At 49.7% G+C, this 230686-nt stretch carries 204 protein-coding genes (1 of these 204 cut by a window edge); 127 read left to right on the forward strand and 77 right to left on the reverse strand.

From position 1 onward, the window contains the following. The 9 genes from DZK30_RS13640 to DZK30_RS13680 all read left to right on the forward strand — a co-directional run. Nucleotides 1-3933, forward strand: a 3933-nt coding sequence (locus DZK30_RS13640) for a non-ribosomal peptide synthetase (RefSeq protein WP_118974714.1), incomplete at its 5' end; no start/stop codon positions are given. A 23-nt stretch (nt 3934-3956) separates the two neighbouring features. Then, a complete protein-coding gene (locus DZK30_RS13645; RefSeq protein WP_118974715.1) occupies nt 3957-4802 on the forward strand; it encodes a 3-hydroxyacyl-CoA dehydrogenase family protein in 846 nt (281 codons plus the stop codon). Nucleotides 4803-5001: 199 nt separating this feature from the next. Continuing rightward, on the forward strand, nt 5002-5259 hold the full coding sequence (locus DZK30_RS13650) for an acyl carrier protein (protein ID WP_118974716.1): 258 nt from the start codon (nt 5002-5004) through the stop codon (nt 5257-5259). Nucleotides 5260-5262: 3 nt separating this feature from the next. Beyond that, entirely contained in the window at nt 5263-6411 is a 1149-nt protein-coding gene (locus tag DZK30_RS13655) for an acyl-CoA dehydrogenase family protein (RefSeq protein WP_118974717.1), read from the forward strand. 6 nt (nt 6412-6417) lie between these two features. Then, on the forward strand, nt 6418-7386 hold the full coding sequence (locus tag DZK30_RS13660) for a 3-oxoacyl-[acyl-carrier-protein] synthase III C-terminal domain-containing protein (protein ID WP_118974718.1): 969 nt from the start codon (nt 6418-6420) through the stop codon (nt 7384-7386). Nucleotides 7387-7490: 104 nt separating this feature from the next. Further along, the gene (locus tag DZK30_RS13665; protein ID WP_262706908.1) at nt 7491-8621 is read left to right on the forward strand and encodes an HAD-IIIC family phosphatase; all 1131 of its coding nucleotides are present in this window, start codon (nt 7491-7493) and stop codon (nt 8619-8621) included. A gap of 27 nt (nt 8622-8648) precedes the next feature. Continuing rightward, nucleotides 8649-12491, forward strand: a complete 3843-nt coding sequence (locus DZK30_RS13670; protein WP_118974720.1) for a condensation domain-containing protein — start codon at nt 8649-8651, stop codon at nt 12489-12491. A gap of 48 nt (nt 12492-12539) precedes the next feature. Next, nucleotides 12540-22058 (forward strand): non-ribosomal peptide synthetase, encoded by a 9519-nt coding sequence (locus tag DZK30_RS13675; RefSeq protein WP_118974721.1) that lies wholly within the window; start codon nt 12540-12542, stop codon nt 22056-22058. Nucleotides 22059-22629: 571 nt separating this feature from the next. Then, nucleotides 22630-24567 (forward strand): ATP-binding protein, encoded by a 1938-nt coding sequence (locus DZK30_RS13680; protein ID WP_162903081.1) that lies wholly within the window; start codon nt 22630-22632, stop codon nt 24565-24567. 725 nt (nt 24568-25292) lie between these two features. Here DZK30_RS13680 and DZK30_RS13685 read toward each other — a convergent pair. Beyond that, nucleotides 25293-27239 (reverse strand): sensor histidine kinase, encoded by a 1947-nt coding sequence (locus DZK30_RS13685; RefSeq protein WP_118974723.1) that lies wholly within the window; start codon nt 27237-27239, stop codon nt 25293-25295. Between the two features lie 446 nt (nt 27240-27685). Between DZK30_RS13685 and DZK30_RS13695 the strand changes: the two genes are divergently transcribed. Then, nucleotides 27686-28210, forward strand: a complete 525-nt coding sequence (locus DZK30_RS13695) for a GNAT family N-acetyltransferase (RefSeq protein WP_118974725.1) — start codon at nt 27686-27688, stop codon at nt 28208-28210. Beyond that, nucleotides 28203-29570, forward strand: coding sequence for a chromate efflux transporter (chrA, locus tag DZK30_RS13700; RefSeq protein ID WP_205529445.1), 1368 nt, complete (start codon nt 28203-28205; stop codon nt 29568-29570). Before DZK30_RS13695 ends, chrA begins: the two co-directional genes overlap by 8 nt. 10 nt (nt 29571-29580) lie before the next feature. On the opposite strand, the gene DZK30_RS13705 is transcribed toward chrA, so the two are convergent. Further along, on the reverse strand, nt 29581-32526 hold the full coding sequence (locus DZK30_RS13705; RefSeq protein WP_118974726.1) for a sensor histidine kinase: 2946 nt from the start codon (nt 32524-32526) through the stop codon (nt 29581-29583). 361 nt (nt 32527-32887) lie between these two features. Between DZK30_RS13705 and DZK30_RS13715 the strand changes: the two genes are divergently transcribed. From DZK30_RS13715 to DZK30_RS13725, 3 genes are all read left to right on the forward strand, one after another. Beyond that, nucleotides 32888-33403, forward strand: coding sequence for a VOC family protein (locus DZK30_RS13715; protein ID WP_118974728.1), 516 nt, complete (start codon nt 32888-32890; stop codon nt 33401-33403). A gap of 888 nt (nt 33404-34291) precedes the next feature. Next, a complete protein-coding gene (locus DZK30_RS13720; protein ID WP_162903082.1) occupies nt 34292-35257 on the forward strand; it encodes an aldo/keto reductase in 966 nt (321 codons plus the stop codon). 27 nt (nt 35258-35284) lie between these two features. Continuing rightward, on the forward strand, nt 35285-36100 hold the full coding sequence (locus DZK30_RS13725; RefSeq protein WP_240432927.1) for a helix-turn-helix domain-containing protein: 816 nt from the start codon (nt 35285-35287) through the stop codon (nt 36098-36100). Between the two features lie 61 nt (nt 36101-36161). Here the strand turns inward: DZK30_RS13725 and DZK30_RS13730 are convergent, their stop codons facing one another. Both DZK30_RS13730 and DZK30_RS13735 read right to left on the reverse strand, forming a co-directional pair. Further along, nucleotides 36162-36623: a hypothetical protein gene (locus DZK30_RS13730; RefSeq protein ID WP_162903083.1), complete on the reverse strand. Its 462-nt coding sequence runs from the start codon at nt 36621-36623 to the stop codon at nt 36162-36164. Between the two features lie 105 nt (nt 36624-36728). Next, the gene (locus tag DZK30_RS13735) at nt 36729-37775 is read right to left on the reverse strand and encodes a hypothetical protein (RefSeq protein WP_162903084.1); all 1047 of its coding nucleotides are present in this window, start codon (nt 37773-37775) and stop codon (nt 36729-36731) included. 441 nt (nt 37776-38216) lie between these two features. Between DZK30_RS13735 and DZK30_RS13745 the strand changes: the two genes are divergently transcribed. Together DZK30_RS13745 and DZK30_RS13750 are read left to right on the forward strand one after the other, a co-directional pair. Next, nucleotides 38217-40013 (forward strand): T9SS type A sorting domain-containing protein, encoded by a 1797-nt coding sequence (locus tag DZK30_RS13745; RefSeq protein ID WP_118974731.1) that lies wholly within the window; start codon nt 38217-38219, stop codon nt 40011-40013. A 191-nt stretch (nt 40014-40204) separates the two neighbouring features. Beyond that, nucleotides 40205-42460 (forward strand): ATP-binding cassette domain-containing protein, encoded by a 2256-nt coding sequence (locus DZK30_RS13750; RefSeq protein WP_118974732.1) that lies wholly within the window; start codon nt 40205-40207, stop codon nt 42458-42460. A 62-nt stretch (nt 42461-42522) separates the two neighbouring features. On the opposite strand, the gene DZK30_RS13755 is transcribed toward DZK30_RS13750, so the two are convergent. Then, nucleotides 42523-43278, reverse strand: coding sequence for a leucine-rich repeat domain-containing protein (locus DZK30_RS13755; protein WP_162903085.1), 756 nt, complete (start codon nt 43276-43278; stop codon nt 42523-42525). 11 nt (nt 43279-43289) lie between these two features. Next, complete coding sequence (locus tag DZK30_RS13760; protein WP_162903086.1) at nt 43290-43889, reverse strand: prealbumin-like fold domain-containing protein; 600 nt, start codon at nt 43887-43889, stop codon at nt 43290-43292. A gap of 383 nt (nt 43890-44272) precedes the next feature. On the opposite strand from DZK30_RS13760, the gene DZK30_RS13765 reads away from it, so the two are divergent. The 4 genes from DZK30_RS13765 (at nt 44273) to DZK30_RS13780 (ending at nt 48140) form a co-directional block, all read left to right on the forward strand. Next, a complete protein-coding gene (locus DZK30_RS13765) occupies nt 44273-44719 on the forward strand; it encodes a carboxymuconolactone decarboxylase family protein (RefSeq protein ID WP_118974735.1) in 447 nt (148 codons plus the stop codon). 122 nt (nt 44720-44841) lie between these two features. Next, nucleotides 44842-45333: a hypothetical protein gene (locus DZK30_RS13770; protein WP_118974736.1), complete on the forward strand. Its 492-nt coding sequence runs from the start codon at nt 44842-44844 to the stop codon at nt 45331-45333. 102 nt (nt 45334-45435) lie between these two features. Beyond that, on the forward strand, nt 45436-46557 hold the full coding sequence (locus DZK30_RS13775) for a vWA domain-containing protein (protein WP_118974737.1): 1122 nt from the start codon (nt 45436-45438) through the stop codon (nt 46555-46557). Nucleotides 46558-46685: 128 nt separating this feature from the next. Further along, a complete protein-coding gene (locus DZK30_RS13780; RefSeq protein ID WP_118974738.1) occupies nt 46686-48140 on the forward strand; it encodes a magnesium chelatase in 1455 nt (484 codons plus the stop codon). Between the two features lie 267 nt (nt 48141-48407). Here DZK30_RS13780 and DZK30_RS13785 read toward each other — a convergent pair whose 3' ends face one another. The 3 genes from DZK30_RS13785 to DZK30_RS13795 all read right to left on the reverse strand — a co-directional run bounded on the left by DZK30_RS13785 (nt 48408) and on the right by DZK30_RS13795 (nt 50657). Continuing rightward, complete coding sequence (locus DZK30_RS13785; RefSeq protein WP_118974739.1) at nt 48408-49151, reverse strand: pseudouridine synthase; 744 nt, start codon at nt 49149-49151, stop codon at nt 48408-48410. A 44-nt stretch (nt 49152-49195) separates the two neighbouring features. Then, entirely contained in the window at nt 49196-49957 is a 762-nt protein-coding gene (locus tag DZK30_RS13790; protein ID WP_118974740.1) for a T9SS type A sorting domain-containing protein, read from the reverse strand. A 148-nt stretch (nt 49958-50105) separates the two neighbouring features. After that, nucleotides 50106-50657 (reverse strand): ferritin, encoded by a 552-nt coding sequence (locus DZK30_RS13795; protein WP_118974741.1) that lies wholly within the window; start codon nt 50655-50657, stop codon nt 50106-50108. Nucleotides 50658-50854: 197 nt separating this feature from the next. Between DZK30_RS13795 and DZK30_RS13800 the strand changes: the two genes are divergently transcribed. The 4 genes from DZK30_RS13800 (at nt 50855) to DZK30_RS13815 (ending at nt 52947) form a co-directional block, all read left to right on the forward strand. After that, nucleotides 50855-51445, forward strand: a complete 591-nt coding sequence (locus DZK30_RS13800) for a hypothetical protein (protein ID WP_162903087.1) — start codon at nt 50855-50857, stop codon at nt 51443-51445. Between the two features lie 101 nt (nt 51446-51546). Continuing rightward, complete coding sequence (locus DZK30_RS13805) at nt 51547-51876, forward strand: ArsR/SmtB family transcription factor (protein WP_118974743.1); 330 nt, start codon at nt 51547-51549, stop codon at nt 51874-51876. 56 nt (nt 51877-51932) lie between these two features. Then, complete coding sequence (locus tag DZK30_RS13810; protein ID WP_118974744.1) at nt 51933-52412, forward strand: DUF6428 family protein; 480 nt, start codon at nt 51933-51935, stop codon at nt 52410-52412. 121 nt (nt 52413-52533) lie between these two features. Then, on the forward strand, nt 52534-52947 hold the full coding sequence (locus tag DZK30_RS13815; protein WP_118974745.1) for an arsenate reductase ArsC: 414 nt from the start codon (nt 52534-52536) through the stop codon (nt 52945-52947). Between the two features lie 166 nt (nt 52948-53113). On the opposite strand, the gene DZK30_RS13820 is transcribed toward DZK30_RS13815, so the two are convergent. Then, on the reverse strand, nt 53114-55519 hold the full coding sequence (locus DZK30_RS13820) for a TonB-dependent receptor (protein ID WP_240432928.1): 2406 nt from the start codon (nt 55517-55519) through the stop codon (nt 53114-53116). Between the two features lie 384 nt (nt 55520-55903). On the opposite strand from DZK30_RS13820, the gene DZK30_RS13825 reads away from it, so the two are divergent. The 5 genes from DZK30_RS13825 to DZK30_RS13845 all read left to right on the forward strand — a co-directional run bounded on the left by DZK30_RS13825 (nt 55904) and on the right by DZK30_RS13845 (nt 62900). Continuing rightward, nucleotides 55904-58441, forward strand: a complete 2538-nt coding sequence (locus DZK30_RS13825) for a T9SS type A sorting domain-containing protein (protein WP_118974746.1) — start codon at nt 55904-55906, stop codon at nt 58439-58441. A gap of 147 nt (nt 58442-58588) precedes the next feature. Continuing rightward, nucleotides 58589-60631 (forward strand): T9SS type B sorting domain-containing protein, encoded by a 2043-nt coding sequence (locus tag DZK30_RS13830; protein ID WP_118974747.1) that lies wholly within the window; start codon nt 58589-58591, stop codon nt 60629-60631. Between the two features lie 123 nt (nt 60632-60754). Continuing rightward, entirely contained in the window at nt 60755-61159 is a 405-nt protein-coding gene (locus DZK30_RS13835) for a hypothetical protein (RefSeq protein WP_162903088.1), read from the forward strand. Then, nucleotides 61156-62424: a hypothetical protein gene (locus DZK30_RS13840; RefSeq protein ID WP_118974749.1), complete on the forward strand. Its 1269-nt coding sequence runs from the start codon at nt 61156-61158 to the stop codon at nt 62422-62424. Before DZK30_RS13835 ends, DZK30_RS13840 begins: the two co-directional genes overlap by 4 nt. 77 nt (nt 62425-62501) lie before the next feature. Then, a complete protein-coding gene (locus DZK30_RS13845; protein ID WP_118974750.1) occupies nt 62502-62900 on the forward strand; it encodes a hypothetical protein in 399 nt (132 codons plus the stop codon). A 51-nt stretch (nt 62901-62951) separates the two neighbouring features. On the opposite strand, the gene DZK30_RS13850 is transcribed toward DZK30_RS13845, so the two are convergent. The 5 genes from DZK30_RS13850 to DZK30_RS13870 all read right to left on the reverse strand — a co-directional run bounded on the left by DZK30_RS13850 (nt 62952) and on the right by DZK30_RS13870 (nt 67031). Next, nucleotides 62952-63566, reverse strand: a complete 615-nt coding sequence (locus tag DZK30_RS13850) for a hypothetical protein (protein ID WP_118974751.1) — start codon at nt 63564-63566, stop codon at nt 62952-62954. Between the two features lie 65 nt (nt 63567-63631). After that, nucleotides 63632-64318 (reverse strand): LytR/AlgR family response regulator transcription factor, encoded by a 687-nt coding sequence (locus DZK30_RS13855; RefSeq protein ID WP_118974752.1) that lies wholly within the window; start codon nt 64316-64318, stop codon nt 63632-63634. Beyond that, nucleotides 64308-65351 carry a sensor histidine kinase gene (locus DZK30_RS13860; RefSeq protein ID WP_162903089.1) on the reverse strand — a complete coding sequence of 348 codons (1044 nt, stop codon included), beginning with the start codon at nt 65349-65351 and terminating at the stop codon, nt 64308-64310. Before DZK30_RS13860 ends, DZK30_RS13855 begins: the two co-directional genes overlap by 11 nt. Nucleotide 65352: 1 nt before the next feature. Continuing rightward, nucleotides 65353-66117, reverse strand: coding sequence for an ABC transporter permease (locus DZK30_RS13865; protein ID WP_118974754.1), 765 nt, complete (start codon nt 66115-66117; stop codon nt 65353-65355). After that, nucleotides 66114-67031 (reverse strand): ATP-binding cassette domain-containing protein, encoded by a 918-nt coding sequence (locus DZK30_RS13870; RefSeq protein ID WP_118974755.1) that lies wholly within the window; start codon nt 67029-67031, stop codon nt 66114-66116. The genes DZK30_RS13865 and DZK30_RS13870 overlap by 4 nt, the downstream gene beginning before the upstream one ends. 191 nt (nt 67032-67222) lie before the next feature. On the opposite strand from DZK30_RS13870, the gene DZK30_RS13875 reads away from it, so the two are divergent. Further along, nucleotides 67223-67954 carry a class I SAM-dependent methyltransferase gene (locus DZK30_RS13875; protein WP_118974756.1) on the forward strand — a complete coding sequence of 244 codons (732 nt, stop codon included), beginning with the start codon at nt 67223-67225 and terminating at the stop codon, nt 67952-67954. Nucleotides 67955-67993: 39 nt separating this feature from the next. Here the strand turns inward: DZK30_RS13875 and DZK30_RS13880 are convergent, their stop codons facing one another. Beyond that, nucleotides 67994-68917, reverse strand: coding sequence for an alpha/beta fold hydrolase (locus DZK30_RS13880; protein ID WP_118974757.1), 924 nt, complete (start codon nt 68915-68917; stop codon nt 67994-67996). A gap of 193 nt (nt 68918-69110) precedes the next feature. Between DZK30_RS13880 and DZK30_RS13885 the strand changes: the two genes are divergently transcribed. Together DZK30_RS13885 and DZK30_RS13890 are read left to right on the forward strand one after the other, a co-directional pair. After that, nucleotides 69111-70013, forward strand: a complete 903-nt coding sequence (locus tag DZK30_RS13885; RefSeq protein ID WP_205529446.1) for a hypothetical protein — start codon at nt 69111-69113, stop codon at nt 70011-70013. 235 nt (nt 70014-70248) lie between these two features. Then, the gene (locus tag DZK30_RS13890; protein WP_118974759.1) at nt 70249-71253 is read left to right on the forward strand and encodes a phosphotransferase enzyme family protein; all 1005 of its coding nucleotides are present in this window, start codon (nt 70249-70251) and stop codon (nt 71251-71253) included. A 173-nt stretch (nt 71254-71426) separates the two neighbouring features. Here DZK30_RS13890 and DZK30_RS13895 read toward each other — a convergent pair whose 3' ends face one another. Then, nucleotides 71427-72188: an MBL fold metallo-hydrolase gene (locus tag DZK30_RS13895; RefSeq protein WP_118974760.1), complete on the reverse strand. Its 762-nt coding sequence runs from the start codon at nt 72186-72188 to the stop codon at nt 71427-71429. 89 nt (nt 72189-72277) lie between these two features. On the opposite strand from DZK30_RS13895, the gene DZK30_RS13900 reads away from it, so the two are divergent. After that, nucleotides 72278-72655 (forward strand): winged helix-turn-helix transcriptional regulator, encoded by a 378-nt coding sequence (locus DZK30_RS13900; protein WP_118975229.1) that lies wholly within the window; start codon nt 72278-72280, stop codon nt 72653-72655. 276 nt (nt 72656-72931) lie between these two features. Next, nucleotides 72932-73468: a hypothetical protein gene (locus DZK30_RS13905; RefSeq protein WP_118974761.1), complete on the forward strand. Its 537-nt coding sequence runs from the start codon at nt 72932-72934 to the stop codon at nt 73466-73468. A gap of 91 nt (nt 73469-73559) precedes the next feature. Here the strand turns inward: DZK30_RS13905 and DZK30_RS13910 are convergent, their stop codons facing one another. The 5 genes from DZK30_RS13910 to DZK30_RS13930 all read right to left on the reverse strand — a co-directional run bounded on the left by DZK30_RS13910 (nt 73560) and on the right by DZK30_RS13930 (nt 76734). Further along, nucleotides 73560-74156: a short chain dehydrogenase gene (locus DZK30_RS13910; protein WP_118974762.1), complete on the reverse strand. Its 597-nt coding sequence runs from the start codon at nt 74154-74156 to the stop codon at nt 73560-73562. A 57-nt stretch (nt 74157-74213) separates the two neighbouring features. Next, on the reverse strand, nt 74214-74852 hold the full coding sequence (locus DZK30_RS13915) for an SAM-dependent methyltransferase (RefSeq protein ID WP_118974763.1): 639 nt from the start codon (nt 74850-74852) through the stop codon (nt 74214-74216). A gap of 73 nt (nt 74853-74925) precedes the next feature. Continuing rightward, nucleotides 74926-75783, reverse strand: coding sequence for a helix-turn-helix domain-containing protein (locus DZK30_RS13920; RefSeq protein WP_118974764.1), 858 nt, complete (start codon nt 75781-75783; stop codon nt 74926-74928). Nucleotides 75784-75797: 14 nt separating this feature from the next. Beyond that, complete coding sequence (locus DZK30_RS13925; RefSeq protein ID WP_205529447.1) at nt 75798-76238, reverse strand: DUF5990 family protein; 441 nt, start codon at nt 76236-76238, stop codon at nt 75798-75800. A gap of 223 nt (nt 76239-76461) precedes the next feature. After that, nucleotides 76462-76734 carry a class I lanthipeptide gene (locus DZK30_RS13930; protein ID WP_118974766.1) on the reverse strand — a complete coding sequence of 91 codons (273 nt, stop codon included), beginning with the start codon at nt 76732-76734 and terminating at the stop codon, nt 76462-76464. A 225-nt stretch (nt 76735-76959) separates the two neighbouring features. Between DZK30_RS13930 and DZK30_RS13935 the strand changes: the two genes are divergently transcribed. From DZK30_RS13935 to DZK30_RS13945, 3 genes are all read left to right on the forward strand, one after another. Then, a complete protein-coding gene (locus tag DZK30_RS13935) occupies nt 76960-77841 on the forward strand; it encodes a LysR substrate-binding domain-containing protein (protein WP_118974767.1) in 882 nt (293 codons plus the stop codon). Between the two features lie 87 nt (nt 77842-77928). Further along, the gene (locus DZK30_RS13940; protein ID WP_118974768.1) at nt 77929-78903 is read left to right on the forward strand and encodes a YeiH family protein; all 975 of its coding nucleotides are present in this window, start codon (nt 77929-77931) and stop codon (nt 78901-78903) included. 197 nt (nt 78904-79100) lie between these two features. After that, nucleotides 79101-79670: a dihydrofolate reductase family protein gene (locus tag DZK30_RS13945; RefSeq protein WP_118974769.1), complete on the forward strand. Its 570-nt coding sequence runs from the start codon at nt 79101-79103 to the stop codon at nt 79668-79670. A gap of 131 nt (nt 79671-79801) precedes the next feature. Here DZK30_RS13945 and DZK30_RS13950 read toward each other — a convergent pair whose 3' ends face one another. Both DZK30_RS13950 and DZK30_RS13955 read right to left on the reverse strand, forming a co-directional pair. Continuing rightward, on the reverse strand, nt 79802-80386 hold the full coding sequence (locus DZK30_RS13950) for a Crp/Fnr family transcriptional regulator (protein WP_118974770.1): 585 nt from the start codon (nt 80384-80386) through the stop codon (nt 79802-79804). Nucleotide 80387: 1 nt separating this feature from the next. After that, nucleotides 80388-81416 carry an NAD-dependent epimerase/dehydratase family protein gene (locus DZK30_RS13955; RefSeq protein ID WP_118974771.1) on the reverse strand — a complete coding sequence of 343 codons (1029 nt, stop codon included), beginning with the start codon at nt 81414-81416 and terminating at the stop codon, nt 80388-80390. Between the two features lie 267 nt (nt 81417-81683). Here DZK30_RS13955 and DZK30_RS13960 point away from each other — a divergent pair, with 267 nt between their 5' ends. The 3 genes from DZK30_RS13960 to DZK30_RS13970 all read left to right on the forward strand — a co-directional run bounded on the left by DZK30_RS13960 (nt 81684) and on the right by DZK30_RS13970 (nt 83814). Then, nucleotides 81684-82166, forward strand: a complete 483-nt coding sequence (locus DZK30_RS13960; RefSeq protein WP_118974772.1) for a GNAT family N-acetyltransferase — start codon at nt 81684-81686, stop codon at nt 82164-82166. A 338-nt stretch (nt 82167-82504) separates the two neighbouring features. Continuing rightward, the gene (locus tag DZK30_RS13965; protein ID WP_118974773.1) at nt 82505-83329 is read left to right on the forward strand and encodes a T9SS type A sorting domain-containing protein; all 825 of its coding nucleotides are present in this window, start codon (nt 82505-82507) and stop codon (nt 83327-83329) included. Nucleotides 83330-83427: 98 nt separating this feature from the next. After that, nucleotides 83428-83814 (forward strand): iron chaperone, encoded by a 387-nt coding sequence (locus DZK30_RS13970; protein WP_205529448.1) that lies wholly within the window; start codon nt 83428-83430, stop codon nt 83812-83814. 100 nt (nt 83815-83914) lie between these two features. Here the strand turns inward: DZK30_RS13970 and DZK30_RS13975 are convergent, their stop codons facing one another. Then, entirely contained in the window at nt 83915-84289 is a 375-nt protein-coding gene (locus DZK30_RS13975; protein WP_118974774.1) for a hypothetical protein, read from the reverse strand. 471 nt (nt 84290-84760) lie between these two features. Here DZK30_RS13975 and DZK30_RS13980 point away from each other — a divergent pair, with 471 nt between their 5' ends. The 3 genes from DZK30_RS13980 to DZK30_RS13990 all read left to right on the forward strand — a co-directional run bounded on the left by DZK30_RS13980 (nt 84761) and on the right by DZK30_RS13990 (nt 87039). Beyond that, a complete protein-coding gene (locus DZK30_RS13980) occupies nt 84761-85678 on the forward strand; it encodes a VOC family protein (RefSeq protein ID WP_118974775.1) in 918 nt (305 codons plus the stop codon). A 167-nt stretch (nt 85679-85845) separates the two neighbouring features. Continuing rightward, nucleotides 85846-86388: a dihydrofolate reductase family protein gene (locus tag DZK30_RS13985; protein ID WP_118974776.1), complete on the forward strand. Its 543-nt coding sequence runs from the start codon at nt 85846-85848 to the stop codon at nt 86386-86388. Nucleotides 86389-86463: 75 nt separating this feature from the next. Beyond that, nucleotides 86464-87039, forward strand: coding sequence for a YdeI/OmpD-associated family protein (locus DZK30_RS13990; RefSeq protein ID WP_118975231.1), 576 nt, complete (start codon nt 86464-86466; stop codon nt 87037-87039). Between the two features lie 25 nt (nt 87040-87064). Here DZK30_RS13990 and DZK30_RS13995 read toward each other — a convergent pair whose 3' ends face one another. Further along, a complete protein-coding gene (locus DZK30_RS13995; RefSeq protein WP_118974777.1) occupies nt 87065-87499 on the reverse strand; it encodes a hypothetical protein in 435 nt (144 codons plus the stop codon). A gap of 248 nt (nt 87500-87747) precedes the next feature. Here DZK30_RS13995 and DZK30_RS25860 point away from each other — a divergent pair, with 248 nt between their 5' ends. The 6 genes from DZK30_RS25860 to DZK30_RS14025 all read left to right on the forward strand — a co-directional run bounded on the left by DZK30_RS25860 (nt 87748) and on the right by DZK30_RS14025 (nt 90665). Further along, a complete protein-coding gene (locus DZK30_RS25860) occupies nt 87748-88005 on the forward strand; it encodes a hypothetical protein (RefSeq protein ID WP_162903090.1) in 258 nt (85 codons plus the stop codon). Between the two features lie 45 nt (nt 88006-88050). Next, nucleotides 88051-88515: a helix-turn-helix domain-containing protein gene (locus DZK30_RS14005; RefSeq protein WP_118974779.1), complete on the forward strand. Its 465-nt coding sequence runs from the start codon at nt 88051-88053 to the stop codon at nt 88513-88515. A gap of 47 nt (nt 88516-88562) precedes the next feature. Further along, nucleotides 88563-88997: a VOC family protein gene (locus tag DZK30_RS14010; protein ID WP_118974780.1), complete on the forward strand. Its 435-nt coding sequence runs from the start codon at nt 88563-88565 to the stop codon at nt 88995-88997. Then, entirely contained in the window at nt 88981-89442 is a 462-nt protein-coding gene (locus DZK30_RS14015; RefSeq protein ID WP_118974781.1) for a DUF1569 domain-containing protein, read from the forward strand. The genes DZK30_RS14010 and DZK30_RS14015 overlap by 17 nt, the downstream gene beginning before the upstream one ends. Nucleotides 89443-89517: 75 nt before the next feature. Beyond that, nucleotides 89518-89937 (forward strand): DUF1801 domain-containing protein, encoded by a 420-nt coding sequence (locus DZK30_RS14020; RefSeq protein ID WP_118975232.1) that lies wholly within the window; start codon nt 89518-89520, stop codon nt 89935-89937. 191 nt (nt 89938-90128) lie between these two features. Next, nucleotides 90129-90665, forward strand: coding sequence for a transposase (locus DZK30_RS14025; protein WP_118974782.1), 537 nt, complete (start codon nt 90129-90131; stop codon nt 90663-90665). A gap of 113 nt (nt 90666-90778) precedes the next feature. Here DZK30_RS14025 and DZK30_RS14030 read toward each other — a convergent pair whose 3' ends face one another. Then, nucleotides 90779-92323 (reverse strand): T9SS type A sorting domain-containing protein, encoded by a 1545-nt coding sequence (locus tag DZK30_RS14030; RefSeq protein ID WP_118974783.1) that lies wholly within the window; start codon nt 92321-92323, stop codon nt 90779-90781. Nucleotides 92324-92459: 136 nt separating this feature from the next. Between DZK30_RS14030 and DZK30_RS14035 the strand changes: the two genes are divergently transcribed. The 13 genes from DZK30_RS14035 to DZK30_RS14100 all read left to right on the forward strand — a co-directional run bounded on the left by DZK30_RS14035 (nt 92460) and on the right by DZK30_RS14100 (nt 100058). Continuing rightward, complete coding sequence (locus DZK30_RS14035; RefSeq protein WP_118974784.1) at nt 92460-92627, forward strand: DUF2625 family protein; 168 nt, start codon at nt 92460-92462, stop codon at nt 92625-92627. A 674-nt stretch (nt 92628-93301) separates the two neighbouring features. Further along, nucleotides 93302-94183: a YDG/SRA domain-containing protein gene (locus DZK30_RS14045; RefSeq protein WP_118974786.1), complete on the forward strand. Its 882-nt coding sequence runs from the start codon at nt 93302-93304 to the stop codon at nt 94181-94183. After that, complete coding sequence (locus DZK30_RS14050) at nt 94170-94556, forward strand: (deoxy)nucleoside triphosphate pyrophosphohydrolase (RefSeq protein WP_162903091.1); 387 nt, start codon at nt 94170-94172, stop codon at nt 94554-94556. The genes DZK30_RS14045 and DZK30_RS14050 overlap by 14 nt, the downstream gene beginning before the upstream one ends. A 234-nt stretch (nt 94557-94790) precedes the next feature. Next, nucleotides 94791-95114 (forward strand): ArsR/SmtB family transcription factor, encoded by a 324-nt coding sequence (locus DZK30_RS14055; protein ID WP_118974787.1) that lies wholly within the window; start codon nt 94791-94793, stop codon nt 95112-95114. 7 nt (nt 95115-95121) lie between these two features. Further along, nucleotides 95122-95592 carry an SRPBCC domain-containing protein gene (locus tag DZK30_RS14060; protein ID WP_118974788.1) on the forward strand — a complete coding sequence of 157 codons (471 nt, stop codon included), beginning with the start codon at nt 95122-95124 and terminating at the stop codon, nt 95590-95592. Nucleotides 95593-95753: 161 nt separating this feature from the next. Further along, nucleotides 95754-96131 (forward strand): DoxX family protein, encoded by a 378-nt coding sequence (locus tag DZK30_RS14065; protein WP_118975234.1) that lies wholly within the window; start codon nt 95754-95756, stop codon nt 96129-96131. Between the two features lie 83 nt (nt 96132-96214). Beyond that, entirely contained in the window at nt 96215-96562 is a 348-nt protein-coding gene (locus tag DZK30_RS14070; protein ID WP_118974789.1) for a hypothetical protein, read from the forward strand. Between the two features lie 12 nt (nt 96563-96574). Further along, complete coding sequence (locus tag DZK30_RS14075; protein WP_205529449.1) at nt 96575-97156, forward strand: YdeI/OmpD-associated family protein; 582 nt, start codon at nt 96575-96577, stop codon at nt 97154-97156. A gap of 163 nt (nt 97157-97319) precedes the next feature. After that, nucleotides 97320-97838 carry a VOC family protein gene (locus DZK30_RS14080; RefSeq protein ID WP_205529450.1) on the forward strand — a complete coding sequence of 173 codons (519 nt, stop codon included), beginning with the start codon at nt 97320-97322 and terminating at the stop codon, nt 97836-97838. Between the two features lie 168 nt (nt 97839-98006). After that, entirely contained in the window at nt 98007-98378 is a 372-nt protein-coding gene (locus DZK30_RS14085) for a VOC family protein (protein WP_118974790.1), read from the forward strand. 34 nt (nt 98379-98412) lie between these two features. Next, the gene (locus tag DZK30_RS14090; protein ID WP_118974791.1) at nt 98413-98802 is read left to right on the forward strand and encodes a DUF1398 domain-containing protein; all 390 of its coding nucleotides are present in this window, start codon (nt 98413-98415) and stop codon (nt 98800-98802) included. 40 nt (nt 98803-98842) lie between these two features. Next, nucleotides 98843-99409, forward strand: a complete 567-nt coding sequence (locus DZK30_RS14095) for a DUF4256 domain-containing protein (RefSeq protein WP_118974792.1) — start codon at nt 98843-98845, stop codon at nt 99407-99409. Nucleotides 99410-99449: 40 nt separating this feature from the next. Further along, nucleotides 99450-100058, forward strand: a complete 609-nt coding sequence (locus tag DZK30_RS14100) for an HD domain-containing protein (RefSeq protein WP_118974793.1) — start codon at nt 99450-99452, stop codon at nt 100056-100058. 88 nt (nt 100059-100146) lie between these two features. On the opposite strand, the gene DZK30_RS14105 is transcribed toward DZK30_RS14100, so the two are convergent. Continuing rightward, the gene (locus DZK30_RS14105) at nt 100147-100629 is read right to left on the reverse strand and encodes a hypothetical protein (protein WP_162903092.1); all 483 of its coding nucleotides are present in this window, start codon (nt 100627-100629) and stop codon (nt 100147-100149) included. Between the two features lie 97 nt (nt 100630-100726). Here DZK30_RS14105 and DZK30_RS14110 point away from each other — a divergent pair, with 97 nt between their 5' ends. The 4 genes from DZK30_RS14110 (at nt 100727) to DZK30_RS14125 (ending at nt 103625) form a co-directional block, all read left to right on the forward strand. Then, nucleotides 100727-101377, forward strand: a complete 651-nt coding sequence (locus tag DZK30_RS14110) for a hypothetical protein (RefSeq protein ID WP_118974795.1) — start codon at nt 100727-100729, stop codon at nt 101375-101377. Between the two features lie 98 nt (nt 101378-101475). After that, the gene (locus tag DZK30_RS14115) at nt 101476-102264 is read left to right on the forward strand and encodes a helix-turn-helix transcriptional regulator (protein ID WP_118974796.1); all 789 of its coding nucleotides are present in this window, start codon (nt 101476-101478) and stop codon (nt 102262-102264) included. A gap of 88 nt (nt 102265-102352) precedes the next feature. After that, a complete protein-coding gene (locus tag DZK30_RS14120; protein WP_118975237.1) occupies nt 102353-102736 on the forward strand; it encodes a VOC family protein in 384 nt (127 codons plus the stop codon). Nucleotides 102737-102761: 25 nt separating this feature from the next. Continuing rightward, complete coding sequence (locus tag DZK30_RS14125; protein WP_240432929.1) at nt 102762-103625, forward strand: class I SAM-dependent methyltransferase; 864 nt, start codon at nt 102762-102764, stop codon at nt 103623-103625. Between the two features lie 25 nt (nt 103626-103650). Here DZK30_RS14125 and DZK30_RS14130 read toward each other — a convergent pair whose 3' ends face one another. After that, nucleotides 103651-104286: a DUF2306 domain-containing protein gene (locus DZK30_RS14130; protein ID WP_118974798.1), complete on the reverse strand. Its 636-nt coding sequence runs from the start codon at nt 104284-104286 to the stop codon at nt 103651-103653. 128 nt (nt 104287-104414) lie between these two features. On the opposite strand from DZK30_RS14130, the gene DZK30_RS14135 reads away from it, so the two are divergent. From DZK30_RS14135 to rmuC, 18 genes are all read left to right on the forward strand, one after another. Next, nucleotides 104415-104783, forward strand: coding sequence for a winged helix-turn-helix transcriptional regulator (locus DZK30_RS14135; protein ID WP_118974799.1), 369 nt, complete (start codon nt 104415-104417; stop codon nt 104781-104783). A 70-nt stretch (nt 104784-104853) separates the two neighbouring features. Beyond that, complete coding sequence (locus tag DZK30_RS14140) at nt 104854-105105, forward strand: type II toxin-antitoxin system ParD family antitoxin (RefSeq protein ID WP_118974800.1); 252 nt, start codon at nt 104854-104856, stop codon at nt 105103-105105. After that, nucleotides 105098-105388, forward strand: a complete 291-nt coding sequence (locus DZK30_RS14145; RefSeq protein WP_118974801.1) for a type II toxin-antitoxin system RelE/ParE family toxin — start codon at nt 105098-105100, stop codon at nt 105386-105388. Before DZK30_RS14140 ends, DZK30_RS14145 begins: the two co-directional genes overlap by 8 nt. Nucleotides 105389-105402: 14 nt before the next feature. Further along, the gene (locus DZK30_RS14150) at nt 105403-105759 is read left to right on the forward strand and encodes a bleomycin resistance protein (RefSeq protein WP_118974802.1); all 357 of its coding nucleotides are present in this window, start codon (nt 105403-105405) and stop codon (nt 105757-105759) included. A gap of 68 nt (nt 105760-105827) precedes the next feature. Beyond that, a complete protein-coding gene (gene mnmH / locus DZK30_RS14155; protein ID WP_118974803.1) occupies nt 105828-106886 on the forward strand; it encodes a tRNA 2-selenouridine(34) synthase MnmH in 1059 nt (352 codons plus the stop codon). A gap of 36 nt (nt 106887-106922) precedes the next feature. Then, on the forward strand, nt 106923-107312 hold the full coding sequence (locus DZK30_RS14160) for a DUF1801 domain-containing protein (protein WP_118974804.1): 390 nt from the start codon (nt 106923-106925) through the stop codon (nt 107310-107312). Nucleotides 107313-107419: 107 nt separating this feature from the next. Continuing rightward, nucleotides 107420-108019 (forward strand): restriction endonuclease subunit S, encoded by a 600-nt coding sequence (locus tag DZK30_RS14165; protein ID WP_162903093.1) that lies wholly within the window; start codon nt 107420-107422, stop codon nt 108017-108019. Next, nucleotides 108016-109404, forward strand: a complete 1389-nt coding sequence (locus DZK30_RS14170) for an HsdM family class I SAM-dependent methyltransferase (protein ID WP_118974806.1) — start codon at nt 108016-108018, stop codon at nt 109402-109404. Before DZK30_RS14165 ends, DZK30_RS14170 begins: the two co-directional genes overlap by 4 nt. Before the next feature lie 10 nt (nt 109405-109414). Continuing rightward, nucleotides 109415-109831, forward strand: a complete 417-nt coding sequence (locus tag DZK30_RS14175; RefSeq protein ID WP_118974807.1) for a hypothetical protein — start codon at nt 109415-109417, stop codon at nt 109829-109831. A 39-nt stretch (nt 109832-109870) separates the two neighbouring features. Beyond that, nucleotides 109871-111961 (forward strand): type I restriction-modification system subunit M, encoded by a 2091-nt coding sequence (locus DZK30_RS14180; RefSeq protein ID WP_118974808.1) that lies wholly within the window; start codon nt 109871-109873, stop codon nt 111959-111961. Continuing rightward, nucleotides 111958-113049, forward strand: a complete 1092-nt coding sequence (locus DZK30_RS14185; RefSeq protein ID WP_118974809.1) for a restriction endonuclease subunit S — start codon at nt 111958-111960, stop codon at nt 113047-113049. The genes DZK30_RS14180 and DZK30_RS14185 overlap by 4 nt, the downstream gene beginning before the upstream one ends. A 58-nt stretch (nt 113050-113107) precedes the next feature. Then, a complete protein-coding gene (locus tag DZK30_RS14190) occupies nt 113108-113539 on the forward strand; it encodes a helix-turn-helix domain-containing protein (RefSeq protein WP_118974810.1) in 432 nt (143 codons plus the stop codon). A gap of 46 nt (nt 113540-113585) precedes the next feature. Beyond that, on the forward strand, nt 113586-116129 hold the full coding sequence (locus DZK30_RS14195) for an McrB family protein (protein WP_118974811.1): 2544 nt from the start codon (nt 113586-113588) through the stop codon (nt 116127-116129). Further along, the gene (locus DZK30_RS14200; protein WP_118974812.1) at nt 116122-117417 is read left to right on the forward strand and encodes an McrC family protein; all 1296 of its coding nucleotides are present in this window, start codon (nt 116122-116124) and stop codon (nt 117415-117417) included. The genes DZK30_RS14195 and DZK30_RS14200 overlap by 8 nt, the downstream gene beginning before the upstream one ends. Before the next feature lie 3 nt (nt 117418-117420). Then, nucleotides 117421-120648, forward strand: coding sequence for a type I restriction endonuclease subunit R (locus DZK30_RS14205; RefSeq protein WP_118974813.1), 3228 nt, complete (start codon nt 117421-117423; stop codon nt 120646-120648). Nucleotides 120649-120729: 81 nt separating this feature from the next. Continuing rightward, a complete protein-coding gene (selD, locus tag DZK30_RS14210) occupies nt 120730-121785 on the forward strand; it encodes a selenide, water dikinase SelD (protein ID WP_162903094.1) in 1056 nt (351 codons plus the stop codon). Between the two features lie 17 nt (nt 121786-121802). Beyond that, the gene (locus DZK30_RS14215; RefSeq protein WP_118974814.1) at nt 121803-122492 is read left to right on the forward strand and encodes a hypothetical protein; all 690 of its coding nucleotides are present in this window, start codon (nt 121803-121805) and stop codon (nt 122490-122492) included. Nucleotides 122493-122586: 94 nt separating this feature from the next. Further along, the gene (rmuC, locus tag DZK30_RS14220) at nt 122587-124206 is read left to right on the forward strand and encodes a DNA recombination protein RmuC (protein WP_118974815.1); all 1620 of its coding nucleotides are present in this window, start codon (nt 122587-122589) and stop codon (nt 124204-124206) included. 57 nt (nt 124207-124263) lie between these two features. On the opposite strand, the gene ytxJ is transcribed toward rmuC, so the two are convergent. Then, nucleotides 124264-124599 (reverse strand): bacillithiol system redox-active protein YtxJ, encoded by a 336-nt coding sequence (ytxJ, locus tag DZK30_RS14225; protein ID WP_118974816.1) that lies wholly within the window; start codon nt 124597-124599, stop codon nt 124264-124266. A gap of 491 nt (nt 124600-125090) precedes the next feature. On the opposite strand from ytxJ, the gene DZK30_RS14230 reads away from it, so the two are divergent. The 10 genes from DZK30_RS14230 to DZK30_RS14275 all read left to right on the forward strand — a co-directional run bounded on the left by DZK30_RS14230 (nt 125091) and on the right by DZK30_RS14275 (nt 140574). Next, entirely contained in the window at nt 125091-125876 is a 786-nt protein-coding gene (locus tag DZK30_RS14230; protein WP_118974817.1) for an alpha/beta hydrolase, read from the forward strand. 34 nt (nt 125877-125910) lie between these two features. Continuing rightward, the gene (locus DZK30_RS14235; RefSeq protein WP_118974818.1) at nt 125911-126471 is read left to right on the forward strand and encodes a hypothetical protein; all 561 of its coding nucleotides are present in this window, start codon (nt 125911-125913) and stop codon (nt 126469-126471) included. 109 nt (nt 126472-126580) lie between these two features. Next, complete coding sequence (locus DZK30_RS14240) at nt 126581-127639, forward strand: hypothetical protein (RefSeq protein ID WP_118974819.1); 1059 nt, start codon at nt 126581-126583, stop codon at nt 127637-127639. Between the two features lie 74 nt (nt 127640-127713). Then, complete coding sequence (locus DZK30_RS14245) at nt 127714-128907, forward strand: helix-turn-helix domain-containing protein (protein WP_118974820.1); 1194 nt, start codon at nt 127714-127716, stop codon at nt 128905-128907. Nucleotides 128908-128914: 7 nt separating this feature from the next. Continuing rightward, complete coding sequence (locus tag DZK30_RS14250; protein WP_118974821.1) at nt 128915-129829, forward strand: phosphotransferase; 915 nt, start codon at nt 128915-128917, stop codon at nt 129827-129829. A 35-nt stretch (nt 129830-129864) separates the two neighbouring features. Next, on the forward strand, nt 129865-131256 hold the full coding sequence (locus DZK30_RS14255; protein WP_118974822.1) for a hypothetical protein: 1392 nt from the start codon (nt 129865-129867) through the stop codon (nt 131254-131256). Nucleotides 131257-131932: 676 nt separating this feature from the next. Further along, on the forward strand, nt 131933-138241 hold the full coding sequence (locus DZK30_RS14260) for a papain-like cysteine protease family protein (protein ID WP_162903095.1): 6309 nt from the start codon (nt 131933-131935) through the stop codon (nt 138239-138241). Between the two features lie 164 nt (nt 138242-138405). Continuing rightward, the gene (locus DZK30_RS14265) at nt 138406-139230 is read left to right on the forward strand and encodes an OmpA family protein (protein ID WP_118974824.1); all 825 of its coding nucleotides are present in this window, start codon (nt 138406-138408) and stop codon (nt 139228-139230) included. Between the two features lie 169 nt (nt 139231-139399). Further along, a complete protein-coding gene (locus DZK30_RS14270) occupies nt 139400-139912 on the forward strand; it encodes an RNA polymerase sigma factor (protein WP_118974825.1) in 513 nt (170 codons plus the stop codon). Beyond that, a complete protein-coding gene (locus DZK30_RS14275; RefSeq protein WP_118974826.1) occupies nt 139909-140574 on the forward strand; it encodes a hypothetical protein in 666 nt (221 codons plus the stop codon). The genes DZK30_RS14270 and DZK30_RS14275 overlap by 4 nt, the downstream gene beginning before the upstream one ends. Nucleotides 140575-140616: 42 nt before the next feature. Here DZK30_RS14275 and DZK30_RS14280 read toward each other — a convergent pair whose 3' ends face one another. Continuing rightward, nucleotides 140617-141036 carry a winged helix-turn-helix transcriptional regulator gene (locus DZK30_RS14280; protein WP_118974827.1) on the reverse strand — a complete coding sequence of 140 codons (420 nt, stop codon included), beginning with the start codon at nt 141034-141036 and terminating at the stop codon, nt 140617-140619. 99 nt (nt 141037-141135) lie between these two features. On the opposite strand from DZK30_RS14280, the gene DZK30_RS14285 reads away from it, so the two are divergent. Further along, a complete protein-coding gene (locus DZK30_RS14285; protein WP_118975239.1) occupies nt 141136-141513 on the forward strand; it encodes a nuclear transport factor 2 family protein in 378 nt (125 codons plus the stop codon). Nucleotides 141514-141609: 96 nt separating this feature from the next. Then, nucleotides 141610-142374 carry a class I SAM-dependent methyltransferase gene (locus DZK30_RS14290; protein WP_118974828.1) on the forward strand — a complete coding sequence of 255 codons (765 nt, stop codon included), beginning with the start codon at nt 141610-141612 and terminating at the stop codon, nt 142372-142374. Between the two features lie 53 nt (nt 142375-142427). Here DZK30_RS14290 and DZK30_RS14295 read toward each other — a convergent pair whose 3' ends face one another. The 6 genes from DZK30_RS14295 to DZK30_RS14320 form a co-directional block, all read right to left on the reverse strand. Beyond that, complete coding sequence (locus DZK30_RS14295) at nt 142428-143189, reverse strand: SDR family oxidoreductase (protein WP_118975240.1); 762 nt, start codon at nt 143187-143189, stop codon at nt 142428-142430. Nucleotides 143190-143369: 180 nt separating this feature from the next. Further along, on the reverse strand, nt 143370-145667 hold the full coding sequence (locus tag DZK30_RS14300; protein ID WP_118974829.1) for a multicopper oxidase domain-containing protein: 2298 nt from the start codon (nt 145665-145667) through the stop codon (nt 143370-143372). A 121-nt stretch (nt 145668-145788) separates the two neighbouring features. Further along, nucleotides 145789-146232: a DUF3347 domain-containing protein gene (locus tag DZK30_RS14305; RefSeq protein ID WP_118974830.1), complete on the reverse strand. Its 444-nt coding sequence runs from the start codon at nt 146230-146232 to the stop codon at nt 145789-145791. Nucleotides 146233-146243: 11 nt separating this feature from the next. Beyond that, nucleotides 146244-146672 carry a heavy-metal-associated domain-containing protein gene (locus DZK30_RS26445; RefSeq protein ID WP_240432930.1) on the reverse strand — a complete coding sequence of 143 codons (429 nt, stop codon included), beginning with the start codon at nt 146670-146672 and terminating at the stop codon, nt 146244-146246. Between the two features lie 84 nt (nt 146673-146756). Then, complete coding sequence (locus tag DZK30_RS14315; RefSeq protein WP_118974831.1) at nt 146757-149168, reverse strand: heavy metal translocating P-type ATPase; 2412 nt, start codon at nt 149166-149168, stop codon at nt 146757-146759. Between the two features lie 319 nt (nt 149169-149487). After that, on the reverse strand, nt 149488-150006 hold the full coding sequence (locus DZK30_RS14320) for a helix-turn-helix domain-containing protein (RefSeq protein WP_240432931.1): 519 nt from the start codon (nt 150004-150006) through the stop codon (nt 149488-149490). 456 nt (nt 150007-150462) lie between these two features. On the opposite strand from DZK30_RS14320, the gene DZK30_RS14325 reads away from it, so the two are divergent. From DZK30_RS14325 to DZK30_RS14335, 3 genes are all read left to right on the forward strand, one after another. After that, nucleotides 150463-151335, forward strand: a complete 873-nt coding sequence (locus DZK30_RS14325) for a T9SS type A sorting domain-containing protein (RefSeq protein ID WP_118974833.1) — start codon at nt 150463-150465, stop codon at nt 151333-151335. Between the two features lie 197 nt (nt 151336-151532). Beyond that, on the forward strand, nt 151533-152195 hold the full coding sequence (locus tag DZK30_RS14330) for a FadR/GntR family transcriptional regulator (protein WP_118974834.1): 663 nt from the start codon (nt 151533-151535) through the stop codon (nt 152193-152195). A gap of 77 nt (nt 152196-152272) precedes the next feature. After that, complete coding sequence (locus DZK30_RS14335) at nt 152273-153520, forward strand: MFS transporter (protein WP_118974835.1); 1248 nt, start codon at nt 152273-152275, stop codon at nt 153518-153520. A 169-nt stretch (nt 153521-153689) separates the two neighbouring features. Here DZK30_RS14335 and DZK30_RS14340 read toward each other — a convergent pair whose 3' ends face one another. Beyond that, a complete protein-coding gene (locus tag DZK30_RS14340; RefSeq protein WP_162903096.1) occupies nt 153690-153941 on the reverse strand; it encodes a hypothetical protein in 252 nt (83 codons plus the stop codon). Nucleotides 153942-154230: 289 nt separating this feature from the next. Here DZK30_RS14340 and DZK30_RS14345 point away from each other — a divergent pair, with 289 nt between their 5' ends. Next, nucleotides 154231-155121 carry a T9SS type A sorting domain-containing protein gene (locus tag DZK30_RS14345; RefSeq protein WP_118974837.1) on the forward strand — a complete coding sequence of 297 codons (891 nt, stop codon included), beginning with the start codon at nt 154231-154233 and terminating at the stop codon, nt 155119-155121. Between the two features lie 298 nt (nt 155122-155419). On the opposite strand, the gene DZK30_RS14350 is transcribed toward DZK30_RS14345, so the two are convergent. The 16 genes from DZK30_RS14350 to DZK30_RS26680 all read right to left on the reverse strand — a co-directional run bounded on the left by DZK30_RS14350 (nt 155420) and on the right by DZK30_RS26680 (nt 173394). Then, entirely contained in the window at nt 155420-155929 is a 510-nt protein-coding gene (locus DZK30_RS14350; RefSeq protein WP_118974838.1) for a CHAD domain-containing protein, read from the reverse strand. Nucleotides 155930-156187: 258 nt separating this feature from the next. Continuing rightward, entirely contained in the window at nt 156188-156943 is a 756-nt protein-coding gene (locus DZK30_RS14355; RefSeq protein ID WP_118974839.1) for an SDR family oxidoreductase, read from the reverse strand. Nucleotides 156944-157017: 74 nt separating this feature from the next. Then, entirely contained in the window at nt 157018-157590 is a 573-nt protein-coding gene (locus tag DZK30_RS14360; RefSeq protein ID WP_118974840.1) for a Crp/Fnr family transcriptional regulator, read from the reverse strand. Continuing rightward, the gene (locus DZK30_RS14365; RefSeq protein WP_118974841.1) at nt 157587-158168 is read right to left on the reverse strand and encodes a Crp/Fnr family transcriptional regulator; all 582 of its coding nucleotides are present in this window, start codon (nt 158166-158168) and stop codon (nt 157587-157589) included. The genes DZK30_RS14360 and DZK30_RS14365 overlap by 4 nt, the downstream gene beginning before the upstream one ends. Nucleotides 158169-158339: 171 nt before the next feature. Beyond that, nucleotides 158340-160151 (reverse strand): T9SS type A sorting domain-containing protein, encoded by a 1812-nt coding sequence (locus DZK30_RS14370; protein ID WP_162903097.1) that lies wholly within the window; start codon nt 160149-160151, stop codon nt 158340-158342. A gap of 387 nt (nt 160152-160538) precedes the next feature. Beyond that, nucleotides 160539-160958 (reverse strand): hypothetical protein, encoded by a 420-nt coding sequence (locus DZK30_RS14375; RefSeq protein ID WP_118974843.1) that lies wholly within the window; start codon nt 160956-160958, stop codon nt 160539-160541. 173 nt (nt 160959-161131) lie between these two features. Then, complete coding sequence (locus DZK30_RS14380) at nt 161132-162820, reverse strand: ArnT family glycosyltransferase (RefSeq protein WP_118974844.1); 1689 nt, start codon at nt 162818-162820, stop codon at nt 161132-161134. A gap of 240 nt (nt 162821-163060) precedes the next feature. Continuing rightward, nucleotides 163061-164785, reverse strand: coding sequence for a sensor histidine kinase (locus DZK30_RS14390; protein WP_118974846.1), 1725 nt, complete (start codon nt 164783-164785; stop codon nt 163061-163063). Then, a complete protein-coding gene (locus DZK30_RS14395; RefSeq protein WP_118974847.1) occupies nt 164782-165906 on the reverse strand; it encodes a sensor protein KdpD in 1125 nt (374 codons plus the stop codon). The genes DZK30_RS14390 and DZK30_RS14395 overlap by 4 nt, the downstream gene beginning before the upstream one ends. A 121-nt stretch (nt 165907-166027) precedes the next feature. Next, nucleotides 166028-167356, reverse strand: coding sequence for an outer membrane beta-barrel protein (locus DZK30_RS14400; RefSeq protein ID WP_118974848.1), 1329 nt, complete (start codon nt 167354-167356; stop codon nt 166028-166030). Between the two features lie 25 nt (nt 167357-167381). Beyond that, nucleotides 167382-168494 (reverse strand): outer membrane beta-barrel protein, encoded by a 1113-nt coding sequence (locus tag DZK30_RS14405; protein ID WP_118974849.1) that lies wholly within the window; start codon nt 168492-168494, stop codon nt 167382-167384. Between the two features lie 27 nt (nt 168495-168521). Further along, a complete protein-coding gene (locus tag DZK30_RS14410; protein ID WP_118974850.1) occupies nt 168522-169082 on the reverse strand; it encodes a K(+)-transporting ATPase subunit C in 561 nt (186 codons plus the stop codon). A 31-nt stretch (nt 169083-169113) separates the two neighbouring features. Next, the gene (gene kdpB, locus DZK30_RS14415) at nt 169114-171126 is read right to left on the reverse strand and encodes a potassium-transporting ATPase subunit KdpB (protein ID WP_118974851.1); all 2013 of its coding nucleotides are present in this window, start codon (nt 171124-171126) and stop codon (nt 169114-169116) included. A 14-nt stretch (nt 171127-171140) separates the two neighbouring features. Beyond that, nucleotides 171141-172829 (reverse strand): potassium-transporting ATPase subunit KdpA, encoded by a 1689-nt coding sequence (gene kdpA / locus DZK30_RS14420; RefSeq protein WP_118974852.1) that lies wholly within the window; start codon nt 172827-172829, stop codon nt 171141-171143. Between the two features lie 24 nt (nt 172830-172853). Then, nucleotides 172854-172931, reverse strand: coding sequence for a K(+)-transporting ATPase subunit F (gene kdpF / locus DZK30_RS26590; protein ID WP_118975242.1), 78 nt, complete (start codon nt 172929-172931; stop codon nt 172854-172856). Nucleotides 172932-173034: 103 nt separating this feature from the next. Continuing rightward, nucleotides 173035-173394 (reverse strand): DUF7674 family protein, encoded by a 360-nt coding sequence (locus DZK30_RS26680; protein WP_118974853.1) that lies wholly within the window; start codon nt 173392-173394, stop codon nt 173035-173037. A 318-nt stretch (nt 173395-173712) separates the two neighbouring features. Here DZK30_RS26680 and DZK30_RS14435 point away from each other — a divergent pair, with 318 nt between their 5' ends. Next, nucleotides 173713-174609 (forward strand): hypothetical protein, encoded by an 897-nt coding sequence (locus tag DZK30_RS14435; RefSeq protein ID WP_118974854.1) that lies wholly within the window; start codon nt 173713-173715, stop codon nt 174607-174609. A gap of 148 nt (nt 174610-174757) precedes the next feature. On the opposite strand, the gene DZK30_RS14440 is transcribed toward DZK30_RS14435, so the two are convergent. The 7 genes from DZK30_RS14440 to DZK30_RS14470 all read right to left on the reverse strand — a co-directional run bounded on the left by DZK30_RS14440 (nt 174758) and on the right by DZK30_RS14470 (nt 183235). Next, nucleotides 174758-176140, reverse strand: a complete 1383-nt coding sequence (locus DZK30_RS14440) for a sigma-54-dependent transcriptional regulator (RefSeq protein ID WP_317125498.1) — start codon at nt 176138-176140, stop codon at nt 174758-174760. Between the two features lie 68 nt (nt 176141-176208). Then, nucleotides 176209-177135, reverse strand: a complete 927-nt coding sequence (locus tag DZK30_RS14445; RefSeq protein ID WP_205529452.1) for an alpha/beta hydrolase family protein — start codon at nt 177133-177135, stop codon at nt 176209-176211. 160 nt (nt 177136-177295) lie between these two features. Beyond that, nucleotides 177296-177634: a YciI family protein gene (locus DZK30_RS14450; protein ID WP_118975244.1), complete on the reverse strand. Its 339-nt coding sequence runs from the start codon at nt 177632-177634 to the stop codon at nt 177296-177298. A gap of 129 nt (nt 177635-177763) precedes the next feature. Beyond that, nucleotides 177764-178021 (reverse strand): ATP synthase F1 subunit epsilon, encoded by a 258-nt coding sequence (gene atpC / locus DZK30_RS14455; RefSeq protein ID WP_118974856.1) that lies wholly within the window; start codon nt 178019-178021, stop codon nt 177764-177766. 35 nt (nt 178022-178056) lie between these two features. Then, nucleotides 178057-179562, reverse strand: a complete 1506-nt coding sequence (gene atpD, locus DZK30_RS14460; RefSeq protein WP_118974857.1) for a F0F1 ATP synthase subunit beta — start codon at nt 179560-179562, stop codon at nt 178057-178059. A 157-nt stretch (nt 179563-179719) separates the two neighbouring features. Next, entirely contained in the window at nt 179720-181201 is a 1482-nt protein-coding gene (locus tag DZK30_RS14465) for a hypothetical protein (protein WP_118974858.1), read from the reverse strand. Between the two features lie 60 nt (nt 181202-181261). Continuing rightward, nucleotides 181262-183235 (reverse strand): PI-PLC domain-containing protein, encoded by a 1974-nt coding sequence (locus tag DZK30_RS14470; protein ID WP_118974859.1) that lies wholly within the window; start codon nt 183233-183235, stop codon nt 181262-181264. A gap of 85 nt (nt 183236-183320) precedes the next feature. On the opposite strand from DZK30_RS14470, the gene DZK30_RS14475 reads away from it, so the two are divergent. The 8 genes from DZK30_RS14475 to DZK30_RS14510 all read left to right on the forward strand — a co-directional run bounded on the left by DZK30_RS14475 (nt 183321) and on the right by DZK30_RS14510 (nt 194695). Further along, nucleotides 183321-184763, forward strand: coding sequence for a hypothetical protein (locus DZK30_RS14475; protein ID WP_118974860.1), 1443 nt, complete (start codon nt 183321-183323; stop codon nt 184761-184763). 41 nt (nt 184764-184804) lie between these two features. After that, a complete protein-coding gene (pyrF, locus tag DZK30_RS14480) occupies nt 184805-185605 on the forward strand; it encodes an orotidine-5'-phosphate decarboxylase (RefSeq protein ID WP_118975245.1) in 801 nt (266 codons plus the stop codon). A gap of 167 nt (nt 185606-185772) precedes the next feature. Then, nucleotides 185773-188742: a sensor histidine kinase gene (locus DZK30_RS14485; RefSeq protein WP_162903098.1), complete on the forward strand. Its 2970-nt coding sequence runs from the start codon at nt 185773-185775 to the stop codon at nt 188740-188742. Then, nucleotides 188723-189502 (forward strand): LytR/AlgR family response regulator transcription factor, encoded by a 780-nt coding sequence (locus tag DZK30_RS14490; RefSeq protein ID WP_118974862.1) that lies wholly within the window; start codon nt 188723-188725, stop codon nt 189500-189502. The genes DZK30_RS14485 and DZK30_RS14490 overlap by 20 nt, the downstream gene beginning before the upstream one ends. A 717-nt stretch (nt 189503-190219) precedes the next feature. Next, nucleotides 190220-191029 (forward strand): hypothetical protein, encoded by an 810-nt coding sequence (locus DZK30_RS14495; protein ID WP_118974863.1) that lies wholly within the window; start codon nt 190220-190222, stop codon nt 191027-191029. An 18-nt stretch (nt 191030-191047) separates the two neighbouring features. Beyond that, nucleotides 191048-191809: a methyltransferase domain-containing protein gene (locus tag DZK30_RS14500; RefSeq protein ID WP_118974864.1), complete on the forward strand. Its 762-nt coding sequence runs from the start codon at nt 191048-191050 to the stop codon at nt 191807-191809. Nucleotides 191810-191822: 13 nt separating this feature from the next. Then, nucleotides 191823-193973 carry a sensor histidine kinase gene (locus tag DZK30_RS14505; RefSeq protein WP_118974865.1) on the forward strand — a complete coding sequence of 717 codons (2151 nt, stop codon included), beginning with the start codon at nt 191823-191825 and terminating at the stop codon, nt 193971-193973. 257 nt (nt 193974-194230) lie between these two features. Further along, complete coding sequence (locus DZK30_RS14510) at nt 194231-194695, forward strand: response regulator (protein ID WP_198666936.1); 465 nt, start codon at nt 194231-194233, stop codon at nt 194693-194695. A 96-nt stretch (nt 194696-194791) separates the two neighbouring features. On the opposite strand, the gene DZK30_RS14515 is transcribed toward DZK30_RS14510, so the two are convergent. Together DZK30_RS14515 and DZK30_RS14520 are read right to left on the reverse strand one after the other, a co-directional pair. Next, nucleotides 194792-195856: a T9SS type A sorting domain-containing protein gene (locus DZK30_RS14515; RefSeq protein ID WP_118974866.1), complete on the reverse strand. Its 1065-nt coding sequence runs from the start codon at nt 195854-195856 to the stop codon at nt 194792-194794. Between the two features lie 27 nt (nt 195857-195883). Further along, nucleotides 195884-199195 (reverse strand): SdrD B-like domain-containing protein, encoded by a 3312-nt coding sequence (locus DZK30_RS14520; RefSeq protein WP_118974867.1) that lies wholly within the window; start codon nt 199193-199195, stop codon nt 195884-195886. 546 nt (nt 199196-199741) lie between these two features. Between DZK30_RS14520 and DZK30_RS14525 the strand changes: the two genes are divergently transcribed. The 5 genes from DZK30_RS14525 (at nt 199742) to DZK30_RS14545 (ending at nt 203804) form a co-directional block, all read left to right on the forward strand. After that, entirely contained in the window at nt 199742-200134 is a 393-nt protein-coding gene (locus DZK30_RS14525; RefSeq protein ID WP_118974868.1) for a helix-turn-helix domain-containing protein, read from the forward strand. A gap of 84 nt (nt 200135-200218) precedes the next feature. Continuing rightward, nucleotides 200219-201520 carry a phenylacetate--CoA ligase family protein gene (locus DZK30_RS14530; protein ID WP_118974869.1) on the forward strand — a complete coding sequence of 434 codons (1302 nt, stop codon included), beginning with the start codon at nt 200219-200221 and terminating at the stop codon, nt 201518-201520. 9 nt (nt 201521-201529) lie between these two features. Next, on the forward strand, nt 201530-202180 hold the full coding sequence (gene deoC, locus DZK30_RS14535; protein ID WP_118974870.1) for a deoxyribose-phosphate aldolase: 651 nt from the start codon (nt 201530-201532) through the stop codon (nt 202178-202180). A 15-nt stretch (nt 202181-202195) separates the two neighbouring features. Then, a complete protein-coding gene (locus DZK30_RS14540) occupies nt 202196-202627 on the forward strand; it encodes an SPOR domain-containing protein (RefSeq protein ID WP_118974871.1) in 432 nt (143 codons plus the stop codon). A gap of 46 nt (nt 202628-202673) precedes the next feature. Beyond that, nucleotides 202674-203804 (forward strand): M20 metallopeptidase family protein, encoded by a 1131-nt coding sequence (locus DZK30_RS14545; RefSeq protein WP_240432933.1) that lies wholly within the window; start codon nt 202674-202676, stop codon nt 203802-203804. Here the strand turns inward: DZK30_RS14545 and DZK30_RS14550 are convergent. Together DZK30_RS14550 and DZK30_RS14555 are read right to left on the reverse strand one after the other, a co-directional pair. Next, nucleotides 203801-204502, reverse strand: coding sequence for a porin family protein (locus DZK30_RS14550; RefSeq protein ID WP_162903099.1), 702 nt, complete (start codon nt 204500-204502; stop codon nt 203801-203803). The two genes, DZK30_RS14545 and DZK30_RS14550, sit on opposite strands and share 4 nt — an antisense overlap. Nucleotides 204503-204548: 46 nt before the next feature. Next, nucleotides 204549-205727 carry a glycosyltransferase family 4 protein gene (locus DZK30_RS14555; RefSeq protein WP_118974874.1) on the reverse strand — a complete coding sequence of 393 codons (1179 nt, stop codon included), beginning with the start codon at nt 205725-205727 and terminating at the stop codon, nt 204549-204551. Nucleotides 205728-206011: 284 nt separating this feature from the next. Here DZK30_RS14555 and DZK30_RS14560 point away from each other — a divergent pair, with 284 nt between their 5' ends. From DZK30_RS14560 to DZK30_RS14570, 3 genes are read left to right on the forward strand one after another with little or no spacing between them, the layout of a single operon-like run. Beyond that, on the forward strand, nt 206012-206950 hold the full coding sequence (locus tag DZK30_RS14560) for an NAD-dependent epimerase/dehydratase family protein (protein ID WP_118974875.1): 939 nt from the start codon (nt 206012-206014) through the stop codon (nt 206948-206950). An 11-nt stretch (nt 206951-206961) separates the two neighbouring features. Continuing rightward, nucleotides 206962-207948, forward strand: coding sequence for a GHMP family kinase ATP-binding protein (locus DZK30_RS14565; protein WP_118974876.1), 987 nt, complete (start codon nt 206962-206964; stop codon nt 207946-207948). Between the two features lie 3 nt (nt 207949-207951). Beyond that, nucleotides 207952-208728, forward strand: coding sequence for a class I SAM-dependent methyltransferase (locus DZK30_RS14570; RefSeq protein WP_118974877.1), 777 nt, complete (start codon nt 207952-207954; stop codon nt 208726-208728). Here the strand turns inward: DZK30_RS14570 and DZK30_RS26495 are convergent. Then, nucleotides 208725-208847, reverse strand: a complete 123-nt coding sequence (locus DZK30_RS26495; protein WP_262706901.1) for a hypothetical protein — start codon at nt 208845-208847, stop codon at nt 208725-208727. The genes DZK30_RS14570 and DZK30_RS26495 overlap by 4 nt on opposite strands. Nucleotides 208848-208865: 18 nt before the next feature. Between DZK30_RS26495 and DZK30_RS14575 the strand changes: the two genes are divergently transcribed. From DZK30_RS14575 to DZK30_RS14600, 6 genes are read left to right on the forward strand one after another with little or no spacing between them, the layout of a single operon-like run. Next, complete coding sequence (locus DZK30_RS14575; protein ID WP_162903100.1) at nt 208866-210155, forward strand: LamG-like jellyroll fold domain-containing protein; 1290 nt, start codon at nt 208866-208868, stop codon at nt 210153-210155. Nucleotides 210156-210210: 55 nt separating this feature from the next. Next, nucleotides 210211-211413: a class I SAM-dependent methyltransferase gene (locus DZK30_RS14580; RefSeq protein WP_118974879.1), complete on the forward strand. Its 1203-nt coding sequence runs from the start codon at nt 210211-210213 to the stop codon at nt 211411-211413. Continuing rightward, nucleotides 211413-211949, forward strand: coding sequence for a dTDP-4-dehydrorhamnose 3,5-epimerase family protein (locus tag DZK30_RS14585; RefSeq protein ID WP_118974880.1), 537 nt, complete (start codon nt 211413-211415; stop codon nt 211947-211949). The genes DZK30_RS14580 and DZK30_RS14585 overlap by 1 nt, the downstream gene beginning before the upstream one ends. A 9-nt stretch (nt 211950-211958) precedes the next feature. Beyond that, nucleotides 211959-212906, forward strand: a complete 948-nt coding sequence (locus DZK30_RS14590) for an FkbM family methyltransferase (protein ID WP_118974881.1) — start codon at nt 211959-211961, stop codon at nt 212904-212906. Between the two features lie 54 nt (nt 212907-212960). Continuing rightward, a complete protein-coding gene (locus tag DZK30_RS14595) occupies nt 212961-213887 on the forward strand; it encodes an NAD-dependent epimerase/dehydratase family protein (protein WP_118974882.1) in 927 nt (308 codons plus the stop codon). 28 nt (nt 213888-213915) lie between these two features. Then, on the forward strand, nt 213916-215118 hold the full coding sequence (locus DZK30_RS14600) for a glycosyltransferase (RefSeq protein WP_118974883.1): 1203 nt from the start codon (nt 213916-213918) through the stop codon (nt 215116-215118). Nucleotides 215119-215121: 3 nt separating this feature from the next. Here DZK30_RS14600 and DZK30_RS14605 read toward each other — a convergent pair whose 3' ends face one another. The 5 genes from DZK30_RS14605 to rfbF are packed head-to-tail and all read right to left on the reverse strand — an operon-like array spanning nt 215122 to nt 219988. After that, nucleotides 215122-216615 carry a polysaccharide biosynthesis C-terminal domain-containing protein gene (locus tag DZK30_RS14605; RefSeq protein WP_118974884.1) on the reverse strand — a complete coding sequence of 498 codons (1494 nt, stop codon included), beginning with the start codon at nt 216613-216615 and terminating at the stop codon, nt 215122-215124. Nucleotide 216616: 1 nt separating this feature from the next. Then, the gene (gene kdsA, locus DZK30_RS14610) at nt 216617-217438 is read right to left on the reverse strand and encodes a 3-deoxy-8-phosphooctulonate synthase (RefSeq protein ID WP_118974885.1); all 822 of its coding nucleotides are present in this window, start codon (nt 217436-217438) and stop codon (nt 216617-216619) included. A gap of 40 nt (nt 217439-217478) precedes the next feature. Beyond that, complete coding sequence (gene miaE, locus DZK30_RS14615; protein ID WP_118974886.1) at nt 217479-218081, reverse strand: tRNA-(ms[2]io[6]A)-hydroxylase; 603 nt, start codon at nt 218079-218081, stop codon at nt 217479-217481. Between the two features lie 8 nt (nt 218082-218089). After that, nucleotides 218090-219178 carry a CDP-glucose 4,6-dehydratase gene (gene rfbG, locus DZK30_RS14620; protein ID WP_118974887.1) on the reverse strand — a complete coding sequence of 363 codons (1089 nt, stop codon included), beginning with the start codon at nt 219176-219178 and terminating at the stop codon, nt 218090-218092. 36 nt (nt 219179-219214) lie between these two features. After that, nucleotides 219215-219988, reverse strand: a complete 774-nt coding sequence (gene rfbF / locus DZK30_RS14625; RefSeq protein WP_118974888.1) for a glucose-1-phosphate cytidylyltransferase — start codon at nt 219986-219988, stop codon at nt 219215-219217. A gap of 215 nt (nt 219989-220203) precedes the next feature. Between rfbF and DZK30_RS14630 the strand changes: the two genes are divergently transcribed. Continuing rightward, a complete protein-coding gene (locus DZK30_RS14630; protein WP_118974889.1) occupies nt 220204-221697 on the forward strand; it encodes a murein hydrolase activator EnvC family protein in 1494 nt (497 codons plus the stop codon). A gap of 656 nt (nt 221698-222353) precedes the next feature. Here the strand turns inward: DZK30_RS14630 and DZK30_RS14640 are convergent. The 4 genes from DZK30_RS14640 to DZK30_RS14655 form a co-directional block, all read right to left on the reverse strand. After that, nucleotides 222354-223109 carry an ABC transporter ATP-binding protein gene (locus DZK30_RS14640; RefSeq protein WP_118974891.1) on the reverse strand — a complete coding sequence of 252 codons (756 nt, stop codon included), beginning with the start codon at nt 223107-223109 and terminating at the stop codon, nt 222354-222356. 102 nt (nt 223110-223211) lie between these two features. Further along, nucleotides 223212-223874 carry a CBS domain-containing protein gene (locus tag DZK30_RS14645; protein ID WP_118974892.1) on the reverse strand — a complete coding sequence of 221 codons (663 nt, stop codon included), beginning with the start codon at nt 223872-223874 and terminating at the stop codon, nt 223212-223214. Nucleotides 223875-223984: 110 nt separating this feature from the next. Continuing rightward, entirely contained in the window at nt 223985-224746 is a 762-nt protein-coding gene (locus DZK30_RS14650; RefSeq protein WP_118974893.1) for an alpha/beta fold hydrolase, read from the reverse strand. 69 nt (nt 224747-224815) lie between these two features. After that, nucleotides 224816-225295 (reverse strand): GNAT family N-acetyltransferase, encoded by a 480-nt coding sequence (locus DZK30_RS14655; protein ID WP_240432934.1) that lies wholly within the window; start codon nt 225293-225295, stop codon nt 224816-224818. Nucleotides 225296-225424: 129 nt separating this feature from the next. Here DZK30_RS14655 and DZK30_RS14660 point away from each other — a divergent pair, with 129 nt between their 5' ends. Both DZK30_RS14660 and DZK30_RS14665 read left to right on the forward strand, forming a co-directional pair. Next, complete coding sequence (locus DZK30_RS14660) at nt 225425-225988, forward strand: RNA polymerase sigma factor (protein ID WP_118974894.1); 564 nt, start codon at nt 225425-225427, stop codon at nt 225986-225988. Nucleotides 225989-225996: 8 nt separating this feature from the next. Beyond that, the gene (locus DZK30_RS14665; protein ID WP_118974895.1) at nt 225997-227106 is read left to right on the forward strand and encodes a hypothetical protein; all 1110 of its coding nucleotides are present in this window, start codon (nt 225997-225999) and stop codon (nt 227104-227106) included. A gap of 620 nt (nt 227107-227726) precedes the next feature. Here the strand turns inward: DZK30_RS14665 and DZK30_RS14670 are convergent. Both DZK30_RS14670 and pth read right to left on the reverse strand, forming a co-directional pair. Beyond that, complete coding sequence (locus tag DZK30_RS14670) at nt 227727-229367, reverse strand: M1 family metallopeptidase (protein WP_118974896.1); 1641 nt, start codon at nt 229365-229367, stop codon at nt 227727-227729. A gap of 2 nt (nt 229368-229369) precedes the next feature. Then, complete coding sequence (gene pth, locus DZK30_RS14675; protein WP_118974897.1) at nt 229370-229930, reverse strand: aminoacyl-tRNA hydrolase; 561 nt, start codon at nt 229928-229930, stop codon at nt 229370-229372. Nucleotides 229931-230035: 105 nt separating this feature from the next. Here pth and DZK30_RS14680 point away from each other — a divergent pair, with 105 nt between their 5' ends. Further along, a protein-coding gene (locus DZK30_RS14680) for a peptide MFS transporter (protein WP_118975247.1) crosses the window boundary here: on the forward strand, nt 230036-230686 show its 5' end (the start). 1002 nt of this gene lie beyond the right edge of the window; the window shows 651 of its 1653 coding nt (coding positions 1-651); it begins with the start codon at nt 230036-230038; its stop codon lies beyond the right edge, outside the window.

A 230686-nucleotide genomic window follows, 5' to 3' on the forward strand; every position in this document is an offset into this window, starting at 1 on the left:
GCACCGCAGGGTGTAGCGGGTGAGTTGTGTGTGGGTGGTGCCGGGCTGGCCAGGGGTTACCTGAATCGTCCGGAGCTCACGGCACAGCGGTTTATCGATCATCCTTACCATAAGGGGGAAAAACTATACAGAAGCGGCGACCTGGCCCGGATGCTGCCGGATGGGGATTTTGAATACCTGGGCCGGATCGACCACCAGGTAAAGATCAGGGGCTTCAGGATAGAGCTGGGGGAAATAGAGAGTAAGCTGTTGCTGCATATGGCGGTCAAGGATGTGCTGGTCGTGGATCGTGAGGATGTCTCCGGCGATAAATACTTGTGCGCTTATGTGGTGGCGGATGATAGCCTTACGGCCGCGCTGCTGCGTCAGCACCTGGCGGCTTTACTGCCCGGGTATATGGTACCGGCTTTCTTCGTATTGATGGAAAGCTTCCCGCTTACGGCCAATGGCAAGATCGACCGCAGGAAATTACCACAGCCCGGGGCTTCGGAGTTGTCCGAAGCGTTGTTTGAGGAACCGCAGACCGCCACAGAAAAGCTCTTAGCGGAGCTTTGGAAGCAGGTACTGAATGTACCCAGGGTCGGACGTAACGATAACTTCTTCGAGCTCGGAGGACATTCCCTTAAAGCAGCGCGACTGGTGACCCTTATCCATAAACGCTTTCACGTGGGGATATCGCTCAAGCAGATCTTCACCCGGCCCGATCTATCCGGCCTGGCGGAAAGTATACGGGTAAGCAGCCCTACCGCTTATCATACCATTGAACGAGCGCCGTTAAAAGAGGCGTATCCAGCCTCATCCGCGGAAAAAAGACTGTTCATACTCGATCAGATCGATGGCCCCGGCATTTCCTACAATGTTCCCATTGTCTATGCCATCGAAGGCGATCTCGATCTGAAACGCCTGGTCCGGGCCATTCGCAGCATAGTTGACCGGCACGAGATCTTGCGCACCTCTTTTGCCGCCGGGAACGGGGAGATCGTACAAAGGATACAGGATAAACCTGACCTGGATATTGAGATCCACAACTGTGAGGAAGACAATATCCTGGATTTTATCCGGCAGTCCGTTCGCCCATTCGATCTTTCACAAGGACCCCTGTTAAGGGCAGGCCTGATCCGCACCCGCTCCGGGCAATATTTCCTGATGATCGATATGCATCACATCATTTCCGATGGTGTCTCTATCGACAATATGTTCCGTGAACTGGCTGCACTTTACCAAGGCGAAGTATTGCCGGAATTAAAGATCCAGTCCAAAGACTATGCCGTATGGCAACAACAATGGCTTCGATCGGCTGAGGCATCGATGCAGAAAGCGTTCTGGAAAGATCAATTTGCCGAAGAAACACAGTTGCTGAATATGCCGGTCGATTTTGTACGGCCGGCCACCAAATCCTACGAAGGCGATCTCTTTAAATTTGCGATCCCGCAGCGGCTTACGCATACCATCAGGGATATCAGCAAGCGATCCGGGGCAACCCCCTTCATGGTGATCCTGGCTGCTTACAATATCCTGCTGGCCAAGTATAGCGGACAGGAAGACATCGTTATCGGTACGGCAGTGGCCGGGCGTTCTCATGCAGATGTACAGGAATTGATCGGCATGTTCGTCAATACCCTGCCCCTGCGCAATTTCCCTGGACCGGAAAAACAATTCCTGGACTTCGTAACGGAAGTCAGGGATGGCTCCCTTAAGGCCATAGAAAACCAGGATTATCCTTTCGAAACCTTGCTGGACGACCTGGAGGTGAAACGGGACATGAGCCGTAATCCTTTATTCGATGTGATGCTTTCCTTCCGGGCCGGTCATCAGGAAGAAATTCCGTTTGCCGACCTTCTGCTGAGGGCGGTCCCCTTCCGGAATGACATTTCAAAAATGGACCTGTCGCTGGAAGTCACTTCGGAAGATGGTGGCGACTGGCATGCCTGTATCGAGTATGCCACTAAACTATTTTCCAGGGAGACAATCAAAAGGCTTGCGGGACACTTCAATCATATCTTGGAACAAATAGCCGCCGATCCGCTGATACAGCTAAAGAATATCGCGCTGATCACAGAAAAGGAAAAAGAACAGATTCTTCATTTCAATCATCCGGAGATCCCAGGCGCCTGCCCGGCAATGGAATCGGCCTGCAATGTATACGACCTGTTTGCGGAAAAAGCAGCCCGCTACCCGGATCATATAGCTGTAGAAACAGAGAAGGAGGCGATTACTTACAAAGTACTGAATGAGAAAGTAAGCTACCTGGCAGCACTATTGATACAGCAGGGTTGCGGGGCCGACAAAATAATCGGATTGCATATCGATCGTTCCATAAATATGATTATCGGTGTACTGGCCACGCTTAAAGCCGGCGGCGCTTACCTGCCCATAGATGCCGAATATCCGCAAGGCCGTATCCATTATATGCTTCAGGACAGCAATGCCCTGTTGGTGCTGACCCAAAGAAAGCTGGAGCATAACCTGGCGGTTGCGCCCAATAAGATATTCCTGGATGAGATCATCTGGCCGGAAGGGGAAACAGATACTTCGGCGCCGGCCAACAGTACTGCGGGTAACCTGGCTTATGTAATATATACTTCCGGCTCTACCGGTCAGCCCAAAGGGGTACAGATCGAGCACCGGTCGCTGTACAATTTCCTTTTGTCCAACGCTTGCAATTATCCTACAGGATTTGGTGTGGCAGATGTATGCCTGAGTATCTCGACGATCTCTTTTGACGTAAGTGTACTGGAAATATTTATGCCGCTGGTCAACGGCGCCAAATTGGTGATCGTAACCAGGGAGCACGCTTACGATGTGCAAGCGCTGGCCAATGTGCTGGTCCATAAGAAGATCACATTCGGATACCTGCCGCTTTCTTTGTTGCAGCCGCTTTATCAGGTGCTCAAGGATCGTGCGCCCATTACGCTGAACAAGCTGGATGTAGGTGCGGAGTCGATCAAAGATACGATCCTGGAGAACTTCAACACGCTCAATAAAGACATGCGGATCCTCAATGGTTATGGTCCTACCGAAACGACCATAGCCTGCTCCTGGTACGCCTATCAGCCGGGCAATGCCAAGGGACAAAATGTATTGATCGGTAAACCCATGCACAACACCCGTATCTACATCGTAAATGAGCAGATGCAATTGCAACCCCTGGGCGTGCCCGGCGAATTGTGTATTGCAGGAAGCGGGCTGGCCAGAGGATACCTGAATAATCCAGGGTTGACTGCAGAAAAATTTGTCGATAATCCCTTTGAACCCGAAGGCAAACTCTATAAAACGGGCGACCTCACCAAATGGCAGGCTGACGGGAACATAGACTTTATTGGCCGGAAGGATCAGCAGGTAAAGATCAGGGGCTACAGGATCGAGTTGGGTGAGATAGAGAACAAGCTGATGGTGCACCCTGAAATAAAGCAGGCACTGGTGATCGACAAAACGGATCATAAAGGAAATAAGTATCTCTGCGCCTACCTGGTCGGCAATAAAGAAGTGAACCATGCCGTATTGCGCACGCACCTGGCTTCGGAACTACCGGTATATATGATCCCTTCCTTTTTTATCGTACTGGGTCAATTCCCCTTAACGAAGAACGAAAAAATAGACCGGAAAGCGCTTCCAGAGCCCGATACAGAGAAAAAGCAACTCCGGCAGGCCCTGGTACTGCCTGCAAACGCTACCGAAGCATCGCTCCTGCATATATGGGAAACCGTACTGGACTCGGCCGGCATCAGCGTTACCGACAACTTCTTTGAATTGGGCGGAAATAGCCTGAAGATCATTCATATGCTAGGACTGATCCAGCAATCCTTTGACGATGCGCTCAAGGTCAGCGACCTGTTTGACAAACCTACCATACGGGAACAGGCGACCACTATTTCGAGCGGCGCCAAACCTGCAGCAGCGCAAAACAGGAAAGCAAAGAGAGTAGAATTTTAACAGGCTTAAACCAAACCATTAATATGACCATTAAAAATGTTGCTGTAATAGGCGCCGGCGTTATGGGCCAGGGTGTCGCCTATCAGTTTGCCAAATATGACTATGATATTACCCTGGTCGATATTTCGGAGGAAATCCTGGAAAATGCCCAAAAGAATATTCGCAATATAGAACGATTGGATAAGCTCCTGCACAAATCCACAAGCAAGGTAAATGCACTGGATAAAATAAGTTGCACCACCAATCTTAACGCAGTAAGCGGCGCCGATTTTATTATTGAAAATGTAACGGAGCACATACCGCTCAAAGAAACGCTTTATCAAGAGCTCAAAGATATTGTTCCAGATAAGGCTTTGCTGGCAGTCAATACTTCAGCAGTCTCCATTACCAGGTTGGCGTCCTTTTTAAAGCATCCGCAGCAGGTGATGGGCATTCACTTTATGAACCCCGTTCATCTGAAGCCTACTGTAGAGGTAATCCGTGGCTATCATACCACACCGCAAACGATCGATACTACCCTGGAACTATTGCGTAGCGTACAGATGTCGGGCGTCGTGGTCAACGATTACCCGGGCTTTATCTCCAACCGCGTGCTGATGCTTACGGTTAACGAAGCCATTTTTGCGCTACAGGATGGCGTAGCTACCGTCCCGGATATCGACAAGATATTCAAAGAATGTTTTGGCCATAAAATGGGGCCTTTGGAGACTGCAGACCTCATCGGATTGGATACTATTCTCTATACACTGGATGTACTCTTTGACAGCTATAACGACACCAAATTCAGGCCCGCGCCCCTGCTTAAAAAAATGGTAGACGCCGGTCTGCACGGCAGAAAAAACGGGGAAGGATTCTACAAGTACAATTAAAACGATATGATTATCCCGATACAGGAAATAAATACCCACCGGCCCTTGAGCTTTGTCGAAAGGACAATAGTAAATGGTGCTTCGACAAGCTCAGCAACCATAAAGGAGATGGATAAGCTCAATGTTTCCTATATCGGGATAGCCAGTTAAAACAAATCGATCCGTCTAAAACTAAACTCAAAACACAAATCAAAATAAAATGGAAGTCACCACCCAACCAGACACTAAAGTTATTATTAAAGAATTTCTGCAAAAACGCATTGGACAGGATATTTCCTTCACCGACGAAGAGGACATTTTCAAACTAGGATTAGTAAACTCCTTATTTGCTTTAGAATTGGTCGTATTCCTGGAAACCACCTTTAAGATTTCCATAGAAAATGAGGATCTGAACTTAGAAAATTTCAGCACCGTGAATAACCTGGGCGCCTTCATCCTTAAAAAGAAGGACCGATAGACCATGAACCTGGAATTAACAGCCGATCAAAAAGCGTTCCGCGAAGAATGCCGGCACTTTGCCCAGACGGCTTTACAGCCTTATGCCAACGATTACGACAAGCAGGGCGCTATACCCAGGGAGCTCATCGGACAACTAGCCGCGCAAGGTTACCTGGGCGTCACGATCCCGGCGGAGTATGGAGGACGAGGTATGGACCAGGTGTCTTACGGGATATTGAACGAAGCCATAGGAAGAGCCTGCTCTTCTACCCGGAGCCTGATCACGGTCCACTCTTCGCTTACGGCAGAAACAATCCTGCGCTGGGGAACAAAAGAACAGAAGGATAAATGGTTGCCGTTACTGGCTCAAGGGACCAAACTGGCCGCCTTTGGTCTATCGGAACCAGGAGCCGGCAGCGACACCAGCAATATCCAAACGGCTTACCAGAAACAGGCCGATGGCTTTCTGTTAAATGGTGTGAAGAAGTGGATCACTTTCGCACAGATAGCCGACTTGTATGTCATCGTAGCCCGTGGCGCAAACGGCATAACAGCATTCCTGGTGGAACGGAATACCCCGGGGCTCCGGATACAGCCACTGGACGGCATCCTGGGCACCAGGGCTTCCCTGCTGGCCGAGATCCATCTAACGGATTGTTTGATTCCGGCAGAGAATGTACTGGGAAGAGAAGGCTGGGGATTGCAGCAGATCGTCAATACCGCTTTGGACAATGGCAGGTATAGTGTTGCCTGCGGCTCCCTGGGCATTGCCCGTGCCTGCCTGGAAGACAGCATTCAATATACCAGGAACCGTAACCTGTTTGGCAGCCTGCTCAAAGACCATCAGCTCACCAAACAAAAGATCACGAATATGGTGACTGAGGTAAAAGCAGCCAGCCTGCTTTGTCTGAATGCCGGCTACCTGCGGGATAAAAAAGATCCGGATAGCATTATACAGACCACCCTGGCAAAGTATTACGCCTCACGGATCGCTAACACCATCGCCTCCGACGCCGTACAGTTGCATGGTGCGATGGGCTGCCACGACAGCCTTTCGATACAACGCTATTTCCGCGATGCGAAAGTGATGGAGATCATCGAAGGTTCCACCGAAATACAACAAATACTGATCGCCGACCATAGTGTCGCCAGTTTAAGCTCAATTTTATAACCGATCATGATAGGCATTCAATCTATAAAGACATACACACCCGGAGCCCCGGTAGCCGTGCTCGACCTTGCGGAAAAAGAAACGCTGAACGAAAGTGAGCTGGCCTATTTTACGACCTGTGGCGTCAATACCATTTACGATTCCGGCGAGATCACCAGCTACGACCTGGCAAAAGGAGCGAGCGAAAAGCTTTTGCAGGAAACAGGAACAGAAGCGAACAGTATAGACCTCATTATTTACTTACAAAGCCGGATGCCGGAGCATTTCATCAGCTCAGAGGCTACCCGTTTACAGCACGATTTGAAAGCGCATCAGGCACTTAGCTTTGCCATTTCCAACCTGGGCTGCGCCGATAGCTCTATGGCCCTTAAGCTGGCCAAAGATTTCCTGACGGCCAACCGCAAAGCCAATCATGTGCTGATCTGTTATGGGAATAAGGTTTTTTCCAACTACAGGTTCCGGAACCCCGTTACCATTATGGGCGATGGTGGCGTTGCCGCCCTCATCAGCAAAACGGCGGATCATCAACTTACCGATATACAGATCCAGACCAATGGCCATTATTGGGACCTGTTCAAACTGGAGTACCGGGACAAAAGCGCCGATCAATATAAAGAAATCTGCAGCGACATTCGTAAATATGGTTTTGAGCTGGCGATCGAAAGTAAGAACAGGTTTAAGGAGATCAACGATGCCATATTGAACCGCAATGCTCTTTCCAAGCAGGATATCAGCCATTTTTTGTTGCAGAACATCTCTTCCCGCGCTTATGAATATTATCAATCTGCCTTCGATATCCAGATATCCCCGATCTGCGCCATGAACCTGGCACAATACGGGCACCTGGGCGCGGGAGATGTTTTTCTGAATTACCAAACCGGCATGGAATCAGGCATTTTTCAGAAAGGTGAAAAAATACTGATGATGAACAATAGTCCGGTTGCGGCCTGGAGCACCATGCTTATTGAAGTATAAAAAAATGAAGCGATTACCATAATATAGGAAATAACGCTCGCCGGTCCTTGAGCCTGTCGAAAGGACAGCGTCGAAGTGTTGCTTCGACAAGCTCAGCAACCGTGGTGCAAACAAGCAGACCCACTGTTTCCTATATCGAGATAGTCAGAAAAAAATCAAACACAATGGAACATACATTCAGCCAGATAGAAAGCGATCTTAAAGAAAAAAAACAAAAGAAGGTCATCAAATGCGTAGTATGGGACCTGGACGATACCATCTGGCAGGGCGTCTTGCTGGAGAACGACCAGTTGGTCTTACGCGAAGGTATCGTTGATATTTTAAAAACACTCGACAGTTGGGGCATCATCAATTCGATAGCCAGCAAGAATAATTATGATGATGCGATCCGGATGCTGGAGCGATTCGGAATCAGGGAATATTTTCTTTACCCGCAGATCCATTGGGACCTGAAATCCAACTCCATTCAAAAAATAAAGGAAAAGCTGAACATCGGCATGGATGCGATCGCCTTCATTGACGACCAGCCTTTTGAAAGAGATGAAGTCGCCTTCGTACACGAACAGGTTAATTGCCTGGATGTGGGCAGCATCGGACAGGTGCTGGAGTGGTTCAAGCCCCGCTTTATCACGGAAGAATCTTCGCTGAGAAGAAAAATGTACCTCGATGACGAAGTGCGGCACCAGGAAGAACAGGAAATCGGCAACAACAGGAAATTTCTGGAATCGCTTGCGTTAACCTTCTCCATACAAGCCGCTACTGTCAACGATCTGCAAAGAGTAGAAGAGCTCACCTTACGGACCAACCAGCTGAATGCTACCGGCTATTCTTATACCTACGAAGAACTGGAAGCCCTGATACAGTCGCCGGATCATCATCTTTTCGTAGCAGAGCTTATCGACAAATATGGTTCTTATGGCAAGATCGGCGTTGCCATGGTGGAATGCAATCCGCAGACCTGGACCTTAAAGCTATTGCTCATGTCCTGCCGGGTCATGTCCCGTGGCGTAGGTGGCGTATTGCTGAATTATATCATGAACCTCGCCAGGCAGAAAGGTTGCACGCTACAAGCCGAATTCCTGCCCACAGACCGGAACCGGCTGATGTACGTGACCTACAAATTTGCCGGGTTTACAGAAGCCGGTCAGCTGACTAACGGCGGCGTGCTGCTCAGCCATTCCTTGGCGGAGGAAGTACCTTACGCCGAGTACATTAATCTTTCCTTACCCGAATAATCGGGTAGCAACAAAAATGATTTCAAGATGAAAGACATTGCAATTATAGGCATAGCGGGCAGGTTCCCCGAAGCCGACGATCTGAAGGCGTTTCGTCATAACCTGGTAGCAGGTAAGGACTGCGTACGGCCGTTCTCCTTTGAGCGGAAGTCTGCGACGACCTTAGCCCTGGATAAAGAATTTATGGAGATCGGCTATATGGAAGATATCGATAAGTTCGACCATAGATTTTTCAATATTTCCAAAGCGGAAGCTGAATATATGGACCCGCACCAGCGCATACTGATGGAGGTAGTGTATGAAACCATCGAAAGCGCCGGCTATAATGTCGATTTTTTTAATGGCAGCGAAACGGCTGTCTTTATTGGCGATACGGAACAGAAATACGGGCGGCTGGCCGATCGCTTCGACCCTACGCTCTTAACGGGTACAACCGATGCCACAACCGCCGGACGCATTGCCCGTTTCTTTAATTTACGGGGCAATGCCGCTATGGTGGATACGGCCTGTTCCTCTTCGCTGCTGGCCATCCATATGGCCTGTAACGAACTGCTCATAGGCGATGCCGATTATGCGCTTGCAGCGGGCGTTCGTTTTATCCTCTTCCCCGCGGAAAAGAATACGGGCGCCGACTTGGGTATCATGTCGAAGGATGGCAGGACGCGTAGCTTTTCTGCCAAAGCAGAAGGTTCCGGTGCGGGTGAAGCGGTAGGCTGTGTGCTTCTGAAGCCGCTGGACAAAGCCATAGCCGATAAGGACATCGTTTACGCAGTGATTAAAGGAACAGCCGCCAACCAGGATGCACAATTATCCGGCAGCCTTACAGCGCCCAGCAGTCAGGCGCAAGCCGAAGTCATTCGGAAGACCTGGTCCAAAGGGGGAATAGATCCGACTACAGTCTCCTATATCGAGGCACATGGCAGTGGCACCAAGCTTGGAGACCCGATCGAAATTGCCGGTATGGACCTGGCTTTTAAAGACCTGACCGACAAGAAACACTTTTGTGCCGTCTCTTCTATCAAAAGCAATATCGGTCATACCGGTAGTGCGGCCGGTATATCGGGGTTGATCAAAGCAGTGCTCTCTCTGCAACACAAGGAACTTTACCCCAGCGTCCATTTCGATCAGCCCAATCCTTTTATTGCTTTTAAACAGTCTGCCACCTATGTCAACGCAGCGTATAAAGCCTGGGAAGCGCCCTATCCCAGAAGAGCGGGTGTAAGCTCTTTCGGTTTGAGCGGCACCAATTGTCATGTATTGTTGGAAGAGACGCCACAAGTTGCAGAGACGGCCCCTGTTCAAGGTAGCTTCCTTTTTAATTTTTCGGCCAGGACAGAAGCCAGCCTGGACGCTTACCTCGATCGCTTTGCAACCTATCTTTCGGCCTTGGAAAACCCTGCGATGGCCAACATCAGCTATACCCTGAATGCCGGCCGAAAGCATTACCAGCACCGGGTTTCTTTAATAGCAGCCACTAAAGAAGAGCTATTGCAGAAAATAAAAGGTTCCAGGATGGGTGCCCACCAGGAAGCGGTTAAAAAAATCATTTTCCTTTTTTCCGGCGATGCGCTGGTGAGTGATGATTTCCTCCGGACTATGACCAAAGAACTGCCGGAGTTAAGCAAGTATACAGAAGCCTGCGCTGCGTATTACGATAAATCCGGTGCAGCAATAAATCGCTTCGTGCTGCAATATGCCTTGTATCATTATTGGGAAGAAAAAGGGTTGACTACAGAACATCTTTTAGGGATAGGCAGCGGCGACCTGGTCGTAGCAGTAGCGCTGAAAGAAATGTCCCTGGAAGAAGCCATGGCACAATGTGCTGCTGAAGAAACCATCGATCCGGACCTGGATCAGAAGCTAAGGAGACTGATCGCCAGGGAAACAGAGGAAGGCCGGGCGTTGTTTATAGAATTAGGACCGGAAGCTTGCTTGTCCAAAGGATTGAGGACCTTGAATTACCCGGACCAGGAAGCGCTCTATGGTGTCGTTTCGATAAAGCAATCCCCCCTGGAAATCATAGAGGCTTTGTATCTGGCCCAATATTCTATCGATTGGGAAAAATATTACCATGCTGCGGATCACCGGAAAGTAAGCCTTCCCGCCTACCCTTTTGAAAAGGTACGTTGCTGGCTGAAAGAACCTTTGCGGCAGGAAGATTTCTCGGTCGCCAATAGCAACGAAGACAAAGCCGCATTACCCGATCCCATAGCCCAAACAGCGCAGGAGCCAGGATCGGAGCACCTTAAGGCAATCGTACAGGATAGCTGGTCGGCGATGGAGCAGAAAATTGCCGGCATATGGATAAATGTATTGAAGCTGGAAGCGCTCACGCTCGACGATGATTTCTTCAGGCTGGGCGGACATTCTTTGATGGCCACGAAAGTGATCGCTACCATTGAAAAAGGATTCGGGATAAAGCTTGTCTTTAAAGACATTTTCACTTTGGCTACCGTCAGGTCCCTGGCAAAAGGTGTCGAAGGCTTGCTCGCCAGCGGTGATCAGCAGGCCGTTTATCAAGCTATAGTACCGGCCCCGATACAAGATGACTATCCCCTTTCAGAAGCGCAACTACGCCTCTGGCTGATCCATCAGTCCAATGAACGGTCGGTGGCCTATAATCTGCCGACGGTACTGTTACTGGAGGGTAAACTAGATATCCCCAGACTGGAAAGGGCCTTCAGCGCCTTATGTGAGCGACACGAAAGCCTGCGAACGAGCTTTCATGAAAGGAATGCACAACCGGTACAAGTAATCCACCCCGCAATCGACTTCTCGATCCAGGAGCTCGTTGCCGATAGAGATCCGGCAAGCCTCCTGCGTACTTTCCTCCGGCCCTTCGATCTGAGGCAGCCGCCCTTGTTGCGTGTGGGTTTGGCGGAGCAGGAAACCGATAAGCATCTTTTGTTTTTCGACATGCACCATATCATCTCCGACGGTGTATCGCTGGCGGTACTCATATCGGAGCTGGTGAAGCTATACCATGGTGAAACATTGGAGCCCCTGGCCATACAATACAAAGACTTCGTGCTTTGGCAGCAGGGGCTATTTGACAGCGGCCTGATGCAGCAACAGGAAAATTTCTGGCTGCAGCAATTTCCAGATCAGCCGCCGGTGCTGCAATTGCGTACCGATCAGCCAAGGCCTGCCATACAATCTTTTGAGGGAGACAAATTATTATTTGACCTCTCGGGCGACCAGGTGCAGCAAATACAAGCGATGGCAGCCACCACTGGTACCACGCCTTTTATGGTCCTGCTCGCCGTCTTCAAAGTATTGCTGCATAAATATACTGGGCAGGAGGATATCGTTATCGGATCGCCCATCGCCGGCCGCGCTCACAACGATCTCGACAAAGTGATCGGTATGTTCGTCAACACCCTTTTACTCAGGACCCGTCCCGCCAGGGAAAAAACGTTTATACAGTTTTTGCAGGAAGTGAAAGAACATACCCTCAATGCTTACGACAACCAGGATTACCCCTTCGCGTTGCTTGTCGATAAGCTAAACGGCAAAAAGGACCCCTCCCGCAATCCCTTGTTTGATGTAATCTTCGTATTACAAAACCTGAAGATGCCTAAGATGCAGCTGGAAGACATCGCGGTATCGCCCTATCCCATACATACCGGCACGGCCCAGTTTGACCTGATCATGGAGATCAGCGAGGGTAAGGATCGCTGGCCTGTAAAGCTGGAATACAATACCGCCCTTTTCGAAGAAGAGACTTTATTGCTCATGAAAGAACGATTCCTGGCCTTATTGCAGGACATACTGGGCAACCCCGAAAAAAGCATCCAGCAATTGTCCTTTAAGATTGCTGCAGAAGTTCTGGAAGACAACAATGACCTGGACTTCGCCTTTAATTTTTAAAATGGTGCTTTCCCGATACCATTTGTATGAACAACAACCAAACCAACTATGACTCATTCCCTTCAACATAAAATTGCGCTGGAATACTGGCTGGAAAAAGCGGAACGTTTCGAACCGATTGACATCCCTGCAATCCGGGAGCTCAAAAGCACAGACGGCCGAGGTCTGCAAGTGTTCCCGTTCCCTGAAGCAATAGCAACCTCATTGAAAGAGCGTTGCAACAATAAAGATGCAGGTATCTATACTTTTGCTGCAACAGCGCTATTCCTGTTGCTTCATAAATATACCCATCAGCACGACCTCTTGCTGACCGGACTGCCTTTCGCTGCTCCTACTGATGAGGACGACATGGGTGCACCAGTCTTTTTAGCCTTATCCGTGCAACGGCATACCGATGTAAAAACACTGCTGACCTCTTTACAAAAAGAAATGCAGGAGGCCTACCATCACCGCAATTATTCCTTTCAGAAGTTTGAGGAAAAAGTAAAAGCACGGCAAGGAAACGGCACGTCGCTATTCCCTTTTACCTTCTCTTATCCTCCTTTCACCCGGGAACATACTGTCAGCGGGCAATCGAAACTCGCTTTCGCCCTACATCAAACCGGCGCCTCTTTCCAGTTGGAGATCGACCACTCCGGTCATTATGCTGGCTGGTTTATCAAGCAACTGGGTTGTCATTTCATCCATATACTTCAGTTCATTATCCGGAACCCTACGGCAACAGTCGCTGAAATACCGCTTCTGTCTGAAGAGGAAAGGCAACAGATTATTGAATCGTTCAACGATACGGAGGTTGCCTTTGCAGACAAAGACAGGAGTATCCTGGCATTATTCGAACAGCAGGTGAAGGAGACCCCGCATCAGCCCGCAGTTCAGTTCGGATCAAATGTCCTTTCTTACCTGGAGGTACAGCAAAAGGCTCTGAAACTAGGCGCTTTGCTAAGGAAGCGTGGTATTGGCCGCCATGATATAGTGGCTTTGATCTGCCCGCGTTCGGAACATATGATCACGGGCATGATGGGTATCTTAAAAGCCGGCGCTGCCTACCTGCCCATCGATGCCGATCAACCTGATGACCGTATCCGCCATATCCTGGAAGATAGTGCCGCCAAGCTTATCCTGACCACAAAGGCTATTCACTCAGGACAACAGGGGCTCTTCAGCGGTTACGAAAACCAGGTCATCACAATTGATGAAACAGAAACGGAACCCGGCCTGAAAGATTTCGAAACGAAACATGGCGCCGACGACCCCGCCTATGTCATCTATACATCCGGCTCTACCGGAAAACCAAAAGGCGTAGGCGTTATTCAAAGTAGTTTTACCAATTTTATACTCGCCTATAAAACCTTATTCAAAAAGGGATTCGATACCTCAGACCGCGTGCTGGCGGTTTCCAACATTTCCTTTGATGCCAGTATTGCCGAAATATTTGTGGCATTGACCAGCGGTGCTACGCTCGTCATACTGGATAAAGAACGGCTTCTGGATACGGCGAAACTGGCTACCTTTCTTAAAAAAGAAGACATTACCTACGCTTATATCCCGCCTGTCCTGTTAAGCGATCTTTATACACAACTGAGACAATCGGGCCCGTCCACCCGCTTACGGAAGTTGCTTGTCGGCGTGGAAGCAATCAAGGATACCTTGCTTTATGACTATAGCAACCTGATCGACGGCCTGGATATCATTAATGCTTATGGCCCCACGGAAACTACCGTTATAGCCAGCGCCCTTAACTACAGACCGGAAGCCCCCACAAGTGAAAATGCATCGATAGGCAAGCCTATGGCCAACTGCAGGATCTATATCCTGAACGATTACGGGGAACCGGCACCCCTGGGCGTAGCCGGTGAGCTCTGTATCGCCGGCGCCGGCGTATCGCCCGGCTACCTGAATAACGAAGCGCTGACGGATGCCAAATTTGTACCCGACCCTTTCCGGGAAGAAGGGAAAATGTATCGTTCGGGCGACCTTGCCCGATGGACGCCTGAGGGTAATATTATGTTTATCGGCCGGAAGGATAACCAGGTAAAGATCCGGGGATACCGGATCGAGTTGGGAGAGATTGAATCTGTATTGCGCAATCATTCCGGCATTAAAGAAGCGGTAGTTTGTGCCTTTGAAGAGGATATGGGCAGCAAATATCTCTGTGCCTACTTCGTACCCGCAACTGAAATAGCAGTAGCTGACGTGCGTACTTATCTTGAAGCGCAGTTGCCGGAATATATGATCCCTTCCCGGTTTATGCCCCTGGACAAGATCCCCATCACGGCCAACGGAAAGACCGACCGGAACAAATTGCCCCAACCCGGAACACAGGAACGGATGCTGATAGCAGAAGACCTGCCTTCCAACGGCCTGGAAGAAAAGTTGCTTGTCCTATGGAAAGGTCTGCTGAATCTGCCACGGATCAGTGTGCAAGACAGCTTTTTCGAGTTGGGCGGACATTCCCTCAAAGCAGCGAAACTAATAGGCTTTATTCTGCGGGACTTTCTCGTGGAAATGCCGTTAAGAGAAGTATTCGCCCGCAAATCCATTAAAAATATAGCGGCCTATATTCAAAACGCGGAAACTTCCGGTTCCTTTGAAATTCCGGTAGCACCAGCTGCGGCCTATTATCCCGCCGCCTTTTCCCAAATAGGTATTTACCTGAGTTACCTGATCAACAAGGAAGCCGTCAATTTCAATATGCCTACGCTTCTGGCGACAGAAGGCCCTATCGATATTCCCAGGTTAGCGCTTGCCTTTAAAACGATCATCAAACGACACAGTACCTTGCGGACAAGCTTCTGTTTCCGGGACGAAGCGATTATGCAACAGATCGAAGAAGAAGTACCCTTTTCCATAACATTGCTGGAAGGGGAAGCATTTGCCACGGAAGAAGCGCACCAAGCCCTCATACGTCCCTTTGATTTAAGCCATCCGCCACTGCTGAGGGTTAACTTTATCAGGAAGGATGAAGATAACGGCATCTTGTTCATCGACATGCACCATATTATCTCTGATGGCGTATCTATAGATGTCTTCATCAAAGAAATCATGAAATGCTACCATGGCGAGGGCCTGCCCGATCTTAAAATACAGTATAAAGACTATACGGTATGGTTAGATCATTATAGGGCAAGCAGCGCTTATAGCGTACACAAAAAATACTGGCTCGATATTTTCGCCGATAAGCCGAAAGCATTGGACCTGCCGATAGACTATCCGCGTACTGTTGAAAAAAAACTGGATGGCGATGTCTGTACCGTGAAGATCGACAAAGAAACGGTTTCCCGGTTGAAGGAATTGATCTCGGAACAGGAAAGTACCTTTTTTATCCTGATGATGGCCGCCTTCCAGTTGCTGCTGGCCAGGTATACGGGCAGGAAAGATATTACCGTGGGTACTTCCGCCGAAGGCCGCATTCATCCCGACCTCGACCCGCTCATCGGTATGTTTGTACATACACTGCCGATCAGGACTTTGATAAAGGAACAACAAACGTTCAGGGAACTGATGGACGAGGTGAAAAATGTTTTCTTCGGGGCCCTGGACCATCAGCTTTACCCGCTGGAAGAATTAATAGAACAACTGGAATTAACCCGGGACAGGAACCGGAACCCCCTTTTTGACACCCTATTCTCTTACCAGAATGTAGACATACAGAAGCTCCAGATAAAAGAAGTCGGCCTCAAGCCGCTACACCTGAAGGATGCCAGTATAAAATTCGATCTTTCCGTCAGTGTCATGGAATCGAATGAAGTGCTTTGGGTTACCTTCCATTATTCCCTCCATTTATTCAAGCAATCGACCATAGGGCAAATGGCGGAATGCTATATCGCCATGATAAAAGCCATATCGCAGTCGCCCGATATGCTGCTCCAGGAGCTGCTTGACGATCCCGCTCTAAATATCCCGGGGGCTAAGCAGCAGGAGCGCTTGCTCACGGAGGGAGAACGGCAATGGCTCGAAAAGGCTGGAAGTTGTCCGGGTGAAAAAGCGACGAAGACGATCATCGACTTACTGGAGGAGCAGGTACAGCAAAAGCCGGACCACATCGCTATCCTTTTTAAAGATAAGGCCATTACCTATGCCGAGCTGGACCGGCAAACGGATGCCATAGCTGCGTCACTCCAAAAACTGGGTATAGGTGCCGAGGGTATTGTGGGGATTATCGCGGAACGCTCCGAATGGATGGTCATCGGTCTTATCGGCACATTAAAAGCCGGTGCTGCCTATTTGCCGATAGACCCCGGATACCCCAGGGAAAGAATTGATTATTTGCTCAACGACAGCAAGGTGGCGATCCTGTTGACAGATGCCGCTTTGCAGCAGGATTATCCCGGTGCAGTCAGTTTTGAAGAAGTGGCTGCCGGTACGGCCAAACCTGAAAAAAGAACGATAGCGCCCGACCAACTCGCTTATGTGATCTATACTTCCGGGACCACAGGAAGACCCAAAGGTGTGATGATGGAACATCAGGCGTTGAATAATATAGCCGGCGCCTGGCGCAAAGCCTATCACCTGGACCGGTTTGAGCCCTGCCTGCTCCAGATGGCAAGCTTTGCATTTGACGTCTTTACCGGCGATGTTATCCGTACCCTGACCAGCGGAGGACGCATGGTGATCTGTCCCGCCGAAACCCGCCTGGAAGTAAATGCCCTATATGAGCTCATCCGGACCTATCAGATCAATATCCTTGAATCCACGCCTGCGCTGGTATTGCCGCTTATGGACTATGCTTATGAGCAGGGCAAAGACCTGAGTTGCTTAAAACTATTGATCCTGGGTTCGGACAGTTGCCTGAGCGCTCATTTCAGCAGGCTGATGGAAAGGTATGCACCCGGCATCAGGATCGTCAATAGCTATGGTGTTACGGAAACCTGCATCGATGCCGGATTTTACGAAACAACACTCGATGCCCTGCCTTCTTCCGGCAATACACCTATAGGCAAGCCTTTGGCGAATTATACCTATTACGTTTGTGACGAGCAACAACAACTCGTGCCTATCGGCATTGCCGGAGAATTATGGATCGGAGGCGCAGGCGTTGCCAGGGGCTATCTGAACCAGCCCCGGCTAACGGCCGAAAGATTCATGCAACATCCGCATAACGGCGAGCGGGTGTATAAAACCGGCGACCTCGTGCGCTGGCTTCCCGATGGCAATCTCGAATTCATAGGGCGCAATGACGACCAGGTAAAGTTGCGGGGCTACAGGATAGAGCTACAGGAGATCGAAAACATCCTCTCGGAAGAAGAACAGATAAAAGAAGTTGCCGTTACCGTGTATGAGGATAAAGGCGAGCAGGACCTGGTCTGCTGGTACACAAGCCAATCGGGACTTGCCCTTGATGGCCTGAGGGCCTCCCTGAAACAGCGACTTCCGGAGCATATGATCCCAGGCCATTTTATACTGCTGAACAAATTACCCATTAGTCCCAATGGTAAGATAGACAAGAAAGCATTGCCCGATCTGCAGGAGTTGATGGACAAGACAACCAGGGCCATCGACCCGCCGGAGACCGAAACAGAGGCCCGGCTATTGCTGATCTGGCAGGATATTTTAAAGAGAACCCATATCGGTGTGCTAGATAACTTCTTCGAAATGGGGGGACAATCCCTGAGGGCTATGGTCCTGGTATCCCGCATACAAAAGTTCTTCTCTTTAGATATCGCCCTTAAAGATGTCTTTAGCCACCCGACTATAAGAACGCTGGCTGCCTACCTGGGTACTGCGGGCACCAACCAATTCGTCCCCATCGTCCCTATTGCGCAACAGGATCATTACCCGCTTTCTTCCGCTCAAAAAAGACTTTTTGTAATCAGTCATTTCAAAGGTGCGGAGACGAGCTATAATATGTATTCGGCTTTCTGGATCGACGGAGCGTTGGATATTCAAAAGCTGGAAACAGCCTTTCAGCAATTGATCGACAGGCATGAAAGCCTGAGGACCGCCTTTGTCATGATCCACGATGAGCCTGTCCAGGTTATACGAAAGCAGATCGACTTTCAGCTGAAACGACATAAGGCCGTAGAAACAGAAGCGCCCGGGATTGTAGCCCGTTTTATCCGGAAATTTGATCTGGAAACAGCGCCGCTGCTCCGGGCGGAAATACTGGAAGTAAACCCTGAACGGCACCTGCTGATGTATGATATCCATCACATCATCAGCGATGGCGTTTCCATGCGGGTCTTTATGAAAGAGTTGCTGGCCTTGTACCAGGGCATCCCGCTGCAGGCATTAAACATACAGTACAAAGATTATAGCGCCTGGCAGCAATCGCTTTTTACTACAGGAGCGATCGAAGGGCAAAAGCAGTTCTGGGAGCAGCAGTTTGCGATAGCCCCACCCGTTCTTGATCTGCCTGCAGATTTCCCCAGACCGCTGGTATCTACTTTTGAAGGTGATAATTACCACCTTGACCTGGACACCGGTCTCTCGACCCGCATTGCAGATTTTATCAGTGCCCGGAAAGTGACCTACAACATGTTCCTGCTGTCGGTTTTCAACATCCTGCTGTCTAAGTATTCTTCACAGGAAGATATTGTCATCGGTACCGCCGTAGCAGGCCGCACCCATGCCGATCTGGAACCGCTCATCGGTATGTTTGTCAATACGCTGGCCCTGCGCAACTATCCACTCGCCGGAAAGACGTTTGATCAATTCCTGCAGGAAGTGAAGCTGAATTCAGTCCATGCCTACAGCAACCAGGATTATCCTTTCGAAGAATTGGTGGATTCGCTGAACCTGAAAAGAGATACCAGCCGCAATCCGCTATTCGATGTCATGTTCCTCTTTGCAGATCATACAGGAGAGCAAGAAAATACAACACCAAAAGAATGGAAGATCAGTCCTTTTTCGCTGCCCGGAAGCATTGCCAAAATGGACCTTATCCTGGAAGCATCTCTCACGCCGGAAAAACTGAGCTTCTTACTCAACTTCAACACGGCGCTGTTTACTGCCCCGACGATCCACCGGTTTGTAACCCATTACCTGCAGATCGTAGACCAGGTGCTCAAGCGTCCCGATATTACCTTGCAACAGATCGCTTTGCCCGATGCAGCCGAAAGGCAGTTGCTGCAGGCTTTCGGCGGTATCCCGGAACCTTACGCTCCTGACGTAAGCATCCCAGCCTGCTGGAAGCAGCAGGTAGCGCGGCAACCCGACGAAATGGCTGTGATAACCAGTCGTGGTCGTCTGAGCTTCCGTGAAATGGACCAGTTGTCCGATGCCCTGGCAGCCCGCCTGATCACTGATTATTCGGTGAAGCAGGGTGATAAAGTAGCCGTCATGCAGCACAGGACAAAAGAATTAATGGTAAGCCTGCTCGCCATTTTAAAAGCGGGAGCGGCTTATGTACCCGTTGATCCGCTCTTCCCTGCCCAAAGAATTGCCTTTATCCTCGACAATAGTGAAAGCCGGTTGGTGATTACCGATAAGGAGCATAATGGTATAGCGTTGCCTATATTGAACATTCACCGGGAACAGGAAGATAAGCCAGCGCAGCCATTGCCGGAAATCAATATTTCCGCTTCGGATCTTGCTTACCTGATCTATACTTCCGGCTCTACCGGCAATCCAAAGGGTGTCATGATGGAGCATGGCAATGTGGTAAGCCTTAGCGAAAACCTGGAACCGGTTTTCGGTATCCAGGCCAAAGACAGACTGCTTGCCCTGGCCAATGTTACCTTCGATATGTCTATCCTGGATATATTGTGCAGCTTTGTTTCCGGCGTTTGCATCGTGCTGGCCGGCGACGAGGAGGTCAATGATTTTGAGCAGATCGCCGCCCTGATCAAAGAGCAGCAGGTAACGGTAATGCAATCGACCCCTTCCCGCCTTTCCATGCTGTTCGATACCGTGGGCAGTAATTGGCTATCGGGGATCAAAGCCCTGCTGGTAGGCGGGGAAGCCATGACTGACAAGCTTTTCCATATGCTGCGCAGAGCAGGAAGCACAAGGGTATTCAATACTTACGGCCCTACGGAAACCTGTGTCTGGAGCACGGCGGAAGAAATAAAGGATGATGAGATCAATATCGGGAAACCGTTGCAAGGTGAGCAGATACTGATCCTGAATACCGCAGGACAGTTGCAACCGGTCAATGTAGCGGGCGAAATCTGCATCGCCGGATCGGGCCTGGGTAAAGGATATTGTGGCAACGATGCGCTTACCGCCGAAAAGTTTATCTGTAATGAAGCGCTCAGCCCGGGAAGGATATACAGGACCGGCGATGCCGGAAAATGGTTGCCTGACGGGCGTATCGCATACATAGGCCGCCTGGACAACCAGGTAAAGCTAAGAGGCTACCGCATAGAATTGGGAGAGATCGAAAATGTACTTTCCAAAATGGAAGGTGTGGAAATGACCGCGGCCGTGATCACCGATATTAATGGCGCCAAAGAGATCGCTGCGTTTTACGAGTGCGATCGCAAATACAGCTATGCTACCGTACGTGCCTTCCTGGCCGACCGGCTGCCCAGCTATATGCTGCCCTTGCTTTGTATCTACCTCGATAAGCTTCCCCTGACCAGCAGTGGTAAAATAGACCGGATAGCGCTGGAACAATTGGCACAGCAACAACAAGCGCTGTCCCGCCCCCATGAAGAACCGGCGGGAGCGCTGCAGCAGCAGTTAGCCACGATTTGGAAAGTGGTGCTGCATACGGATATTATAAGCGCTTCGGACAACTTCTTTGAAATCGGCGGCAACTCGATCAAACTGATCCAGGTCCTGAATAAGATCAAAAAAGAGATGGGTATGACCGTCCCGCTGACCACGGCTTTTACCTATCCAACGATCAAAGAATTGTCGGCCAAGATAAAAATGATCAGGGAGTTCGGTAATGTATCTGCAGAAGAATTCTATTCCCTAGTGAACCCGGGTAAGCCACAATACCTCTTCTGCTTCCCTCCCGCCATCGGCTATTCTTTCATCTATACGGCCCTGGCCGAATACCTGCCGGATTATACCCTATGCTGTTTTCATTATGTAGAGACGGAAGACAGGGCCGCTCAATATCTGAAAGTGATCAACGAGCTGCAGCCCGATCAGCCCTTGCTATTGCTGGGTTACTCGGCAGGGGGAAATTTTGCCTTTGAAATGGCGAAGGAATTTGAGGCCGCAGGCAGTGAAGTATCGGACATCATTTTAATCGATAGCTATAAATACTGGAAGCCCGTAGTCAAAACACCGGAACAGATGGAAGAAACCATTCGCAGCTATTTCGAAACCATTGACTGGTCGCTATTCTCCGTTGATCCCGGGTACCTGGAAGACCTTAAAAAAACAACCCTCAATAAGATCACCGGCTATTGCAAACATGCGGACGGCAAAATCGAGTCTGGCCAAACCAATGCCCGGATACATTTGTTGAGATCGATCGAGGAATGGGACACGCCGGAGGTCAATCGTTTGTGGGAAGAAAGCAGTACTACTGCTTGCCACGTTTATCAGGGTAGCGGCATCCATATGGAAATGCTGCACCCGGAATATCTGTCGCAGAATGTCGGTCTTATTGCTACTATTTTACAATCGGCCAGTAGTGTAGGCAATGTTCGGAGTGCAGCGTTCTTTTAAGCGTAGTACTGTTGAACCTTCAGCTCCCCTTCGCCCGACAGCGGGATCATTTCAGTGCCACAACAGGTACTGAAGCCGATAACAGGAAACACAAAACGAGACCGGCTCAGGCTTTTAGGCCGGTTTCGTTTTTTAACACCTATAATGGCTAAAGGCAGCCATCGGGATAGGCACGAACAACTTCGGCAGTATCCTGAATATACCTTTATTCCTTAACGGACCGGCTTTTTGTGCCATCAGGAAAAACGGACGTTCCATACTATTCAGGCAAGTCTTCGGTGACGCAATAGTGTCTTCGGCTCCGGTAACTACGGGAGATGGCAATTTCAGTGTTCAATAAAATTCCTTTGTAAAGACTGGGACAGCGATTTGAACAAAAAGTTGCAAAATTTGTAGCGGTAAACATTGGCGCGTGGCAACTCAAGGGAACCAAGCTGTAAAGACCTGCTATCCGGCATTACTGACCATTTCATGGATATAAGAACCTCCATCTTCTTTATTCATGGAATTTCCGGCTACGTATACATCTTGTCTACTATATTTGTATGATAACCACACCAACCCTCTGGCCATGAATAAGGTTTTTCTTCCGGTTATGCTGCTTTTAGGGTTAGCCCAGCCAGTCTGCGGCAGGCAGGCGATAGATAGCCTACGGCAGCTACTAAAGACCAGCACGACGGACACCGGTCGCGCCATGTTACTCCTTCAGCTTGCAGAAGTCAGCTTCAAAGCAGGCGTCGCAGATAGCGCGTTGTACTATGTACAGGAAGCGATGAGCGTAAGCCGCCGGAGCGGCAACCACTTATACCAGGCCAAAGCCCGCGGGATGTGGGGTATGATGCAGGTGCGGGCTAACCATCTGGACGATGCCATCCGGCATTTCGAAGAAGCACGGCAATTGCTGGAAAATGATACCAGTACCGCTGCGCGCCGTATGAGGGCTAAAGTCAGCGGCAATCTGTCCGTTGCTTTAGGCCGAAAGGGTCTGGCCGATCGTGAGCTGGCCATTCTTATTTCACTGGTACCCGAATTTGAGGCCTTGCATGATACCGTCTCACTGGCCGTATCCCTGCACAACATTTCCTTCAAGCTGATCAATATCGGCCGTTATGAACAGGGTTACCGCTATATGCTGCGTAATATCGAAATGGCGGAACAAGGTGGCGAAAAAGAAAATACGGCAGGATCTTATACCGGTATGGCATCCTTGTTGTACAAAATGGACAGCATCGCAGCGATGCCGGCTTATCTATCAAAAGCCAGGAAGCTCCTCGATCAGCTTCCCGGATCGCGACAATGGGGCATTTACTATCTCTATTCGGCTATGTATGCCAGCGCCAACGGGCATTACAGCAGGGCAGACTCCTTACTGGTGCAAGCGCATACCGTCATTGACAAGTTCAAAGACCGGCCCAACCAGTTCAACTATTATACGGGACTGATGCACCACCAGAATGCCCAGCACCGGTGGAAAGCCGCATTGGTAGCCGCTGCCATGCTGAGGCGTATGGGTGAAGAGGATAAGCTGCCTTATTATCAGGTCAATGCACTGAAAGATATGGCTGAACTAGAAGAAAAGCTGGGCCATCCGCTGCAGGCATTGGCCTTATACAAACAGTACCAGCCTTTGAAAGACAGTTTGGGGCAGCAGGAAATGAATCTCAGGATCAATGATCTCGAGATACGGCACCGCACACTGGAGCAGGAAAAGAAGATACTGGCCCTGCAGGCTACCGGGGAAGCCCGGCAAAGAGCCCTGCAACAGGCGCGTAACAAGGAGCTGCTACTGGCCAGCCTGACCTGCTTGGTTTTGCTTGGTGTCCTGTTTGGTATTTTTTATTATCGTAACAAAAGGAAGATCATGCGGCAAGAGCTGGAACAGGCAAGGCAACAACAGCGCCTTACATCATACACGGCTATGCTGGAAGGCCAGGAACAGGAAAGGCTTCGCCTGGCACGCGATCTGCACGATGGTTTGGGTGGCACACTTGCTGCGCTAAAGCTCCGGCTGGACCAGATTGCCATTCATCCTTCTGCAGAAGCGGTGGCTACTTCTGCGCAGCGGCTGGATACTGCTATTTCCGATCTGCGGCAGATTTCCAGGAACATGATGCCCGAAGCATTGTTGCGGCACGGCCTTATCGAAGCGCTAAAAGACTTCACGGAGGCTATTAGCCGGTCAGGGTTGCAAGTGCAGTTCCATCACGATGGCCTGGAGCAGATCAGCAGCAGCACGACACAGCTGATGGTATACCGGATTGTTCAGGAACTGGCTACCAATGTTATGCGACATGCCCGCGCCACGGAGATGCTGGTGCAAGTAACCTTCAAAGAAAACCTCCTTCTGATAACTGTGGAAGACAACGGCGCAGGGTTCGACGCGACTGCCGGCTACACAGGCTCCGGGCTTAACAATGTAACAGCCCGCGTGGCGTACCTGAATGGCAAAACGGAGGTCATCTCCCGCAAAGATACCGGCACAGTGATCAATATCGAATGCAGGCTATGACCGGCCGTACCATTGCCTGACGGCACCTTAACTGTCGACCCGTTTTTATCCTATCCCTGTACCGGAAACTTTGGCCCCGTTATCACCTTAGGCTTCAAGATTTGGTAGCAGGCTCTTTGCTTGACGCTAAGATTGATTGGATTTATGGCCTGCCTGTGCAAGTATGATCTTCGCAAAAAAACACCCTTTAGCTGAAGGGTGTTTTAAGTACATAGTACTTCTGATTGTATAGGTGGTTGCCTAAATTACTACTAACCCAGGCACCGGGTGTCCGGAGGGCATGATTGCGGGCCCCATGTAGGACAAGTGTTGGTGTTGCAGGTATAAGTAAGCTGTACACCAACACAGAGCGTATGGGGACCGCAAGACCCGGGTTCACCGGTAGCGCAATTGCGGCAGGTGGCAACGCAGGTTACATAACAGGAGGTGTAGGTAACCGGGATCCCACCTTTCAACGATTGTTGTTCCGTGCCACCCAAATTCATGATGTTTTTTTTCTTTAAAGACAGTTTGGCTGTTAGGTTTCTCTTTTTCATATTATGTGTTTTAGTGATTAAAGTTACACGCCAATGCAACGTGAAAAATAGAGGAAAACCATGATTTTATTGGCGGGAGCAGCCCGCTTGGTTTGCAATGGTCGATAGGTTGAGCGAACATATACCACTAAGGAACCTTTTCGGCGCAAAACGCTGGTACCTGTAAAACCGTAGTTACTCTATGATTGTTTAGTATCTATAGGGAATAATCAGTGTTACAACGGTTCCACTTTTGTTGTCTGGCCGGCCCGAAACAGTAAACGAAGCGGGAGCATTCAGCTCTTTGCTTATCATCTCCAGCCGTTTGGTAGCGATATGTATAGCAGTCGATGAGTAACCATCGTCTGTACCATGAGCCAGGTCTGCGCCATTATCCATAATGACGCAATGCAAACCCGGTCCGGCCATATTAATGTCGATGCTGATCATGCCTTTGTAAGCCAGGTCTTTCATACCTTGATAGATGGCCCGCTCTACAAATGGTTGCAGCAGCATCGGCGGGATTTTTATTTCGTCGTCATCCAGTCCTGCATAGGTGTTAAGCGCATAGTCAAATCTGTCATCAAACCGGATTGCCTGCAGGCTCAGGTAGTCCCGTAAAGCTTCAATCTCCTCAGTGGCCGGTACGTAGTCTGCTTGTGAGTTTTCAAGACTGGTACGCAGCAGCCGGGCAAATTGATTCAGATATAGAATCGCTTTCCCATTCTCGTGATTACGTACCAGGTTTTGCATTGAACTCAGCGTACTAAAAATAAAATGCGGTTCCATTTGGGTGCGGAATAGCCGTTGTTCCAGTAATATTTTATCCCGTTGTGACCGGATCAGCTGACCGGCCGTAACTAATTTCCGTTGACGTGTCAGGAGCAGCAGCGACAGGATGACTAATGCCAGCACCAGTATGCCAAGCACCGAAATAAGCAGCAGCTTATTTTTTTGCCTGATATTTTCCGTTGTTTTCTTATTGGTCTCATATAACCGCTCCAGGTTTTTTTGTTTATCGGCGAGGTCGTATTCCGATTCGATGGATAAAAACATTTTCAGCCTGTCTTTTCTGTAAAATTCCCGCGATATCGAATCGTATTGAAGAAGAGACTTTTCGGCCGCGTTCCGGTCGCCGTATAAACTAAGATAGCGGGCCTTGTTGCGGTGAAAATTAACAGACTCGTCGTCGTCCGTCCTTCCCTTTATCAACCGTTCGGCCAAGGCCAGGCTTCTGGCAGCCTGAGCCGGCCTGTGAAGTAAGGTATACAATCTCACCTGGTAGCAATATTTATAAAAAAGGTATCCGGGTTCGGAATCCGGCGGACGGATCAGGCTGAGGTATTTCAGGCTGCTATCATACTTTCCTACAGCAAGGAAGTATTTCATTTTGAGCTCTTTTACATCATCCTGATAGGTATCGAGCTCCCGGGCATCAGCATAGTTCTGGGCAATGGTCAGGTACTTTCTCGCTGAATCGTATTGCCTGATCTCAATGTAAGCTCCTGCCAGTACGGAAACCGACCGCATGTAATGGGAGAAGCTTGAATCCTTTTGCGGGGCTATAAGTGCATAGGCATGCTCTGCAAAGCGCAACGCCTGTTCCTTTTGCTGGCACAGCATATTGGTTTCCGCAGCGACGTAGAGGCACTGACACCGGCGGCCGGTTTTCAACACTGTGTCCATACCCGGTAAAAGGCAGATAGAGGCTGCCTTTGTCGCATAGTAATTGGCCTTGAAATGATGTTCCCGGGTATTGTTTAAGGTCAGTCCAAGCAGGCCATAACATATCAGTAGCTGTTTTACGTAATAGGGGTGCAGCTCAAAATAGGAAAGGGCATCCTGGGTATATCGGATAGAGGAATCGTATACGCCACCAAAATTCAATATTATCCCAAACCGAAGGGCCAGTAAAGCATGCGACGGTGTGTCGCGATCGGGTGGGAACTCATGGAGCTTTTTACTGATGCCCTCATAATAGTCTTTGTAGTGCGCACTAAGTGCGGCATTATCGAGCTTTCCCAGGCTATCGACATACAATAAGACACCTTTATCTACAATTTCATCAAGCTTCGGATGCTGCGCCTGGACTGGCTTTTGTATGCATGAAGGCAACAGGGCTATCATGAAAATAAAGATCAGTGGATATCCCGACATGGACTAAGAGATAGTGTACGCATGTAAGATACGTTATTTGCTCCTGTGAGTGCGAAACGATAACCTTAAAACCCATTCTCAGTGAGCCAGTTTATGAACATCCTGAACCAATTATCCTTACTGTATACATTGGTAAGACCAAAGCCATGCCCGCCCGATTGCAGTATATGCATCTCCGCCTTTACATGGGCGCGCTGCAGGGCATAAAAAAAATAATACTCATTTTCTATTGTTTTTATGGATGCTGATTTCTGCAGTCCTCCGGCGTCCAACTATCCATATTTATCTTACTTAACCAAAAGTGACAGAACGGGCAATCAGTCCATCCCGTTTCGCTTTTCGTACTGGCCAGCCGCACTGGATACGTTATCTTTGCACCATCCGGCCGGACCCTGGCGTAAACCAGGCTGTCTCCCATCCCGGCATAATAATAATATTTGAAAAATATGACGAGTATCAGGATAGCCCGGTTATCCGATCTGCCGCGGATTGTTGATATCTATAACCAGGCGGTACTGGCTTCGTTTGAGACGGGCGATACGGCGATCACGACCGTTGCGCAAAGGCAGGATTGGTTTCGCAGCCACCAGGCCGGCCGGTTCCCGGTTTACGTTTGCGAGGCTGATGGCGTAGTGGCAGGTTGGCTCAGCTTAAGCCCCTACCGGGCCGGACGCGATGCGTTTCGCTTTACGGCCGAAGTGAGCTATTACCTGGACAAAGATTACAGGAGACGCGGCATAGGCAGCAGCCTGCTGCAATATGCCCTGGACGCAGCAGCGCAGCTTCAATTCAAGACGCTCTTCGGGATCATCCTGGACCGGAACCGGCCCAGCATCGAACTGTTGAAAAAGTTTGGTTTCGTGCTCTGGGGTCATATGCCAGCGGTTGCAGACTTTGACGGGCAGCCCTGCGGCCACGTTTATTATGGGCGGCACATCGGTCCGGCGGCCGGGTACCGTCAAAATGAATGATAGATCTACAAATGCAAAAAAGGAACGCCCGGAACAATTGATGAATACGGACAATAGCACTAAACCTTCATTTGCCGCAGCACTTCGCTTTTGGTTTATCCTGGGCTGGATCAGCTTTGGCGGTACTACAGGACACATTACGATCATGCACGACTTCCTGGTCGAAAAAAAGAAGTGGATCAGTAACGGTAAATTTTTTCACGCCCTGAATGCCTGTATGCTTTTACCGGGACCGGAAGCCCATCAGCTTGCTATCTATATTGGATGGAAGCTGCATGGACTGAAAGGGGGCGTCATTTCAGGCGTCTTGTTTGTGCTGCCTTCAATGTTTATTTTATTAGGATTGAGCATCACCTATGCTACTTATGGTAACGCACCTATTCTCGTAGCTGCATTTTCGGGACTAAAGCCTGCAGTGCTGGCCATTATCCTTTTCGCGACCTGGAAAGTGGGCCAAAAAGCACTGATAAGCATCCCTCACTATATTGTTGCGCTGGCCGCATTCGGGCTCTCTTATTTTGCTCATATCGCTATGCCCTGGATCATACTGGGTGTCGTTATCCTTGCGTTGCTCATTGGCCTTACCGCGCCTTCCCTTCTCCGTATACAACAGAAAAAGGAGCAAGCCGAAGAACGCGAGGGTGCTTATTATGTGAATCTTTTGCAAGAAAGGGACAGGGTACAGCCGGGGAAACTGCTCCGGCAATCAGCCGTTTTTGTCTTGCTCTGGAGCATACCCTTTCTTGCCCTGTTGGGGCTATTTGCCGGTCCCGGCTTCTGGCGACAGTTGTCGTTCCTGTTTACGCGTAGCGCTTTCTTCACGATAGGAGGTTCTTATACGGTGATACCGTATGTTGCCGGTCTTGTAACCGGTAAGCTAGCCTGGCTGTCAAAAACACAAATGATCGATGGGTTCGCACTGGCGGAGACAACACCCGGCCCACTGGTGATCGTGTTGTCTTATGTGGGCTTTATGGCCGGTTTTAACCATTTTGGCGGATCAATCCTTATGGGAACTGTCGGACTCCTGGCCGCCAGCTATTTTACCTTTTTACCCAACTTTATCCTGATCTTCCTCGGCGCGCCGTTAATTGAAATATCCCAGAAAAGCGCCATAACACAAACTATGCTCTCCCTGGTAACCGCGGCTGTCGTCGGTGTTATCGTGAATCTGGCTTTTTACCTTGGTAGTGACATTCTATTTTCAGAAAGAAGAGCCTCGCTGGATCATATCAATTTGCCTTCCCTTGGCTGGGCATTATTTTCGCTGCTATTGCTCGTCAAATTCAGGATTAAGACATTGCCGCTTGTATTGCTAAGCCTTGTTTTCGGCCTGCTTCGCTATAGTTTGTCGCTCTAGGAAGACGGTCCTATAGTCCCTCCGGCGATGGCATATTTACAGGAAGAAACAGTTCCACCAGGGTCCCGGCAGGCATTTGGCTTTCATCATACAGGTCGGTTATGTTTACCTTAATAGTAGCATCTCCCCATATCTGGTGTACAATGCCCAACCGTTTTGCCGTCAGGTCCATAGCCACTGGTGGGTACATATGTCTCTTTTTCCGCGCCGCACTTTCCCTGCCTACGCCATTGTCGCGGATAACGATCTTAAGCAAGGGGCCCTCGCGCAGGAAGCCGAGCCACAATTTCCCTTTGCTGCCCCGGGGCAGGCTCAGCAATCCATGCCATATCGCATTTTCGACATAAGGCTGCACCAGCATGGGCGGAAGCGTAACCTCATTTATATTAATGCCGGCTCCGATATGCAGCTCATACACGAATTTGTTTTCAAACCGGTATTGTTCCAATGCTATATAAGTGCTTAAAGTATCGATCTCCTGGTCGAGCCGGATGCTTAGCTTGTCTGAATGATGAAGCACATCACGGAGCAGCCTGCTAAACTTAGATAGATATTGATAAGCTTCCTGCTCTTTTTGTTCCAGTATGAAGTATTGGATGCAATTAATGGAATTAAATATAAAATGAGGGTTCATCTGGGCCTGCAGGGCAAGCAGCTTATAGCTGCTGATAAGCTTTCCCAGGCGGTTTTTCTCCCCGGCCGTTCGTTTGACCTTCGCTATTCTCCTTTCCAGCCAGATATAAACAAGCGCGGCCAGAAGCAATACGGTCATCAGTACAAACCACCAGGTTTTCCAAAAAGGAAGCGCTATAGCAAAGCTTAAGATAACCGGTCTCGTACTTTTGGTCCCATCGGCCGTTAATCCGTAAACCTCCAACCGGTAATCGCCATGAGCCAGGTTGTCGAGCTTGAGTATATTGCCTTTCTGCGATACAAACGCACCGTTGTTGATACGGTACCATAGGCCGGAACGATCTTCCAGGTCAAAAGACAAGACATCGAAATCAAGCTCAATATTGTTTTTATTATAAGCAAATGTTCGTGGGCTGGTGTCATTACCCAGGTTGGCCCCATTCACTTTGAATGCGCTCAGGTAGACAGGTGGCGGACAATTGTTACCGGTATCAGAAAGCGGTATTCTGCTAATCCCTTCAACCGTGGATATGTAGATATACTGACTATCGGCGGCAAGCTTAAACACTTCATTTGCGGGCAGACTGTTGGTGGTATTAAAGTACTTAACACTGTGTTTGCTTACAGGAGATGCCAGCCGGATAAGACCCGCATTGGAGCCCAGCCATATATTCCGGTAACGGTCTTCGGTGATATCGAAAAAAATATCTGTTTTCAGCTCCAGCTCCCTGCCTGCAGGTCTGAGCCTGTTATGAACGAATTGATACAGGCCCTCCTCCTTGGTCGTGATCCATATCGTTTCATCTGCAGCTTTGAATATCCGGGTAACAGCCTTATCGATACCCGGTACCTTATGAAGCACCGTATCGTTTTGCAATAAAATATAGAGTCCGTTCCGGCAGCCCAGCAGCAGACTATCCCCACTGGCCGGGCACATATCTATACTTTTATCGGGCAGGCGAAACCCCATGACGATATCGGATCCGCTGATCAGGCACATTATGAAAAGCCCCGAAAGAAAAGAGCCTGAAGCCTTTGTTTGTGTAAGCCGGCCCTCGCTTCCATAAAATGCTTCATCGGTCTTTGGCCGGTACAGCTCTTTGAAGCGGCTATCTGTAAATACCGGCATCCCTTTCAGGACAAGCATTTTGTTTCTTCCTGCCGGTATCACGTCGGCGACAATATGGCTTGGATTGAAACGAACGGAAAATGATTGCGGCGTATTGCCACTTAAAGCCATTATCGTATAAGGATCGGTGCTGACCAACACACTTCCGTTAACTGTCCTGAGCATACTTGCCGGTTTATTCAAACCCTGCATGCCGGCAAAGCTGACAACGCGTTTATTTTTGCATACCAGCAAACCCTTCTCCAGGGTAGTTAACCATACATTGCCCTCCCGGTCCTCGCAGATGCCAGTTACGGAGAGGCCTTTCATAAGTGCGATATGTTTTCCCGGCTCCTTCCCGGACGGATAATAATTAACGCCGTTATCCTTCATGCCCACCCATATGCCATCGCTTTTGTCGGCATACAAGCTGACAATGGCATTCTTTTGCGGCAGAATATCGATGTCCCATGCCGGTGAGAGCCGGATAAGCTTGTCCTTGAGCGAGCAGAAAAAGTAATCGCCGGCTTTGCAGCTGAGCAGTCTGGCCGAACGGTCACCGGGATCCAGATTAGTGTTTAAGGTATCGGCTCGTCCGCCCTTCCGGAAGATCAGCTGCAAGGCCCCTGATTTCGTTACGGAAGGCGATGCACAAATAAAATTCAGGGGTATCAGCTGATCGCCCGCCCGTTCAAAATGAACCTGGTATGCCGTCCCGGCTTTTTGTGTCTTCTCCATCGATTGAGTGACAAGATCAACCGTATAAGTAAGGTAATAATTTTGCAGAACCAATTTGTTCTCGCCATATTCCCGGATACCATACGTCAAGAACTTATCATGCAGGTGTTGGTATTGTTTACTGAACGGCGCTTCCGTCAGCTTGCCGTTCTTATAGATCAGTATCCTGTTCCGGCGGGTTGCCAGCCATAGCTGGCCGAGCTTGTCCTCCATATAGGCATATACGCCACGTTCTGGCAGACCATTCCGTTTATCAAAAACCTGCAGGTTGCTCCCATTGTAACGGCATAGGCCTGCCTCTGTACTGATCCAGATATAGCCCTTGCTATCCTGGAAAACGTTGTAGCATTCGGTCGCAGGCAGCCCCAGCTTCCCGGTCACATTGACAAAGCTCATCTCCTGGGCAGCAACGGTCCGGGATAATAACAGTAGCGTAAGACAGGTAAGCAACAACAAACGGCTGATCGTATCGGGCATAATAATTGTGATGATGGTCTGAACATTCTTTTCCTTTTGAATTGAGATGCTCTGAGCCCGGAACCTTAATACAGGCTTTATACTAACCGATAAGCACCCCTTCGGATATATAGAAAGCCCGGAGGATCCGGTTGCGGACAAAATACAAAGTGGTCGAATAAATTGCAACCGTAAGCAAAGGAAAAGTGGCGCTACGAAACGGAAGCCTGTCGATGAAGCGGCAATAAAAGAGATTGATCGGCCTAAAAAGGACTAACATCAGGACGTTAATCGTCGCAAACGGTACGTATATTGACGGGAATGCCCCCGTTGCCAGTACCTGATCCGGCTTATTTTTGTGCAACGCTAAAAAGCAAACCATATGAGCAGCAACAATAGTATCATCGCCGGGCTAGAGCTGGCGCAAATCGGCTGGGTAGTCCCCGATATCCAGGCAACGCTTAGCTTTCTCCAGGATACAATGGGCATTACCGGCTTCCCTCCGCCTGAGCATGTAAGCGCACAGGACCTGAACATGAGCTATTATGGGGAAGTGGTCGCCGGCGACTGGCTGACGACGCAGACCTATAACGGCGGCACCTTTATCGAGCTGATACAACCCCTTTCGGGCCAAAGTATGTTCCACGATTACCTGGCTAAGTACCCTGTGGGCGGCACGCAGCATCTTGCCTTTCGCTTACCGGTCAGCGATTTTGACCGGATCACTGCCGGACTGCATGCGCAAGGTTATATCCTGATGAGTGAAGTAGACCACCCGATCGCGCGCATGGCTTTTTTCGATACCTATCAAACGCTGGGCGTAGCCACCGAGATCATGGGCATCACACCGGAAGGATGGACTGCCATTAAACAAATGGAGCAACAGGGAAATATATAACCGGGCAAATACATGCTAAGGTGTGGTGTCTATTATTTTCCAATCAAAATATCAATGTCGTTTAGTTAAGCATTTAAGGAAAAGGCATGTAATTAACTGCAGAGGTCGCCAAGCTGACGTAAAGGGCGCAAAGATTTGGCGCCATTGCTTCCTTTGATCTATCCCGCTAAAGGCATATGCCGGCAGCCAACAACGGACTTTGATCGTCCGCACCTGTTAGGGCAATGTCTTATGTTGCTCAAAAGTATTTAGATGCTTTCATGGCGCCCGCAGATGTCAGGATGATGATGGTATGTTTATGGTTTGGGCTAACGTAACAGAAAACTCGCCATTGTCATCCTGATCATAGCTTGCGTAGCATGCGAAGTGAAGGATCTCTTCCTGTTGAAAAAAGAATAAGTGACTATCCGGATATAGGAAACAAGATATAATTTGCTTCCATTAACGGTTGCTGAGCTTGTCGAAGCACCATCGTTGTCCTTTCGACAAGCTCAAGGACCGCCTTTGTTTCCTATATCCGGATACTCAGAAAAAGATATTTGTATAGGTTAAAAGAACGCTATTCCCTTAGCTCAAGAGATTGCCTTCACGGGACGAAATTTTGAAATGCTATACCTTGCTTCATAACTAAACGACATTGAATCAAAATATTTGATTTCCATTTTCTTGGTAATAATAAAAGTGGCAAGAAAAAGGTGTTCTACAGAAGGTAGATATCTTAAACGCTTTAGATGAAAGAGAAGATAATGATTGTTGCTACCTATTTGTACGACGGCCACGTGGACAACAACTGATCCGTAGAGACAAGTAAATTGAGCCGTGCAGGCAAGCGGTAAGGCGCAACAAGCCGGACCTTTGTGCTGCTCATTCAAAAAGAGCACCATAACAATGATAGAAAAAATAAGCCTTGGCCAAAATGGCCCGCTGGTTTCCAAGCTAGGATTGGGCTGCATGCGTATGTCACGCGTCTGGGGCGGTCCGGCAAACGACGAAAACGAAAGTGTAGCAACCATCCGGATGGCATTGGACAGCGGTATCAATTTTCTGAATACAGGTGACTTCTACGGCAGCGGTCATAATGAGTTGCTGGTAGGTAAGGCGATCAAGGGCCGCCGGGACGATGCCTTTATCAGCGTCAAATTCGGCGGCATCTTTTATAATAACCAAATGCTGGGTCTTGATCTGCGCCCCGTGGCCATTAAGAACTTTATCAATTATTCCCTGGTGCGGCTGGGTGTAGATACCATCGATCTTTATCAGCCCTGCCGGCTGGACAACAGCGTTCCTATAGCAGATGTGATCGGAACCATAGCCGATCTGATCAAAGATGGAAAGGTGCGTCACCTTGGCGTTTCGGAAATTACGGCCGATCAATTGCGCCAGGTGCATCGTATCCATCCCGTTGCTGCGCTGGAGATAGGCTATTCGCTGGCCGATCGCCAGATAGAGCAGGAGCTGCTACCCACGGCGAAAGAGCTGGGTATAGGCGTCGTCGCTTTTGCCAATACGGCCGAGGGATTGCTCACCGGTGCGATGACGGCGCCGCTTCCGGCCGACAGCTACCAGAACCACTTTTCCCGCTTCCAGGGAGAGAACCTGGTGAAAAACCTTGAAAAAGTAGAAGTACTGCGGCAAATGGCAGCAGATAAAGGCTTTACCCCTACCCAGCTGGCGATCGCCTGGGTCAATGCGCAGGGCGATCATATAATGCCCCTGGTGAGCATGAGCCGCAGAGCCCGGCTGCCGGAGAACATACAGGCTATGGACATTAGCTTTACTGCGGAGGAGATGAATACGCTGAATACGCATTTTGCGCCGGGCGCCATACTGGGCAGCACCTATCTTCAACGTTAAGGAAGCCTTGCTTTTTAATACCTTTACATGGTGACCCATCCAACTGAGATCATTCCCGGTATCATTTTCTTTTCTTATCTCTCCAGGATGAGGAAAGATAAAGTAGCGTTCCTTGAAGACAATATCCTGGTGCTACAGGTTTCGGGCCGCTTTTCGCTGCAGACAGCCAGCGAAAGGGTTGCTATGGGACGGGGCGAAATGCTCCTGATCCAAAAGAACCAGCTGGGTGAGATCACCAAGACCCCACTGGAAGGCGAGGACTACCAAACCGTCGTGATCAGGCTGAAAGAAGCGTTCCTGAGGACGATCGCCCTGGAAGAGCAGATAGAAACCAGCGGAAAATACAATGGTCCGCCTAATATCCTTGTTCCGGGCAACGATTTCCTGCAGGCCTTCTTTCAGTCTGTCATGCCTTATGTCCGTCACCCCGAAGAAAAAATAACCCAATCGATGGGTATGCTGAAGGTAAAAGAAGCCGTACACCTCCTGCTCTATACGCTGCCGGGGATCGAAGCGCTGCTGTTTGACTTTTCGGAGCCCTATAAGATGGACCTGGAGCAGTTCATGGTCAGCAATTTTCACTATAATGTTCCGATCGAAAAATTCGCGCAGCTTACCGGTAGAAGCCTTGCCGGTTTCAAACGGGACTTTCAGAAGCTGTTCGGGATGTCGCCCCGGCATTGGCTGCAGGAAAGAAGACTTGCGGAAGCACGGCGCCTGATTGAAACCAAGAACAAAAAGCCATCGGCTATCTATCTCGACCTGGGATTTGAAAGCCTGTCCCATTTTTCCCATTCGTTCAAAAAGAAGTTCGGCAGGGCCCCCAGCGAATGGGTGGGTTAAATGGTGTGCGCGTGTTCTTACTCCGAAGTATTTACCGTGCTTGCATGTCTGATTTCCGGCGCTAACTGCCGCAATCCAGATAATACAAGGGAACCTCATTTCCGGACGCCCTATCCCCGCCGGGCGTAAGACCCTCGAAGAATACATGATCGCCCAGTTCCTTATTACCGACCTGCCGCTGTAGCTGGTACATCAGATCGAGTACGGTGAAATGAGCGCCGTTAACAGCTTTCAGCCGGGCGCACAATTCCACCTGGTAAAAGCCGTTCTCTCCGTTGGCTTCATCAAAGGCGTCTGTATCGTCCAGCAGGGTCTCATTAGGTTTCAGCGCTTCTTTATTCTTTATCCAGGCCTCGTAGCAAACATCAATTTCGGAGACCGGAATAGCGATCCGGCCCGCTTCCCAATGTGCCTTTTCCTTTAGGATAGCGCTTTGATAAGCGGCGATGGCCTGGTCAAATTCTTCTTCGCTGTTATAGACCTTTCTCTTAAAAGCCCACACAATATCAGATAATACGTGCATATGGTTATTTATTTTCGTTAAAGGCTTCGAGTATGCCACCATCGATTCAAAGGATAATTCGTTTGTTTATCGCTGTACAACGGACTGTAGTTGCGTTGCTATCAATTAGCGGTGCAGCCGCTTGTTTGCGGGAATGTTTACAGCACCGCAGCCATCTACCAGCCACCTGCCCCGCTCCAGCTTTAGCCGCGCCACCAGCACCATCTCATTTCCCTCTCCGGCGCTTAGCCAGAAATACCGGTCCTCTTCGCTATAAGAATGAATGACCAGTTGCCCCCCGGGAGAATCCTGTGCGTCCAGGACCGGATCTGCCTCCAATGGTTCAGTCTGTGCCAGTAACTGCCGGTATTGGTATTTGAACGAATCGGTTACATTCTCATTAGAAAGGACCCAGTTCCGCTCAGCTTCCGGACCTTTATTCCGGTCGAGTTGCTGCAGGTAGCCATTGACAAATTGCAGCAGGTATTGCTGGTTACGGGCAGTAGACAGATCGTCTACATCATTGACAAACGCATCCCACTTTTCCTTTGTATCGAAGATCATCCATTCGTTCCATTCCTTTTTTATCTCGGGTCTTTCGATCGACTCACCGTTTACGAGTAGAGAGCCGTCTTTGAGCACCACATAGGTCCCCATGGGTGGATCGGTCAGCATCTTTTCTGCGTTGCCGGCGTTGGCATCACATCGCGGACAACCGACTACCGTGCCATCGTTCAGATAACCGATAGTGCCGCCATTGGCATAAAAGAGATAGCTTATCCTGCGGTCGGCCGGCTTAATATCGGGGTTCACGAAAGGCGGCAGGGCCAATGCTTCACATACTTTCATCTCATTTATTGCAGCGCTGCCCGCACTAGGTTGCGTCTTGGTCCAGATACAGCGAAAAACGGCTTTATTCGTCAGGCCGGCATTGGGATTATTCCACCGGACGATTATGGTATCCAGCTTCCGGTTAATGAACGAAAAAGACGAGCGGTCGTTGTTCGACGCTGCCCCGATATATTGGAGGGTGTCGCTCACCTGGACTGTATTGCCGGTTTGACCGGAAGAAAGCGTATCGCTGTCGCCTGTCGTTTGCCCATCCCTGGGTTCCCCGCAAGCTGCAAGCAATAAACTAAATATACAAAAGAAGGCGTGCCATAGCCATTTCATAAACGGTCAAAATTTAAATTCCATAAACAATAACCTACCTGATCCATGCCGGCAACGAAAGATTGCGCTGCTTTATGTGGCAAGCTGTTCCAATGTTATTCCTCAGGGCTTAAAATTGCGGGAATAACAACAGACCGCCAAAATTTTTTGTAACCGGACACAGGCATACGTATCGCATTTTCCGCAGCTGGCCAATCGTATTTCACAGAAACATATCGCAACCTTTCCTGGGCTCAAACCGGAGTTTTTCAATACCATTCATGCCAAAGTGCTTCGCCAGGGATAAACGAAGAATTTTTGACTTGCCGGTTGTTACGCGTTACCACTGCGACCGGCGGCGTGTACCTTACCATTGCGACATCCGGATAGTACTGACATCTCTTGCAGGTGTCTTTCATCAGAGCATTTCTTTCTATACACCGAAAAAAAACCGATAAACGAATGAATAAGATTTATTTGGCGGCAGCGCTTGCCTGTATCATCACAGGTACGGCAAATGCCCAGATCAGCGAAGGTGGCATTCCCTGGAGCATCCAATCTATAAAGGAGGGAACAATGACAAGCGAGGTGGCTGCCATTAAGCTCGCCACCCCCGACTATGAAACGTATAAGGCGCAAGACCTTCAAGATGCCGTATCCGGCGCAGCAAAGCCCTATCGTGTTGCGGCTCTGATCAATACAGATATTGATCTGAACAGTGGCAGATGGTCTTACAGGGCTGATGGCAGTAAGGTATGGCGTGCATCAGTACACGTCGAGAAGGCGCAGGGACTGGATTTTTATTACGACAAATTTTCCCTGCCCAAAGGTGTACGCCTTTACCTGGCTAATGAGAACGGCAGACAAATATTGGGCGCTTATACCCACAGCAACAATAACCGGTTCGGCAACTTTACCAATGAACCGGTACAGGGCAGCACTGCCTACCTGGAGCTGGATGTAGACGCCGGCGTTACCGTCTCCGACATCGGTTTACACATCAACGGCATATCTGCCTATTATCGTGGCGCCGACGATCTGTTCCGGTTTGCCGGGGATGGTCAGTTGCCGGTTGCTCGCCCCACAGCCGGATCTTCCCCCTGCAATGTCAATGCCAATTGTCCACAGGCAGATCGTTATGGTAGGCAGAATAAAGCTACCGTTAAAGTAACCATTCCTGGAAAAGGGGTGTGCTCAGGCACCATGATGAACAATACCGGTAATGTGAAGGATGGCACCTGCAAGCCGCTGATGCTGACCGCTACGCACTGTGACAGCCCTACACACAGAGATGATGCCAACTACTCGCTGTGGCGCTTTGAAACCCATTACCAATCTGTGGCCTGTGACGGCACTGTGGCCAACGATCCGTTGAAGCGCACCCTCACCGGCGCCAGCTTCAGGGCGCGTTCCAACAATCCTTCCTTTCCTATCCCGGCCCATTCCCTGGTAGCAGATTTTATATTGCTGGAACTGGCAGACCCCATTCCGGCCAGCTATGATGTATACCTGGCGGGTTGGAACCGTAATACCAATATCGCCAATCTGCCGGAATATGATTTCTTTATCGGCTTTCACCATCCTCACGGCGACTTCAAAAAGCTGGTCACTGCAGATGGTGTGTTGGCTGGCGGACAATTTAACCAAACCTCCGTACCCGCCACGCACTGGAATATAACTGCAGCAGCAGGCGGTACCGAGGAAGGCTCATCGGGAAGCGGCTTGTTTGATAAAGATGGTCGCCTTGTGGGCGATCTTTCCGGCGGCCCCGATGGCACCAGCGATTGTGCGCCGCTTGGATTCAACGCTTTATACTCCAAAATTTCTTACGCCTGGGATAATGTCTACGACCAGACAGCATTTCCCGCTTTTGCCGGCCCGCAGAGCCAGCTGAAGACCTGGCTTGATCCTTTGAATGGCGGCGCTACCATGATACTGGATGCTACCAAATCGGATTGTTCCGATTTTAGCCCTGTAGGCATTAAAGAGCTGGAGCAATTGCTCAACAGTTCGGTAAGTCTCTACCCCAATCCTGTTACCACCGGTTTTGTAAGGGTGAAGACAAACTTCACCAAACTGACCGACCTGAATGTTACTGTGTTTAATATTCTCGGCGCCAAGATGGGAACGTTTGCATTGAAAAATGTAGGCTCCAACGAATTTGCACTGGATATGACCGGCTATGCCAATGGCACCTATCTGGTAAATATCGCTACCGGGGATGCCAGCATCGCTAAGAAGATTGTATTGAATCGATAGAAAGGCCTAAGAACGCTAGAACAAGCGCGGCTGAATGGAAACATTCGGCCGCGTTTTTTATGCTGTGTATACAGTTAGCATGGGAAGGCATGTTGCCCGGTCGCTCTTTTATTATATTTTTTTAAAAAAAATGCTGCATCCATTTATTTTCCCTAATTTGTACGCCCTTCAAAAATTTCCCCGCTACAGCTATGATACCTGAATTCATCGAGATCCGCGGTGCAAGAGAGAACAACCTCAAAAATGTTGATCTCCGCCTGCCCAAACGAAAGATCATTATTTTTACCGGTGTATCCGGCTCCGGCAAATCCTCTATCGTATTTGATACCATCGCTACGGAAGCGCAGCGTCAGCTGTACGAGAACTTCAGTATGTTTATCCGCAACCTGCTTCCCAAATTTCCCCAACCCGATGCCGATGCGATCGAAAAGCTGAGCATGGCAGTAGTGGTCGATCAGAAACGCCTGGGTGGCGGCTCTCATTCCACGATGGGCACCATCACCGATATTTCACCGGTATTGCGTGTGCTGTTTTCACGGGTAGGAAAACCATGGGTAGGCTATGCCAATGCCTTTTCTTTCAACGACCCGCAAGGGATGTGCCTCGAATGTAATGGCCGCGGCCGCAAGCTGCAATTCGATGCTTCGAAGTTTGTGGACCTGGATAAATCGCTGAAAGAAGGTGCGATCACGGCGCCGGGGCTGGTCTCCTGGGAGAAGGACATGTATGCCCATAGCGGTTTCTTTGACGTGGATAAGAAGCTGGCCGATTACAGTAAGGAGGAAATGGACCTGCTGTTGTACAGTGAACCCAAAAAATTCAAGCTGCGGCTTGGCGAGGGCAATATGAACGCCACCTACATGGGCGTAGTAGAAAAGTTTGATCGCGCCTATATCCGACGGGATATCAAAACCCTTTCTGAACGGACCCAAAAGATGATCATGCCTTTCCTGCAAGAGGGCCCCTGCCCTGCCTGTAAAGGGGCAAGGCTTAATGAAGCGGCATTATCCTGCCGGATCGGCGGGCAGAATATCGCCGAACTGTCGGCGACGGAAGTTGGCGAGCTCATCCCGTTTTTACAGCATATCGACGAGCCCGTAGCAGAACCGCTGATCAGGACGCTCACCGAGCGTCTGCAGCACCTGGTAGACATGGGCCTGGAATACCTGACCCTGAACCGCGAAACCGATACACTGTCCGGCGGCGAATCACAGCGGGTAAAAATGGTCAAGCACCTGGGCAGCAGCCTTATCGACGTGCTCTACATTTTTGATGAGCCCAGCGTGGGCCTGCATCCCAGGGATGTTTACCGGCTGAACGGTTTGTTGCAAAAACTTCGTGACAAGGGCAATACCGTCATTGTAGTGGAACACGATCCCGACGTGATCCGTATTGCCGATCATGTGGTGGATGTAGGTCCGCACGCTGGTACCAAAGGCGGACAGATTATGTATGAAGGCGATCTCGAAGGCCTGTTGCGCACCGATACGCTTACCGGCAGGTACCTGCAGCAGCATCTTCCGTTGAAGACCGCTTGTCGCGCGCCCCGCGGCCAGCTGCCCGTTACCGGCGCCAATGCCAATAACCTGCGCGATGTATCGGTCAATATTCCCGAAGGTGTGCTGACCGTAGTGACAGGTGTCGCCGGCTCGGGCAAAAGCTCGCTGATCCACCAGGCCTTCCTCGGCGCCTATCCGCAGGCCATCGTGATCGACCAGTCGGCGGTAGGTACCTCCAGCCGGTCCAATCCCGCGACCTATACCGGCACCATGGACCTTATCCGCAAGGCCTTTGCGGCTGCCAATAAGGTTGACGCTTCGCTGTTCTCTTTCAATTCCAAAGGGGCCTGCGAAAACTGCCAGGGTACTGGTGTTATTTATACCGATCTGGCCTTTCTCGAAGGGGTAAAGACGCCTTGCGAGATCTGTGAGGGCAAACGTCACAAAGAAGAAGTGCTGGCCTACCAATTGAACGGGAAATCCATCTCAGATGTGCTGGCCATGACGGTACGCGAAGCAAGCGGCTTTTTTACCGCAAAAGATATTGCCAGGAAGCTGGGTATGATGATCGAGGTGGGACTGGAATACCTGACACTGGGCCAACCCCTGAGCACACTCTCCGGCGGCGAATGCCAGCGGATCAAACTGGCCAGCGAATTGCATAAAAAGGGAAGCATATATGTCATGGATGAGCCGACCACCGGTCTCCATTTGTCAGACGTCGGGCGCCTGATCGAGCTAATTGAAGGATTGGTCGACAAAGGCAATACGGTCGTTGTGATCGAGCATAACCTGGAGGTGATCAAGAATGCCGACTGGATCATTGATATGGGCCCTGAAGGCGGCCATAAGGGCGGACAAGTGATGTTTGAAGGCACACCTGCGGCCCTGATCACCGCCCCTCGATCGCATACCGGCATTCACCTGAAAGCAGCCGTGGAAAGCTGATCTCTTCATGGATATTTACAGGACAAGCATATCTGCTCTATCCTGGATGGACGCTCCCGATGTTACCAGATGATGTCGGCCAGGCTCTGGGCGCCGCTTACATTTATGGTACGGAGCGCACAATAGAGACAGGAAAATGACTTTAGTTTAGCCAAGCCGCGAATATCCACGGAGGCCAGCTGGTTATAGCTTGCATCGAAATATTCAAGCTCGGGAAAGCCCGTAAGATCCAGTTTGCCGGATAGCTTGTTTTTCTGCAGTTCCAGCTTGACGAGCCTGGGGCAGCCGCTGATACGGCAATCGCTGAGCTGGTTTTCCTGGAGGCTGACTTCTTTCAATGCGGGGAAATTGCTGATCTCGGCCTTGGTCAGCTGGTTATAGTTCAGTGCGAGGGCCGTCAGCTTTTTGAAGGACGCAAAGTCTACTTCTTTCAGCTTATTGCCGGTCAGGTACAGGTGCTCCAGGTTGACGCAGCCCTTGAGATTGATCGACCGGATATCGCCGCCGATAAGATACAGCCGCTTCAGGCTGGTCATGCCCGACAAGTCAACCTGGTCAATTTTGTTCTTATAAGTACCAAATTCTTCCAGGTTGCTAAACGCTTTGATACCCTCCATAGACGTAAATGGGGTATCTTCGAGATACATCTTAGTGACCTTTTTTGCTTCAGTGGCATCGATCTCTCCATCATGATCAGTGTCTGCTTTCCCGAGCAAGGCCTGTTTGAATGCAGGATCGGGGAAACGGACCACCTGCGCAGATGCGGAAAAAAATAGTGACAGGCATAAAGCGAGGCAGGCAGGTATTTTTATGAGCATTGTGGCGTCCTTTAGAGTTTAACGTTTACGACCTGCCCTTCGGCAGTCACTTCAATAAAAGTTTTTACAAGGTCGTTTGTATCATAAAACAACTTGAATTCCTCATAGATAGGCTCAGTATAGGTCGATACGGCCTGACCGAATACATTGTAACCCACGGTAGTTGATGTGCCCACTTCATTCAGCATTGTTTTCATCTTTCCCTGGCGAACCATCGTTTGCAGGTAATACCGGCCGGGCTTCAGGCCATGGAACGAAAAGGTACCGTCCTCATCCGATGCTTTGGTCACGATACGGTAGGAGTAAGCCTCGGGCGACATCATGGCCATGGTCTTTCCCTTTTTATTTTTCTTCTGCAGCGCGTACCAGTCGTCGAAATAGGCTGTACAGGGGAAAAGTGTGACGACGATACCCAGATAAGTATTATCCGGGTTGCGCTTCTTTTTCAGCACCACACCATTCAGCGTGGCGGTACCGTTATTGAGCAAACTATTGGCCTCCTCCTTATTAAATGTAGTGCTCGGAAATACCGGCTTTGGCTGCTCCTGGGCCGGAAGCCGTGTATGCTGCAACAAAATCAGGGAAAAGCACAAAATCATTTTACGCGTCATAGTGACTATTTGAAAAAGCTAAAGCTAGGTCTTTTCCAAGGCACATGTCAATACCCGCAAATTGGTATTTTATATTCCAATGCCGTTTAGTGAAGCATTTAAGAAAAGGACGTGTTGTTAACCGCTAAGAGTGCTAAGTAGTACGCAAAGGACACAAGGGATTGGCGTGAAAACTAGAAGGCTACAAAAAAACAATGCTCCGCTATTTTTTGTGGCCAGCGCAGGCTGGTTAAAAACAGAAATAAATTCTGGTCCTGATCATCGCCTGGGATTTAGTTTCCGATGCGGGGATAGTCACTGATACTTTTTCATGTATACAGCACCCTTTGTCTGTGGAAACTGTAAATCGCTTCGGAATTGATAGATTTGCCGGAAAAAGAGTGATGGAACCAAGGATGAATATTGAGACGCTGCAGCCGGCCGGCTATGAGGCCATGCTGGGGCTGGAAAAGTACCTGCAGACGACAAAGTTGTCGCCGGTCGAAAAAGGCCTGATCAAAGTGCGTGCTTCCCAGATCAATCATTGCGCCTTCTGTATCAAAATGCATATCTCCGATGCCCTCCGCCAAGGTGAAGACCCGCAACGGATGTTCCTGCTGGATGCATGGCGTGAAACCAATATTTACACGGAGACCGAAAAAGTTATTCTCGAAATGACGGAAGAGATCACTTTTATACACCGGCAGGGATTGACGGAAGCCACCCATAGCAGGGCCAAAGCCTTGCTCGGAGCGGAAAAGCTGGCCCAGGTGGTCATGGCCATTGCCACGATCAATGCCTGGAACAGGATAACCATCGCTGCGGAGATGGGCTTCAGCATTAAGCTGTGATCCTTGCTGGTATCCCGTTCCGGCGAAGCAGGAACGCATACATGTGCCGCAAACCCTTACTTTTATGCCCTGACAGGCTAGGGATAGCCTCATGGCTCCCGAAACCTGCCGACAGAAATACTATGGAATCATTTGAACGAGCTATCGCCTTTATACGATCGATCGGCATCCCGGTCGATTTTTGCACGCTTTCCGGCGACACTTTTCTGCCAGGATTGCAAATCGAACACGGACATATTCGGGTTGATCGTGACCGGCTCCGGCATCCGGGCGATATCCTCCACGAAGCGGGCCATATTGCCGTAGTGCCGCCTGAGGAAAGGCAGCAGCTTTGCGGCGATACCATAGCGCAGCGCGACAACCGGGCGGCAGAAGAAATGATGGCGATCGCCTGGTCCTTTGCCGCCTGCAAGCACCTGTCGCTCGATCCCGGCTTCGTATTGCACGATGAAGGCTACCAGGGCGGCGGCAGCACTATTGTAGCAGAATTCGAATCGGGCCATACTTTTGGCGTGCCCATGCTGCAATGGGCGGGAATGACCGCCGAGCCCCGCCAGGCTGAAGCGCTCGGCAGGGCGCCCTACCCGCTGATGACTTGCTGGTTGCGGCCCTAACGGGACTTCCGGCCCAGGACTGTACTGCCATCGAAAATCCTTATCTGTCGAATATAAAATTGATAAAGGCTTAACGCCAATAGCCTTAATTTTACGGTTATTATGGAAACAGATAAACGGAAAGGGTTCCTGTTCAAACAGTACGAACCGCCTGATATTGCTCCTTTCGACAAACTCTTCGAAATCTTCACCGAACTGATCACCCACACTTCCGGCGACCTCGACGAAGCCATTACCTGGCTACGGGAGCTTGATGTGGAATACCAGCTGACCGATGATCAATACACTATCGATGATTTTATCGAAGACCTGAAAAAGAAGGGCTATATCAGGGAAGAAGTGAAGCCGGACGGCTCCGGGGGCGGACTGGGCATTACGGCCAAGACCGAGCAGGCCATACGGCAACAGGCGCTGAAGCAGATCTTCGGCAACCTCAAAAAGAGCGGCTCCGGTAACCACAAGACCAAGTATGCCGGCAATGGTGACGAACATACCGGTGAATTCAGGGAGTATCATTTCGGCGACGGTCTCGACCGCATTTCCCTCACCGAAAGCCTGAAGAATGCCCAGATCAATAACGGCGCTGATGTGTTCCGCCTTACCGAAAATGACCTGGTGGTGGAAGATGCGCAGTTCAAGTCGCAGATGAGCACGGTATTGATGATCGACATCAGCCATAGCATGATCCTGTATGGCGAAGACCGCATTACGCCCGCCAAAAAGGTCGCCATGGCTCTGGCCGAAATGATCACAACACGGTATCCCAAAGACACCCTGGATATCCTGGTATTTGGCGACGATGCCTGGCCTATAACGATCGGCGACCTGCCCTACCTGCAGGTGGGACCTTACCATACCAATACGGTAGCCGGATTGCAGCTGGCCATGGACCTGCTGCGGCGCAAACGCAATACCAACAAGCAGGTCTTTATGATCACCGATGGTAAGCCCAGCTGCGTACGGGAGCCGGACGGCACTTATTATATGAACAGCGTAGGACTGGACGAGTACATCGTGGACAAGTGCTATACCATGGCCCAGCAGGCCCGGAAGCTGCATATTCCCATTACTACCTTCATGATCGCCAGCGACCCCTACCTGCAACGCTTTGTCAGTCATTTTACAGAAGCCAACCAGGGCAAGGCTTTCTATACAGGGCTCAAAGGCCTGGGCGAAATGATCTTTGAAGATTATGAAGCAAACCGGAAAAAGCGGATCAAATAATCCGGAAGCCTTAAGGACAAACGGATAAACAGCAGATTGCTTGGACAGACTTAGCAATCGAACTGCCGGTCCAGGCGCTTGTCGAAAAGACCAGCAGGAGATAAACAAATAAATTTTTCAAAGAAAACATGAATACAGAACAGATAAAGACATTCGGCGCGCTGAAGCAAGCCGGTTACCAGAGTAAAAGCATCAAGGACGAGCTGCGCCAAAACCTGCGTCAGAAGATCGCGGAAGGCGTAACGGTATTTGAAGGTGTATGGGGTTTTGAAAATACCGTGATCCCGGAACTGGAACGCGCTATCTTGTCCCGCCACAATATCAACCTGCTTGGCCTGCGTGGCCAGGCCAAGACCCGGCTGGCCCGCCTGATGGTGAGCCTTCTGGATGAATGGATCCCCTTTGTAGCAGGTTCGGAGATCAACGACGATCCTTTCCGCCCTATATCCCGCTTTGCGCGCGATCTCATTGCCGAAAAAGGCGACGATACGCCCATTGCGTGGTTGCATCGCGACGAGCGGTTCTACGAAAAGCTGGCGACGCCCGATGTTACCGTAGCCGACCTGATAGGTGACATCGACCCAATCAAAGCAGCCAACCTGAAGCTGTCCTACGCCGATGACCGGGTTATCCACTTTGGTATGATACCCCGGGCCAACCGCTGCATATTCGTGATCAACGAACTGCCCGACCTGCAGGCCAGGATACAGGTGGCCCTGTTCAATATACTCCAGGAAGGCGATATCCAAATACGGGGCTTTAAGGTGAGGCTGCCGCTGGATCTCCAGTTTGTCTTCACGGCTAATCCCGAAGATTATACCAACAGGGGCAGCATTGTTACGCCCTTGAAAGACCGTATTGGTTCCCAGATATTGACGCACTATCCAGAGAACATTAAGATCGCCCGCCAGATCACCGAGCAGGAAGCCCGGCTCGACAGCAGGCAGAGCGACGTGATCCATGTGCCCTCGCTGGCAAAAGACCTGCTCGAACAGATCGGCTTCGAGGCGCGCAACAGCGAATATGTAGACGCTAAAAGCGGTGTGAGCGCCAGGATGAGCATTACTGCTTATGAAAACCTGCTGAGCACCGCCGAGAGAAGAGCGTTGAAATCCGGTATGGAAAAAACCACGGTCCGACTCTCCGACTTTATGGGTGTGATCCCGGCCATTACGGGGAAAGTGGAGCTGGTATACGAAGGCGAGCAGGAAGGCGCGGCTACCGTGGCCGAAAACCTGATCGGCAACGCGATTAAGACCTTATTCCCCATTTACTTTCCAAAGATCGAAAAGCTGGAGCGCCCTAAAGAAAAGACGCCATACCAGGAAGCGATTGACTGGTTTGCTGAAAACGAAATAGAGCTGATGGATGAAGATACCGACGAGGTATACCGGCAGCAGCTGGACCAGGCGGGACCGTTGTACGGAATTATTCAAAAGTATCAGCATGATGTTTCCGAAGCGGATCGGTATTTCCTGATGGAATTCCTGCTCTGGGGCCTGTACGAATTCAAGAAGCTGGGTAAGACACGCTTTACCGAGGGCTTCCAGTTCCGCGACCTCCTGGGACAGATCTATAATTAGCGCTTACCCTTGGAGGACAACCTGTAAGTATTTTAATACGCCGCAGCGCCACGCTGCGGCGTATTAATTGGGCAGGGTATACACGGGCCAATAATGGTGTTGCTGCTGCCGGCGATATCGTTTTAAGATTTACTAAAGGAAGAAACTGTGCGATAAACCGCAAAGGTCGCTACGCGATAGGCAAGGGGGTGCAAAGGATGACGGAGATCGTAACGTGCCGCCGCCTCACTGAGAGAGAAATGGTGCACAATTATCTTTATTGCAGGATCAGAAACTTTCGTTTTCGCGCAGGTAACGCCATTTACCCGGCGGCAACTTGCCCAGATGCACTTTGCCCATACGGATACGCTTGAGACCTACCACATGCAAGCCTACCAGCTCGCACATACGGCGGATCTGGCGTTTCTTGCCTTGCTTGAGGATAAAACGAAGTTGGTCATCGTTCTGCCAGGTCACTTTAGCCGGACGCAGCTTTTCACCGTCGAGGCTCAGTCCATGGTTCAATAAACGTAGCCCGTTCTCCGCGATCCGGCCGGTAACCCTTACCAGGTACTCCTTCTCGATGCCGCTCTGTTCGCCGATCAGCTGTTTGGCCACACGGCCATCCTGTGTGAGTACCAGCAGGCCAACCGAGTCGATATCGAGGCGACCGGCCGGCGCCAGGCCATATTTTTGCCGGTCGTTATAGCGGATACCGCTTTTATCTTCCTGCCATTGGTTTTGCGGAACGATCAATTCTGCTGCCGCCCGGTAACCCTTTTCGGGCTGAGCGCTCACATAGCCGACGGGTTTGTTCAGCAGTATGGTCACTCTTCCGGCTTGCTGGCGATGCGCCAACTGGTTGAGGGTGATCACATCTTTTTCTGTCACCTTCATACCTTTTTCGCGGGTCACCTGCCCGTTTACCTGTACCCAGCCTTTGAGAATGTATTCGTCGGCTTCCCTTCGCGAGCAATAGCCCAGCACGGCCATTCGCTTGGCAAGCCGCATATTGTCATTTGCAGTATCCATATCGATAGACCGGCAAAACTAAGCTAAAAACGCCAGATGACAGGCTAGCGACGGATCACCAGCTTACCTGTGCTGATACGCGTTCCTGTTTGTATCCTCGCCTGGTAAAGACCGGGCGCCAGGTGGGAAACATCCATTTGCCAACGGGCCGGTTGCCCCGGTTGCCAGCTGTATTCTTTCATCGTCAGTGTACGCCCGGCAATATCGGTCAGTGTTACCGTAAATGGTCCTTCGGTAATGCCATCCAGGGCAAAGGTCACCTTATCGCCGGCCGGGTTGGGCGATATGCTGAATATCCCTTTATCTTGTTTTTTCTGTGTAATTGCTGTGGGGTCCGGTTTGCCTTTCAGGATTACCGTCAGGCAACGCTCGTTGTTTTCCGGTAAGGTATCCATGGCCGCTGAAGCAATGGGCGGTGTCATGAGGTTACCGGTCACCACGCGGATACAAAGCGTTACGGTAGTGTCGGAAGCGCTTGTTCTGTCATTATGGATCGTCGCCAGGCTGCCAAATTGCAAAACAGTCAATGCACCAGGAGGAAAAGGACTGGAAGAAAGCCCGGCTGCACGGGCGCTGTCCGGGAGGTTCAGCAGATTGCCAAGAAAATACATGGTGTCGGTCGTAAGCAGTGTATCAGGGCCAAAGTTGCCCAACATGAGTTGCACCCGGGCGCTATCGCCATTAGCGATCTCCGTCCCATCGGAAGGCGTCATCCCTACGATACGCAGGTCGGTATAGCGTTGTGCGGTAGTGGTAGCCGCCAGTAGCAGGCAAAATAAGGCAACAGGAAGTTTGCGGTAATTCATGGTTTCTTTTTTGATGAATTTAGATACGCAAACCTAACCCGGGCCGGCGCCAATGGTGGTTAAACAAGGTTAAATGCGGTTAAATATGCTTAAAACAGCAAAAGCCCGGTCAAAAGACCGGGCCGCATTATCGCTAAGAAAGCCTGTATCAGGGATTTTCAACCGTTTTGCTTTCCGCAAGCTCGGCTTCATCCGGCGCTCTGGCCAGGTCGCGGTCGAGATTATACAAAGCATCTGCAGAAGCATTTTCCCCGCCAGCCACTTTGATCTTATCCAGCAGGCCCATGGCCAGGGTTTCCTCTTCGGTCTGTTCCTGTACAAACCATTGCAGGAAATGCCAGGTGGCCCAATCCGATTCTTCATGACTCAGCTTAACCAGCTTATAAATACCAGTAGTATTATCTATTTCCTGCTGAAACACCTTCTCAAAACAGTTCTGAACGCTGGTTGGATCATCCGGCGGCTTCGCAATAGGGTCCACCCTTACTTTTCCGCCGCGTTCGAGAATGTACTCCAGGAATTTCATCATATGATTACGTTCCTCGTTGGCGTGCCGGAACAGGAAGTTGGCAATGCCGTTATAGCCTTCATCGGCGGCCCAGGAGGCATAGGACAGGTATACCTGGGCAGCCCAGGCCTCCTGTGTCATTTGTTTGTTGAGTCCTTCCTGCATAGTGGAAGAAAGCCTGTTCTTGTTCATGACAGCTGTGTTTTGATTCTTATGGGAATAACGCAGCAGCTACCCAAAAGATTAACAGACAGGTCTTTTTAAGCGGCTTTTAGAATAGATTAACGTTGCGCGGGCCGGCTGCCGGCTTTTGTGCTACCTTTACATTGTCCCAAAAATCGACCAAGTCCGGGAAGCGTTATCCTTCACCGGCCGGCCATACCGCAGCCATGAAAGCCATTACCTTCAACCGCTTACTGTTTGCCAGAACGATCATTATCTTTCTTATCCTCACCATTGTCTGGACTATGTTATGCCGGGCAACAGACCACTTTACAGACCGGGATAAAGGTCTTGTAACGGGATTGGGCTTCCTGGTGCTATTTGCTACTGCCTTGTTTACGGGACTAAAAGTAAAAAGCCTGACCACTTTGATCAAGCTTGTTATCGCAACCATTGTCCTGTTCCTGGTAAGCTCTTTCGTAATCGGCCCTTTAATAGGCATATCGGGTAATTCCATGATCTTATATGCGATCATCAATTCATTCTTTGTTGCTATCGTATTCACTACCGTTTTGCATAAAATAGTTGGCATTGCCTTCAGAAAAGCGACAATGATCGCAACCATGCTGTGCCTTCTTCTGGCTTATTTAATCGACGGTGCGCTCTCTCCTGTGCTTGATCTTAACTTTGAGTTTGATCCTATATTGACCCTATTCAACATCTTCCAATTGTTCCTCATCATTCCCTTAACGCTTGGCATGACCATCAAACCTAAAGTGACCGCTCATGAAGAAGCTGCTAGTCCTCAGAATGTATAAGCCAGGTTCAATGCGAAATGAAGTGGCCTCAAGGCTGGCAGAAGATAAAAATTTTGGTAGTTAATTGTTTAATCGTAATATTGCGATATAAAGAAGACCAGATGGGACTGACCAAGACAGAAATGTTTACTGATGCGCAAAATGAACTTGCTTCCATATTGAAAGCATTAGGACATCCTGCCCGTATTGCTATACTGCAACATATCATCCGGCAGCAAGCTTGTATTTGTAATGATCTGGTGGATGAGCTTGGTTTGGCGCAAGCAACGATTTCCCAGCACTTGAAAGAATTAAAGAGCATTGGGATCATAAAGGGGAACATAGAAGGTACCAGCGTCTGCTATTGTATCGATGAAAAAGTGTGGTCGAAAATAAAAAGCGATCTGAATATTTTCTTTACAGATCATGTCACATTCGAAAAATGCTGCTGAGCATTTTTTTTGCTTTAATTAATCGCAATATTGCAATATAACATTAAATAAGAATCATGTTGCTATCAGAAATTAAGAATGCACTTCCAACGCTCAGTAACGTAGCGTTCAAATTGGAAAATGGAACTTATGTGCCAGAACACTTCCATGTTACAGAGGTGGGGATCATTGAGAAACGTTTCATCGATTGCGGCGGGGCGTTAAGAAACGAACGTGTGATAAACTTCCAGCTTTGGGATGCCAACGATTACGATCATCGTCTTAAACCGGAGAAACTACTAAACATAATCAAACTGTCTGAAGAAAAGCTTGGCCTTACTGATGATCTAAGCATAGAAGTAGAATACCAGCGAGAAACCATCGGTAAATATGACTTGCAATTTAATGTTGGTGTTTTTGTGCTTACCAGTAAAGCAACTGCTTGTCTTGCCCAGGATAAGTGCGGTATTCCATCAGACCAAAAGACCAAAGTCCCGTTATCGGAATTAGGTAGCGCTCCTTCATCCTGTACGCCCGGTAGTGGATGCTGCTCCTGATGAAAGCGCTCCTGACCCGGTATAAAAAGCCGGTCATTATTACGACATCGGTTATTGTACTACAATTGATATTTGGCTTCGATCCAAAGTTTTGCATCATTAATATAATCTGGTTGTTTGTATGAAAAAGATATTGGTGCTCTGTACCGGCAATAGTTGTCGCAGCCAAATGGCTGAAGGCTATTTACGACACTTCGCTGAAGAAAGATGGGATGTATACAGTGCAGGAGTAGAAACGCATGGCGTTAATCCTATGGCTATTGAAATAATGCGTGAAGATGGTATTGACATCTCTCATCATACATCCAACAACATTGATGAGTACAGAAATATTGCTTTCGATTTTGTGATCACGGTATGTGACCATGCTAAAGAGCAGTGCCCTTTCTTTCCTTCCCGAGCGAAGAGGTTTCATTACAACTTTCCTGATCCCGCAAAAGCTAGTGGTACAGAAGAAGAGATACAACAGCAATTCAGAAGCGTAAGAGATCAAATAAAGGACTTCTGTCAGAAGTTTATCGCCGAGGAGCGATAATGATATAACGCATTTATACAAAAGCCTGACCTTGACTATCAGAAAAAATTCATCAAAAGATAGGGACATCGGGCACCCTGATTCTGTAAAAAGAGGCTGTCTCCTACATTTGACAACGCAAACATAGGAGACAGCCTCTTAGCATGTGCTCCTCAAAGAGAAGTGATCAGAAGGTATAAGCCAGGTTCAGTGTGAAATTGCGTGGCCGTTGCGGATTTACCGACCAGTACCCGATATAGTATTCCTTATTGGTGATATTGTTGAGCGTAAAGCCGATGCGATAATGCGATGCCTGGTAAGCCAGTGTGGCATTAAGCAGCACATAGGATGGCAAAACGAAAACACCGGTAACGCTGTTGTCGATCACTTTATATTCCCCGGCATAATTGCCGCCCACGCCCAGTGAAAAATGCTTCAGCAAGCCATTGGCGGGCCGGTAGTTGATCCACAAGTTAGCCAGGTCCTGAGGGCCTTGTCCGCCGGGTGCTCTTCCCGGTTCATTGTAGAAATCGTTGGCATTGCCGGCCAGCACCTGCGTTCTGTTGTGGCTGTACCCGGCAAGGATGCTGAGGCCGGGCATAGGATGTGCGGCAAGATCCACTTCGAAGCCCTTGCTACCCACCTTACCGCCCTGCAGCGAGTTGTTGGGATTAGCCGGATCGGGATATACCCGGTTACCGACACGGATATCGTAATAAGAGACAGTCAGCTGCAAGCGATCGGAAAACAAGTTGGTCTTGGCGCCCACTTCCCATTGGTTGGCATGCTCGGGCGCAAACGATTTTATCCTCGGGTTGCTGCCGTCGGCATCGGCCACCTGGCCGGGCGCTACATTGACGAAGGCATTCATGTAATTGGCAAAGAGTGACACCTGTTCCAGCACCGGCTGGTACACGATGCCGAACTTAGGCGACACAGCGAACTGGTTAAAATTATCGTTGTCGTCACCTTTCTCCCCTTTGGATACAAAATAATCGGCACGTACGCCGGCCATCACAGAAAGACCAGGTGTGATATTGAGCACATCGGATACATAAGCGCTGTAGGAGCTGTTGCTCACATCGCTCCGGGCGCCGTCTGTGGTACGCAGCAGGTTATCGACCAGGGCTTGCGATAAGTAAACAGGAGCAGTGGTATCGCCACTAGCGGGATCTATATAGGGCACTTCCCCTGCCTGTGGCGTAACATGCCGCACATTGGCTGAGCCGGTGCTGTTAGCGATAATGTTGCGGTTAAAGAAGTCCAGGCCTACCAGGACGCGATTGCGCAGCTTACCGATACGGAAGTCGCCATTGAAGTTTTGCTGAAAATCGGTCGTAGTCGTGGTCTGTATCTCTTTGCGGAAATACTGATCGAAATAGTTGTCGCCGGGCGCATCGTCCCAGATATAGGTATAGTAGCCATTTGATTTGATGGTACCTCTTGAAACAACCGTCTGCGAGGTCCAGTGCTCCGACAGCTTGTAGAACATTTGCGCCTGCAGGTTAAATCTCGGATTCTTCATACTGAGATCGTTGCTCATGAAAGAGCGGTCCGGGTTAAGGCTCAGCTCCTTTACATTATGGAACGGCAATGGGCTCTGGCGGTCGGAATGAAAAAAGACAGGCGCCACTGCCATTACCAGGAAGGAAAGCCGGTCATTTACGGTATAGCTCAGCGTGGGCGCAAAGAAGAAGGCTTTGCGGTAGCCGGCATCCTGGAAGCTGTTTTCGGTATGATAGGCGGTGTTGATACGGAGTGCGATCTTTTCTATTTTGCTCAGCGGTATATTCACATCGCCGGTAATGCGGTTAAGGCCGAAGCTACCGACGGTATAGCCGAGCTCGCCGCCGAACCCGGAATAAGGTTTTTTGGTAACGGTATTGATCATACCACCGTAACTATAGGTAGCGCCACCAAACAAAGAAGCCGAAGGCCCTTTGATCACCTGTATCTCTTCTACATTGGCCAGGTCCAGGTTGCCACTGGTAAGGCCGGGAAGACCGTTGATGAGCAGGGGCTGGGCGTCGAAGCCGCGCAGCGCAAAATAAGAGGCGCCATCCCCTGCCCTGCCTGTAGATTCCCAGGTGCGGGTAATGCCGGGTACATTGCGCAGGGCATCGTCATAGCTGGTAAGACCCTGTTGCTTTATGGTCTCCGTAGATACACTATTGTATACCTGTGCATTTTCGAGGTTTTTCAGCGGCATTTTCGCGACAATGGTATTCACTTTATCGCCCTGCCTCACGGGGATCACCACTTCCTGCAGCTGCGCTGCGCTTTCTTTCAATTGAAAGTCGACGGTTACTGTTTCGTCTTGTTCGATGGTCACCGATTGCTCCTGACCTTCCAGGCCAACTGAAGAGGCTGTAATCGTATAGGTACCCGGCGCGATATTCCGCAATTGGTATTGTCCGCGCTTACCGGTCATAGCTGCTTTGTCACTGCCTTGCAGGCTTATCGTCACCCATTCTGCGGGCTTGCCGTCGGCAGTGCTTACAAAGCCTTTAATTGCGCCATTCTGGGCAAACAGCCAGCCTGTGCTTAATGAGAACAATAAACTTAAAATGTAGCTCTTTCTGGTCATCATCATTTTTTTAACAGGGCGCAAAAGTACTGCGCGGGTAGCGGGTATGCTATAAAAACCGGGAAATACTTTTGTAAAAAATGTATGACAAAGCCGCCAGGGAAGCGGCATGGCTGTGGTGGTAAAATTTTGTTATGAAAAAAATACAGGTGTTTTCACGCGCAGGAAGGCCATCTTATGACGATGCTCTTGCAGCAATCAAAAGCCAGTTATCTCAAAAAATAAGATCATGGCACCAAGCTATACACTGGAGCAGTTGATCTGCTGCCTGTCTTTCTTTTTCATTGATCGATATCAGCTTATGACAGATAAATGACATAAGTATGACCGAAGCCTGACAGAGCTCTGCAAGGCTTGCCGGAACTTTGCGCCCGAAATCAATAAAACAATATGCGTAAAGTATTACTGGCAGGAATGGCCATGGGATTGCCTTTTGGCATCATGGCCCAGACGAACAGGCACAACAACCTCGGACCACAGGAACACCTGTGGAAGATGAAACGGATCGCCGCACATGAATTTATCGCTGTGGGCAATAGCGGCGCCGTCATGAAATACAACGACAGCTGCAACGACTGGCTACCCTTGCCGCTGAACAACAACGCCGACTTCCGGAATATCTCCTTTCCGAATGCCAGCACAGGCTTTATCAGCGGTCCTTCCGATGCCTTTTATAAGACGATAGACGGCGGCGCCTCCTGGTCCGCTATTCTTCCGGCAGCAACCGGCCTTACCAATGGCAGCATTCAATGCGTGTATTTCCGGGATGCGCTCACGGGCTTTATCGCCGGCAGCCAGATCGGCGTCAGCGGCGGCGGGCGCTTTATTAAGAAGACGACCGACGGCGGCAGTACCTGGGCTAATGTAACGCCCTCTACTATCGCTACCTCTACAGTATACGATATGGCCTTTTTCAGCAATGGTACCGGCCTTGCGGTCGCTACCAATAATAAGGCCTTTCGTACTACCGATGACGGTGCTACCTGGGTAGCCGCTACAACACCCGGCACCGCTTATTCCGTAGCAGTGGCAGGCACTTCAACCGTAGCCGTGGCTGTAGCCAATAGTAATATCATGCGCAGCACCGACCAGGGCCTTACCTGGACTACGATACCTACGACAGCCACCGGGCTGCAGGGCGTCCATTTCTACGATGCGCTGCATGGCATGATCACCGGTGCTGCGGGTGCCTTGCTGTATACAGCCGATGGCGGGCTCACCTGGTCGGCGATACCCACATTGCTAAGCCAGAAGCTGTACGATGTCCAAATGACCGCCGAACGTAAAGCCGTAGCCGTAGGTGCAGATGGCACAGTACTGGATGTGGACCTGGACCAATCTTTCCACCGCCTGTTCGAAGAGCACTTTTGCCATCCCATCGATAGCCTCAGCTATACCGGCTATACCAATACCGACAAGAGCAGCGCTACGCCCCCAAGGAAATGGTTCTTCACCAATGTGAATGAAGCCAATAACGGGCTGGAAGCCGCGCAATGGTTTCCCGGTAAGTTTGCGATATACGATGCTTACTATTATGAAGACGTGCTGTCTCAGCACCATACCGACAGCGCCATGATCGAGACACGCAGCCTCAACCTGGCCGGCGTAAGTCTCCTGTCGCTGGATTGGAACGAAGCCTTCTACACACATCCCGATGGCCTGAGCAAGACCCGTGTGGAGGGATTCAACGGCACCGCCTGGGTAACCCTGTATGAAAGCACTGGTATGGACGCCGGCGACGGTGTGGCCTCCGCTATATTTCCCACACACAAGCGGGCAATCGATATCAGCACACTGGCCGGTGTTACCAATGCCCGCCTTAGGTTCAGCTATATTGCACCCAATACCAACGATGGGTTGAAGAATTTCTGGGCAGTGAGCGATATCGTGATCAGCAACCGTAGCACGTCCGTCCAACTGGACACTATCTCTGCAGCCGGTGCTACCGGCGCTTGCCTGTCCATGGCACCCAAAGACATTAAGGTGACGATGAGCAATACCGGCGCCATGCCCGTGTTCCCGCTGGAACTGCGCTGGAGCAGCAGCGACGGTCGTTCCGGCGCCGCTGCCGACTACAATATGCTGGCTCCGGGTACTGCAACAACCATTACACTCATCGACAACTTCACACCGCCTGCAGCTGGTGGTGCCATCACCCTTAAAGCCTGGATCAGCAAATTGCCCAACCAGGTTGCCGCCAACGATACCGTATCCGCTACCTTCTACTTTGTACCCGAAGCATCGGGCACGGCACTTTTGGGTGTGGATACAGCGATCTGTCCCGGCGGTACCTATACCCTTCAGGCCCCTGCTACACTCAGCAATGTGCTTTGGTCCGATGGCAGCCATGCTGCGACCTTCAGCACCGGTACCGCCGGTACTTACTGGATCAGCGGACAATACGGAGCCTGCACTGTCAGCGATACGATCCGCATCAGCATGCAAAGCGTTCCGGTGCCGGTGATCAGCCTTCAAGGCAGTGTACTGCGGGTTGATAACGTATACGCCCGTTACCAATGGTTCTACAACAATACCGCCCTCCCTGGTACACCAAGCGCCCAGCTTACACCAACACAAAATGGTAATTACTTTGTGGTAGTGACTACCGCTGCCGGTTGCAGCGATACTTCGGCCGTATTCCGTTACGAAAATCAGGGAACAGGTATCGATACAACAGCAGGCAACATACAGACATTAAAAGTTTATCCCAATCCGGCCACCGACCTGGTAACCCTGGACCCCGGTATAAAGCTATCCGGCATACTTACCCTTACGATAGCCGATGCACAGGGACGTCGACTACAACAACAAGCGTTTAATAGCAGCGGGCCTGTACAGGTCAATATTGCAGCCTTGCCGGCAGGTGTGTACTGGCTCCGTCTTACCGGCGATCGCTTCAGCGCCTACACGCGACTGGTAAAAAAATAAGTCTTCTTCTTTTTGTTTATACGCCTGCGGCTTCTGCCGCGGGCTTTCTTTTATTATGTTGCGAAATTTACTCATTCATTATATAATTCATGATAAATTGCGCCTGATATATTATCTTTAGGACACCAATAAAACTGTCCCGTCATCATGCCAAAATTTATTCCTGCTTTTTGGGCGCTAATGCTGTTTTGCTGCTGCTGCTATCATCCCGTCTCCGCCCAGCTGGAAAATAGCATCTGGTGTTTCGGCCAGCATGTAGGAATCAATTTCAATACCCAACCGCCCAGCTTTTTCCCGCACAATATGAATGCATTCGAAGGCTGTACTACCGTTTCGGATGCTTCGGGACATTTGCTTTTCTATTCGCTGGGCAGCCGCATCTGGGACCGCAACGGCAATGTAATGCCCAATAGTATCGGCCTGCTGGGCAATGGTCCCCTGATCAACGGCGTTCCTCAGGGATCAAGCGAAGGGGGTACGCTGGCGCTCCGTTCGATCACCGATACCAGCATCTATTACTCGTTTTCGATGGGTGCCGTTGAGGATGGTCCACCCAGCTTATGGTATTCGGTAATAGACATGCGCCTGAACGGCGGTATGGGAGATGTAGTGCCTACACAAAAGAATATATTCCTGGCCGATTCCTTAGCGGAAAGCATCACCTTTACCATGGGCCCCGATTGTAACAGCTACTGGGTATTGGTAACCAAGTGGACTTCGGCTGCGACTTACCTTACGTTTAAAGTAGATGCCGCTGGCGTGCACACAACCCCGGTATCCTCCCCCATCTCAGGCGGAACTATTGCACCCATATTTTCAAATGATGGGAAACGACTGTATGCTCCGGCAGGAACTTTATATGTATCCGATTTCGATCAATCGACTGGCATTGTTGCGCCGGCCGTGGGTATTACTTCTCCTAATTTGTCATTTACCTGGCCTATGGCGATATCCCCTGATGATTCAAAATTATATTTCGGCAACATAGGGCCGCTTTTCAAGCTGGTACAATGCGATATCAGCCTGTTGCCCGATTATACAGCTGTTGCCAATTCTGCCAGGGTGATCGATACGAATGCCTATTTCGACATACAACCAGCGGTGGATGGAAAACTGTACCTGGTGCCGCTCCTTCCCGCTATGTCGCAACCTTACCTGGCGGCCATTGAGGCGCCCAATAATGCGGGTGCGGCTTGCCTCTTCAACCCGGTAGCGCTACAACAACCTCCAAGCATGCCTAATCCCCAGTACAAATTTATACGCCTGGGTAAACCGTTTCGCCTGCCCGGGAATCCGGATACGCTGGTCCGGGTCGTTAAAGACACATCGATCTGTTTCCGCGACCAGGCCCAGCTTACCCTGCCGCCAGCTACTTATTATTCCTGGAGTACGGGCGCAGCCACCCAGAGTATCAACATAAACCAGGATGGGGTGTATTGGGCTTATTCCAGCAGCTTTTGCCATCATTATATCGACTCCTTCAAAGTACGCTTCGTCAATTTCGACATGGAAATAGGCCCAGATACCCTTATTTGCCCCGGCGATTCCTTCCTGATACAGCCCCTTGCACCTGCCGGTTCAAGCTACCGCTGGCAAAACGGAAGCACCGCGTCATCTTTCCCCGCTTCAAGGCCCGGAAACTATACCCTACGCGTAACCAAAGATGGCTGTACCAAAGCAGATAGTCTTTATGTGACCGGCATAGACCCTTATTTACAAATAAGACCGCGCGATACCAGCTTTTGCAGCGACGAACCTTTCCGGCTTAAGGCCGAAGCCAACCCGGCGGGTACGTTCCGCTGGAATACCGGAGCCACAGACGATGCCATCGATATAGACCAGGCCGGACGATACAGTGTTGTCACCGACAATATATGCGGCCGTTTCAGCGATAGCGTGTATATCGACATTAAAGGCTGCCAGTGCCGTAGCTATATACCCAATGCCTTTTCCCCCAATAGCGACGGCAACAACGACCTGTTCCAGGTAACGTTCAACTGCCCCGATGTAAAAAGTTACCAGTTGTCTGTTTACGATCGCTGGGGCAGAAGGGTTTTTCTCAGTAAAGTCCCCGGTGAAGGATGGAACGGACAGAACGCCGATGTGGGTACCTATTTTTATTACCTCAGCTATAAGCATCCTTTGCTGGGTGAAGTGAGGAAAAAGGGAGACGTAATGCTGATACGCTAGGGCGCCCGGCCGGTGTAGCGATTTGATAACACAGGGGGTACAAAAATGGTCTTGCATAAATAAAGGGAGATTGTAGCTTTGCATGACCAATACCTGAAGCATCACAATGCTAAACGCTACCCTATGGCTAAATTCAACCTTAAGGATACCCTTATCCTGCCCGTAAAATACCAGAACACCAAGCTTTACCTTACGGCCAACGTGGTGCCCGACAATACGGTGATCAGCATCGCCGGACACTCCGTGATCAATTGCCTGCAGATCGAGATCGCCGATGTTACCTTCAGCGACCACCCGCTCGACTACGCCAACAAGCTTTATGGCGCTACGCTCAGCGTGGAGGTAAATGTAAGCAAGATCAAAACGGGCGAGAGCGACGACGATGGATCAAAGATCCCCGTGAGCTGTTCGCTGATCGTCGATGCCGGCAATGACTTGCTGCAGGAATACCAATTAGACGATAAAAAGACGCCTACGGCCAATTCCCGTTTCTTCTTCACCATTGCGCTTAAAGCAGAACAAGCATGAGAAAATACTACCTGTTTGCTGCCTGCCTGTTATGCTTGAGCCTCAGCACACAAGCGCAGGAGCCCGACCTGAAGCCGCTGGAGCTCACCGCCAGCCCTGCTTATATCCTGCTGGGTGTTCAGCCCACCAATATCCAGCGGCCGTCTACACCACGCGATTTCGCCGCCAGCCTGCAGTCCGCCGCGGTGAATGGGGTGCTGCAACCCAATTTCGCACTGGAGGTAAACCCGTTCAACTGGAATAAGAAAGCAGCCGGCAATCAATATTCTTTCATCGCCAACGATTATTTTTCCACCGATATCCTGCCTGCAATCAAAAAGAATTTTGCCATTTCCCTTGCTACCTCCAGCACCGATACGGTAAAATTCGGCGACTTGAACAAAGGTACCGGCCTGGGATATGGGTTGAGGGTAACGTTGCTGCCGGGAACTGTAAACAAAAGAACGACAGAAGATCTGCACGCCTGGGCTACGGCCGAAACCAAACAATTAGCACTTAGCCTGGTCGATAATCTGCTCAATAGTCCATCGTTCACCTATGAAGATGTACAACGGGCCTTTGACATGGCAGCGGCACATACTGCAGAGCGAAAAGACATTCCTGACGCAATGAAAGCCGGCCTGCAAAACGATCTGCTCTCCCTGAAGGGGAAGGTTGCGGCCTTGAAGGACACTGCCGCTTTACAAAGCTGGCTGGCCACAGAAGAACCCGCACTCGACTCCATGAAGGCGGTGGCACTGGACCGTATCAACAAACGCCGGACACCCTTTGCCCGCGAAGGTTTTATCCTGGAAGCCGCTTATTCCGGCGTCATCGTGCTGCAAAACAATAACTGGGATAATGCGGTCTACGCGAAGACGGGCATCTGGATCACGCCCTCTTACCGGCTCGACCTCAGCAACGACAAAGACCTGAAGCTGGTGCAGTCGCTGGACTTCCTGGGTATCTTAAGGTATATCTGGAACGAGCATAGGGTAGATCCCGGCAATTACCTGGACTTCGGCGCCAAGGCGCAGTTCAATCGCAACGACTGGAATATAGGGCTGGAAGGCGTGTTCCGCCATGCTTCCGAAATACCCCTGACCCAAAGCTCACACTGGACCTATTCCTGGGCGGCCAATTTCAGCTATACCCTGCAGGACAATATTACCCTGCGACTGAGCTTCGGCTCTCAGTTTGACGGTAATACCAGGGTTTATACCAAGCCCAACGAAATACTCGCCATTGGCGGCATCAGCTTCGGCCTGCTGGGAAAAGGGAAGTAAGCTGGCAGCTTTATTCTGCCCACCGGGAATTATCTTTCAGCTTCGTCATTTCCAATATAATAAACCCTATTATAATCATGAGAAAATATGTTATTTTATTCTGGCTGGTCATCTCAATATTTCTTTCTTCAGGATGCAGTGATTACGGAAAGAAAATTCAATTTGGGAACCTTGATCTTTATTATACGTCGGCCGTTACCAAGGATGAAGCTGATAAGCTGGGAAATTATTTAGTACAGCGTGGGATCAATAATAATGGCGCGAAAAAGACAGTTCAATTATCTAAAGATGGCTATACGTATCAGTTCCGTATGGTCCTTAAACAAGACTTGGAACAAGATGAGGACACGAAACGTCAATTCGAAAAACAAGCCTACCTGATATCGCAAGATGTATTTAATGGCGAAAGAGTGGAAGTACACGCTTGTGACGAAGATTTCAAAACAATTCGTGTGTATCTTATGAAAGCCTATTGATTTTTTCACAAAAAGTTACAGGCATAGTCGATGATAGTAAAAAGCACCTTATTATCGGCCACCTGGTTTATTGAGATCCTGCAGGGATAACCATCCCGTGGTCACCTGCTTCCCGCCGTTATAAGAGCAGAGGGCAAAGCCATCCTGGACCTTGCTGATCCGCACCACATCGCCCTTTACCACGAAAGCCTTCCTGGTTGTCGTAGCCGATGGCTTATCGTGGAAATAAGCTTTGGTATTTTTTACATAACGGATCTCTATCCAGGGTTGCGCTTCGTCGAAGGTAAAAACGGCCGGCTCCTCATCGGCAAAGTGCTGTACATTCCAACAACCGCCATGCTCCTCAGCCAGGTGCACTTTGATCGTTTTGTCGCCGCCTGTTTCAAGTGTTCCGTCGATCACATCATCCAGGGGCTGTGCCGGATAATAAGTTCTGATCTTGGCTTTTCCACCCGTTACTTTTCCTTCCAGATAAAAAGCGCAGGAGAATTTGGGATGATCGGTACCCTCGTCGTAGCCGGTAGCGCTCTCAAAATATCCGGTGATCATTTGTGTCGCCGGGTTGTAGGCAATATCCAGCTCATCATAGCTCCCGGTGCGTATGCTTTGGCTGCGCGCAGAAAAAGTAAAGAGTAATAGTGCAGGGAGTAGACAAATGCTTTTCATATTGTTATCAGTAAGGTTTGACCAAAGCTACACCATATCTGTATACAAATACTACCGGGCAACGGCTATTTACCAGCGGTAACCAATTGGTAAAAATGCTTGCGGTAAGTATCTGATACCGGGATCATACGATCCCCGATGCGGATACCGTCGCGCTCAATAGTATCGATCTTATCGATGGCGACCATATACGATTTGTGTACCCGGCATACGACATTTTGCGGTATCTCTGCTTCCAGCTCCCTGAAGGTCTGCAAGGTCATGATCTTTTTATGCTGGGTATGGATCATACGATAATCCCTGCGCCCTTCGATGAATAGTACATCACTGAGCAGAAGCTTTTCCAGGCGGTATTCCGTCTTGATAAAGATATAGTTGCGGGGCGCAGGATCTTTGCGCTCCAATTGCTGCTTTACCTTGTCCACAGCTTGTAGAAAACGGTCAAAAGTATAGGGCTTCAGCAGGTAGTCGCGTACATTCAACTCATAGCCCTTCAACGCGTACTGATGATATGCAGTAGTAATGATGACCGCGCTGCGGTTAACCGATTCCAGCAGCTGGATACCGGATAGTTCCCCGATATTGATATCCAGAAAGATCAGATCGGGAACGTGGGTGTGCAGGTAGATCAAGGCATCGATACCATTGTCGAATACAGCCGTGAGCTGCAGCCAGGGCAGCTTCTGCAGGTAATCTTTGATCCGGTCCTGAGCCAGCGGCTCATCTTCAATAATGATGCAATTAATCTTCATGGTTGTCCAGAATAAGTTGTACAGAATAAAGATCCGATTGGTCTGATAAGCTTAACCGGTGCCTTCCGGGATACAGCAGCTCCAGCCGGCGCTGCAGCAATTCGTTACCCAAACCGCTATAAACCTCATCCCTGACCCCATTGCGCTGGTAATAGTTGTCGCACCGGAATTCGATACGCTCTGCTGATATCCCGACCGAGATCTGCACTGCCGGCCCTTCTCTTTTGCCGGCGGCATGTTTAAAGGCATTCTCAATATAAGCGATCAGCAGCATGGGCGCGATCATATGATTGCCGGGGTCTCCTTGCAGGTTATATTGGACAAAGTCCCTGTTTGCCGAACGTATACGCTGCAGATCCAGGTAAGCTTCGATATAGTCGAGCTCTTTGGCAAGCGGGACCTTCTCCGTGCGTGTCTCGTACAGCATATAACGCATAATACCGGATAGCTGATTGAGAAAAAGCGATGCTTTTACCGGGTCTTTGCCAATCAATACATCGATATTATTAATGGTGTTGAACAAAAAATGAGGATTGATCTGCGATTTGATCAATGCCAACTCTGTCTCATGATGACGCCGCTGCAGCTCTTCCTTGATCCGTATATCGCCATACCATCGGATGAACCCTTTCAACACCAGGCCGATGATCCCATGGATACCCGCCAGCATGCACAGGAATATCCCCATAAAAAAGCTTTGCGGAAAACGCAGTTGTCCCAGGGCATTGAGCGGGAAGCTCAGCAAAAAGGTTGCGATACCACCGGCCACCAGGGCAAACAAGATGCCCCAGACAACGCAGGCCAGCAAACGTTTCCGCATTAACCAGCGATCAAACAGTACCAGGTAATAAGAATAGAACCCCAGCACACCGGGCAAGAGCGCAAATGCCGCAAATGGAGAAAAGAACAAGACCTGTGCCAGGTGCTCCAGCGGTGGACGGGTCTTGGGCAAAGCCAGCAGAATGGTCGTGATCAACAGCAGGTACAGGAGCCAGTAACAGGTGTGCAGCAAAACGATGACAGATCTACGCATATCAGCTCCTTTCCTTTTTAAAGAGAAACAAAAGATAGCTTCCGGTGCCGAACAAGGCAAAATAGCCAAATGCCCAGGCATAGATATTGGTGTTGGATCCGGTTTTCATAAAAGCTGCGGCGCTATAAATGTACGGCACAATATAGGCATATTGCCATTGCATCACCATCATAGACAGGATATAGAGGCCAAGCCCTACGCCGATGGGGACCATAAAATTGCGGAATTGCAGGCTTAGCAGGAATTGCAGAGCGAGTACCGGCAGGCAGGTCAGCAGGAATTTACTATTGCCCAACATGAATTTGCCCCAGGGAAAGGCCTCTGCCGGGAAGGGAACCCGCTTAATGAACAAGGCCGGGAGCACGCCCGTGAGATAGATACCAACGTTGAACAGAATAAAGAATTGGAGCAGCATCACCAGGATCACGGCCAGCTTGGCAAAAAAAATGGTCGTGGGCGATTGTGGCGTGGCGTGCAACTGCTTCCAGGTCTGATTACGGTATTCCACCTGCCCCACCAGGGTAGTAACAAGAATGACACCCATAGGCAGCAGGAAAAAAGCCATCCCCTGCCAGCAACGTGAATAGAGCATCTCCCATATTTTGGAGGAAGCATTATCACCGGCGAGGCGTTCCGAAAAATAGAACCGCTGGATAAGGATGATCAGCGGGATAAAGAAGCCGCCGGCGATGGTCAGCCAGGCACCGGCCGTACGTTTGCGTTTCAGCCATTCGCTGCTAAAGCTGTTCAGGAAGGTCGTTATCATGATACTCCGGTTTGTGTGAGGTTCATAAAGATGGTTTCGAGGTCACTGTTATGGGTATGGACACCATAAATGCCGATGCCGCTGCCCGTCAACTCCCTGAATAGGGCCGGCATTTGGTCCCGGCCGGGCTTATCCAGCACAAGCTGCCCATTCTCCCAGCGAAAAGGGAGCCTGAGCCGTTCCATAGCCGCAGCAGCTCTAAGGTCGTGTCCGCAGTCGATAACCAGGCTGCCCGCCTGTGCCCTTTCGCTGGTAAGCGCCGCGAGCGTACCCTGGTACAGCAATTTTCCCTGGTTGATGATCCCGATGTGGGTGACCAGCTTTTCGATCTCTGTAAGCAGATGGCTTGAGATCAGGATCGTGGTACCCTGCTCCCGGTTGAGCTGTTGCAACAAGGCGCGCATCTCCACAATGCCGGCCGGATCCAGTCCGTTGGTGGGTTCATCCAGCACCAGCAGCGCAGGCTCGTGCAGCAAAGCGATAGCGATGCCCAGACGTTGTTTCATACCCAGTGAAAACCGGCCGGCCTTCTTGCTCCCGGTACGGTCCAGGCCCGTGAGGGTAAGCGCAGCGTCGATCCTGGAGCGGGGGCATCGATAGAGTCTTCGCCATACTTCCAGGTTCTCGGCTGCGCTGAGGTGGTGATAGATAGAGGGGCTTTCGATCAGCGCGCCTACATGGCGAAGCAAACCATGCCGGCGCATTGTCATTTCCTGCCCGGAAATACTGATATGTCCCGTTTGCTTCCGTAGTAAGCCCAGCAATAGTCTTAATGTTGTCGTTTTGCCGGCGCCGTTAGGTCCCAGGAAACCGTAGATCGCGCCGGCAGGCACCTGTAGGGCCACGGCGTCCAATACCTTTTCGCCCTGGCGGAACTGGTGGCTCAGGTCTTTCGTTTCCACAATGTAGCTCATGCGTTATTGTCGTTTGTTCCCCTCAAAAATAGAACGGCACACTGTCAGCAACGCAGCACAATACATGAGATCGCGAGGTTTGTCTGCAAAAGGGTACATTTGTTCTGCAAAACGGCATCGCGGGCAAGGTCATTTCATCGGTTTTACCCCGCACGGCAATCGGAATTACGAGAATACAAAGGCACACCTATATGGAACAGCAGGAAAAAGCGGCCGGATGGGATTTCAGCTACCTGGAGCGTACGCGCAGGATGGTAGAGCGCCCGCTCCCCTGGAACTACTATAACGAAATACTACCTTACCTACGGCCAGGCATTCGTCTGCTGGATATGGGCACCGGCGGCGGCGAATTTCTTAGCCTGCTCCCACATAAGGAACAATGCCAGATCTACGCCACGGAAGGTTACACGCCCAATGTTGCGGTGGCGGCTAAACGCCTGTCCACCTTTGGCGCCACGCTCGTATCTGAATATGAAGATGATGACCTGCCCTTTGAAAGCAATTTCTTTGACCTGGTGATCAACCGGCACGAAAGCTACTCGATAGACGAAGTAGCGCGGATACTAAGGCCGGGCGGCCATTTTATTAACCAACAGGTAGATAGGGAAAGTGATCGCAATATTGCGGACCTGATCGGCCAAAAGGCCGACGATACCTTCCTGCACTGGAACCTGGCTTACGCCATGAAAGCATATGAACAGGTTCCCTTAATGCTGCTGAAGCAGCAGGAAGATTCGGGCTATACACGTTTTTTCGATACGGAAGCGCTTATTTTTTATATCAGATCGATGCCTTATCTCTTTACGGATTACGATCTGTTCGACTTTGAAATGATCCGTAACCTGCTTGACGACTGGTTTGCGCAACATGCTTATGCCGACATTGTCAGCAAGCGGTTTATTCTTTGTGCCCGGAAGACCTGAACCCTGCTTAAGCCAGAACGTTATCGCTAAGGGCGTACGTCATTGCAACCACCTTTTTATATACCTGAGGAAGTTCTTTTGCTGATCGACGAAAAGATAATGAGAACAGTTATCGATAAGGCAGAATGCATCAGGACCAACAATCTCTTTCATATCTGAAAGCTGCCGGATGGAAAAGATGCCATCCTGTTTACCATACACGGCATAAAGCGGGACGCCCTTCTGCTTTATTTCCTTTAATAAAGGCTTGGTGTCGATATTCCTGAGGATTTCATTTTTAAAAAACATTATGGGCGCATTGCTGTTCCGGATATTTTGCTTAAAAAAAGGACCGGCTTCATAAGCCTGTCTTAGTGTACGCGATGCTTCCGTCGGTTGCGGCATATCGAAGAGGCCTGCCTTACCCGCCAGGTCGTAGCAGCCTTTCCTATATGCCGCCGACTGATGGTCCATAGCCGCGACTTCGGTCAAACGGAGTAGCGTGGCTGTATCGCTGTTATGTCTGGCCTTGCTCTTTACGACGCGCTGGATCTCGTCATAGGTTTCCTGCTGGGAGAAGAGCGCACCGGCCAGAACAAGCTTGCTCACTTTATCCGGGTATTGCTGCGTATAAAGTGTCGCCACCAGGCCACCGAAGCTATGCCCAATGAGCGCCGCCTGCCTGAGGCCATATTGGTGGTAAATACTATTGAGGTCTTTAAATGCTTCCTGGTAGGTAAATGTAGCGGCGGGATCGGCCGACCGGCCCTCCCCTCTTCTGTCGTAAACGATCACGTAAAAGCCGCTGCCGGCAAGTTGGGCAGCAGTAGACGCTTCAAATAAGGTAGCATTGCCACCGGGACCGCCGTGCAAAAAGATCACCGGCTTATCTTTGGGATTGCCATAGGCTTTGCTGTATAGCTGCTTCGCCATAGCGGAGGGCACTGTGAAAAGAAGCAGGAAGAGTGTGACGATCGTTTTCATGTTTGCTGGCATGGCTTGGTATTTCAAAGCTAGGAGAAATAAACGGCTACCCGCATCATTTTTCTACCAATAAGCCCCATTCCCATACGAAGCGGGTCAATGCATAATGAAAATACATATGATGTTACCAGGGCGGAACATGCGATATTTGCAGCTGTTTTCCAGGTTACCATCACTTAAACGACAATTCCGGATGCATCCTCTTTTTATGCGGTTTCTGCTCTTGCTTTTGCTAAGCGGCCATAGCCTGGCGCAGGGCCAGGGGCCGCAAATTATCCCCTTCAGGCTGACGAATGACAACAACCTGGTACTACAGGCCGTCGTTAATGACAAAGACAGCATAGCGGTAATGCTGCACACAGCAGCATCGGGTCTGACACTTACAGAGGAAGCGGTATCCCGGCTAAAAAACCTGCACTTCGATGGATCGGATGATAATGTTACCAGCTGGAGCGGACCGGCAAACAGCGCACGTTACAGCAAAAATAACCGGCTCAGCATTGGCGGCCTGCATTGGGATTCCATCATGGTTTGGGAAGATATGCAATCGGGCCCCGGTACCGACGGTAAGATCGGCTTGGATCTGTTTGCCGGTAAGGTAGTGGAGCTGGATTTCGACAAAGGCGTGCTTATTCTTTATGATACGCTTCCCGCCGGGATCAACGATTACGACAAGCTTGCGCTACGCCGGCAAGGCGACATGCTATTCCTGGAGGCGGATTTCTATAATGGCCGCCAGTCTTTTCACAACGCGCTCCTTATTCATTCGGGGTATTCGGGCGCCCTGCTCCTGGACGATGCTTTTGTAACCACAAGCAATATAGGTCCACCATTGAAAGTCGTCTCGGAGCAGAAGCTTACCGATGCTTATGGAAAAACGCTGAAGGTAAAGAAGGCGATACTACCCGGGCTCACGATCGGCAGACAACAGCTAGGGCAAGTACCGGCCGGCTTCTTTGAAGGCGCCATCGGCCGGCAGAAGATGAGCGTGCTCGGCGGCGATATACTAAAAAGGTTTCACGTGATCATTGATGCCGGAAGAACATCTGTTTACCTCAAGCCTGGCGCCCTGATAAACGCACCTTATAAAGGATGAGCAACATAAAATTAAAACTGACTATCCCGATATAGGAAACAAAATAATCTCTGGTCCTTGAGCACGTCGAAAGGACAGCTATAAATGGTGCTTCGACGGGCTCAGCAACCGTTATCAAGACGAATTTGACTCATGTTTCCTATATCAGGATAGTCAGCAAATTAAAAGCACAGCCGGTAGTTGCCGTTGAAGAAAGCGCTACCGGCCAGGCCAAAATAAAATAGCTTTGCGGATCATGGATATTTTTCCGACACAATATTCCACACTGGCCTCCGGCGCGCTGAACCTGCGGCTACAAGAGGCTTTTGGCCTTAAGGATACCCATTGCCGCCTGCTCATCCGTAATGTAAGCGATGCCTATGTTTTTGGAAACGAAGCGGCGCAATACCTGTTTAAGATCTATCGCGACGCTCACCGGAAGCCCGATGAAATACGAGGGGAAGTACAATTGCTGAATGCCCTGGCTGCGGGCGGGGCAAGGGTCGCACAACCTGTTGCCGACCGCGCAGGCCATTACCTGCAAGCATTCCAGGCCGCCGAAGGCATCCGCTACGGCGTGCTATTTACCTGGGCTCCGGGAGAAGTGGTCATGGCTATGGACAAAACGCAATTGGAAACTGTAGGTCGTGAAATGGCGCGGATACACCAGATAAGCGAGCGCATTGAACTGGATCATCACCGCAGCGCCTATACGCCCGATACCACCATAGCCGAACCCTTGCAACGCATCGAACCGGCCTTTAAAGGTTTGGAAAGTGCTTATGCCTACCTGCACCAGGCAGGTGACGAAGTATACCAGCAGCTCTCGGATATGAACACAGAAGCGTTCAGCAAAGGCTATTGCCATTACGATTTCCTGCCCAAGAACTTTCATTTCACCGCAGCAGGTGCGATCACTTTTTTTGATTTTGATTTTGCGGGAAAGGGTTTGCTGGCCAACGATATCGCCACTTTCTTCAATCACTTTTTCCTTGAAGTGACAGCCGGCCGGCTCACGATACCGGAGGCGCAGGAGGCTTTAGCTATATTCATAGCCGCCTATCGCCGGGTAAAACCGCTGTCCGATGCGGAAATACAAGCGATACCCGCACTCGGTTTTGCCTTCTGGACGTTTTATCTCGGCTTTCAGTACGACAGCTACGATGATTGGTCCAACTTTTTCTTTGGCCCCAGGTTTCTGCGGGAAAGGACGGCGCTCATCCGCAAATGGATGGAAACAGCACCCGCATTGCTTCCGTAACAGGAAGGAATGCGGGGGGCGGCTTATTTCACTGAAAACTGAAACTTTTCCCATTGGGAATTCGGTTATTTAAACCGCGAAGGGCGCTAAGTAATGCACAAGCTCACAAAGGATGAAAGCGTCCGTAACCCGCCGGCCTTGTCAGGTTTTACACGTCACACCATGTGATAAGCCTAACGGATAAACACTTCGCCATCGTCCGGCACCCCACAACGTGCTCCCAGCCCGGCTTTTTCCAGTGCTGCCCTCAGGGCAGCCCGGTCTTCCCGGCTATGGTTCACCGATTCCAGGTGCACCACATATACCTTTACCGCCGGCGCATAGTCGCACAGCGCCAGGATGTCTTTTGTATCCATCACAATAGGATCGCCTGTATCAAACCGCGCGCCGCCACCATTCACCACTACCATAGCCGGCTGGTAACGGTCCAGCGCCAGCTTTACTTCGTCGCACCAGATGGTATCGCCTGCGATATAGATACGCTGGCTTTCTCCCTCCAGTACATAGCCCGATACGGTACCCATGCGGATTCCGATATCACCCGTTCCGTGCCGGCCACCCGTACGGTAAAAGGTTATTCCATCCCAGTCCAGCCGGTCAATGATCGTCCTTACATCGGTAAAGCCTACCTGCCCGATGGCATCGGCATCGCCGGGCTGGCAAAAGACGGGGATATTCTTACATAACCGTTCCTGTGCCACCCGGTCCCAGTGATCAAGGTGCAAGTGCGTCAGCAGCACGGCATCGGTCTGCTGTAGCAAGGCATCCAACGCAGCATCATCGATGGGCAGCGCCGCCGTCGGATTGGGTGTATCGTTGCCCGTACCCGGGAATGCCGGATAAGCGCCTTTTGGCGCGAGCATAGGGTCGATCAAGATATGCTTGCCACCAAGGGTAAGCCATTGGGTGGCATTGCGAAGCAATTGTACCGTCATTGTGCTTAATTTTACACAAAATTGCTACTCGCTGCCGGATCTGCCAAGAAGGTCACCTGCAGGTAACCCGGTCACCCATCGGTAACCTTATGACGGAACAACAATTCAGATATTGCGGCCTTAACGTGGCGCTAAAGGCCCTCACAGGAAAATGGAAGCCCGTGGTGCTGTTCCATCTTTTTCATAATGCAGACATCCGGTCCAACGAGCTGTGGCGTGTGATCCCGAAAGTGTCGAAAAAGGTATTGCTGGAGCAGCTCCGGCAAATGGAGGACGATGGTCTTATCCTGCGTGAAGAAAGACACCACTTTCCGCCCGAGGTCTATTACCGCTTATCTGAAAAAGGTAAGGCCCTGGGCACAGCCCTGGTCGGCCTGGAAGCCTGGGCCAACGAACATGCGCCCGCACAGGTAGCCGATATCCTGGCGCAGGAAAAACATCCGCCCCTATCCGGCCAGGAAAAATAAAAACGCGAGCGCCACCTCTCTTTTGACGAAACGCATTGCCAACGCGCGCAGCATGCCCGGCTGTTAGCTGCAAGGGCATAGCATCCATCATTATGTAAATGAATTGTCAATCGTCGTTTCCCGGTAAACGTTCCGCCCTGCAAATAGTCTATCCATTGCCCGACACCGGGTTTTGGATAGGATAAACGTTAAAACAGCTCACTTCATGCCAGCATTATTTACCAGTGAATCGTGACTGAGTTACCTTAAATTTGCTAACCTCTAATCTTTATTCAAATGAAACGTTTGATCATCCTGCTGGCCCTTAGCAGCTTCGCCCAGCTCACCTGGGGACAAACCCGCTCCGGCAAACAAGCCAATCATAAGGCCGGTCTTATTCAGCTCAATGGCGGCGCCGTGAGCGAGCACGCGCAGCAGCAATTCGCAAGCGATTTTCAGAATACTTCGGGTATCGGCTGGAAACGCGAGACATTTTACGACCGTGTACATTTTACCAATGCCAACGGCAGCACTATGGATGCTTACTATGATATTGAGGGCAAGCTGATCGGAACGACCGCCGCTGCTTCTTTTAATGAAATTCCCCCTGCGGCGCAAAAGGAGATTTCCAAGCGGTATCCCAACTGTAGCAATGCTCCCGTGCTCTTCTTCGACGACAATAATGATAATGATACCGATATGTTCCTTTACGGAAGCACATTTGATGATGCCGATGCCTATTTTGTCCAGGTACGGGACAAGAAGGGTAAGCTGGAAATACTAAAGGTGGATCCGTCCGGCAAGGTTTACCGCTTTCCCGGCAAGCAATCCTAGCGCTTATTGTTCTATTTTAAGAGGCTACCTCCTGTGTTTGCATGAAGCAAATACAGGAGGTGGCCTCTTCCTTTATATGCAGCATCAAGGCCTAATACACTTTGATCACCTGGCCGGTACCGGCGCCCAGGACGCTCCTCAGGTAACCATAAACTACCTGTTTCATAGTCACGGGGATCTGGCCAGGGAAATAGGGAAAATATTGTGGTGAATCTTCGACTACGTTGGGGCTCACCGCATTGATACGTACACCGTTCTCCAATTCTACGGCAGCTGAGCGCACAAACGATTCAATGGCGCCGTTAGTGGTGGCTGGGTTGGCCCCCAACAGGATCGGCTGCTCGCTGAGAATGCCGGAGGTGAGGGTGAAGGAGCCCTTGTGATTAATGTAATGCTGACCCATCAGTACCAGGTTCACCTGACCCATGAGCTTGCTTTCGATACCGATCCTGAATTCCTTATCAGTCATTTCCTTAAGCGGCCCGAAATGCGCGTTGCCACTCGCGCAGATCAAGGCATCGAAGTTCCCTGCCTGCTCGTACATACGCCGGATGCTGTCCGGCATCCCGATGTCGGCCAGGATATCACCGCTTTTTGAGCCTACCCTGATGACTTCATGCTCCTTTTCCAGGGCAGCAGTTACCTGCCTGCCGATAACGCCCGAGGCGCCAATAATAATGATCTTCATTGAAATGATACGTTTAATTGAAGTGAATAATGAACATACGCTACCCTGTCTGCCCGCTTACAGCGGCTTCCTGGCGGCAAACCGGAGCACAGAGCCCTTTCCCCTGTGATAAAGGCCTTCTTCAAGCAGGACCACCTCTTCCCGACAATGAATGATCTCATACCGGTTGAAGAGGGTCTGCATATCGTCTTCGGAAAAAAGCATCTCAATATCGTCGGGGCCGCCTACCCTGGGATCAAGCGCTTTCCATTGCAGGTGCGCCTTACCAAAGGCCTCGAAAATGAACGTTCCGCCCGGCTTGAGATAACGGTCCAGCCTCCGGTAAAAAGCCGGTATCTGTTCCGGCGCCACATGCGCATAGATTGCTCCTATGGCGTCGAAGGAGGCTTCATCCCAACCCAAGTCGGTCCCATCGCTTACCTGGTAAGCGATGCTCACCCCTTTCTCCGCTGCGAGCTGCAGCGCTTTTGCTTGTCCCTCGCTGCTCAGGTCAAACGAGTGGACCTTCCAACCCCGGGTAGCGGCATAGACGCCGTTACGCCCTTCGCCATCGGCTGGCATCAGTATCGATCCGGGTGCCAGCTGTTCTAAGCAGGAGGCAAAGAAATGGTTGGGGGCTTTACCGTAAGCAAAATCCTGCTGTCGGTAACGCTCGTCCCATTTGTTCCTGTCTTGTTGTTGCCGTGTAGTGGCCATATACTATCTTTTTTTAGCAAAATTAAAGCCTGCCGTTTCTGGCCGGTAGGACAATTGCACGGTTCTGCAGGAGTTATCCCGGGTTTTTGTCCCGGAATGCTCCCGGCGAGATACCCGTATGTTTCCTGAAAAAGCGGATGAAATAAGCAACATCATCAAAGCCCAGTCTGGCGGCGATTTCTTTCACCTGGCTCTTCGTACCCAGCAGGTAGCGACGTGCCTCCAGTAGTACCTGATCGGCGATCATCTCTGAGCAGGTTTTATTAAGCAATGCTTTGGTAATGGCGTTCAGCTGATACGGCGAAAGATGCAGCTGTTGCGCATAATAAGCCACCAGCTTCTGCTCATGGCTATGGGCTTCCAGCAAGGTGCGGAAAGCATCCAGTTGCTCCTGCCGGTACAGGCCGGTGGCATGTGGCGGCCTCTCTTGTAGCCGTTGTACACTTACCAGGAACAGATAAACATAAGCCGCAACGGCATCTTTATAAGGCTCTTGCTTCGCTCCTATCTCTGCCGCCAATGCATCGAGCAAATGCAGCAGCTGTGTCATACGCTCCCTGCCCGCATTATAGTATGGGTAACGGCAGGCATGCTGCAAAGCCTGCTGCCACACGTTGTCGCGACCGGCAGTAAAACCCGTTCCAAACTGTACCAGATAACCGGTGCTGCCGGCCTGCAATCGCAGGCGATGCACCTGGCCGGGGCGCATAATGAATAGAGAATGATCGGATACGGGATAGGTATTGAAGTCAATACTGTGCTCACCTGAGCCCTGCTGCAGCGCCAGCAGGTAGTAAAAGTCGTGCCGGTGCAGCTCCTGCACCAAATCGGCGCCCTTCAGCAGGGACGGAATGTCCCGGATGAGGAACTGCTCCGCGAAGGCAGATTCCTGCTGCTCCGGACTGAGACGACGTGTGGGTATCTTTTTCATAATGAACCGGAAGATCAGATGCTGTCCGCGACGCCGGAACGCCAACCCGGGAAAGGCTTTACCGTAGCGCAGTTGGGGCCACCATCCTTACCCGTTCCTGGTACACGGGTCTCTACCATTGCCCCTTTGCCGGCGATCTGCTCCCAGCCGATACCTGTAAGGGGGATCTTCAGCCGCCGGGACCACTCCGTACCCGTCTGCCCGGCATAGGTGCCGATATCGATATACAGAAACCTTGCGCCTTTCGGTCCCTGGACAAAGGGGCCGGCATAATCGGGTACGGGATCTTTATCCGGGCTGCCCTTGATGTTTACCGTACAGCGGAAATGCAGGTCAGTCCCTTCGGACCGTTGCTTCTGAACCGTTTCGTAGGTGCTACCCGAACCTTTTTGCAAGCCAAAATCAACGCCTGCAGGCGGCCGTTCGAGCAGGATCATAAGTGTCAGCTCCGTCATTATATCGTTTATTTACCATAGCCCTGCCTGCTTACTGAATACCCTTATGCCGGGCCATGGGAACGTCTGGATGTTGCTATCCTTTTGGGACATATTTTCCCGATAAAGGTAAAGCAAAAAAGCCGTCCCAAAAGGCCTCAAGCCCGTCACATGGACCGCAGTCGACATGTAAACAGGCTTGAGACATCAGTTTGGAACAGCTTCTGCTCTTGCTTTAATACCATCAGGCTGTAACCGGGCAGCCATTACTGCAGCCTTGCGGCTCCGTCGCCGGAATGCAGACATGCGTCGCGCAGCAGTTGGACAACCAATCGATAGCGATCGAAGGACAGCCGTTGCTACAGCCCACCGGCTCGGTAGGCGGGATACAGGGACATACTGAAGGGTTAAGACGGCTGTCGTTCCCACCCATGGCCTGCAGCGACTGGCCGGGACTGAGTGTGGTGATCGTCTTTTTGTTGAGGCTAAGCCGGGTACTGAGGTGTTTCTTTTTCATCGTTCCTAGTTTGGTTACCTACAAAATTAGCGGTAATGAGCAACCGCTGTATTCCATGAAAACCCTGAAATTGAGGCAGGACAGCAACAGGATATCCCCTGCTGCTGTTCCTTCCGGCCCGCAATAGGCAACAGACCCCAATCCCCGAGCAGTACCGGTTTCCGGCAAGTAGCCTGCACCAGGTTTTAAATGGCTACATTAGCTGAAAATTATAGAAGCAGGATCATGTTCGATTTCAGATTGAAGGTATTTAAAGTAGCGGCGCAGCGGCTCAGCTTTACCCGGGCGGCCGAAGAGCTGTTTATTTCCCAACCCGCCGTGAGCAAGCATATCCATGAGATCGAGTCGCATTATAAAGTGAGATTATTTGACCGTAATGGTACCCGCATCGGGCTTACTCCGGCGGGCAGGCTGCTGTCGGATCATGTAGAAAGGCTGTCCCGGATCTATGATGATATCGACCTGGAAATGGCGGCATTGTCCGACGATGTGGGGGGTATGCTACGGATCGGCGCCAGCACGACTGTGGCGCAATATTACCTTCCCCGGTACCTGGCGTCTTTTAAGAAGAAGTTCCCGGAAGTGAAGGTGACATTGACTGTAAACAATACGGAGACCGTTGAGCACCTGCTGGGCGAGGGCAAGATCGATATGGGTATTGTGGAAGGCGAATCCAGGCGACAGCACATTACCTATACAAGTATCGCCAAAGATGAGCTGGTATTGTGCTGCAGGACCGGAAATCCCTTTGTAAAGAAGCCGGTGATCAGGCCGGAAGAGCTGAAATCCCTGCCCTTCGTCATGCGCGAAGCTGGTTCCGGATCGCTCGATGTTGTCTTTAGGGCCTTAAGGAAAAACGGGATCAATCCTTCGGCGCTGACGATAGCGCTCGAGCTGCAAAGCACAGAAAGTATCAAGTCTTACCTCGTACACTCCGATGCCTTTGCGTTTCTGTCCATACATGCCATTCTTAGAGAGCTGCGGGAAAATGAGTTGCAGATCATAGACATAAAAGGGATCGATATAGACCGCAGCTTTTTTCTGGTCACGCCGCACGGTGATGTCAACCGGCTCCGGGAGCTATTTTTCCGGCATATACAATCCTGATAACCGGAGGTTATCGCGGATGATGGATAGTGATTTCCCCGGCGCCGGTACAGGGTTCATCTTTGCAGGGAAACAGCACTATAAAAAATGAACCATAAGCTGCCATGGGCCGGCAAGGCCCAACATTTCCCGGACAGGAAGTTTTCTTTTAGGAAGATCCTGTTCCTGTCCATAGCCGCCCTTTGCCTGTTCCCAGTCGTCTCGCCCCCGCTCGCCTTGCTGCTGGGCATACTCGTGGCACAGCTGATGGACCATCCCTACCCGCATAGCAACCATAAGGCAACCCGGATTCTGCTGCAATGCGCTGTAGTAGGACTGGGATTTGGTATGGACCTTCACACTGCGCTACGGGTAGGAAAGGAAGGATTTCTCTTTACCGTGATCTCCATTTTCGGCACGCTGTTGCTCGGCTACCTCTTTGGAAAGCTGTTGAAGATCCATCGCAAGACCTCTTTCCTTATCTCGGCAGGTACGGCCATATGTGGAGGCAGCGCTATAGCAGCCATTTCCCCGGTGATCGGGGCTGAAGAAAAACAGATCAGCGTTGCGCTGGGCACTATATTCATATTGAACTCCCTGGCCTTGTTCCTGTTCCCGGCGATCGGACATTGGCTTGGCCTCTCACAGGCTCAATTTGGCATCTGGAGTGCGATTGCGATACAAGACACCAGCTCGGTGGTAGGAGCGGTCGGTAAATTCGGCGCCGAAGCCTTACAGATCGCAACCACGGTAAAGCTCATGAGAGCGCTCTGGATCATTCCTATAGCCTTTGCCAGTGCCCTCGTGTTCAAGACGAAGGAGGCCCGGCTCAGGATACCGTATTTTATCGGGCTTTTTGTGCTGGCCATTGTCCTCAATACCTATCTTCCCTTTATGCAGACGATAGGGCCGCGTATCGTGGGGCTCTCCAAGGCAGGCCTGACTTTAACCCTTTTCCTGATCGGTTCGGGATTATCCCGCAAGGTATGGGGCAGCGTCGGCCTTAGGCCTATCTTGCAGGGCGTTGTGCTATGGCTGTTGATCTCACTGGGCGGTCTTTGGGCCGTGATATCATTGCTGTAGCAATATAGATCCGGTTCTCCCCGGAGCGAAGGCTCGGCTACCCTATACACAAAGGAGCAGATCTGCTGCCTGAATATCACGCGTACCCGATGGATCGGCGCAAATGGCAAAAAACACCCTTATATTGTCGCGATGGCACGTTATCGGTACAGCTTGTCCTCCGTAATTTTGGCTCATAATCAAACAAACAAAAGCAAATGAGAAAGATCAGGATTTTCGAACACATCTCCCTCGATGGCGTGATAGAGCATGACGGGGATTATACCTACGGCGCATGGACAACACCTTATCGAAGCCCCGCCGGAGCGGCAACGCTCTTTGAGGCATACGGACCTGGCTTTGACCTGCTGCTTGCCCGCCATACTTATGATATTTTTAGTGCTTTCTGGCCTACTGCCGGCGATTTCCCAATGGCCAATGCCATAAATGCCGCAACAAAATATATTGTGACCCATAGGCCCGACAGCCTGGCATGGGGACCCGTACAGCATTTGGACGGAGACATAGTAGCAGCGATCCGCAACCTCAAGTCGACAGAAGGGCCCGACCTGATCGTGGTGGGAAGCTCGACACTGACCGCTGTGCTGCTGGAGCAGGGACTAGCCGACGAAGTAGTGCTCATCACCTACCCCGTATTGCTCGGCCGCGGCAAACGCTTATTGACGGATAGCATCGACGCCCGGGAGCTTGCTTTTGTAGACTCCAAGACTACGCCTACGGGTTTGCTCATCAATACCTATAAGCACCTCGGACCGTTGAAAAAGTAATCTTTCATCCCAATGTCTTGCACAAAGCCCGGCTGCCTCAAAAGGTAGCCGGGCTTTCCGGATTTAAAGCGCCGTTAAAGTCAGCCCCAATATCTATATGTTTAAGGGCTATTACAGGACAAAACGATATGTTATTGGTCTCGTTTTTTTACGAGCTCTTTCCTTATCCGGCTCAGCGACTGCGGGGTGATTTTGAGATAAGATGCGATATATTGTTGCGGCGCCTGTTGTGCCAGGTCCGGATAGCGTTTCACAAATTCGAGATATTTGGTTTTAGCATCGCCGAAATTCAAAAAGTCGTTATCCTTGATCTTGTTCAGCAGGGCGGCTTCACTTAGGGTCTTAATAAAAATATACAGGTTAGGTATTTGGGCGCTTAGTTTTTCAATAGTCGCTTTGTGTATGGTATACAGCTCCGAAGGCACCACTGCCTGGAAAGCATCTGTAGCGGGCTGTGCGGTATAATAGCTTTCGAGATCTACGAAAAACTGTTTTTCCCTGATGAAATATTTGGTTACTTCATTTCCATGAAGGTCGGCTGCATACACCCGCAACAGGCCGCTTTCCACAAAGGCAATCTCCTTTGCGACTGTGTGAAAGGCCTGGAAGTGCTCGTTTGCTTTGAGCTTCCGGAGACGGAACTGGTCAGCGACTTGCGCCATGTTGGCCTCAGAGAGGATACCGCCAAAACCCAATGCCGCTATCAGTTTTTCCATTTTATGTTATGATTCCATTCTCAAAAATGCTTTTGGCACAGGCCAATACTGCCTCCTGTGCCGACAAAGGCTGCCATTGCAATTGTCTTTGTGCTTCGCTGCTATCGGTCTTCCTTTTCGTGTCCAGCTCAATAAGGACAGGCTTTAAGGCGTGGTCGAAGTTGGCGAATAGCCTTACGGCAAAGTTAGGGAGTTGCACAGTCGGGATCTTCCTGTTGGGATAATGTTGTTTTAACAGGAGCGCTATTTCCTTAAACGTGAGATAGCCCGATGAGGCAATGTACCTGTTACCGGCGGCTTGCGGTATCTCCATTGCCCTGATCAGCAGATCGGAGACCGAACGGACGTCTACAATATCAAACCCGATCTTGGGCAGCGCAGGCGAACTGCCATCTAAAATTTTGATCACAATATTAGCCGAAGTACCAAAATCTTCTTCCAGAACGGTACCTAAAATAGCGCCAGGTAATACAGTGGTCAATTCAAGCTGGGTATTGTTTTGCCGCATAAATGCCCAGGCAGCCTTTTCGGCAATGGCCTTGCTTCTCAAATAGGGCGTAGTATCCTTTTTGTTCTTCTCATCTGTCCAGTCCTTTTCATCGAACATCTTATTCCGTTCGTTCTTCGGCTTTCCGTAGGCCACAGCGGCGACTGAAGAGACCATCACCACCCGTTTTACCTTATTGGCCGCCGCGGCTTTGAGTACGTTGAGCGTTCCCTGTCGCGCAGGAACAATAAGGTCGTCCTCGTGCCGGGGTAATGTCCTGGGAAACGGCGACGCAATGTGCTGTACATAATCAATGTCTTTGGTGAGCTCCCGCCAGATAGCGGCATCGCTCAGGTCGGCTTCTGCAAAGATCAGGTTGTGGCTATTTGCCGTGTGCTTTGCGATAACTTCCCGTATAGCCTTTATCCTGTCGCTGCTGCGTAAGGTACCGATGACTTCATAGCCTTTATTCAAAAGCTGAATAGCGGTGTGCGAACCTAAAAAGCCGGTGACGCCAGTCAGTAATACTCTTTTCCTGCTCATGATTGTAATGTTTTAACGTGAATGGATTACCGGTAACAAAGGAACTAAAGAATAGAGGCGCCACAATTACCATTTGGTAAAAAACAAAACGTTATGCCGTCCTATTCCGCCCATCAAACCGCTATTGCCCGATGTTCTCTGTCTTGTCCCCTCCCCAAAAGAAACAAATAGGAACATTATACTTAATTTTCAATTCTGAATCCCTTTACAACAGCAGCATCCCGTTATGGGCTCCGCCAATATAAAAACCTTTATAAACGGATAATCATGGCACCAAACACGCAACCAGTTCTCAGACCAACCGAACATGCTGACTTAGCGGCTTTGTTCCTCTTTCAATTGGACAAAGAGGCTAACTACCTGGCCGCCTTTACAGCAAAGGATCCTACCGATAAAGAGGCCTACCTTGAAAAATATACAAAATGCCTGCAAGATCCGACAATAAATATGCAGACCATTTGGATCGGCGAATCGATAGCAGGCAGCATCGCCAAATTTGAAACGAGAGGAGATACGGAAATTACGTATTGGATCGATAGAAATCACTGGGGAAAAGGCATTGCGACAACGGCGCTCAAAAGCTTCCTGATCCTTGAAACGATGAGACCTATTTTCGGACGGGTTGCATTTGACAATTTCGGTTCCCAAAAAGTGCTCGAAAAATGTGGCTTTATAAAAACCGGTAATGATAAAGGCTTTGCCAACGCAAGACAAACAGAGGTAGAAGAATTTATTTATAAGCTAGCGTAGGAATGAGAAAGAAGCATATCAGCCGGATCTTCCTTTTGCCTTGCGCATACGGCTTATACCTAAGCAAACCCAATGTTTATAGACCTGCAGATCACGACCTCAAATCGTTACCCAAAAGATGAGCGCTAAATAGGACGCCTCCGTCCTTTTCTCCCCTACCCATCTGTGTTAACTATGCTCTTGCGCTGCACGGAAGCGGACTATTCACCCATGAGCCGAAAATCCCGGCGATCAGCAAACCATAAATATTTTTAGCCCGTCTATGTGATAAAGGTTCTTCTCCTTTATTTTATATAAACCAAACTTTTATTTGCGTTGCATATTTAAAAATAGCGGCTATGAAAAGATATGTATGGAAAGTAATTCTGACCCTGTTGCTCGGTAGCGCATTACCGGCATTTGCCCAGGTGGATATCAAGGCATACCAACAAGGCAATTTTGTATCCATAGATACCATGAGGGTTATTGTCGACGCCAATGATAATTCTGGTGTTGGCAGCACCAGCATCACGGCCTTCTTCAATATTTATAATCTTTCCGCTACGCATGGAGAAGCATTCTATCTGGAAGCGGAATGGCTGTGTTCCAATTCCAGCGCATTTTATCAGTTTTGCCAGCAATACCCTTCTGATTATACGACCGGCACCTGCCATACTTTTCATCGTGAAGGGAAAAGGGTGTACGATGACTATAACTATACGATTCCGCCGAGCACCTATAGCTACAATTACCTGCAATGCCATTTCTTTATCCTCGACTACAGCATTGAGCAAGAACATGAAAAGGTGTGCCGGTTTCTGGTAAAAAGAAGGAATACACATGAGGTGCTGGATTCTATGTACCTTATCATTCGCCGGGGAAACCTGCCTTGCAACCTTAGCCAACCGGAACAGCCTACAGGTATTCATACACTACCGGCAGATGGCCTGGCAGCTATATATCCTAACCCTGCCAGTAGTATGCTTACTATAACCGTACAGCAAGACCAACTGACCGGTTGCTCTTTATATACATCAGATGGCAAAGTAGTATGGGATAAACAGGTAACACACGAAAAGGAGCTTAACCTGAATGTAGGTTCGGTATCGAACGGTATCTACTATTTAAGGCTAACCGATAAACAGGGACGATCTTTCTATAAGAAGGTAGCAGTAGCACATTAGATAAGGAAATGCCATAGTGTGTACAGTCATTTTTTTAATAGCGGGTATTCGCTGCTTTACCGTAGAAGAAGTGGAAAATGGCTGAATTCCGTATATTTATGGCTGCTCAACGCATTCCCATGGCAAAAACAGACTACAAGAATATCGACGAATACCATCAGGCCTTTCCCGAGGCGATACAGGAAAGAATGCAGCGCATTCGCGGGCTGGTGCACCAGGTGGCGCCCGGTGTCGAAGAAGTGATCAGCTACCAGATACCGGCCTTTAAGGCTGGCAAAAGCTATCTTATCTATTATTCAGCTTATGCCAAACATATTTCCCTTTCCAATCCCTGGAGCGAAGCGTTGCTGAAGAAATTTGAAAAAGAACTGAAGGCCTTCAAAGTAAGCAAGTCGGCTATCCAGCTACCCAACGACCAGCCGCTGCCCCTGGATTTTATTCAGCGCTTACTGCAGTTCCGGAAGAAAGAAACAGCGGCAAAGTAAACGTATCGGATAAGGGATCAGGCGATCGTGACTTAAAAAAAGCTGACTCAATGCCCTGGCATCAAGTCAGCTTTTCCTCTTCTTCCTTAACCGTATATCATTACACTGCGACTGGGTGCGCCTGTACCTTCGACTTCACATAAGCGTCTACCTGGGTATGAGGAACCTCCTTTACCGGGATCAGGAAAACACCATTGGAGCCTGCGACAACGATCTGCGCCTGGAACTGTCCCGGGAAGGATGCTCTCGACACATAGGGCGTCGTACCCTTTGCTAATGGTCCCGTCCAGCCCATGGAGTCGACCTTAAGGCCGCCTACAAAATTAGGATCGCGTGTGAGGCTGAATCCATACGAATAATTAGGTGCGTTACCCTGTACTTCAACGATAAATACGCCTGGTGTGTTGAGGCCTGTCCAGAGGTAAGTGACAGTTGTTTTGGCCGGATCTACCGGCTGACTTCCATAAAAGCCCATAGCTTGGTTTTTTTAAGAAAATGGTTATCCTACTGTTTAAGGGTTTCGGTTTCCCTCCCTCGTTGGCCGGACCGGTTCCTTTGCCGGGATAGGGTTTATGGCGCCGTTCGACTTTGCGATGGTAACACAAATGTCGGTTGCAAAGTGCAGGTTTACCAAGCGCATTTTCACCTGTATTTAAAAACGGGTATTTATACCTTCTTCAAAATGAACGGCTCTAATATATGCCCTGCCGTTTTTGCGCTGTCATTTTTTATGCTTTAAATGATGCTTTGGTGAAAAACTATCCTGTTTTTAAATTAGAAGCCGAAAGCGCGTGTTCTTTGTTAAGCTCCGGGAACCGGTACACTGGCTTTTCTTATTCCTAATTTCTTCAGAAATTTCACAAGGGGTTCCAGGCACCGCCGGAACTAAAGGCAGATCGACTAACTTTACAATACGCTCTTCGTTCCTACTCAAAAAAACAGCCCCATGCAAAAGATCATCCCCCACCTATGGTTCGATAAAGAAGCCAAGGACGCCGCCGCATTCTATACTTCGGTGTTTCCTCAGTCGAAGGTAATCAGCACTACGCTGCTGCGTGATACCCCTTCGGGCGATTGCGATATCGTGAGCTTCGAACTGTGGCACCAGGAGTTTATGGCCATCAGCGCTGGTCCTTTGTTCCGTTTTAATCCTTCTGTTTCGTTTATCGTCAACTTTGATCCCTTGCTGTTTGGCGGTGCGGAAGATACTGCACGCGAAGCGCTGGACAGGACCTGGGATATGTTGTCGGAAGACGGCAAAGTGCTGATGCCGATCGACGCTTATCCTTTCAGCAAACGCTATGGCTGGGTAGAAGACCGTTATGGCGTGTCCTGGCAACTGATGCTTACCGATCCGGCCGGCGATCCGCGACCGCCCATCATTCCCCTCCTGTTGTTTACCGGTAACAAGGCTGGTAGAGCTGAAGAAGCAATGAATTTTTACCAGTCCGTATTCCAGCATTCGAAGCCTGGCGTACTACGCCACTACCCGGCTGGTATGGCGCCCGAAAAAGAAGGCTCCGTAATGTTTGCCGATTTTCAGCTGGCAGGCAAATGGTTCGCCGTCATGGATAGTGCAAGGGAGCATGGTTTCGATTTCAACGAATCGATCTCCTTCCTGGTTGCCTGCGATAGTCAGAAAGAGATCGATGATTATTGGCAGCTCCTTTCCGCTTTTCCTGAAGCTGAGCAATGCGGCTGGCTTAAGGATAAATATGGCCTGAGCTGGCAGATCAGTTCCGCCGAGATGGAAACCCTGATGCGTAAGAGCAATCAAGAGCAGGTTGACCGCATCGTACGGGCTTTCCTGCCGATGAAGAAGATCGATATCGCACAGATCAAAGCAGCGGCAGCCAGGCACTGATCATGCGCCATGGGTCAGCCGGTCGTATGGCGGTATAATCCTGTTTCTTCCGGCGGTAACAGTTCAAAATTTTATGACTGCGCTTCAAAGAGCCCTCTCTTTGTATCTTCGCCCATCGAATCAGTTCCCATTGGCGATCATGCGATGGGAAGTCCAATAACAATGCTATGAAAAAAGTAATCCTGGATTTAGCGGTAACACTTGACGGATTTATCGAAGGGCCTAATGGGGAAATCGATTGGTGCATCATGGACGATGATATGGACTTCGGTGGATTCCTGTCGGGCATCGATACGATATTTTACGGCAGGGTAAGCTACGATGCCTGGGGCAATTTTCAACCCGGCGCCGATGCCGGTCCCGCGGAACAGCAGCTGTGGCAAGCGATACACGGCATGCAGAAAATTGTTTTTACCAGCCAGGACAGGCATGACGACCGGGCTACTTTCATCAGTGCCGGCATCGCCGAAAAGGTAGCTGAGCTAAAGCAGCAGGTCGGTAAGGACATCTGGCTATATGGCGGGGCCAGCCTGATCAAGACCTTTATCCAGGAGGGCCTGATCGATGTCTACAGGATATCGGTGCACCCTACCGTTCTGGGTAGTGGAAAGCCCTTATTTGAAGACCTGAAAGAACGTATAGCACTGCGATTGATCAAAACCAATGTCTTCCGGTCGGGTGTGGTACAGCTGATCTATACGCCGGAGTAATTGCTATGTTCCCATCAATGTATTAAAGCTGGAAGCGTTGGCTATAAAAGCGCAACGATGCTTATCTTCGGTCCCATGCACCCTACCTTTTTTTCCAGCCAGGCTGCCTTTCGTAAATGGCTGCAACGGCATCACCAAACCGCTATTGAAATCGTGGTGGGCTTTTACAAAGTACATACCGACAAGCCCACCCTTACCTGGCCGCAATCGGTAGACGAGGCGTTGTGCTTTGGCTGGATCGACGGTGTACGCAGCACTATCGATGCCGATAGCTACCAGATACGCTTTACACCGCGCAAAGCCGGCAGCATCTGGAGCGCCGTCAACATCAAAAAGGTCGCGCAGCTGATCGAACAAGGGTTGATGCAGCCCGCCGGGATGGAAGTTTTTAATAACCGCAAACAGAAACCATCAGGTTACTCCCATGAAAGCGGGGAAGTACAGCTGTTGCCGGGGCTGGAAAAGCAATTTAAGGCCAATAAAAGCGCCTGGAAGTATTTTCAGGCCTTGGCGCCTTCTTATCGCAAGGCATCAGTAAACTGGGTGATGGGCGCACGTCAGGAAGCCACCCGGGAGAAACGGCTGCAAACGCTGATCTCCGACAGCGCCGCTGGTACCAATATGTTTAAGGATAATAAGTACAAGAAATAAAAACAATAAGCGCCCCGATCTCCTGTTACCAGGTATTTCTTTCTTTGGGCGCCCAGAAGCCCGGCACAAGCCGCGTTATACTGAGAAGCATCGCTATGAAACTGACTATATTCATCCAGCCGACATGAAGGGTTCCCTCGCTGGGGCCCTCTGTAAGTATCCGCCCAAACGATTTGGGATAATCATGAAAATAACCGGCCAGCCAGATGAAAAACAATAAATACAAGACGAGGGAAAAGACAGTGTACACGATCATCGCTTTCGACCGGGTATTTTGCCTGCTAAGGGCTGCAACAGCAACAACAATCAGGAACAATATCGTGTAAGCGAACATCAGCATCGTCGCCAGCGTGGCCGCAATGCTATCGCCTAACCTTTGGTTGCCCCATACATCCGCATGCACAGTAGTAGTAACCAGCAGCAGGCAACAAACCAGGACCGGGAAAATGCGTTTCCTCATAGCGCACTAATTACAGATACCGAATGCCCTGTAAGGTAAGAATGTTCCGTCAAATCTTTGCTTGTCCGACCGGAATGTATAGCGGACTAAAGCATTCGATGCGGGGTAAAAAAAGGGACCATAGCTGCTATAATGTCGCTTTACGTAAAGAAGGTATCAAACGCACAAGGACACTGCAGTGGACCTCTTTTCAGGTATTTTTAAACATAGATGCTATTTCTTCAAAATGCCGCACGCTCCGCTACGTTATGAATCCCATCGATCATCTTCCTTATATTATCGACCGTGTACAGCAAGCCGGCCTGCGGTACGAGCTTCATACCTTTCCTTCCGGAGCAGCTATGGTCGATATCTGGATCGAAGACCGGTTTTATGTAGTGCAGATCGACGATCGCATCATTGGGTTGAGTTTGGTAACGGATGACACTACGTGGTTCGATATTATTCCCGATCAATCCTTTACCGATCCCCTGCTGTTTCAACAAGCTTTTGAGGCAATCTTTTGAGATGTCCGTTCCTAACTGCCGGCAAATAGCTGTATCTTTAAGCATATGACCGATCAGCCCGAATTTGACTATCCCAAGGTATACCTGTATCGCAGGATCGTGCAGGCCAAGTTGTTTATCGACCGGCATTATGCCGATAAGATAGACCTGGACAATATTTCGGATGAGGCTTATTTTTCCAAATTTCATTTTATCCGCCTCTTCAAGACAGTGTACGGCAAAACGCCGCACCAATACCTGAAAGCCACGCGTATTGAGAGGGCTAAGCAGTTGCTTCGGGAAGGCGGTGCCGTATCTGATGCTTGCTTTGCTGTGGGCTTCGATAGCCTGAGCTCTTTCAGCGGGTTGTTCAAACGGGAGGTGGGGCAATCGGCATCGGCTTATGCGGCACAGCATCAGCGTACCAAAGCGCAGATCGCAAAAACGCCGCTGGCTTTTGTACCGGGTTGCTATGCCTACCAGCATGGCTGGCTGGACGAAAACCGCAATTTTGAAGAAACGGACCAGTAAGGCCGGGTTTATCTTTGTCTGTATCATTCACTTCTAAAACAACAGACATGATAACCAGGATGACCGTTACCAATATCCACGTGATCGACCAGGACAGCGCTTACGATTTCTATGTCAACAAGCTGGGGTTCCGTCTGGTCGACGATATCCCTATGGGTCCCGATACCCGCTGGCTTACCGTATCCCCACCCGAACAGCCCGATCTACAGCTGGTGCTGTTCCCCGTAAAGGTGAGCAAGATGTTCCCGAAAGAAACGGCTGAGACCCTCATCGCCCTGATCCGGAAAGGTGTGTTTGGCTGCGGTGTACTTACCTGCAACGACATTTTTGCCACCTACGAAGAGCTGAAGGCTAAGGGTGTGGTATTCCTTAAAGCACCTACCAAGGAATTCTACGGTACAGAGGCGCTTTTCAAGGATGACTCCGGCAATTACTTTTCCCTCCAGCCTTTAAACAATTTCAGCAATGAAAACAATGTTTGATCCGGATGCAAGGGCCGAGCTGGCGCAGCGTATACAAGCGCTCAACAAAGGCGACCGGGCGCGATGGGGCAAGATGGATGTATACCAGATGATCCGGCATTGCAATCAGTGGGACGAATGGGTGCTGGGCAAAGGCAGGTATGCCAGCCATGTATACAAACAGAGCTTGCCAGGTAAGCTTTTTGGTAAATGGGCCTTAAAGGTCAACACCAAAGATGCAAGACCGATAGGTAAGAATATGCCGGCCGGAAAGTTTGCTATAAAAGATAAAGTAACCGTCGACTTACATACAGAGAAAGAACGGTGGCGCCGGCATATCGCCGATTATGTTCACTTTTCAAACGACTGCTTTGTACATGAATTTTTTGGAAAAATGACCAGAGAGCAGATCGGGATCTTTGCTTATAAACATGCGGACCATCACCTGCGCCAGTTTGGAGTGTAAGGGTAGTTTTAGCATTGCCATAAATCTGCTATATTTGAATATACTGCGATATGCAGTGATGCAAAATGAATGCGTATGGCTAAAGTAGCGGTAATAAAAACAAAACAGACCGACGACAGCGTCGAGGCCTTTATCGATAGCCTGCCCGATGAGCAGAAACGCCGGGATTGCCATGTACTGCTTGGGCTGATGGAGAACGCGACTAAAGAAAAGCCTAAAATGTGGGGCGCCGCCATGATCGGCTTCGGCAACTACCGCTACAAAAGCCCCACCAGCGGCCGCGAGGTAGACTGGTTCAGGATCGGCTTCTCACCCAGAAAGGCCAACCTTTCTATTTACCTGACCATGGATATCAACGCCGAAACCGAGAGCCTGCAGCAGCTGGGTAAGCACAAGACCGGCGCTGGCTGCCTGTACATCAATAAGCTGGCCGATGTCGATATGAAAGTGCTGGAAAGTATGATCAAAACAGCAGCGAAGAAAAAGATGGGCTGATGTTGTTGCTGGTGTTTTCACCAGCAACGTGCAGGCCCCGCTCTAATCGAAACCTAGTTTTCTTTCCGGGACCGGCTACCTCACCGTACGGCCATTACCACCAATACCCACCACTGAAGCTTTTCCCTGCACGGTATTTACCCTTGCTGGTGTTTTCACCAGCAATAAGCAATTTAAATCTTCATTGGCTTATGGTGGTATTCAAAGGATACAGGCTGCAGCTTTTTACAGCTATTATTTTAAAGCGGCAAAAGCTGTTACAGCCCGATAAGTACAAGGACTTTCTGACCGATAGCCTTCAATTTCTGGTCAAAGAAGAACGGGTTACGGTTCAGGCATTTGTTATTATGGATCATCATATCCAGCTCATATGGCAAATGCTGTGGCCACATACGAGAGAAGCGGTACAGCGCGATCTTCTGAAGTTTACGGCACAGCGGATCAAATTTGATCTGCTCGAAAACCATCCCCAGGTATTGCCTTTTTTTAAAGTGAGGGCAAAAGACAGGGAATACCAGTTCTGGGAAAGAAAATCATTGTCGGTTGACATGGGAACAAAGGCGATTCTCGAACAGAGGTTGCGCTATATGCATGAAAGCTCGGTAAGGGCCGGATGCGTTAGCACGCCTGCAAGCTACCGGTACTCTTCCGCGAGGTTTTATGAAACGGGTGTTGATGATTGGGGTTTTCTGTCATCGGGTTGGCACCACAATGGCGGTTGTTGGTGAAAACACTAACAACATCCCTTAGCTATCGCCTGGCCCATAACCTATCATTAAAGCAGCCCCGGCATGAGGTCGGGGCTGCTTTACGTTTATAGCATTGGGTGGAAAGACCTACCCTATTGCTTTACCGTCTTCAGGCTTTGGCTGACACCGGTGGTCTCGTTCTGTACATTTACAAAATAGATACCCGGCTTCAGCGGAGCGGCAGCTTCCTGCAGGCCGGCATTGATCACATCCAGCTTGCCCGACTTGAGGTAGATCATCCTCCCGTTGATGTCGGAGATATGCACCGTATAGCTATCGTCGGCATTACCATTCAGCTTAACGGTGTTGGTAAAGGGATTGGGGCTCAGGCTTACCGATCCGGCAAGCGGCAGCGTCATACCCGGCACCACATAACGGAAAGTCGTGGCTGTCCAGGGCACCAGCTTGAAGCGCATCTCGTATCCCGAAGGGGTGATCATGGGATAGACCAGGAAGAAGTTGTTGTTATAATCGTTCTGCCCGGTAAAGGCCATCACCGGCGTACCGCTGTAGTCGGTGGTATTGGCCACCCGCTTGTACGTATTGCTGGGTGTTACGAAAGCGCCGTTGAGTCCGCGCTCTACCGCTACATAGCCCGGTTGTGGACTGGCATTAAAATTGGTATACCAGCCATAATTGATGGATTGAGCATTGTTGTCGTAGCACAGCGTGGGTCGCTCGCCCCTGATATTGCCCGAAAGATTCATCACCACAGGCGCGCCGGAGCCAAATTTGCTTACACCCATAATATCGCCATTGGCATTGTTATAAGCATACGACCAAACATCGAAGCCGGGCGGATTATCATCCGGAGAATCGATATTGAGCCAGGCAGAAGCCCAGGTATTGTTGTTCATAGAAGCGGTAAGACCGGTAAAAGCGCCGGGCTGCGCATAATCCGATGCGAGCGAAACAATATTGGACAGCAGATCGTTAAAGCGTCCGTTGATGACCCGAATGGTGCCAGCAGGATCCACATAGGCCACCCGCACCCTGAGATCGCCAAAATGAGAAAAAGCGACATCGGGAATAGAAGCATTAGTGCCTATCTGCAGATTGTTGCTCGTCTGCAGCGAGCCACCGCTGGTATTGAATACCTTAACGAAAATATCAGTACCCACCTGCCAGGTCACCGCAGCACCGTAGAGCTTATGAACATCGAGCGCAATACGACCATAATTGGGCGAGGAGGACAAGTTGTAAGTCGCCGCCAGCGAGACGGTACCGGCGCCCACATTCCAGTTCCACAAGTCCACGAAATGTCCCGTATTTAACCGGTAATAGCTGGCAACAATATAGGTCGTGCTGCCGTCCATGATGAGGCCCACTTCCAGGTCGCTTACATTGGTATACACTTGGTTGCCCTGGCTGATAAGCACGTCGGTGGTGGAATTTCTCCGGAAAGCAAAGCCACCGTTGATGGGCGACAGACAGCTCCAGGAGTACACATAGAGATTGCTACCGCTCACATTGCCATAGGAATTGCAATAGGTGTGCATGGTACGGCTCACAATATTCATGGGACCGGTAGGATAGATGCCCTCGGGAAAAGCCAGCGAAGGCGGAATAAAAGTTTGCGCCTGTACGGCGTGACCGCACAACAAAGCGCAGCAAAGGCTGAGGATGATTTTTCTCATAGTTTATCAGTTTAAAGATTGGTGAATCGAACAGGATTATCCGGGAGGATAAGATGTTTGGTTTTTTATAAAGCAAAGTAAACATAGTTAAATTAATGTATAATTCCAATATACACGGTAAAAATGTTCTACCTGCTTGTGGCTATACAGGCTTTTACAACAGACCCAGGACGGCAACCTCGGGCAATTTTACGAAGGCTTCCGCTGGCGCGGCAGGGAAGCCGATGCGGCAGCAGACGACGGTAACCAGGTGTATTCCTTTGTACCCTTCCTGTGGAGCAAAGAATGTAAGGCCCTCGGATAGCTGAACCGGCGCCTGGTACCTGTTGAAGAACATTACCATTTCACCCTCGATTGCCGACGGCGAATACAGGGGTGGACGGGTTGGTTAAGAGATGCTTCCATGGCGCCCGCAGATGCCAGCATGAATGTTACGTTTATGGTCTGAGCTAACGCAGCAGTAAACGCTCCATTGTCATCTTGATCGAAGCGAAGCGGAGTGAAGGATCTCAATGATGCGGATTTAGTTTTTCTTGCAGCGCTGCAACAATATGTTATCTTTTCACATTAACGCACAATAGCGCAAAGCATACCAGTATCATGAGCAGGTCTGCGATTAATGCATAACACCCCCCGGTCTGGCAGTTGCTGGTGACCTTTCCGTCAATAGCTTTCTTTATCACACCCAAAAACCGTAATTTTAACCACATATCATGCTGCCACCAATGCAACATGAGACCACCAACCAACAAACCAGTACTTCGATGATCCCTTACTCCTTTGAGCGGGTTATTGGAAAGTTGTCTCCAATGGCCTATGACCAAACGGCAGGAAACCTTATAACCCAAGCGGCTCTACAATTTGCCTCCGGCAGTGGCGTGCAAAGGAATGATCTTACTGGTAAAAGTTTCGAAGGACATAGCATTGATAGTTGCTGTGTTTCAGGTGGCTTTTACCAACTAAGACCAAACCACACCAATGAGCCGACCCATCCTATTTGGCCCCATAGAAGGCATAGAAGTGGGACATATATTTAAAGACCGAAAAGAAATGATGCTTTCCAGTTTTCATCGCAGCTGGGCGGCTGGCATTGATGGCAACGGCACCGACGATGCTGCTGCCATCGCGTTATCAGGCAGCTACGAAGACGATGAAGATAATGGCGACGAGATTATATATACCGGGGTAGGTGGTAATGACTCCAATACAGGCAAACAAACGAAAGATCAAAACTGGGAAAAGGGCAATGCCGGCTTACGGATAAGTATGGATAGAGGGCTGCCAGTGAGAGTAGTGAGAGGTAGCAACCATGAGTCTCGCTATTCGCCCACTTCTGGCTACCAATATGCCGGCTTGTATAGCGTGGTGGAAGCCTGGGAAGAAGTGGGTAAAAGCGGCTATAAAATCTGTAGATTTAGATTGGAATATAGCGGTCAAAACCCCAAAAGGAAAACACCTGAAGAAATAGAGCGTAGCGCTAACGGAAAGCCTGCACAACGCAAAGAAGGAACTATTTTACGTATTATAAGAGATACCAAAATGGCGCTTGAGATTAAGAGGCTCTACGACTACAAGTGCCAAGTATGTGGGGACACCATACCTACGCCAGGAAAGGGCCGATATGCAGAGGGCGCTCATATAAAACCATTAGGTAGGCCACATAATGGTGACGATAGTAGGGATAATCTTATTTGTCTTTGTCCTAATCATCATGTTATGTTTGACAAAGGATCGTTTTCGATAGCCGACGATTTTGCCTTGATGGGTGAGGAGGCCGGCGGCAGATTAATTCTTCATCAGGAGCACAAGCTTAATGCTCTAAATTTGCAGTATCATCGTAAAACGCATGGCTATCATTAAGGTTGTTTGTGGTATCATCTTCAAAGAAGGTAAGGTTTTCCTTTGCAGAAGAAATACCCACAAGTCGCTAGCGGGTTATTGGGAATTTCCAGGCGGCAAGGTTGAAGCCAACGAAACCCAGGAAGCCTCGCTATACCGTGAGCTGCAGGAAGAGCTGGGCATGAAAGTTATAGTAGGTAAGTATTTTACATCAGTCATACATGCTTACGATACCTTTACCATCGAGCTTATTGCCTACATCTGCCAGTACCAGGAGGCCACTTACACCCTTACCGATCATGATCAATATGAATGGGTAAATATCCATGAACTGCTCTATTGGAAGCTTGCCCCTGCAGATATTCCCATCGCTGAGGCACTCATGCGCGGTTGAGGCCGCTGCTACTGCAATGATTGTTTTCGCTTCCCACTTCGCACCCTTTGCGCCTTCCTTCGTGTCCTTCGCGGTTACCTTTTAACCTCTTAATGTTAGCCCCATTGTTTCCCATTTACCGTTCCGCTCTCCCACCCCCTTCCCTATCCTTCTCTAAATTTTTTCCTAAAAAAGAAAGAAAAATTTGCGCAGCTAAATAGCTGCACTTATATTTGCAGTCAAATAGCTGCATATATGGAACTCAGACGAGATGTTTTTCAGGCGATCGCCGATCCTACACGTAGGGCCATCCTTACGCTGGTGGCGCTGCACGCCATGACGCCCGGCGCTATTGCCGACCAGTTCGATGCTACTCGCCAAACCATTTCCCGCCATATCCAGGTGCTGGCCGAATGCGAACTGCTGCGCCAGGTGCAGAATGGCCGGGAGATCTATTATCACTTAAATGCTCAGAAAATGAAAACCATTGCCGATTTTCTCGAACCTTTCCGCAACTTATGGGACGATCGCTTCAATAAACTGGAAGCGGTTATGAAACAATTCAAAAACAAAAAATAAAAACCTTATGGAACGCAAAACACAGATCCACGCCGAAGACGGCAAGCAGGACATCCTGATCACCCGCGAATTTGACCTGCCCCTGGAGCTCCTGTTCAGGGCTTATGCCGAGCCGGAGCTGGTAAGCCAATGGATGGGCACCCGGGTGCTACATATAGATAACCGGCCACAGGGCGGCTATGCTTTTGAAACCAAGGACAAGGACGGTAATGTGATGTTCGCCGCGCAGGGTACCATCCATGCCTTTGTGCCCGACCAAATGATCGTCCGCACTTTCGAGATGGCGCATGCCGGCTTCGGGGTACAACTTGAATACCTGGAATTTGAGGCGCTGGGCGAAGAAACCAGCAAGCTGAGCATGCAGACGATCTTCCGCTCGGTGGCACTTCGTGATGCCCAGATGAAGCTGCCTTTTGCTCAAGGGCTTAACTGGGCCCATGGCCGCCTGGAAGAGATCGTACGACAACTGGTCCGGTAATATTATGTTGCCCGCAACGACACGAAGACACCAAGAAAAATGCTTTGTGTATTCGTGCCGTCGCAGGACCTGGCACAAGGTACCGGGAAAATTGCTTTGTGCCTTTGTGGTCCATTATACAAGACACCAGGAAAAAACTTCACAGCAAAAAACGAATAACCATGAACAAACGTAATCGTATTATCTACTGGATCGCTACGGCCTGGCTGGCCCTGGGCATGCTGTCTACCGCTATTGTACAGCTGATCCGCATGAAGGACGAGGTGAGCAAGATGACGGGACTGGGCTACCCGGTTTATATCCTTACCCTTATTGGCGTCTGTAAAATACTAGGCGTGATCGCTGTACTGACGCCCCGCTTTGCCACACTGAAAGAATGGGCCTATGCCGGCTTTTTCTTCCTGATGACGGGGGCTATCTTTTCGCATCTCGCTGCGGGCGATCCCGCCGGTGAGCTCTTTGGGCCCACTCTATTGCTGGTATTAACGGCTATCTCCTGGTATTTTCGCCCGGCGAGTCGTAAAGCGGCTATAGTATAGATAAACCCCGCCATATACTCAAAATACATTTTACATTTTATGCTATCTTTAAGCGTTGATCGCAAGAGATAAATCGCTTTATAATGGATGATAGAGGCCAGTTTTTCGCGACTATATTTCAATATTATACCGGCATTGCCGAGGGGAAAATATCCCGGGAACTCTTGATGGGTTTGTGTGATAAGGTAACGGACTATTACTTTGAACAATATGGTCGCTTTTTTTGCAAATACCCAAAGTCTACCAAACGATATGCCTCGTTTCAATTGAAGGATTTGGATCATCCGCAGACATTTGAAATGATCGTGGCATTTTTCAAAGAAAAATTAAATGAAGATTATCGCGTGAGCGCAATGCAAATGTTGCAGATGAATGATGAACAGCTAAGGGCATTTGAACAAAATAGGGTCGATTTTTACAACATGTTTTAACAAAAGGAGTTCATGATAAATCCCGAAGTAGATTGGTATTTCGACAAAGCCGGTCAGTGGCAGGCCGCTACGGAACAACTGAGAGCGATCGTGCTGGATTGCGGTCTTACAGAGGAGCTGAAATGGGGCTGTCCCTGCTATACGCTCCGGGGCGCCAATATTGTACTCATCCATGTATTTAAGGAATACTGCGCGCTGCTGCTCTTCAAGGGCGCGCTGCTGGCCGATACGCATGGTATACTGGTACAGCAGACGGAGAATGTACAGTCGGCGCGACAGATCCGCTTTACCGATGTGAAGGATGTGGTAGCGCAGCAGTCGGCATTGAAGACCTATATCTACCAGGCTGTTGCTGTGGAAGAGGCCGGCCTTCGGGTACCGCTGAAAAAGACAAAAGATTTTGCTGTTCCGGAAGAGTTTCAGCAAAAGCTGGATAGCATGCCGGCGCTGAAAAATGCCTTTGAAGCGCTAACGCCTGGCAGGCAAAGGGCCTATCTTTTTCATTTTGCCCAAGCCAAGCAATCCAAAACCCGCACTGCGCGGGTGGATAAGTATATCCCGCATATCCTGGCCGGTAAAGGCCTGGAGGATTAAACCTTAACTGACTATCCCTGATATAGCAAACAAAGTTTTGTATGTCTATAAATACGAGCTGGCGCGTATTGCTTACCCGTCTTTTTGTTTGGTGTCATACCTTCTTCTTTTTTGGGTTGGTTTCCTATACGCGGATAGTCATTAAAAATAATATAAACAGATCATGAAAAAAGCAGCCCTGATCACTTTGCTTATCGCCGCTTCCTTTCTTTCCGGCTTTGCGTTCAAGACCCTGCTGACGAAGCAAGCACTGGTGGAACCACGGGCTACCGGCATTGGCGGCATCTTTTTTAAATGTAAAGATCCCGGCAAAATGCGGGAATGGTACAGCAAGCACCTGGGCCTGAAAACGAATGCCTATGGCGCTGTATTTGAATGGCGGCAAGGTATCGATACCATGCAAAAAGGCTTTACACAATGGAGCCCTTTTGCCGCTACTACCAAATACTTTGCCCCCTCCACAAAGGATTTTATGATCAATTACCGGGTATCGGACCTGGAGGCCTTGGTGACCACCATGAAAGGCAATGGCGTAACCGTGCTGGACAGTGTTGAAAGCTATCCCTACGGAAAATTTGTACATATCATGGATATGGAAGGCAATAAGCTCGAGCTATGGGAGCCCAATGATGCGGCATATGAAAAGATGGGCAGGGAAATGGGTGCAGTCACCACGAAATAGCAAATGCTTTCTCCACAAATCAGGATCTGTCATCGTGAGTTCCGGCAACGCGCGATCGTGATTGGTGAGCGGTTTGGCTACTATTGCGATTACCTGTATTCAAGGGTTGCACTTAGATCAACGAATGTACGCCGGCAGAGATGATCCCAAACTAAAATCATTTACATCATGAGTAATTACAAAGCGCTTTACCTGAGCCCCATGATTCCTTCCTTTAACCTGGAGGGAACTGGTCTTTTTTTCAAAGATATACTGGGCTTTTCTCCGGTAATGGATACCGCTTCCTATGCTATTTATAAGAAAGACAATCTGACCATCCATTTGCTGGGGGCAGGACAGGATATCGGGCAAATGGAATTTTATCTTGAAGTAGATGATGTAGATGCATTGTGGCAGATGGTCAACGATAAGGTACAGCACCTGCAGGTCAAGGCGCCCTTTGATCGTGATTATGGCATGCGAGAGATTCATATCGCGGTGCCGCATACCAATACGCTTTTGTTTATCGGGCAGATGCTGCAAGGTGAAAAAGATCAATAGAACTTTTGTTTACTTATATACCTACCCATTAAGCATGTTTACCATCGACCAGATCTACGCGGCGCACAGCAAAGTACGTTCCGGCGCCGATTTTCCGCAATATATCCGCGACCTGAGGCAATTGGGCATTACCGGCTACCGGACCTATGTTGCCGACGGGCATACCGATTATCATGATGCTGAGGGGTATAAAGCTTCATCTGAGCCGAAATATAATGCCCTGTCTATCGCAGGCACTTCCGACGCAATACAATTTGCGGCCGACCTGAAGGCTCATCAACAGGGGAAGACGGACTACCCCACTTTTTGTAAGGATTGTGCCCGGTCTGGTATCGAAAAATGGATTGTCAGTATGGATCAGATGACCTGTATCTATTATGACAAGACAGGGCAAGAGATACTGGCGGAGGCCATACCAGCATAAGCAAAACGCTGCCCGTTTCTAAACCTATCAATAAACTGTTATGAAGAGCACTAAAAAGCAATTGCCTGCCTCCCAGGCGGAAGAGCTAATGGGTATTTTGAAAACCCGCTTTGAAAAGAACAAGAGCCGGCACAAGGGCATGAGCTGGACTGATGTTCAGGCAAGGCTAGAGGCCCATCCGGCAAAGCTATGGTCGCTCAACGAAATGGAGATGAGCGGTGGCGAACCCGATGTGGTAGCCCAGGATAAACAAACCGGTGCTTATATTTTCTTCGATTGCTCGGCCGAAAGCCCCAAGGGGCGCAGGAGCATCTGCTACGATCATGAGGCACTACACGCCCGCAAAGAGCATAAGCCCAAGAACAGCGCAGCCAATATGGCTGCCGATATGGGCATCGATCTCCTGACGGAAGCGCAATATGCGGCACTGCAGCAGCTGGGCGCCTTTGATCTCAAAACGTCCAGCTGGATCGTAACACCTGACAATATCCGCAAGCTCGGTGGCGCGTTGTTTGGCGACCGTCGTTACGATACGGTATTTACCTATCACAACGGTGCTGACTCGTACTATGCTGCCAGGGGCTTCCGGGGCTCGCTTGCGGTCTGAGCCATTGGTAAGCGAAATGATCCGGCTATCTTTGCGCACCATGACGAAAGAAGCTATTATAGCTGCCGTACGGCAGCAAATCCGCGAACAGTTTTCCGGTGAAGGTACAGGGCATGATTATTTTCATATCGAAAGAGTGGTCCGCAATGCCTTACGTATTGCCGGTACGGAACCCGGAGCCGATCTGTTCCTGGTAGCGCTGGCCGCCTGGGTGCACGACCTGGGTGATTATAAACTGCATGGTGGCGTGGACCGTTCGGAGGCATTGATCACTACTTTGCTGGGCAGTCTGAATATACCGCAGGATACGATCGCTAAAGTGGTGGAGATCGTATCGCAGGTATCCTTCAGTAAAGGCAAGACTGCAGAAAGTCTTGAGGCCAAAATCGTGCAGGATGCCGATCGTCTCGATGCGCTTGGCGCTATCGGCATCGCCCGTGTATTTGCTTTCGGTGGCAGCCGGCATCGCGAGCTGTACAACCCCGATGATCCGGAACAGACTTCCATTCAGCATTTCTACGATAAGCTGCTCACGCTGAAAGACAAAATGAATACCAGTCTGGCACGTACTATCGCCGGGGAACGACACCGTTACCTGGAAGCATTTTTGCAACAGTTCTATGCTGAATGGAATGGAGAAGAGTCCTGAGTTGTTTGCTTGAGCAGCGTTGCTTGTTGCATTTTCTCGCTGCGTCGCTGTGTCGCAGCGAGATTTTTTCTATAAGAGATAAAAAAGCTTATTGGTACAGCTCTCCGGCGCAGGGGCATTGGTCCTCGGGCCCTTCGTTGCTCAGTCTGCAGCATTCTTCATGGTGGCGATGGTGATTGTGCTCATCCAGCTCGTAAATGATATCGCGTGTAATTTCATAGTAGACGACCTCGTTATCCCATTCTTTGAATACGCATTTCATGCGGGGACCAAATTTGCCGGCGTAATATTGTCCTTTGGTAATAGTACCATCCGCCTGGTTCTGCTGTTCGAAGTAAAAATAGACATCGCCATTCTTCCTGATCACAACAGATTTATGCGGCGTGCCGGTACCGGAAACAGCATGCCGGGTCTCAAATTGTCTTTCGCCGACGAAGGGTAGCTGCGGTATTAACTGCTCTGTAGCTTTCGCAGATCGCTTTTGCGCGGCTGCTTTCTTTTCCTGACCTGTAGATGGTTTACAGGAAAACAATAAGGCGGAGGACATCACCAGGAATAGGATCGTTTTCATGTCATAAAAATAGACATAATTAGCCATCATGCCTATTGTCCGCCTGGGTCTGTTACCTTTGCAGGAATAGTCTACTATCTTATAAATAATCAAGATAATGATCCGTATAACGCCCATAGATGATCCTGAGATCAGGGAATACCTTTCCGGGTACGAGACGCTGGGCGGTATTATCGATTTTAAAGTCTTCCGGATCGGGGAAGCGGCTTCACCTGCAGCAGCCCATACAGCGGTTGCCCGGCTTATGCTCGATCTGCTGCAGGAAGACAACGACAATGATTTCAAGCAGCTTGGCGCACCATCCGGAACTGTGGCGGAACAATATTATAATCTGCGAAACAGACAGCTCGATGCGGGCGAAGGAACTGCCGTTACCCTAAAGCAATTTTTTGGTCCTTACTTTGACCTGGAAACCCGTGGGCTGGTATCGCCCGGGCAAGCCGGTCTTTCCTCCGAGGCCGTTAGCCAGGCAAATGATTTCGTTATCAAAGGCTATACCGACGCCTTTTTGAATCCGCCACACTCCTTTGGTCAGGGCAATATGACCATTGCTGAGCTGGAAGCTTATTTTAACGCATTCAACGCTTATTTTTTTGGCGACACCGGCCATTGCGTGGTCTATGCCTGGCCGGTAGATTGTTCCGGCTATTTCGATGCCGGCAAAGAATGGTGGGGAAGCTATTTCTGGACGGTATACAACCCGGGGAAGGATTGGTATGTGGGTATCGCTGTGTCCGGTACGGATTAAGGCTCAGGCAGCAAACAATCCGTACATTTTATTTCCGTATGGGTTGACAATGTGGCCGTAACTTAGCGATTACTTTTACCGTAAACAAAATCTGCCACATGCAGGCCCAGCTATACTTACCCGCCGAACCCCTGCGTTCCCATATCCGCTTTTACTGGATCATGGCCAATAATGCGCCGGTGCAGGAAGAAAGGACCTTCCGGATCATGGCCAACGGTGCACCGGGAATAGTATTTCAACGGGAGCCCACAGCCTTGCTGGACCGCCAACGGTTGCCGCAAATGTTCCTGCATGGGCAAAATACAGCGTATTACGGGGAGCTTCAGGCTGGCCGATCTTTTTATAATATCGGGGTGGCCCTGGAGCCTATGGCGCTACCAGCGCTGTTTGGCCTTGCAGCATATGAGCTCACTGATGGTATGACGGATATACGCTTGTTGTCATCGCAGGTTACAATAGCAGAACAACTGGGAGCTTCGGCTACAGCAACACAGCAAATAGCCCTATTAGACGCCTTTTTCCTGGAGCAGCTGCGTGGCCGCCAGCCGTCTCCAATGCCCGGATTGACCCATGCGATCGCGCTCATCAGGAAAGGACATACCTTAAGCGACGTGCAATTCCGGTTAAACCTTTCGGAACGGACGCTGGAGCGACATTTCCGCCAGCACATCGGTATGCCACCTAAGCGATATGCCCGTATATGCCGTTTTGAATCGGCTGTGCAGGCCATACGCCGGTCCGATTTCAGCTCACTTACCCATCTCGCTTACGAATATGGCTATTTTGACCAGGCCCATTTTATCCGGGAGTTTCAAGCCTTTTCCGGCACCGCCCCTACTAGCTTCCTGGTGAAAGCGAAAGCGCAGCTACCTGATTTTTCCGGATAGCGCGTGACCGATGTCGGCTTTATACAATCCGGTCAGCATTCCCCTGAATAATTTTGCTGTATACTTTAATCTTTTTAAAAAACAGCAAATGAACAATCCCGTAAGCTGGTTCGAAATCTACACCAGCGACTTTAACCGCGCCAAACAGTTTTATAGTACCGTATTTCAAATAAAGCTGAAGGATATGCCCGTACACAGCGAACGGCATGCGCATATGGATTATGCCGTTTTCCCGGGAAATGAAGGTGGCAACGGAACAGGCGGCGCCCTGGTTATGCTCGACAAAGTACAGCCTGGCCCCGGTGGCACGCTGATCTATTTTGATACCCGGTCGATCGACGATGAATTGAGCCGGGTAGAAACAGCTGGAGGTAAGATTCTGCAAGGCAAGGTGAATATAGGCGAGGCTGGTTTTATAGCATTGATAGAGGATACGGAAGGCAACCTGATCGGCTTACGTTCGCAACAATAAGGCCCGCCATTTGTAATGAAACTATATGATAGATCCTATGGAAAATGATCCTGCACAGCCAGACAATACAGCGGTAAGAACGGCCCTTTGGCGGGCCTTACATATACAGGTCGATGCACCGCCCTATATTATCGAGGATACGATGGGACTGCAGCTGGCCGAACCGGAAGCAGGTTGGCAGCAACGCCCCGATATGCATGCGGATTATACAAAAAGGCCGCGGGCCGCAATGGTAGCCCGGGCCCGCTTTATAGACGACCTGGTCGTAGCGCAAAACGCCGCCGGCACGCCACAATATGTATTATTGGGCGCCGGTCTTGATACCTTTGCCTGGCGCCGGCCCGGTGTTGCCGCCAGCATGCAGCTCTACGAGATCGACCAGCCAGGTACCCAGGCCTGGAAGCAGCAAAGACTACAGCTACTGGACTGGCCCATGCCCACCGGACTGCATTTTGTTCCCGTCGACTTTGAGCAAACCACCTGGTGGGAGCAATTGATCGGCGCAGGCTTCGATCTGCAATTGCCGGCCGTGGTATCCTGTACCGGCGTTACCCTGTATCTCACGATCGATGCCATTAAAGACACCCTGCAGCAAACAGCTTCGCTGGCGCCCGGGTCTACGCTGGCCATGACCTTTTACCTACCCATACAGCTGATGGCGGAAGAGGATCAACCCCTGCAGCAGATCGCGGAGAAAGGCGCCCGGGAGGCCGGAACACCTTTTCTCAGTTTCTTTGCGCCGGAGCAGGTGCTGACCATGGCCGGAGAGGCGGGCTTCAAGTCGGCGCGTATCGTATCGGCCCGGGACCTGGAACAGCGGTATTTCTCCGGCCGCACCGACGGACTTGCTCCGGCCAGCGGGGAATACTTTTTGCTTGCCGGAACATGAGGCCGGTAAAGGAATATTTGTGGATCTATTTCACCATAGATTTCCGGCTGCGGACCAGCTCGTAGGCATAGAGCGGTACCGCCCAGCCCATCCAGAACAAGGGCGTCGCTATCTCTTCATAGCTGCCCAACTGCTGCACATAAGGAATCTTATAGGCAAAGCCGGAGATAAGGAAAGCTACGGTGACAATGTAGCTGCGCGTCATCCATTCGCGGTGAAGCTGGAATTTCCTTTTGATCGCGGTATAGTAAGCCATAAAGGTAGCGCTGATCCATACGGCTGCCCATACCTGCAAGGTGAAGGCATTGGCCCAGTTTACTTTGTAGGCTGTGGTAAATGCCAGCACCAGGGCACAGCTACTGCTCACCAGGATGGCCAGCAGGTATACAAAGCCTATGAAACGATGTAGCTTCCAGCTATAGTTCCGCAGCTTGGGCCAAAATTGCACGATACCTGAGATGAGCGCACCCCCGCCCGCTGTGATGTGTGCGATCAATACCCAGCGCCATTCGAAATACTTTCCAAGGGCCTCCGGCGTTAATTCCAGGAAGCGGTCGGCGCCGTGCATGAACAGCCAGGTTATGAAGATGACGGCGATCCAGATCAGTAAAGGGATCATATCGGTACGGGACGGTCTGAATACCGTTTTGCTCTTGTTCATTAGTAGTCTTATTTTTTGTACAAAAATCCTGTCCGGCCCGCAACTGAACAATAACCGAAAAAAGATTCGGTAAGCGTCCATCGTCAATACTTATAAGGGAATACTTAATTTTACCCAAATCAGTATTCATGTACAACAGGAAAATAGAAGAAGACCTTGACTGCGGTATCCGCGTGGCAGCGAAGGTATTTGGCGGCAAATGGAAATGCTGTATTCTCGATGCCATCAACAGGGGGATTAACCGCCCGGCCGACATCGGCCGCTACATAACCGATGCCTCGGCCCGGGTGATCGAAATGCAATTGGCCGAGCTGTTGTTCTTCGGAGCAATTGAAAAATGTGCAGAAGAAGACGTTTATCCTAAAAAGTCGGAATACCGCCTTACGCCAATGGGCGAAAGCATACTGCCTATCCTTGAGCTGATGGATCGCTGGGGACTTGATCATAATGAACTAGTCAAGGAGCGGCAGCGGGAGCTGGAACATGCGGCGGTGTAAAAGCTTATTTGATCGCGCTATAAATTTTATAAAATTACCAAAATTTGGTAATTTTATAAAAAGAAGGATTATGAAAAAGAACACTTCTGTAGCCTTGGGCGATTATTTCGAGGATTTTGTGGAACATAGCGTAGCCGAAGGAAGATATAAGAACGCCAGTGAGGTGATTCGTGCAGGATTGCGTTTACTCGAAGAAGAAGAAAACAAGATCAAGGCCCTAAAGAATGCTATTCGTGAAGGTGAAGAAAGCGGCATTGCCAGAAGCTTTGACCCGCAAAGACATCTCAGCGCATTAAAAGCCAATAAAGCTAAAAATGCCTAAGTATGTTTTAACACGGAAAGCAGTAAACGACTTGTCCCGGATCTGGAATTATACTTTTGAAACCTGGTCGGAAAAGCAAGCTGATCGATATTATCAGATGCTGATTGAAGCTTGTGAGCATGTTGCTAAAGACCCTCAAACAGGAAAAGAGTATAGAGAAATAGGACCGCATATCATGGGACACAGGATCGGGAAACATATTGTTTTCTATCGTATAGCCAAGCCCAATGTTATATCGTTAAGAATATTACACGAGAAAATGGATTTGAAAAGCAGCATATAGAATAAGCTAACACCATGCTCACAGCCATTCACCCCAAGCTGCCCATGCGCGATAAAGCCGCCACCAAGGCTTTTTACATTAATGGACTTGGTTTCCGCGACATTGGCGCGACCGATTATCCCGACTATCTCCTGCTCGAAAAAGACGGTCTTCAGATCCATTTTTTCGCGCACAAGACCCTTGACCCCTTGCAGAATTACGGGCAGATCTATATCCGCACCAACGACATTGATACGCTCTATCAGCACGCCCTGGACGCCCGGCTACGATTTCCTGCCGGAGAACAACTGCAGAACAAACCCTGGGGCCAGCGCGAGTTTTCCCTACTCGATCCGGATCACAACCTGCTTACCTTCGGGCAGGCGCTGTAGGCCATAAGCGCTGCCGTCGTTAACTGCCTCTGTAAAAGTATTATCTTCACAGGCTTTTCCGGACAGGTATGATCCACAACATTACCATAGATGAATTTCTGAAGCAGGCGTCCACCCTGCCGCTGGTCGACGTGCGTACGCCCGCCGAATACCTGCACGGACGCATTCTAGGGGCCTATAATGTGGCGTTGTTCACTAATGAAGAGCGGGTACAAGTGGGCACCACCTACAAGCAGGTGGGACGTGAGCAGGCGATTCTCCTGGGCTTCGACTATGTAGGGCCTCGCTGGTCGGGCTATATACGGCAATGCCTGGATATAGCACCGGACAAACGCATTGCCGTACATTGCTGGCGCGGCGGTATGCGCAGTGGCGCCATGGCCTGGGCACTGAACCTTTACGGATTTGACGTATACCTGGTACAAGGCGGCTATAAGGCTTACCGGCGCTGGTGTCACCGTCAATTTGCCCGCAGCTATAACCTGCATATGCTTGGCGGCATGACCGGTTCCGGAAAGACCCGGATGCTACAGCTGCTACAGGCAGCGGGACAGCAGGTAGTCGATCTCGAAGACCTGGCCCAGCACCAGGGTTCCGCTTATGGTACCATGAACCGCTTGGTACAACCTACGCAGGAGCAATTTGAAAACAACCTTGCCTGGCGGCTACAATACCTGGATACATCGCAACCGCTCTGGCTGGAAGATGAATGCCAGATGATCGGCAAACGTTGCATCCCCCTGCCCCTATGGCAGCAAATGCGTGTGGCCCCGCTCATCGACCTGCAGGTACCCACGGAACAACGTGTAGCCAGTCTGGTGCAGGAATACGGCAGCCTTGATCCGGATTTCCTGATCGAAAGCACTGAACGCATTCATAAACGCCTCGGTCCTGAGCAGACCAAAAACGCTATCGCAGCCATCCGTGAAGGGTGCATGACCGATTTTATCCGGATTGTGCTGGTCTATTATGACAAGACCTATCGCAAAGGACTGGAGCGACGTAATGCAGGTCTTATAAGGGCCCTGCCGGTGAATGGCTTGCCTACCGAAGCCGATATGCACAACCTCGTAAACATTGCTGCAACCTATATTGCTGTCTCTACAGCGCCCGGCGGCAAGAGCTGAACCCATTAAAAAAACATCCTTTCGTACATTAGCCCTATGCATCCTGATATCATAGCCTATAACGAAGCACAGCTTCCTGAAGACCAGCCCATATGCCAGCTGCTGGCTGAACAGATCGACCTTCACCTGTCCGGTGCGGAAAGCAAAGTATGGCATGCCCATCCCGTTTGGTTCCTGGAAGGAAATCCAATCGTCGGCTACAGCAGGCGTAAGAGCGGTATGAACCTGATGTTCTGGAGCGGCCAGTCCTTCGATGAGCCTATATTGCAACCAGAGGGTAAATTCAAAGCAGCCGAGATCCGCTATGGCTCAGTCGAAGAGATCAATTCCGGAGACCTGCAGCGCTGGCTGCGGAAAGGCCGCGAGATCCAGTGGGACTATAAGAATATCGTAAAGCGGAAGGGGGTGCTGGAGCGGATAATATAGTAAACAAAGAAGAACTGAATTTCAATCGAGCTATTAGAAGAAAAATAATTTCTGTATATTAACTATAGACTTGCAAGGTTCAAAAAATGCCTATCTTTGCTTTCTGTATGTCAGTTGTAGATTTATACCAACCCTTAGGGAAGCTCTGTTCTATCAGAACAGGCCAAACCTTCAAGCATGCTTGGGATCAATACCTTCCCGGTGATATTGCGGTATTTTTGCCACGTGATATTGCCGAGGAAGCAATAGACACCAATAGCATCATTAGGATAAATGAGTTTGAAGTACCTACCCTGCACAAGCACCTGCTGCAGAAAGGTGAAATTATTATTGTGAATAAAGGCACCCGCCTCAACCACTTCCTCTACCAGAGTGAGCCCAAGCAAGCCGTGGCCACCACTGCCTTTTATGTAATTACCCCAAGTAAACTACTTTTACCGCAATTTCTAAACTGGTATCTTGGACAGCCGGAAGCCAAAAACTACTTTGCATTAAATACTACTCGTGGCACCACGATATCTGGCATTTCTAAACCAATATTGGAGCAGTTACCGGTGCCCCTCATCTCGCTGGCGAGGCAGGAGTACATAGCTGAAGTAGCTGCCGCCGCACAGCAAGAGCAGACCCTTACCTCGCAATGGTTGCAACAAAAGCAGGCGTTCACCGATAGCTTTTTATGGGAACAAATTAATAACTATACCCAATGAGCTGGAAACCGGAAGATATATTAGCCGCTACCTGGTCGAGTTACAGCTCTTCTGGCAGAGAGCGTAATCGCAATAGTTTTTACGATTTTACGCTATCTATTATTGGCTGGCAAATATTAGAGCAAGCCAGGGGAAAATCTGAAGAAGATACAACCTACTCCTTTAACGCTGTAGTACAGGCCATCCTACAAACAGAAGATACTACCCTGCTGGAAAAAGCATTACACTATTGGGATGCCGTGTTACAGCAACAAAAGCATACTGAAGTTACTTTTTCTCCCGGGTTGCTCAGCATCAATCATGAGATAATCCGCAACCTGCCCAGCCGGTTATTGAATGACATTTTAGGTAAGTGGGCAGACTATTTTTCTTCTTCATCAAAACAATCGCGTGGTCTTTTGATGAACCTGCTAAACTGCATCGGGCAGGAAGGTAACATTCAGGATGGCTTGCAGAGTACTCCCCGCGAGTTAGGGCAAATGATGGCCGCTTATATCCGGCATACCAGCAAAAATCCTGTCAATGTATATGATCCTTTTCCACGCACCGGCGACCTGCTGGCCACTACTATACAGGAATGGCACACCATAAAACAAGTACAGGGCGGATATACGTGGGGGCTGGAGTTGAAACTTGCCACATTACGGTTGCTTTGCAGTTTCCATCCTGAGACAGAAATTACACTTATTAATAACCCGGATATTCCTGCTCAACCACCAAAGCAATTTGATATTATTCTTTGCAATCCACCCTTTGGAGCCAGGTTTGGTAACAATGCGCAGCAACAGGTATATAATGAATCATTGGCTGCCCTGGCGCAAAAAACCAGCCGCCTCGATGTGCTTTTCCTGGGACATATCCTCGATTCGCTCTCCGGTAAAGGACATGCCGCCGTGTTGCTACCCGCCATCTTTATATCGGGCAATAGCCTGGGCAAAGAGATTATTACTGCATTGCTGGCGCAAAATGTGCTGGATATGGTTATTGAGCTACCCCCCGGTTTGTTTACCCATACCAATATTGCACCCGTATTGTTTTGCCTCAGTAAAACACGTTCCGCCAATCAGTCCGTATGGCTGGTAGATGCCACTACACAAGCCCAAAAGCAAAACAGGCAGGCCAAACTTAACCTGGAAACGGTACTGCAATGGCTCAACCAGATAAAAAACAACGATACCGAAGGTATTAAAGAGATAACTGCTGTAAGCCCGGCGGATATTACAGCCCACGAATACAACCTGTACCGCATGATACACAGCCAGGACACCAGCTTCCAGGTTTTCCGCAAATCCTCGGCAGTACTATACCAGCAATGCCTGCAACTGGAACAGGATATAGCCGCCGTACGTAAAAAAATGGAAGCGCTGATAGCAAAACCTCTTTAATAACAGCACCATGGCAAAGGTTAAAATAAACGGGAAAAGAATAGAAGGCGATGTAGATGCCATCAATACACTGTTTCAGCAAAACAGTTGCAACCTGGCTGCCTATATCGGTGCTGCAAAAAATGCCCCCAAACATACAGCTGCTTATACAATTACCTGCATCGTTGCATTTCTGGTAGTAGCCAGCCTGGTATGGATCAACGCCCTGCCCCTTGTCATCCATAAAATACTGGTACTTTTATTATTTTCTTTATGCTTCATCATTACCTATTTGATGCACACACTGCGTAAAGGGCATTTGGCTACCACCATTGCCTTTGTGGGCGCTCTTGCAATAACGCTTATAGCATTAAATGTCCGTACACCGCAACAAGTAGCCAAAACCATTGAAGAAACCACCCAAAAGCATTTCAACCCGCAACCATAATTTTCAATATTTTTACCCACTTACTTTTTATATCCATTCATGCAAGGCAAACAACTCAGAAAACTTGAAGCAGAATTATGGCGGGCTGCCGATCAGCTCAGGGCCAATAGCAAACTAACCGCATCAGAGTACTCTATGCCCGTATTGGGCCTTATCTTTCTGCGCCATGCCTACAACCGTTTTCAAAAGGTAAAAGCTGCCGTAGAAAAAAACCTGCCCGTACACCCCCAGCGGGGCCGCCGGGCGCTCAACCGTAAAGATTTTGAAGAAAAAAATGCCCTGTATCTGCCCGAAACCGCGCAGTTTGAATACCTGGTAAACCTGCCTGAGAACAAAGACATCGGCGAGGCCATAGACAATGCTATGAAGCTGATCGAAGGTGAGTACGACAGCCTTAAAGGCGTGCTGCCCAAAAGCTTTTCCATCTTCAGCAAAGATCTGCTGCGCGAGCTGCTGCGCATTTTTAATAAAGAAGTGTTGCAAAAAGCCGAAGGCGACCTCTTTGGCAAGATCTACGAATACTTCCTCAACAAGTTTGCCATGACCGGCGCACAGGAAGGCGGCGAGTTCTTTACGCCCATGAGCCTGGTACAAACCATTGTTAATATTATAGAGCCCGATTTCGGCATCGTGTTCGACCCTGCCTGCGGCAGCGCCGGCATGTTTGTGCAAACAGGGCATTTTATCGAAAACGAAGGGCTGAAGCCTGCCGAAAAAGTAACCTTCCGCGGGCAGGAGAAAGCAGAGCTCAATACCAAGCTGGCCAAGATGAACATGGCCGTACATGGCCTTGAAGGCAACATACAGGAGGGCAATACCTTTTACGAAGACAAGCATAACCTGCTCCAGGGCGCCGACTTTGTGATGGCCAACCCGCCTTTTAATGTAGATGGGGTGGACAAAGGCAAAGAAGTGGTCAAAAAAGACCGCCGCCTGATGTTGGAGGGTAAAGTGCAATTGCCCAAAAACGACAATGCCAACTACCTGTGGATACAATATTTTTACAATTACCTGAAACCTACGGGTCGTGCGGGTTTTGTAATGGCCTCATCGGCCAGCGATGCCGGGCATAGTGAGAAAGAGATACGCCAGAAGCTGGTGCAGACCGGCGCTGTAGATGTAATGATGGCCGTAGGCAACAACTTTTTTTATACCCGATCCCTGCCCTGTACCCTTTGGTTTTACGACCGGGCCAAGGAAACTATGCCGGCTAAAAAAGGCACTTTGCGCTCTGCCGATACCGTGCTTATGCTCGATGCCCGCAAGATCTTCCGTAAGGTAACCAGCAAGGTAAACGACTTTAGCGCCGAGCAGCTGCGCAACCTGGTATGCATTGTAAACCTGTACCGCGGCAATACCCAGCGCCTGCAGGAAACCATCAACGACTACCTGCAAACCGCAGCCGACCAGGCCCGAGAAACCGCCGCTACCACTACCCTGCTGCACACCCAATTGCTGAGCCTGCACAAAACGGTGAGCGACTTTGCCGCCAAATATGTAAAGGAAAATAAAGCAGCACAAGCCTTTGCCGAAGCGCTGCAACTGGACGAAGCTGCCGAAGTATACCAATGGCAAAACCAACTGGTAGCCGCAGCGGCCAAAGCAAAGCCCGATATGGCTAAGCTGGAAGCTATAGCCCAGCAATGCAAGGCCCTGCGCAAGCCGCAGGACAAGCTGGTAAAGCAACTGGCCGATGCTATTGCCGCCGCACAAAAGGAATACCAGCTCACCAAAAACAAAGACTGGAAAGCCCTGAACCTGAAAGAGGAGCTGGACGAGCTAAAGCGGCTGCAGCTACTGCTCAGCGGCGACCCGGCAGAGGAAGAGCCCGGCCTGCTGCACGATACCGAGTATTACTGGAAGCAGGCCCACTGGCTGCAAAGCCGCTTCCCCAAAGGCGTGTATACCGATGTAGAAGGCCTGTGCAAAGTAGTAAGCCGTGCCGAGATAGCCGCCAAAGACTGGAGCCTGAGCCCCGGCCGTTATGTGGGCGTAGATACGGCTACCGGTGAAGAGGAAGATTACGAAGAGCGCCTGGCCCAGATACACCTGGAGCTGGCCGGCCTGAACGAAGAGGCCATTGCCCTGGCGCAGACGATTATGGACCATTATAAAGAGCTGGCGATATGAAGTGGGAGAAAATACCTTTAGGCAGTTTATGTGAAATAAAGGGCGGAAAAAGACTACCCAAAAATCACGAATTAATTGAACAACAAACAACTCATCCATATATACGAGCCAGAGATATAGGCAGAGGTGTTATTAATTTCAGTCGACCAATGTATCTGCAAGAAAGTACATACAATCTTATATCAAGATATATTGTCACGGAAAATGATATTGTACTTACTATTGTAGGGGCCAACATTGGTGATGTGGGACTAATTCCACAAGAATTAGATGGTGCCAATCTAACTGAAAACGCAGTTAAGCTAACATCTTTTAAGAAAAATTGCTACTTTAAGTTTTTACTTTACTTTTTTCTACTACCAGGAAAAAAAAAGCAACTAGAACAGGTTGCGGCTGGTTCTGCACAAGGAAAACTTGGCCTATATAAGATAAAGGATATAGAAGTGCCAATACCTACTATATCCACCCAACACAAAATCGCTTCTATACTCTCGGCTTATGACGAGTTGATTGAAAATAATTTGAAGCGGATAAAATTGTTGGAGGAAAAAGCTTTTCTAAAATATAAAGACATTGTTCAAAATAACAAGCTGGAAAAGAAAAAGCTAAAAGATATACTTGATCTAAAATATGGAAAAGCATTAAAAGCAGATGATAGAAAAGATGGAAAGTATCCCGTTTATGGATCTAGTGGTGCTGTTGGATTTCATGAAGAGTTCTTTGTTAGTGGTCCGGGAATTATTGTAGGCAGAAAAGGGAATATCGGATCTGTATTTTGGAGCGATGAAAGCTTTTGGCCAATAGATACAGTTTATTACGTCGAATCTAATCTTAGTCTTTATTTTCTTTATTTTAATTTGAAAGAACAACACTTTGTAAATACAGATGCTGCTGTTCCTGGTTTGAATAGAAATTTTACGCTTGACAATTGGATTTATATTCCATCTGAAAGAGTACTTGCCGACTTTGATCTTGATGCCAAACCTATTTTTGAATTGAAGAATATTTTAAGAAACCAAAACACCCGCCTCCGCCAGGCCCGCGACTTGCTGCTGCCCCGGCTAATGAATGGTGAAATAAGCGTTTAAATAGTACCTTACCCAAAGAAAAAGAATTAAATTTGAGCTCATAACATATACTAAAACTATGGAAACTAAAAAAATACACGAAGGCCGCAACATAAAACGCTTTAGAGAAATGCTGGGTATAAAGCAAGATGCGCTGGCTGCCGACCTGGGCGACGACTGGAACCAGCAAAAGATATCTTTGCTAGAGCAAAAGGAAACTGTGGATCCGGCTATACTTCATGAAGTTGCTACTATTCTTAAAATACCGGTAGAAGCATTTCAGAATTTTGATGAGGAAAATGCTATAAACATTATCGCTAACACATTTCATGATAGTGCTGTAGCAAATACTTTTACAGAAGGTGCTCAAGCAAACTTTCACTGCACCTTCAATCCCCTGGATAAATTGATGGAAGTTCTGGAAGAAAATAAAAACCTCTATGAACGCTTACTCGCCAGCGAGCGCGAAAAAGTAGCGCTGATGAAGGAAGTGCTGGATAAGATGAAGTAAGCGGCCCGACGACTATAAACCCAACAGGATAATTACCAAAACTAGAATGACACAAATTGAAAATACCACGATAGAAGCTATTGTGCAGAGCAAAGGAGCACAAACAATTATTCAGTCACTCGATTTCTATTTCCAAAAAGGCCAGGATGCTTTAAACAGTTGGCAAACTATGGAGGCTTCGGACGAACTAAAGAACAGGCTGTTACAGCTATCAGAAGACTATGATCAGATACAAGAGACAGCCAAAGAAGACCCGAAAGTACACGTCATATTGGAACTGCTTTTTGAAATAATAGCCTATTGCGACATTAGGGCAAGAAACAAAAATTTTTACAATCAATACGACGATAAAAGATGTCTTGCCGAAGCGGCAGTAAGAATGAATGCCTGGGTACAGCATCTGATCCTCTTTAAGTTTCAACCAGAGCGGCTACCTAAAGGGTCTACTTCTAATGCATTCAACTATCTGTTGAGCCCGGAGCATAACACAACTATCTTGAGTGAAAATCACCGGGAGCTCATCGCAAAAAACCTGTTGGGAAAGGAATTTGATTCCAGCACTTTTGTAATTGATCTGAAGGCGTTTTTTGCACCATTTCATCTGTCTACTAACAATCCGCTTAACTACACACATCTTCTTTCCCACATTATTTACTCCATTACAGATAAATGGAAGGAAGAAGTGGTGGCTTTAATGGCTGCTGATAATACAGGCTGGCAAGACGATCATATAGAAGAGGCTGAAGGTTATAAGGCAAGCATCATTTGGAATAGTAAGCGACCCAGCGGTATTAGGGGCACATTAAAATTCCTGAGAAACAGGATAAACGAAGGCAATTCATTTAACCTGTATTATAGTAAAAAGGGAAATGTGAATTATAAAGCTACAATAATTGATTTTGCAGAAAATCAGCAGGAATTAGATGAAAAAAAATGGTCACAACATTATGAATTGCCTTACTACCATACAAATTTTGGCGACTATGCTGATGATAAGAAATCAGCGAGCATAATTTTTCTTGCAGAAAAGCTAGAAAAAGTTATTCCAATACCTGTTACCAAATTTAAGCTGTATAAAGATTATTCATTTCCTACCCAAGACAATCTTTCTCCTTTAAAGTACGAGCCCGAAACGGTAGTGAAGCAACAAGAAAACATTACTTCATCTGAAAAAATCAATATGCCTGAGCCATCTTTAAATCAAATTCTTTACGGGCCTCCCGGCACTGGTAAAACGTATAATACTATCAACAAAGCGTTGGAAATAGTAGGAGAAAGTGTTGAAGGAAAAACGCGAAAAGCAATAAAAGAACTGTTTGATGGTAAATTGAAAGAAGGACAAATAGCATTTATCACCTTCCATCAAAGCATGAGCTACGAGGATTTTATTGAAGGTATAAAGCCTATTGAACCTAAAAAAGAAGGACAGCCGGTAATATATCGTACCGAGTCCGGCATTTTTAAAACTATAGCAACAAAGGCCAGGGATAATAAAGAATTATCGCTTTTAAAGACAGATAGCAAACTTTCCGCGCCTTTCGATATCGTATTTGAACGATTGAAAGAGGAGATCGATAATGCTTTACTTACGGATCCGGTTACTACTGAGAATGAAAAGACTAAAGGTTTAGTAATACCCCTTCTATCATCTTTTTTTAGCATAACCGGCATCAATGGTACTTCTATTAAAATGATGACCAGGACAGGGAACGAACAAAATACCATGACCAAGCCTACACTGCAGCTTATCTACGAAAATCCGGATAGCCTGGATGAACATATAGCTGGTGGTATGCGTACTTATTATAGGGCACTTGTAGCCAAGATGAAGGAATGGGAACCAGAAGTTAAAAGTTCAGCCAAAAAAGTAGAACTTAAGAATTATGTTATAATCATCGATGAAATCAACCGCGGCAATGTATCGCAGATCTTCGGCGAGTTGATTACCCTTATAGAAGAGGATAAACGCCTGGGCAAGGACGAAGCCCTGGAGGTTACCCTACCCTACAGTAAAGAAAAATTTGGCGTACCGCCCAACCTGTATATCATCGGCACTATGAACACGGCCGACCGTAGCGTAGAAGCTCTCGATGCTGCATTGCGTCGCCGTTTCAGCTTTGAAGAAATGCCGCCGCTACCGCATGCTATTATTAGAGATAGCGAGCCGGTTGAAATAGAAGGCATTAACCTGCCTTTGCTGCTCACTACCATTAATAATCGCATCGAAAAGCTGCTGGATAAAGATCACCAGGTAGGTCACAGTTATTTGATGTCGGTAGATAGTATTGAAAAGCTACAAACCGCTTTTTACAACAAGATCATTCCCCTGCTACAGGAGTACTTCTTTGGCAGTTACGATAAAATAGGCCTGGTACTGGGTGACGGCTTTGTGCGGTTGAAACAGATAGAGCAGAAAATCTTTGCCGACTTTGACAGCGAAAGCGCTGCTGACTTTGAAGACCGTCCAGTATATGAGATTGTTGACTACCTTAAAGCCGGTCATGCACATCGGTTGACCATAAACAAGCAAGATATTGACATGACTTTTGAGAAAGCCATCAGGCGTTTAATGAAACAGGATATTGGCTAAGCGCAGCACACATATAACCGTATTTGAGCACGACACTCTACGCCTCGACCAGCAGGTAAACGGGGTGAAATTTGATGCGTCCATGCTCAAAGCCCTGCAACGCTATTATGGGGAGCAAGGCGTACCCTATTTTACACTCCTGCATAATGGCGTACGCTTTAATGAGCAGGTAGGCGTAATACAGGTAGGCAATACCCTTATAGAAGTATTACCCAAGGCCGATAAAGCCGATGCTGAAGAGGCCAAATGGCGCGCCTTGCTCATTGGCATGCTCAAAGCTGTAGGCGCTTTTGATATACGCAGTACCAGCAACAGTCAGCTCAAGATAAAGCCCAACACCATACTCGACCTGTACTTCGAGCTGTTCATCAACGAGGTGGAATACCTGCTGCACCAGGGCCTTATTAAACAATACCGCCGTAAAGAGGGTAATGTAGGGGCGCTTAAAGGTAGCCTGTTGTTTGGCAAACATATACAGCACAACCTTACCCACCAGGAGCGCTTTTATGTGCGGCACAGCACCTACGATGTGCAGCACCCTATGCACTGTATCCTGTACAAAGCTATAGGCCTGCTGCAACAGATCAATACCCATGCCGGGCTGCATAGCCGCATTGGCACGCTGTTGCTGCATTTTCCCGAAATGCCCGACATCAAAGTAACCGAAGCCACTTTTGAAAAGCTGGTATTTAACCGTAAAACCCAATCATATCAAAAAGCTATTAACATTGCCAAACATATACTGCTGCAATACCACCCCGATGTAAGCCGTGGCCGTAATCATGTGCTGGCCCTGATGTTTGACATGAACACACTCTGGGAAAAATTTGTGTATAGTAGCTTGCGCAAGTCTAAAGCCAATGATATTACTGTTGCCGGACAAGTATCTGCCTCTTTCTGGAAGCCACACAATGGGCGTAGCCAGAAAATGCGCCCGGACATTGTGATCAATAAAGACCATGAAACCGGCTGCGTTGTGCTGGACACGAAATGGAAAAACCTGGGTGGGCGTCACCCCTCGCCCGAAGATCTGCGGCAGATGTATGCCTATCATGAATTTTTTGGCGCTAAAAAAGTAGCTTTGGTATATCCCGGTGCCGTAGCACAGCAAAATGGCGGCCTGTTTCATCCCACAGCCGCTTACCCGGCTATGAACAAGGAATGCAGTATCCTCATCATTGCTACACCGGTAGAAACCGACATAAAAAGGAGCAGTATTCATCACTGGCAACAAGAGATTCAGCAACAATTGACTGCCTGGCTGAATGAGACCATAAACCAAGTATAAACTATGGCCCACGAATATTCTGAAGATAAATTGATAGAGCAAACCGCTATTGACCTATTTTTTAATAAGCTGCACTGGGATACACAGATAGCTTATAATAAAGAAACCTATGGCGAAGGTAGCACCCTGGGCCGCCTCAACCGTAAAGAAGTAGTGCTAAAGCGCATCTTCCTGAAAAAACTGAAAGCCTTTAATCCCAACCTGCCCGAACAAGCTTATACACACGCCTGGGAAAAGCTTACCGAAGAAAGCAGCACCAAATCGCTGCACGAGATCAATTTTGAAAAACACCTACTGATCCGTAATGGTATACCGGTAGACTATATCAACGAAAAGGGGGAGCCTGTAAAAAACAAAACGCTGAAGGTGATCGACTTTGAAACACCCGGCGAAAACAACTTCCTGGCCGTGCGCCAACTATGGCTACAAGGCAAAAGCGGCCGCGAACGCCGCCCTGATATTATCGGTTTTGTAAATGGCATACCCCTGCTGTTTATAGAGCTAAAGGCGGCACACCGCAAGCTGGAAAATGCGTACAACGATAACTTTACCGACTATAAAGATGTAATACCCGGCTTGTTTTACTACAACGCCTTTGTAATATTGAGCAACGGTATCGAAAGCCGAATAGGCAGCATTACCGGTCGCTACCAGCATTTCCACGAGTGGAAGCGCATTACCGAGGAAGAAGATGGTATTGTAGCACTTGACCGCATTATTGTGGGCGTATGCGAAAAACAACGTTTTCTCGACCTGTTTGAAAACTTTATTCTCTTCGATAACTCCATGGGCAAAATGGTAAAGCTCATTGCCCGTAACCACCAGTTTATTGGTGTCAACAAAGCCATCACCAACATCCTGCATAAAAACGAGCAGTATAAACTGGGACTCATCAGCCTGGAAGAAAAGCAAAAGCTGGGCGTGTTCTGGCATACCCAGGGCAGCGGCAAGTCCTATTCCATGGTATTTTTTGCCCAGAAAATACACCATAAATTTACCGGCAGCTATACCTTTCTTATTGTTACCGACCGCAATGAGCTCGATACCCAGATATATGGCACTTTTAGTGGTGTAGGAGCCGTACCACAAATAAAAGCCGGAGCTAAAGACAGCCTTAAAGCGAATAGCGGCCATCACTTGCAGCAACTGCTCCGCTCCGAGCATCGCTACCTGTTTACACTCATCCACAAATTCAATTTCCTCGCGGAAATCACACAGCGGGATAACATTATTGTGATATCCGACGAGGCACACCGCAGCCAGGGCGGCAACCTGGCCCTTAACCTGCGCAATGCCTTACCCAATGCCTCATTTATAGGCTTTACCGGTACCCCTTTGTTTAAAGACGATGAGATTACCCGCCGCATTTTTGGCGATTATGTATCCCGCTACGATTTTAAACGCAGTGTGGACGATGGAGCCACCGTACCCTTGTATTATGAAAACCGGGGTGAATACCTGGGCCTGAAAAATCCCGCTATTAACGAACAGATACGGGCGATAATAGATGCCGAAAGCGAAGACCTCGACAGCGACCAGCGTAGTCGCGTAGAGCAGCTATTTGCCCGTGAGTATCCTATACTCACCGCACATAAGCGGCTGGATGCGATTGCTAAAGACGTAGTAGGGCATTTTTGCAACCGGGGCTACAAAGGCAAAGGCATGTTTATAGCGCTGGATAAACTGACAGCAGTAAAAATGTACGACCTTATTGCTGCACACTGGAACCAATATATAGCCATACTGGAAAAAGATATAGCTAAGGGCAAATACGGCGACCAGGAGTCGCTGGAAAAAAGCCGGGAGCTGCAATGGATCAAAGAAACGGAGATATGCGTGGTAGTAAGCCCGGAGCAAAACGAAATTCAGAAATTCAGGCAATGGGATCTTGATATAGAACCACACCGAGAAAAGATGAATACCCAGGATCTTGAAACCCGGTTTAAGGAAGAAAATGATCCCTTTCGCCTGGTGATTGTATGCGCCATGTGGATCACCGGCTTTGACGTGCCCAGCCTGTCTACACTCTATCTTGATAAACCGTTGAAATCGCATACCCTGATGCAGGCCATTGCCCGTGCCAACCGTATCAACGAGGGTAAGAACAATGGCCTTATTGTAGATTATATTGAAACCTATACTGCCCTGCTGGATGCCCTGGCGATATATGGTACCGGCGATCAGGCATCAGGCAAAGAAGAAAAAGAAAGACCACCGCTGGAGCCTAACAGCGAGTTGCTGCTGCTGCTGGAAGAAGCGCTGACGGCCACTGAAGCCTTCCTGCTTCAGGAAGTAAATTACGACTTGTATGAGCTCATCAACACTACCGACGGCTTATTGAAACTTGCCGCCATAGAGCGGGCATTAAATGCGGTATACACCAACGACGAAACCAAGCGGAAGTTCCAGGTGCTGGCCCGTGAAGTGTTTCGCAAATACAAAGCTTTACAGCCGCACAAGCTGCTCAACGAGTACCGTCCCCGTCGCGATGCGATCAATGTAATCTACACCGCCATCGACGATAATGTGGAGAGCGCCGATGTAGCTGAAATTATGAAAAAGATACAGGCAGTGGTAGATGAATCGATTGAGAACATCCTATCGGAGCCGGACGAAGAGGAAGGTAAAATAATAGACCTCAGCGGGCTGAACTTTGAGCTGTTGGAACAATATTTCAACAAACTGCAACATAAAAACATGGCGGTTCAATCGCTGAAAGACAAAGTAGAGCATCGGCTGAAACAAATGATCGACCGTAATCCGCTTACGATTGATTACTACCAACGGTACCAGGAAATTATTGATGCTTACAACCGGGGTAAAGATGAAGTAGTGATTAAGGAAACCTTTCGCAAGCTGGTAGAACTGGTAAATGCTTATACACATGAAGAGGCAGAAACCAAACGTGAAGGTCTTACTGATGAGCAGAAGGCTATATTCGACATCCTTCGTCATGGTAAGCAATTGGAAGAAAAAGATAAGAAGGCGATTAAGAAAATAGCCATAGACCTGCTAGAAGATCTTAAACAGGAAAAGCTGAAGATAGAGCAGTGGGCCGAAAAATCGGTGACGGCTGCCGCAGTATTCAATACCGTAAACAAAACCCTGTTTGAGGCGCTGCCCTATCCCACTTACCAAACCGACGACATCGACCTGAAAACAAACCTGGTATACGAGCATCTTAAAACCCGCTACTGGGGTGGCGGAGCCAGTATATATGGAGCGTATTAGCTAGCACTATCGGTCCTTCTCCCCTACAATCCCCTACCTTTACCCTCGCAAATACTTTGAAAAAAGGCTTCTTAATAACTTATGGATACTGACATCGAAACTACGGAATACAAACTCACCCAATATTCTCACGGTGCGGGTTGTGGCTGCAAAATCAGCCCCGCGCTGCTGGATAAAATATTACATACCAACGCAACGATCGCAGCGCCCGATCCCCGGTTGTTGGTGGGCAACGATAAACGCGATGATGCGGCTGTGCTCGACCTGGGCAATGGCACGGCGCTGATCTCCACAACCGATTTCTTTATGCCTATCGTGGACGATGCTTACGATTTCGGGCGCATTGCTTCGGCCAATGCTATCAGTGATGTATATGCTATGGGCGGTAAGCCGGTGTTGGCTATCGCTATACTCGGCTGGCCTATCGATAAGCTGCCACCGGAGGTGGCCGGACGGGTGCTGGAAGGCGCCAGGGCTATTTGCGCCGAGGCGGGCATTGCGCTGGCGGGTGGCCATAGCATTGACTGTCCCGAACCGGTATTTGGTCTGGCAGTAAATGGTATGGTAGCCGTCGATCAGCTAAAACAAAATTCTACGGCTACGGCAGGATGCCGCCTTTATCTTACCAAGGCGCTGGGCGTAGGCGTATTGTCTACTGCGCAGAAGCGGGGACTTTTACAACCGGAAGATGCAGCGATTGCGCTGCGTAGCATGACGACACTCAATAAGCCAGGTGAAGTATTGGCCGCTGTACCGGCAGTAAAGGCCATGACGGATGTGACCGGCTTCGGCCTGCTGGGCCATCTGGTTGAAATGTGTACGGGTAGCGGCCTTTCGGCCGATATCGTATTTGATAAAGTACCCGTGATCCCTTCCATTTACCAATACCTTGACGGGGGGTGTATTCCCGGCGGCACCAATCGCAACTGGGCCAGCTATGGCGCTAAGATCGGCTCGCTAAGCGACCGGCAGAAGCATATCCTGGCCGATCCGCAGACCAGCGGCGGTTTGCTGGTAGCAGTTGCGCCAGAAGGCTGCGCGGCATTTGAAACGCTGATGCTGGAGCAGGGCTATGCGGTTCAATCCTTTGGCGAGCTGAAACCATTGAGCGAGGAGCCCATGATCAATATTGTGTAAATCCAATGGTACCTGCTATGGAAACGACAAATAAGACTTACAGGCTGGAAGATTGTTTTGATGAGGACGTGTTTGATGTCGCACAAAAGCTGGAGAAGTCATTCGACTTAACCTTGCCTGTTGATGCCTTTATCCAGGTACATACCTTGGGTGATCTGTGTGCCGTTTTTGAGCGACACATCACGGCAAGGCAATGCAATGACTGTACCAGCCAGCAGGCTTTTTACCGGGTTCGCCGGGCCATAGCAGCTACGCTGTCCGTAGACGAAAAAGAAATCACCCCTGATGACCAGTTAGCGCATTTTTTTCCAAAAGCTAATCTTAGAAGAAAGGTCAATACTTTTCAGGCCCATCTGGGTATTAAGGTACCGTTGCTCACCTATCCCAACTGGCTTTTAGCTGTTTTCCTGTTATTGTTCCTCATCTTTTTCGTTTCGCTGTTCTTTGGAGGGCGGGCAGCAACGGTAGGCGGGCTACTTTTTTTCGCCGGTATCGATCTGGCTAAAACGCATGGCAGGAAATTAATTCCGCAAACCATCAGGCAGCTCACGGAACAACTGGTGAGCGAACATTACACAATGATAAGAACGAGAAAAGGTACGGTAAACAGGAAAGAAGTACGGCGGATCATTGTCAATACTTTTGCTCGCGATCTGGATATTGACAAGACCTGGCTTACCATGGACGCGAAATTCTTTTGGGCATAAGTATCCGGTTTTGATTTTCTCCAGGAATAACATCTTGTTCCGGATTTTCTCTTATTTTGCCGCGTACGGCATCGTGTATCCAACACAATTTTCTATGGACACTATTTCCCTGATCACAGGCCTCGCTGCGGGCTTTATCCTGGCTTTCCTGCTTGTTTACCTTTGGTTGACATCGCGCATGGTTCGACGGAGCGATCACGATCGTCTATCTGCTACAGCCAATGAGCAAGCTGCTGAGCTGAAGCTGTTTGCCCACAGACGGGAAACCTGGGAAGCGCAACAACTGGCACTGATCACCAGGCTGGATCAGAAAGAAGCTGAGGCCTCGTCACTGCATGTGCAGGCGGCTACACTGCGCCATGACCTGGTCCATGCCGAAAATAAAGCGCTGACGCTGGGTAATGAGCTGGAAGAACAACGATCGGCGCAAAGGCTGCTGCAGGAAGAACGCCAGGTACAACACCGCGAGCTGGCCGGATTGAGCGCCCGTTATCAAGGCACAACGGAAGCTGTACAGCAATATAAAGCGACGGTAGAGCAGCAGGCGCAGCAATTATCGGCGGCTACAGCGCGTATTGGCGAGCTGACGGCACAGGAGAGCCGGCTATCAGTCAATCAAATGGCGTTGAAAGAAAAGCTGGATACACAGAAACAAGAAATGGAACAGCTGCAGCATACCGCACACCTACAGTTTGAAAAGATCGCCGGTCAATTGCTGGAAGAAAAATCGGCTCGGTTTGCGGAGACTAATAAGACAGCTTTGGAAACCCTCCTGAATCCGCTTAAGGAGGATATCGGAAAGTTTAAGACGAAGGTTGAGGAAACCTACGATAAGGAATCGAAACAACGGTTCTCATTGGAGGAAAAGGTACGCGAGCTGATCGAGCAAACAAATAAGGTAAGCGCCGAAGCCAACAACCTGGCTACTGCGTTGAAAGGGCAAACAAAAAAACAGGGCAACTGGGGCGAGATGATCCTCGAACGTATCCTGGAGACATCGGGCCTTACCAAAGGACGGGAATATTTTGTGCAGCAAACCATCCGGGACGAGGAAGGAAAGCAATGGCGTCCCGATATCCTGGTGAAGTTGCCCGACGAACGAGTGATCATTATTGATTCCAAAGTTTCGCTGGTAGGCTACGATCGCTTTGCAGCTGCCGATAGCCCCGAGGAGCAGCAGGTGCAGCTACAAGCGCATGTGCAGTCGGTATACCGGCATATCGACGACCTGCAGGACAAGCAGTACGACAACCTGGAGCAGGCCCTGGACTTTACGATGATGTTCATACCGGTAGAGCCGGCCTACCTCGCGGCCATACAGGCTGATGCCGAACTCTGGGCCTATGCTTATGCCCGGCGCATTCTGCTCATCAGTCCTACCAACCTTATCGCTTGTCTAAAGCTGATCTCCGACCTTTGGAACCGGGAGAAGCAAAGCCGTAATGCTATGGAGATCGTGAAGCGCGGTGAGCGGCTTTATGAAAAATTCGTCATTTTCACCACCTCGCTGGAGGAAGTGGGCAGGCACATAGGCAAGGCGCAGCTGGCCTATGGCACAGCGATGGATCAGCTGCGCAGCGGCAGGGGCAACCTGGTGACGCAGGCGCTGCAATTAAAAGCATTGGGTTTGAAATCGTCGAAAAGCATCCCCCCTGCCCTGCTGCCTGTGGACATGGAACCACCGGAGCCCGACAATACAGATCAACCGGAATAAATCCGTCATTTGTAGAGACGTTGCATGCAACGTCTCTACAAATGACATGCAACGTCTCTACAAATGACGGGCAATTGTCGCCGGATCGATGGCATGGTGTGAGCTGGTATACACCACCTTTTTGTCTTTGAGCACGATGATCTGCGGCGACTGATGTGTTACACCCAGCTCCCGGGCAATAAGGTTGGATATAGGACGGTAGGTCAGCAGGTCGAGGTAGTGGAACTCAGCCTTGCCTTCAATCTGGGCAAAACCGTCTTGTAAGCGGTGTTTGGCATGAGCGCTGATGCCGCAGGTGGTACTGTCTTTAAAAATGATCTGCGGCTTTTGAGCAGAAGCGTCAATGATCTGCTGCAGGTCTTCCGCTGTCGTAATGGAATTCCAGGTATTCATATTGCAAAATTACAGCTTCCCGGCGTTAGCTGTCCTGATAGGCCTATAGAGGGTGCCTGATCTCATCTACCAGGAGTTATTTCTAACCCTGGAATGGCACACAATAGTCATATTATTCTTAATAACTATCCCAATATAGGAAACAAAACAATCTCCGATCCTTGAACATGAAAGGACAGCGCTAAATGCTGCTTCGACAGACTCAGCAGCCGTTATCAAGACGAATTTGACTAATGTTTTCTCTATCGGAATAATCAATTTTTGCTATGAAGAAAGGCGCCGAGGCGTGATTGTTGATCCGGATGCTACCATACCGGCCGGGATGCTGTTGGTGAAAACACCAACAGCAGCAAAAGCGTCTCCAGGCACAACGCTATACAGTATAACACGGACGCTCCATCCTGCCAATTGACCCAAAACATGGTCTCAACTTATCTGCCGGGGCGCTTGAACCGTTCCGGACAGGCATTTTTGCGCACAAATCGCTATTCATGAGACTAATGATCGCCGGATTGAGCCTGCTCCTCTTTTTCCCGGCCTGTAAAAAAAACAATATAGATCAAAGCCGGATCAAAACATTCGACATGACCTCGGTAGCCAATGGCGGTCACTATACCATACGGGTCGTCCTGCCGGATCACTATACTGCGGCAAAAAAATATAGCACTTTATATATGACCGATGCCGCATGGGACTTTGACGATATTGCCGCCGAGACCGACAGACAATCGACCGGTCATGGTAAAGAAGGCATTCTTGTGGTGGGTATTAGTTGGGGATACGACCGGCTGGACGACTATACACCTACGCCTACGGAAATGGGTAAAGGCAAGGCCGACCTTTTCGTCCGGTTTATCCGAACAGAACTGATACCCCGAATAGTGGCAGACTTTAACGCCGACACCTCCCGGGCCGGCAGGATCATCATTGGTCATTCTGCAGGAGGACTGTTTGCCGGTCACTGCTTTACCAATCATAATGATCTTTTTGGCCATTATATCTGCTTAAGTCCGGCTTTCTGGTGGGATAATGCAGTAGTCCTCAGGAACGAAAAGGCCAACCGGGAACAGAACCGGAAGGGAACCGGCACCTTCTTCCTCGGGTTGGGCGGAACGGAAGAAAAGATGCGACCGGCTTTTGAAAGCTTTAAGAAAACGCTGCAAACGTACTATACCGGTTATCAGCAGCAATCAAATATCGAGCGGCAATACGGTCATTTGGATTCCAAGAAAGCCAATATCCGCGAAGGACTCTCTTTTTATTTCACCCACAGGTAACGATACCATGCGCATTAAACTCTTACTCTGTCTTATGTTTTTAAGCACTGTACGCCTTCAAGCGCAACAGTCCCAACCCAGTGCCCCGCCTTTATGGGTACAGCCGGCTATTGGCATCGTGCCCTGGAGTCTGCCGGTCAAGGCTACCGGCTCTATCCTGCTGGAATATCCCGTTGCCCGAAATATTACCCTGGCAGCGCATAGCGCCTTCGGCAGCGTCCTGGACAAAGACGGCTTCGACATCAAGACCCGTTACAGCATCTTCCTGGCACAGAAGCTGGGCGCGGGGCTTAGCTTTTCGGGTAAAAAGAAAAGGGTACGCTATGCTTTTCTGCTCCTGGGTGGTGTTAAGTACATCGCCTTTAAAGAAAGCCTGGAACATCCCGAACTGGAAACAGTCACCACCACGAGCCACGTTACTATGCCTGATGTGGGACTGTTGTGTGGCTTGTCGCTGGGCAGGAAACGCTACGTTTTTCATACACGCGCTTACCTGCCATTTTATCCGCTTAAAGGTTATCCGATAAGTACCTATACCAGCATCAGCCTGGAAGCAGGAGTCGGCATCCGGATTAATGGCAGGGCTGTTCATTGATAGGGATGGGTATTTGATCTACTGGTATTCCGGTATGGTGCAGCTTGACTAAAGGAAATAGTTTTGCGTAAGACCGGTCCTGCTTCACGACGCCGGTTACTATTTCAATATGACTGACAAACAATACCTGCCCGCGCGATGGTCCTTGAGTCTGTTCCTGGTGTTCTTTTTATGCTGTATCGCTGCGACGAGCCGAGGCGCATCAAAGGGTGATAGCCTGTTCCGGCGCGATGTACAACATTGGTTTGATGCCTGGTCGCTGGTTAGCCGGCAAGTATACCGGTTGCCACAGCAGCAGCCGGTTACCTTCGTATTTTTTGATGAACAGTATATCTACACGACTTCTTCTGTCACGGCGCCCAAAGGCGAAGCGATTGCCGGGCCAGATTTCCTCGGTCAGCGGCTCAACTGGAAAAAAGCGCGGCTGACCGACAGCATTACCCTCCCTGATAAAAGACGTGTGCCGGCGGGCCTCATGTCTTTTGCTTCGCCACTGGAAGGTGAGGCCTGCCCTTCTTTTTTTGTAATGCCCTTGGTTTCTTTTTGGCAAAAAGCGGATGTAACCAGTAAGGAGCTGGGCCTGGACCATCTGGTGACCGTGGTCTTTCTGCATGAATTTTCTCACTGTCAGCAAATGCAGAATTTCGGAAAAAAAATAACGGCCCTGGATCAGGCGCATCATTTTGGCATACCTTTTTCAGACGATATTATCCAATATCTCTATGAGCACGACAGCGTATATGTCGCTGCCTATCGTAAAGAGTTGCAGCGCTTTTATTCGGCCCTGGGAGAGCCTGATGCTGCAAAAAGGAAAGCACAGCTGCAGGAAGGCCTGGAGGCCGTGCAGGAACGTCACCAGCGTTTTTTACAGCCCAAGGATAAGGCGCTGCCGGAGATCGATGCCTTCTTTCTCACTATGGAAGGCATAGGCCAATACAGCCAATATGCCTGGCTGGTACATCCGGAAGGCGCGGGTCTGCCTGCGGCACAGGCGATAGAAGGTATGCGGCGCGGGGGACGCTGGTGGAGCCAGGATGAGGGCATGGTGCTATTCCTGCTGCTCGCACAGCTATCTCCACCGGAACAATGGGCCGGGAAAATGTTTGGCGATAAAACGGAAAGCATCTTTCAATTGATACAAGAGCAATTGAAAGAAAAGCGGCCTTAAGGTCCCAGGTCCGTTTTCTTGCTTAATTTTGGCCTTATTCCAGTTCCTACCCCATTTTAAACGCAACCCGACAGATGAACCCCGATTGGCAGATCGTTGATACCGGCTGTGTTTTCATTTCGTTTTTCCTGTTCCTGCTCCTGCTTGGAAAGCGAAAAAAAAGCATTGCAGATCGCTTATTGGCCTTTTGGCTCTTCTTCGCCGTGATCCATCAGGCCTGGATCGCCTGGTATGCCCTGGATAAAGCGCCGGAAATGCCGCAACTGATCGGATGGGAAATGCCCTTCCCTTTTCTCCACGGCCCCTTTCTTTATCTTTATATTCTATTCCTCACCCATCCGCAAAGATGGCGCAGAAAATATGGCCTGCATTTCGTTCCTGCGTTGCTCTGCGCATTTTCCCTGATCCCTGTTCTTATCTCGATCCCTCCGGGAGAAAGGCTTCAGGAGCAAAGCTGGCGACATCTTGCATGGTATTTTGACTGCCTGAACATCGCAATTATTCTTTCAGGCCTCGTCTATATTACTTTTTCCCTGCTGTTGCTACGCCGCCATAAACAAAACATAGCGGGTCAGTTTTCGAACACAGAAAAGATCACCTTAAACTGGTTGCGTTACCTGATCGGCGGCATGAGCGTGATCTGGCTTATCGTTATCTTTTACCGCGACATACAGCTGCTCTACCTTTCGGTTGCCCTCTTTATTTTCTTTATAGGATATTTCGGCATCCGGCAGGTGGGAATTTTTGTGCAAAGAGCTGCAGATGCGAGCGCTCCGGCACCGGTAGCGGCCATAGTGACAACGGAAGCCGGCACACCGGCAGCAATAGCGGAACCGGATAAAAATGTAAAGGTTAAATATGAACGAACGGGCCTTAGCGAACCCGAGGCATTGGCTTTACAGCAGGCTTTGCACCTCCTCATGGAGGAACAGCAACTGTACAAAGATCCGGAGCTGACGATCGCCGAGCTGGCAAAGGCCTTGGGTGTTCATGCTGCCATCCTGTCGCAGGTGATCAATGCTCAGGAGCAAATGAGTTTTTACGACTATATCAATGCGCTGCGTATAGCAGCTTTCAAGCGACTGGCACTGCAGCCCGGCAGCCAGCAATACACGTTGCTCTCGCTGGCTTTTGAGTGCGGCTTCAATTCCAAGTCGAGCTTTAACCGTAATTTCAGGAAAGCTACGGGACTTTCGCCGAGCGACTATTTAAAAGAACAAAGGGCATACGCCGTGACTACGGGTATAAAAGGCCCTGATCTTAATTAAGTGTTTGATGACAGCTGCCAACGACAACTTACCTGCCGGTCTTAGGGCCTGCCTCAGGGATGCCCTGGGCTTAAATGCTGCGCAGGCAATTGTCCCGGACTGTGGCTTATCGGCCGCACTACGTTTTTCGGTACAAATGGAAGACGGCAGCAAGGTCTTTGTGAAGGCGGCTACCGACGACAGCACAGAACAATGGCTGCGACGGGAACACCTGGTACTTTCTGCTACCATTAAGCCTTGCATGCCTGCCGTTATCGCCTGGATCGACCGGCGGGGAAAGCGACCGGTGCTACTGAGCGAAGATTTAAGCCATGCTTACTGGCCGGCCAGCCACCAGGGCGTCACCTGGTGTGAGGGCGATATTCCTTTGCTGCTTTCTGCGGTGGAAGCGCTCTCCAGTCTTGACACAATGCCTGGATTACCGCCATTGGAAAACAGGAACAGATCATTGTGGACCTGGATCAAGGCGCATCCCAAAGCGCTTCTGGCCTTGGGACTCTGCTCTCCTGAATGGTTGAACCATTCGCTGAACACGCTAACGGAAGCAAAGCAGCAAGCAGATGTTACCGGCGACCGGCTCGTACATGGCGATCTCCGTAGCGACAATATTTGCATCCTGGACGGTCAGGTGAAATTTGTGGATTGGAGCCATGCCGCTTGTGGCGCTGTCGGTTACGACCTGGCTTTGCTATTGCCCACTTTGCGGCTAGAAGGCGGCCCCGATCCCTATCAATTGTTGCCGCATGGCGGAAGTTTTGCCGCGACAGCCTGCGCCGGCCACATTTACAGGCTGGCTGCCGACCGCGCTATGCCTGGCTGGCTACGAAATGTATTTCTTAAGCTGATCGCTATTGAACTGTCCTGGGCCGCGGCCGGCCTGGGGTTAGCCCCACCCGACGGGAGATCCTGGCTTGAAATATGACCTGTTGCGGTATCTTTGGCCCTCAAAGCGTTACTATGTCTCCCCGTTTGCTAATACTACTACTGAGTACCTTATTCTTATCGCGCACCCTGCGGGCACAAAACCGTCCTGAGGTCAATATCCACTTTTCCAATCTGCTGGCGACCTATGATTTCGTGCAGCAGCTTTCGGCAGACCGGCCCGATAACCGCTACAAGCAGCTTTTTGCCGGCTCGGCTTACAACAGGTCTCCTTACCGGGAGCTGATACAGCAGATGGATACCATACGACTCTACGAATCGTATGCGTACCAGGATTATCCTACAGGGCAAAAGATACCCGGTATTACTACCGCTTTTATCGAACGTAACCTGATCCATGCTACCTCATTGACAGGGTTCAAGCAGCAGAGTTTCGGGATCGTGCCTAATGAGGAGCTATTTGGACTTTGTCGTATCCTGTCTGCATTTCTACCGGTATACGATAGCCTGATCTACCAACCCAACCGGAAAGCCTTTGAGGAGAAGCTGAATGCGTTAAGTGCTTTTGTGGGCAAAGCAAACCTCGCTCATTTCTTCGAGACCGGTCTCCGCTTTTACCACACGGAATGGGACCAGGACATTTCTTTCGATATTGCTGTGATCCCTTCGGTTAATGAAGAAGGGTTTTCGGCCAGGGCCTTTCTCAATAATGCCGTCAGCGAAGTGCCTTTGAACTTTGATAATAATGAGGTCCTGTTCAGTGTGCTCCTGCATGAGATCTACCATATTTTATACGATGGACAATCACTACGGCTAAAGCAGGATATGGCAGCCTGGTTCGGGGAAAACCGCTCCATGGGTAGCCAGTATGCCAGCCTGCTGTTGAACGAAGCGCTGGCAACGGCTTTGGGCAATGGTTATGTCTATGAGCAATTGAATGGTGCAGCAGATACTACCGACTGGTACAATGTAAGGTACATTAACCTGATGGCCAGGCGGCTTTATCCTGTGCTCAAAAGCTATATCGCTGAGCACAAGGCCATCGACCAGGATTTCGTGGACCAATATGTGGCCTTGTATGACACTTCGTGGACCAGGGAACTGGATCACCTGTTCAAAAACCGCTATGTAATGGCCGATAGCAAAGAGGTGCTCCAGTACTTTATACAACAATATCCTCATGCCAGCATGTACGAGTCGGTGACCCCTGTGAACGCCGACAACCTTTCCCGGATGCAGCAAACACCCATTACCAAGATCGTTGTTGTTTCTTCGGATCGCATAGCAAAGCTTCAGGCCGTCCACAAAGCCTTTCCGGAGCTAAAGCAATGGCAGTACGATGCCCGCAAAGACTTTGTATATACGACGATGCTCAAAGACAAGACAAGGTTGTTTGTGATCAATTGTGTACGTGAAACAGCCGGTTCCCTGCTGGAGCAGTATTATCCTAAAGGACGTATTGAGTAATATATATACTTCACAATGCCACCAGGCGAAGGTTTAGAAGTCTCGCCGCGACACTGTGTCGCTGCAGAAAAAGAAATGCATAGCTATTATCCATCCTGATACCGTTGCTTTTATAAGTAGTATTAAGATCCTTCAATCGCAGGCGCCCGCAAGCTTCTTTCAAGATAACAAAACGAGTGCTGTCGGATGTGACTTACCTACAACGCAGATGCAGCGCCCTTTTTGCCACAAAGACACAACGGCCCCAAGAAATACATGGACATAGTGTCTTTGTGCCTCCACGCGCTATGATAAAGCACCCGGAATCACACTAATGTTCCTACTAAGGTTATGGGGGCCCACGGAGTATCTCTTTTATGTTTGTGTAAAGGGGGAGGTTTAGAAGTCTCGCCGCGACACTGCGTCACTGCGGAAAAAGAAATAAGAGAAAGCATTCGGGATCCTCTATGCAGAACTGGATTCCGATATAGGTTTAACTAGCGGTACTGCGAGAATAGAAACATATACCGATCTTCCTGGTGTCGCTGCGTCCTCGTACACAACCCAATTTCATAGCGTTATAGCGTTGCTGGAAAACGCATTGAAAAAAATACGTTTTAAAACGTATTCGGGCAGCCTGCATTCGGTTATAGCTTTGTGCCCTGTCAACAAAGTTAACCTAAAACCCCACCCAATCATGGCGTCATTACACCAGACACTACACTATGAAGGCAGTAATCTATCGCAGATCCTGAGCGATTTTCCGTCCTTCAAACAGGTGCAGGCTTCCTTCCAGGTACCGGCCTACGACTACATTCCCCTTGGCGACGGCTTCGCGGCCAACCGCAATTTCCTGCGAACGGAAGCGCTGTCTAAAGCATTGCAGCTCGACAGCACCCGCTACCAGCTGGATCTGCCGCTTTCCCTACTCGCCGGCAGCAATATGGTCGGTTTTCTCTATTACTGGGGAACCCAGGTAAATATGAACGGGCAGACACCGCCCGATCTCCAGCGGCTCACCGACGAGCTCTCATTGGGCATTGATGTAAAGATCAACAATGCCCTGACGCAACAGTTTACGGCCTTACCTTTCCTGTTGCTCTCCGATTACCTGGCCAGCCGCAGCAGCAATACGCTGATGTCGCATCGTGAAAACCTGGCTGCCATGACGGTCAACCGGGATACAGACGCCGCTACGGACAAGACCCTGGAAGAATACCTGAACGACACCCTCGTACTGCTCAATATGGAGGCGCTGCGTAAGCTTGCGGGTACATTACCTAACGTGTCATTTGCTTCGTTGTTCGTATTCGTGGCCCTGTCTTTTAAAAAGGATGGCGAGAACCTGCCCGTCATGAAAGTGCCTACTTTCCAGGTGCTAGCGGCGCAGGCAAAGCAACAATTCAATGTGGGTTTCTCCGATAGTGACTATAATCAGTTGAAGAAAATACCGGCAGCACAATATGAAGCGCTATGGGATTTCCCTGTTGCTATTCCCGAGGTAAAGCCCGCTGTGGTTAAAGGCGAAGTGGTATTTACCGGAACGGAACCGGTACAGTACAGCAATTTCAGCAGCTACGACCTGGTGCTGGATTATGCCGGCCAATCGGTAAAATATGCCTGGAACAACTATAGCACTGCGGATATTCCCGACAGGAAAACAGATTTCGACTTCTATGCGACACAAGATGTGGTAATCGATACGGGCTCGGCCGATCCTGTTACCGTGAGTGTGAAGCTTTATGATGGTAATGTACTATGGCGGCATACTTACGCTGCCGACGACACCAAGCTACAGAAGCTGCATATTGAGCTGCCCCTGGTAAAGGTACCGGTATTAGGCGACGACCCTTCGGATCCCGGAGCCAGCAATAAGCCGCTCCGCGGACAGGTTGTGGAGCTGAGCGGTAAATGCTCCTTGAAAGATTTGACCGTTATCCTGCAAGCCAAAGCGCTGACCGTTGATCCGGTGTGGAAAGTGATCGGCGTGGCTACTACCGATATTACCGGAAGCTTTACTATGCCCTATCCCCTGGGCAGCTATGAGGCAGCACAAGCTTTCGTATCGCTATCGCCTGATGAGACTGTCCCTGTGCGGATAATACCCGTTGAGGAGCAGCATTCGGCACAGCAGACCATTGCCAATGATTTCATCTACCTTTTGGTAGAAAGTGCTGACTGCGGCGATGACGAAGATGCCGACGATGATTGCGAGTGCCACTCCTCCGACAGCAAAACACCAAGATTGCCAGAGCAGTCTGACCTGATCGGCTCAGATAAATACTCCCAGGATCTGGGCGGCGGTACTTGCATGAACCTTACCACACCCAACCGCACCCTGAGCGAGCATACCTATTTTGCTATCGTACGCACATCTGATCCCGACGTGGCCAATTATGTGCTGGAGAAGAATACCATACAGCAGGCTGATGGTTTTAAAAAGGTAACCTTCACCTTAGGTGAAGGCAAAAAAGTAGAACGCAAAGAAGTTACTTATGAAAATCCCATTCGCTGGCAGGATGCGCCCGATACTACAGATAAAGACAATCACCTCTCTTTGTACCAGGCTGTAAACGTTGCCCATGGCCATCTTCTCACTTATAAATCTGTATTAAAGGCCGACGGCTATTCACTGGGTGATCTCCTGTACTCACTACCCCTGGCGCCAGGGCAGAAGAAGCAGATCGCGGTATTTGACTACAAACGCACACTGCAAGGTTCCGAAAGCCAGCAACTGACCCAGCGTGAAGGCCTGAATGCAGCACTGGTAAACGATCGCAGCATTATAGACGATCTTAGTGGTTCCATCAGCGAGTACCTGCAGGGCCAGAGCACAGCCAATACCGGTGGCGTATCGGCCGGTCTGGGTGTGGGTGCTATCCTAGGGCCAGTAGGCGCTGTACTGGGTGTATCGGGCGGCTACTCTTCTGCCTCTTCCAGTGCTTCGCAGCAAAGCTCACGCAATACCTCGCAGGCCTTCGGTGAAACGCTGCGCAATGCCATTATGCAGAGCTCCAGTGCTTACCGGTCGTTGAATGGCACACTGATCGATACTATTTCGGAAGGACAACAATATGCAGCGACAACAGAGGTGGTGGCCAACCACAACCATTGCCATTCGCTCACTATGCTGTATTTCGAAGTGTTGCGCCACTATGCCGTATTCCAGGAACTGGTAGGCGTGGAAGAATGTCTCTTCGTACCGCTGATCATGACCAATTTCTCCATGGAGAATATTCATAAATGGCGCGATGTGCTGGCAGCCAGTCTTATGTACCGGCCTTCCAATACATACCTGCCCTTGTTCCGCAACCGCAATCCCTTGCTGAAAGGTTTCGATGCCAATGACCGCGTACTCACCAACTGGACCAATGTTGATTTTCCGGCCAACCGCTACTGTGACGATACTATTATCGAGGTTACCGGACAGATCAATTTCCGCGTCAGCATACCCAGGCCCAAAACCCGGTTTGACCGCATCCTTTCCCTGCCCATCATCAAAAAGACGATAACTACGCAGGGCGGTGTCGATGTGGTGGGTACCGTCGAGGAGAACATTAAGAATGCTGTAATCGGTGCCATTGTGCCTTGTGCGGCCGGCGGTCCTACCATCAAACGGCAGACCAATACCTCCGAAGTGATTACACGCGGCCAGATCTTCGATATGTTCATGACCCTGGACGCCAATTATGAGACTGTGCCGCCCGCCAGGTGTATCCGCGTGAACTTCGACTCGGTCGATTCTCCCAGTATCCCCTTCCTTTTCTTCAACGATGCTTATACCCCGCTCGACTTTTTTGCCGGTATGGATAAAGAGAAGAAAATATGGGACGGCTACGCTTCGTTGCTGGGCATGAGCACCAATGAGCTGTTACGCTATTTCAACAACAACGTGATCGCCGACTGGGACCAGATCTTCAACGATCATATCGCCCCCATGATCATTGCCAAGCTCATCGACCAGACCAAGATCACCATACAGCCACTGAATGGCCTCGACCTTACCGCCCTGGATAAATACAATGGTGGTAACCGCCTGCTGCGCTATAATTTCCGGGCCAGCACCGCCAAAACCCGCGCGGAGATCGACAAGCTGAATATCCTGTATAATATCGCATTCAGCAACAAGATGGAATTCTTCAATTTCATCGATGCCTTCCGTGTGGAAAGCCTGAGGGTTAATTATGCCACACCGCATTACACCGGCACAATTGCCAACGAAACCCTGAACGATGATCTGGTAGACGGCATCAGCAATATACTGACCCCGCTCAACTATGATGAGAAGCGTAACCCGCGTCTGGAAGATAAGTTTATCGTGAATGAGCTCATTACCCACCTGAACAGCAACCTCGAGTACTATAATAAGGTGCTGTGGCGCAACCTGGATCCCGACCGTCGCTATTTGCTGCTGGATGGCTTCCACATACAGGTTTACAACGACCTGAATCAGCCCGGACCGATGAAGAGCCTGGCCTCCATCGTGAAGAACCAGCTGATCGGTATTGCCGGTAACTCCCTCATCTTCCCTGTAGCCGCCGGCGTAAAGGTCGACCGTTCCTACATTATTCTCACGCCCAATGATGAAGATCAGGATAAAGAAGTGAAGCTCTCGCTCTTTGATCATTATCGTCCGCTGACGCCGCCCGATCCCTTCCGTATCAGCGTGCCCACGAGGGGTATCTTTGCCGAAGCTGTTATGGGTGCCTGTGATGCTTGTGAAAAAGTCAAAGACAACTCTTCTCAGGATTGGGACAGGTTCCGCACCGATGAGCCCACTACTTTTGCACCGGTGACCGTACCTACACCAGAGCCCACCGATTGGAAAGCAGCGTTCAAGGATTTTGCCACACCAATCGTAAACATACAGAATGCACCGGCATTGCCAGCGCCGGGAGCCGGTCTGCAAGGACTTTCTGAGCTGTTGGGTAAGAACGATATCTTTAAAGATATAACCGGCCTCGACGCCAACCAGAAGAATGCAATAGCTACTTACCTGTCCAACCAGGAAAATGCCAAGGCATTTGCCCAAATGGCTAAGGACATGGCCATACAAGCCCACAATACCCAGAACGACGACAAGATCAAGAGCGCGATCAAGGACGCCCAGACCAACGGCAACATCAGCAAAGAAGATGCCGGTAAGCTGACCAAGGACCATATCCAGCAGATGATCGATGGTGGGGAAGCCAAACGTACCGACGCTGCCAATGCCGGTAACAATAAACCTTCGCTTACAGATGCAGCTGTGAAAGCGGCAGACCAGGGTAAGGCCGTCAAAGCCGAGCATACCGACGCTGTAACCGGTAAAACCGAAAAAGTGGACATTGAAGGTACCAGTGCCGAAAATGTGCTGGCCACAGCAGGCGCGGCCGTACCGCAATTGAAGCAAGAGAACAGCATGGCCTGCTGGGCAACTGCCGCCACTATGATGGTCAGCTGGAAGAAAGGACTATCAATGACGGTACCTGATGTACTGGCTATTGCCGGGCAGCAATACGTCGACAAGTTCAACGCCGGCCAGGGATTACAGTCAGCAGAGAAAGAGGCCTTCATTACCGCATTGGGTATGGTGGGTGAGCCGCCGGCCAGCTATACGTTGCAAACCTATATCAACTGGCTGAAGACCTATGGTCCCTTGTGGATCACAACCGATTCTTCCACAGCTACCGGTCCCTTCTCGCCGCATGCCCGCATACTGACCAAGATCACCGGTACAGGAACGCCTGATGGACAGGGTACTTACTTTACGTTCAACGACCCCGCAACCGGTACGGAAGTAAAGGAATCCTTCACTGACTTCCTGAACGCTTATGAGCAAATGGTAACGGATAACCCCGGAGCATTGTTTATCCAGATCGTACACTTCAGCGATCCTGTGACGCCCGCCGGGGAAGGCGGACCTGCTGCTGACCCCACCGTACAGGACCTCAATACGAACAAGCCCTCGGCTCCCGATACCGTAGTGATCAATAAGTCGGAATTCAAGGCAGTAACCGGATTGAGCAACTGGAAACCCGCGGGCGCCCTGCACAATACCAATCTCTTTTCCAAGCGTACCAGCAACCAGGTGATCCACCTGGTGTTGCATGAGACCGCAGCCGATACAGGCGATGGCTTTTCGTCACCCAATACCGCGCATATGGCGGTGAGGGCCGATGCAACCATCACACAGTTCAACGACCTGCTGGAGAACGAGCAGCATGCCAACAACTTCAACACGACTTCCGTAGGCGTCGAATTTGTGAACCGGGGCTGGCTGGCCAGTCCGAAAGACGACGACAGCGCGCACCCGCCATACAGCTACGAGCATGAGGCCATTCCTTCCAAGCAATCACAGCTGTCCGCTGCCCAGAAAGACAAATTCAAAGAGGCCAACGGCTATCTCTGGTGCTTTTGGGGCTTTGGCTTCGGCGTCTACCGCCTGCCTCAGAATATGGCGCAGCTGGAAAAAGAAGTGGAGCTGGTTAAATGGCTTACCGTCGACCTGCCGCCGGTAGTCAAGGCCTGGAAAGACGGCGGTGGCTGGCTTTCGGGCAAGCCGGAGCTCACAACACTTGCCGGCTGGCTTTCCCTGCCCGGGGTACCTGCCGAAAATAAGCCGCTCCTTGATCTGCCTACCATCAGCAATACCTGGCTGCAGCTGGTATCGTATAACGAAGTGAAGTCGCTGTGGACGTTCAAGGCCGCAGATATTCCAGCCGATGCCGACAAGGATAAGCTGCAGTATTTTATCTTCACCACAGGCCACGACTACATCACGCCGACCAACTTTGCCAGCCGTTCCGGTATCCTGTCGCACAATTCCCTGTACGCCGGGCATAGCGATGGTTCCTTCCAGACGCTGTACACCTGGTTGCGGCTGGAGAAAGGAAAGACGGATACCAAGGCCTTCGACCTCTGCAAAAGCCTGATGAAAGACCATTTTATCATTGCTTCCCTCAAGACTAATCCTTACGATAAGAAGATCGTATTGCTGAACGTGAGCGACGCTAACCTGGTATAATCTTCAAGCTGTCTTTTTACCGCCGGGATACGATCGTATCCCGGCTTTTTTTATGAGATTGTAGCAGCTTGCAACGATTATTTTTCAAAAAGAAGGGAAAATCCCCCTGCTATCTTTCCGCTTGCCGTAATACATTTGCAGCAATCAATCTAAAGACAAATGCTATGAAACGAAAGATAATTCAGGGCCTTTTTTTTGCCCTCCTGCTGATAACGGAACAGTCTGTAGCGCAAAACGGGAATGACTGCAAGCCTCTGTTCAGCGCACTGGCCGATCATGCCCTTAAAGAATGTGAGCATAAAGAATTCCAGGAGTTGGAGATTTATCCCAAGGCCGGCGCAAAGGCGGAAGTCAGAAAAGGGGTATATGAAAAGGTAGCCTATGCCTTCAGCGGCGATTTCAACAAACGGCCGGCGGCTGCGCAAATCTACCAAAACTATGTCAACGCGATCACCAAAGCCGGCGGCGAGATCACGGCCAATAATAGTAACGGGGTTTGCGGCAAACTGAAGAAGAACGGCGATACTTACTGGATCAAGATCTATACCGACGGCAGCAGCTGGTATTGGTACGAAAGCCTGAAGGAAGCGTCCCTCCGCCAGGATGTGGTACCCACTGCCGATGAGATCAAAATGGCTTTAAAGGATGATGGCAAGGCTGTTTTTTACGGGATTTATTTCGATACGGACAAAGCAACCCTGAAGCCCGAATCGGCCCCGACCCTGGAGGCTATTGCTGCCTTTCTTAAGGCCAACCCCTCAGCCAATATCTTCGTGGTAGGACATACCGACAACAGCGGCAGCTTTGAACACAACCTTGCCCTATCCAAAGACAGGGCCGGCGCTGTGATCGGCGAGCTCGTAGCGAAACATGGGGTCAATAAGAACCAACTGGCCGCTCAGGGCGTGGCTTCGCTGGCCCCGATAGCCTCTAATGATGCTGAAGCCGGCAAGGCCAGGAACCGCAGGGTTGAGATTGTGAAGCGATGAATGCTCTTTCCTATTTGGTTAAAAGAAAAATACCCGGCAGCTAGCGTAGCTACCGGGTATTTTTTCACACCTTAGTGATATCAAAAAAAGATATTCATCAACTGTGCTTTTTTACAACACGCGGCGAATAATAAGTAAATTGAAGTCATACCGGCAGCGGTTTATGTAAATGAAATCGGGAAACAATAATAACGAACAGCTGGAACACCTCCTGGAAACGCATAAAGGCATCTTGTTCAAAGTAGCCCGGGCGTATTGCGCCCGGGAAGAGGACCGGCAGGACCTTATCCAGGAAATGATGATCCAGGTATGGCACGCGCTTCCCCGGTATGATGTGCAATATAAAATGAGCACCTGGCTGTACCGTATCGCGCTGAATGTGGCGATCTCCTACTACCGGAAGCAAAGCCGGAAGACGATCCATATACCGCTCGATGATCAGGCGGAACAGGTGACAGATTATGAATCCGGGAGCCGTGAACAGCAGCTGCGCCTGCTGGAACAATTTATTGCCGAGCTGAATGAGCTGGACAAAGCGCTCATCCTGCTCTACCTGGAAGACAAAAGCCATGCCGAGATCGGCGATATTATGGGACTTTCCATAAGCAATGTAGGTACCCGTGTAGGCCGCATTAAGGATAGATTAAAGAAGCGATTTTCACAAAAAAATAATGATCTATGAACGAGGAAGAAATAAAGCTGCTCTGGAAGAACACTAATAAACAATTGGAAGAAAGCCTACAACTGCAGCAGCAAAAGGCGCAGGACATTGCGCAGATAAAGGCCGGCAACCTGTTGGCATCTATGAGGCCGGCAAAACAGTTTGCCGTAATTGCAGGATTGCTATGGGTTGTCGCCGGCGCTATCCTGCTGACCCCCATTTACCTCTATGGTTTCGCTACAGCCAATAAGTATTTTTTGTTTTCCGCCAGTCTGCAGGTATTACTTACAGCGATAGCGCTGGTCCTTTATCTATACCAACTGAGCGCTATAAGCCATATTGACTGGGGTACACCGGTGCTGCAAACCCAGAGAAGGCTGATCCGTATCCGGTCTGCCAGTCTTTGGATCGCCCGTATGCTGTGCCTGCAGCTTCCTCTGTGGACCACCTTTTACTGGAACAGGGAAATGCTGACAAACGGCAGCTATGGACTCTGGGCCCTGCAGGCCTTTGTAACCATGGGCTGTACGGTACTAGCCTTGTGGCTGTTTACGCATATCCGTTATAAAAACCGGCACCAAAAATGGTTCCGGCTGTTGTTCAGCGGCAAAGAATGGACGCCTTTGATGCGGGCGATGGGCCTTCTGGAACAAATACAACAGTACCAGGAAACTGAAGAATGACCTTGTTGCTTTAACGCTATATCGGTTTAAACCCTTGTAACGTTAGAGTGCTGCATGCCTGGCATCGCGATGCAGCTTATCCAGGTACTCCCTGATGACCATTGCCTTCTCCTTTTTGATCCGCTTACCCAACTCCCGGCGCGGACATTGCTTGTGGTACCTGGCCCCCCAATCCATGATCTCGATAACAATGGGTAAAAGATCCACCCCCTTAGGCGTAAGGCTATAGCAGTACTTAGACTTATTGTGCGGCGATACCTGCTTCGTCAATATGCCTTCAGCTTCCAGCACACTCAACCGGTTGGCCAGGATATTGGTCGCAATTTTTTCTTCCGATTCCAGGAACTCGCCATACGATACCTTTCCGCGCAACATAATGTCGCGGATGATCAGTAGCGACCACTTGTCGCCAAATACCTCCAGGGAGCAGCTAATGGGGCAATCCGACCTGTTCTTTTCCATAATCTTTTTGTAAAAGTACTTGCGTTTTGCAATTAGTTTTTATATTAGCACTTGCAAAATGCAAGCAAATATACAATTCACCCTTTTAAAAAAGTCAAAATGGACAGTAACACAACCCGGCAGCTGCTGGAAACGTATTATGAGGGCTTTGCCCGGAAAGAAGGATGGGAATCGGTAATCGCCGACGATTTCCGGTTTACCGGTGGCAGCATGACCCAGGCAGAACCAATTATCGGCAAGCATGCCTATATTGAAATAATTGCCCGCTTTTCAAGAGTATTCGAATCCATGGAAGCGAGAGACATGATCGTTGAGGGCGGCCGGGCCTGTGTTACCGGCAACTACCAGTTCCGCTTTCCCAACGGAGAACGCATCAATGGTAATGTGGCGGAGCTATGGACGGTAAAAGACGGGAAGCTGCAATCGCTCAGCATTTTCTTCGACACCCTTACTTTTGACCGCAATACACCAAAGTAAATCGAGATTTATCTAGCAGCTTTGCTAGCTTGGTTTTTGTTATCAGCAAGGGAATTGTGTAGTTTTGTGCCTTTTACTAACGAACCCTGATCATCGATGCTCATCACCGATCCCGCTTTTAATTACGATCAATACGGTCATCAATATTCCGGCTACCGGCAAACCGATCCCCGTATCGCGGCCTTTGTCAATGAGGCCCTGGGCCAGGCGCAAACGGTGCTGAATGTAGGCGCCGGCGCCGGTTCTTACGAACCAGCAGACAAATATGTGGTGGCAGTAGAACCTTCAAAAGTGATGCGTGCCCAACGATTGAAGCGGGATAAGGTTCCCGCTATTGATGCCAAAGCAGGTGATCTGCCCTTCGATGATAATGCCTTTGATGCCGCAATGGCTATGGTTACCGTACACCATTGGCCCGATATACGCAAAGGTCTTCAAGAGCTGCGCCGGGTAACGAAAGGTCCGGTGCTGGTGATGACCTTCGATCCGGGCCGGCTGGACCATTTCTGGAATGCCCGGTATTTTCCCGAGCTGATCGCCATCGAAAAAGCACGCTATCCATCGATCGATTTCATATGCGACGCTCTTGGCGGCAATAGTCGGGTCATTCCCATTCCCATACCGCTTGATTGTACAGATGGCTTCCAGGAGGCCTTCTATGGCCGGCCGGAAGCGTTCCTGGATGAAGAAGTAAGGCGGGCCCAATCTGCCTGGGGCTTTTTAAAGGAAGGCCAGGAGGCGGAACTGGTGCAGCGCCTGGCGGGAGACCTGGCTTCGGGCGGCTGGGAGCAGCAGTACGGACATTTTCGCCATGAGCCAACCTTTACCGGCGCCTTGCAACTGATCGTGACTATGCCCTGAAAGTAAATGTGTCCGGCTGCTAACCGGACACATTTACTTTTGTATCTGTTGTTTTACAGGTTAATGCCACCCGAAGCTTCTATCCGCTGGGCATTGACCCATTTGGCATCTTCACTGCAAAGGAAGGCTACCACACCACCTATATCATCGGCATGACCCACGCGCCCCAGGGCGGTTACCTGCGCCAGCTGGTTGCTGAGTTCAGGGCTATTACGTATCCTGCCGCCACCGAAGTCGGTAGCGATGGGCCCCGGAGCAACTACATTAGCAGTAATACCCCTCGATCCCAGTTCCTTGGCCATATAACGGGTCAGCACCTCGATCGCGCCTTTCATTGATCCATAAGCCGAAGAGCCGGGATGGGCAAAACGCGCCAGGCCGGAGGAGATATTGACGATCCTACCACCATCGTTCAAATAAGGCAAAGCCTTTTGCGTCAGAAAGAATACACCTTTATAGTGAATGTTGTGTGCAGCATCAAACTGCTCTTCGGTAGTTTCGGCAAAAGGTGCGTACAGCGCCGTGCCGGCATTATTGATCAGGAAATCGAAATGAGCACTGCCGGTATGCGCTTCAAGATGCTTACCTACTTCGCTCAGAAAACCATCAAAAGAGGCAATGTTGCCAGCGTCCAGCTGAAATGCCTCTGCTTTTTGTCCCATAACGCGGATCTCGGCTACTACTTTATCCGCTTCTTCTTTGTTGGTGTTGTAAGTAAGGACGATGTCGTTTCCTTTGCGGGCCAGGCTAAGGGCCATATCCCGGCCGAGACCGCGGCTACCGCCGGTTACCAGGGCTATTTTGGTTTTTGCCATGCTTGTTAACGTTTTTGTTGTTATCATTAAATTATTGACAAGGCAAAGGTCGGCCGGAAATGGGAATATCTGTTTGCGTGTATCAAACTGATGTTTGCAAAATTCAAATCTATACTAGCCGGCGGCAGAAACAGGGGCTGAGGCCCTGGTGAATAAGGTTAAGTGATTATCCGGATAAGCTTAGTAGGACAAGGTAAGCCCGACCCCGAAGCCCATATCACTATCGTAGTGCGTGCGAACGCTGATATTCTTATTGAGGATATACCGCAGATCGAGCATGTATTCCCTATCGGTATTGAGCATGAACCCTGCCCTTATCCTGCGTGTGATCGGAATGTCTTCCCGCATCAGCTGCAGACGCACTATACCATCGGTAAATACTTCGGCCTGGAATTGCACCAGCATGGGCAGTGTATAGTTTAGCCCCAGGCTAAGGACGGCCCGGTTGTCCTTTGTATTCTTTTGGCCGAAGAGATTTTCCTCATGCTCATCTATGCCCATTTTACGATAGCGCCAGTCGAAGCCTATGAATGGCATCAGCCATTGCATCCTCCCGATATATCTTCCGATATGGATCTCTGTCTCGTATCCGTGCATGTTATTGTAACCCAGCCGCCATTCGGTACCGGCGCTCCAGCGTGCGTTCTGCAGCATCAATCCGCCATCGTTGCCATTGGTAGCAAAGTCATTTTCAATCATGACATGCGGCATATTGCTCTCATGCTGCAATTTCCTGTAGGCATGAGCCTTGTCGGGCAATTGCGGGTTTGGCTCGTCGCCTACGCTGAATACCCGGTTCATACCGCTCATCATATGATACAGGATGTGGCAGTGAAAAAACCAGTCGCCGCCGGTATTGGCAGCAAATTCAATCGTATCGGTCTCCATAGGCATAATATCGAGCACATTCTTGAGCGGAGCATGGCTACCCTGCCCGTTCAGCACCCTGAAATCGAAGCCATGCAGGTGCATGGGATGACGCATCATAGAATTGTTGTGGATAATCATGCGTACGATCTCCCCTTTCCCTATCGCGATCTTGTCGCTTTCCGACAGTATTTTGTTGTCCATGCTCCATACATACCGGTTCATATTCCCCGTCAGCTCAAAATGTAACTCTTTCACGAGAGCGCTTTGGGGAAAGGCTGTTGCTGCCGGCGCACGCAGCATCGTATAATTAAGCGTAACGATCTTGCTGAGCGCATTGCTGTTGTAGCGGTTATCATCCATGTTCATGCCCTCCATATGATGGTGTGCAGGCGCATCGGGCTTCGCTTCCTTCTTCTTTTTGGGATCGCCGGTGATCTCGGGGTACATCACCACATTCATATCCATTTGGTTCAGGCTCATATTCATTCCCATATCGTCCAGGTCTCCGTTCATCTTCATCATGTCATTCATCATCTTCATACCATCGAAATACTTGAGCCGGGGCAAAGGACCGGCCGCCTGAGCTGCTCCGCTGCCTATGAGCAAAGAAGCAGAACGGGTGCGGTCTTCCGTAGTAGCCAATAGCTCATAAGCCTTACCGGGCTCCGGTATGGTGACAATAACATCATAGGTTTCGGAAACGGCGATAATGAGGCGGTCAACGGCTACCGGCTCCACGTCGTTGCCGTCGCTGGCAACAACCGTAATTTTGCCACCCGCATAACGTAGCCAAAAGTAGGAAGATGCGCCACCATTGGCGATCCGCAACCTGACTTTGTGGCCTGCCTTTAACGGTTTCCCTTCTATAGCGGTAAGCGGTACAGCCGGGCTGCCATTCACCAGTATTTTATCGTAATACACATCGCTCACATCCATGGCCAGCATTCTTTTCCACTCATTTCCCAATTTGGTGCCGAAATGACCCGACACCAAAGCCTCTCCATAGCTTTGCACGGCGTCTTTCTTAATGGCAGACCAATCGTTGGCATTGTGCAGCATGCGGTGCACATTATCAGGATTGTAATTGGTCCATTCGCTCAACATTACCGGTATCGTGGGAAGATCGTCGATACCTGGCCTGAATGTTGGGTCGCCGGCTCTTTTCAGGAATACGAGATTGCCGTACATACCGATCTGCTCCTGCATACCGCTATGACTATGGTACCAATGGGTACCGTTCTGGATCACGGGAAAACGATAAGTATAGGAAGCACCCGGCGCAATGGGCATTTGCGTAAGGTAAGGGACGCCGTCTTCGGGGTTGGGTAGAAATACGCCATGCCAGTGCAATGAAGTACCTTCCTGTAGCAGGTTGTGGACATGGATCTCGGCCGTATCTCCTTCGGTGAACGTCAACGTAGGCATGGGTATCTGGCCATTTACGGCAATAGCCCGTTTGGTCTTGCCCGCATAGCTAACTACCGTATCTTTTACGTACAGATCGTAGCGTACGACCCTGGGAGCAGCAGGATCTGTCCCGGAAGATTGTGCCCGGGCTAGAAAGACGGCCGGAAAGAAAAGAAGCAGGAGCAGAATATAACGTATCATAAATATCAATACCTGGGTTATCTTCTTTCCGGCAAAACTGCCGGAAAGGATTCAAATGGTGATCTAGGCAATTGTAAAAGATACCGACCGGTATGTTTATAATAACCGGTCGGAAAATGCTCTATTTTAGTGTTTCCACGGTTTTGCCGCAGCTCAGCATCTGGCTGCCGTAATAAGGGTTTTTCACCCCGGCATCAACACTCAACCAATAGCTTTTCTTCATCGGGCAATACTGGTAGTACACGGTTCCATCGACGTTCTTACCCCCTTTTACGACCTTCCAGAGCGCAGCAGATACCTCGGCAAAGGCGTTCCTTTGCCCATCGATACCGGAAGCCTGCGCCATTTTGCCCAAAGCCCTGGCGAGCGGTTCCTTTTCTCCTGAAGCAGGCACCGCAGCAAGGGCTTTCTGCAGGAACACAATATCTCCCGACACTTTTTTACCGTCAGATTGTACCAGGTCGTCTTTTACTTTAAGATAAGCATCCAGGATGCTTTGTTGGTCTTGTGCCTGTGCGGCGGTGCTGATAAAGGCCGCGGCCATAACTGCTGTTATCCATTTCATATTAAACGTTTTTAGGTGTGCATTAATTCAATTTTAAAGCCGCTTTTCCGGATGGTATCCATAATTTCTTTTACGGTGGCAACACCGGAAACGGAGAGGATCTTATCCTTGGCCGTGGTATCGACCTGCCATGAGGATACGCCTGCCAGAGCATCCAGGGCAGGCTTTACCTGCGCCACACAGCCGCCGCAATTAATATTGGTCCTGAATTGCAGCGGGGACGGTATGACCTCTGCTTCCATTTGGGCTACGGCATAGCCGGCCTTTTCAATAGCCGTTTTAAGAGATTCGCCGGGCATGTCGTCCGGGGCCGATAAGTTCAGGGCCCCTGCTTCGATATGGGTTATCACGGCGCCTTCGATCGCATTAAGGGCTTGTTGTACCCGGGCCTGGCAATGGCTGCTCTGCATGTCGGGAACGGAAATATGGATGTTTTTCATTGTTGTTTATTTTTCTTTGAGCTACAAAATTACTGTTGGTTCCTGGGGCGTCTGTTATACAATCCCTGCTTTGATTTACAGGATTTACGGTTTCCATTTCAACCGGAGACTATTGGCGACTACGCTAACGCTGCTAAGGGCCATAGCCGCACCAGCGATCATAGGATTCAGCAAAAAGCCGTTAACGGGATACAACACACCGGCAGCAAGGGGAATGCCGATAATATTATAGATAAAGGCCCAGAACAGGTTTTGCCGGATGGCGGCTACGGTTTGCCGTGACAGGCGTATCGCTTGCGGGATCTTGTTCAGATCGGAGGAGATGATCGTCATTTTGGCAACGTCCATGGCGATATCGCTACCCTTTCCCATGGCGATGCTGACGTCCGCCTGCGCCAGTGCGGCGCTGTCATTGATACCATCGCCCACCATTGCAACCATTCTGCCCCGCGACTGTAATTCCCCGATGAAAGCGGCCTTTTGCTCGGGTAGTATTTCTGCCTGATAATGATCGATGCCGGTCTGGGTCGCAATGGCCTTTGCCGTTGCTTCATTATCGCCGGTCAGCATATACACTTCAATACCCGCCTGGCGCAAGGCTGTAACCGCTTCGACAGAGGTTTCTTTGATCCTGTCGGCTATAGCCAGCACTGCCAAAGCCCTTTTATCGTCGGCAAACCAGATCACGGTTTGGGATTGAGCGGCCCAGTCTGCGGCCTTTTCAATCAATGCTCCCGCTATGTCGATCTCCCGCTCCTGTAACAGCTTCTGGTTACCGGCAAAATAGGTTGTGCCGCTAATGAGTGCCTGAGCGCCCTTACCGGTAATGCTTTCGAAGTGCTGTAGCGGAAGTGCCGCCATACCTTCATAATAACGGACAACGGCCTCGGCCAGGGGGTGCTCCGATTGCTTTTCCAGGCTGAACAACATTTGTTTCGCTCCGTTGTCGCCGTTCAGCCAGGCGATATCGGTTACCACGGGGCGTCCTTCTGTAAGCGTACCGGTCTTATCCAGGACTACGGTATCGACTTTCCTGGCCTGTTCCAGGCTTTCCGCATCTTTGATCAGGATCCCTTGTTCTGCGCCTTTGCCTACACCGACCATGATCGCGGTTGGCGTGGCGAGGCCCAATGCACAGGGACAGGCGATTACGAGGACGGTGACCAAGGCCATAAGTCCTTGTGTAAAGCCATTGTCGCCACCCAGGAAGAACCAGGCTATAAATGTAATGATTGCTATTGCTAATACTACGGGAACGAAAATGCCCGCGATCTTGTCCACCAGCTTCTGCACCGGCGCCTTACTGCCCTGCGCCTCCTGCACCATACGGATGATCTGCGCCAGCATGGTTGCCGCGCCTACCTTCTCGGCCCTGAAACTAAAGCTTCCTTTCTGGTTGATGGTACCGGCAAAGACCTTGTCCTCCGCTTTTTTGGACACTGCCAGAGGCTCGCCGCTCAGCATGCTTTCGTCCACATAGGAGCTGCCTTCGACAACGATACCGTCGACAGCGACCTGCTCGCCGGGCTTTACCAGGATGAGGTCGCCTGGATTCACTTTTTCTATCGGCGTTTCCATCTGGTGTCCCCCTTCGTGTATCAGCGTTACCGTTCTGGGTCGCAGGCCCATCAGCTTTTTGATCGCGGAGGAGGTATTGCCTTTGGCCTTTTCCTCCAGCATCTTGCCTAATAGTATAAAGGCGATCACCACAGCCGCAGCTTCGAAATAAACATGCGGATGCAGGCCCCGGGCATGCCAGTAGCCAGGGAATAAGGTATTGAACACGCTGAAACTATAGGCCACACCTGTGCTCAGGGCGACAAGGGTATCCATATTGGCTGAGCGGTGACGGGCTTGTTTCCAGGCGTTGACGAAAAAATCTTTGCCCAACCAAAGCACAACAGGGGTTGACAGCAGCCACATGATATAATTGGCATAAGGGATGTCCATGAAGAACATACCGATAATCACTACCGGTACCGATAGCATCACAGCACCAAGAGTCCTTCGCTTCAGCTGTTTGAATTTCTCGCTGTGGATGGCATCCAGCGTTTCTGCTTCCTGTTCGCCGCCTTCGGTCAGGAGATCGTAACCGATGGATTGTACTGCTTTGCGAATCCCTTCGGCCTGTATTATGTTCGGCAGGTATTCAACAGTAAGCGCTGCCGTAGCAAAGTTCACAGAAGCGCTCAGTACACCGGGTTGGGCCTTTACCATGGTCTCAACGCTTACGGCGCAGGATGCGCAGGTCATATCCAGCACGGGGAAGGTCCTTTTGATTGTTGTCACGCCATAGCCGAGCCCGCGTATAGCTTGTACCGCTTCGGGTAAGGCTTCCTCCCTGTCGGTAGTGATAAGCGCCCGTTGATTATTCAGCTCTACCTTATGCGTGGTGATGCCCTTTACCTGCTTGAGGCCATTGTCGACGATCAGCGCGCAATGCTCACTTTCCACGCCTTCAAGGGGTATATATAATGGGGATGTTTCCGTAGCCATAAAAATGATTTACAATACAAAGGTCGTATTGTTCAGCAGGGTGGCTGTTACACATTTATGGAAAGGATTTATAAGATTTACAGACAGGAGCCATGAGATGTTTATGGCTTCGTCTTCCCGCTGCGGCGCCACGACGCCAGGAGGAACAATAAACGCGGCTTAATGTAATAGCTTGGCGCCTCTGAGACTGCGTGACAAAACAATGATTACGATGGGTAAGATAAGGAACAAAGGCCTGCGCAACAACACAAGGCACTATACTGTATGTCCAGATGCTATTTCCCTTCATTTGCCCGCAGTGGGAAATAATATACAGGTGTTATACCTTGTCCAGCGGCTTTCTTTTTTCGGCCTTGATGTTCTTGAAGTGGCTGGGTGTGAGGCCAGTCACCTTTTTGAATTGATTACTCAAATGCGCCACGCTGGAGTAGTTGAGCTGATAGGCGATCTCGCTCAGGGTGAGCTCATCGTATACCAATAGCTCCTTTACCCGTTCGATCTTCTGGGCGATGAAATATTTTTCGATAGTTGTTCCTTCTACCTCCGAGAAAAGGTTGGAAATATAAGTATAGTCGTGATGGAGATGACTGCTAAGGTAGCCGGATAAATTGGTTTTCAGATCGCTGTTATCCTGGTGTACCAATGATACGATCAGGTTTTTGACTTTCTCGATCAGCTGGCTTTTACGGTCGTCGATCAAAGCGAATCCCAATGAGCTGAACGCGGCCTCCAGCAGTCCCTTCTGATCCGGGTGCAAGGGCTGTTCAAGCGTTACTTCTCCTAAAGCAACCTTCACCGGCTCGATACCTAATTGTTGTAGTTCGTTTTTTACCACCATGATGCATCGGTTACACACCATGTTCTTGATATAGATCGTTGCCATAAACTCATCTCCGGCGTACCGTTACGACTGGAGTACTGCAAAGATACCGTTTAAACACAATATGGCGCCTGAACCCCGTATAGACGAACGATATAGGCCATGAATCAACGCTGCACCTTCCTGTATTCGTAGTGATTCTCTTTCTACGTGATACCAGGAAATATATAGCAAAAGATATCGCCTGTAATACGGATCGATCATTAAGGAGAAGACGTTAAGAGACCGTACCAGGGTTGGCTTGTCGGGGTATAATTATTGTAAAATCTTTTCTCCGTGACCAGGTAACTATATATGTTTATACTGCTATAGCCGCTCCTGAAAAAAATTATACCAACCGGCTATTTATGGCCAACGTTTTTCCCACACCTGAAGTCTTACACTATCATCTAAAACCAATATTCCGCAAAGGTTATGAAAAGAATGCTACTTTGCCTGGGCCTTATGGGCCCGGCCCTGGCTATCCATGCCCAAACCCTTACGACCGTCACCGGTATCCGTATCTATGAGCACCACAGCTCTTCGATCAACAACAATGCGCCTTTTGGTTCCAGCGCTAATGGATCAAAATCGGCCTATGATTTTGTCAACCGGAAGTACGTGTACAGCTTTGATTCCGCTACTATGAGTGCTTATACCGGCGGACAGGAGGCCAATATCGATCTGGTAGAACATAATGGCCCCTTCGGTAATAACGGGGATTTCGGCTTTACTTCGGGCGTAAGCTCTATATGGGGCGGCGATATCAAGGGCAATGGCACCACCTATTGGATGATGGCCCCGCCCTCGTTCAATTACAGCACAGCCACCAATGCCAGCCACATTTTCGCCTCATACAATGCGGGCGGCGCTTCTAAGAATATCTTTTCAGTAGAGGCAAATAAAGTTTACCTGGGCAGGATCCGCGGCAGCGACCTGTATGTAGCTGTAAAAGTGACCAATGTAAAAAATGCTACCGGCATGAATGGTACACAGGATGTCTATTTTGAATTCGAGTATAAATATGCCAAGTATGTTCCGGCTACCGGCATTGAGGAGGCCGGCGCAGCAGCTGCGCTCACAATAAGCCCTAACCCTGCAAGGGATCATGTCGTCCTCAGTAATACGGGACAGGAGCCGGTTTCGGCAAAGGTGACCAACATTTGCGGTCAGACATTACGGGCTGCTGTCCTGGAAAAAATGCAGGAACAAACCGTGGATCTCTCCGGCATGAGCAAGGGAATATATTTCGTGACCTGGACGCTTAAGAATGGCGCGAGCTATACGCGAAAGCTGGTCCGGGAGTAAGATAAGGGTACCGGGGCTCAAGGTACAATTGCGGTTGAAACAGGAGAACCGGGGTGGCTTATTGCCGCCCTGGTTTATCGTTTTTTTTGATGTCAGCGGCGGGCAACCTGAGAAACAATGCAGCCCGGCAGCAATAAAGCGGAAAAAATTTCCCGGTTTGAAAATTTGGGTTACTTTTGCAAACATCAGATGATAGGATGAATAAAATTACATTGAACAGAAAAAGCCTCGCCGAGTCTGTAGCGGAGCAACTCCAGGTTGAGATCGCCTCGGGTACCTTTAAAGTGGGCACACAGCTTCCTACGGAACCGGATCTGATGCTGCGTTTCGGCGTGGGCAGATCGTCGGTTCGGGAAGCGATTCGCATATTGGCGCATAACGGATGGGTGAAGGTGCAGCAAGGACTTGGTACATTTGTTGCTTCCCGTAATGGCGCGGGAAAGCCTTTGACCCAATACCTGGAGCAGGCGTCTTTTGATGACGTGGATGAGGTGCGCCTGGTGCTGGAGATCAGGATTGCAGAGCGGGCTGCGGCACACCGCACGATGAAAGATATTGCCCGGATGAAGCAATGCCTGAACAAGCGGTTGGCCTATGCAAAAGCTGGTGATCTTGAGGCTTGCATGCAGGCAGATATCGATTTTCATACGGCACTGGCCGATGCTTCCAAAAATGGCATTATGATAGACCTGTATCAAACCATAGCGATCCATCTTAAGAAAGCTTTTGAGCAACGGCATAAGGATGTAGGCGCTTTCCTGGAATCACAGGAGCGGCATGAGCAGCTGTTACAGTATATTACCGATCAGAATGCCCCGAAAGCAGTGCTTACTGCGACGCGGATCAACCAGCGGAAGTAAATGAAGGAACATTCCTATTTTAATCATAAACAGATCTTAAAACATCAGATGATCTGACTATTTAATTTTCTATTGACATGGAGACCAACGCAACCGATATTCTTACCCCGGTGGAGAGCAACCCACCTGCCGCTCTGGCCGAGCGAACCGTATTCCCAATATTGATGATGATCAGTATGGCACATTTATTCAACGATACGATCCAATCGCTGATACCGGCCATTTATCCCATCGTAAAGAAAAGCCTGCAGCTCAGTTTCTCCGCGCTGGGTCTTATTACCTTTGTATTTCAGCTCTCGGCTTCGTTGCTGCAGCCTTTTATCGGCGCCTATACCGATCGTCGCCCACAGCCTTACTTCCTAGTTGCCGGCATGGCCTTTTCCCTTTCAGGGCTGGTCCTGCTGGCGTTTGCGCATAGCTATCCCATGGTGCTGGCCTCTGTAGCGCTAGTGGGCGTTGGTTCTTCTGTTTTTCATCCTGAGGCTTCGAAGGTAGCTTTCCTGGCAGCAGGCCGGCGCAGAGGCCTGGCACAATCCTTGTTCCAGCTTGGGGGCAATGCCGGCAGCTCAATAGGCCCATTACTGGCGGCGCTCATTATCGCACCCTTTCACCAGGAACGCTTGGCCTGGTTTTCGGTAGTGGCATTACTGGCTATGTTTGTGCTAATGAAAGTGGCTTCCTGGTACAAGGAACATATGGCACTCCGGCATGCCCGGAAAAAAACTGTGTCTATAGAAGAGTTGATCCCTGTCTCCCGCGGAAAGGTGATTATGGCCGTAACGATATTGCTCGTGCTGATCTTTTCCAAGTATTTTTATATGGCCAGCATGACCAGCTATTTTACTTTTTACCTGATCGATAAATTCAATGTATCCGTTTCCGCAGCGCAGATCTACTTGTTCCTGTTTCTCTTTTCTGTGGCTGCAGGAACCTTGATCGGCGGTCCGCTGGGCGACCGAATCGGTCGTAAATATGTGATCTGGATATCGATATTAGGCGTGGCGCCCTTTACGTTGCTGTTACCTTATGCCAACCTGTTCTGGACGGCGATTTTGACGGTCATCATCGGGATCATTTTGTCATCAGCCTTTTCAGCGATCCTGGTCTATGCACAGGAATTAATGCCTGGTAAAGTAGGCATGATCGCCGGGCTCTTCTTCGGTCTGGCCTTCGGCATGGGAGGTCTCGGTTCTGCTTTACTTGGCCGACTGGCCGATCACAGCGGCATTCAATATGTGTACAAGGTATGTTCCTTCCTACCCTTGCTGGGCTTGCTTACTGGTTTTTTGCCTGAGACGCAACGACGTAAGGGCAAAAAGGGCTGACTGGAAGGGCTTATCGGATCGATAATAGGGATGGGACCGGTAGCGTAGCGCAGATATAGGATCCCACTATTGCTTGGGAGAAAGATGGTGGCATGAGATGTGCCAGCGGGATAACATATTCCCGGCCGCCGGCTTTCCAGGTGGACCAGAATGCCCGGAGCTTAAATGCTTAGAAAGCGTCGGAGCTGAAATAGATTATCCTTTCCCGGTTCATAGGTAGTTTAACCAGGATGTTCTCGGGGTTGAGGCGGCTTACTTCCATATAATATTGCATCGGTGCTCCGTTAAGACCGGCAATAGGCCGGAGCCCGCTATGGCTCAGCTGCTGGTATTCTTCCTGTGACAGGCCAAGCAAATCTGCAATCGTCTCCTTTCCCGGCATGCTTCCTGCCATCGCAGCAGCATAGGTATTTATCATCATAGGGTAGTTCTTTAAGTGGTTATCGTTTATATGACAACCCAAAAGTAATATGCCCTTAAAGGTGGAAAAAGGGAAGATAGGCCGATGCAGGAAACTTATCGGTGAGCGGCCTTATCACTTCGGTAAATTATTAAGGTGGTACGGGCATTGAATATGGACAAGAAGCGCTGACTTTCAGGTAAATACCTGGCATTTGGTATAAGTTGCTAAGTAGGCAAATAAAATCTCAAAAATTGTATTTTTTTTAGCAGAGTATCCTATCTTTACGCGAAGTTTAAAACAAAAAAATATGAAAAAGAACTTAACACTGCTCGCATTATTGTGCTCTCTCGGTTCGATCAGCTATGCGCAACAAACCTCTGTCGACCTGGCGCCGCTGGCTATTATGAATCCCAACCAGATATTGTCTCCGGGTAGACCTATTTCACCTACCGGATACGTTAATCCTCCCGCACCGGCCGATAGTATTCCTGGCATTGTATTGTTCACGATCGATACTGCCAGCGGTGATTTGACCACAGCTGATACTTTCCTGTTTATAGTGCCCAGGTCTGTACTGAATACCGATGGTACGGTAGCACTGTTCAGAGGCTCTATTACTGAAGATGTGATTGGACGGCCCGATTCCTACTCTCCTATTTTTTACCTTGGAGGTGATTGGCTTTGTAATGTCGACACTATTCAGACACTATTCAATTTCAACGCATTTGCTGAAGGCAAGCGTCTTTTTAAAGACATCCTGGTTAGGCGTTCAGAATTCGTAGACGGACAGACTTATGGCTGGTATGCGCACATGAGGCCCTACCCCGATTGGGTTGCCGGTTCTTTTACCGATCCCGATACTTCGAATAACTGGAGCTATACGCCGATCATCTGGAAAAACAATACCAACAGCATTGAAGAACTGATCAAAGGCACCAAGTATACGCCGCTGGAAGTGTATCCTAACCCTACTGCTGACAAGCTCAACTTCGTTCTTGAGTTCAGCAAGAACAACAAGGGCACGGTAGCCAGGGTAACGGATATTAACGGCCGTAATGTAAAGATGATCTCTCTCGGCAGCAGCATTTCCGGCAAGCAACAATTCAGCCTGGATGTCGCTGATCTGAGAACCGGCAACTATTCCCTGCAGGTGATCACCGATAACGCTATCTATGTTCAGAAATTTGTAAGAAAATAATACGCTTCGTATAAGCTGTGTTGAGACTATTGCAGCCGTCCCCATCAGGACGGCTGCTTTTTTTTCTGATTCAGGTAGACATTTAAAGGGTTGCCAGATTCCGGAAGTCTGCTGTTAACATCCCGATATGCCGGAGCATGGCCTGGCGCTTCGCTTTCAATACAGGCAATGTACCTGCCGCCATTACCTGATCGTGCCAGTTGCCGATTGCCTTTTCGAGCGTTTTCAGGTACGATCTGTTAATACGGATGCTGAGCGCTTTATGTACAAGCCCCTCATTGTAAAGCAGGATCTTGATCTACTTGCGACAGTCGTGCAACTTCGGGGCGGGCTTTGGCCCGCTAAGGGCTACGGCGATATTTTCGAGTGTCTTGCGGTAAAAGGCATCAATGGCAGGTTGGCCCGGCGGTTTCATATCGCTGCGCACTTTTTTACTATTCTTTTTTATTTGGGGAAATAGCTTTGCTATTGTTGCGGCCAATTGCTGCGCAGCCGCTTTCATGGCTACCTGCTGTCGGGCAAGCATTATTGGCGACGCACGATGTGAACGGCTGAGTTGAAACAACAACTGGGCATCCCGTAAAATGCCCGTTTGCCGGAACAGCTTACGTAGCGGTCTGAAATGCCTTTGCATCCGGCCGCTATGCCCTGCCAGAGCCGCCAACCTGATCAGCGCCTTTATCTTCTTTACCTGAACACGGAATACATGGAGCGCTTTAGCTTCTCCTTTACGTAGGTAGGCCTTCAATCCTTTGCGGGCCCGCTTCCATTTTTGCTCAAAATCCTCTCTTAGTGTTTTCTTTTTCATCGTTACTGCGACGGAAGGACCGGCTGAGGAAATGGGACTTTTGCAGAGCGTACATTCCGGGGCAGCCGGCCTTGACCGTATTATTTGATAACATCGGTTTGTGGCTTTTGTTGTGCTAATGATTGACAGATGCTATGTGCAGAACCTAGGCTATAGCGCTTCGGCCATGACCGGCTAATAAGGAACACAACCTGCCGGTAGGGGCAGGCTGTGTCAGGAACGGTTTTCTTCGCAGGCTTCCGCCCGCTCCTATCTCTTTTATCTCTGGTTACCAGGTATGGCTATCCATCCGGCATAATTGGTCGTGCCCAGGAATACTGCGGCCTGTGGCAATAATGTGTTGGTACCAATCTTTGCTCCTGAATACAAGGCCTGCTCATCGGTTACGATTTCCATGCTCTTTCCTGTCGCCTGCAGGTATTGGCCCATCCAGGCCGACATGTCAAGGGGTTCTGGTCCGCCAATCTCAAGGATCTTATTGGCTGGGGCTGCAAGGGTTGCTTGTGCCATAAAGAAGGCTACATCCTTACTGGCAATAGGTTGAATGTTGGCAGCAGGTAGTACGAGCTTCCCATCGACCAGGCTCATCTGTGCGATACCCCCCGCAAATTCAAAGAACTGAGTGGCATGGACAATGGTATAAGGAATACCGGACGCCTCTACCATGTCTTCCTGCACCTGCTTGGCGCGGAAATAGCCGCTTTCCTGCAGTTGCCGGGTACCTACCACCGACAAGGCAACATGATGCTGAACACCCTCGGCCTTCTCCGCCGCCAGCAGGTTTCCATTGGAGGTCCTGAAGAAATTCATGACTGCTGTATCTTCAAACGAAGGCGAGTTGGATACATCTACAACCACTGTGGCGCCTTGTAGCACTGCTGCCAGGCCTTCGCCGGTAAGCGTATTGACTCCGGTATTGGGTGATGCTACAACTACTTCATGTCCTGTGGGCTGCAGCTGTGCCACGAGTTGGCTACCAATAAGGCCGGTACCGCCGATTACTACTATTTTCATCTTTGCTGTTTTTGGGGTTATTTGTTTTGTGATGCAAAGATGAACCGGGATAAACGGCTAAAACTTAAGCTGGTTTAAGAAAGCGTTTTGGCCTGTAGTTCCTTTAAGGCTTCTGTGGAAATGCCGATATAGGAGGCCAGCAGCGGCGCGGGGATCCTACGGATCAGGTGTGGATAGGTATTGCTGAAATACCGGTAAAAGTCTTCCCTGGTCATTGTTCCAAATGTCTTTTGTTTGAAAAGCGCTGCGCCATAGGCCCGCTCGTGGATCTTATTGAAATATACAGCCATCAATGGGAACTGCAGCAGGAGTGCATCGTAAGCACTACGGCTCAGGTAAGTAATTTCGGAGTCTTCCATAGCTGCGATCGCGAAAACGGCAGGCTTATTATCGGCGAAGGTCTTGTAGTCGGTGAGCCACCAATGTTCAAGGGCAAAATGGATCACTTCCCCTTGTCCTTCATGTTCATAGAACAAATACAAGCAGCCCGAATTGACGAAATATATCTCGTTGCAGGGTGCTCCTTCGCTTAAAAGCAGCGCTCCCTTTTTTACAGACCGGGTTTGAAAAAAGGGCGCCAGTGCTTCTTCTGCAATGGCGATGCCTGGTACCAGCGTTGCTATATGTTGGCGCAGCTGTGGCGTCATGTCAATTTTTTTGCTTTGTTTCTGCGTAGCTCACTCAGGTATTCCGGCGTAAAGCCCAGAAAAGAGGCCAATATCTTTTGCGGTATCCGCTGGATGAAGTCGGGGTACCTGGATTGGAACAACTCATAGAACTCGTTCTTGGGCATGCGCGAGATAAGCCGCACACGTAACAGGGATGCCGCATAGGCACGCTCGTATACCTGCCTGAAATACTTTTCCATAACCGGATGCGCCGCCAACAGCAAAGCATAGTTGCCGGCGCTGATCGACAGCACTTCGGTATCTTCCAGTGCCTGCACGCTATAGGCTGAGTGGCGCGCCGTCCGGAAGGCGTCCAGATCGGTCATCCACCAGTTTTCCAGGGCAAACTGCAAGGTCTGCTCTACCCCGTTCTGATCGGTGAAGAACAGGCGCAGGCAACCTTTAATGACAAAAAAATAGGAATGACAGCGTTTGTCTTCCTCGATCAGGAGCGTCTTTTTTTTGAAAATCTTTTGCTCGAAGAATGACAGCACTTGCTCTTCTGCTACCCCGGACCAGGCGGTTATTTTTTCGATATGTGTGATAAGGGGGTGCATGTATGCAAAGCGCCAGGCCCTACCGGAAGCCGGTAATTACCGGTATGGTCGGCCGTCTTGCAAATTACGGATTAATCAGGATTGAATAGCGATGCATGCCTTATCCATCTGCAACAACCAACAGCCGGTCTGATAATGACCGGCTGTTGGTTGTTATGGTATAGAGGAGACCTAACGGACAATCTCAAATTTCTTCACAGCCTGCCCGGCGTCAGTCCGGATGACCATGGAATAGATGCCAGGAGTCCAGGCAGAGACATCGACTTGCTGACGGGAGGCGCCGGTGATCCTTTCCCGGCGGTATAGCAGGCTGCCCAGCGCGCTGTACACACGGATTTCCCGGATATGGCTGCTGCTGTTGGCGCAGGCGATGGTCACGGTTTCTTTCGAGGGATTGGGATAGAGTATGATGTCTTCTTTCGCCAGCCTGGCACCGCTGACAATACCCGTAGCGACGTCAACATTAATCGGCTGCAGATAGGTCATTGAGCCACAGGTATTGAATACCTTCAACGTGATCGTATAGTCGCCGGTACTGCCGAAAGCGTGGGTAGGATTGCGTTGCGTCGAAGTATTGCCGTCGCCAAAGTCCCAGAGGTAGCTGATGACGTTCTGTGGGTTCAGCGGGCTGAAAGCCACTGTGCCGAGGCGATCGTAAAAATAAGGAATGAAATTGAATCCTTCGGTAACCGCAGCCGGCAGCCAGGCTATATGCCGGTCGACGGTGGTGTTGCAACCGAACTGTGACGTTACCGTCACCGAATAGGTACCCGAATCGTTTACAGGTATCGAGGCAAGAGTATCCCCTGTGCTCCACAAATGATGGAAGCCAGGGTTACCGGCATGTAGTAAAATGGTGTCCTGCGGGCAGATCGCGGTATCGTTCCCCAGGTTGACTACCGGGAAGGGCCATACGGTTATATGGATGGTCCGGTAAGCACTGTCGCAGCCATAGGTGGTTGATACGGTATCGTTGAAGGTTGTGCTTGCTGTATAAGTTTGCCCCTCAAATAAAACCGATCCGCAGGCAGGCGCTACGCTGTAGACAACCGGTACGGGCGGGCTGGAAACATAGAGCCTGAGTATGGCGGTACTGTCACAGCCATTAGATCCGGTGACAGTCAGGTGCTCCTCGGCAGTATTACCGGCGGGCATTACGGTTATCCCGTTCCAGGTATAGGGCAGCTCACTGTGACAAATGGTATCGCGGATGATAGTCTCCACAGGATTGTTGACTTTCAGGTCCAGGGCAACAATGCTGTCGCAACCGTGGCTATTGGTAAACGTATCGGCTGCTACTGCCGTGCCGCCTGTGCTCACCGAATGGCCGTGCCATATAAAAGGTAGCTGATTGGCGCAAATGGTATCCTTTACATGCGTTACAGAACCCGCACCGCCGGAAACAGAGCCGTTAATGTTAAGGTTGGCAAACTGGATGGTGCCGGTGCTTGCACCCGGCGCATAGTAATACACCCTGAACTTGAAGAGGCCGCCGCAAACTGATACCGGACTACCAAAGGTCCAGGAATGGCTGGTGAACGAACCACAGCCTGCGTTATTGGGCGATTCGGCCGTGCCTTTGGCAATCCAGGTGGTACCGCCGTCGATGCTATAAGCCATCATAGCCTGGGTGGGGCCGGTACCGCTTCGCCGCAGGCTTACGGTAATGGAAGTAACATTGATCGCAAAACCGGCATTAGGCATCACGTCCACATTCAGCGCGGGACTGGAGGCATTGCCGGGATCGTAGGTAGCGTAAGTAGGGCTTACCGTAATGCCACTGATGCCACCGCCATTAGTACAGGGCGTATTGGTACCCCAGCTGCCCACCTGGGTAATATTGGTGGCGGTAAGGTTGGGCGCCAGAAAATTGTAAACGCCACCGGCAGCATTGGTATAGGTATAGATAGCTTGCGCGCCGGTTATAGCAGGAAGCAGCAGCACCAAGAACAAGAGGCTGCAGTAGTGTAAGCTTGTTTTCATAAGCGAAGGAGCAGGTAGATACGTTTTATGTGACATATCACCTTAACAGAATATTGGTTTGAAAGGAAATCTTACGAAGGACAAAACTATCAGAATAAGCGCCGGGGCAGGTTGCGCGGGCATTATGTGTTTATTATGTTTCGATTACCGGGCGGTAAGCGCGCAGAATCATAATTATTTCATTACACAACGATAATAGAAAAGACATATCGTTTATTAGTGACAATCCCAGCCGGGACTGGAACAGGAAGTTTTTCGCCACTGCAGAGAAGTGGATTACCTGTACGGGGATTTACCGTAGCAGTGAGATGATATAAGGCCTGTGATTAAAGGCCGGAAGCAGCGTTAACATGGCTTGACATAAGAAGAATCGGCCGCTGCACCGGGCTAAGCCAGCAACGCCGCCCTGGAAAACAGCAAGCCTATGCAATGATGCCCCTCACCAGAAAGATGTACCTGTATTCCTTCGATAGCCGATTGCAGGACATAACCACCGCTATGATCCAGCGACTGCCACTGCAGGCGTATCAGCCGTGTGCCTGGCGTTGTGGCATGAACATCAGCCGCACGAAAATGTACGCCGCCATCTGCATCGACCTGTATAGTAATGTTTTTGTTTTCAGCGGCATTTTCTCCTATCGCTATAACCTCGTTATGAGCGCCCATGATATAGAAATACATTCTGTCGGGACAGAAGCAGAAGTATAGGCCAGATTGCTGCATCTCTGTAAGAAAAAGCTCCGGGAGCTCCTGTATCTCATGAAAGGTTTTATCTTGCAGGGCAGCGGCGCATTCTTTACGGTCCATGATGATAACTTTAGTTCCTTTTCATAACACCATTTTATCCCATTGGTTGTGCTAAGCCCTGATTAGTGGATCATGAAAAAAACAATGGTTACCGGAACCGGATGGGGTGATACCTGTTTAAAGATAAGGGTTGTGTGTGGTGGCGGTGAGACGAGATGTAATATATTCGCTTTTCACGGCAAAACCTTTACCAAATAGACCTTGCCACAGCTGGCTGCCCTTGTAGCCGGGTTCAGGAAGGAAAGGTCGAGGGCGGTGATATGAAAATCGGGAAGGGTTTCCAGCACGGTATACCGGAAGGTAGTAGAAAGACGATCCAGGTTCTGCTGATCCACAAACAACAGCACTTCCTTTCCTTCATGTTCTTTTTGCAGAATGGCAGGATTATCCAGCACCGGCGACCATTTTGCCATATAAAAATCAAAGCTGCGGCAAACATAGCCATATAAGTAAATATCGGATGGCTCATATCCTTTTTGCCTGATCCTCTCCGCCATGGCCGATCCACCCTGGTATTGATCTATCCGGGGATAGAAATGCGTATTCAGCAAGAAATTGAGCAAAAGCACCGTAATCGCTGAAGGCATCCATACCTTGTCCAGTGCATCCGGCCGGGCCATCCGGTAATGAGTGACGGCGGCCAGCGTAAGCAATGCCAGACTTATCATAATCCAATATTGCTGTACCGGGAAGGCCCATACATTCAATACCAGTCCGGCTACGATCAGCAAGCCGGTCAGTACCCATTGTACCAGCGTATATCTTTTCAGCACACGGCTCTTTCCTTCCTCGTGCAACCGGTAGAGATAACCGGCTATCCCAACACACAGCAGGGGAAATAAGACATTGATATAATGGGGCAATTTGACTTTTGAAAGCGACATCAGCACAAATAGTACCCACACGCCGGTAAAGCTCAGCTGTTCTTTATCGAAAAAGGAACGCCCTCTGGTTTTACACAAGGCTGCCAGGCGCTGTACCAGGTTGCCATAGCACAAAATGCTCCAGGGCAACAAAGCCCATAGCAGGGTATGAAAAAAGAAAATGAATTCGGGGCTTTCCCCGGTAAAATCGCCGGTACCCGAAAAACGATCGAAGCTTTGCGACCACAACAAGTAGCGTACACCCGATACACCATGCCTGCCATTTACCAGCTTTTCGGGATGCAGGTCAAACTGGGTATAATAAAAATACAATACGGGAGAAAGAAATACCAGGCAGGAAACAAGCAGCCAAAGCCATTTCCAGCTAAACAAAGTGGACCAGTCACGTTTACCGGCCAAATAAAAGAACATGACACCGCCGCAAACCAATGCCGCGATCATGCCCTTGGTAGCGATAGCACAAGCCAGGAAGAGTCCGGCAAGTAAAAGGTAGCGGCTTTTTTTCCTTGTGACGTAGGCCAGCAATTGCCATACAGCAAGGATACAAAAGCTGGTCAGTAAGGAATCGGTACGCACATCATGGTTGGCCAGGATAATGGCCTGCGCACTTACAAACATAAATGCGGCGATGAGCCCGGCTCGTTTATGGTAGAGCATCGTCCCTACCCGGCTTACGGCAAAGGCTGCAACAAGCGTCAACAGCACGGACAGCAAGCGGTAAGCATAATCATGCACGCCAAACAGCACATAACCTGGTAAAGCGCTCCAATAGAGCATGTGTGGCTTTTCCAGGTAATCAAAGGGCTGGCCGGTCCCGTAGCTCCGGTTGACGATTTCGCTCCAATGCCCCGTCTGGTACATACGCATGGCTACACCTGCATACTCCGGTGCATCGGTATCCATCAGCTTGGGAAAAAACAAACCGCTGGCCAGTACAACAAGTACTAAAAGGGTTAAAGTATAATAACGTTTTGGCATAAACCACCTTGCTGCAGGGAGCTGCGACTTGCAAATATAAAGGCTGTAGTGAGGCGGTGTATGCGGGATATATTACCAAATTGGTAATCAATGTTGTTCAGCGAAGCGCTTCTTAAAGGAAAAGCTATGTTCTTAATCGCCAGGATCGCCAGGTATTCGCACAAAGAATATAACATACAATAGCCAATCCAGCTACTGTTCCGGCCAGCTTGCCGGGCAGAGATGAAAGCCCCAACCTATTTACACAGGAAAGCTAAAATAAAAGGTGCTACCCAGCCCCTGCCCCGCGATTACGCCTATGTGTCCCCCCTGTGCTTCGATAAACTCCTTGCTGATAGCCAGGCCCAGCCCGCTGCCCGATTTGGCGCTTCCGGGTATCTGAAAATAGCGGTCAAATACTTTTTCGCGGTACTGTGGATCAATGCCCCTGCCATGATCCTTTACCGCATAAGTCACTTCTCCGTTCCTGAGCTTCAGACTGATCAATACATCGCTGTTGCCAGGAGCATACCGGATGGCATTGGTGAGCAGGTTCGTCAGCACCCAGGCCGTCTTTTCCGTATCCATATTCACCGGCGGTATATCCTTATCGGCATCGAGTGTGACCCTGATCTGTTTTTGCTCGGCCTGCGTACGGGTCGCATCCATGGCGTATTTTAGCACTTCCCAGGTATTGCCCGGCGCAATGTTCAGCTGTATGTGCCCTGCTTCCACCTGGGTCATGTTGAGTAGCTCCCGGGTAATGCGCAAGAGCCGGCCACTGTCCTCATCGATACTTTCTACGAGCTGCAGCTGTTCTTCGTTCAGCTTACCTGTCTGCATATGCTTCAGCAACTGCGTGCTCATCTGTATAGAAGAAATAGGTGTCTTCAGCTCGTGCGATACGGTAGCGATGAAATTGGTTTTGGCAAAGTCGAGCTCTTTGAACGGCGTTACATTCCGCAGCAGGATCACTGAGCCTATATCCTTTTTCTCCCTTTCTCCGGTGGGCACGATGCTGATCCGGATCACTTCCTTTTCGAAATAGCTTTCCTTATCGTCGGCATAGATCTTCAATGCCGGCTTCTTCGCGTCCTTCTGCGGCCCCTGATCCATATCGTCGATAAGGTCGCGTATCAGGTCGTTTGTCAGCGCGATCTGCTGCACTTCCCTGCCGATCATTTCCGTTTCCTTCAGCCCGGATACCTTCATCGCCTCCTCATTGGCAAAAAGGACCTTTCCTTTTTCATCCAGGCCCAGTACGGGATCATGCATATTGTTAATGAGTGTATCGATCCTTTCTTTTTCCACCAGGACCTCGGCCAGGCGGCTACCGTTGTATTCTTCCAGCTTTTCTGCCATAGTATTGAACGAGTTCGTCAGCTCGCCCAGCTCGCTATGGCTTTCAAAGTGCACCCGTTCATGATAGTTACCCTTTGCGATCTGCCCGATGCTTGCCGTCAGCTGTCTTATCGGATCGGCAATGCTTCCCGGCAGGTTGATCAGCAATACAAAGGCAATCAGGAAACACAGGGTACCCGTGGCTGTGATCCATATGGTGGCCGACTCTGCTGTATTATCTGCAATACCACTTTTCTGTTTGATGGCTTTCATGTTAAGCAGCATCAGCCGGGAAATATCGCTGCGGATCAATGGCTGAAGCAGGCTATCCCCGGGATTGGCCTTCAGCTGCGCAAAATGAGTGATCACAAGCTCTGTCGCTTCCTTTTCCCCTGGCTCGGTCTCATTTTGTTGCTGCAGCGCCAGGTTACGTTCAAAAGTGCCCAGGGCGCCGTTGTTCTCTTTCATTTCATCCAACGCCAGGATCATATTCCGCGAATACTCCAGGGTATTGTAATTGGCCGTAAGGATATTGTTGGTATCCCGCTTCAGCGCATTGACGTACCAGATGCTCACCACCGTCAACAGGATAATGAGCAGGAACAGCAGGCCAACGCCAAGGGTAAGTTTTTGTTTGATCTTCATGACAAAATAATTAGGTCCATGTCGGCAGTGGATAGTTTTTTCAGCAGGGCATTAAAGATACCTGTCGACAAAATTACGTCGAGCAGACTGATATGCGGCTTACCGATACAAACAGTGGTCACTTTCAGCTGAATGGCTTGTGCTATAATAGCCGAAGGAATACTCCGGCTTTGTACCTGGATCACCGTGGCCCCCAATTCTGTCGCCAGCTTGAAATTGTTGATCAGCATGCGCTGCTTGTCCAGCGCAATCTTATCAGGATTTTCCCTGGGCGTTTGCACATACAGCACCAGCCACTCTCCGTTGTAGTACCCCGCCAGCCGGGCGGTCTTCCTGATCACCCTTTTGGCTTTGCTGCTGTTGCTACCGATACAAGCCAGGAAACGCTCCCGTTTCACCCCGGGATTTTTAAGCACGGTAGTTTCTACCTGGCGCACTACCTGGCCAGCTACTTCTTTCAAAGCCAGTTCTCTCAATTGGAGAATATGCTTGCCCTGGAAGAAATTGCTGAGCGCCATCGGTATCTTGTCCGCCGGGTAGATCTTGCCTTCCTTAAGCCGGTCAATCAACTCTTCGGCGGTAAGGTCGATATTCACCACTTCGTCGGCCATACCCAGCACCTTATCGGGTATGCGCTCCGCAACATCCACGCCCGTAATGTGCTGCACCTCATCGTGCAGGCTTTCGATGTGCTGGATATTCACCGCGCTGATCACGTTAATCCCGGCATCAAGCACTTCCATTACGTCTTGCCAGCGCTTTTCATTCTTGCTGCCTTCTATATTACTATGGGCCAGCTCATCGATGATCACCACTTCGGGCCGCAGGTTAATGATGGCCGGCAAGTCAAGCTCGTCCAGCGCTTTTCCTTTGTAAAATAGTTTACGCCTGGGGATCAGCGGCAGCCCTTCCAGCAGCACAGCCGTCTCCGCGCGTTGATGTGTTTCGATATAGCCGATCTTGACATCGATACCATTTTTCAGCAATGCCCTCGCCTCCTGGAGCATACGGTAAGTCTTCCCTACCCCGGCACTCATGCCGATGTAGATTTTGAACTTGCCCCTTCTTGACCGTTTGATGAGGTTCAGGAAATGTTCCGCCGTTTTTCTGTCTTCGGACATTGCTGCATTCGGTTTTGTTTCAATGACACAATAAAGATATATTTTGTTGTAGCATTGTCCGGGAGGTAGCCTTGCCAAATGCAGGGCATTCCTCACGGACAATATGTTTCCTTCCGGCGTTTTATAACCTGAAGTTCATAGATACGGTGAGCCGGCTATCCGTTTTCCGCAGGTCGGGACGCCAGGTACCCACCGGGGTATCCACCCACCCGTCGGGACTAGTGGTGCCGCCCCTTCCTGCGAAATAGGGGATATTGCTGCTCCGGTAGCCATATTCCAGCCGGAAGGTCATAAACTGATTGGGCATCACATCGAAGGTTGCCGTGCCCTGGAACATACGCAGGTCCTTGCCTGCAGCCAGCGCATCGTTAAAATCGTTGTCTGCTACAGGCGATGGCGAGAAGGCCAGGTAAGCGCCGGGATTGGTCACCACATCGCCGCGCAACGTCAGTGCCAGCTTGTCGTGGCAAAACCATACGCGGTTGGCGATAGAAGTGCCCAGCATATAGTTCTCACTGGCTTTTACACCACCGCCGCTTTGAAAACCGTAGTGGTTGTTGATGCTGAAAGCCGCCTGCGATATACCCTTACTGTCCTTACGATGGTAATAACGCGCCACTACGCTGTTGTCGTGGTGAAAGCGCCGCACCTTCGGATTGTTCCGGGTATCCTGACCATTCAGGTAAAAGTTGGCCACCAGCTGTATGTTCTCATTGGGCCGGTAGTAGTTCGAATTGCCGATGCCGATACCGGAATTCCAGCCGTTATAGCTTTGCCAGCCATTGAGCAACCATAGTTCGGTCTTATACTTTTTGGAAGGATAGACCTGCAGCCGCGCACCCTGGAAATAGAAGGGCGTGAAATCGCAGGCCAGGCTGCGCTGATAGCTCCAATTCTCTCCCAGCACGTAGCTCTCCAGCCCAATATAGCTCATGAAGATACCCATCTCCACATTAATACCATACCACTTGTTGAAGTGATAGCCGGCTGCCGCTTCCCTGATGTATTTCAGGTTGCCCAGGCTGGTATTCCGGCCATGGCTTACCGTACCATCGAGGTCCTGTACGATAGACCCCATTTGTCCCACTTGCAGCCAAAGGCGGCCGATGATATTCTTGTAATTGGTCTCTATACCCAGGCTGGCCATATTGATCGTAAACTCGTTGCTGCGGCCGATCGCCGAGGATATGGTATGTGTATTGTCCTGTGGGCGGTTGAAGTCATAGTTGAAATAAGCGTCAACATAGGCCACAGCGGTCAGGATCGTCTCTCCCTTATTGTCTTTTAGTGTCAGGGGAAAATCGGTTTGCCGGTTCTGGCCATTGATCCAGCTCAGGTCGTAGCCATCAAAGGGTATCTTGGGCGCCGCTGCGGTAGTATCCTGCTGTGCCATAGCCGTAGTGGATAAAGCAAAAAGTAAACCAAGGGAATTGAGGAAATGACGTTTCATTTTAAGAAGATTAAAGTAGATAGGATCAGAATTTAACGGTCAGACCGCTGATGAGTAAATAATTATTCTTTTTACCGGGCCCGTCGCCGGCGCTGGCAAATACTTCCCGGCCCGACAGAAAATAGCGTGCCTCCAGGCGGAAGAGCACATTGCGCGTTACCGCCAGGTTGTAACCCAGGGAGCCGCTGGCAGCATCGAATCCCTTGACACCGGTCACGGGAACGATCATAACCTCATTGGGATCGCTGAAGTATTCTGCTCTCGCCGAGAAGGACTGCCTTGGGGCGAAGGTGTAACGGGCAGCAGCATTGGCTTGCCACCACAGGTTATCGCTGCGGTTGTTCAATCCATCGTCTTTCCTCACCTGGTTCCCCGCATATGCCGAAAAGGTAAGGTTGAGCCGGGAGGTAGGATTGTATAAAGCATAGCCATCTATAAAATAGCGTTCGCGGTTTGCAGGGGCAGCAGCCGAATGCTCATTGCCATAATAGGTATTCAGGTATACGCTCAGCTTACTGTCCGGCTTATATTCCAGCTGGCTGCCAAAGGCTAGTGGCGTATTGATGTCTTCGATCGCCTGCCAGCCGTTGAGCAGGTACAGGTAAAGATTGATCTTTGCCGATAGCGGTAGCGTCAACCGGGCGCCGCTTAGATAGTAAGGTACATATTCCGGTGCAAAAGAGCGGCTGTACGTGAGCTGATCGAAGGAAATTGCGGTCTCGTTGGTATAAGGCGAAGGCAGCACACCCGCATCGATCCAGATGTCTTTATGTTGGAACAAACGTAAGCCTACATTGGCTTCTATAATGTTCTTCAGCGTCATGCGTTCTGCTGCATAGTTTGCGTTCATATAGGTGCCGAAACCCGGTGTAAAGGTAGCCCGTACTCTTTCGGAACTGAACTTGATACTGATATAAGCCATATTGATGTTGAACTCGTTGTGCCGTGACTGAGATACGAAGTAGGAGCGGTTGCCGTCAGATGGCTGCGCGCCATCGAAAGCAAAATAGGCATCTACATAGCCTTCCAGCGTTACTTTGGCTTGATCGGTATCACCGGTGGGTGCAAATTGCACCAGCTGCGCGCCAGCCACCTGGCAGCAGCCGATGAGGATAAGATTAAAAATGGTTCTTTTCATTGTTGGTCGTTGATCTTAGGAATCGCATCATTTCAGGTCGTCCAGGGCGATGTTGAGCCGGAGCACATTGAGCTTCGCCGGGCCGAACAGACCCAGTAAGGGTTTTTCGGTCTGCTTGTCGATGAGCGCCACTAAGCTGGCTTCAGGGATACCACGCAGACGGGCTATACGGGAGGCTTGTACCCGGGCTGCTTGCAGGGAGATATTGGGATCCAGGCCGCTACCGCTGGCCGTCACCATATCGACAGGTATCTGCGCCCGGTTGATGCCAGGGTTGTGTACCAGGAACGTATCGATGCGGTCTTTCACCGTTTGCAGGAATTCAGGATTGTTGGGTCCCTTATTGCTACCGCCGCTACCAGCGGCATTATAGCCTACTGCCGATGGCCGGGACCAGAAGTAACGGTCATCAGTAAAAGATTGCCCGATATTGGCATAATAGGTTTTTCCCTTCCATTCGATCATTTCACCCTTTCCTTTTCCGGGCGTCAGCCGGGCAAAACCCAACAGGATCAAAGTATACAGGCCGGAAAGCAGGACCAGGCTTAATAAAGTCAGCTTGATGGAAGGCCAGAGGAACTGTTTCATTGTTGATGCTTATTTGTATAAAAGATTAAATTCAGAGGAACAGGCTTACGATCATGTCGATCAGCTTGATCCCGATAAAGGGTACGATAATACCGCCAAGGCCATAGAGGAACAAGTTGCGTCGCAGGAGGGCCGAAGCGCCGATAGGCTTGTAGGCCACACCTTTTAGCGCCAACGGGATCAGCAGCGGGATAATGATCGCGTTGAAGACCACCGCGGAGAGAATCGCGCTCTGCGGGCTGTGCAGCGCCATAATGTTGAGTCCTTGCAGGGCCGGTACCGCAGTAATGAACAGGGCCGGGATAATGGCAAAATACTTGGCAACATCGTTGGCAATGGAAAAGGTGGTAAGTGTGCCCCTGGTCATCAGCAGTTGCTTACCTATCTCTACCACTTCGATCAGCTTGGTAGGATCGTTGTCCAGGTCTACCATATTACCCGCCTCTTTGGCGGCCTGAGTACCACTGTTCATAGCAACGCCCACATCGGCCTGCGCCAGGGCGGGTGCATCGTTGGTGCCGTCGCCCATCATGGCCACCAGGCGGCCTTCCGACTGTTCGCGGCGTATATAGTTCATTTTATCTTCAGGCTTTGCTTCGGCAATGAAGTCGTCCACGCCGGCCTTTTCTGCGATATACTTTGCCGTTAGCGGATTGTCGCCGGTGACCATCACCGTTTTAATGCCCATCTTGCGCAGGCGTTGGAAGCGCTCCTGTATGCCCGGCTTGATAATGTCCTGCAACTCGATCACGCCAATGGCCTCTTCATTTTCCGATACAACCAACGGCGTACCACCGTTGCCGGATATCTGTTTTACCTGCTCTTCGATCGCAGCCGGGAAAGTGTTTCCGGCGCGGACAACGATATTACGGATCGCATCGGTGGCTCCTTTCCGGATACGTGTATCGCTAAAGTCGATACCGGAGCACCGGGTCTCGGCCGTGAACTTGATAAAACGGGGCTCTGCGGCATTATAGCTGCGTGGATCCACTTTTGCCAGCTCGATGATCGATTTACCCTCTGGTGTCTCATCGGCCATTGAGCTTAGCACGGAGGCACGTACAAAACGCTTCTCCTCCACTCCGGCTACCGGATAGAAATGCGTAGCCCTGCGGTTACCTATAGTAATGGTTCCGGTCTTATCCAATAGCAGCACATCAATGTCCCCTGCGGTTTCGACTGCCTTACCGCTTTTGGTGATCACATTGGCTCTGAGAGCACGGTCCATGCCTGCAATACCAATGGCAGACAACAGGCCGCCGATCGTAGTGGGAATAAGACATACAAACAAGGCAATGAAGGAAGCTATGGTAATGGAGATATTGGCAAAATCGCCAAAGGGTTTCAGCGTGGTGCACACGATCACGAAGACAAGGGTGAATCCAGCCAGCAATATCGTGAGCGCGATCTCGTTAGGCGTCTTTTGCCTGCTGGCGCCTTCTACCAGGGCAATCATCTTGTCCAGGAAGCTCTCGCCGGGTTGTGTAGTCACCTGTACTTTCACCTTATCCGACAGCACTTTGGTACCACCGGTCACACTGCTTTTATCGCCGCCGGCTTCCCGGATCACCGGGGCCGATTCGCCTGTAATGGCACTTTCGTCGATGGTAGCCAGACCTTCGATGATCTCACCGTCGGCGGGAATAATGTCGCCGGCTTCACAGAGAAAAACATCGCCTTTGCGCAGCTCGGAGGAAGAGACGATCTTGCCATCGGCCAGCCGTGCAGGTGTTTCCTCCCTTGTCTTGCGCAAGCTGTCGGCCTGAGCCTTGCCCCTGGCTTCGGCTATGGCTTCGGCGAAATTGGCGAATAGCAGGGTAAGCAATAGCACCAGGAAGACGATAAGGTTGTACCCAAAGCCACCCTGCCCTTTTTCGCCTGCCAGTATCCACAGGCAAACAAAGAACATAATGAAGGTGCCGATCCACACCGTGAACATGACCGGGTTCCGGAACATGGTACGGGGATGCAGCTTTACAAAGGATTGCCGCAAGGCCTCGCCGACCAGTTCCTTTTGAAATAAAGATTTATGCTGGGATTTCATGTACAGTTATTGTTTTATTTGGAAGAAAAGCACTCAGCAATAGGGCCAAGGGTGAGTGCGGGAAAGAAGGCCAGGGCTGCAACGATGGCGATCACTGCCAGGGTCATAAAGCCGAAAGTGGGTGTGTCGGTCTGCAAGGTACCGGCACTTTCAGGGATATATTTCTTGCCTCCCAGGATGCCGGCTATAGCTACAGGCCCTATGATAGGGAGGTAACGACCCAGGATGAGTACAAAACCGGTAGTAATGTTCCACCAGGGCGTGTTGTCGCCCAGACCTTCGAAGCCACTGCCATTGTTTGCTGCGCTGGAGGTGTATTCGTACAAGATCTCGCTAAAGCCGTGGAAGCCCGGATTATTGAGCGTGCCGGAGGTATATTGCGGGAAAGCCGTTGCCAGGGCTGTGCCTGCCAGTATAAGCAGGGGATGCAGCAAAGCAATGATCATCGCGATCTTCATTTCCCGTGCTTCTATCTTCTTGCCCAGGAACTCGGGTGTGCGGCCTACCATGAGTCCACTGATGAACACGGCCAGGATAATGAAGATAAAGTAGTTGAGTATTCCTACCCCGCAGCCGCCGTAAAAGCAGTTGATCATCATCGCCAGCAGCTCGTTCATACCTGATAGCGGCATATGGCTGTCGTGCATGGAATTGATAGAGCCGGTGGAGATCACGGTAGTGGCGATGCTCCAGTAGCCGGCCGCGGCGGCACCCAGGCGCACTTCCTTGCCTTCCATATTGCCCAGGCTGTTGTCGATACCCATATGCGCGATAGCCGGATTGCCTTTGGCTTCCATATAAGTGTTGGGAATCGCCAACGCGAGGAAGCCGAGTGTCATGACGCCGAAGATCACCCAGGCCATGCGCTTGCGGCGGATAAAAATGCCGAAAGCAAAAACCATAGCAAAGGGGATCAGCATTTGCGCGACCATTTCGATCATGTTGCTGCCGTAGCCGGGGTTTTCCAACGGGTGTGCGCTATTAGTACCGAAAAAGCCGCCACCGTTGGTGCCCAGGTGCTTGATGGGTACAAAAGCTGCGACCGGACCAGTGGACACCTGCATGGTATCTCCCCGGAGCCCGATCGTCTGCTGTTTACCTTCCATCGTCATCGGGGTGCCGGAGAACAGCAGCATAATACCCATGATAAGCGAAAGCGGGAGCAGGATACGGGTGCATGTCTTGAGATAGTCGCTGAAAAAATTACCAAAGGTTTTGTGCGTGCCTTTACGCAGCGCGCGAAAGAGCAGCACTGCACCCACCATACCCGTGGCAGCAGTGGTGAACTGCAGGAACATAAGGTACAATTGTCCCAGGTAGCTCACTCCCGATTCTCCCGAGTAGTGCTGCAGGTTGCAGTTGACCAGGAAAGAGATCGTGGTGTTGAAGGCCAGGTGTGCGCCCTGGCTGGGATTGTGGTCGGGATTGAGCGGCAGCCAGGCCATGTTCATAAGGATGAACATGCCAAGCAGGAACCATACGAGGTTAATTACCAGAAGCGCCACCAGGTTCTTCTGCCAGCTCCAGCTCTCTGCGGGGTCAACACCGCTTATCCGGAAAAACAATCGCTCGAGAGGACCCAGCACAGGATCGAGAAAAGTGCGCTGACCATCGTAGACACGGGCAATATATTTGCCCAGAGGCAAGGCCAGCAGCAGGGTGATGAGGAACATGGCAAGGATGCCTATTATTTCCGTATTCATTGATTCATTAAGATTTTAAACAGCTTAGAATTTCTCCGGCTTCAGCAGCACATAGCACATATAGCCGAAAACCAGGATAGCGATGATAAATAAGGCGATCATTGTGCTTGAATTAGATTTTTTCAAAGAAATCGATGGACTTGAAGAACAGTCCGAAGCAGGCAAGGCCCGCAAGGATCAGGAGCGTGACAAGCATAAAGGAGATTTAAATGCCGGAACGGTAGAACTGGCGTACATAAATGGAATAAAGGCTGCCTGGGACGCAGGCCATGATGTGCTGTCTTTCATGAACATCACAGGTAGCGACCATGCTACCCAGCCGGTACACGAAGATGTTCTCTATGGCGGTACGCACCAGTTGGTCGCCTTTGTAGTAAAGGCGGTCCATCAGCTTCATGCATTTACTGACCATGAAGAGGTTGTGCTCATCTATCAAATGCCGGGTATGCCGGGTGAAAATGGTGATGAGCTGAAAGGGATTTTTGCGGGTTATAACCGCAGCAATTTCTTTTCTGACTTCGGGGATTTCGGCAGCGATAAGATCGGCGGCTTCAAAATGATTCATTGTATCAGGTATTGTTACGTGCAGGATATACCAAATCCCGTTCCGAAGGGCCGAAATTCCCTTCAATAACCTGATAATGAATTTGTTGAGAAATAATGAGTGATTCTTTTCAGTGTCGAAACCTTATCAAAATGATAGGTTTTTCTCAAAATAGAAGGAGCTATTTTATTTTATGAGAAAACCTGACACGAAGTGGTTGGTAAACGGTAAAGCAAAATGAAATTTGCAAGAGAAACATAAAATATGTATCTTAGACAAAGATCAAACGCTTAAATATTGGACCTTTTTAAAGTATTTATTAATTGGCTAAAACCGGCTATGCCGTGGATATTTGTTTGTGCTGGCATTCTGTTATTGACCTATGGCACATTCGGGCCTTTTGACGACACATCTAAGGTCAGTAAATACCTGATCGGGCTGGGCACTTCCATTCTGGCCAGTGGTGTCTTTGCAGCCGTTCTTAAATCGATGCAGCTAATGGATGTCTTCAGGAAAGACCTGCTCGGTATCATATATGAAGCCAGGTACCTGGAAGGAAGAAATGACCTTGAAGATATTTGGGAAAGGGTATCGAAGATCATGTTCAAAGACAAGTTTCCCAAAATATCCAGGGAGGTAATGCACGATGTAAAAAAGATATACTTCCCTACCGAATCGGTTTTATACTACGATAACTATGATCAAACACTGGAAATAGAGCTCTTAGATGAGGCATCTGGCATGATAAAGGTTACACAGCACTCTTCTTATATTGTGTATACGACAGACAGCGACAAGCCTTTTGACCATAAAACAACCAATACGATCATCTTCAACAAGGATAGAGCGGAGGTTACCTTCAGTATTATAGAATACAAAGTGAATGGAGAAGATAAAACGCCAATGCAATCGGAAATTTCAGATGGCAATAAACTAAAGACATTTTGTATCGTCCAACTATCAGGTGCAACGGAATATAAGTTTCAAACGACAATAGAGAAAACCTATTCCCTACATCACGATAGCGAAATAGGCGTTATGAAAGACTTTATCATACACGATTTCAAATTAAAAGTCTTACTGACAGGTAATTTGAAAATACGATTTTGCAGTGTAGGAACGTTAAAAAGCTTTCAGCCTAAAACTTTCAAAAGAGCTAATTGTTACGAATATGAATACAGAGGAATAATATATCCCAAACAAGGATATTTAATGTGTATCGAGAAAAAACACTAAATTTGTTTTTAATTCTCACAAAACCCCATTCTTTGCTTATGAACAGAACAGAAATTAAGTGCGATATTGACACAGGTTCTTAATATGTAATACCAACCCCAAAGCCCGGATAAAACCGGGCTTTTTTGTTATCAATGAAATAAGTCGATTAAGATAGCTTGTATTCTTCGATCTTTCGGTAAAGCGTTGCGATACCGATGCCAAGCAACCGGGCAGCTTCGGCTTTGTTACCTTCGGTATAATTGAGCACCTTTTGGATATGCAGCTTTTCTACGCCTTCAAGCGAAAAAGCCGAAATGGCCTTATCGGCCGGAGCGGGCGCGCTGCGCAGCTCATAAGGCAAATCGCCGGTATCGAGCACGCCGCTGTCATTAAGGATCACGCTGCGCTCGATCACATTCTTCAGCTCTCTTATATTACCCTTCCAGGGTTGCTGCTGTAAGGCTTTGATGTATCCGGCATCGATACCGCTGATCTTCTTATTCATTTTCAGTCCGGTATCCTGTGCAAAATGTTCTGCCAGCAGCCCTATATCCTGCACACGATCGCGCAAAGGCGGCAGTACAATCTGGAATACTGAGAGGCGGTAAAAAAGATCGCTACGGAAATGTGCCTGTCCGATCTCCGCTTCCAGGTTGCGATTGGTAGCGGCAATGATGCGTACATCCACACGGACAGGCTGCGTAGCGCCCACCTTCAGGAACTCACCTGTTTCCAGCACACGCAGCAATTTGGCTTGCAATTCGATGGCCATCTCACCTATTTCGTCAAGAAAGACGGTACCGGTATGCGCCTCTTCGAATAAGCCTTTTTTATCCTTCATGGCGCCGGTGAAAGCACCGGCCAGATGGCCAAACAATTCACTTTCGAGCAGCTCTTTGCTGAAGGCTGAGCAGTTGAGCGCTACAAAAGGATTCCGGCTTCGTTTGCTCTCGTAATGGATAGCCTGCGCAAACACTTCCTTGCCTGTACCCGTCTCGCCCAGCAGCAATACCGAGGTGTCGGTTTGCGCTACTTTGCGCCCCAGCTCTATAGCTTGCTGTATACCCTTGGAATGGCCGAGAATACTATCGAAAGCATATTTCTTACCCACCTGCCGTTCCAGCTGGTGTACGCGCCTGGCCAGCTTCACCTTGTCCATAGCTTTATGCAGCAGGGGGATCAGCTTATTGTTATCGTCGCCTTTGACCATATAATCGAAAGCGCCGTTCTTGATGGCCTGCACGCTATCGGGGATATTGCCATATGCCGTTAGCAGGATCACTTCGGCATGAGGTTGCTTCTCCTTGACCTTTTGCACAAAAGAGACACCATCGCCATCGGGCAGGCGCACATCGCTGATGATCACATCGTAGTCACTGGCGGCCAGCAGCTTCTGCGCCGCCTTGATGTTGTCGGCCTGTACCACGTCAAAGCCTTCCAGGCCAATGATGCGTGCCATCAGCAACCGCAGCTTTTTTTCGTCGTCGATTAAGAGTATCCTACCCAAAGTATTACCAGCTTGAGGCGCAAAAGTAGAGATTAAATCCAATTTTGCTCATGCTAATCCTTCAGGCATAGTACTATACTTATCGCGCCGGCGGCGGAACATACGCAAGATCACTCTGCCTGCAGCTCCTCTTTGCTAAAGCGGATCGTGCATTGACTGCCGGTATCGGCCAGGATGTGCGCCGCTATGATGCGGCTTGTGGGTTGCAGGGTAGAAAAGTGGTCTTTACCTTTTAAGATAAAAAAATGCGCCAGGGGACTGTCTTCTTTACCCGCATGCTCCAGGGCTTTTAAGGCATCGTAGTTGCCGGCGGCACCTTCAAATACGAACAAGGGCGCCGTAAGCGAATGCAGCCACAGCACAGGGCTGCGCAGCTTGAGCTCCTGCTCGTTCCGGGGATCGAAGTTAAGGTCGGCAGGGTCGTAATTATCGATAGCTGCGGCAGCGCCAAAGCTGAAGGCAGCCCGGAACAGATTGCTGTATTCTGCCGCCAGGATCACCTTAGTACCGCCGGTGCTGTGCCCGCCCAGGTAGATTCTTTTCGGATCGATCCCCGGCTGCTGCGCCAGGTATTTTGCCGCAGCAACGATGTCGTCGATCTCACCATAGCAAGTCTCGTCTGTACCTGGATTCTCGTTGCCGCCTCTTAACGAAGGATACATCATCACAATCCCTGCTTCCCGGATCACGGCAGCTGATTGGTCATTTTCCGGTTCCTGTGCGCTCCATACATCACCGATATCGTTGCCCCAGCCACCAATGATCCAGATCATAGCGGGATGCCGCTTTCCGTCATCAGGGATCTTGCTCAGGTAGGCCGACATATTGCCTATGGCGGTGGGATAGGATACGATGCGGAATAACTCCGGTGGCGGCTCCGGCACAGCCCCTTTAACGCCGGCCTGTTTCAGCGGGTGGGTAACAAAGCCTTTACGGGCGTCTTTCAGCGACACACCGTGATCGGCGCTTTTACCGCCGGGAAGGCCGCAGGACGCTGCCAGTAATGCAAAAGCGACGCAAAATAACCCTTGTTTCATTGTATTAAGGTTTAATAGCTGTAAAAATAACGGCTGAATACTAATGCAGCGTTCTCCGGCCAATAATAGAGAATAATTTAACAGCCTTACTACTTTCCCTTATCGTAAAAAAAGCCCTGCCGGGAAATCGGGCAGGGCTTTACAATAGTATCGTTACAGGTTACATCACAGGGTCTACGCTTCTTACTTCGACACTGCCGCCTACCTGCAGGATAGGGCAGCCCCCGGCAATGGTTACGGCCTCTTCGTAAGAGGCAGCCTTGATCATGGTGTAGCCGCCCAGCACTTCCTTGATCTCGCTGTAAGGGCCGTCGGTAACCAGGCCGGGCTTCACTACCCTTCCGGTCTCGGCTAGCCGGTTGCCGCGATCGGCCAGCTGGCCGCGGGCAGCAATACTACCGATCCAGTCCATCCATTTTTGGGTCATCGCCTGCATTTCTTCGGGCGAGCCCTGAGGCTTACCGCCTTCTCTACGGAACAATAAAAGAAAATCCTGCATAATTTGCGTTTTTATAAGGGTTAAAAACAAATAACAATCGGGAGCCGGTAAAATAGGACAGGCCGGCAAAATAAATACAAAAAAAGTCCCGGCAGTACCGGGACTTTTCATTTTTTGCTGCCGGGCAGCCTAGTAAGAAACAGATTCCGCTCCCTCCAGCAAAACAGTGGTCTTATTGTTGAGTGTCTCAACAAATCCGCCTGTAATATTATAGGTCTCGTTATTGCTCTTGTCCTTCAGTATCTTCATTTTGCCTTCGCCCAGGGCGGCAACCATGGGTGCGTGGTTCTGCAGGATCTCGAAAGAGCCTTCCACACCGGGTAGCTGAACGCCATAAACAGTGCCGCTGAAAACCTTATGCTCGGGAGTTAATATTTCTAATTGCATATAGCAAATTCAAATTAATAGTTCAAAATCCAAAATTAGTTTTTGGCTTGCTCCATCAGCTTCTTGCCCTTGGCGATCGCATCGTCGATGTTACCTACCAGGTTGAAGGCGGCTTCAGGATACTCATCCACTTCACCGTCCATGATCATATTGAAACCACGGATCGTTTCTTCGATAGGAACCAATACACCCTGCAGACCGGTAAACTGCTCGGCCACGTGGAAGGGCTGGGAAAGGAAACGCTGCACACGACGGGCGCGGCTTACGGTTTGCTTATCTTCTTCGCTCAACTCATCCATACCCAGGATTGCGATGATATCCTGCAATTCCTTGTAGCGCTGGAGGATCAGCTTCACACGGTTGGCACAATTATAATGTGCTTCACCTACGATCGCTGCGGTCAGGATACGGGAAGTAGAATCCAGAGGATCCACCGCCGGATAGATACCCAGATCCGCGATCTTACGGGACAATACAGTGGTTGCATCCAGGTGGGCAAAAGTAGTCGCAGGCGCCGGATCGGTCAAGTCATCCGCAGGTACATATACAGCCTGTACGGAGGTAATAGAACCGGATTTGGTAGAAGTGATACGTTCCTGCATCAGACCCATTTCTGTAGCCAGGGTCGGCTGGTAACCTACCGCCGAAGGCATACGGCCCAGCAGTGCCGATACTTCGGAACCGGCCTGGGTAAAACGGAAGATGTTATCTACGAAGAACAGGATGTCCTTACCTTTTCCTTTACCGTCGCCATCACGGAAATATTCCGCCATGGTCAGACCGGAAAGGGCCACACGGGCACGGGCCCCGGGAGGTTCGTTCATCTGTCCGAAAACGAAAGTTGCTTTTGACTCTTTCAGACCTTCCAGGTCAACGGCGTTCAGGTCCCATCCGCCTTCTTCCATGCTGTGCGCAAATTTCTCGCCGTATTTTACGATACCGGCTTCGATCATTTCGCGCATCAGGTCATTTCCTTCACGGGTACGCTCACCCACACCGGCAAATACAGACAGACCGCCGTGGCCTTTGGCAATGTTGTTGATCAGCTCCTGGATCAGTACGGTCTTACCTACACCCGCACCGCCAAACAGACCGATCTTACCACCTTTTGCATAGGGCTCGATCAGATCGATTACTTTAATACCTGTGAACAGTACTTCGGTAGAAGTGCTCAGTTCATCAAACTTTGGTGGTCTGGCGTGGATCGGACGGGTTGTGGTCCGGTCGGGCTGGGGCAAACCGTCAATCGCATCACCGGTCACATTGAACAGACGACCGTTGATCTGGTCTCCCGTAGGCATGGCGATGGCTTTACCGGTATCGGTTACAGCCAGGCCGCGTACCAGGCCTTCGGTACCGTCCATTGCCACGCAACGAACGCTGTCTTCTCCAAGGTGCTGCTGTACTTCCAATACCAGCTTTTCACCGTTCTCACGGGTCAGCTCAAGGGCATTGTAGATTTCAGGTAATTTGCTGTCGGAAGAGAAATGAACGTCGACAACGGGGCCGATGATTTGCTTGATTTTACCAACGTTAGGCATATCAAAAATTAAATTTTTTTATAAAGAGATTTTCAATTCGGCTGCAAAAGTAAGCTATATTCTTAAAAAAAGGAAATAATCTCAAAAAGATGGTTAAGAGAAAGGAATTTTTTTTACGAAAAATGTGCGTTGTTCAGACTTATATTATGCTCATCGATCACTGATCAAAGGAGGTTATCGCATTTCTACGTATGTCTTCGGGAAAGGTGGCTAGCGCTGCTTCGAGCTGCCGGGTATTTGCTGTTTGCCGACCCTTATCTTCCAGGTTGTCGTTGTAATGCAGGAAAAGGTAGTAGAACAGCAACCTGTTATACAGGTCCAGCCGGCTGTCGCGGATCACTTGCAGCATTTTGTTTTCTGTAATTTCCGGTGTTCCCGTCTCCGACAGCGCTCTTCCGATCCTGCTGATGCTGCCCCGGTAATGATTACCGGCTTCGGCTGCGTAATGAAAAATGGTTCCCAATAACAACACAGGAACATCGAAATCCAGTGCTTCCAGCTCTCTGATATAAGTCTTACGCCCAACCCATGCATAGCTGGCATCGCTCCTGCGATCGAAGTGGTCATTCATAATGTCCAGGTGCGCCCTCAGGAAAATATCCCAGTTTACCGCTTCTGCCGAAAGCCGGGCAATGGCCTGCGCATGAATACGTGGCGACTCATCCTGGCTGCAGCCACCGACCACTAATCTTCTGCGCTTAAGCTCCAATGCATTGGCCGGGCTATCGTATCGTTCCACGATATCTTCAAACATATCAACGTCGACGATACCAGCACCCTTAAGCGCCAGGTCAAGTGCATGTCGAAACTTTGCTTTAAACAATGGTCTTGCCGACAACGAATCGATCTTTATCCATCTTAGGGAATCACGGCGTTCGCGATAGCGACTATATGTTTCGGCGCCGCCATCTTTATAGTCTTCCTCTGGCATGCGAATTGACCCATTCACAAATGCAAGGAATCCGTCGGGGCTATTCTTTTCCGGTACCCGAGGTCCCCATATATAGTGTTCTGCTGCATTATCCCTAAGCACCCGGTAGTTGGTATCAACCATGCAATCTACATACTGGATCATACGGGCATATTCAAGCGGGATTGCCTGTGCCGTAAAATCTGCTGTAACATACAAGGCTTCTAAGTGAGCTAATGAATTATCGTCGCCTTCGCGATATGCAAATACCCATTGCCCGACCACAGGTTTCAGATACTTTCCGCCAGAATCGGTTACGGTAACTGTATATTCATAATGATTATCCAGCTTCATCAGCCTAAATTCGGTGAGTACCTTACCCTCATCCATGCTTTGTGTTCTTACTGCCAGGTAATCCCGTTTTATCTCTGCCCTGGGAAACTGCTGTACGAAATCTTCAAGATTGATCCCCGCTTCGATCGCATCCTTAGCCCGCACGGCATCCGGCCCAAAGAGGTCGAGATAATGCGCTTTGCCCTGATCGACGGCGGTATAGTCCGGGTGATCGTTGCACACTTTAAACTTCAGGTTCAGGGAGTCGACAATATGTTTCAATTGACCTACTGTTGTCTCAGAGTAGATCAGCCCATTGGCATATTGCCTGAATTCCTGTGCCCGCGTTTTTAAGACAAACAGGAAGAGGAATAAGATAATGGTGTTCTTTTTCATGCTGGATGTTTAGGTCATTTACAAAACGTAGCGTCCTGGTTTTTCATATACGTGACCGCTTTATTTATGATACAATGCGTTCCGGTTAAGACCGACGCAGATGTCGGTGATCCAGCTGCCTGCCACATCGACATATAGGATATTGGGTTTGTTTTCCCTATCGATGATACCGTCCTTCATCCATCCCTGCAGCTGTGCATCCAGGTAACGGTTGGCCCAAAGCGCAAGGCTGATGATGCTTTTATTTTTCTTGATCGCATTGATCAGTAACAAAGCGCCATCCAGCAGCAGGTTGGCATCTTCCGACTGGAACTGGCTGCAGCTGAGTGCGGCTTCCTGACCGATCTGGGTCAGCTGCCAGTCGACCCTGATGATATCGTTCTGATCGACCTTCCCTTTCAGTCTGCTGAAAAATTGCCGCTGCGACCGGAACAACGTATCGATGCTGTTGGTTCCGGCATAGCTGCGTTTGTAGTTAAAAAAGGCATCTGATTGGTCTTTCATTGTATTTAAGACGATACCATATTGGGGCAGATCATACTCTTCAAAGGAAACGATCACTTTTCCCGCGAGCTCTTGCAGCGGTATCTCACCGATACGCCGGCCCGCCGGGTAGAAGATCCTGTCTGTGCCCAATACTGCAGCGATGCTTTTACCCTGCTCCTCTATGCTCATACGGCGGTCACAAAAGTGGCAAAAGCTCAGCAATACGATTTCCTGCGGATGAACTTCCAGGAAACGCTTTACGCTATGCAGCACCGAATCGAGCCGCTCACCGTATCCGCCACCTACGGCATCGTCCATACAATCGGAAGGGGCATGTTTTGTATACAAGGCGCCCTGGTAATGATCGATACGAAGATCGAACATCCGGATGCCGGCACGTAGTTGCTGTGCCACAGAAAGTTTTTGTGTCAGCGTATTGCATTCATTGATGGTGTAGGTGCTTTTGCCGCCCAGTCCGTTCAGGATCGACATGCCGGCATCGTGTGCGCCGGGGAGCACGATATCTTTCAAGGTATAATGCGCCTTACCGGGAAATAAAGTCGCTCCCATCCAGGAAGCAGGATCGTAGGCATCCCCATAAGCCACATACACCAGGCTATCGGCGCCGGTATAAGCGATGAGCACATCTTCCGCCTGCGAAGAACAGGTAGACACAGGCGTTGACGCATTCAGGAAACCGGGAACAGCCGCTATTTCGCCGGAACCCGACGCTGCCGCTACCTGGTAGTACCATTGCCGGTCGCTCCTGCTGCGCCACAGGCTTATCGATCGCTCCTCGTCGAAAAAGCAGGTCATGGCGGTTATGGCCGCTGTACTGACAAGCACCTTTTCCGGACCAAAAACATCCTTTGCCTCATCATAATCCTGATAGCTTATTTGCGAGCCGTTGCTGCGATAGCAGCGCACTGCCCCGTTCACCACAGCCATGCCATTAAGCACGGCCGACCGGTTGCCCTTTAGCTCCCGGAACGACGACGGGTGTAGCTTACCATCGGCCGTCACGCTTAATACAGCCATCCATTGACGGTCTTTGCCACGTGTGCGGTTGACCAGCACTATTTTTCCCGAAGCAGAGACTGCTATAAGCCCGTCGCCGCCAGTACCCGCGACAATAGCCAGTACCTGTACCGGCAAGGCTTCCCATTGACATTGTCCCGCACAATGCTTATACCGCACAACGCCGGCGGTATCCAGCCAAAGCAGGTAGCGATCCGTACCGGCGTTGACCAGGGCCGGCTGCACCCGGGTTACCGCATCATCCAAAACGATTTCACGGGGATTAGGACTTTCATTATCGAGCCAGGAAGCCATATGTATTTTTCCTTGGTCTCCCGGGCTTTTCCAGGCCGCCAGGTATTCGCCGGCAGTATGCAGCAAAGCCACGCCTTTATCGCTCCGCGCCTGCGGCGTAAGCTGCACAGGCTGCTGAAACGATAATTGCTGTGCACCGGCGAAAGGCGCAAGTATGATCAACAGAAAATACAGCGACAGACCGTGAAAAAAAATATTGGGATATCGGGTATTCATAGGTATCCTGTAGGCGGCCAAGATACAATTTTTGCAGGTGTTCCCGCCCGGAGCTATCTTTATCCCTGTTAAATATCATTGGCCTATGCCCCGGATCGTTACACTGCTTTTACTTTTATCAATTGCCTTCACTGCCGGCGCCCAGGATGCCGGTTACTGGAACAATGATTACAATCCCGGCGGCTATGTAACCCCGGGCGCCGTAATTGCCAGCGACAACGACAGCGGCTTTTTTTATTATAATCCCGCCGTGATGGCATTGCATCCGAAGACCTCTGTATCCGTCTCGGCCAACGTCTATCAATACCGGAATACCCGGATACGGAATGCCGTGGGCCAGGGTCTTCCGCTACGCAGCCGGGAAGCGCGTATTATTCCCCAGCTGGTTTCGGGCACTATACTCCTGAACCGCAAGAATAACCTCACCATCGGCTATTCTTTGATCAACCGTCCTATCCTGGACTTCCAGGCGACCCAGCGGCAGGACAAAAAAATGAATGTGCTCGACGACAGCTACAGCCCGGGACCGGAGTATTATATAGGCCAGTATTCGGCCCGTAATAACCAGACCCAGACCATAGGCAGCATCGGCGCAGGCCTGAAACTAAACTCCCATCTGGCAGTAGGCATTACCGCAGAGGGACAGCTATTCAACCAGGATCTGTACCAGCACAATACCTCCCGGGCATTGTACAATACCGATACCAGTATAGCTACACCGCCTGTAGCCGCGTTCCAGGCCGACTATGATCTTACCTACTGGCATGTAGGCATCCGCTTCAAAGCCGGACTGGCTTACGAAGCCGGCCGCCACCACTTTGGCTTGCTGCTCACGACGCCGATGATATCGGTAAAAGGCCGCGCTATTCTCAACAGCGACATACTGATCTCCAATGTTGTGCTCCCGCAGGTTGGCATCGCGATTAATGTATTGGCCAATGGCCGGCAAACGGGTTTGCCTGTAACGTACAAGATGCCCTTAAGCATTGCTGCAGGCTATGCCTTCGACTACGGCAGGGGACAATGCTACGTGGTCGCAGAATATTTCCCGAAGCTGAGCCATTATGAAATTGTATCACCCCGGAACGAGTCGTTCCTGCGTCCCGATACCGGCAGCAATAACCAACGCACGCAGGAATTCCTTGAATTTTCGGAAGAGCGCGCCAGCGTGCTCAATGTTGGTCTGGGCTGGAGCTACGAGCTTAATACCGACATCACCCTGCTGGCCTCGCTGGCAACAAACAATACTTATATTCCCCGGCGTCCCGGTGACGAAGAATATGCAGGGCAGGCGCCTTATACACTCAACTGGAATACCTATAACTGCCAGCTGGGCGGCCAGTTCCGCCGGCAGCGTCTGCACCTCCGCGCAGGTCTGCTACTGACCTACGGCCGTACCGGTCAATACCTGCAGCCCATCAATTTCGATACGCCTACAGACGAAAACCTGCTCAACGGGCAGCAGATAAGAGTAGCGGCCAGCACTTTCGCTATTGGCCTTATGCTGTCCTATATTCATAATTTTTAACTGTGTCCATCCTCCGGATGCTTTTTTTTATTTTTGCAGGTATGAACAGACAATCGCTGATCGACCAGATCCGGAAAAAGAAATCTTTTCTTTGCGTAGGACTGGATACCGATATAACCAAGATACCCCAACATCTTTTTGCAACGGAGGATCCGGTATTTGAATTCAATAAGGCTATTATCGACGCCACCAAAGACCATACCGTTGCCTATAAGATCAATACTGCTTTTTATGAGGCCCAGGGCCTGAAAGGTTGGAGCAGTATGGGCAAAACGCTGGATTATATTCCAAAGAATATTTTTACCATTGCCGACGCCAAACGCGGCGATATTGGCAATACGGCCGAACAGTATGCCAAGACCTTTTTCGATACCTATCCCTACGACAGTGTAACGGTAGCGCCTTATATGGGAAAAGACAGCGTAACACCCTTCCTCCAATTTCCGGGCAAATGGGCTATCGTGCTGGGCCTCACCAGCAATGAAGGCAGCCGGGACTTCCAACTGCAACCCAGCGGCGACGGGCTGCTCTATGAAAAAGTATTGCAAACGGTCGCCTCCTGGGGCTCGGTCGACAATACCATGTTTGTGGTAGGCGCCACCCAAAAAGAGCAGCTGGAGCGGATACGGAAGATCGTTCCCGATCACTTCCTGCTGATACCCGGTGTTGGGGCCCAGGGCGGAGATATGGCCACGGTAGCACGTACGGCAATGAACAAAGATGTAAGCATACTGGTCAACGTAAGCCGCGGTATTATCTTTGCCGGCAGCGGCAACGACTTTGCCGACCAGGCGGCCAAAGCGGCTGCTACGTACCGCGAGGAGATGGAAAGCTATTTCTGATCATACACTGCAATACCATACAAAAGCCGGCTGCTAACAGCCGGCTTTTGTATGGGCAGCCATGCCAAATACAAGACCGGTTCTTCAAAAAAAATATAACGCTGTGGCAGGAACATTGTTAAAACTAAATTGTACTTTACTCAGGCCAAACCCAAAAATACCGTATAGTGAGTGTTGCCGACTTCAGACCGGAACTCTGGTTCCTGCTGCTTTGGTGCATGTGCCCGCAGCCCGTGGCTGCACAGTTGCCGGGAATGCACCAGTATACGATGGTCGACGGCTATACCGCTACCAACGGCTACGTGGTGCAGCAGGATCCCATGGGATACATCTGGCTGGGAACCGGCAACGGTGCATTGCGGTTCGACGGGAAGCGGTTCCAGCGCTTCAGCGATGCGGTGCGACCTGCCGACCAGGAAATACTCTCCTGCGAATTCTTTGGCAAAGACAAAGTGCTGCTCGTTCCCATTCTCAACAACATCGCCTGGTATCGTAATGGCGAAGTGATCTCGGAACGAAGGGATCCAAGGCTGTCGCAGATACGGAACAAAGAAAAAAACAGCGCCTTTACCGACCGCTTTACGGGAAATGTATGGTTAAGCGACGGTGCTTTCTTTGGTACCCTATATTGCTTTTCGGGGGCTAAGATCACCCGGGTGGAAGGGCCCGACCCCGATGCGCTTATTGTAACCGTACGGAACAACTGGTTTGTGGTGAACGACCGGAAAAATCCGCTCCGGTCCTACAATATACTGACCCGGCGCTACCGGGCGTTATCCGACGATAAAGGCCGGCCCCTGCGCTGCAAGGGCTTCCTCGAAACCAGGCTGAACGGACAGTACCTGTTTGCTTATGACAAACAATGGCAGAACCTGCGCATTTATGCCTTTTTGAATGACAGCACGCTCACCCTGGCCCGGACCATTACCCGCCCGCTTGCCGGTAAGCCCTGGCGGGCTTACCCCGATAGCAGCCTGCGTATCTGGATCAATTTCCTTTCTGGTGGTATTGCCTTCCTGAAACCGGAGGGACCATCACCGTTGTTGTACCTGATGGAAAAAAAGCCCATCAATTATTTGTTTGTCGACCAGCAGCAGAACATCTGGATGTCGGCCAGGAACAACAACTTGTATTTCTTATCCCGCAACCATTTCCAAAACGCAATACGCGTTAATGAGCGATTACCGGGCAACGATATTCCCCGCTGTATCCAGGGCGACGACTCGGGCAATATTGCGATCTGCTATATCAACAAAGCCTCGTTGTACATCCGTAGCAATGGCCGTATCCGGCAGTATAAGCTTAACAACAAGTTTGCCGAAGGCCCCCGCAGCATTTGTCCCATAGGCCGCAATCGTTTTCTTATCATAGAGAAAGACATGGCCCTGGTCGACGGTAATCGTAATATAGTCCGTTATTTCAAATTGGCGCACCTCACTTATAAGGACATGTGCCCTTATAGCAAAGGAGGCCTTCTCCTGGCCAGCCAGTCCGATGTGCGGTACCTGACACCAGCGGTACTGGAGGGCAAACAGCAGGTGAAAGCACCAGAGGTTATCTTTGAAGGCAGAGCTTCGGCAGTAGCGGCATTTCCCGGCGGTGGCATCCTTATCGGTACACCTGATGGGCTGTTCGTAAAGCATACCCTTCATGCCCCGGCGCAACGGCTTACCGATCCCGACCTCGCCCATATCAATGTTACTGATATCGTTGTCAGGGGACATCACGAAGCGTTGATCGGCACCAATGCCAATGGACTCTTCTACTATGATTTTAGCAATAACCGGGCTATTGCCATACCCCTACCCTCCGGCAGGGAAGGAACATTGGTGCGGCGTATTTTCCGGCAGAATGATAGTTCCTATTGGCTGTCAAGCGATCGGGGTGCGATACAGCTGCAGTTTGGCCGGGGTGTCGTTGTTAAGTATGTAAAAACCTTCGGCTTTTATGATGGGTTGCCGTCCGACAACATCACAAGTGTAGATGTGTACCGGGATACCGCATTTATTACCACGGCCGAAGGTCCGGGAATCTTATACCTCCGCGATACGGCATCGCTGCGGATGAGCCCGCCGCTGGTATATATCAACAGCGTTCGTTTAAAGGACAGCATCGTGTCGCAACCGGCAACGCTGACATTGGGCCGCAGGCAAAATGATCTGCTGATCGCGCTTAGCGCCATTTCTTATGAAAGCTTTGGTAATATCCGGTATTTCTACCAGCTAAAGGGCTTCAGCGATGAATGGATCGAGACCGACAATCCCGATATCCGGCTCAACGGGCTACCACCCGGACGATATGTATTCAGGGCCTACGCCGTCAATGCCAAGGGCGTACAGAGTGAAATGCAAGCGACATTGACCTTGCATATTGTTCCCGCGTTCTGGCAAACCATTCTTTTCAAAGCGCTCCTGATCCTGCTTCTATTGGCAATTCTCTATTTTCTGGTACGGCGAAGTGCTATAAAATCGGCAGGCAAGAAATATGAAAAGGCAAGGCTGGCAAGACGATTAGCGGAGCTGGAGCTGGAGGCGATCAAGGCGCAGATCAATCCACATTTTATCTACAACTGCCTCAATTCGATCCAGTACTTCACTTATGAGCGACAGTACGAGCAAAGCCGTCAGTACCTCGATTTGTTTGCCCGCCTGATACGGTTGACCATGCAGTACTCAAGAGAAACATTCCTGACGATCCAAACCGAAACCGGCTATCTTGACAACTACCTGCAGCTGGAGCAAATGCGTTTTCGGGAACGGCTCCATTACCGCATCGAGATCGGTGATGACGTGGATCAACAACGGTTACTTCCTTCCATGATGATACAGCCCTATGTAGAGAATGCTCTCAAGCATGGCATTGCAGGATTAAAGAATGGCGGTACCATCATTATCCGGTTTACGCAAGAACAGAACGGAACATTGCTGGTAAGTATCGCTGACAATGGCCCCGGGCCGGGTCGTACTCCAGGCAGGCATCCTTATGCCCTGGGCCTCAGGTTATCGGGGGGCCGGGTAACTACTTACAATCAGCTTTTTGGTATGAGCATAACTACCGAGGTGCACTCCGGAACTTCCGGCGGCACTATTATTCACATTAAAATACCTGTTGTTTCCCATGAATATCTTCAGCTATAAAGCAATGATCGTTGACGACGATGAACACAGCAGGCAGATCATTAAACACCTGCTAATTGATTACTTCCCCGACATTGAGGTAGCCGGCATTGCGGGGTCTGTGGCCGATGCGCTACCGTTGCTGCCCGCGCTGGCGCCGGATATCCTCTTCCTGGATGTGGAGCTACCCGACGGCACGGGCTTTGATATCCTTCGCCGTTATCCCACTTTAGATGCCCAGGTTATCCTGATCACGGCATTTGACCATTACGCGCTCAAGGCCATAAAGGCTTCGGTGATCGACTATGTGCTGAAACCGGTGAGCGAAACAGAATTTACGGTGGCCGTTAAAAAAGCCTTAGGCCGGTGCAGGGAAGAATCTTCGGCCACGGGAGACCTGTCTATGCTGCTGTCATCGCTGCAACGCCAGATGAGCGTGCGTAAAGTACGCCTGCCTACGATGAACGGCTTTGTGCTGGCCGATATAGACGATATCATACGCTGCGAGGCAACCGATAACTATACTATCTTATTTTTCAGCCAGGCATCGCCCAGAACGGTATCGAGAACGCTGGCCACCTACGAAGAGGAATTAAGCGGGTTCGGTTTCATCCGGATACACCATAAGCACCTGATCAATATCAGGCAGGTAACTGAATACCACAAGGGCAAAAGCGGTGGTGGTTATGTAATCATGAAAGATAAGGCCATGCTGGAAGTATCGGTAAGAAAGAAAGAACAACTGATGCATGCTTTCCAAAGTAATAGGAACGTACTTTAGTCAGTAACGCCTGTATGATTGGCACCAAATATCAGCAATACTGATCCCTCAAAAGTATTTTGGATAAATATGGATATTAATACCCATCATCATTTGAACAAAAGGCGGAAAGTCAATGCCAGCAACTATTTCATACTTTATAACAATGGATCATTTCTCAATGCTTCTTGTTGAAAATTTTCATTTTTTTCCACGGGTATGAATCAGTTGACAGGTGAATGGATAACCCAACTTAAGCAGCTATGTTCTGCCTGGTCGCAACGACATCAAGAGCATTCGCGTATCAGCTTCTGTTTACCAAACAGCCCGTTCACCAAGGCATCCGGCATTCGATGTGTTGTGTTGATATGGCTTCGGCAGAAGAACAAGCAAGGTTCATTGTCTCAAAAGCAGGACAGTTGCGGCCGCCAACGAATGGTAGTGTATCGGCCTTTCCTGCCCGGATTGTTTTTGCTGCATAAATAAAACGCATTTCCTATTGGCTATTCCTATACCTTTGCTTGCTTTTGACTGTATCCACCACTTTTAAGCATTTGAACCAAACTCACTTCTATCAACTTTTGATCGGCGCTTTCGGCTTCGGTAATTTATGCAGGTAACGGTAATGAATTTCTGACTGTTTCCCATTTTAGTTCGGAAAAGAATATACCTGAAACGCCATGAAACAACCGTTTCTCCAGTAAGATTATATTGAGTCATTCTTAGGATTGAAAAGTAATGGATACGTTATTAAACAGGGATAAACCCGAGGTGAGGCTTAGGGCTTTCAGGGCGATCGATGATCCCGAGACCTGCTACAAATTTGCAGAAGGTCATATGAGAGTGCTAACCAATTTTGGTATAGAGAACATCACTTCTTCAAAAAATGCCTGGATAGAAAATCCCGGCGCTTTCGTGATCATCGTTGAGTCGCTTGACCGGCAAAAGGTATATGGCGGTGCACGTATCCATGTGGCCGGTGGCAGCCAGCCTTTGCCCATAGAGGACGCTACGGGTACGATGGACCCTTATATCTACGATATGGTGACCAGCTATGGCATGCGGGGCACCGGCGAAGGTTGCGGCCTGTGGAACTCCAGGGAAATTGCCGGCTATGGTATCGGCAGCATTTTCCTTTCCCGCGCAGGTGTAGCCATTGCGCCGCAGATAGGCCTTACATCGCTTTTCGCCCTTTGCGCTCCGTACACTGTAAAGCTTGCCGAAAATATCGGCTACCGCATCGAGCGCTCACTGGGTAATGAAGGAACGTTTTACTATCCCAAACTCGACTTGCTGGCGACAGCTATGTTGTATACCGATCTGGAACATTTAAGCGAGGCTAATGAGGATGATCGTACAGCCATCCTTTCGCTTCGCGACAACCTTAATATCGTTCGCACAGAAACCCTGCGCCGGAAAGAGATCATGATCCATTACGACCTGTCGATCCCCGGGCTGGAGCGTTGGAGCCTCGACGATACCATCCAAAATCTGAAGCAAAACTATCGAACCAATACGCAGCAGGAAGGAAATCTTAATCTCTTCTGATGCGCCAATCCACATCTTATGGCAGAACACCTGTACAATATCGACTATCTGGAGCAAACCATGCAGCTGCTCGGTAAACTCAAACAACAATCCTACAACCCCTTTTCCACGATAACGGAAGGCACTATTGCCGACGTCGGTTGCGGTACCGGAGCTGATGCGATCAATATGGCCCGCATGCTGCCCGGTCTTGAGATCATCGGTCTTGACTATGCGCCTGAGATGATAACGAAAGCGACCGCAGATGCCGGCGACCTTCCTAATATAAGCTTCAGGCAAGCCGAGGCAAGCGCCCTACCTTTTGCCGACAATACGCTTGCCGGCATTCGTAATGAACGCCTGATCCAGCATGTTCCCGATCCGGCGAAAGTTTTTGCTGAATTTTACCGGACGCTAAAACCCGGTCAGCCGCTTGTCAATGTAGAAACGGATTGGAGCAGTATAGCCTTCTATAATGGCAATGCCCACATAGCAAAGGCACTCAATCACTATCTGACCTTTAAAAATGTGAAGAACGGTAATGCCGCGGCCAATCTTATTTCGGATATGACCGCTGCAGGGTTCCGTGATATTGGTATTGAACTGTTTCCCTTAGCATCCCGGTCCCTGCAACAGGTGACTGCCATGTTGCGTATTGATCATGCGCTGATGATGATGAAAACCGAAAAACACATTTCAGAAGTGGAATATAATTCTTTCCTGTCGGCGCTTGAAGATGCCGACAGAAATCGTTACTTTGTCTGCTCAATTAACCTGGTCGTTACCACAGCTACAAAATAACTTGTCTCTCTTTATGAACCTAAGACCATTTTGGGTTTTATGTCTTTTGCTATTCAATATTGTAAAGGGCTATAGTCAGTCTGCGCTCCTCAATGATAGTTCTGCCCAGATACTGATCGGCAAAAGCCTGCAGCTGTATAAACCAGAAAAGGATATGCCGGTAACTGAGGTGCGTCATGCACGCTTCCAGAGTTCTGCTACGGCGATCCCCAATATGGAATTAAGCACACATGATGTCTGGGCCCGTTTTACGGTTACCAATCCGGGAAAACATACGGAACACCTGCTTAAAGTAGCCAATGCTACACTGGACGAGGTGGAGCTATATGTCTTCGCGGGGGAGCAGCTCACCGACAGTATATTGATCAGCAAACAGCAACCTTTCGGTAACCGGAAATATAAGGACCCCAATTATATTTTCGATGTACATGTACTGCCTGGAACAACCCAGACCTTTTACCTCCGGATCCGGAGCAAAATGCCGATCATATTGCCTGTATACCTGAGCCAGCCGCAGCAGCAGCTGATCGAAACGGCAAAGGATTACCTGTTTTCCGGGACCTACGTCGGGATCGTAATTATCATGGTAGTCTATAACTTTTTCCTCTTCTTATCGATCCGGGACAAAAGTTATATTTACTACGTGTTCTATGTGCTCGGTGCCGGATTTACTCAGGTCGGGCTCAAGGGATTTACCTTCCAGTTTCTCTGGCCCGGCGCACCGGGTTTTGAGAATATCAGCATCGTTCTGTTTGCCTGTATCAGCGGTATCGCCGCCTTGCTTTTTACATTGGCATTCCTGGAGATCAGGAAGCACTTCCGCAGGCTTCACCTGCTCATCTGGGCATTCATCGGGTCATTTTGCCTGGCGCTCGCCTTCTTGCCCGTCAACGCCAACCAGGCTTTCCAGGTAATGCAGCTGGCTACCATGGTCTCATCGATAGGCGTGGTGCTGCTGTCGCTGTATATTGTGATCAAAAAACCGGCTATTGCCTCTGCCCGTTTTTTCCTGGTGGCCTGGTCGGTGCTGATCCTGGGTTCCGTGATCTTTATTTTAAAAGACTTCAGCATTGTTCCCTACAATTTAGGCACCACTTACGCCGTGCAGATCGCCTCGGCTATTGAAATGGCCCTGCTTTCCTTCGGTCTTGCCAACAGGATCAATACCCTGAAACGGGAAAAGGAGCAATCCAGGCTCGCAGCTTTGCGTATTGCCAAAGAGAACAGCCGTATCATCAAAGAGCAGAATGTGGTGCTGGAGCAAAAAGTGAAAAAGCGCACCGAGGAGCTGGAAAGCAAGAACCAGGAGATCGCTACTACCCTCGCCGATCTGCAGCAGACCCAGATGCAACTGGTTGAAGCGGAGAAAATGGCGTCGTTGGGTCAACTGACCGCGGGTATTGCCCATGAGATCAATAACCCGATCAACTTCGTGACCGGAAATATAGGCCCTTTGAAGCGGGATGTCGATGTGCTGTTCCAGCTCATTAATCTTCAGGAGGAGCTCAGCACCCGTAATATCAGCGATGATGAAAAGATGCAGGAGGCGAACCGCTTCAAGGAAGAGCAGGACTTTGATTACCTGAAAACGGAGATCGGGCATTTGCTCAGGGGCATCAATGAAGGGGCAACCCGTACCGCCGAAATTGTCAGGAGTCTCCGCATCTTCTCCCGACTGGATGAGGCCGAACTGAAGTTGGCCGATATCAACGAAGGCCTGGAGTCGACTATTGTCATTGTCAATAATTTGCTGGGACATACCAAAGTTATAAAGCATTACGGAAACCTGCCCCTTGTGCATTGCTATCCCGGAAAGCTTAACCAGGTATTTCTCAATATCATTTCCAACGCTTTATTCGCCATTGGCGAAAAATTCGGCGAATCGCCGGGAGGAGAGCTCACGGTAACCACCAGCTTTGCTGATGACCAGGCATTTATCGCCATAGGCGACAATGGGACCGGCATGACGGAAGAAACAAGAAGGAAGGTTTTTGATCCTTTCTTTACTACTAAAGATGTGGGAAAGGGCACCGGCCTGGGTATGTCGATCGCCTTTACTACCATACAAAAACACCAGGGCAGCATTTCGGTTACCTCCGAACCCGGAAAAGGCAGCATTTTCAGCATGCAAATTCCCTTAAATGCAATAGGCAATCTGACCTGAAGCCGGGTTAAGCTTTTATAGTTTTCAAATATAAAATTATCTTCTTTTAACCTTAAAAAACGCTCTGTTGCATGTCACACTCACATTTTTCATAGATTATTAAAAATCAATAGATAATCTTATATCACGAATTAATATTTATCTACGATCCTTTAACTTAGGATACAATAACGAGATTATCACTTACCTTTACCATACCTTAACCAAAGCCCTTTTTCTGCGAGCCAATTCATATCAATTACAAAAACATCTCAGTGATGAACAATGATAAGATTTCAATTCTTTATGTAGATGATGAAGAGAATAACCTGATCTCTTTTAAGGCGACGTTCAGGTTAAAGTACAAGGTGTTTACTGCACTCAGCGGAGCAGAGGCAATTGAAATTCTGGAAAAGAACCTGATACATGTGATCATTACCGATCAGCGCATGCCCAATATGACCGGCGTCGAATTCCTGGAGAAAGTAATTGAAAAATTCACCGATCCTATACGGATATTGCTTACCGGCTTTACCGACATGAATGCGGTGGTAGACGCTATCAACAAAGGAAAGATCTTCCACTACCTCACTAAGCCCTGGAACGAGGAAGAGTTGGATAAGACTATCGAACGGGCATATGCGATCTTTATGGAGCGGGAGAAAATCAAGCAAATGAACGAAAAGCTCGAGATCTCCAACAGCCAGCTGGAATTCCTGCTCCGCCAGAAGCTGCTTTCCTGATCATCTACCAAAGGAATCGTTTATAAAGAAATCATTTACAAAGAAAATCCCCGGCAAGCCGGGGATTTTCTTTGTAAATGATTGTGTGAGCGTGGCTTATTGCCTGCTTACTTTGGTCGTGGCGATCACGGTATGGTTTTCAATTACCTGCACATGATACAGTGCCGCGGGCAAAGAAGAAAGATCGATACGCTCGATATTGCCGGCAGCAACCTGCTCAGACAACAGGCGTCCGGTCGCATCCATCAGGCGCAGGGTAACGCCGGCATGTATACTACTTACCTGCACCGATGATGATGTAGGATTGGGGAACACCGCGATAGCAGCAGTGGTAGCGCAATTCACTTTTGCAGTCGCAATATCGCTGTAGATGGCAGAGCCGTCTACGTCGACCATTTTCAGGCGGTAAGTATTGAGACCGCTGGCCGCTTCCTTATCAGTAAAATCGTACCTGCTGTTGTCGCCCGTGGCCTTTACACTGCCAATAGCTACAAATCCTTTACCAGCGCCGCGTTCGATATCGAAATGATCGAACTGCAACTCCTTGCTTGTGCTCCAGTCCAGCGCTACACTACAACCGGCGCTATGAGCATTAAAGCCATTCAGCACTACAGGCAGCGGCGCGCCGGTAGTATGCGTAAAGATCTCTACGCGGTCGTCGTCGGTAGGCTGGCTGGCTCCCGAAGCGGCAGCATTGGGCTGTACGTTCAGGTTGGCGCCTATATCATCATTACCGGAGCTGGATAAATTGGTAACCTGCGCATGCACGCTAAGGGCATGCATACCATCCGGAACCAGACCCATAGGCACATTAGCTTTCTGGGTGAAGTAGAATGTTTTAATAGAGGCATCGTATACCACATCGAAATGTGCCAATGCTGCGCCGGATAGTGCGTCGGTGCCTATGGTCGACACCACACCGTTTACGCTGGGCGCACATTTGCCCAGGCTGAGGGTGAACTTCATCATTTGCGGTTCACTGGCTCCGGAAATATCCATAGTACCGGCATTGCCAACATCGAAGCTCATATTGAACTGGGAACCAACGTTGTTGAGCGGTGCAGGCGACAGGAAAGGATTGGCCGCTGCCGGGTTTTGCTGTGCAAACAAACACGGCGCAGTAAGCAGAAGGAGGCTGGATACGATTAAAGTTTTTTTCATTGTTTCGTTTTATTGAGGTTATTGTGTTTAGTTAGGGAAATAGCGGATGATCTCAGCATCCGTGTTATTGGTAATCAGCGATTCGCCGCCGCTGCCGCCATTGATAATGGCTGTATTGGTCAGCTGGCCTTTGGTGCTGCCTGGCGTCAATAAGCCGTTGAGACCAAATGAGGACCTGCCCTGCCCTTCAATGGAGATATTGGTGGTGAAAATGTAATAGCTGGCATTGGAAGTGGCGTCGATAGTCCAGGCGCTGTTTTGCACCGAGGTGCCCATGATCGTGCTAAGCGTATTGTTGTAAGTATAGCCGATCAGCGTGCTTTTGGTAACAAATACTTTGATCATTCCGCTGGTGGGCACATTGCTGAGGTTCCATACATCCACACGGGCCGAGAAATTGGTATTGCCATAGATCGTTGTAGGCGCAACGGTGATGACCGGGGTCAGATCGGGCACCTCATACACGGGAGCATTGGCCATTCCCGTAGTGGTAGAAAGCATATTTGCATTGTCATTTACCCGGAAAGGAATGCCCACCGTTACGGTACCGCTAACAGGGTCGACTGCGACAGGCTGTGTTGGCTGTCCGTTGGTACCTGTAGGGATCACGATACCGCCGGAAGGGAAGTTGGCCGTTGTGTATTTGTTGCCGTTCACAAAAAAGCTGGTAGCGTTGGAAGGCATCGCAGTGATCTTGATAGAAGTTACAGTTCCCGGAGGCGCATCAGTAGCAACGAAAGTTGCCGGTGGAATAGCTACGGTAATGGTGTCGCCGGGATTGGCCTGGCTTACCGCTGTGGCTACACCTGCCACAGGCAACTGCTCGATGCCAAAGAGTGCATTGCTGATATTGTTTGTACCAGTGCTTACCGCGAGTATACCATTGGCATTGCCGTCGCTGCCGGTGCCTGTACCCAGCTGCTCACCGGTACGTACCCAGCCCGAAGGCAGGGTAAGCGCAGGATTGCTGCTGCCTATCTGCGCTTGTGTGGTGGTAACGACTACTGTATAATTAGTATTGGCCGAAGCGTTGTCCAGGATAAAGCTGCCGTTAGCGGGAACCGGGATTGAATCGGATACCACTCCTGAAGGCGACACCAGGTAAGCGTATAGTTGCTGACCGGAAGCCGTGCCGGCACCGGTACCGTCTACCAGGTTATTGGTCATACCGTTGGCGTCGTTGAATACTTTACCGCTGATGGACAAAGCGGAGAAGGGTATTGTTGCTGTACTGGTTGTGGTTGACTCTTTGCCGGCGTTATCGGTTACTTTAAATGTGATCGTAACGGAAGTGGCGCCATCAGCAGCAGGATCTACCGTGATGGTTTGCGTTGGCTGACCATTAGGTCCGGTTGGTACGGTAATGCCCGCAGGAGGGAAATTACTTGCTGTATAATTGGTTCCATTAACGGTAATGCTGGTTGCACCGCCCGGTAAGGAAGGGATCCTGAGAGAAGTAATGGTGCCGCCCGAAGGGTCGGTACCACCGAAGGTAGCTGGTGGAACAGTTATACTCACCGTACCGCCCGGGTTAACCTGGCTTGTAGCGGTGGCGCCAACGGGCGTAGGCAGCTGCTCTATCCCGAAGTTCACATTACCCACAGAACCTGTACCCAGGTTCACAGATAAGAGGCCATCGACCGTGCCATCGTCGCCGGTACCTGTACCTGCAAACTCACCTGTGGACACCCAGCCCGCAGCCAGTACAGAAGCCGGGCTGCCCGATGTAGCCGCGACAGTGCTGATACTCACGGTATAAGCCGTATTGCCGGGCACATTGCTAAAGGTATAGCTACCTGCTGTTACCGGTACAGAGGCCACGAATGCCGTTCCTTTATAGAGATTGGCGTACAAGGGAGCGCTGCCCAATGCAGAGATCAGCACACCGTTCACGGTATTGTCAGTAAGACCATTCACATCGTTATAGGCTTTACCACTGATGCTGAAATTCTTTACCATACCGGCGTCTTTGAACAGGTAATTGGCGGTAAAATCGTGCGTACCGGTCTTACCGGTGCTCACATTAGCAGTGGAATTCTCTCCTACAGGTACACCTGGCGCGTCCTGTACCGTAAAGCCGTCGTAACCGGTGGCCAGGGTAAATTGTACAAAATATTTACCGGGAATCACACCGTTAAAGCTATACAGACCGTTACTGTTGGTGGTCGCTGTATAAACGGCGTTAGCCGAATCGGCAACGTTATTCATGTCGCCGTCGTAGAAGAGCTTTACGGTAACGCCACCGATACCCGGCTCTGAGGCGTCCTGGCGACCGTCGCGATTAATATCAAACCATACTTTATCACCAATCGAAATGGGATCGGCTGTCTTCACCACGCAGATATCGTCCAGTACATAATTGTGTGCACCGGAGCCAGCCGCTTTGTCGCTGATGGCGAAGGTTACGGAGGTTACGCCAGGGGGAACGCCGTAGGTGCCATTAAGCTGGGTCCACTGGCCAATGGTGGCGGCCGGCTGCATCGCAGCCAGCTCCTTGTTCCCGGCACGCAGCTGTATGTTAGGCGTGCTGCCGTCGACCTTCGACACCCATACGGAAAAGCTGTACACCTCACCCGGTAGTACGGCCATTGTTTTGTACCACACTTTGGCTGAGGCCGATGTATTGCCTTTCACCACCATCTGGTAATTGCCGCTGTGCGGGGCAAAACGGGCATCGTTGAAGCCGTATGCGGCAAAAGGATTGTTCTTGGATTGGTAAGAGCCATTGCCCGAACCATAGGCCGTAAGATCGGAGCTACCCGCGCCAGACAGGAAGTTCTTGTCGGTATAGGAGCCGTTGTTCTCATAGGTCACTGCCTCAAAGCCGCCATAGAAGCCGTTTGTACTGCTCAGCATGTTGTCTTCACAAGCGATGGAGCAGGCGCCGGTAACAGGATTGTAACGCAGCCGCAGTATTTTGGCTTCGTTCGGATTAAGGTCGTCGCCACCATAAGTAGAACCGAGCGGCGCATTGCAGGGGCCGGCATTTTCACGCATGAGGCAACGTAGCTGCACGTTATCCAGTGCCGAGGTCGGACTGGCGATCGTCAGTTCCGGGGCGTCGTCGGCGCCTACGCCCGAAGCGTTGGTTACATAGAAAGCAGTACCGTTGATCGTGTTGTTGGTGTTGTTGGTGAAGCAGGTCCAACTGCCGGTTGCTGTTTTGTACTGCCAGTTGTAACGGGTGCTGGAAGGCGCGGAAACGACCTTAGCATCAATTTTCAGGAGCTGTCCGGGTACAATACAACCGTTGGCGGTATAATACTCAATCCGGTGGGCCGAAGTTTGCACAGCACCAACCAGCAGTCCTGCGAGTGCAGAACATAGAATTTTTCTCATTGATAAAAGTTTGAGGGAGGTTTTTTAAAGCAGGTTTGTTTTATTGGTTTCGTTTTATTGTCTTTTTCTACACCATAAAGATTTTTGAATTAAAATGTGATATTAGAATTATTCATAAATTTAATTTATGAATCGATATTACTTTTTTATTCTGTTCTAATTAGTAACTTTACCAGTCAATACACAAAATACAATTAATTGAAAAACAATAACTTGAAGTGCAATAATGTAAAAAACAGAAAAAATAGATACATTATTTTAAACAAAGAGCATTATTTATTCCCCGCAAAAGTCTTTCGTTTTTATAAAATAGGCACCTCGCGCCATTGATGATTCTCCTGTTTGGATTATAGTTTATCAAACAAAAAGATATTCACTCGCTTATTCTATAATTTGTACTTTTGTGGGGAATTTTTTCTAAGAAAATCATCATAACGAAGGAAATAGAAGGGTTGCGGCAGGGGGTCAAGGCATCGGTTTTCCGGGGATATATGACTTTTTGTATTGCAACGCTTTTTATAAATTGCATATTCAACTCATTGGCAGATGAACCTTACCCAGAAGTTTTCCAAGAAACTGAAAATATTAAGAGAGATCAATAATTATACCCAGGAATACGTAGCCCGCGTACTCGACATATCCCAGAATGCTTACAGCCTCATCGAAAAAGGAACCACCAAAATAACGCTCGACCGTATCGAAGTGCTTGCGGAGCTTTACAAGACCACTCCTTCGGAGCTGGTCAATATCAATGATAACTTTTATACCAATCCTACTGCTATCGGGGAAGCCCAGCATTCCAATATTCCGCCCAACCTCAGCTCCTTTGAAAAAAGAATGTATGAGCAAACCATCAGCCGGCTGGAAATAGACATTGAAAAGCTATATAACCTGATCAACCAGCTGGCAACCAATATATCAAAACCGGAACAAGCCTGATCCTTATTATCTTGTTAGCCATTTGGCACAGAGAGGCAACGGACGGATTATCCTGATAACCCAATATCTCATCTTTACCGCCCGATGTCATTCATACCGGCAATAGAGCAAAAAAGCATAGCGGAGCAGGCTGCTTTCCAGTGGGAAAAACTGGGTCCGGCGCTGGAATACCTGCTACAACATTCACCCTATTACCGCCGCATGTTTGGGGAGCAGCAGATCGATGTAAAAGCGCTGCGCTCCTGGGAGGACTTTGCGCGTGTGCCTACGACCTCCAAAGAAGCGCTGCAGCAATACAATAACGATTTCCTGTGCGTAGCGCCCAAAGCGGTACGCGAATACATGTCTACTTCCGGTACACTGGGCCGGCCGGTAACTATAGCCCTCACACAAAACGACCTGCTACGCCTGGCCTACAACGAGTACCTGTCCTTTCATTGTATAGAGGCCACCGACGAAGATATCTTCCAGCTGATGCTTACACTCGACCGTCAATTCATGGCGGGTGTCGCTTATTACAGCGGGCTGTCGCTATTGGGCGCTGCTTCCATACGTACCGGTCCCGGACTGCCCGCTATGCAATGGGATACCATACGGCAAATGAAGACCACCGGCCTGGTGGCCGTGCCTTCGTTCCTGCTGAAGCTGATCGCACATGCCAAAGCCAATGATTTTCCGGCCGGTAGCGGCACGGTGAAGAAAGTGCTGGCTATAGGCGAAAGCCTCCGCGACGAGGAGCTGCAACCCAATGCGCTGGCCCGGCAAATCGCAGCAGAATGGGATGTACAGCTATACAGCACCTATGCCGCTACCGAGCTGCAAACAGCCTTTACCGAATGCAGGGCCGGGCAGGGCGGCCACCATCATCCGGAGCTGGTTGTGGTGGAATTGCTCGACGATAGGGGCCAGCCGGTAGCACCGGGCGAAAAAGGGGAAGTGACCATTACCACCCTCGGCGTAGAGGGTATGCCCCTGCTTCGCTACCGTACCGGCGATATGTGCCGCGGCTATTATGAGCCTTGCTCCTGCGGCAGGCATACCATGCGCCTGGGCCCCGTGCTGGGCCGCAAACAGCAGATGATCAAGTTTAAGGGCACAACGCTATATCCGCCGGCGATTTTCGATGTGCTCAACGGTGTGCCGCAAATACAGGAATACGTGATCGAGATCAGCACGGGCGCCGATGGCCAGGACGAACTGGCGATATACCTGCATTGCGATATGGAGCCTGCTGCAGGCGACGAGCTGCTGCGGCCCTTGTTTAGTCATAGGTGGCGCGTGGTACCCCGTCTTCATTACCGGAGCGCCGAAGCCATCAGGCAGCTGCAATATCCCGGTCATAACCGCAAGCCGGTAAAGCTTATTGACCTTCGCCATATTTCTTAAAAGACGATTATGAACATAGCACAGTATATCGATCATACGATCCTGAAGCCCACTACCCTACCCGCCGACATTGAAAAGCTCTGTGACGAGGCCATCCGCTACCGGTTTGCTGCCGTATGCGTACCGCCGCATTATGTTGCCCTTGCCAGCAGGCTTACAGCCGGCGCCGGCGTAGCCACAGCTACTGTGATCGGATTCCCCTTTGGCTATAGCTGTATTGAAGCCAAGGTAGCCGAGATACATAAAGCGATAGCTGAGGGCGCCACAGAACTGGATATCGTGATCAATCTCTGCGCACTGAAGAGCGGCGACCTGGACTATCTTTCCCGTGAGATCACAGCTTGCCTGCAGCCGATACGCCTTAACCGCTGTATGGTAAAGGTGATTATCGAAAGCGGTGTGCTCACTGATGACGAGATCGTCGCCTGCTGCACGCTGTATGCCCGGCATAAAGTCGATTTTGTAAAAACATCGACAGGCTATGCCGAGCACGGCGCCAGCGTACATGCCGTGCAGCTGATGCGCAGCCACCTGCCTCCAGAGATACAGATCAAAGCTTCGGGAGGGATTCGTACCTTTGCCTTTGCACAGGAACTCGTAGCTGCCGGAGCGACCCGCATCGGCGCTTCGGCCAGCGTAACGATCGCCGGCGGCTCCTGATAAAACCCCCTGCTTATGAAATACCTTTTCTTCCTTTTGCTGTTGGGCTGCACCCTTGGTGTGGCGGCCCAGGAGAGCGATACCGGTTATGTAACGGTACATGCCGATCCGAGGCTGGCGTTGGTAGTGAATAAGCCGGCCAATACAAACCGTCCTTTCATTGGTAAGGTAAGAGGCTTCCGCGTACAGATTTATAATGGCAACGATCGTAAAAAGGCTTCCCAGGTGAAGCTTGATTTTATGCGATCGTTCCCGGGCATCCGTTCCTACCTGGTATACAACAACCCCCAGTTCCGTGTACGCGTAGGCGACTTCCGTGGCCGGAAAGATGCGCTGGAGCTCTACAATAAGCTGTCGGCCCAATTCAATCCCAGCATGGTAGTGCCCGATGTGATCAACGTGAACACCGTACGCAAAAACAAGGAGAGCAGCGAAGACGATGATTGAGACCCTGAAAGCCCGCGCAGCGGCCCTGCGGCCCGAACTGGTAAGGATGAGAAGGCATTTGCATCAGCATCCGGAGTTATCCTTCCAGGAATATGAGACCGCAGCCTTTGTGGCCTCCGAGCTGGATAAGCTTGGCATTGTCTATGAGAAAGGCATATGCGGCACAGGTGTAGTAGCGCTGATAACCGGCCGTAACCCCGGCCGGAAATGTATTGCGCTGCGCGCCGATATGGATGCCCTGCCCATTGAAGAAGAAAATGAAACGGAATACACCTCCCGTAACAAGGGCGTTATGCATGCCTGCGGGCACGACGTGCATACCAGCTGCCTGCTGGGCGCAGCTGCGCTGCTACAGGAATACAGGGATCAGTTTGAAGGAACGGTCAAATTGATCTTTCAGCCCGGAGAAGAAAAGAACCCTGGCGGCGCCAGCCTGCTTATTAAGGCCGGCGTGCTCGAAAACCCTGCCCCAAGCGCTATATATGGCCTTCACGTATACCCTCAGTTGCCTGCGGGTACTACAGGCTTCCGCAGCGGACAGTATATGGCCAGCGCCGACGAAATTTATATTACCATTAAAGGTAAAGGAGGCCATGCCGCCCTGCCCCAACAAACGGTAGACCCTATAGCAGTAGCGGCAATGGTGATCACGGGGCTGCAGCAAGTGGTATCGCGCAAAAGCAACCCGCTCTCTCCTACTGTACTGACCTTTGGCAAAATAGCCGGAGGGCATGCGACCAATGTGATCCCCAATACTGTGGAGCTGGAAGGTACCCTGCGTACCTTTGACGAAGACTGGCGACGTGAAGCGCTGGCCCATGTAAAACAGATCACCAGCCAGATATGTGCCGCTTATGGGGCAGAGGCCATTATCGATATACCGGATGGCTACCCTTCTCTGTTCAACGATCCGGAGACCACGCAGCAGGCCCGGTCCTTTGCAGAAGATTTTCTTGGCGCCGATCGGGTAAAGGATCTGGACCTGCGTATGGGCGCCGAAGATTTTGCCTTTTATACACTGCATACCAAAGGCTGCTTTTACCGTATCGGTACCAGCCGGAACGGCGGGCAATACACCCAACCTGTTCACAATTCCCGTTTCGACATAGATGAAGAGGCACTGCAGACCGGCGCCGGGCTCATGAGCTATATCGCCTTACGCGCCCTGGGTTGCTAAAGAAGGTACATAAGCCGGAAAGTGAACATATTGTTCTTTTGGTTTTCGAAGCCCAGGCCTTGCGGAATATTGGAAAATTTACGGATCGTGGCCAGTGAATATTGAAAGCGTACATTGACCAGGAGCCCCCGCCACAGCACCCTGCTGGCGCTCAGCAAGCCGTCGACGGTATGTCGTGCAAAGGGATACAGGCGGGAGTCGACCGTAGTGGTAAAGCTGGCATCGTTATAGTCTTCGCGGGAGCTGATGAGAAGATTGTAAGACGCGCCGATACCTACATGTGTCTTTTCCGTAACATAATAATGCAGGACCACCGGCACCTCCGCATAATTGAGGTGGATCGTATACTTAGCAAAATAGCTGCCATAGTAAGGCGACTCCAGCGTCGATACGCTATGGCTGCCTTTTTGAGAGAACAGCAGCTCCATGCTGGCTCCTATTTTCGACGAAAAATTGACATAGGCTACAGCGCCGGCATTGAGCCCGAACTTATGATAACCGTTGAGATAATCACCATCTACCTGGCTTACATTGGCGCCCAATACGAGGCCGCCCAGGAAGGTGCGCTCGCCGTTGAATAAAGGCGTCTCATCGGAAGCCTGCGCCCGGGCTGTGTTTCCCCGAAGCAACCCTGCACAGCAGGTAACGATTGGCAAAAGATGATACAGGAAGCGGCCTGGCAGTAATTTCCTTTTCATAACACAAAAGTAAACGGTTTCTTCCGCACTGTAAGTATGACTGCGGCTAACGGCCCCGATCGCCGAAGTATTGCTGCAGCCGTTGCGCGATATTGCCCAGGTAATAATAGGTGAAAAAAGCATCGGGGATCTGCTCCGCTCCCTGTGCAAGCGCCGCCACAACCTGGGCGGTAAATGCCTGCCAGTCTTTATCCGGGGCCGTCAGCAGCTTATTGCCGCAAACCTCCTTTTCGATCCCAATGGCGCCGCTATGCGCCGAAACAACAGTCTTGTTCCAGGCCAGGCTTTCGACCACTTTGGTCTTGACGCCGCCGCCCGACACCACCGGGTTGATCATCAGGTCACAGGCGACGATCAAGGGCTCTATTTCCGGTACGAAGCCCAGGTGGCGGATATCGTCGCCGGCAGCGGCAATTTCCTGCTGCAATGCTTCAGATAAGCCCTTGCCGCATATCAATATATGAAAATGGCCCAGCCGCTGCCGGAGCAGGGGCAATATGGATCGTACGATAAAAATAACTGCTTCTTCATTGGGAACGTAATCCAGTTTCCCCATGAAGAACAGCCAGGGTACCGAAGGATCGAGGCCCAGTTCCCCGGCCAACCCGCTTTTCCCTGCGGTAGTCGATAATGGCCGGCTTTGAAGATTAATTCCGAAAGGCATGATCAGGGCCTTGCTTTCCGGTAACCCATAACGTTTTATTGCCCAGTCCCGGTCTTCCCGCGTCACAAAGAAAACGCCGTCGGAACGCCTGAAAGCATGGCGTTCAAACCACCACATGGCCTTCCACCACCATTTACCCGTGCTTCTGAAACGTTCCGATTCTATATTGTGACAGCGGATATAAGCGGGAATGTTCAGCCTGCGGGCCAGCTTCGCCACCATAGGGAACATATAATGGTGATGGCAAAACAGGTATTGCGGCTTCAGGGCCTTTGCCAGACCCGATACTTTGCCGTATTGACCGTAGGGAAGATACCGGAGCTTACTGTTGTCCAGTATGGGATGTATGCTGAAGGGGTAATCTTCCTGTCTGAAAGTATTATCGACGGTAGTAACCGTATGCGCCTGGTTGTATACGGAAAGCAATTTCTCCACATTGACAATGCCCCAATGGCCGCCGTTTAGCGGCGGCAAAAAGCGATATGGTGCAATGCTGACGATTGTGGCCATGGAAAGCAAATCAGCTCCCGGAACCGGGAGCGAAAAGGCAAACATACGCATATGCCGGCTTTTACCAAAATACCGGCTTACAGATTACAGCCGGGCCGGCAGTCCGGCGGACCGCCGGGAATCATCATCCACACGGTTTTACATTGTTGCGTGCGGCCTTTTGGAACAGGCCGTTATGGTCAGAATAAATCATGGCAAAAGTTTAAAACATGGACGTTATTCTCTACATTTGCGCAAAATCAAAACGATGGTTTCCGTTTTTATTACGGAAGTATTACCGGATCTACCTGTCGTTTCTATTGCTGTAAGGCTAATCATTTGACGGATTAATCATAATGAAAACTAAAATTTTAGTTACAGGCGGCGCCGGATACATCGGGTCGATATTAGTACCTCATTTACTAACTCAGGGATACGAGGTTACGGTTTACGATAATCTTATGTTCCAGCAAAGTACGCTGCTGGATTGTTGTAACCATCCCGATTTTCACTTCATTAATGCCGATGTACGTAACACATCATTGCTGAAGGCAGCGATGAAAGATAAAGACGTGCTGATACCCCTTGCCGCCCTTGTAGGCGCGCCACTGTCCAATAAGGATGAGTCTTCTACCGTAGCCATCAACCGGGACGCAGTGATCGCAATGAACCAATTCCGCTCCAAAGAACAACGTGTGCTTTTTCCTACTACTAATAGCGGGTATGGCATCGGACAGGAGGGTCTTTACTGTACAGAAGAGACGCCGCTGAAGCCCATCTCACTTTACGGAACAACCAAGTCGGAGGCGGAAACTGATCTGTTGCAGTCTGAAAACGTAATCACCTTTCGCTTGGCAACTGTATTTGGCTGCTCTCCCAGGATGCGTCTTGACCTGCTGGTAAATGATTTTACATACAGGGCCTTTTCCCAGAAGTATATTGTCCTGTTTGAAGCACACTTCAAACGTAACTATATTCATGTAAGGGATGTAGCTAATGCGTTCACATTCGGGATCGATAATTTTGACCGTATGAAAAATACGACCTACAATGTAGGCCTTAGTACAGCAAACCTCTCGAAGATGGAGCTATGCGAGGAGATCAAAAAGCAAGTCCCGGACTTTTTCATTACCGAATCGGAGATCAATAAAGATCCCGATCAGCGCAACTATATCGTGAGCAACGATAAGATCGAAGCGCTGGGCTACAAGCCGCAGTACGATATCCAATCAGGTATTACGGAGTTGATCAAGGGGTTTTCGATATTGCATCCCAATAAATACTCCAACGTTTAACTTATATTTTTATGGTGATTTCAAAGACTCCGGTAAGGGTTAGCTTTTTTGGCGGGGGTACCGACTATCCCGATTATTACAAGGAATTTGGCGGCTGTGTACTGAGCACTTCTATAGACAAATACATTTATGTTACCGTCAATAAGATCGAAGGCTTGCTGGATCACAGGTACCGGATCGCTTACAGTAAGCTAGAGCTTTGTCATACGGTCGATGAGATTGAGCATCCGGTAGTAAGGGAAGTGATTAAATACCTGAATATAGACCATGGGCTGGAAGTAAATATTGTGAGCGATCTGCCGGCACGTACGGGGATCGGCAGCAGCAGCAGCTTCACCGTAGGCTTGCTGCATTCCTGTTATGCCCTTATGGGAAAAATGGTGAGCAAGGATCGCCTCGCACAGGAAGCGATCTATATCGAGCAGGTGGTACTGCAGGAACGCGTAGGCGTGCAGGACCAGCTGGCGGCTGCCTATGGAGGATTCAACCATATGGTGTTCTCGGCCGATAAGCTGCTGGTAAACCCTGTAACGGTGAGCAGTGAGCGTAAAGAAGCGCTGCAGGACAACCTGTTGATGTTCTATACCGGCATTAACCGTTTTGCCAGCGAGATACTGAAAGAGCAGGTACAGAAAACACAGGAAAAGAAGATCCATACAGAGCTTACGGATATTTATAATATGGTCGACGAGGGACTTGTCATCCTTTCGGATACGAGCCGCAGCCTCGATGAGTTTGGGATGCTGATGCATAAAGCCTGGATGGCCAAGCGCAGCCTGTCTACCGCAATATCCAGCGATCATCTCGACACGATTTACGAAAAAGCAACGGCGGCAGGCGCTATCGGCGGCAAACTGCTGGGCGCCGGTGGCGGTGGATTCTTTATGTTCTACGTTCCGCAATCCCGTCACGAGGTTGTTATTGAAGCACTAAAGGGCCTGCACCTCGTTCGCTTTAATTTTGAGACAGAGGGAACACGTATTATACATATTTCATAGCACATGAATAATATTAATCTTACAGCAGAGCGGGAAGTAGCTTATGAGTCGCTGGATCATCTCAACCCCTGGGGAACGAAAAGAGATAATTCAAGAAATTCCATTTTTAATAGGAAGGTCTATAAGATCTTTAATGAAAGCAATGTTACGTTGAAAGTTCTGGACCTTGGCTGCTCCGGCGGTGGTTTCGTAAAGAACTGCATTGACGATGGCTGTGTTGCGATCGGCCTTGAAGGAAGTGACTTTTCCAAAAAACACAAACGTGCAGAATGGCGCAGCATTCCAGAGAACCTTTTCACCTGCGACATTACACGTACATTCCAACTTAGTGATGAGACAGGCAAAGAAATGATATTTGACCTGATTACATCATGGGAAGTGCTGGAACACATTGAAGAAAAGGATTTGAAGCCACTTTTTGAGAACATTCAAAAGCACCTCAGTCATAAGGGGCTTTGCATTGTAAGTATTTGCTATGTCGATGATATCATCAATGGCGTCAACCTGCACCGAACTGTTAAACCCAAAAGCTGGTGGCTGGAAAAGGTGAAAGAGCTGGGGATGTATCATTTGCCTCAATTCGAGACTTACTTCTCTGAACAATATATCAGGGGACGTAAATATAATGCACCTAATACTTTTCATTTGATCCTGACAACTGATCCGCTCCATGCTCCATCCGTGCCCAATAAGGGCTTCAAGGAACGCTTGTTGGATAAATGGCTGGGATCGAAATGCCAAAAATTACTCAAATTGATTGTAACTGGTGAACATAATTAAGCATAAAGCAAGACAGCTTTGCTAAGATCATCTTCCCATTTATCATAATGAAAGTAAGAAGAACTACCATAAACCAACCACAGCTTTGCTGCAGCATTTTCATCGAATGCAATGTTCATCTTAAATGCTACCTTTTCATGAAAAAATTCTCTGCATTACTATTGTCTTTTCTCATTCCGGGCCTTCTTGGTGCTCAGGTGCCCGACTATGTTCCTACATCCAATCTGGTCGGCTGGTGGCCGCTTGACAGCACGCTCATTGATAGCTCCTCTAATTCGAATAACGGTACAGGCAACCTATTCACCTATGTGACCGATCGGTTTGGTAATGCTAATAAGGCTTGTGACTTTGCTGATAACAATGCCTATGTTCGCTTTTTTAACTTACCAGTCAATACACAGGGGAATTACACGATTAACTATTGGATGAAATTAAAGAGTTATCAAAATTATGACGTGGTACAGGATTTCCATCCTGATGAAGAATGTGGCTCTTACCCACAAATATGGGAAATGTTTGATAGCCTGTTTATCGTAAAGTGTAATGACGTACCTTCTCGTCGGGCAATTGGTCCCAAGACACTTTTCTTGGATAACTGGACGATGCTTACCTACTCGGTGACTTCCGATTCTACAACCATTTATATCAATGGTGTACAAAAAAGTAAGTTTGCCTATGTATGGTCAGCGTCGACCACTGCCAGCCTTATATTGGCTAATGGGTCTAACGCTATATCATCATATCAAAATGGAGCACAGGTGATGATAGATGACGTAGGGTTATGGTACCGAAAACTAGATGATTGCGAAATCAATGGCCTATTTCAATCCTTACCGCCGGCAGCAATTACCACCCAACCCATTACGCAAACAGCAACCATTGGCGGAAGCACCTCCTTTTCCATCACGGCGGCCAGCACAACAGCTACCTTTCAATGGCAATCCAACATCGGACCGGGCGGTACATTTATCGATCTTCCCAATACCGGGCAGTATAGCGGGGCCCAATCGGCCACACTTACGGTTTCCAACCTCACCACTATAAATAATAACCAACTCTTCCGGTGTATCGTAAAGACCGGCGTATCGGGCTTGTGCAGCAAAATTTCAAATATCGTATCAATTAGTATCACAACTTCTGCAATAGAAGGGGTAGCAAGCACGGAACATTTCTTTCTGGAACAGAATATTCCGAACCCAGCATCTGACCTTACAACCATCCGCTATGATGTACCTTCTTTCAGGGATGGCGCGGCCATTGTATTGTTTGGTGCACAGGGACAAAAAATAAGGACAGAGAAGATCAGCAAAACGGGCAAAGGGTGCTATACTCTTGATACAAAATCCCTGGAGCCGGGTGTTTATTATTATACACTGCTGATCGACGGAAAAAAGAGCAGAACCCGAAAAATGGTTGTTATTCATTAAGGGCGTCTGCAGGCAACTAAAGTCATAAAACCAATAACGTTAAATTTATTAAGACATGCAATGTCGCGTTTGTAGCTCAGAAGACCTGGATATGGTGATCGACCTGGGCATGCAGCCCTGGTGCAATCACTTTCTTACCCGGGAAGAGGTTGGTAAAGAACCCTTTTATCCGTTGCAGGTAATGTATTGCAATGCCTGTAGTACCAGCCAGCTGAATTATACCGTAAAAAAGGAAATCATGTTTGGCAACCACACCTATCTGAGTGGTGTAACCCGTTCGCTGAGCGATCACTTTGAGCATATTGCCAAAGAGGTAGACTCCTTGTATTTCAGCAACAATAAGGACAAGGCCATGCTCGACATCGGCTCCAACGACGGAACACAGATCAGGCATTTCAAGCAGCTCGGCTACGATATTGTAGGTGTCGAATCTTCTGTTGCCACTTCAAAGATCGCCAACGATCAGGGTTTGTATACCATAAACGATTATTTCAACTACGAGCTGACGCAAAAGCTGGATCGCAAATTCGATGTGATCAATGCTGCCGGCGTGTTTTTCCATCTTGAAGAGTTGCATTCCGTAACCCGCGGCATAAAAGAGAGCCTTAAGGAAGATGGTGTCTTCGTCGTCCAGTTTCTTTATATGAAACGTATTGTGGAGAACATGGCCTTCGATCAGATTTACCATGAACATTTGTTGTACTACAATCTCAAAAACCTGCAGATACTTTTGTCTCAGTACGAGCTGGAAATATTCGATGCCTACGTAGCTAACATTCACGGCGGCTCTATGATCGCGCATGTTACCCATAAGGGCAAAAGAGCGGCTGCAGAACGGTTGCAGCAGTTGCAGAAAGAAGAGGAAGCGACCGGTTGCAATGAAAAGCAATGGTACCTGGACTTTGCGGAGCGTATAAAGAAGATGAAGGCAGAGAACGTCGCCTTCTTTGAGCAGTGCAGGCAGGAAAATAAAAAGGTATGGGGTATGGGCGCCCCGGTAAAGGGCAATACGCTGCTGAATTATTTTGGCATCGGCACTGACTATATCGAATACCTCGTAGAAAAGAATGAATTGCGCAAAGGTCTGTACTCACCCGGCCAGCACATTCCCATTGTGATCGAGCGGGAAATGACAGAACTGCCCGATGTCTATTATGTGCTGGCCTGGAATTTTAAAAAGGAGATACTGGCCAATAACCAGGATTTGATCAACAAAGGTGTCGAATTCTATTTCCCTATTAACCCTAAAGAAAATTGATGAATCAGCTCGACATCCGCAGTTCGGCATTATTCCCGGAAGTAAAATTGATCACTCCTCCTGTGTTCAGGGACGAGCGGGGCGAATTTGTCGAGACTTTTTGCATTAATAAGTACGACTTTAAAGACCGTGCAGGCCAAAAGCTTGTTTTTAAGGAAGACGATATATCTGTTTCCCGGAAAAATGTGCTGCGCGGCCTTCATGGTGACAAGGTAACCTGGAAGTTGATCCAATGTGTGTACGGTGAAGTATTTTTTGCGCTCGCCGACCTTAACCCAGCTTCTCCTACCTATCTGAAAACAGAGACGTTTATCCTGAACGATACCAACCGCCTGCAGGTATTGGTACCACCCTTCTTCGTTAACGGTTACTATTGCCTTTCGGAGCAATGCGTTTTTGCTTATAAACAAACGGAAACGTATTCCGGCGCGGGCAATCAGATCGCGGTAAGGTGGAACGATCCCGGCCTGGCCATTTCCTGGCCGGCAATACAACCTTTGATGAGCCAAAGGGACATCGCTGCTCCCGGCGTATAATCTATATGTATGAATATAGATACCACATTGAACCGTGATTTTGTGATCGTTGATCTTGGATCTTCATCTGCCAGGCAAAGCACATTCCTGAAGAAATTCAGTAGCCAGATCACCTATATAGAGATAGATGCGCTTTCGACCAGCGATATACAGAACAGCGATCTTTACAAGAATATCAAGATCAAAAAAGGTGTTCATATCGAAAGAGGGATGAAACAGTTCATCGAAAGGAATTATATGGCCTGCTCCTCTTTCCTGGAAATTAAAGAAGGGGTAGATATTATGTATGGCCTGGAAGATGCTATGAAAGAAAAAGCCAGGATTGATATAGATTGCATTACACTAAACGATATCCTCGCAGAGCATAAGCTGGATCATATCGACTTCCTGAAAGTGGATCTTGAAGGACTGGATTTTGATATTATCAAAAATATAGAAAATACATTACCCGATGTCAATGTGATCCAGGCGGTAATAAGGTTTCACCCGCTATTCAAAGGTGAAAAGCATTTCTTCGAGATATGCCAGTACCTTAGCGATAGAGGATTCGAATTCATCAATTTTTCCTGCCTTGACGAATGGAAGTTGAATACCAGCAACCAGAAGAATTCCAGGGATGGGCGTATGGTATGGGGCGATTTTGTTTTCTTCAGAAAGCTAGACAAGAGTGCGACCGGCTTTACTGCCGACCTGCTGAAACAAATACTGGTCAGTAAATCATTACAATTCAATTCCTATGCGGAGTTCTTGCTGGAAAGTAACAGGCCATTTTTCGATGCTGAACTGTATCAGGAGGTCAACAAGGTAATCCGTACATTCGGTTCGCTCGAGTTGTTTTTCAACAATTTATTCGGAGTATTCGCCCGGTCCAAGCTGATCTATCCCATACGTAAGCTACTCCGGTATGTTTACAAAAGAAGCAGAATACATCCTACACTAAAACAGACTGTGCCCTGATAAATAGAGCGAATCCGCTTTCTTCTAAAAAAAAGAAATGGTCTTATCATAATCATGAATAGCGTTTTAATCACCGGTAGCTCCGGGTTCCTGGGTCGAAGGCTGATCCGGAAACTGGAAAACGAAGGTATCAGTTACCTTGCCCTTAATTCCCGCAACTGCGACTTGACCAGGGACGATTCTCTTGCTAAAGCAATAAGCAATCCCGGCGATTTCGACTATATTTTTCACTTAGCAGCCTGGACCCAGGCGGGTACCTTTTGCGATACCCACCGCGGTATCCAGTGGATCGTGAACCAGCAGATCAATACCAACATGCTGGCCTGGTGGCAGCAGCATGCCCCGCAAGCCAAAATGATCGCTCTGGGGACCAGCATAAGCTATACCGTAGAAGAGGGCCTGTCTGAAGAAAAATACATGCAGGGTATACCAACCGATAAATTCTACGCTTATGCGATGTGCAAACGTATGTTGCTGGCAGGATTGGAATGCCTCCAGCGGCAATATGGCATGCAATACCTGTACCTGGTGCCAAGCACCCTTTACGGACCCGATTATCACACAGACGGACGTCAGCTGCATTTTATTTACGACCTCATAAGAAAGATCATTAACGGAAAGAAGCATGGAACGCCGGTAACCCTATGGGGAGATGGTGAGCAACGCCGGGAGCTGGTTTACGTCGACGACTTCGTGCAGGTGATGCTGGCTTTGAACAATAAAATAGAAAACGAAATATACAATATCGGCAGCGGTGAAGATCACTCGATCAGGGATTTTGCCAGGATCATCTGTGAAAAAACAGGCTATGACTTTAACCAGATAACTTACGATACCACACAGTATGTAGGCGCTAAAAGTAAAATACTGGCGGTAGACAAATACCGGAGTCTGCTGGGTAGAACGCTTATGAGCACAGACCTCTCGGACGGTATTGAACAAACGATAGCCTGGGTAAGATCCAGTAACCTGGTGGATTGAGCCGATAATCCCTGAAAATACTTCCCGTATGAGAAAGGTGATCATTATTGACGAATATCTTGTAGATAAAGGCGGACATCACTACGAGTATAACCGGGCAGTGCAGGAATTGCTACAGCAGCACGGAATCGAAACAGAGATTTATGGCAATATAAAGCTTGAGCCCCATGTAGCCCGGGAGCTTAATGCCAAACCTTACTTCAAGGGATTACCTGCCAACTTTCTGAACAGGATCCCGTTGGTAGGCCGGCTATGGAACCGGGCGACATTCTCACGCACCATGTACAGGAAGCTGGTAGCGCTATATCGCGCCGAAATCCATACAGACGCCGTCTTCTTCTATACGACCACAGTTTGGTATAACGTATTGCCGGTCGCTCTTGCCGCCTCCCGGAGCAAACAGCAAAGCCTTTTGCTATTCCGTTATCCCATTTCAGAGCTGGTGGGTATGCCCGCATTCCTTAATAAATGGGGGCTGCGTTTGTACGACTTTGCTTTCGGCAAATTGATCAAAAGTGGAAAGGCAATATTCTTTACCGACAGCAACGTCATTGCCGATGAATGCAATCATCGGTATCACTGTAACATGAGCGTGCTTCCCATACCCCATGTAAAAGAGCCCATTGTTAGCCATACGGTTGAGAAAATGCCGCCCGGCAATCGTTTCCGGCTATATGCACCGGGACCAGTAAGAGTCGAAAAAGGTATCGGGCTGATCCTTGATGCCGCTGCAAAAATGAGCCGTGAACGTCATCCCCTGCTTGACCAGATCACACTGGTAATCCAGGCCAATGCCGGCGATCAGGATCTGAATACCGCCGTGGAAACAAGATTAAAGGAAAGTCATATCTCATATGAGCTACTCGGCAACATGAGTTCCGAAGCCTATGCGCAGCAGCTGTCGCAAGCCGACATTATCCTCATTCCTTATCTCGTATCCCATGGGTACAGGGCGCGTACGTCGGGTGTCCTGTCTGAGACCATAGCAGCTTGTAAACCCTTCATCACTTCCAAGGGCAGCTGGATGAATGCCCAGTCGGCAGCTTATCATACGGGCATCAGCATACCAGACAATGACCCCAATGCGTTGATCCAGGCATTGGAAACCATCACTGAAAATTATTCAACGTTCCGGTCAGAAGCAGAGCAGGCAAAGCTAGCCTGGCTTGCCTTTCATTCCACCAACAATTTCTACAAAATACTTACTGAAGCTGTAGGGGGAAAAAGCTGAATATCAGAAAAGCCGTTTTTTCTTAACGACGGTCGCCAGGTACTCGTTGATATCAGGCGAAACACGCCACCACAGCAATAGCGGCGTATAGATAATTATCAGGGTGCCGGCACGGAGAAGCGCATCGACCACGGGATTGCCCAGATAAGGAATAAAATAAGCAATAAGACCGCTCACAATACCTGCCAATATCACTTTTAAACTCTGTAGCGAAAACGGATGCAGCGCCATCTTTTTTTTGAGGAAGATCAACTTGGCTATATTGAAAATGGTCAATGCTATGCTACTGCCCCATGCTGCGCCGTAGGCGCCATAACGGGGTATCAGTAACCAGCACAACACTACAATCAGCACGACTAATATCGCCGAAATACGGAAATTGAATTTGTAATAGATCGAAATGCTGATCATTTCTGTATTGACTCCCGTAGCCATGTCGACTGCACGTCCCAGCATTAATATGAGCGAAAGCGGAACTATTTTCTCGTATCCTTTGGGTAATATACTTGCTGCATTGTTCAGGTTTAATCCGATAATAAACGCCATCGCTACGGCGACAATGAGAATATTGATACCAGACCGATTGAAAATATCCCTGAGCTCAGCATCATTCCGTTCTATATAGGCCCGGTTCAAAGCAGGGAATACGGCCTGTGCCATAGCCCGGTAAGGAACAGCCATCAAGCCTACTATAAAGACAGCGATGGTATAAGCCGGTACTGCCGAAACCCCGTCTTTGTCCAGCGTGGCGAGCAGAAGCCCGTCAAGATAACCGGTAAGATACACAGAGACGCCTACAAGCAAATGATACCAGGCAAAACGGAATATTTCTTTGTATTCTCCGCGGGTAAACACTTTCCAGCGACGCGAGAAACCAAAACCCTCCGTACGCATCGAAAGCAGCAGCAACAGTATTGCGCTGAGGACGTAGCCCAGCACGGTAAGCACGATAAAGCCATGAAACCGGATCAGCTGCCAATACAAGGCGCCCAGCGCAAGCAGGTTACATACTCTTAAAAACACTTCACGCATCACCAGGCCCTGCGCCGACTTGTGCTGCGATATCATATAGGCCTCCAATAAGGTAAGATAGCCCCAGGCGAGCACCAGTAAGGCTACCCAGCCATAGTAGTCACTGAAGTAAGCCCTGTCCTGAGGTTTGAACATCGCAACGATCTCGGCTTTAAAACCCAGGTAAAAAGGCAGCAGGCACAACGCCATCAGCAAAGGCGCCAGGAAACACAGGCTAATAAGCACCTTTTTCCGTTCATCTCTTTTTTCGTAGCGTTGGGTAAATGTCTGCATCACACTTGCAGCGCCCATCAGGATACAGATCATCGAAATTACACCCACCGTAATAAGCGTTCTCGAAAAGCCGAACTGCTGTTTATCCTGACTGAAGACCTGCGCTGTAAAATAAGTCGCCACTGCACCGATAAGATTACCGGTAAAGATGACTATGGTCGACTTAATGGACTGCCTGAATACAATACCCATCTTACCCTATTTTCTTTACGGCTTCTCTTAGTATGCTTAGCTTTTGCATCAGGCCTTCGAGGAGGTCGAGGTGCAGCATATTGGCGCCGTCAGATTTTGCGTTTTTCGGATCGGGATGGGTTTCGATGAACAGGCCGTCGGCCCCTACTGCTATGGCTGCACGGGCAATCGTTTCGATCATCGCGGGATTACCGCCGGTTACACCACTGGTCTGGTTGGGCTGCTGCAGCGAATGCGTGCAATCCATTACCACTGGCACACCCATGGCGCTCATCGTGGGAATACCGCGATAGTCGACCACCAGGTCCTGGTAGCCAAAGGTTGTTCCTCTGTCGGTAAGGATCACTTTATCGTTCCCGCTTTGCTGAATCTTATCCACGGCAAACTGCATCGACTCGGGAGCCAGGAACTGCCCTTTCTTTACATTCACATGTTTGCCTGTCTCTGCCGCTGCTACCAGGATATCTGTTTGCCGGCACAGGAATGCCGGTATCTGCAATACATCTACATAGGCAGCAGCCATACCAGCCTCATTGGCTGCATGAATATCAGTAACCACCGGCACGCCAAAGGTGTCTCTTACTTTGGCCAGTATCTTCAGCGCCTTTTCATCGCCGATGCCGGTAAAGCTATCCAGACGTGTACGGTTAGCTTTGCGATAAGAACCTTTGAACACAAGGGGTATACCCAGCTTGCCGGTGATCTTTACGATGCGTTCTGCTATTTGCAGCACTATTTCTTCTCCTTCCACCGCACAAGGGCCGGCCATCAGGAAAAATTGTGTTGCATTGCTTTTTTGATTAAACAAGGTATGAGGTTCCATAGCCATTAATATAAAGAGGGAAAATGTTGCGGAGAGAAGATCAGTGCATACGGTCGCCCCGGGGCTTCAGCTCCTTAAGGATGTTCTTTTCAATATGCAGCCAATCGAGCCAGGTTTGCCTTACCAGGGCTTCATCGAAATAAACTTTGGCCAGGTCAAGGAATAAGCGGTAGTGTCCTGCCTCCGAAACCATGAACTTATGATAAAAATGGCGCAGCGCTTCTTCTTCGATATGCAGGCTCAGCAGGCGAAAGCGCTCACAGCTACGGGCTTCGATAAGGGCACATATCATCAGCTTGTGGAGCAGGCGTACTTCACCCGAAATATTCTTCGGCTCATGCTGCAGCAGCTGGTTTACATATTCATCTTTGCGCTGCTTGCCCAGACTGAGGCCGCGTTTCTTCAGCTCGGCCAGTACCATTCTGAAATGCCCCCACTCCTCGGTAACCACCGGCGCCAGTGCTTCCACCAGCTCCATCTTCTCCGGATAACGCTGGATAAGCGAAATGAATTGCGTCGCCGCTTTTTGTTCGCAAAAAGCGTGATCGGTAAGAATATCCTGCAGGGATATAGCCGCAATATCGACCCAGCGCGGATCGGTAGGCAGCTTCAATCCCAGTATTGTATTTTCTGTAGAACTCATAACAATAACTATTGGCTATCGACAGCCGTTACCGGCGCCAGATAGGCTTCAATCTGCGCCCGGCATTTTTCCGCTGCGCTATGTTCTTTATCGGCATACCAGGCAGCCGTCATGTGTACTGCTTCAGAGGCCGTGTAACGGGGCTTCTGCCCCAGGGCTTCATAAATTTTATGATTGTCCAGCATCAGCAGCCGGGCCTCGTGTGGCTGGCCTGCATTGCCTTCGATATGATAGCTGCCCTTCCCGTAAGCTTCAATAAACTGCCGGGTCACGGTTTCAACATCCAACACATCTTCTTTATCGGGACCTATATTGTAAGCAGCGGCATAGCTGGCCCTGTCGGCAGTCATCTTCTCTGCCAGCAGCAGGTAGGCAACCAAAGGCTCCAGCACATGCTGCCAGGGACGCACAGCGGCGGGGTTGCGCAGCATTACCGGTTCGTTCCGTTCTATCGCTCTTACAATATCGGGAATAATACGGTCGGCCGCATAATCGCCACCGCCGATCACATTACCCGCCCGCACCGATGCGATCGATTTATGATGTGTCGCTACATGGTCCGGGTTGAAAAAGGAGCGGCGATAAGACGCAATGGCAATCTCAGCTGCTGCTTTGCTTGCTGAATAAGGATCGTAACCGCCCAACTTTTCCTCCTCACCAAAGGGCAACCCCTTCTCATTATTCTCATATACCTTATCGGTGGTCACCATAATACCTGTGCAAGGCTTTTCCAGACTGCGCATAGCCTCCAGCACATTGATTGTTCCCATTACATTCACATCGAAGGTATACACAGGCTCCTGGTAGCTGCGTCGTACCAGGGGCTGCGCCGCAAGATGAAAGACATAATCGGGTTCGAAGCGTACAATCTCACCCTTCAGCAGTTGACTGTCCCGTACATCGCCTATCACCGAGGCATAGCATAGCTTATCGCCGTTGATCTGGTTATAGAGATCCTTTTCCTCCTCCGGCGCCAGGGCATAGCCTTTTACGTCGGCGCCGAAATAATCCAGCAGCTGCAGCAGCCAGGCACCTTTGAATCCGGTATGGCCCGTAAGGAATACTTTTTTATTTCTGAAGGTTGCATCTAATGACATACTGATCCTTTATTTCATCCTGTAACGTCGATATTTTTACCATTTCTTCCATGCCGGACTGCCTTCCCACATCTGTTCCAGCTCTTCCTTATCGCGTAGCGTATCCATACACTTCCAGAAATCATGGTGTTTATAAGCGCCTATTTGTCCGGCAGCAGCCAGGCGATCCATAGGATCTCGCTCCCACATCACATCGTCCATGTCGCCTTCAAGATAATCTTTGATTCCCGGATTGATGACAAAAAAGCCACCATTGATCCAGGTACCGCTGTCTTCAGGCTTTTCTTCAAAAGAATCGATAGTACCGTTCTCCTGCATTTTAATCACGCCAAAGCGGCTGGTAGCCTGTATCGCCGTCATAGTGCATACTTTACCGCTTTCGCGATGGAAGGTCAGTAGCTCATCCATATTCACATCGCTTACGCCATCGCCATAGGTAAGCATGAAAGGTTCATTATTGGTATAGGGCAATACCCGTTTCAGGCGTCCTGCCGTCATGGTGTCCAGGCCGGTCTCGATCAGCGAGATCTTGAAGGGCTCCGCATTATTCTGCAGTATTTCCATGGAATTATTGCCCAGGTCGACCATCATGTCGGCGTTGTGCAGAAAATAATTGGCAAAATACTCTTTGATGATCCAGCCTTTGTACCCCAGGCAGATAATAAATTCGGTATGTCCGTAGGCAGCATATATCTTCATAATATGCCACAGAATGGGCTTGCCCCCGATCTCGATCATCGGCTTGGGCCGTAATATGGACTCTTCGGAGATGCGGGTTCCGCGGCCTCCGGCAAAAATGACAACTTTCATCCGAAAATTTAATTGACAGGCATGGTCTTCAATGCGCAAATATAGGAAAGAAAAGCCTGTTCCTTTATGGAATTTCACCAAATCGATCATCTTCATATTAGGGGGAAGCCGGCAACCGGCAGCACGCTTGTCCGTTGGCATACCTGTAGTTTGTACACGCTTTTTGCCATGCTTTTATTAGCTTTGCTCTTTGCCCTAAAACAGAGAATCTTTTCATGCGTCTATATATCCTTTCTTTTTTCCTGCTGCTCGGCGTCACGCAGGCGCAGGCACAGCAACCCACCCGCAGCGAGCTTGAAAAACGCAGGGCCAACCTGCTGGAAGAGATAAACAGTACCCAGCAACAGCTGGAAGCGACCAAGCAGGATAAAAAAGCGACCATGAGCGAGCTAAAGGCGCTTACCGCCAAGCTGGAGGCCCGCCAAAAACTGATCGGCAATATTAATGCGGAACTGTCCAACATTGATGGCAGCATCCAGTTTTCGGCACAGGAGATCAATACGCTCAACAGCAACCTCGACAAGCTGAAGGCAAGCTATGCTCAATCGATCCGCTATGCCTATAAGCACCGTACCAGCCAGAATATGATGGCCTTCCTGTTTTCGGCCAACGATTTCAACGATGCCATCAGGCGCATGCAATACCTGCGCAAATATCGCGATTACCGCAAAGAGCAGGCCGACAAGATCCGTGTTACCCAGGTGCAGCTGAAGCAAAAGATCGGCGTGCTCAATACGCAAAAGACCCAGAAAGGCAAGCTGCTGCAAACGGAAGAAGTACAGAAAAACGAGATACAGGCCGAGACCCAGCAGACCAATCAGCTGGTAACCGAGCTGAAGGGCCGGGAAAAAGAGCTGGTGGCCCAGATCCAGCAAAACCAGAAGATGGCACGCAAGCTGGAAGCCTCTATACGGGACCAGATCAGACGTGAGATCGAACTGGCCCGTAAGAAAGCGGAAGAAGAAGCCCGCCGCAAAGCCGCCGAAGAGGCAGCTCTGGCCCGTAAGAGAGCCGCCGAGGAAGAAGCCCGCCGCAAGGCTGCTGCTGCCCAGCAAGCCGCCCGCAACAACGACGGCAACACTTACCAGGCCGGCAGCCAAACGGTAACGCTCAATACCGGAAGACCATCTTCAACAGGCAACAATGCTTCCAAACCGGCGACAACCGGCAATAGTAAACCTGCAGCCACCACTTCGGAGCCTTCCCGGCCGGCATACACGCCACCGCCCGTAGCATCGGTGGAAAAGCCTTCCTACAAGCTGAGCCTTACACCGGAAGTACAGGCGCTGTCCAACAATTTTGCCGCCAACCGTGGTCGCCTGCCCTGGCCAGTCGAAAAAGGTTTTATATCGGGCAATTATGGCAAGCACCCCAATAAGCTTTTCCCTAGTGTTATCGAGAATAATATCGGCATCGATATCACCACAGGCGAAGGTGCTTCGGTAAGAGCGGTATACGAAGGCGTAGTGCGTACAGTAGCCAATATTAACGGCATCATGGTCATGGTGAGCCATGGCGAATTCTTTACCGTGTACAGCAACCTGGCTTCGGCTTCCGTACGCGAGGGCGATCATGTCAGCGCCAAGCAGGTTATAGGCCGTGCCGGTAAAAATGATGATGGTGAAAACATGCTCAACTTCCAGGTATGGAAAGTAGGGGCCAACAATAGCCCGGCCTCCGTCAATCCATCGGACTGGATCGCACGATAAGCTTTTTGTACAGATCGATATACGGCACCGATAAACCGTCGCTGCTTTATCTCCAACCCAGGCCGCATGGCCTGCTGCGTACACACTTTTATCTGAATATCCGGATATAGGAAACAAAGCCGTTCCTTAAGCTTGTCGAACTTTTCTCACCGAAGGTAAAGGACAAAGATGGTGCTCCGACAAGCTCAGCAATCGTTATTTAAAAGCAAATTGTATCCTGTTTCCTATATCCGGATAGTTACTTACTTTTATTTATAAACACAAAATTGACGCTAGCGCGGTGGTAATATGGAAGCCGTGAGGGCTGCAGTTGTTGGTGTTTTCACCAACAACGTTACGGGACAGCTAACACCTTTGCGTCGCCGGGGCATTGTGTGGAATAAAACCCGCTGCCGCCCGCAAGCAAAAAGACACATACACTTCATCTCTCTTATTGCCGTTGTGCCTGGCGTGCTATAAAGAAAACGCTGCAAAAAACAGGTACCTATCATCCACCTTGATGCCTTTGTATGCTATAAAGAAAACGTTGCGACACTGCGTCGCCGCGAGAAAAAAACACATACTTATATCTTTCTCAGTGCTGTTGTGCCTTGGTGCTATAAAGAAAACCCTGCGCCACCGCGCCGCCGCGGGAAAAAAATAAAAGGCCGCATGCATTAGCCTTCCCGCAGGTCTTTGCCGGTAAGCGCAATGAATACATCTTCGAGATTGGCTTCCTTCACCTTCTTTTTCCGTTCGAAGCCTGAGGCGATCAGGTTATCGATAAGGCTATCGGGGGTATTGAGCGATACGATCCTGCCGCTGTCGATAATAGCCACACGGTCGCATAGCTCTTCGGCTTCGTCCATATAATGCGTGGTGAGTACTACCGTAGTACCCGATTGCCGCAGCTGGCGAATGAGGTCCCAGAGATTGCGCCGCGCTTGCGGGTCGAGGCCCGTGGTGGGCTCGTCAAGAAAGATAATACGGGGTTTATTGATCAGTGTAGTGGCAATGGAAAAACGTTGTTTCTGACCGCCCGACAGTTCTTTGAACTTATTACGGGCCTTATCTTCCAGGTTTACGCTCTGCAACAGGGCCATGGCATCTGTACCAACATTGTATAAGCCTGAAAACAGCGCGATCAGCTCTTTGAGGTTCAGGTTAGGATAAAAGCCCGCGGCCTGCAGTTGTACACCAATCACCTTCTTGATCTCCTGGGGTTGCGTATCCAGGTCCTTGCCATCGACGATCACCCTACCCGAAGTTTTGGCTCGCAATGTCTCAATGATCTCCAGTGTAGTGGTTTTCCCCGCACCATTGGGTCCCAGCAATCCGAATATTTCACCCTCCTGCACATCGAAGCTTAAACCATTGACTGCAGTAAAATCGCCGTATTTTTTTACCAGGTCCTGTACACTGATGATCGCCATATGCTAACACGGCAGCTTTTGAGGCCTTGCCGCAAGGCAAAAGTACAAAAGATAAGGAGCCATCCCAAAGACAGGGATGGCTCCTTATAAGCTTAAGTTTTTTTACATGTTGATGTAGTGCATCAACGATTGATAGCGGTCTAACATGCTTTCGATAGCGGGCATATCGCCAAATACTTCCTTCACCGTATACTCATAGCGGTCGAAAGAGGCGATAAGCGATTGGATCTCCTTCGTATTTGTTTTCAATACTACCTCCATCAGCTCGCTGCCGGGATACGTAAACACCTGCACATTCAACAAAATGGTATCGTTATTTTCGCAAATACGGGCAATCTCCGAAAGCGAATAATTGACAGGTTTCATTTCAAGCACAATGATACCACCCGATTGATCCAGACCCGAATTGTTGCCCAGGAACTCGAGCAGCTCATGTCCGCTTACGGCACCCAGGTATTTATTTTGCTCGTTGATCACAGGTACAATAGCAATATGTTGCTGCACGGCCCTGCGCACGGCCTCGTAGGGGTGCTGGTTGCCATAGACAACCGGCCTGAAATTCAGGAAATCGGCCGAAGAAAGTGGTGCTTCCGGTGTTTCCCAGTTGAGCAAATCATCTTCTTTGATCAATGCTTTGTATTCCTCGCCTTCCACCAGGGACAAATGTGGCAGATGGAATTCCTGCATCAGCTGCAGCGCCTTGTCGCCCGAGTCCTCGGGGTGCAATACGGGTATTTCCGGTGAGATAAGCTGCTGGATGAACATAATTGACATTTTTTACGCTTCAGACTTCATATGAAGTCTATTTTAATTACGGCAAAATCCGTTCCAGGGATGCTATGTCAGACATAAGAAATCCTGATAGCAATATTGCATTAGTTATGATTATGCCGTTCCAGGAACTCGGACAATAGCCTGTTAAACTCACCCGGTACCTCCATCATAGGCGCATGGCCGCATTTGTCGATCCAGTAAAGCTCCGAATTGGGCAGCAGCTGCTTAAATTCTTCGGCTACCATAGGCGGCGTCACGGTATCATTCTTTCCCCATATGAGGCAGGTAGGCACCTTGATATCCCGCAGCTCCTCGCTCAGGTTATTACGGATAGCCGACTTGGCCAAGGCAATGATCTTGATCGCTTTCAGGCGGTTGTTCACAATAGAATATATCTCGTCCACCAGGTCTTTGGTAGCAATATTGGGATCGTAAAAAGTCAGTTCCGTCTTCTTGCGTATATATTCGTAATCGCCGCGTTTGGGATACGTTTCGCCCATACCGTTCTCAAACAGACCCGAGCTGCCGGTGAGGGTAAGGGTCTTCACCTTTTCCTGGTTGTGTAAGGTATAAATCAGACCTACATGGCCACCCAGTGAATTACCCATAAGATGCACCTGGTCAAATTGGCGGGTCTCAATAAATTTCTGAACATATTTAGCCAAAGCGCCCACACCGGTATCCAGACCGAGGTCAAATAACGGCAACATCGGAATAATGACCCTGTATTTTGATTTGAAATGATCGAAAAGATCCTTGAAATTGCTCAGGGCCCCAAAAAGTCCGTGCAGTAATATAAGCGGTTCGCCTTCGCCTTCCTCGACGAATTTGAACTTGCCGAGCGATTTGATTTCTATTTCCATACACGAATGTTAGTTGGCTGCTAAAATACTGCTATTCTGTTATGCCTGCATTATTTTACCGGAAAAAATTTACAGCTCCAGACTTACGTTGATCCAGCTGTTATCAAACTGTGCGCCGTATTTCCGGTAAAAGGCGATGGCGGGTTCATTCCAGTCCAGTACCTGCCACAGCATACCGCTAAACCGCCGGTCCCGGGCTGTTGCAATAAGTTTATCCATCAGCAGGCCGCCAATACCTTTGCCCCGCCAGGCCTCCCGCACAACGATATCTTCCAGGTACATGCGCTGCCCTTTCCAGGTAGAATAACGGACATAGTAAAGCGCAAAACCTATGATCTGCTCTTCACGATCTTCCGAAGCCGGCACGACCGCCACTTCGGCCCACCATACCGGCTGAGCGCCGAAACCACTCTCGATAAAATGTTCCTCTGTGACCGTAACTTGTTCCGGAGCCTTCTCGTAAAGCGCCAGCTCACGGATCAGCGACATCATCTCCGCAGCGTCGGAACGCTGTGCTGGCCTTACTTTTACCGTCGTTGTTACCATCATGAATACAAAGCTAGAAGCTTTATGTTTAATTTAGTGTGGTGTAAAGAATATTTATTCGTTTTAAGTGTTTGATAACTGTAGAATACCCTATTTTTACAGCCATTGTAGCCATTATAAACGTATAAATCCTTGTCTGCAAATAATTACAGAAACCTGACAGATGAAGACCTGGTGCACCGGATCGCCTCCAAGCAGGACCAGGAAGCCTTTGGCACCCTGTATCAGCGCTATGTCCACCTGGCACTGGGTGTTTGCATCAAATACCTGAAAAGCGCCGAGCCGTCCAAAGATGCTGTGCAAGTGATCTTTACCAAAATCTGGACCGATGTACACCAGTACCAGGTGCGTAAGTTCAAACCCTGGTTTTACCAGGTGATCCGTAACCACTGCCTCATGGAGCTACGCAAAAATGATCCGAACCGGAAAACGGTTGCGGAATGGGATATGGACATTGTGGAATTTGAGGATAACCTGCATCATAAGGTGAACGAGGAACAATTACTCCTATACCTGAATATGTGCCTGAAGGGACTGAACGAAGAGCAACGCAACTGCATTACGCGGTTTTACCTTGATCAGAAAAGCTATAATGAAACGGCCACACTTACCGGATATTCGGACAAGCAGGTCAAAAGCCATATCCAGAACGGCAGAAGGAACCTGAAGAACTGCCTGCAGCAAAAAATAAGCTAACGCCCCCGATGAACAGCGACGAAAGGATACTACAGATTCTGGCCAACAGCGCCTGCCTCAGCAAAGGACAATTGCTGGGGTATATGCGGCATACGCTCTATCCCGAAGAGCTGAGGGCTGTGGAACTGCACCTGAGCACCTGTTCCCTGTGCAACGATGCGCTCGAGGGCCTGGAAACGCAGGTAGATACCGAACAATTGCTGGCAAGTCTTGTGCCGCCGGTGCTTCCCTATGTAACGCCTAAAGAAAAACCCAAAGAGAAGAAAGAGCCGGTCCCGGTGATCCGGCAGGAAAAGCCACCGGTAGCTAATACAAACCGTACCCCTGCTACTGCATCGCCGGCTGCAACAGAACAAGGTACCGTACAGCGGTTGCGCCCGGGTTCCCGCTGGGGGCGACCGGTAGGCATTGCCGCCTTACTGGTATTGGGTACCGCTGCCCTCTGGTATTTCGTCGTAAACCCCAAAACGGACTCCACGCCGCAGCTGGCACAGCAGCAACAGGAAACGACGGATAAGACCGCTGCGCCGGTTGCTGACAGCGCCAATCCACAGCTGGCAGCAGCGATGCAGGCCGAAGAGCAAAGAGCAGCATTGGCGGCAAAGGAACAGAAACATAAAGATTCCCTGCTGCTGGCCCGCCAGGAGGTGAGACAGAAAGCACGTAAGGACAGCCTGGCACGCATTGCAGCGCTGCGCAGGACCGATACCCTTACAGATGGCGCTATGGCCCGTAGTGCAAACGCGGCCAAAGAGTCGACCAGGGTCGCCTCGGAAGACGTTGTGGCCAGGAAGGCTGTTGCCGCCGCTGCGCCGGCGCCAAAAAAGGAAGAGAAAAAAGACGAACCCAAAGAGTCTAAAAAAGTACTCAGCGACTTTGAATTGGGCATGCAGAAGTATAAAGAAAAGAACTACGCCAGCGCCCTCCTTTATTTCAAGTCGGCCGAATCGGATAAGGGTGATCCCCGGCATTGGGATGCGGTCTACTACTCTGCCCTGTGTAATAAGAACCTTGACAAACGCCGCAAAGCGATTAAACTGTTTGAGCGGGTAGTCGACGCCAATGCTCCGCAAAAGAAAGCCGCTCAAAAGCAGCTCGATGAGCTACAGAAGAAATAAAATAGCCAATGGCGGCGATGTGCCAAATCCCATATTCAAATGTCCTATACCCCAGTCTCGATTTTACACCAAACTTCGCGCCCTTTGCGCATCACTTAGTGGCCTTTGCGGTTATAGCTCATCCGGCTTTTCAATAGGAAGCGCTTCACCGTGAATGAGTTTTAGTTGGCAGTTTATAGTTGGCACAATGCGCAATATTCAAGCCCCGATTTTACACCAAACTTCGCGCCCTTTGCGTATCAGTTAGCGGCCTTTGCGGTTATAGCTCGCCCGGCTTTTCAATAGGAAGTACTTCGCGGTGAATGATCTTGAATGGGAAGTTGGCAGTTTATAGTTGGCGCAATGCGCAATACTCAAGTCCCGGTTTTGCACCAAACCTTCGCGCCCGTTGCGTATCACTTAGCGGCCTTTGCGGTTATAGCTCACCCGGCTTTTTCAATAGGAAGTACTTCGCTGTGAATGATCTTGAATGGGCAGTTGGCAGTACTCAATACTCAATACTCAATACTCAATACCCAATACCCAATACTCAATACCCAATACTCAATACCCAATACCCAATACTCAATACCCAATACTCAATACCCAATACCCAATACCCAATACCCAATACTAAATACTCAATACTCATAATTCACCAGGAAATCGGGATCGGGAACAATCTTTCCTTTCTTCAACGGCATTTCCATCATAGTCTCTGTAGGGTATAACCAAACGAGCTGGCCATCAAGCTGAATTCTTATGGGCATATCGAATCCTGGTACACAATCTTTCCATTGGTATTGCAAGACGCCCTTACGCCATTTCAACGCCAATACCGGCGGTTCCGTTTGCCGTAGGTATTGGTTGAATATTCTCGAGAGATCTTTGCCTGCATAGCTGCTCATAAAGCTTTCCACCTCACTGCCGTTTACTGTTTGGTGATAAAACCGTTGGTTCATGGCTTTGAGCATACCGAAGAAACGGGCATCGTCGGCTACTATCTGCCTGATCATATGGATCATCAGGGCGGCTTTCTCATAATGATCGCCGCTACCTTCGTCACAGGCGCCGTATTGTCCCTGTACCGGCCGGTCGTTCCGCACGATGTACTTCTTCCCCCGCTGGTACAGGAAAGCGCGGTCGCGGCCCTTCTGGCATTCTTCAAAAATAGTTTCGGTATACGTAGTAAACCCTTCCTGGATCCAGGTATCGGCCTTGTCGTAAGCGGTGATGTTGTTACCAAACCATTCGTGCCCGCTTTCGTGGACAATGATATAATCGAAGTCCAGACCCGCGCCCGTACGGCTGCGATCTTTACCCTTATAGCCCATCTGATAGCCGTTGCCATAAGCTACCGCGCTCTGGTGCTCCATACCCAGGTAAGGCGATTCCACCAGCTTATAGCCATCTTCGTAAAAGGGATAAGGTCCCAGCTTTTCTTCAAAGCAACGCAACATCGGCTTTACGACCTTAAACTGCGCTTTTGCCCTGGCCAGATTAGGACGCAGCACATAGTAATCCAGCGACAGCGGGCCCTTGGCGCCTTGAAGTGTATCGGACCAGTGTACATAATCGCCGAGGTAAAAAGAGATATCGTAAAGATTGATAGGATTACGCACTTTCCATAGCCAGCTATCGGCAGCCTCGCTTTTTTGTATGTCAGTCAACCTGCCATTGCCGATAGCCTGCATTCCAGCGGGAACGATCAGCTTCAGCGCTATGCTGTCCGGCTCTTCGCCCTGGAAATCTTTACAGGGCAGCCATATGCTGGCGCCTTGTCCCTGGCAGGCCATGCCGATCCAGGCCTTCCCTTTGTTGTCTTTTTCCATTACCAGGCCGCCATCCCAGGGGGCACGGGTAGCCTTTACCGGATAACCTTCGTAGCCGATGACGAGCGTGAAAGAGTCACCTGTCTTCAGCGCCTGGAAATCCCGGTCAAAAATGTAGTAAGCATCCCCATAGCGCTCCATCCGACTGACCGCACGATAACCGTTGCTTTGCTGCAAAGCTCCCCTGTACTGCACCGAAGTTATCTTCAAGGGTTCCTGCAGGTCGATCTGCAGGGAATCCACCGGTATGCCGGTTACGCTGCCCCGTATCAGCACTTCGCCATGCAGGTACCCGGTACTGGTATCTATTCCAAGCGAGATATAGTAGTAGCCGGCCTTCCACCAGGCCCTGGCCGGATTATTGGAACAGCGCCTGTCGTCGCTGGTCTGCGCCGGCACGCGGCAGCAAAGCAGTACCGTCAGCAGCAAAAGAAGGCCGGATCGTATCATGGCTATTTGTTGTAGGTGTTCATGGTGCGTTCTATACCCGTAGCAGCAAAGCTTTCAATTACTTCGACCGATTTCAGTATCTTATCTTTTACATAAGGCAATTCGTCGCTGCGCCATTTGCCCAGCACAAATTCCACCTGTCTTCCTTTGGGAAAATCATTACCGATACCGAAACGCAACCTGGGATAAGCGGGTGTTCCCAGCACTTCCTGAATATCGCGCAGACCATTGTGTCCTGCATGAGAGCCGGAAGCCCTTACCCTGATGGTTTCTATGGGCAAAGCGATCTCGTCCACGATCACCAGCATATTTTCGACCGGTATCTTTTCCTTATCCATCCAGTATTTCACGGCCTTTCCACTAAGGTTCATATAAGTAGTAGGCTTGATCACGACAAACTGCTTGCCTTTCCACTTTACTTCGGCCACATAAGCATGGCGCTCCAGCTTAAAGCTGCCACCGTGCTTGATCACGAAAGCGTCGGCCACATCAAAGCCTATATTATGGCGGGTAGCATCATATTCAGCGCCGATATTGCCCAGTCCGACTATCAGGTATTTCATATTGCAATATTAAAGAGCGCAAAGGTAAAATGTTTCGCTCAGGCCTTCTATTGTTGTCCAGGTATTTTTAAATGCTTATTTTGCCCGATGATCAAATCAGGACATATGACGCATACGGTACCGCAACGTAATCATCCCAGGGGCCTGCCTTTTCTTTTTTTCACCGAGATGTGGGAACGTTTCGGCTATTATCTCATGCTTGGCATCTTCGTGCTCTATATGATCGATGTCGAAAAAGGCGGCATGGGTTTTCCCGATGCCAGCGCCGACGATATCTTCGGCACCTTTATTGCCTTCACGTACCTCACGCCTTTCCTCGGGGGCTTCCTGGCCGACCGTAAGTTGGGCTATGTCAACTCCGTCTATCTCGGTGGAACCCTGATGGGTATCGGTTATATAGGGCTGGCCGTACCCGGAGTAACCAGCTTCTATACCTCGGTAGCGCTGATCATTATCGGCAATGGCTTTTTCAAACCCAGCATCTCTACCCTGCTCGGCAATCTCTATTCGGAGGAGCCTTATAAAGACAAAAAGGATGCCGGCTATAATATTTTCTATATGGGCATCAATATCGGCGCCTTTATCTGCAATATTATCGCGGCGTTCATGCGCAATAAGATAGGCTGGCACGCCGCCTTTATTACGGCAGGTGTTGGTATGTTCGTTGGGCTCATCATCTTTAGCATTGGGCTGAAGCATTACCGCCATGTCAATGTACTGAAACCGGCTATTCCGGGTGATATGGGTATCGGCAAG

The sequence above is a fragment of the Taibaiella koreensis genome (assembly GCF_003545715.1).
Lineage (GTDB): Bacteria > Bacteroidota > Bacteroidia > Chitinophagales > Chitinophagaceae > Taibaiella > Taibaiella koreensis.

What these genes read in the sequence shown, in the direction of transcription:
- DZK30_RS14645 (WP_118974892.1), bottom strand. Translation starts at nt 223,874, where the DNA reads ATGTTCATCCAGCAGCTTATCTCACCGGAAATACCCGTATTGCACCCC.
- DZK30_RS13895 (WP_118974760.1), bottom strand. Translation starts at nt 72,188, where the DNA reads ATGACGGTACAATTGCTTCGCAATGCCACCCAATGGCTTACCCTTGGT.
- DZK30_RS14300 (WP_118974829.1), bottom strand. Translation starts at nt 145,667, where the DNA reads ATGATACGTTATATTCTGCTCCTGCTTCTTTTCTTTCCGGCCGTCTTT.
- DZK30_RS13885 (WP_205529446.1), top strand. Translation starts at nt 69,111, where the DNA reads ATGCATCCTCTTTTTATGCGGTTTCTGCTCTTGCTTTTGCTAAGCGGC.
- DZK30_RS13780 (WP_118974738.1), top strand. Translation starts at nt 46,686, where the DNA reads ATGAATACAGAACAGATAAAGACATTCGGCGCGCTGAAGCAAGCCGGT.
- DZK30_RS14190 (WP_118974810.1), top strand. Translation starts at nt 113,108, where the DNA reads ATGGAAACTAAAAAAATACACGAAGGCCGCAACATAAAACGCTTTAGA.
- DZK30_RS14410 (WP_118974850.1), bottom strand. Translation starts at nt 169,082, where the DNA reads ATGAAACAGTTCCTCTGGCCTTCCATCAAGCTGACTTTATTAAGCCTG.
- DZK30_RS14355 (WP_118974839.1), bottom strand. Translation starts at nt 156,943, where the DNA reads ATGAAAATAGTAGTAATCGGCGGTACCGGCCTTATTGGTAGCCAACTC.
- DZK30_RS13735 (WP_162903084.1), bottom strand. Translation starts at nt 37,775, where the DNA reads ATGAAATGGCTATGGCACGCCTTCTTTTGTATATTTAGTTTATTGCTT.
- DZK30_RS14365 (WP_118974841.1), bottom strand. Translation starts at nt 158,168, where the DNA reads ATGCACCCCCTTATCACACATATCGAAAAAATAACCGCCTGGTCCGGG.
- DZK30_RS14080 (WP_205529450.1), top strand. Translation starts at nt 97,320, where the DNA reads ATGAAAAAAGCAGCCCTGATCACTTTGCTTATCGCCGCTTCCTTTCTT.
- DZK30_RS14305 (WP_118974830.1), bottom strand. Translation starts at nt 146,232, where the DNA reads ATGAAATGGATAACAGCAGTTATGGCCGCGGCCTTTATCAGCACCGCC.
- DZK30_RS14530 (WP_118974869.1), top strand. Translation starts at nt 200,219, where the DNA reads ATGTCATTCATACCGGCAATAGAGCAAAAAAGCATAGCGGAGCAGGCT.
- DZK30_RS14470 (WP_118974859.1), bottom strand. Translation starts at nt 183,235, where the DNA reads ATGAATACCCGATATCCCAATATTTTTTTTCACGGTCTGTCGCTGTAT.
- DZK30_RS14580 (WP_118974879.1), top strand. Translation starts at nt 210,211, where the DNA reads ATGCAATGTCGCGTTTGTAGCTCAGAAGACCTGGATATGGTGATCGAC.
- DZK30_RS14435 (WP_118974854.1), top strand. Translation starts at nt 173,713, where the DNA reads ATGCCGTGGATATTTGTTTGTGCTGGCATTCTGTTATTGACCTATGGC.
- DZK30_RS13840 (WP_118974749.1), top strand. Translation starts at nt 61,156, where the DNA reads ATGAGAAAATACTACCTGTTTGCTGCCTGCCTGTTATGCTTGAGCCTC.
- DZK30_RS14600 (WP_118974883.1), top strand. Translation starts at nt 213,916, where the DNA reads ATGAGAAAGGTGATCATTATTGACGAATATCTTGTAGATAAAGGCGGA.
- DZK30_RS13800 (WP_162903087.1), top strand. Translation starts at nt 50,855, where the DNA reads ATGAAAGCCATTACCTTCAACCGCTTACTGTTTGCCAGAACGATCATT.
- DZK30_RS13815 (WP_118974745.1), top strand. Translation starts at nt 52,534, where the DNA reads ATGAAAAAGATATTGGTGCTCTGTACCGGCAATAGTTGTCGCAGCCAA.
- kdsA (WP_118974885.1), bottom strand. Translation starts at nt 217,438, where the DNA reads ATGGAACCTCATACCTTGTTTAATCAAAAAAGCAATGCAACACAATTT.
- DZK30_RS13975 (WP_118974774.1), bottom strand. Translation starts at nt 84,289, where the DNA reads ATGGGCTTTTATGGAAGTCAGCCGGTAGATCCGGCCAAAACAACTGTC.
- DZK30_RS14050 (WP_162903091.1), top strand. Translation starts at nt 94,170, where the DNA reads ATGGCTATCATTAAGGTTGTTTGTGGTATCATCTTCAAAGAAGGTAAG.
- DZK30_RS14325 (WP_118974833.1), top strand. Translation starts at nt 150,463, where the DNA reads ATGAAAAGAATGCTACTTTGCCTGGGCCTTATGGGCCCGGCCCTGGCT.
- kdpB (WP_118974851.1), bottom strand. Translation starts at nt 171,126, where the DNA reads ATGAAATCCCAGCATAAATCTTTATTTCAAAAGGAACTGGTCGGCGAG.
- DZK30_RS14255 (WP_118974822.1), top strand. Translation starts at nt 129,865, where the DNA reads ATGTCTCCCCGTTTGCTAATACTACTACTGAGTACCTTATTCTTATCG.
- DZK30_RS14125 (WP_240432929.1), top strand. Translation starts at nt 102,762, where the DNA reads ATGATAGATCCTATGGAAAATGATCCTGCACAGCCAGACAATACAGCG.
- DZK30_RS14350 (WP_118974838.1), bottom strand. Translation starts at nt 155,929, where the DNA reads ATGAAAAAGAAAACACTAAGAGAGGATTTTGAGCAAAAATGGAAGCGG.
- DZK30_RS14120 (WP_118975237.1), top strand. Translation starts at nt 102,353, where the DNA reads ATGAACAATCCCGTAAGCTGGTTCGAAATCTACACCAGCGACTTTAAC.
- DZK30_RS14520 (WP_118974867.1), bottom strand. Translation starts at nt 199,195, where the DNA reads ATGAGAAAAATTCTATGTTCTGCACTCGCAGGACTGCTGGTTGGTGCT.
- DZK30_RS13945 (WP_118974769.1), top strand. Translation starts at nt 79,101, where the DNA reads ATGAGAAAGATCAGGATTTTCGAACACATCTCCCTCGATGGCGTGATA.
- DZK30_RS13830 (WP_118974747.1), top strand. Translation starts at nt 58,589, where the DNA reads ATGCCAAAATTTATTCCTGCTTTTTGGGCGCTAATGCTGTTTTGCTGC.
- DZK30_RS13670 (WP_118974720.1), top strand. Translation starts at nt 8,649, where the DNA reads ATGAAAGACATTGCAATTATAGGCATAGCGGGCAGGTTCCCCGAAGCC.
- DZK30_RS14560 (WP_118974875.1), top strand. Translation starts at nt 206,012, where the DNA reads ATGAAAACTAAAATTTTAGTTACAGGCGGCGCCGGATACATCGGGTCG.
- DZK30_RS14285 (WP_118975239.1), top strand. Translation starts at nt 141,136, where the DNA reads ATGGACAGTAACACAACCCGGCAGCTGCTGGAAACGTATTATGAGGGC.
- DZK30_RS13750 (WP_118974732.1), top strand. Translation starts at nt 40,205, where the DNA reads ATGATACCTGAATTCATCGAGATCCGCGGTGCAAGAGAGAACAACCTC.
- DZK30_RS14360 (WP_118974840.1), bottom strand. Translation starts at nt 157,590, where the DNA reads ATGACGCCACAGCTGCGCCAACATATAGCAACGCTGGTACCAGGCATC.
- DZK30_RS13985 (WP_118974776.1), top strand. Translation starts at nt 85,846, where the DNA reads ATGAAAAAAGTAATCCTGGATTTAGCGGTAACACTTGACGGATTTATC.
- DZK30_RS14490 (WP_118974862.1), top strand. Translation starts at nt 188,723, where the DNA reads ATGAATATCTTCAGCTATAAAGCAATGATCGTTGACGACGATGAACAC.
- DZK30_RS14070 (WP_118974789.1), top strand. Translation starts at nt 96,215, where the DNA reads ATGGATGATAGAGGCCAGTTTTTCGCGACTATATTTCAATATTATACC.
- DZK30_RS14005 (WP_118974779.1), top strand. Translation starts at nt 88,051, where the DNA reads ATGACCGATCAGCCCGAATTTGACTATCCCAAGGTATACCTGTATCGC.
- DZK30_RS13825 (WP_118974746.1), top strand. Translation starts at nt 55,904, where the DNA reads ATGCGTAAAGTATTACTGGCAGGAATGGCCATGGGATTGCCTTTTGGC.
- DZK30_RS14395 (WP_118974847.1), bottom strand. Translation starts at nt 165,906, where the DNA reads ATGTCCGAAGACAGAAAAACGGCGGAACATTTCCTGAACCTCATCAAA.
- DZK30_RS13685 (WP_118974723.1), bottom strand. Translation starts at nt 27,239, where the DNA reads ATGTCGGGATATCCACTGATCTTTATTTTCATGATAGCCCTGTTGCCT.
- DZK30_RS13760 (WP_162903086.1), bottom strand. Translation starts at nt 43,889, where the DNA reads ATGACGCGTAAAATGATTTTGTGCTTTTCCCTGATTTTGTTGCAGCAT.
- DZK30_RS14665 (WP_118974895.1), top strand. Translation starts at nt 225,997, where the DNA reads ATGAACAGCGACGAAAGGATACTACAGATTCTGGCCAACAGCGCCTGC.
- DZK30_RS14135 (WP_118974799.1), top strand. Translation starts at nt 104,415, where the DNA reads ATGTACAACAGGAAAATAGAAGAAGACCTTGACTGCGGTATCCGCGTG.
- DZK30_RS13990 (WP_118975231.1), top strand. Translation starts at nt 86,464, where the DNA reads ATGCACCCTACCTTTTTTTCCAGCCAGGCTGCCTTTCGTAAATGGCTG.
- DZK30_RS13820 (WP_240432928.1), bottom strand. Translation starts at nt 55,519, where the DNA reads ATGATGATGACCAGAAAGAGCTACATTTTAAGTTTATTGTTCTCATTA.
- DZK30_RS13850 (WP_118974751.1), bottom strand. Translation starts at nt 63,566, where the DNA reads ATGAAAAGCATTTGTCTACTCCCTGCACTATTACTCTTTACTTTTTCT.
- DZK30_RS13950 (WP_118974770.1), bottom strand. Translation starts at nt 80,386, where the DNA reads ATGGAAAAACTGATAGCGGCATTGGGTTTTGGCGGTATCCTCTCTGAG.
- DZK30_RS13725 (WP_240432927.1), top strand. Translation starts at nt 35,285, where the DNA reads ATGGTGACCCATCCAACTGAGATCATTCCCGGTATCATTTTCTTTTCT.
- DZK30_RS13935 (WP_118974767.1), top strand. Translation starts at nt 76,960, where the DNA reads ATGTTCGATTTCAGATTGAAGGTATTTAAAGTAGCGGCGCAGCGGCTC.
- DZK30_RS14145 (WP_118974801.1), top strand. Translation starts at nt 105,098, where the DNA reads ATGCCTAAGTATGTTTTAACACGGAAAGCAGTAAACGACTTGTCCCGG.
- DZK30_RS13970 (WP_205529448.1), top strand. Translation starts at nt 83,428, where the DNA reads ATGGCTGCTCAACGCATTCCCATGGCAAAAACAGACTACAAGAATATC.
- DZK30_RS14055 (WP_118974787.1), top strand. Translation starts at nt 94,791, where the DNA reads ATGGAACTCAGACGAGATGTTTTTCAGGCGATCGCCGATCCTACACGT.
- DZK30_RS14540 (WP_118974871.1), top strand. Translation starts at nt 202,196, where the DNA reads ATGAAATACCTTTTCTTCCTTTTGCTGTTGGGCTGCACCCTTGGTGTG.
- DZK30_RS14195 (WP_118974811.1), top strand. Translation starts at nt 113,586, where the DNA reads ATGACACAAATTGAAAATACCACGATAGAAGCTATTGTGCAGAGCAAA.
- DZK30_RS14275 (WP_118974826.1), top strand. Translation starts at nt 139,909, where the DNA reads ATGAACGAGGAAGAAATAAAGCTGCTCTGGAAGAACACTAATAAACAA.
- DZK30_RS13745 (WP_118974731.1), top strand. Translation starts at nt 38,217, where the DNA reads ATGAATAAGATTTATTTGGCGGCAGCGCTTGCCTGTATCATCACAGGT.
- DZK30_RS14240 (WP_118974819.1), top strand. Translation starts at nt 126,581, where the DNA reads ATGACTGACAAACAATACCTGCCCGCGCGATGGTCCTTGAGTCTGTTC.
- rmuC (WP_118974815.1), top strand. Translation starts at nt 122,587, where the DNA reads ATGGACACTATTTCCCTGATCACAGGCCTCGCTGCGGGCTTTATCCTG.
- DZK30_RS14090 (WP_118974791.1), top strand. Translation starts at nt 98,413, where the DNA reads ATGTTTACCATCGACCAGATCTACGCGGCGCACAGCAAAGTACGTTCC.
- DZK30_RS13695 (WP_118974725.1), top strand. Translation starts at nt 27,686, where the DNA reads ATGACGAGTATCAGGATAGCCCGGTTATCCGATCTGCCGCGGATTGTT.
- DZK30_RS13650 (WP_118974716.1), top strand. Translation starts at nt 5,002, where the DNA reads ATGGAAGTCACCACCCAACCAGACACTAAAGTTATTATTAAAGAATTT.
- DZK30_RS13925 (WP_205529447.1), bottom strand. Translation starts at nt 76,238, where the DNA reads ATGACGGAGCTGACACTTATGATCCTGCTCGAACGGCCGCCTGCAGGC.
- DZK30_RS14180 (WP_118974808.1), top strand. Translation starts at nt 109,871, where the DNA reads ATGCAAGGCAAACAACTCAGAAAACTTGAAGCAGAATTATGGCGGGCT.
- DZK30_RS14205 (WP_118974813.1), top strand. Translation starts at nt 117,421, where the DNA reads ATGGCCCACGAATATTCTGAAGATAAATTGATAGAGCAAACCGCTATT.
- DZK30_RS13810 (WP_118974744.1), top strand. Translation starts at nt 51,933, where the DNA reads ATGTTGCTATCAGAAATTAAGAATGCACTTCCAACGCTCAGTAACGTA.
- DZK30_RS14175 (WP_118974807.1), top strand. Translation starts at nt 109,415, where the DNA reads ATGGCAAAGGTTAAAATAAACGGGAAAAGAATAGAAGGCGATGTAGAT.
- DZK30_RS14570 (WP_118974877.1), top strand. Translation starts at nt 207,952, where the DNA reads ATGAATAATATTAATCTTACAGCAGAGCGGGAAGTAGCTTATGAGTCG.
- DZK30_RS13715 (WP_118974728.1), top strand. Translation starts at nt 32,888, where the DNA reads ATGAGCAGCAACAATAGTATCATCGCCGGGCTAGAGCTGGCGCAAATC.
- DZK30_RS14515 (WP_118974866.1), bottom strand. Translation starts at nt 195,856, where the DNA reads ATGAAAAAAACTTTAATCGTATCCAGCCTCCTTCTGCTTACTGCGCCG.
- DZK30_RS14110 (WP_118974795.1), top strand. Translation starts at nt 100,727, where the DNA reads ATGATCCGTATAACGCCCATAGATGATCCTGAGATCAGGGAATACCTT.
- DZK30_RS14100 (WP_118974793.1), top strand. Translation starts at nt 99,450, where the DNA reads ATGACGAAAGAAGCTATTATAGCTGCCGTACGGCAGCAAATCCGCGAA.
- DZK30_RS14475 (WP_118974860.1), top strand. Translation starts at nt 183,321, where the DNA reads ATGCCCCGGATCGTTACACTGCTTTTACTTTTATCAATTGCCTTCACT.
- DZK30_RS14170 (WP_118974806.1), top strand. Translation starts at nt 108,016, where the DNA reads ATGAGCTGGAAACCGGAAGATATATTAGCCGCTACCTGGTCGAGTTAC.
- DZK30_RS13865 (WP_118974754.1), bottom strand. Translation starts at nt 66,117, where the DNA reads ATGATAACGACCTTCCTGAACAGCTTTAGCAGCGAATGGCTGAAACGC.
- DZK30_RS13645 (WP_118974715.1), top strand. Translation starts at nt 3,957, where the DNA reads ATGACCATTAAAAATGTTGCTGTAATAGGCGCCGGCGTTATGGGCCAG.
- DZK30_RS14280 (WP_118974827.1), bottom strand. Translation starts at nt 141,036, where the DNA reads ATGGAAAAGAACAGGTCGGATTGCCCCATTAGCTGCTCCCTGGAGGTA.
- DZK30_RS13960 (WP_118974772.1), top strand. Translation starts at nt 81,684, where the DNA reads ATGGCACCAAACACGCAACCAGTTCTCAGACCAACCGAACATGCTGAC.
- DZK30_RS14260 (WP_162903095.1), top strand. Translation starts at nt 131,933, where the DNA reads ATGGCGTCATTACACCAGACACTACACTATGAAGGCAGTAATCTATCG.
- DZK30_RS14015 (WP_118974781.1), top strand. Translation starts at nt 88,981, where the DNA reads ATGAAAACAATGTTTGATCCGGATGCAAGGGCCGAGCTGGCGCAGCGT.
- pyrF (WP_118975245.1), top strand. Translation starts at nt 184,805, where the DNA reads ATGAACAGACAATCGCTGATCGACCAGATCCGGAAAAAGAAATCTTTT.
- DZK30_RS14295 (WP_118975240.1), bottom strand. Translation starts at nt 143,189, where the DNA reads ATGGCAAAAACCAAAATAGCCCTGGTAACCGGCGGTAGCCGCGGTCTC.
- DZK30_RS13980 (WP_118974775.1), top strand. Translation starts at nt 84,761, where the DNA reads ATGCAAAAGATCATCCCCCACCTATGGTTCGATAAAGAAGCCAAGGAC.
- DZK30_RS14250 (WP_118974821.1), top strand. Translation starts at nt 128,915, where the DNA reads ATGACAGCTGCCAACGACAACTTACCTGCCGGTCTTAGGGCCTGCCTC.
- DZK30_RS13835 (WP_162903088.1), top strand. Translation starts at nt 60,755, where the DNA reads ATGGCTAAATTCAACCTTAAGGATACCCTTATCCTGCCCGTAAAATAC.
- DZK30_RS14345 (WP_118974837.1), top strand. Translation starts at nt 154,231, where the DNA reads ATGAAAAAGAACTTAACACTGCTCGCATTATTGTGCTCTCTCGGTTCG.
- DZK30_RS14030 (WP_118974783.1), bottom strand. Translation starts at nt 92,323, where the DNA reads ATGAGAAAAATCATCCTCAGCCTTTGCTGCGCTTTGTTGTGCGGTCAC.
- DZK30_RS14020 (WP_118975232.1), top strand. Translation starts at nt 89,518, where the DNA reads ATGGCTAAAGTAGCGGTAATAAAAACAAAACAGACCGACGACAGCGTC.
- DZK30_RS14500 (WP_118974864.1), top strand. Translation starts at nt 191,048, where the DNA reads ATGGCAGAACACCTGTACAATATCGACTATCTGGAGCAAACCATGCAG.
- miaE (WP_118974886.1), bottom strand. Translation starts at nt 218,081, where the DNA reads ATGAGTTCTACAGAAAATACAATACTGGGATTGAAGCTGCCTACCGAT.
- DZK30_RS14585 (WP_118974880.1), top strand. Translation starts at nt 211,413, where the DNA reads ATGAATCAGCTCGACATCCGCAGTTCGGCATTATTCCCGGAAGTAAAA.
- DZK30_RS14400 (WP_118974848.1), bottom strand. Translation starts at nt 167,356, where the DNA reads ATGAAACGTCATTTCCTCAATTCCCTTGGTTTACTTTTTGCTTTATCC.
- DZK30_RS14165 (WP_162903093.1), top strand. Translation starts at nt 107,420, where the DNA reads ATGTCAGTTGTAGATTTATACCAACCCTTAGGGAAGCTCTGTTCTATC.
- DZK30_RS14330 (WP_118974834.1), top strand. Translation starts at nt 151,533, where the DNA reads ATGAATAAAATTACATTGAACAGAAAAAGCCTCGCCGAGTCTGTAGCG.
- DZK30_RS14445 (WP_205529452.1), bottom strand. Translation starts at nt 177,135, where the DNA reads ATGAAACAAGGGTTATTTTGCGTCGCTTTTGCATTACTGGCAGCGTCC.
- DZK30_RS14115 (WP_118974796.1), top strand. Translation starts at nt 101,476, where the DNA reads ATGCAGGCCCAGCTATACTTACCCGCCGAACCCCTGCGTTCCCATATC.
- DZK30_RS14575 (WP_162903100.1), top strand. Translation starts at nt 208,866, where the DNA reads ATGAAAAAATTCTCTGCATTACTATTGTCTTTTCTCATTCCGGGCCTT.
- DZK30_RS14045 (WP_118974786.1), top strand. Translation starts at nt 93,302, where the DNA reads ATGAGCCGACCCATCCTATTTGGCCCCATAGAAGGCATAGAAGTGGGA.
- ytxJ (WP_118974816.1), bottom strand. Translation starts at nt 124,599, where the DNA reads ATGAATACCTGGAATTCCATTACGACAGCGGAAGACCTGCAGCAGATC.
- DZK30_RS14375 (WP_118974843.1), bottom strand. Translation starts at nt 160,958, where the DNA reads ATGGACCGTAAAGAATGCGCCGCTGCCCTGCAAGATAAAACCTTTCAT.
- DZK30_RS14505 (WP_118974865.1), top strand. Translation starts at nt 191,823, where the DNA reads ATGAACCTAAGACCATTTTGGGTTTTATGTCTTTTGCTATTCAATATT.
- DZK30_RS13965 (WP_118974773.1), top strand. Translation starts at nt 82,505, where the DNA reads ATGAAAAGATATGTATGGAAAGTAATTCTGACCCTGTTGCTCGGTAGC.
- DZK30_RS14545 (WP_240432933.1), top strand. Translation starts at nt 202,674, where the DNA reads ATGAGAAGGCATTTGCATCAGCATCCGGAGTTATCCTTCCAGGAATAT.
- DZK30_RS13795 (WP_118974741.1), bottom strand. Translation starts at nt 50,657, where the DNA reads ATGAACAAGAACAGGCTTTCTTCCACTATGCAGGAAGGACTCAACAAA.
- DZK30_RS14150 (WP_118974802.1), top strand. Translation starts at nt 105,403, where the DNA reads ATGCTCACAGCCATTCACCCCAAGCTGCCCATGCGCGATAAAGCCGCC.
- DZK30_RS26495 (WP_262706901.1), bottom strand. Translation starts at nt 208,847, where the DNA reads ATGAACATTGCATTCGATGAAAATGCTGCAGCAAAGCTGTGGTTGGTT.
- DZK30_RS13875 (WP_118974756.1), top strand. Translation starts at nt 67,223, where the DNA reads ATGGAACAGCAGGAAAAAGCGGCCGGATGGGATTTCAGCTACCTGGAG.
- kdpF (WP_118975242.1), bottom strand. Translation starts at nt 172,931, where the DNA reads ATGATCGCCTTATTTATCATCGCTATCCTGGTTTTCGGCTATATGTGC.
- DZK30_RS14550 (WP_162903099.1), bottom strand. Translation starts at nt 204,502, where the DNA reads ATGAAAAGGAAATTACTGCCAGGCCGCTTCCTGTATCATCTTTTGCCA.
- DZK30_RS13995 (WP_118974777.1), bottom strand. Translation starts at nt 87,499, where the DNA reads ATGAGGAAACGCATTTTCCCGGTCCTGGTTTGTTGCCTGCTGCTGGTT.
- DZK30_RS14450 (WP_118975244.1), bottom strand. Translation starts at nt 177,634, where the DNA reads ATGCAGGATTTTCTTTTATTGTTCCGTAGAGAAGGCGGTAAGCCTCAG.
- DZK30_RS14465 (WP_118974858.1), bottom strand. Translation starts at nt 181,201, where the DNA reads ATGAAAAAGAACACCATTATCTTATTCCTCTTCCTGTTTGTCTTAAAA.
- DZK30_RS14390 (WP_118974846.1), bottom strand. Translation starts at nt 164,785, where the DNA reads ATGAAGATCAAACAAAAACTTACCCTTGGCGTTGGCCTGCTGTTCCTG.
- DZK30_RS14265 (WP_118974824.1), top strand. Translation starts at nt 138,406, where the DNA reads ATGAAACGAAAGATAATTCAGGGCCTTTTTTTTGCCCTCCTGCTGATA.
- DZK30_RS13955 (WP_118974771.1), bottom strand. Translation starts at nt 81,416, where the DNA reads ATGAGCAGGAAAAGAGTATTACTGACTGGCGTCACCGGCTTTTTAGGT.
- DZK30_RS14230 (WP_118974817.1), top strand. Translation starts at nt 125,091, where the DNA reads ATGAGACTAATGATCGCCGGATTGAGCCTGCTCCTCTTTTTCCCGGCC.
- DZK30_RS26680 (WP_118974853.1), bottom strand. Translation starts at nt 173,394, where the DNA reads ATGAATCATTTTGAAGCCGCCGATCTTATCGCTGCCGAAATCCCCGAA.
- DZK30_RS14640 (WP_118974891.1), bottom strand. Translation starts at nt 223,109, where the DNA reads ATGGCGATCATCAGTGTACAGGACCTGGTAAAAAAATACGGCGATTTT.
- DZK30_RS14140 (WP_118974800.1), top strand. Translation starts at nt 104,854, where the DNA reads ATGAAAAAGAACACTTCTGTAGCCTTGGGCGATTATTTCGAGGATTTT.
- DZK30_RS13915 (WP_118974763.1), bottom strand. Translation starts at nt 74,852, where the DNA reads ATGGCCACTACACGGCAACAACAAGACAGGAACAAATGGGACGAGCGT.
- DZK30_RS13920 (WP_118974764.1), bottom strand. Translation starts at nt 75,783, where the DNA reads ATGAAAAAGATACCCACACGTCGTCTCAGTCCGGAGCAGCAGGAATCT.
- DZK30_RS14290 (WP_118974828.1), top strand. Translation starts at nt 141,610, where the DNA reads ATGCTCATCACCGATCCCGCTTTTAATTACGATCAATACGGTCATCAA.
- DZK30_RS14075 (WP_205529449.1), top strand. Translation starts at nt 96,575, where the DNA reads ATGATAAATCCCGAAGTAGATTGGTATTTCGACAAAGCCGGTCAGTGG.
- DZK30_RS14245 (WP_118974820.1), top strand. Translation starts at nt 127,714, where the DNA reads ATGAACCCCGATTGGCAGATCGTTGATACCGGCTGTGTTTTCATTTCG.
- DZK30_RS14130 (WP_118974798.1), bottom strand. Translation starts at nt 104,286, where the DNA reads ATGAACAAGAGCAAAACGGTATTCAGACCGTCCCGTACCGATATGATC.
- DZK30_RS14670 (WP_118974896.1), bottom strand. Translation starts at nt 229,367, where the DNA reads ATGATACGATCCGGCCTTCTTTTGCTGCTGACGGTACTGCTTTGCTGC.
- DZK30_RS14320 (WP_240432931.1), bottom strand. Translation starts at nt 150,006, where the DNA reads ATGGTGGTAAAAAACGAACTACAACAATTAGGTATCGAGCCGGTGAAG.
- DZK30_RS14160 (WP_118974804.1), top strand. Translation starts at nt 106,923, where the DNA reads ATGCATCCTGATATCATAGCCTATAACGAAGCACAGCTTCCTGAAGAC.
- DZK30_RS13910 (WP_118974762.1), bottom strand. Translation starts at nt 74,156, where the DNA reads ATGAAGATCATTATTATTGGCGCCTCGGGCGTTATCGGCAGGCAGGTA.
- DZK30_RS13845 (WP_118974750.1), top strand. Translation starts at nt 62,502, where the DNA reads ATGAGAAAATATGTTATTTTATTCTGGCTGGTCATCTCAATATTTCTT.
- rfbG (WP_118974887.1), bottom strand. Translation starts at nt 219,178, where the DNA reads ATGTCATTAGATGCAACCTTCAGAAATAAAAAAGTATTCCTTACGGGC.
- DZK30_RS13705 (WP_118974726.1), bottom strand. Translation starts at nt 32,526, where the DNA reads ATGCCCGATACGATCAGCCGTTTGTTGTTGCTTACCTGTCTTACGCTA.
- atpD (WP_118974857.1), bottom strand. Translation starts at nt 179,562, where the DNA reads ATGCCTAACGTTGGTAAAATCAAGCAAATCATCGGCCCCGTTGTCGAC.
- DZK30_RS14655 (WP_240432934.1), bottom strand. Translation starts at nt 225,295, where the DNA reads ATGATGGTAACAACGACGGTAAAAGTAAGGCCAGCACAGCGTTCCGAC.
- DZK30_RS13860 (WP_162903089.1), bottom strand. Translation starts at nt 65,351, where the DNA reads ATGCGTAGATCTGTCATCGTTTTGCTGCACACCTGTTACTGGCTCCTG.
- DZK30_RS13765 (WP_118974735.1), top strand. Translation starts at nt 44,273, where the DNA reads ATGGAACCAAGGATGAATATTGAGACGCTGCAGCCGGCCGGCTATGAG.
- DZK30_RS14095 (WP_118974792.1), top strand. Translation starts at nt 98,843, where the DNA reads ATGAAGAGCACTAAAAAGCAATTGCCTGCCTCCCAGGCGGAAGAGCTA.
- DZK30_RS13680 (WP_162903081.1), top strand. Translation starts at nt 22,630, where the DNA reads ATGAATAAGGTTTTTCTTCCGGTTATGCTGCTTTTAGGGTTAGCCCAG.
- DZK30_RS14495 (WP_118974863.1), top strand. Translation starts at nt 190,220, where the DNA reads ATGGATACGTTATTAAACAGGGATAAACCCGAGGTGAGGCTTAGGGCT.
- DZK30_RS14335 (WP_118974835.1), top strand. Translation starts at nt 152,273, where the DNA reads ATGGAGACCAACGCAACCGATATTCTTACCCCGGTGGAGAGCAACCCA.
- DZK30_RS14380 (WP_118974844.1), bottom strand. Translation starts at nt 162,820, where the DNA reads ATGCCAAAACGTTATTATACTTTAACCCTTTTAGTACTTGTTGTACTG.
- DZK30_RS13900 (WP_118975229.1), top strand. Translation starts at nt 72,278, where the DNA reads ATGACGGAACAACAATTCAGATATTGCGGCCTTAACGTGGCGCTAAAG.
- DZK30_RS14605 (WP_118974884.1), bottom strand. Translation starts at nt 216,615, where the DNA reads ATGGGTATTGTATTCAGGCAGTCCATTAAGTCGACCATAGTCATCTTT.
- DZK30_RS14010 (WP_118974780.1), top strand. Translation starts at nt 88,563, where the DNA reads ATGATAACCAGGATGACCGTTACCAATATCCACGTGATCGACCAGGAC.
- DZK30_RS14270 (WP_118974825.1), top strand. Translation starts at nt 139,400, where the DNA reads ATGAAATCGGGAAACAATAATAACGAACAGCTGGAACACCTCCTGGAA.
- DZK30_RS14085 (WP_118974790.1), top strand. Translation starts at nt 98,007, where the DNA reads ATGAGTAATTACAAAGCGCTTTACCTGAGCCCCATGATTCCTTCCTTT.
- DZK30_RS14510 (WP_198666936.1), top strand. Translation starts at nt 194,231, where the DNA reads ATGAACAATGATAAGATTTCAATTCTTTATGTAGATGATGAAGAGAAT.
- DZK30_RS13675 (WP_118974721.1), top strand. Translation starts at nt 12,540, where the DNA reads ATGACTCATTCCCTTCAACATAAAATTGCGCTGGAATACTGGCTGGAA.
- DZK30_RS13880 (WP_118974757.1), bottom strand. Translation starts at nt 68,917, where the DNA reads ATGAAAACGATCGTCACACTCTTCCTGCTTCTTTTCACAGTGCCCTCC.
- DZK30_RS14555 (WP_118974874.1), bottom strand. Translation starts at nt 205,727, where the DNA reads ATGCGTATGTTTGCCTTTTCGCTCCCGGTTCCGGGAGCTGATTTGCTT.
- DZK30_RS13770 (WP_118974736.1), top strand. Translation starts at nt 44,842, where the DNA reads ATGGAATCATTTGAACGAGCTATCGCCTTTATACGATCGATCGGCATC.
- DZK30_RS13785 (WP_118974739.1), bottom strand. Translation starts at nt 49,151, where the DNA reads ATGGATACTGCAAATGACAATATGCGGCTTGCCAAGCGAATGGCCGTG.
- DZK30_RS14105 (WP_162903092.1), bottom strand. Translation starts at nt 100,629, where the DNA reads ATGAAAACGATCCTATTCCTGGTGATGTCCTCCGCCTTATTGTTTTCC.
- chrA (WP_205529445.1), top strand. Translation starts at nt 28,203, where the DNA reads ATGAATGATAGATCTACAAATGCAAAAAAGGAACGCCCGGAACAATTG.
- mnmH (WP_118974803.1), top strand. Translation starts at nt 105,828, where the DNA reads ATGATCCACAACATTACCATAGATGAATTTCTGAAGCAGGCGTCCACC.
- DZK30_RS14650 (WP_118974893.1), bottom strand. Translation starts at nt 224,746, where the DNA reads ATGGAAATAGAAATCAAATCGCTCGGCAAGTTCAAATTCGTCGAGGAA.
- DZK30_RS13775 (WP_118974737.1), top strand. Translation starts at nt 45,436, where the DNA reads ATGGAAACAGATAAACGGAAAGGGTTCCTGTTCAAACAGTACGAACCG.
- DZK30_RS14315 (WP_118974831.1), bottom strand. Translation starts at nt 149,168, where the DNA reads ATGGCTACGGAAACATCCCCATTATATATACCCCTTGAAGGCGTGGAA.
- DZK30_RS14595 (WP_118974882.1), top strand. Translation starts at nt 212,961, where the DNA reads ATGAATAGCGTTTTAATCACCGGTAGCTCCGGGTTCCTGGGTCGAAGG.
- DZK30_RS14565 (WP_118974876.1), top strand. Translation starts at nt 206,962, where the DNA reads ATGGTGATTTCAAAGACTCCGGTAAGGGTTAGCTTTTTTGGCGGGGGT.
- DZK30_RS13790 (WP_118974740.1), bottom strand. Translation starts at nt 49,957, where the DNA reads ATGAATTACCGCAAACTTCCTGTTGCCTTATTTTGCCTGCTACTGGCG.
- DZK30_RS14370 (WP_162903097.1), bottom strand. Translation starts at nt 160,151, where the DNA reads ATGAAAACAAGCTTACACTACTGCAGCCTCTTGTTCTTGGTGCTGCTG.
- DZK30_RS14185 (WP_118974809.1), top strand. Translation starts at nt 111,958, where the DNA reads ATGAAGTGGGAGAAAATACCTTTAGGCAGTTTATGTGAAATAAAGGGC.
- DZK30_RS14025 (WP_118974782.1), top strand. Translation starts at nt 90,129, where the DNA reads ATGGTGGTATTCAAAGGATACAGGCTGCAGCTTTTTACAGCTATTATT.
- rfbF (WP_118974888.1), bottom strand. Translation starts at nt 219,988, where the DNA reads ATGAAAGTTGTCATTTTTGCCGGAGGCCGCGGAACCCGCATCTCCGAA.
- DZK30_RS13730 (WP_162903083.1), bottom strand. Translation starts at nt 36,623, where the DNA reads ATGCACGTATTATCTGATATTGTGTGGGCTTTTAAGAGAAAGGTCTAT.
- DZK30_RS14235 (WP_118974818.1), top strand. Translation starts at nt 125,911, where the DNA reads ATGTTTTTAAGCACTGTACGCCTTCAAGCGCAACAGTCCCAACCCAGT.
- DZK30_RS13755 (WP_162903085.1), bottom strand. Translation starts at nt 43,278, where the DNA reads ATGCTCATAAAAATACCTGCCTGCCTCGCTTTATGCCTGTCACTATTT.
- DZK30_RS13905 (WP_118974761.1), top strand. Translation starts at nt 72,932, where the DNA reads ATGAAACGTTTGATCATCCTGCTGGCCCTTAGCAGCTTCGCCCAGCTC.
- DZK30_RS13855 (WP_118974752.1), bottom strand. Translation starts at nt 64,318, where the DNA reads ATGAAGATTAATTGCATCATTATTGAAGATGAGCCGCTGGCTCAGGAC.
- DZK30_RS14405 (WP_118974849.1), bottom strand. Translation starts at nt 168,494, where the DNA reads ATGAAAAGAACCATTTTTAATCTTATCCTCATCGGCTGCTGCCAGGTG.
- DZK30_RS13660 (WP_118974718.1), top strand. Translation starts at nt 6,418, where the DNA reads ATGATAGGCATTCAATCTATAAAGACATACACACCCGGAGCCCCGGTA.
- DZK30_RS13655 (WP_118974717.1), top strand. Translation starts at nt 5,263, where the DNA reads ATGAACCTGGAATTAACAGCCGATCAAAAAGCGTTCCGCGAAGAATGC.
- DZK30_RS14590 (WP_118974881.1), top strand. Translation starts at nt 211,959, where the DNA reads ATGAATATAGATACCACATTGAACCGTGATTTTGTGATCGTTGATCTT.
- kdpA (WP_118974852.1), bottom strand. Translation starts at nt 172,829, where the DNA reads ATGAATACGGAAATAATAGGCATCCTTGCCATGTTCCTCATCACCCTG.
- DZK30_RS13930 (WP_118974766.1), bottom strand. Translation starts at nt 76,734, where the DNA reads ATGAAAAAGAAACACCTCAGTACCCGGCTTAGCCTCAACAAAAAGACG.
- DZK30_RS13940 (WP_118974768.1), top strand. Translation starts at nt 77,929, where the DNA reads ATGAACCATAAGCTGCCATGGGCCGGCAAGGCCCAACATTTCCCGGAC.
- DZK30_RS14065 (WP_118975234.1), top strand. Translation starts at nt 95,754, where the DNA reads ATGAACAAACGTAATCGTATTATCTACTGGATCGCTACGGCCTGGCTG.
- DZK30_RS13720 (WP_162903082.1), top strand. Translation starts at nt 34,292, where the DNA reads ATGATAGAAAAAATAAGCCTTGGCCAAAATGGCCCGCTGGTTTCCAAG.
- DZK30_RS14060 (WP_118974788.1), top strand. Translation starts at nt 95,122, where the DNA reads ATGGAACGCAAAACACAGATCCACGCCGAAGACGGCAAGCAGGACATC.
- DZK30_RS14340 (WP_162903096.1), bottom strand. Translation starts at nt 153,941, where the DNA reads ATGATGATAAATACCTATGCTGCTGCGATGGCAGGAAGCATGCCGGGA.
- DZK30_RS14630 (WP_118974889.1), top strand. Translation starts at nt 220,204, where the DNA reads ATGCGTCTATATATCCTTTCTTTTTTCCTGCTGCTCGGCGTCACGCAG.
- DZK30_RS13890 (WP_118974759.1), top strand. Translation starts at nt 70,249, where the DNA reads ATGGATATTTTTCCGACACAATATTCCACACTGGCCTCCGGCGCGCTG.
- atpC (WP_118974856.1), bottom strand. Translation starts at nt 178,021, where the DNA reads ATGCAATTAGAAATATTAACTCCCGAGCATAAGGTTTTCAGCGGCACT.
- DZK30_RS26445 (WP_240432930.1), bottom strand. Translation starts at nt 146,672, where the DNA reads ATGAAAAACATCCATATTTCCGTTCCCGACATGCAGAGCAGCCATTGC.
- DZK30_RS14215 (WP_118974814.1), top strand. Translation starts at nt 121,803, where the DNA reads ATGGAAACGACAAATAAGACTTACAGGCTGGAAGATTGTTTTGATGAG.
- selD (WP_162903094.1), top strand. Translation starts at nt 120,730, where the DNA reads ATGGATACTGACATCGAAACTACGGAATACAAACTCACCCAATATTCT.
- DZK30_RS13805 (WP_118974743.1), top strand. Translation starts at nt 51,547, where the DNA reads ATGGGACTGACCAAGACAGAAATGTTTACTGATGCGCAAAATGAACTT.
- deoC (WP_118974870.1), top strand. Translation starts at nt 201,530, where the DNA reads ATGAACATAGCACAGTATATCGATCATACGATCCTGAAGCCCACTACC.
- DZK30_RS13870 (WP_118974755.1), bottom strand. Translation starts at nt 67,031, where the DNA reads ATGAGCTACATTGTGGAAACGAAAGACCTGAGCCACCAGTTCCGCCAG.
- pth (WP_118974897.1), bottom strand. Translation starts at nt 229,930, where the DNA reads ATGAAATACCTGATAGTCGGACTGGGCAATATCGGCGCTGAATATGAT.
- DZK30_RS14525 (WP_118974868.1), top strand. Translation starts at nt 199,742, where the DNA reads ATGAACCTTACCCAGAAGTTTTCCAAGAAACTGAAAATATTAAGAGAG.
- DZK30_RS25860 (WP_162903090.1), top strand. Translation starts at nt 87,748, where the DNA reads ATGAATCCCATCGATCATCTTCCTTATATTATCGACCGTGTACAGCAA.